The 230,686-nt window shown below is 51.2% G+C and carries 206 protein-coding genes, 1 pseudogene, 2 riboswitches and 1 other annotated feature (1 of these 210 cut by a window edge); of the genes and pseudogenes, 65 read left to right on the forward strand and 142 right to left on the reverse strand.

Annotated elements, in window-relative coordinates:
* Nucleotides 1-458: hypothetical protein (locus tag B1728_RS36550; RefSeq protein ID WP_218672320.1), on the forward strand; the 458-nt coding region annotated here is incomplete at its 5' end.
* On the opposite strand, the gene B1728_RS27205 is transcribed toward B1728_RS36550, so the two are convergent.
* The 6 genes from B1728_RS27205 to B1728_RS27230 all read right to left on the reverse strand — a co-directional run bounded on the left by B1728_RS27205 (nt 387) and on the right by B1728_RS27230 (nt 6,317).
* On the reverse strand, nt 387-1,253 hold the full coding sequence (locus tag B1728_RS27205; RefSeq protein WP_079913582.1) for an inositol monophosphatase family protein: 867 nt from the start codon (nt 1,251-1,253) through the stop codon (nt 387-389). The two genes, B1728_RS36550 and B1728_RS27205, sit on opposite strands and share 72 nt — an antisense overlap.
* Nucleotides 1,254-1,504: 251 nt before the next feature.
* The gene (gene fabI, locus B1728_RS27210; protein WP_079913583.1) at nt 1,505-2,275 is read right to left on the reverse strand and encodes an enoyl-ACP reductase FabI; all 771 of its coding nucleotides are present in this window, start codon (nt 2,273-2,275) and stop codon (nt 1,505-1,507) included.
* A gap of 175 nt (nt 2,276-2,450) precedes the next feature.
* Complete coding sequence (gene uvsE, locus B1728_RS27215; protein ID WP_079913584.1) at nt 2,451-3,440, reverse strand: UV DNA damage repair endonuclease UvsE; 990 nt, start codon at nt 3,438-3,440, stop codon at nt 2,451-2,453.
* Nucleotides 3,441-3,666: 226 nt separating this feature from the next.
* Nucleotides 3,667-3,987, reverse strand: a complete 321-nt coding sequence (locus B1728_RS27220) for a hypothetical protein (RefSeq protein ID WP_079913585.1) — start codon at nt 3,985-3,987, stop codon at nt 3,667-3,669.
* A gap of 46 nt (nt 3,988-4,033) precedes the next feature.
* A complete protein-coding gene (locus tag B1728_RS27225) occupies nt 4,034-5,182 on the reverse strand; it encodes a D-alanine--D-alanine ligase (protein WP_079913586.1) in 1,149 nt (382 codons plus the stop codon).
* Nucleotides 5,183-5,294: 112 nt separating this feature from the next.
* Nucleotides 5,295-6,317, reverse strand: coding sequence for an amidase domain-containing protein (locus B1728_RS27230; RefSeq protein WP_079913587.1), 1,023 nt, complete (start codon nt 6,315-6,317; stop codon nt 5,295-5,297).
* Between the two features lie 436 nt (nt 6,318-6,753).
* Between B1728_RS27230 and acnA the strand changes: the two genes are divergently transcribed.
* Both acnA and B1728_RS27240 read left to right on the forward strand, forming a co-directional pair.
* A complete protein-coding gene (gene acnA, locus B1728_RS27235) occupies nt 6,754-9,459 on the forward strand; it encodes an aconitate hydratase AcnA (protein ID WP_079913588.1) in 2,706 nt (901 codons plus the stop codon).
* Between the two features lie 323 nt (nt 9,460-9,782).
* Entirely contained in the window at nt 9,783-11,534 is a 1,752-nt protein-coding gene (locus B1728_RS27240; protein WP_079913589.1) for a methyl-accepting chemotaxis protein, read from the forward strand.
* Between the two features lie 97 nt (nt 11,535-11,631).
* On the opposite strand, the gene B1728_RS27245 is transcribed toward B1728_RS27240, so the two are convergent.
* Complete coding sequence (locus tag B1728_RS27245; RefSeq protein WP_079913590.1) at nt 11,632-12,375, reverse strand: IclR family transcriptional regulator; 744 nt, start codon at nt 12,373-12,375, stop codon at nt 11,632-11,634.
* 198 nt (nt 12,376-12,573) lie between these two features.
* A complete protein-coding gene (locus B1728_RS27250; protein WP_079913591.1) occupies nt 12,574-12,807 on the reverse strand; it encodes a hypothetical protein in 234 nt (77 codons plus the stop codon).
* 319 nt (nt 12,808-13,126) lie between these two features.
* Between B1728_RS27250 and B1728_RS27255 the strand changes: the two genes are divergently transcribed.
* Nucleotides 13,127-14,152 (forward strand): alpha/beta hydrolase, encoded by a 1,026-nt coding sequence (locus tag B1728_RS27255; RefSeq protein WP_079913592.1) that lies wholly within the window; start codon nt 13,127-13,129, stop codon nt 14,150-14,152.
* A gap of 91 nt (nt 14,153-14,243) precedes the next feature.
* Here the strand turns inward: B1728_RS27255 and folE are convergent, their stop codons facing one another.
* The 7 genes from folE to B1728_RS27290 form a co-directional block, all read right to left on the reverse strand.
* Nucleotides 14,244-14,834 carry a GTP cyclohydrolase I FolE gene (folE, locus tag B1728_RS27260; protein ID WP_079913593.1) on the reverse strand — a complete coding sequence of 197 codons (591 nt, stop codon included), beginning with the start codon at nt 14,832-14,834 and terminating at the stop codon, nt 14,244-14,246.
* A 143-nt stretch (nt 14,835-14,977) separates the two neighbouring features.
* Nucleotides 14,978-15,208, reverse strand: coding sequence for a YneF family protein (locus B1728_RS27265; RefSeq protein WP_079913594.1), 231 nt, complete (start codon nt 15,206-15,208; stop codon nt 14,978-14,980).
* Between the two features lie 92 nt (nt 15,209-15,300).
* Complete coding sequence (locus B1728_RS27270) at nt 15,301-16,335, reverse strand: HD-GYP domain-containing protein (protein ID WP_079913595.1); 1,035 nt, start codon at nt 16,333-16,335, stop codon at nt 15,301-15,303.
* Between the two features lie 231 nt (nt 16,336-16,566).
* Nucleotides 16,567-17,088, reverse strand: a complete 522-nt coding sequence (locus B1728_RS27275) for a methylated-DNA--[protein]-cysteine S-methyltransferase (RefSeq protein ID WP_079913596.1) — start codon at nt 17,086-17,088, stop codon at nt 16,567-16,569.
* The gene (queG, locus tag B1728_RS27280) at nt 17,060-18,229 is read right to left on the reverse strand and encodes a tRNA epoxyqueuosine(34) reductase QueG (protein ID WP_256865529.1); all 1,170 of its coding nucleotides are present in this window, start codon (nt 18,227-18,229) and stop codon (nt 17,060-17,062) included. Before queG ends, B1728_RS27275 begins: the two co-directional genes overlap by 29 nt.
* A gap of 43 nt (nt 18,230-18,272) precedes the next feature.
* Nucleotides 18,273-18,869, reverse strand: coding sequence for a signal peptidase I (gene lepB / locus B1728_RS27285; RefSeq protein WP_079913598.1), 597 nt, complete (start codon nt 18,867-18,869; stop codon nt 18,273-18,275).
* Nucleotide 18,870: 1 nt separating this feature from the next.
* A complete protein-coding gene (locus B1728_RS27290; protein WP_079913599.1) occupies nt 18,871-19,431 on the reverse strand; it encodes a DUF402 domain-containing protein in 561 nt (186 codons plus the stop codon).
* 215 nt (nt 19,432-19,646) lie between these two features.
* Between B1728_RS27290 and B1728_RS37000 the strand changes: the two genes are divergently transcribed.
* A complete protein-coding gene (locus tag B1728_RS37000) occupies nt 19,647-19,778 on the forward strand; it encodes a hypothetical protein (RefSeq protein ID WP_256865530.1) in 132 nt (43 codons plus the stop codon).
* A 159-nt stretch (nt 19,779-19,937) separates the two neighbouring features.
* Here B1728_RS37000 and B1728_RS27295 read toward each other — a convergent pair whose 3' ends face one another.
* The gene (locus B1728_RS27295; RefSeq protein WP_079913600.1) at nt 19,938-20,360 is read right to left on the reverse strand and encodes a GNAT family N-acetyltransferase; all 423 of its coding nucleotides are present in this window, start codon (nt 20,358-20,360) and stop codon (nt 19,938-19,940) included.
* A 303-nt stretch (nt 20,361-20,663) separates the two neighbouring features.
* Here B1728_RS27295 and B1728_RS27300 point away from each other — a divergent pair, with 303 nt between their 5' ends.
* The 3 genes from B1728_RS27300 (at nt 20,664) to B1728_RS27310 (ending at nt 23,077) form a co-directional block, all read left to right on the forward strand.
* Entirely contained in the window at nt 20,664-21,647 is a 984-nt protein-coding gene (locus B1728_RS27300; RefSeq protein WP_079913773.1) for an iron-siderophore ABC transporter substrate-binding protein, read from the forward strand.
* Nucleotides 21,648-22,005: 358 nt separating this feature from the next.
* Nucleotides 22,006-22,467, forward strand: coding sequence for a GNAT family N-acetyltransferase (locus B1728_RS27305; protein WP_079913601.1), 462 nt, complete (start codon nt 22,006-22,008; stop codon nt 22,465-22,467).
* A gap of 34 nt (nt 22,468-22,501) precedes the next feature.
* Nucleotides 22,502-23,077 (forward strand): GNAT family N-acetyltransferase, encoded by a 576-nt coding sequence (locus tag B1728_RS27310; protein ID WP_079913602.1) that lies wholly within the window; start codon nt 22,502-22,504, stop codon nt 23,075-23,077.
* 88 nt (nt 23,078-23,165) lie between these two features.
* Here the strand turns inward: B1728_RS27310 and xylA are convergent, their stop codons facing one another.
* From xylA to B1728_RS27325, 3 genes are all read right to left on the reverse strand, one after another.
* Nucleotides 23,166-24,332 (reverse strand): xylose isomerase, encoded by a 1,167-nt coding sequence (gene xylA, locus B1728_RS27315; protein ID WP_079913603.1) that lies wholly within the window; start codon nt 24,330-24,332, stop codon nt 23,166-23,168.
* Between the two features lie 319 nt (nt 24,333-24,651).
* Nucleotides 24,652-25,653 carry an asparaginase gene (locus B1728_RS27320; RefSeq protein ID WP_079913604.1) on the reverse strand — a complete coding sequence of 334 codons (1,002 nt, stop codon included), beginning with the start codon at nt 25,651-25,653 and terminating at the stop codon, nt 24,652-24,654.
* A gap of 16 nt (nt 25,654-25,669) precedes the next feature.
* On the reverse strand, nt 25,670-26,362 hold the full coding sequence (locus tag B1728_RS27325) for a copper homeostasis protein CutC (RefSeq protein WP_256865531.1): 693 nt from the start codon (nt 26,360-26,362) through the stop codon (nt 25,670-25,672).
* A gap of 288 nt (nt 26,363-26,650) precedes the next feature.
* Between B1728_RS27325 and B1728_RS36440 the strand changes: the two genes are divergently transcribed.
* The 4 genes from B1728_RS36440 to B1728_RS27340 all read left to right on the forward strand — a co-directional run bounded on the left by B1728_RS36440 (nt 26,651) and on the right by B1728_RS27340 (nt 29,636).
* Nucleotides 26,651-26,827, forward strand: a complete 177-nt coding sequence (locus B1728_RS36440; protein ID WP_179136232.1) for a hypothetical protein — start codon at nt 26,651-26,653, stop codon at nt 26,825-26,827.
* Between the two features lie 100 nt (nt 26,828-26,927).
* Complete coding sequence (locus tag B1728_RS27330; protein ID WP_079913606.1) at nt 26,928-27,542, forward strand: superoxide dismutase; 615 nt, start codon at nt 26,928-26,930, stop codon at nt 27,540-27,542.
* Between the two features lie 340 nt (nt 27,543-27,882).
* A complete protein-coding gene (locus tag B1728_RS27335) occupies nt 27,883-28,929 on the forward strand; it encodes an HD-GYP domain-containing protein (protein WP_179136233.1) in 1,047 nt (348 codons plus the stop codon).
* A gap of 23 nt (nt 28,930-28,952) precedes the next feature.
* A complete protein-coding gene (locus tag B1728_RS27340) occupies nt 28,953-29,636 on the forward strand; it encodes a Crp/Fnr family transcriptional regulator (RefSeq protein ID WP_079913608.1) in 684 nt (227 codons plus the stop codon).
* 41 nt (nt 29,637-29,677) lie between these two features.
* On the opposite strand, the gene mutY is transcribed toward B1728_RS27340, so the two are convergent.
* The gene (mutY, locus tag B1728_RS27345) at nt 29,678-30,826 is read right to left on the reverse strand and encodes an A/G-specific adenine glycosylase (protein WP_079913609.1); all 1,149 of its coding nucleotides are present in this window, start codon (nt 30,824-30,826) and stop codon (nt 29,678-29,680) included.
* A gap of 71 nt (nt 30,827-30,897) precedes the next feature.
* Here mutY and B1728_RS27350 point away from each other — a divergent pair, with 71 nt between their 5' ends.
* From B1728_RS27350 to B1728_RS27360, 3 genes are all read left to right on the forward strand, one after another.
* Entirely contained in the window at nt 30,898-31,758 is an 861-nt protein-coding gene (locus B1728_RS27350) for a helix-turn-helix domain-containing protein (RefSeq protein WP_079913610.1), read from the forward strand.
* 189 nt (nt 31,759-31,947) lie between these two features.
* A complete protein-coding gene (locus B1728_RS37270) occupies nt 31,948-32,328 on the forward strand; it encodes a c-type cytochrome (protein ID WP_079913611.1) in 381 nt (126 codons plus the stop codon).
* A gap of 230 nt (nt 32,329-32,558) precedes the next feature.
* On the forward strand, nt 32,559-33,323 hold the full coding sequence (locus tag B1728_RS27360) for an SIMPL domain-containing protein (protein WP_144028029.1): 765 nt from the start codon (nt 32,559-32,561) through the stop codon (nt 33,321-33,323).
* 81 nt (nt 33,324-33,404) lie between these two features.
* Here the strand turns inward: B1728_RS27360 and B1728_RS27365 are convergent, their stop codons facing one another.
* The 8 genes from B1728_RS27365 to B1728_RS27395 form a co-directional block, all read right to left on the reverse strand.
* Nucleotides 33,405-33,926 (reverse strand): DinB family protein, encoded by a 522-nt coding sequence (locus tag B1728_RS27365; protein WP_079913613.1) that lies wholly within the window; start codon nt 33,924-33,926, stop codon nt 33,405-33,407.
* Between the two features lie 63 nt (nt 33,927-33,989).
* Nucleotides 33,990-34,502 carry an acyl-CoA thioesterase gene (locus B1728_RS27370; RefSeq protein ID WP_079913614.1) on the reverse strand — a complete coding sequence of 171 codons (513 nt, stop codon included), beginning with the start codon at nt 34,500-34,502 and terminating at the stop codon, nt 33,990-33,992.
* Nucleotides 34,503-34,532: 30 nt separating this feature from the next.
* Entirely contained in the window at nt 34,533-34,925 is a 393-nt protein-coding gene (acpS, locus tag B1728_RS27375; protein WP_079913774.1) for a holo-ACP synthase, read from the reverse strand.
* Between the two features lie 392 nt (nt 34,926-35,317).
* Complete coding sequence (gene nadE, locus B1728_RS27380) at nt 35,318-36,127, reverse strand: ammonia-dependent NAD(+) synthetase (protein ID WP_079913615.1); 810 nt, start codon at nt 36,125-36,127, stop codon at nt 35,318-35,320.
* A gap of 199 nt (nt 36,128-36,326) precedes the next feature.
* On the reverse strand, nt 36,327-36,761 hold the full coding sequence (locus B1728_RS27385; RefSeq protein WP_079913616.1) for a BrxA/BrxB family bacilliredoxin: 435 nt from the start codon (nt 36,759-36,761) through the stop codon (nt 36,327-36,329).
* Between the two features lie 114 nt (nt 36,762-36,875).
* The gene (locus B1728_RS27390) at nt 36,876-37,301 is read right to left on the reverse strand and encodes a DUF3905 domain-containing protein (RefSeq protein WP_079913617.1); all 426 of its coding nucleotides are present in this window, start codon (nt 37,299-37,301) and stop codon (nt 36,876-36,878) included.
* Nucleotides 37,302-37,342: 41 nt separating this feature from the next.
* Nucleotides 37,343-37,471, reverse strand: a complete 129-nt coding sequence (locus B1728_RS37010; RefSeq protein WP_256865532.1) for a hypothetical protein — start codon at nt 37,469-37,471, stop codon at nt 37,343-37,345.
* Nucleotides 37,472-37,520: 49 nt separating this feature from the next.
* Entirely contained in the window at nt 37,521-38,477 is a 957-nt protein-coding gene (locus B1728_RS27395) for a polysaccharide deacetylase family protein (protein ID WP_079913618.1), read from the reverse strand.
* Between the two features lie 311 nt (nt 38,478-38,788).
* Here B1728_RS27395 and B1728_RS27400 point away from each other — a divergent pair, with 311 nt between their 5' ends.
* Nucleotides 38,789-40,060, forward strand: coding sequence for a BaiN/RdsA family NAD(P)/FAD-dependent oxidoreductase (locus tag B1728_RS27400; RefSeq protein WP_079913619.1), 1,272 nt, complete (start codon nt 38,789-38,791; stop codon nt 40,058-40,060).
* 48 nt (nt 40,061-40,108) lie between these two features.
* Here B1728_RS27400 and B1728_RS27405 read toward each other — a convergent pair whose 3' ends face one another.
* From B1728_RS27405 to B1728_RS27440, 8 genes are all read right to left on the reverse strand, one after another.
* Nucleotides 40,109-41,674 carry a glycoside hydrolase family 28 protein gene (locus tag B1728_RS27405; RefSeq protein ID WP_079913620.1) on the reverse strand — a complete coding sequence of 522 codons (1,566 nt, stop codon included), beginning with the start codon at nt 41,672-41,674 and terminating at the stop codon, nt 40,109-40,111.
* Nucleotides 41,675-41,689: 15 nt separating this feature from the next.
* Complete coding sequence (locus tag B1728_RS27410) at nt 41,690-42,361, reverse strand: hypothetical protein (RefSeq protein ID WP_079913621.1); 672 nt, start codon at nt 42,359-42,361, stop codon at nt 41,690-41,692.
* Between the two features lie 222 nt (nt 42,362-42,583).
* On the reverse strand, nt 42,584-43,987 hold the full coding sequence (locus B1728_RS27415; RefSeq protein WP_218672321.1) for a M20 family metallopeptidase: 1,404 nt from the start codon (nt 43,985-43,987) through the stop codon (nt 42,584-42,586).
* 78 nt (nt 43,988-44,065) lie between these two features.
* The gene (locus B1728_RS27420) at nt 44,066-45,379 is read right to left on the reverse strand and encodes a hypothetical protein (RefSeq protein ID WP_079913623.1); all 1,314 of its coding nucleotides are present in this window, start codon (nt 45,377-45,379) and stop codon (nt 44,066-44,068) included.
* A 217-nt stretch (nt 45,380-45,596) separates the two neighbouring features.
* The gene (locus tag B1728_RS27425) at nt 45,597-46,853 is read right to left on the reverse strand and encodes an amidohydrolase (RefSeq protein WP_079913624.1); all 1,257 of its coding nucleotides are present in this window, start codon (nt 46,851-46,853) and stop codon (nt 45,597-45,599) included.
* 45 nt (nt 46,854-46,898) lie between these two features.
* Complete coding sequence (locus tag B1728_RS27430) at nt 46,899-48,425, reverse strand: AbgT family transporter (protein ID WP_079913625.1); 1,527 nt, start codon at nt 48,423-48,425, stop codon at nt 46,899-46,901.
* 486 nt (nt 48,426-48,911) lie between these two features.
* Nucleotides 48,912-49,787, reverse strand: a complete 876-nt coding sequence (locus tag B1728_RS27435) for a cation diffusion facilitator family transporter (RefSeq protein ID WP_079913626.1) — start codon at nt 49,785-49,787, stop codon at nt 48,912-48,914.
* A gap of 306 nt (nt 49,788-50,093) precedes the next feature.
* Nucleotides 50,094-50,522: a hypothetical protein gene (locus B1728_RS27440; protein ID WP_079913627.1), complete on the reverse strand. Its 429-nt coding sequence runs from the start codon at nt 50,520-50,522 to the stop codon at nt 50,094-50,096.
* Nucleotides 50,523-50,697: 175 nt separating this feature from the next.
* Here B1728_RS27440 and B1728_RS27445 point away from each other — a divergent pair, with 175 nt between their 5' ends.
* The gene (locus B1728_RS27445) at nt 50,698-51,057 is read left to right on the forward strand and encodes a DUF4870 domain-containing protein (protein ID WP_079913775.1); all 360 of its coding nucleotides are present in this window, start codon (nt 50,698-50,700) and stop codon (nt 51,055-51,057) included.
* 73 nt (nt 51,058-51,130) lie between these two features.
* Here the strand turns inward: B1728_RS27445 and B1728_RS27450 are convergent, their stop codons facing one another.
* On the reverse strand, nt 51,131-51,634 hold the full coding sequence (locus B1728_RS27450) for an NUDIX hydrolase (protein WP_079913628.1): 504 nt from the start codon (nt 51,632-51,634) through the stop codon (nt 51,131-51,133).
* 64 nt (nt 51,635-51,698) lie between these two features.
* Nucleotides 51,699-52,457, reverse strand: a complete 759-nt coding sequence (locus B1728_RS27455) for an IclR family transcriptional regulator (protein ID WP_079913629.1) — start codon at nt 52,455-52,457, stop codon at nt 51,699-51,701.
* Between the two features lie 452 nt (nt 52,458-52,909).
* Here B1728_RS27455 and B1728_RS27460 point away from each other — a divergent pair, with 452 nt between their 5' ends.
* The 3 genes from B1728_RS27460 to B1728_RS27470 all read left to right on the forward strand — a co-directional run bounded on the left by B1728_RS27460 (nt 52,910) and on the right by B1728_RS27470 (nt 55,521).
* Complete coding sequence (locus B1728_RS27460; RefSeq protein WP_079913630.1) at nt 52,910-53,878, forward strand: aldolase catalytic domain-containing protein; 969 nt, start codon at nt 52,910-52,912, stop codon at nt 53,876-53,878.
* A 229-nt stretch (nt 53,879-54,107) separates the two neighbouring features.
* Nucleotides 54,108-54,509 carry a PepSY domain-containing protein gene (locus tag B1728_RS27465; protein WP_079913631.1) on the forward strand — a complete coding sequence of 134 codons (402 nt, stop codon included), beginning with the start codon at nt 54,108-54,110 and terminating at the stop codon, nt 54,507-54,509.
* A gap of 193 nt (nt 54,510-54,702) precedes the next feature.
* Nucleotides 54,703-55,521, forward strand: coding sequence for an SPL family radical SAM protein (locus B1728_RS27470; protein ID WP_079913632.1), 819 nt, complete (start codon nt 54,703-54,705; stop codon nt 55,519-55,521).
* Nucleotides 55,522-55,656: 135 nt separating this feature from the next.
* Here the strand turns inward: B1728_RS27470 and B1728_RS27475 are convergent, their stop codons facing one another.
* From B1728_RS27475 to B1728_RS27490, 4 genes are all read right to left on the reverse strand, one after another.
* Nucleotides 55,657-56,529: a carbohydrate ABC transporter permease gene (locus B1728_RS27475; protein WP_079913633.1), complete on the reverse strand. Its 873-nt coding sequence runs from the start codon at nt 56,527-56,529 to the stop codon at nt 55,657-55,659.
* A 26-nt stretch (nt 56,530-56,555) separates the two neighbouring features.
* A complete protein-coding gene (locus B1728_RS27480) occupies nt 56,556-57,509 on the reverse strand; it encodes an ABC transporter permease (protein WP_079913634.1) in 954 nt (317 codons plus the stop codon).
* A 111-nt stretch (nt 57,510-57,620) separates the two neighbouring features.
* Complete coding sequence (locus tag B1728_RS27485; protein ID WP_079913635.1) at nt 57,621-59,153, reverse strand: extracellular solute-binding protein; 1,533 nt, start codon at nt 59,151-59,153, stop codon at nt 57,621-57,623.
* A 513-nt stretch (nt 59,154-59,666) separates the two neighbouring features.
* Entirely contained in the window at nt 59,667-61,199 is a 1,533-nt protein-coding gene (locus B1728_RS27490) for an extracellular solute-binding protein (protein ID WP_079913636.1), read from the reverse strand.
* 263 nt (nt 61,200-61,462) lie between these two features.
* Here B1728_RS27490 and B1728_RS27495 point away from each other — a divergent pair, with 263 nt between their 5' ends.
* The gene (locus tag B1728_RS27495) at nt 61,463-63,775 is read left to right on the forward strand and encodes a helix-turn-helix domain-containing protein (protein WP_079913637.1); all 2,313 of its coding nucleotides are present in this window, start codon (nt 61,463-61,465) and stop codon (nt 63,773-63,775) included.
* 88 nt (nt 63,776-63,863) lie between these two features.
* Here the strand turns inward: B1728_RS27495 and B1728_RS27500 are convergent, their stop codons facing one another.
* The 3 genes from B1728_RS27500 to B1728_RS27510 all read right to left on the reverse strand — a co-directional run bounded on the left by B1728_RS27500 (nt 63,864) and on the right by B1728_RS27510 (nt 67,375).
* Entirely contained in the window at nt 63,864-64,595 is a 732-nt protein-coding gene (locus B1728_RS27500; protein WP_079913638.1) for a ZIP family metal transporter, read from the reverse strand.
* Nucleotides 64,596-64,800: 205 nt separating this feature from the next.
* Nucleotides 64,801-66,204 (reverse strand): NAD-dependent malic enzyme, encoded by a 1,404-nt coding sequence (locus B1728_RS27505; protein WP_079913639.1) that lies wholly within the window; start codon nt 66,202-66,204, stop codon nt 64,801-64,803.
* Between the two features lie 148 nt (nt 66,205-66,352).
* The gene (locus B1728_RS27510) at nt 66,353-67,375 is read right to left on the reverse strand and encodes a redoxin domain-containing protein (protein WP_079913640.1); all 1,023 of its coding nucleotides are present in this window, start codon (nt 67,373-67,375) and stop codon (nt 66,353-66,355) included.
* A gap of 418 nt (nt 67,376-67,793) precedes the next feature.
* Between B1728_RS27510 and B1728_RS27515 the strand changes: the two genes are divergently transcribed.
* Nucleotides 67,794-68,303 (forward strand): PCYCGC motif-containing (lipo)protein, encoded by a 510-nt coding sequence (locus tag B1728_RS27515; protein ID WP_079913641.1) that lies wholly within the window; start codon nt 67,794-67,796, stop codon nt 68,301-68,303.
* A gap of 54 nt (nt 68,304-68,357) precedes the next feature.
* On the opposite strand, the gene B1728_RS27520 is transcribed toward B1728_RS27515, so the two are convergent.
* From B1728_RS27520 to coxB, 9 genes are all read right to left on the reverse strand, one after another.
* Nucleotides 68,358-68,567, reverse strand: coding sequence for a hypothetical protein (locus tag B1728_RS27520; protein ID WP_079913642.1), 210 nt, complete (start codon nt 68,565-68,567; stop codon nt 68,358-68,360).
* A 217-nt stretch (nt 68,568-68,784) separates the two neighbouring features.
* Complete coding sequence (locus B1728_RS27525; RefSeq protein ID WP_079913643.1) at nt 68,785-70,143, reverse strand: HAMP domain-containing sensor histidine kinase; 1,359 nt, start codon at nt 70,141-70,143, stop codon at nt 68,785-68,787.
* Nucleotides 70,140-70,814 carry a response regulator transcription factor gene (locus B1728_RS27530; protein ID WP_079913644.1) on the reverse strand — a complete coding sequence of 225 codons (675 nt, stop codon included), beginning with the start codon at nt 70,812-70,814 and terminating at the stop codon, nt 70,140-70,142. Before B1728_RS27530 ends, B1728_RS27525 begins: the two co-directional genes overlap by 4 nt.
* A gap of 340 nt (nt 70,815-71,154) precedes the next feature.
* Nucleotides 71,155-71,610: a DUF420 domain-containing protein gene (locus tag B1728_RS27535; protein WP_079913645.1), complete on the reverse strand. Its 456-nt coding sequence runs from the start codon at nt 71,608-71,610 to the stop codon at nt 71,155-71,157.
* A 25-nt stretch (nt 71,611-71,635) separates the two neighbouring features.
* A complete protein-coding gene (locus tag B1728_RS27540) occupies nt 71,636-72,526 on the reverse strand; it encodes a cytochrome c oxidase assembly protein (RefSeq protein ID WP_256865533.1) in 891 nt (296 codons plus the stop codon).
* A gap of 118 nt (nt 72,527-72,644) precedes the next feature.
* Nucleotides 72,645-72,956 carry a cytochrome C oxidase subunit IV family protein gene (locus B1728_RS27545; protein WP_079913646.1) on the reverse strand — a complete coding sequence of 104 codons (312 nt, stop codon included), beginning with the start codon at nt 72,954-72,956 and terminating at the stop codon, nt 72,645-72,647.
* Nucleotides 72,957-73,577 (reverse strand): cytochrome (ubi)quinol oxidase subunit III, encoded by a 621-nt coding sequence (locus B1728_RS27550; protein ID WP_079913647.1) that lies wholly within the window; start codon nt 73,575-73,577, stop codon nt 72,957-72,959.
* Nucleotides 73,574-75,385, reverse strand: a complete 1,812-nt coding sequence (gene ctaD, locus B1728_RS27555; RefSeq protein ID WP_179136243.1) for a cytochrome c oxidase subunit I — start codon at nt 75,383-75,385, stop codon at nt 73,574-73,576. The genes B1728_RS27550 and ctaD overlap by 4 nt, the downstream gene beginning before the upstream one ends.
* Nucleotides 75,386-75,456: 71 nt before the next feature.
* Nucleotides 75,457-76,458, reverse strand: a complete 1,002-nt coding sequence (coxB, locus tag B1728_RS27560; RefSeq protein WP_079913649.1) for a cytochrome c oxidase subunit II — start codon at nt 76,456-76,458, stop codon at nt 75,457-75,459.
* Between the two features lie 388 nt (nt 76,459-76,846).
* Here coxB and B1728_RS27565 point away from each other — a divergent pair, with 388 nt between their 5' ends.
* The 3 genes from B1728_RS27565 to B1728_RS27575 all read left to right on the forward strand — a co-directional run bounded on the left by B1728_RS27565 (nt 76,847) and on the right by B1728_RS27575 (nt 80,485).
* Complete coding sequence (locus tag B1728_RS27565) at nt 76,847-77,539, forward strand: YhcN/YlaJ family sporulation lipoprotein (protein ID WP_225948276.1); 693 nt, start codon at nt 76,847-76,849, stop codon at nt 77,537-77,539.
* Between the two features lie 429 nt (nt 77,540-77,968).
* Entirely contained in the window at nt 77,969-79,774 is a 1,806-nt protein-coding gene (locus B1728_RS27570) for a DEAD/DEAH box helicase (protein WP_079913651.1), read from the forward strand.
* Between the two features lie 120 nt (nt 79,775-79,894).
* Nucleotides 79,895-80,485 (forward strand): guanylate kinase, encoded by a 591-nt coding sequence (locus tag B1728_RS27575; protein WP_079913652.1) that lies wholly within the window; start codon nt 79,895-79,897, stop codon nt 80,483-80,485.
* Between the two features lie 112 nt (nt 80,486-80,597).
* Here B1728_RS27575 and B1728_RS27580 read toward each other — a convergent pair whose 3' ends face one another.
* The 3 genes from B1728_RS27580 to B1728_RS27590 form a co-directional block, all read right to left on the reverse strand.
* Nucleotides 80,598-81,935 (reverse strand): ABC transporter substrate-binding protein, encoded by a 1,338-nt coding sequence (locus B1728_RS27580; RefSeq protein ID WP_079913653.1) that lies wholly within the window; start codon nt 81,933-81,935, stop codon nt 80,598-80,600.
* A gap of 534 nt (nt 81,936-82,469) precedes the next feature.
* A complete protein-coding gene (locus B1728_RS27585; RefSeq protein ID WP_079913654.1) occupies nt 82,470-84,647 on the reverse strand; it encodes a glycoside hydrolase family 88/105 protein in 2,178 nt (725 codons plus the stop codon).
* Between the two features lie 16 nt (nt 84,648-84,663).
* The gene (locus B1728_RS27590; protein ID WP_256865546.1) at nt 84,664-85,854 is read right to left on the reverse strand and encodes an FG-GAP-like repeat-containing protein; all 1,191 of its coding nucleotides are present in this window, start codon (nt 85,852-85,854) and stop codon (nt 84,664-84,666) included.
* A 439-nt stretch (nt 85,855-86,293) separates the two neighbouring features.
* Here B1728_RS27590 and B1728_RS27595 point away from each other — a divergent pair, with 439 nt between their 5' ends.
* A complete protein-coding gene (locus tag B1728_RS27595) occupies nt 86,294-87,448 on the forward strand; it encodes a virulence factor (RefSeq protein ID WP_079913656.1) in 1,155 nt (384 codons plus the stop codon).
* Nucleotides 87,449-87,568: 120 nt separating this feature from the next.
* Here the strand turns inward: B1728_RS27595 and B1728_RS27600 are convergent, their stop codons facing one another.
* Both B1728_RS27600 and B1728_RS27605 read right to left on the reverse strand, forming a co-directional pair.
* A complete protein-coding gene (locus B1728_RS27600; RefSeq protein ID WP_079913657.1) occupies nt 87,569-88,507 on the reverse strand; it encodes an MBL fold metallo-hydrolase in 939 nt (312 codons plus the stop codon).
* Between the two features lie 176 nt (nt 88,508-88,683).
* Nucleotides 88,684-89,682, reverse strand: a complete 999-nt coding sequence (locus B1728_RS27605) for an SGNH/GDSL hydrolase family protein (RefSeq protein WP_179136234.1) — start codon at nt 89,680-89,682, stop codon at nt 88,684-88,686.
* 326 nt (nt 89,683-90,008) lie between these two features.
* On the opposite strand from B1728_RS27605, the gene B1728_RS27610 reads away from it, so the two are divergent.
* Nucleotides 90,009-90,668: a thiamine diphosphokinase gene (locus tag B1728_RS27610; protein ID WP_079913659.1), complete on the forward strand. Its 660-nt coding sequence runs from the start codon at nt 90,009-90,011 to the stop codon at nt 90,666-90,668.
* A 262-nt stretch (nt 90,669-90,930) separates the two neighbouring features.
* Here the strand turns inward: B1728_RS27610 and B1728_RS27615 are convergent, their stop codons facing one another.
* From B1728_RS27615 to B1728_RS27640, 6 genes are all read right to left on the reverse strand, one after another.
* Nucleotides 90,931-91,707: a DUF554 domain-containing protein gene (locus B1728_RS27615; protein ID WP_079913660.1), complete on the reverse strand. Its 777-nt coding sequence runs from the start codon at nt 91,705-91,707 to the stop codon at nt 90,931-90,933.
* A gap of 79 nt (nt 91,708-91,786) precedes the next feature.
* Nucleotides 91,787-93,241 (reverse strand): SulP family inorganic anion transporter, encoded by a 1,455-nt coding sequence (locus B1728_RS27620; protein WP_079913661.1) that lies wholly within the window; start codon nt 93,239-93,241, stop codon nt 91,787-91,789.
* Between the two features lie 197 nt (nt 93,242-93,438).
* Nucleotides 93,439-94,389, reverse strand: a complete 951-nt coding sequence (gene corA / locus B1728_RS27625; protein WP_079913662.1) for a magnesium/cobalt transporter CorA — start codon at nt 94,387-94,389, stop codon at nt 93,439-93,441.
* Between the two features lie 223 nt (nt 94,390-94,612).
* A complete protein-coding gene (gene rnhA / locus B1728_RS27630; RefSeq protein ID WP_079913663.1) occupies nt 94,613-95,278 on the reverse strand; it encodes a ribonuclease H in 666 nt (221 codons plus the stop codon).
* A gap of 15 nt (nt 95,279-95,293) precedes the next feature.
* Nucleotides 95,294-97,063, reverse strand: a complete 1,770-nt coding sequence (recQ, locus tag B1728_RS27635) for a DNA helicase RecQ (protein WP_079913777.1) — start codon at nt 97,061-97,063, stop codon at nt 95,294-95,296.
* A gap of 38 nt (nt 97,064-97,101) precedes the next feature.
* Nucleotides 97,102-97,920, reverse strand: coding sequence for a glycosyltransferase family 2 protein (locus B1728_RS27640; RefSeq protein WP_079913664.1), 819 nt, complete (start codon nt 97,918-97,920; stop codon nt 97,102-97,104).
* Nucleotides 97,921-98,241: 321 nt separating this feature from the next.
* Between B1728_RS27640 and B1728_RS27645 the strand changes: the two genes are divergently transcribed.
* Nucleotides 98,242-99,051 (forward strand): copper amine oxidase N-terminal domain-containing protein, encoded by an 810-nt coding sequence (locus B1728_RS27645; RefSeq protein WP_079913665.1) that lies wholly within the window; start codon nt 98,242-98,244, stop codon nt 99,049-99,051.
* 67 nt (nt 99,052-99,118) lie between these two features.
* Here B1728_RS27645 and B1728_RS27650 read toward each other — a convergent pair whose 3' ends face one another.
* From B1728_RS27650 to B1728_RS27715, 14 genes are all read right to left on the reverse strand, one after another.
* Nucleotides 99,119-100,099 (reverse strand): hypothetical protein, encoded by a 981-nt coding sequence (locus tag B1728_RS27650; RefSeq protein WP_079913666.1) that lies wholly within the window; start codon nt 100,097-100,099, stop codon nt 99,119-99,121.
* Nucleotides 100,100-100,321: 222 nt separating this feature from the next.
* Nucleotides 100,322-100,612: a hypothetical protein gene (locus B1728_RS27655; protein WP_079913667.1), complete on the reverse strand. Its 291-nt coding sequence runs from the start codon at nt 100,610-100,612 to the stop codon at nt 100,322-100,324.
* A 118-nt stretch (nt 100,613-100,730) separates the two neighbouring features.
* Nucleotides 100,731-101,411, reverse strand: a complete 681-nt coding sequence (locus B1728_RS27660) for a GNAT family acetyltransferase (RefSeq protein WP_079913668.1) — start codon at nt 101,409-101,411, stop codon at nt 100,731-100,733.
* Between the two features lie 340 nt (nt 101,412-101,751).
* Complete coding sequence (locus B1728_RS27665) at nt 101,752-103,464, reverse strand: adenine deaminase (RefSeq protein WP_079913669.1); 1,713 nt, start codon at nt 103,462-103,464, stop codon at nt 101,752-101,754.
* Nucleotides 103,465-103,487: 23 nt separating this feature from the next.
* Entirely contained in the window at nt 103,488-104,552 is a 1,065-nt protein-coding gene (locus B1728_RS27670) for an ABC transporter ATP-binding protein (RefSeq protein WP_079913670.1), read from the reverse strand.
* 15 nt (nt 104,553-104,567) lie between these two features.
* Complete coding sequence (locus B1728_RS27675; RefSeq protein ID WP_079913671.1) at nt 104,568-105,356, reverse strand: ABC transporter permease; 789 nt, start codon at nt 105,354-105,356, stop codon at nt 104,568-104,570.
* Nucleotides 105,357-105,362: 6 nt separating this feature from the next.
* On the reverse strand, nt 105,363-106,184 hold the full coding sequence (locus B1728_RS27680) for an ABC transporter permease (RefSeq protein ID WP_079913672.1): 822 nt from the start codon (nt 106,182-106,184) through the stop codon (nt 105,363-105,365).
* Nucleotides 106,185-106,211: 27 nt separating this feature from the next.
* Nucleotides 106,212-107,144, reverse strand: a complete 933-nt coding sequence (locus B1728_RS27685) for a nucleoside hydrolase (RefSeq protein ID WP_079913673.1) — start codon at nt 107,142-107,144, stop codon at nt 106,212-106,214.
* A gap of 84 nt (nt 107,145-107,228) precedes the next feature.
* On the reverse strand, nt 107,229-108,311 hold the full coding sequence (locus B1728_RS27690) for an ABC transporter substrate-binding protein (RefSeq protein ID WP_079913674.1): 1,083 nt from the start codon (nt 108,309-108,311) through the stop codon (nt 107,229-107,231).
* Nucleotides 108,312-108,598: 287 nt separating this feature from the next.
* A complete protein-coding gene (locus B1728_RS27695; protein ID WP_079913675.1) occupies nt 108,599-108,955 on the reverse strand; it encodes a DUF2294 domain-containing protein in 357 nt (118 codons plus the stop codon).
* Between the two features lie 169 nt (nt 108,956-109,124).
* Nucleotides 109,125-110,000 carry a response regulator transcription factor gene (locus B1728_RS27700; RefSeq protein ID WP_256865534.1) on the reverse strand — a complete coding sequence of 292 codons (876 nt, stop codon included), beginning with the start codon at nt 109,998-110,000 and terminating at the stop codon, nt 109,125-109,127.
* Complete coding sequence (locus tag B1728_RS27705) at nt 109,987-111,828, reverse strand: sensor histidine kinase (RefSeq protein ID WP_256865535.1); 1,842 nt, start codon at nt 111,826-111,828, stop codon at nt 109,987-109,989. Before B1728_RS27705 ends, B1728_RS27700 begins: the two co-directional genes overlap by 14 nt.
* A gap of 18 nt (nt 111,829-111,846) precedes the next feature.
* Nucleotides 111,847-112,299, reverse strand: a complete 453-nt coding sequence (locus B1728_RS27710; protein ID WP_079913676.1) for a GNAT family N-acetyltransferase — start codon at nt 112,297-112,299, stop codon at nt 111,847-111,849.
* 46 nt (nt 112,300-112,345) lie between these two features.
* Nucleotides 112,346-112,918: a DJ-1/PfpI family protein gene (locus B1728_RS27715; protein ID WP_079913677.1), complete on the reverse strand. Its 573-nt coding sequence runs from the start codon at nt 112,916-112,918 to the stop codon at nt 112,346-112,348.
* A gap of 145 nt (nt 112,919-113,063) precedes the next feature.
* Between B1728_RS27715 and B1728_RS27720 the strand changes: the two genes are divergently transcribed.
* Nucleotides 113,064-113,711, forward strand: a complete 648-nt coding sequence (locus B1728_RS27720; protein ID WP_079913678.1) for a DUF2306 domain-containing protein — start codon at nt 113,064-113,066, stop codon at nt 113,709-113,711.
* 1 nt (nt 113,712) lies between these two features.
* On the opposite strand, the gene B1728_RS27725 is transcribed toward B1728_RS27720, so the two are convergent.
* Nucleotides 113,713-114,300 (reverse strand): YdeI/OmpD-associated family protein, encoded by a 588-nt coding sequence (locus B1728_RS27725; RefSeq protein ID WP_079913679.1) that lies wholly within the window; start codon nt 114,298-114,300, stop codon nt 113,713-113,715.
* A gap of 160 nt (nt 114,301-114,460) precedes the next feature.
* On the opposite strand from B1728_RS27725, the gene B1728_RS27730 reads away from it, so the two are divergent.
* The 3 genes from B1728_RS27730 to B1728_RS27740 all read left to right on the forward strand — a co-directional run bounded on the left by B1728_RS27730 (nt 114,461) and on the right by B1728_RS27740 (nt 117,262).
* Entirely contained in the window at nt 114,461-115,273 is an 813-nt protein-coding gene (locus B1728_RS27730) for a GNAT family N-acetyltransferase (protein ID WP_079913680.1), read from the forward strand.
* A 190-nt stretch (nt 115,274-115,463) separates the two neighbouring features.
* Nucleotides 115,464-116,438, forward strand: a complete 975-nt coding sequence (locus B1728_RS27735; protein WP_079913681.1) for a glycerophosphodiester phosphodiesterase family protein — start codon at nt 115,464-115,466, stop codon at nt 116,436-116,438.
* A gap of 209 nt (nt 116,439-116,647) precedes the next feature.
* Nucleotides 116,648-117,262, forward strand: coding sequence for a stalk domain-containing protein (locus B1728_RS27740; protein WP_256865536.1), 615 nt, complete (start codon nt 116,648-116,650; stop codon nt 117,260-117,262).
* 327 nt (nt 117,263-117,589) lie between these two features.
* Here B1728_RS27740 and B1728_RS27745 read toward each other — a convergent pair whose 3' ends face one another.
* Genes B1728_RS27745 through B1728_RS27755 form a run of 3 tightly spaced genes read right to left on the reverse strand, consistent with a single transcriptional unit; the run spans nt 117,590 to nt 120,455 of the window.
* Nucleotides 117,590-118,627 (reverse strand): TRAP transporter substrate-binding protein, encoded by a 1,038-nt coding sequence (locus B1728_RS27745; RefSeq protein ID WP_079913683.1) that lies wholly within the window; start codon nt 118,625-118,627, stop codon nt 117,590-117,592.
* A gap of 28 nt (nt 118,628-118,655) precedes the next feature.
* The gene (locus B1728_RS27750; protein WP_079913684.1) at nt 118,656-119,954 is read right to left on the reverse strand and encodes a TRAP transporter large permease; all 1,299 of its coding nucleotides are present in this window, start codon (nt 119,952-119,954) and stop codon (nt 118,656-118,658) included.
* Nucleotides 119,955-120,455, reverse strand: a complete 501-nt coding sequence (locus tag B1728_RS27755; RefSeq protein WP_079913685.1) for a TRAP transporter small permease — start codon at nt 120,453-120,455, stop codon at nt 119,955-119,957.
* Nucleotides 120,456-120,721: 266 nt separating this feature from the next.
* Here B1728_RS27755 and purB point away from each other — a divergent pair, with 266 nt between their 5' ends.
* The gene (gene purB, locus B1728_RS27760; protein ID WP_079913686.1) at nt 120,722-122,080 is read left to right on the forward strand and encodes an adenylosuccinate lyase; all 1,359 of its coding nucleotides are present in this window, start codon (nt 120,722-120,724) and stop codon (nt 122,078-122,080) included.
* A gap of 116 nt (nt 122,081-122,196) precedes the next feature.
* The gene (locus B1728_RS37015; RefSeq protein WP_256865537.1) at nt 122,197-122,331 is read left to right on the forward strand and encodes a hypothetical protein; all 135 of its coding nucleotides are present in this window, start codon (nt 122,197-122,199) and stop codon (nt 122,329-122,331) included.
* A 247-nt stretch (nt 122,332-122,578) separates the two neighbouring features.
* Here the strand turns inward: B1728_RS37015 and B1728_RS27765 are convergent, their stop codons facing one another.
* On the reverse strand, nt 122,579-124,414 hold the full coding sequence (locus B1728_RS27765; protein WP_256865538.1) for an APC family permease: 1,836 nt from the start codon (nt 124,412-124,414) through the stop codon (nt 122,579-122,581).
* 106 nt (nt 124,415-124,520) lie between these two features.
* Nucleotides 124,521-124,662: riboswitch (cyclic di-AMP (ydaO/yuaA leader) on the reverse strand.
* A gap of 1,418 nt (nt 124,663-126,080) precedes the next feature.
* Between B1728_RS27765 and B1728_RS27770 the strand changes: the two genes are divergently transcribed.
* On the forward strand, nt 126,081-126,779 hold the full coding sequence (locus B1728_RS27770; protein WP_079913687.1) for a hypothetical protein: 699 nt from the start codon (nt 126,081-126,083) through the stop codon (nt 126,777-126,779).
* A 33-nt stretch (nt 126,780-126,812) separates the two neighbouring features.
* Here the strand turns inward: B1728_RS27770 and B1728_RS37275 are convergent.
* The 3 genes and pseudogenes from B1728_RS37275 to B1728_RS27790 all read right to left on the reverse strand — a co-directional run.
* Nucleotides 126,813-127,055 (reverse strand): annotated as a pseudogene (locus B1728_RS37275) (group II intron reverse transcriptase/maturase); the annotation flags it as partial.
* A 604-nt stretch (nt 127,056-127,659) separates the two neighbouring features.
* Nucleotides 127,660-128,037: a hypothetical protein gene (locus tag B1728_RS27785; RefSeq protein ID WP_079913688.1), complete on the reverse strand. Its 378-nt coding sequence runs from the start codon at nt 128,035-128,037 to the stop codon at nt 127,660-127,662.
* Complete coding sequence (locus B1728_RS27790; protein WP_306293556.1) at nt 128,034-128,288, reverse strand: helix-turn-helix transcriptional regulator; 255 nt, start codon at nt 128,286-128,288, stop codon at nt 128,034-128,036. The genes B1728_RS27785 and B1728_RS27790 overlap by 4 nt, the downstream gene beginning before the upstream one ends.
* A 583-nt stretch (nt 128,289-128,871) precedes the next feature.
* Between B1728_RS27790 and B1728_RS27795 the strand changes: the two genes are divergently transcribed.
* Nucleotides 128,872-129,354, forward strand: a complete 483-nt coding sequence (locus tag B1728_RS27795; protein WP_079913689.1) for an NUDIX hydrolase — start codon at nt 128,872-128,874, stop codon at nt 129,352-129,354.
* 63 nt (nt 129,355-129,417) lie between these two features.
* Here B1728_RS27795 and B1728_RS27800 read toward each other — a convergent pair whose 3' ends face one another.
* The 4 genes from B1728_RS27800 to B1728_RS27820 form a co-directional block, all read right to left on the reverse strand.
* Nucleotides 129,418-129,924, reverse strand: coding sequence for a DinB family protein (locus B1728_RS27800; protein ID WP_079913690.1), 507 nt, complete (start codon nt 129,922-129,924; stop codon nt 129,418-129,420).
* Nucleotides 129,925-130,007: 83 nt separating this feature from the next.
* Entirely contained in the window at nt 130,008-130,958 is a 951-nt protein-coding gene (locus tag B1728_RS27805) for a helix-turn-helix transcriptional regulator (protein WP_144028031.1), read from the reverse strand.
* A gap of 223 nt (nt 130,959-131,181) precedes the next feature.
* A complete protein-coding gene (locus B1728_RS27810; protein ID WP_079913691.1) occupies nt 131,182-132,537 on the reverse strand; it encodes a dicarboxylate/amino acid:cation symporter in 1,356 nt (451 codons plus the stop codon).
* Between the two features lie 319 nt (nt 132,538-132,856).
* Nucleotides 132,857-133,714 carry a helix-turn-helix transcriptional regulator gene (locus B1728_RS27820; protein ID WP_079913693.1) on the reverse strand — a complete coding sequence of 286 codons (858 nt, stop codon included), beginning with the start codon at nt 133,712-133,714 and terminating at the stop codon, nt 132,857-132,859.
* A 133-nt stretch (nt 133,715-133,847) separates the two neighbouring features.
* Here B1728_RS27820 and fabF point away from each other — a divergent pair, with 133 nt between their 5' ends.
* Nucleotides 133,848-135,086, forward strand: a complete 1,239-nt coding sequence (gene fabF / locus B1728_RS27825) for a beta-ketoacyl-ACP synthase II (protein WP_079913694.1) — start codon at nt 133,848-133,850, stop codon at nt 135,084-135,086.
* Between the two features lie 33 nt (nt 135,087-135,119).
* Here the strand turns inward: fabF and B1728_RS27830 are convergent, their stop codons facing one another.
* The 4 genes from B1728_RS27830 to B1728_RS27845 form a co-directional block, all read right to left on the reverse strand.
* On the reverse strand, nt 135,120-135,770 hold the full coding sequence (locus B1728_RS27830; protein WP_079913695.1) for an amino acid ABC transporter permease: 651 nt from the start codon (nt 135,768-135,770) through the stop codon (nt 135,120-135,122).
* A gap of 26 nt (nt 135,771-135,796) precedes the next feature.
* On the reverse strand, nt 135,797-136,456 hold the full coding sequence (locus tag B1728_RS27835) for an amino acid ABC transporter permease (protein WP_079913696.1): 660 nt from the start codon (nt 136,454-136,456) through the stop codon (nt 135,797-135,799).
* Between the two features lie 83 nt (nt 136,457-136,539).
* Nucleotides 136,540-137,379: an ABC transporter substrate-binding protein gene (locus tag B1728_RS27840; protein ID WP_079913783.1), complete on the reverse strand. Its 840-nt coding sequence runs from the start codon at nt 137,377-137,379 to the stop codon at nt 136,540-136,542.
* 21 nt (nt 137,380-137,400) lie between these two features.
* Complete coding sequence (locus B1728_RS27845) at nt 137,401-138,135, reverse strand: amino acid ABC transporter ATP-binding protein (protein WP_079913697.1); 735 nt, start codon at nt 138,133-138,135, stop codon at nt 137,401-137,403.
* 335 nt (nt 138,136-138,470) lie between these two features.
* Here B1728_RS27845 and B1728_RS27850 point away from each other — a divergent pair, with 335 nt between their 5' ends.
* Nucleotides 138,471-139,106, forward strand: a complete 636-nt coding sequence (locus B1728_RS27850) for an FMN-dependent NADH-azoreductase (RefSeq protein WP_079913698.1) — start codon at nt 138,471-138,473, stop codon at nt 139,104-139,106.
* 142 nt (nt 139,107-139,248) lie between these two features.
* On the opposite strand, the gene B1728_RS27855 is transcribed toward B1728_RS27850, so the two are convergent.
* Entirely contained in the window at nt 139,249-139,866 is a 618-nt protein-coding gene (locus B1728_RS27855) for a nitroreductase family protein (protein ID WP_079913699.1), read from the reverse strand.
* Between the two features lie 174 nt (nt 139,867-140,040).
* Nucleotides 140,041-141,732 carry a methyl-accepting chemotaxis protein gene (locus B1728_RS27860; protein ID WP_179136235.1) on the reverse strand — a complete coding sequence of 564 codons (1,692 nt, stop codon included), beginning with the start codon at nt 141,730-141,732 and terminating at the stop codon, nt 140,041-140,043.
* 225 nt (nt 141,733-141,957) lie between these two features.
* On the opposite strand from B1728_RS27860, the gene hisJ reads away from it, so the two are divergent.
* The gene (hisJ, locus tag B1728_RS27865; RefSeq protein ID WP_079913701.1) at nt 141,958-142,800 is read left to right on the forward strand and encodes a histidinol-phosphatase HisJ; all 843 of its coding nucleotides are present in this window, start codon (nt 141,958-141,960) and stop codon (nt 142,798-142,800) included.
* On the opposite strand, the gene B1728_RS27870 is transcribed toward hisJ, so the two are convergent.
* Nucleotides 142,781-143,620, reverse strand: coding sequence for a protein-glutamine gamma-glutamyltransferase (locus tag B1728_RS27870; RefSeq protein ID WP_079913702.1), 840 nt, complete (start codon nt 143,618-143,620; stop codon nt 142,781-142,783). The two genes, hisJ and B1728_RS27870, sit on opposite strands and share 20 nt — an antisense overlap.
* Nucleotides 143,621-144,192: 572 nt before the next feature.
* Here B1728_RS27870 and B1728_RS27875 point away from each other — a divergent pair.
* Both B1728_RS27875 and B1728_RS27880 read left to right on the forward strand, forming a co-directional pair.
* Complete coding sequence (locus B1728_RS27875) at nt 144,193-144,393, forward strand: cold-shock protein (RefSeq protein WP_028549128.1); 201 nt, start codon at nt 144,193-144,195, stop codon at nt 144,391-144,393.
* 213 nt (nt 144,394-144,606) lie between these two features.
* A complete protein-coding gene (locus B1728_RS27880; protein ID WP_079913703.1) occupies nt 144,607-144,807 on the forward strand; it encodes a cold-shock protein in 201 nt (66 codons plus the stop codon).
* 87 nt (nt 144,808-144,894) lie between these two features.
* Here B1728_RS27880 and B1728_RS27885 read toward each other — a convergent pair whose 3' ends face one another.
* Nucleotides 144,895-146,874, reverse strand: a complete 1,980-nt coding sequence (locus B1728_RS27885) for an LTA synthase family protein (protein ID WP_256865539.1) — start codon at nt 146,872-146,874, stop codon at nt 144,895-144,897.
* A 214-nt stretch (nt 146,875-147,088) separates the two neighbouring features.
* Between B1728_RS27885 and B1728_RS27890 the strand changes: the two genes are divergently transcribed.
* From B1728_RS27890 to B1728_RS27900, 3 genes are all read left to right on the forward strand, one after another.
* The gene (locus B1728_RS27890; RefSeq protein WP_079913704.1) at nt 147,089-147,835 is read left to right on the forward strand and encodes a YwmB family TATA-box binding protein; all 747 of its coding nucleotides are present in this window, start codon (nt 147,089-147,091) and stop codon (nt 147,833-147,835) included.
* A gap of 157 nt (nt 147,836-147,992) precedes the next feature.
* Nucleotides 147,993-150,341: a UvrD-helicase domain-containing protein gene (locus B1728_RS27895; protein WP_079913705.1), complete on the forward strand. Its 2,349-nt coding sequence runs from the start codon at nt 147,993-147,995 to the stop codon at nt 150,339-150,341.
* Between the two features lie 244 nt (nt 150,342-150,585).
* Nucleotides 150,586-151,473 carry a YitT family protein gene (locus B1728_RS27900; RefSeq protein ID WP_079913706.1) on the forward strand — a complete coding sequence of 296 codons (888 nt, stop codon included), beginning with the start codon at nt 150,586-150,588 and terminating at the stop codon, nt 151,471-151,473.
* Here the strand turns inward: B1728_RS27900 and B1728_RS27905 are convergent.
* The 3 genes from B1728_RS27905 to mgrA form a co-directional block, all read right to left on the reverse strand.
* Entirely contained in the window at nt 151,435-151,905 is a 471-nt protein-coding gene (locus B1728_RS27905; RefSeq protein ID WP_079913707.1) for an NUDIX domain-containing protein, read from the reverse strand. The two genes, B1728_RS27900 and B1728_RS27905, sit on opposite strands and share 39 nt — an antisense overlap.
* A gap of 84 nt (nt 151,906-151,989) precedes the next feature.
* A riboswitch (SAM riboswitch) is annotated at nt 151,990-152,104 on the reverse strand.
* 51 nt (nt 152,105-152,155) lie between these two features.
* Complete coding sequence (gene trpS / locus B1728_RS27910; RefSeq protein ID WP_079913708.1) at nt 152,156-153,139, reverse strand: tryptophan--tRNA ligase; 984 nt, start codon at nt 153,137-153,139, stop codon at nt 152,156-152,158.
* 173 nt (nt 153,140-153,312) lie between these two features.
* Nucleotides 153,313-153,587: a binding site (T-box leader), on the reverse strand.
* A 57-nt stretch (nt 153,588-153,644) separates the two neighbouring features.
* Nucleotides 153,645-154,637 carry an L-glyceraldehyde 3-phosphate reductase gene (gene mgrA / locus B1728_RS27915; RefSeq protein ID WP_079913709.1) on the reverse strand — a complete coding sequence of 331 codons (993 nt, stop codon included), beginning with the start codon at nt 154,635-154,637 and terminating at the stop codon, nt 153,645-153,647.
* A 256-nt stretch (nt 154,638-154,893) separates the two neighbouring features.
* Here mgrA and B1728_RS27920 point away from each other — a divergent pair, with 256 nt between their 5' ends.
* A complete protein-coding gene (locus tag B1728_RS27920; RefSeq protein ID WP_079913710.1) occupies nt 154,894-155,727 on the forward strand; it encodes an AraC family transcriptional regulator in 834 nt (277 codons plus the stop codon).
* 116 nt (nt 155,728-155,843) lie between these two features.
* Complete coding sequence (locus B1728_RS27925; protein ID WP_079913711.1) at nt 155,844-157,967, forward strand: S-layer homology domain-containing protein; 2,124 nt, start codon at nt 155,844-155,846, stop codon at nt 157,965-157,967.
* A gap of 126 nt (nt 157,968-158,093) precedes the next feature.
* Here the strand turns inward: B1728_RS27925 and B1728_RS27930 are convergent, their stop codons facing one another.
* A complete protein-coding gene (locus tag B1728_RS27930) occupies nt 158,094-158,708 on the reverse strand; it encodes a TetR/AcrR family transcriptional regulator (RefSeq protein ID WP_079913712.1) in 615 nt (204 codons plus the stop codon).
* A gap of 175 nt (nt 158,709-158,883) precedes the next feature.
* Between B1728_RS27930 and B1728_RS27935 the strand changes: the two genes are divergently transcribed.
* Nucleotides 158,884-160,383, forward strand: a complete 1,500-nt coding sequence (locus B1728_RS27935) for an MDR family MFS transporter (RefSeq protein WP_079913713.1) — start codon at nt 158,884-158,886, stop codon at nt 160,381-160,383.
* 350 nt (nt 160,384-160,733) lie between these two features.
* Here B1728_RS27935 and B1728_RS27940 read toward each other — a convergent pair whose 3' ends face one another.
* The 5 genes from B1728_RS27940 to B1728_RS27960 form a co-directional block, all read right to left on the reverse strand.
* Nucleotides 160,734-163,700 carry an OmpL47-type beta-barrel domain-containing protein gene (locus tag B1728_RS27940; RefSeq protein WP_256865540.1) on the reverse strand — a complete coding sequence of 989 codons (2,967 nt, stop codon included), beginning with the start codon at nt 163,698-163,700 and terminating at the stop codon, nt 160,734-160,736.
* A gap of 437 nt (nt 163,701-164,137) precedes the next feature.
* Nucleotides 164,138-164,557, reverse strand: coding sequence for an HIT family protein (locus B1728_RS27945; protein WP_079913714.1), 420 nt, complete (start codon nt 164,555-164,557; stop codon nt 164,138-164,140).
* Nucleotides 164,558-164,697: 140 nt separating this feature from the next.
* The gene (locus tag B1728_RS27950) at nt 164,698-164,943 is read right to left on the reverse strand and encodes a hypothetical protein (protein WP_079913715.1); all 246 of its coding nucleotides are present in this window, start codon (nt 164,941-164,943) and stop codon (nt 164,698-164,700) included.
* Between the two features lie 171 nt (nt 164,944-165,114).
* Nucleotides 165,115-166,497 (reverse strand): phytase, encoded by a 1,383-nt coding sequence (locus B1728_RS27955; protein WP_079913716.1) that lies wholly within the window; start codon nt 166,495-166,497, stop codon nt 165,115-165,117.
* Between the two features lie 107 nt (nt 166,498-166,604).
* Nucleotides 166,605-167,321 (reverse strand): LysR family transcriptional regulator, encoded by a 717-nt coding sequence (locus B1728_RS27960; protein ID WP_079913717.1) that lies wholly within the window; start codon nt 167,319-167,321, stop codon nt 166,605-166,607.
* Nucleotides 167,322-167,419: 98 nt separating this feature from the next.
* On the opposite strand from B1728_RS27960, the gene B1728_RS27965 reads away from it, so the two are divergent.
* Entirely contained in the window at nt 167,420-168,325 is a 906-nt protein-coding gene (locus B1728_RS27965; RefSeq protein WP_079913718.1) for a DMT family transporter, read from the forward strand.
* 265 nt (nt 168,326-168,590) lie between these two features.
* Here B1728_RS27965 and B1728_RS27970 read toward each other — a convergent pair whose 3' ends face one another.
* Nucleotides 168,591-169,994 carry an amino acid permease gene (locus B1728_RS27970; RefSeq protein WP_079913785.1) on the reverse strand — a complete coding sequence of 468 codons (1,404 nt, stop codon included), beginning with the start codon at nt 169,992-169,994 and terminating at the stop codon, nt 168,591-168,593.
* Between the two features lie 447 nt (nt 169,995-170,441).
* Between B1728_RS27970 and B1728_RS27975 the strand changes: the two genes are divergently transcribed.
* Complete coding sequence (locus B1728_RS27975) at nt 170,442-171,407, forward strand: stalk domain-containing protein (protein ID WP_079913719.1); 966 nt, start codon at nt 170,442-170,444, stop codon at nt 171,405-171,407.
* A gap of 163 nt (nt 171,408-171,570) precedes the next feature.
* The gene (locus B1728_RS27980; RefSeq protein WP_079913720.1) at nt 171,571-172,917 is read left to right on the forward strand and encodes a purple acid phosphatase family protein; all 1,347 of its coding nucleotides are present in this window, start codon (nt 171,571-171,573) and stop codon (nt 172,915-172,917) included.
* A 59-nt stretch (nt 172,918-172,976) separates the two neighbouring features.
* On the opposite strand, the gene B1728_RS27985 is transcribed toward B1728_RS27980, so the two are convergent.
* Genes B1728_RS27985 through B1728_RS28000 form a run of 4 tightly spaced genes read right to left on the reverse strand, consistent with a single transcriptional unit; the run spans nt 172,977 to nt 178,121 of the window.
* Entirely contained in the window at nt 172,977-174,344 is a 1,368-nt protein-coding gene (locus B1728_RS27985) for an MBL fold metallo-hydrolase (RefSeq protein ID WP_079913721.1), read from the reverse strand.
* Nucleotides 174,344-176,020, reverse strand: a complete 1,677-nt coding sequence (locus B1728_RS27990; protein ID WP_079913722.1) for an ABC transporter permease — start codon at nt 176,018-176,020, stop codon at nt 174,344-174,346. The genes B1728_RS27985 and B1728_RS27990 overlap by 1 nt, the downstream gene beginning before the upstream one ends.
* A 9-nt stretch (nt 176,021-176,029) precedes the next feature.
* On the reverse strand, nt 176,030-177,121 hold the full coding sequence (locus B1728_RS27995) for an ABC transporter substrate-binding protein (protein ID WP_079913723.1): 1,092 nt from the start codon (nt 177,119-177,121) through the stop codon (nt 176,030-176,032).
* Nucleotides 177,122-177,143: 22 nt separating this feature from the next.
* Nucleotides 177,144-178,121: an ABC transporter ATP-binding protein gene (locus B1728_RS28000; protein WP_079913724.1), complete on the reverse strand. Its 978-nt coding sequence runs from the start codon at nt 178,119-178,121 to the stop codon at nt 177,144-177,146.
* A 169-nt stretch (nt 178,122-178,290) separates the two neighbouring features.
* Between B1728_RS28000 and B1728_RS28005 the strand changes: the two genes are divergently transcribed.
* The gene (locus B1728_RS28005) at nt 178,291-179,181 is read left to right on the forward strand and encodes a LysR family transcriptional regulator (RefSeq protein ID WP_079913725.1); all 891 of its coding nucleotides are present in this window, start codon (nt 178,291-178,293) and stop codon (nt 179,179-179,181) included.
* A 218-nt stretch (nt 179,182-179,399) separates the two neighbouring features.
* Here the strand turns inward: B1728_RS28005 and B1728_RS28010 are convergent, their stop codons facing one another.
* Nucleotides 179,400-180,335: a LysR family transcriptional regulator gene (locus B1728_RS28010; RefSeq protein ID WP_079913726.1), complete on the reverse strand. Its 936-nt coding sequence runs from the start codon at nt 180,333-180,335 to the stop codon at nt 179,400-179,402.
* Between the two features lie 151 nt (nt 180,336-180,486).
* Between B1728_RS28010 and B1728_RS28015 the strand changes: the two genes are divergently transcribed.
* From B1728_RS28015 to B1728_RS28025, 3 genes are all read left to right on the forward strand, one after another.
* Nucleotides 180,487-181,431, forward strand: coding sequence for a DMT family transporter (locus B1728_RS28015; RefSeq protein WP_079913727.1), 945 nt, complete (start codon nt 180,487-180,489; stop codon nt 181,429-181,431).
* Between the two features lie 386 nt (nt 181,432-181,817).
* On the forward strand, nt 181,818-182,408 hold the full coding sequence (locus B1728_RS28020) for a TetR/AcrR family transcriptional regulator (RefSeq protein ID WP_079913728.1): 591 nt from the start codon (nt 181,818-181,820) through the stop codon (nt 182,406-182,408).
* 17 nt (nt 182,409-182,425) lie between these two features.
* The gene (locus B1728_RS28025; protein ID WP_179136236.1) at nt 182,426-182,815 is read left to right on the forward strand and encodes a DUF5367 family protein; all 390 of its coding nucleotides are present in this window, start codon (nt 182,426-182,428) and stop codon (nt 182,813-182,815) included.
* A 117-nt stretch (nt 182,816-182,932) separates the two neighbouring features.
* Here B1728_RS28025 and B1728_RS28030 read toward each other — a convergent pair whose 3' ends face one another.
* The 6 genes from B1728_RS28030 to B1728_RS28055 all read right to left on the reverse strand — a co-directional run bounded on the left by B1728_RS28030 (nt 182,933) and on the right by B1728_RS28055 (nt 192,829).
* On the reverse strand, nt 182,933-184,558 hold the full coding sequence (locus tag B1728_RS28030; RefSeq protein ID WP_179136237.1) for a type 2 periplasmic-binding domain-containing protein: 1,626 nt from the start codon (nt 184,556-184,558) through the stop codon (nt 182,933-182,935).
* Nucleotides 184,559-184,616: 58 nt separating this feature from the next.
* Nucleotides 184,617-185,501 carry a carbohydrate ABC transporter permease gene (locus B1728_RS28035; protein WP_079913730.1) on the reverse strand — a complete coding sequence of 295 codons (885 nt, stop codon included), beginning with the start codon at nt 185,499-185,501 and terminating at the stop codon, nt 184,617-184,619.
* A 12-nt stretch (nt 185,502-185,513) separates the two neighbouring features.
* On the reverse strand, nt 185,514-186,485 hold the full coding sequence (locus B1728_RS28040; protein WP_079913731.1) for an ABC transporter permease: 972 nt from the start codon (nt 186,483-186,485) through the stop codon (nt 185,514-185,516).
* Nucleotides 186,486-186,761: 276 nt separating this feature from the next.
* On the reverse strand, nt 186,762-189,002 hold the full coding sequence (locus B1728_RS28045; RefSeq protein WP_079913732.1) for a helix-turn-helix domain-containing protein: 2,241 nt from the start codon (nt 189,000-189,002) through the stop codon (nt 186,762-186,764).
* A gap of 107 nt (nt 189,003-189,109) precedes the next feature.
* Nucleotides 189,110-192,124: a chondroitinase family polysaccharide lyase gene (locus tag B1728_RS28050; protein ID WP_179136238.1), complete on the reverse strand. Its 3,015-nt coding sequence runs from the start codon at nt 192,122-192,124 to the stop codon at nt 189,110-189,112.
* Nucleotides 192,125-192,175: 51 nt separating this feature from the next.
* Nucleotides 192,176-192,829, reverse strand: a complete 654-nt coding sequence (locus B1728_RS28055) for a YesU family protein (RefSeq protein WP_079913787.1) — start codon at nt 192,827-192,829, stop codon at nt 192,176-192,178.
* Nucleotides 192,830-193,232: 403 nt separating this feature from the next.
* On the opposite strand from B1728_RS28055, the gene B1728_RS28060 reads away from it, so the two are divergent.
* From B1728_RS28060 to B1728_RS28070, 3 genes are all read left to right on the forward strand, one after another.
* Nucleotides 193,233-194,888 (forward strand): stalk domain-containing protein, encoded by a 1,656-nt coding sequence (locus tag B1728_RS28060; protein ID WP_179136239.1) that lies wholly within the window; start codon nt 193,233-193,235, stop codon nt 194,886-194,888.
* Nucleotides 194,889-195,229: 341 nt separating this feature from the next.
* The gene (locus B1728_RS28065) at nt 195,230-196,951 is read left to right on the forward strand and encodes an ABC transporter ATP-binding protein (protein ID WP_256865547.1); all 1,722 of its coding nucleotides are present in this window, start codon (nt 195,230-195,232) and stop codon (nt 196,949-196,951) included.
* A complete protein-coding gene (locus tag B1728_RS28070) occupies nt 196,944-198,683 on the forward strand; it encodes an ABC transporter ATP-binding protein (RefSeq protein WP_179136240.1) in 1,740 nt (579 codons plus the stop codon). The genes B1728_RS28065 and B1728_RS28070 overlap by 8 nt, the downstream gene beginning before the upstream one ends.
* Nucleotides 198,684-198,747: 64 nt before the next feature.
* Here B1728_RS28070 and B1728_RS28075 read toward each other — a convergent pair whose 3' ends face one another.
* The gene (locus tag B1728_RS28075) at nt 198,748-199,029 is read right to left on the reverse strand and encodes a hypothetical protein (RefSeq protein ID WP_079913737.1); all 282 of its coding nucleotides are present in this window, start codon (nt 199,027-199,029) and stop codon (nt 198,748-198,750) included.
* A 20-nt stretch (nt 199,030-199,049) separates the two neighbouring features.
* Nucleotides 199,050-200,330 (reverse strand): ArsB/NhaD family transporter, encoded by a 1,281-nt coding sequence (locus B1728_RS28080; protein WP_079913738.1) that lies wholly within the window; start codon nt 200,328-200,330, stop codon nt 199,050-199,052.
* Nucleotides 200,331-200,605: 275 nt separating this feature from the next.
* Between B1728_RS28080 and B1728_RS36445 the strand changes: the two genes are divergently transcribed.
* The gene (locus tag B1728_RS36445) at nt 200,606-200,770 is read left to right on the forward strand and encodes a hypothetical protein (RefSeq protein ID WP_179136241.1); all 165 of its coding nucleotides are present in this window, start codon (nt 200,606-200,608) and stop codon (nt 200,768-200,770) included.
* Between the two features lie 147 nt (nt 200,771-200,917).
* Here the strand turns inward: B1728_RS36445 and B1728_RS28085 are convergent, their stop codons facing one another.
* From B1728_RS28085 to B1728_RS28145, 13 genes are all read right to left on the reverse strand, one after another.
* Nucleotides 200,918-202,195, reverse strand: a complete 1,278-nt coding sequence (locus tag B1728_RS28085; RefSeq protein WP_079913739.1) for a TRAP transporter large permease — start codon at nt 202,193-202,195, stop codon at nt 200,918-200,920.
* Nucleotides 202,192-202,722 (reverse strand): TRAP transporter small permease, encoded by a 531-nt coding sequence (locus tag B1728_RS28090; protein WP_144028032.1) that lies wholly within the window; start codon nt 202,720-202,722, stop codon nt 202,192-202,194. The genes B1728_RS28085 and B1728_RS28090 overlap by 4 nt, the downstream gene beginning before the upstream one ends.
* 9 nt (nt 202,723-202,731) lie before the next feature.
* The gene (locus B1728_RS28095; protein WP_079913741.1) at nt 202,732-203,781 is read right to left on the reverse strand and encodes a TRAP transporter substrate-binding protein; all 1,050 of its coding nucleotides are present in this window, start codon (nt 203,779-203,781) and stop codon (nt 202,732-202,734) included.
* A gap of 44 nt (nt 203,782-203,825) precedes the next feature.
* Complete coding sequence (locus tag B1728_RS28100) at nt 203,826-204,170, reverse strand: cupin domain-containing protein (RefSeq protein ID WP_079913742.1); 345 nt, start codon at nt 204,168-204,170, stop codon at nt 203,826-203,828.
* Between the two features lie 4 nt (nt 204,171-204,174).
* On the reverse strand, nt 204,175-204,846 hold the full coding sequence (locus B1728_RS28105; RefSeq protein WP_079913743.1) for a DUF2848 family protein: 672 nt from the start codon (nt 204,844-204,846) through the stop codon (nt 204,175-204,177).
* A gap of 28 nt (nt 204,847-204,874) precedes the next feature.
* Nucleotides 204,875-205,648, reverse strand: a complete 774-nt coding sequence (locus B1728_RS28110) for a carbon-nitrogen family hydrolase (RefSeq protein WP_079913744.1) — start codon at nt 205,646-205,648, stop codon at nt 204,875-204,877.
* Between the two features lie 43 nt (nt 205,649-205,691).
* Nucleotides 205,692-206,144, reverse strand: coding sequence for a PNPOx family protein (locus tag B1728_RS28115; protein ID WP_079913745.1), 453 nt, complete (start codon nt 206,142-206,144; stop codon nt 205,692-205,694).
* 86 nt (nt 206,145-206,230) lie between these two features.
* A complete protein-coding gene (locus B1728_RS28120; RefSeq protein ID WP_079913746.1) occupies nt 206,231-207,685 on the reverse strand; it encodes a 4-hydroxyphenylacetate 3-hydroxylase family protein in 1,455 nt (484 codons plus the stop codon).
* A 316-nt stretch (nt 207,686-208,001) separates the two neighbouring features.
* A complete protein-coding gene (locus tag B1728_RS28125) occupies nt 208,002-208,667 on the reverse strand; it encodes a GntR family transcriptional regulator (RefSeq protein WP_079913747.1) in 666 nt (221 codons plus the stop codon).
* Between the two features lie 380 nt (nt 208,668-209,047).
* Nucleotides 209,048-209,692 (reverse strand): PspA/IM30 family protein, encoded by a 645-nt coding sequence (locus B1728_RS28130; protein ID WP_079913748.1) that lies wholly within the window; start codon nt 209,690-209,692, stop codon nt 209,048-209,050.
* A gap of 37 nt (nt 209,693-209,729) precedes the next feature.
* The gene (locus B1728_RS28135) at nt 209,730-209,930 is read right to left on the reverse strand and encodes a PspC domain-containing protein (RefSeq protein ID WP_079913749.1); all 201 of its coding nucleotides are present in this window, start codon (nt 209,928-209,930) and stop codon (nt 209,730-209,732) included.
* A gap of 313 nt (nt 209,931-210,243) precedes the next feature.
* Nucleotides 210,244-210,906: a ThuA domain-containing protein gene (locus B1728_RS28140; protein WP_079913750.1), complete on the reverse strand. Its 663-nt coding sequence runs from the start codon at nt 210,904-210,906 to the stop codon at nt 210,244-210,246.
* A gap of 60 nt (nt 210,907-210,966) precedes the next feature.
* Nucleotides 210,967-211,701 carry an SDR family oxidoreductase gene (locus tag B1728_RS28145; protein WP_079913751.1) on the reverse strand — a complete coding sequence of 245 codons (735 nt, stop codon included), beginning with the start codon at nt 211,699-211,701 and terminating at the stop codon, nt 210,967-210,969.
* Between the two features lie 215 nt (nt 211,702-211,916).
* Between B1728_RS28145 and B1728_RS28150 the strand changes: the two genes are divergently transcribed.
* The 5 genes from B1728_RS28150 (at nt 211,917) to B1728_RS28170 (ending at nt 220,688) form a co-directional block, all read left to right on the forward strand.
* The gene (locus tag B1728_RS28150; protein ID WP_079913752.1) at nt 211,917-213,086 is read left to right on the forward strand and encodes an oxalate decarboxylase family bicupin; all 1,170 of its coding nucleotides are present in this window, start codon (nt 211,917-211,919) and stop codon (nt 213,084-213,086) included.
* A 370-nt stretch (nt 213,087-213,456) separates the two neighbouring features.
* Nucleotides 213,457-214,026 (forward strand): RNA polymerase sigma factor, encoded by a 570-nt coding sequence (locus B1728_RS28155; RefSeq protein ID WP_079913753.1) that lies wholly within the window; start codon nt 213,457-213,459, stop codon nt 214,024-214,026.
* On the forward strand, nt 214,007-215,698 hold the full coding sequence (locus tag B1728_RS28160; protein ID WP_079913788.1) for a DUF4179 domain-containing protein: 1,692 nt from the start codon (nt 214,007-214,009) through the stop codon (nt 215,696-215,698). Before B1728_RS28155 ends, B1728_RS28160 begins: the two co-directional genes overlap by 20 nt.
* A 236-nt stretch (nt 215,699-215,934) precedes the next feature.
* The gene (locus B1728_RS28165) at nt 215,935-217,851 is read left to right on the forward strand and encodes a pectate lyase family protein (protein WP_079913754.1); all 1,917 of its coding nucleotides are present in this window, start codon (nt 215,935-215,937) and stop codon (nt 217,849-217,851) included.
* Nucleotides 217,852-218,063: 212 nt separating this feature from the next.
* A complete protein-coding gene (locus tag B1728_RS28170; RefSeq protein WP_079913755.1) occupies nt 218,064-220,688 on the forward strand; it encodes a winged helix-turn-helix domain-containing protein in 2,625 nt (874 codons plus the stop codon).
* Between the two features lie 158 nt (nt 220,689-220,846).
* Here the strand turns inward: B1728_RS28170 and B1728_RS28175 are convergent, their stop codons facing one another.
* The gene (locus B1728_RS28175; protein ID WP_079913756.1) at nt 220,847-221,851 is read right to left on the reverse strand and encodes an AI-2E family transporter; all 1,005 of its coding nucleotides are present in this window, start codon (nt 221,849-221,851) and stop codon (nt 220,847-220,849) included.
* Between the two features lie 227 nt (nt 221,852-222,078).
* On the opposite strand from B1728_RS28175, the gene B1728_RS28180 reads away from it, so the two are divergent.
* Nucleotides 222,079-223,080: a pectinesterase family protein gene (locus B1728_RS28180; protein WP_079913757.1), complete on the forward strand. Its 1,002-nt coding sequence runs from the start codon at nt 222,079-222,081 to the stop codon at nt 223,078-223,080.
* A 106-nt stretch (nt 223,081-223,186) separates the two neighbouring features.
* On the opposite strand, the gene B1728_RS28185 is transcribed toward B1728_RS28180, so the two are convergent.
* The 5 genes from B1728_RS28185 to B1728_RS28205 form a co-directional block, all read right to left on the reverse strand.
* Nucleotides 223,187-224,074: a YitT family protein gene (locus B1728_RS28185; RefSeq protein ID WP_079913789.1), complete on the reverse strand. Its 888-nt coding sequence runs from the start codon at nt 224,072-224,074 to the stop codon at nt 223,187-223,189.
* A gap of 40 nt (nt 224,075-224,114) precedes the next feature.
* Nucleotides 224,115-224,489: a hypothetical protein gene (locus tag B1728_RS28190; RefSeq protein ID WP_079913758.1), complete on the reverse strand. Its 375-nt coding sequence runs from the start codon at nt 224,487-224,489 to the stop codon at nt 224,115-224,117.
* Nucleotides 224,490-224,702: 213 nt separating this feature from the next.
* A complete protein-coding gene (locus B1728_RS28195) occupies nt 224,703-225,674 on the reverse strand; it encodes a 2,3-diaminopropionate biosynthesis protein SbnB (protein WP_079913759.1) in 972 nt (323 codons plus the stop codon).
* Nucleotides 225,675-225,686: 12 nt separating this feature from the next.
* Complete coding sequence (gene sbnA / locus B1728_RS28200) at nt 225,687-226,661, reverse strand: 2,3-diaminopropionate biosynthesis protein SbnA (RefSeq protein WP_256865541.1); 975 nt, start codon at nt 226,659-226,661, stop codon at nt 225,687-225,689.
* Nucleotides 226,658-227,884, reverse strand: coding sequence for a phenylacetate--CoA ligase family protein (locus tag B1728_RS28205; RefSeq protein WP_256865542.1), 1,227 nt, complete (start codon nt 227,882-227,884; stop codon nt 226,658-226,660). The genes sbnA and B1728_RS28205 overlap by 4 nt, the downstream gene beginning before the upstream one ends.
* A gap of 186 nt (nt 227,885-228,070) precedes the next feature.
* Here B1728_RS28205 and B1728_RS28210 point away from each other — a divergent pair, with 186 nt between their 5' ends.
* Nucleotides 228,071-228,865 (forward strand): YheC/YheD family protein, encoded by a 795-nt coding sequence (locus B1728_RS28210; protein WP_256865543.1) that lies wholly within the window; start codon nt 228,071-228,073, stop codon nt 228,863-228,865.
* 87 nt (nt 228,866-228,952) lie between these two features.
* Here the strand turns inward: B1728_RS28210 and B1728_RS28215 are convergent, their stop codons facing one another.
* On the reverse strand, nt 228,953-230,686 hold the 3' portion of the coding sequence (locus B1728_RS28215) for a TolB family protein (RefSeq protein WP_079913761.1). It continues 270 nt past the right edge of the window; only the last 1,734 of its 2,004 coding nucleotides appear in the window; its start codon lies beyond the right edge, outside the window; it ends in the stop codon at nt 228,953-228,955.

Raw genomic sequence — 230,686 nt, forward strand, 5'->3', positions numbered from 1 at the left:
GATCTATAATAGAGCTTGTCTTAAGCTCAAAATTCAATGCTAGCGAGAATTTTCATTCTCTGTTCAAACATTCACTCGTTGTTCAGTTTTCAAAGGACAATGTATTGCTAATTCATCTTGCTTGTCCGTCGCTGTTTCAGCAGCGCGGAATTTCAATATATCATATCGCCTTACTCATTGCAAGCTTTTTTTTGAAATTGTTTTTTCAAGTCTTGCTTGCGTATCGGCCTGTCTCTTGGCCGGAAACCAATATAGCACGATTAAAAAAAGATTGCAAGTACTTTGGAACATTTTTTTATTATACCCAAACTCCCGCAAAACATAACAGCCCCAAACCATTCGAGAAATCGATTGGTTTGAGGCTGCATCTTGTTATCCGGACCTTCCTATGTGCTGCTGCCCGTTGCGTTGGCCGCCGTAAGCTCCTGCTGGAACTCCCTATGGATATGGCCATTTGAAGCGAGAACATTTCGAACTCCTAGGTTATAGGGGTTACCGGAGGTATCTGTTACCGTACCCCCGGATTCTGTGATTAATAAAGCTCCTGCAGCCATATCCCAGGAATTCAAGCCGATTTCCCAGAAGCCGCTAAGACGCCCCGCTGCAACATAGGCCATATGCAGAGCCGCCGATCCGGCAACGCGGATATTGCGCACTTTGGGGGTCAGCGCTTGTACACCCTGGAGGTTGACAGGCAGCGCATAGGATCGGTCCGCCGGAAAACCGGTCGCTATCAAGCTCTCGGAGAGCTTGGTCTCTTTGGATACACGCATTCTTCTTCCTTTGACGTAGGCTCCTTTACCTTTTTCCGCTACGAACAGTTCGTCATGAATCGGGTTATATACAACACCGACGATGACTTCGCCTTTATGCGCCAAAGCAATGGATACACTAAAGAAAGGAAACCCGTGAACAAAATTGGTCGTTCCGTCCAAAGGGTCCACAATCCATAGGTACTCGGCATCGCTTACCTCTTCCAATGCCTTGCTTGAAGCGGCCGGTCCCGGTTCAACCCCCTCTTCTCCAAGGATAGAGTGGTGGGGAAAATGCGTTTGTATTAAATTGCGGATCATCTTCTCAGCGCCCTTGTCCACTTCCGTTACAAGATCATGAGGGGAATATTTCGTATGTAAGCTGTTGAAATCCCCCAACTTGCTCTGGATCCATTCTCCAGCTTTGGATGCGGTATTAATGGCCACTGCGGTAAAATTCTTACTTCCCACAATAAAGGACGTATTGCTTTCGTTAGCCATTTCGAATCATTCCTTTTCTCCCTTATAGATTAAGGGTTTGCAATTACACTCAGTATAGTGAATATACGTTTTAAAAGCTACAGCGTTTCACCCAAATAATGCTGTCGTTTATGACAAATCAACAAACTCCCCAGGTCATTTCCCCTCAAAATGGAAGATCACTCAGCTAGAGTGCTATTTCTCCAAAAAACGCTAGAAACCCTCTGCCAAATCGGCAAAGGGTTCCGTCAAAATTCATTAGGATTGATTTATTATACACCTACGATATGATAGCCGTTGTCTACATAAATGACTTCGCCAGTAATGCCGCGGGAAAGGTGGCTCATAAGGAACATAGCCGTATCTCCTACCTCTGCTACTTCTGTAGTACGTCTCAGAGGAGCTTTCTCTTCAACCGTTCTCAAAATAGAATTGAAATCCTTAATGCCTTTGGCCGCCAGCGTACGGATAGGTCCGGCCGAAATCGCGTTCACGCGAACGTTATATTGTCCAAGGTCATTCGCCAGGTAACGCACGCTTGCCTCCAAGGCCGCTTTGGCCACGCCCATGACATTGTAGTTTTTCATAGCGCGTTCAGCGCCCAGGTACGTCATAGTCATGATGCTGCCGCCCTCGGTCATCAGAGGATACATCCGCTGTGATACAGCTACCAGAGAATAAGCGCTGATATCATGAGCCAGAGCGAAGCCTTCGCGCGAGGTGCCTACGAACAAGCCTTCGAGCTCTTCCGTTTTGGCAAAAGCGATGCTATGTACAAGTCCGTGCAGTACGCCGAAATGCTCTCTAATTGCTGACGCGAGCGTGTCGATCTCGGCATCTACGGTTACATTGCAGGGCAGAACAACGGAGTTGGGAATCGTATCGGCCAGCTTTCGAACCCGCTCCTCCACTCTCTCGCTTTCATAAGTGAAAGCTAAACGCGCGCCTTGCGCAGCCAATGACTGTGCGATGGCCCATGCGATACTGCGGTCATTGGCAACTCCCATGACCAATATATTTTTTCCGTTCAACAGTTGAGTCATGAAACCTTAAGTCCCCTCTCCGAAATAAAATGAGGCTTGTCAAACCTGCTTCATTCTCAAAGTACCCCATTTTTACCATTTTTTCAAGAGAGAAAACCATCAATAGACCTCGCTCTTCGTATATCTCTGCCGGACAAGCTGGAAGGGCTGCTGAGACCAGTATCAGTCATGGAGCTTATCCTATTTCGAAGGAGGCTTGAGACAAAGCTTTAATATCTGTGTGACGGCTCAGATCCTCCATCAGCTTCAGCAAAGCCTCGTCCTTTTTCTTGGCCTCAATCATAATATCCAGTCTGGGTGTGACAGGAGCGATTGCATGAAGGAATTCCAGAAGCACCGCCGCATCAATATAATCGGCATGACTTCGCGGATCTTTGTCGCTTTTGGGACTCGAAACGTGAATTTTGGGCGGAAGCGGCTGATCCGTGCCCTGGGCTTTTTCATTGCGCCAAGTATGAAGAATGCGGGGCCATAGCTTCGCAGGGTTTTCGTACCCCTCTTCATGGTTCACTTGGTGATGATGAATATCAAGTACCATCGGAGTCTCAAGCTTCTCACAAATTTCTAGCGTCTCCAGCGCGGTAAACGTCTTATCATCGTTCTCCAGGGTCATTCGTCTGCGAATGCGGCCCGGAAGCTCGGCAAACCTAGCCATAAATCGTTTGGAGGCCGCTTCCTTATTCCCGTAGGTCCCCCCGACATGGATGTTGCATTTGGCCGATTCGTCCAACCCCATTGCTTCAAGCATCGTCACATGCCGGTCCAGATCCAATAGAGAATTGCGGAGCACTTCTTCTCTCGGTGTACTTAGGACGGTAAAATGATCCGGATGAAAGCTGAGCCTCATCGAATGCTCCAGAGCGTAGCTCCCCAGCTCTTGGAACGAATCGCTTAAGACCGTCATAGGGTCCCAGCCTTCTAGGGCTTCATGCCCGATAAGGGGGATCAGCTTGGAGGAACAGCGGTACATCTCAATATCATAAGCCCGGTTGTGCTTCAGCAGCCGCAACGTATTATGGATGTTTTCCATCGCTATCCGTTCCAGCTTACGCAGGGCGGCTTCCCTATCCTCCAGCTTCATGAAGTTGGTTGCCGTCATAGTCTTCGAAGGGGAAGCGTTGGATACGAACATCGACATCGCGACATAGCCAAGACGAACGATCATTAGGGATACACTCCTTAAACTGCCTTTTGAGCTAGGTTCCCCTTAAACAAGTTTCGGCTATGTAGGTAAATGGCACCGTCCTGATAGTTTCAGGAGATCTCATGCATTCGGCAAATGCTTCGCCTTTTTATGGCTGGAACGTGCAGGCTGCTTCTATAGTATGCTGCGAAAATCCCGGGCAAGAAAAAAACATCCTTCCTTTTCTTGAGGAAAGATGTTTTTAACATCAGGGATGATTCAGTCCAAAAAACATTTCATGAGCCAAGGCGGTTTGTACTCTTGCTTCTTCCTCGGTCAATCTGCGCACAAGCTCCATTTCGACCTGGGTGACTTCCTCGCCTTGAAAGTTGATCTCCGCGATGGATGCTAAAATTTTTACGATAGCAATTGCTTTATTATCTGGGGAGTAGGCGATGACCATCTGTCCTGTAGGAAATACGCGAAAGCCTTTTTTCACCATTTTGCCTTTGCCGTATTCCAATAGCTCATACAGCTCCTGCTCGGATTTGAACTTGCAGACCGAATTGAACTCCGTTTGAAATCCCATGCGTAGCCCTCCTTGTCAAGGATTCATCTTGTAATGCTTAGGATACTTATTCTACGTCAAAAGAATACTGAAGCCGTTGCTTCTCCGCATGCCGCTGCAGCGCCAGCGTAACCAGATCGTCGAGCAGCTGCTGATAAGATTTGCCGGTCTCCTTCCACAGCAGCGGATACATGCTGAACGGAGTAAAGCCAGGCATGGTATTGATTTCATTAATATAGATCTTATTATCTTCTTTCCTCAAGAAAAAGTCTACACGGGACAAGCCAGACCCATCGATCGCCTGAAAGGCGCGAACCGCCATCTCCCGAATTTGGTCCGACAGCTCCTGAGGGATTTCGGCCGGAATGATCATGGATGATTTTCCATCAATATATTTGGCTTTATAATCATAAAATTCATTGGACGAAACGATTTCACCGACGACGGAAGCTTGAGGATCATCATTGCCCAAAACGGCAACCTCCACCTCCCGTGCGTTAATGTTCTCTTCTATGATGACTTTGCGGTCGAACTGGAACGCCGTTTGGATGGCGGCGATCAGCTCGTCGCGGTTTCCGGCTTTGCTGATGCCTACGCTTGAACCGAGGTTAGCTGGTTTGACGAAGCACGGATAGCCGATGGATACTTCAATCTCCATTAAGAAGAAGGCTTGATCCTTTTCCCACTGGGTTTTTGTAAAGTGACGGAAAACACATTGCGGCAGGCCCTCCTGCGCAAACACCTTTTTCATCATGATTTTGTCCATGCCGACGGCAGAAGCCAATACACCGGCTCCAGCATACGCAATGTTGGCCATTTCCAACAAGCCTTGAATCGTGCCGTCCTCGCCGAAGGTGCCATGAAGCAGCGGCAGAACCACATCGATGGGCTTGGAAGAGCCGCTTACTGCTGGAGAATCCTTTACCGAGCTGATCTCCGCCTTGTCCGCAGTCTGTAGAGATGAAAAGAAAGGCTGGAGTGCAAAGGTTTGTTCCGATTCCGCCTCATCCTGGAAGGTAAGAGCCGCAACATTAGGTACCGGACCGTTCAGCATGGGGCCGGAGCGCCACTCTCCCTGCTTGGTTATGTAAAACGGCTGAATTTCATATTTGTTCATATCGAACGCTTGGATTACGGCCATTGCCGTCTGAAGGGACACTTCATGCTCCCCCGACTTTCCTCCGTAAACTAAGCCGACGCGAATTTTGTCTTTCATAATAACCTCCGAATGGATATGTCATTTCATGCATAGTAAAATCGCTAATCTCGTAAGCTAAGAGCATTCGAGAAAAGAATGCTCTACTTCGGAAGCCTATGGAAGCATCGACTCACAAGAGATCCGCAATATGTAGAAACCGGTATTGAGTCTTCTCCGTCCAGGCTACGGAATCCTTGTAGCTCCAATAACGGCGGAAGCTGTTTGTGGTATGAGCATTAACCAGGGGCATGCCGTTCTCGTCCTTGGCCGTCACAATCGTGCTGTGCTGGAACCGTCCATTGCCGTCCCAATCATAGCTGATGACGTCGCCCAGCTCCAGCATATCGGCTTGAGGCACTTCCTCGGCGGTCAGTCCATTGCGGTTGCTTATTAAATACCGCTGCAGACTGTGTGCAACAGCCCAGCTGTAGCTCCAGAGCTCCTGTCCGTTGTAACGTCCCTTGTACCACCATCCGGAATCCCTTTTCCCAGTATAGTGCATTGGTGCCCCGCCTGCAAAGAGGCATTGGGATATATAATTGCTGCAATCGACTTCAAATTCAATGTAAGCCGGGTTCCCTTTATCCCACCACATATCGGCATACTGTACGGCTTTAACCCGGTCGTAGACGGATTTGCGATTGCCCGTCTCCAGATAGGGAAGAATATTGTAGTTCAAATAAGGAGTAGAGGGCATTCTGCCCGTTCCATATTCCTCCGAATAATAATCGGCGGGCTGATGTCCATTATCCAAGCCGGCTGTTCGGGGACGGGAATACTCCGCGCTTAACGCTTCGATATTTATGATATACCATTTGCCGTCGTGCTCTTCCAATTGAATGCGCTCGGACTCTACTCGCTGCTCCTCATGATCCCGGACCCCGATGGAACCGACCGAGGTGCGGCGGAGCCTGACGTTCGCAATCACTCTACCCGCTTGTTCTTCGGCGTGAATAATCGATAGGCGGGTTTCGCTTTTGGATGGGAAAAAGTTCCGATCCTGATCCGTTTGCGCCGTTCGGGCCAGCCGTTGAATTTGTGCCTGCAAGTACGCACGATCCGTTACTATTGGCAGTAAAGGCTCGACAGAATAATCCATATCCATTTGGTTTTTGTGGTGAACATAATCATAGAGCGTTGTTTTCCACGACATGCGGGCTACCTCCATTAATGATGAAATGGCTAAACCGAATCCCCCCAGACTTCAACGTTCCGTCAAGGTTAAATTCCATCGACATCGGTTGATTGAGGTCTAAAGCTTACCGTTCTAGGGGAGTCCAATGCATAGTTCCTGCACTTTTTGTCGAAATTTAGGCTTTCGTCCATTGGAGGCAGCCCCCGGATTGAACAACCTGGCACCTAACAACCTATAGAAGATATCCCAAGAAGGCGGCGGGACATGCTGCTCTCGCACCTGTTTATCACTCCCAATATATGAGCAACGGGTGCCAAAAATGATTGAAATTGACCTTTACGCCGGGCCTTTCAGCATGTATACTTAGTGTATAGCAATTATGAAATCATGTTTCATCAAGTGAAACGATCTTGGTTTCAGCTTACTTTAACTACTTAAGGAGGAATAACCACTCATGGCTAAAAAAGACCATTACTCGGTCCGCAAAGCGCTTGATGTAAAGGGTAAAACATTCCATTATTACAGCTTGCCAGGACTTGAAGAGCAAGGCCTCGGCAACATTTCCCAACTTCCTTTCTCCATTAAAGTGCTTTTGGAAGCAGCTGTCCGCCAATTCGACGGCAGAGCGATCACTCCAGAGCATGTTAAACAAATCGCTAACTGGGCGAAAGAGCGTGAAGAGAAAGAAATTCCTTTCATCCCTGCACGTATCGTCCTTCAAGATTTCACCGGCGTACCGGTTGTCGTTGACTTGGCGGCAATGAGAGACACCATGAAGAAATCCGGCGGAGATCCTAAGCGGATTAACCCGTTGGTTCCAGTTGACTTGGTTATCGACCACTCCGTTATGGTGGATGCGTTCGGTACTCCAAGCGCTTTGGATACAAACATCAACATTGAATTTGAACGTAACGAAGAGCGCTACCGTTTCTTGCGCTGGGCGCAAACGGCATTCGATAATTTCCGTGCTGTTCCTCCTTCAACAGGTATCGTTCACCAAGTTAACTTGGAGTACCTGGCTTCCGTAGCAGCTACGAAAGTCGTAGACGGCGAAACTGAAGTATACCCTGACTCCCTTGTAGGTACTGACTCCCACACCACCATGATCAACGGTCTTGGTATCGTAGGCTGGGGCGTTGGTGGTATCGAGGCAGAAGCAGGTATGCTTGGCCAACCTCTGTACTTCGTAACACCTGAAGTTATCGGCTTCAAATTGACAGGCACATTGCCAGAAGGTGCAACAGCGACTGACCTGGCTTTGACCGTTACTCAAATGCTTCGTAAAAAAGGCGTTGTAGGTAAATTCGTGGAGTTCTACGGCCCAGGACTGAGCAACATCAGCTTGGCTGACCGTGCTACCGTAGCTAACATGGCTCCTGAGTACGGCGCAACGATCGGCTTCTTCCCTGTTGACTCCGAATCCTTGAACTACTTGAGAAGCACTGGTCGCGAAGAAGAGCAAATCGCGCTGGTTGAAGCTTACTACAAAGCGCAAGGCATGTTCCGTACGGATGAAACTCCAGACCCTGTATTCACCGACAAAATCGAGCTTGACCTTTCCTCCGTTGTACCTAGCTTGGCAGGTCCTAAGCGTCCTCAAGACCGCGTAGAGCTGACAGCTATGAAGGAATCCTTCAACTCGATCGTTCGCACGCCAATCGACAAAGGCGGATACGGCTTAAGCGACGAGAAAATCGCTGAAGTGGTTGATGTGAAACATCCAAGCGGCGAAGTGACTAAAATGGGTACTGGCGCTGTTGTTATCGCGGCTATCACAAGCTGTACGAACACTTCCAACCCAAGCGTTATGTTAGGAGCAGGTCTTGTTGCGAAAAAAGCGGTAGCTCGCGGTTTGAAAAAACCAGCTTACGTAAAAAGCAGCTTGACTCCTGGTTCCCTTGTTGTTACCGAGTACTTGAAAAATGCAGGCTTGCTGGAGTCTCTTGAAGCATTGGGCTTCCACGTAGCAGGCTACGGCTGTGCAACCTGTATCGGTAACTCCGGCCCATTGCCTGACGAAGTAAGCCAAGCAATTGCCGACAACGATATGACGGTAGCGGCTGTATTGTCCGGTAACCGTAACTTTGAAGGCCGCGTTCACGCTCAAGTTAAAGCTAACTACCTGGCTTCTCCGCCGCTTGTTGTTGCTTACGCTTTGGCAGGAACAGTGAACATCGACCTGGCTAACGATCCTATCGGCTACGACCAAGCGAACCAGCCGGTTTATTTGAAAGATATTTGGCCATCCAAAGATGAGATTCAAGAAGCAATCTCTACTGCAATGAGCCCTGATATTTATCGTGCGAAATACTCCAACGTATTCCGTGCTAACGAGCGTTGGAATGCTATCGATGTACCGGAAGGCGAATTGTACGAGTGGGATGAAAAATCCACTTATATCGCTAACCCGCCGTTCTTCGAAAACCTGGGTGCAGGCATCTCCGATATCGCCGACATCAAAGGCGCAAGAACATTGGCATTGCTGGGCGATTCCGTAACGACGGACCATATCTCGCCAGCAGGTAACATCAAAGTAGACAGCCCTGCAGGTAAATTCTTGATCGAGCATGGCGTGAAGAAAGAAGACTTCAACTCCTACGGTTCCCGCCGCGGTAACCACGATGTCATGATGCGCGGTACTTTCGCGAACATCCGTATTCGTAACCAAGTGGCTCCTGGAACAGAAGGCGGCGTAACAACTTACCTGCCAACCGGTCAAGTGGAATCCATCTATGATGCATCCATGAAGTACCAAGCTCAAGGAACTAACCTTGTTGTTATCGCAGGTAAAGAATACGGAACCGGAAGCTCCCGTGACTGGGCTGCTAAAGGTACCTTCCTGCTTGGCGTTAAAGCCGTTATCGCAGAAAGCTTCGAGCGTATTCACCGTTCCAACCTGGTCGGCATGGGCGTACTGCCTCTTCAATTCAAAGAAGGCCAAGGCTGGAAAGCGCTCGGTATTACAGGTACCGAAACATTTGACATCACTGGCTTGAACAACGACGTGCAGCCAGGACAAAGCGTAACGGTAACAGCTACCCGTGAAGACGGCAGCAGCTTCAACTTCGAAGCTCTCGTTCGTCTGGACAGCATGGTGGATGTGGACTACTACCGTAACGGCGGTATTCTGCAAACTGTATTGCGCCAAATCATGGCTTAAGGTTCAGCCTTTATAGCTACAGGAAAAGCCCCTTCGCGGGGCTTTTTTTTATGTCCATTTCGAGGCTCCGGCATAGTGCCTGAATCAGCTTCAGATAGTGCCCCCACTTTTGCAGGGGACTGTAGGGAAAGCCTATAGACCTTAAACTATTGCCAATATACTTCGGTGGGGTTCTTTTTACGTCGGAAGACTAAGCGGCTCTGTTTGCGGAGGGAGGAAAATTTGTGTCCGCCGTCAAAATGATTCTACAAAAACCCTCTGGTACGGTCGATATAATAGTGAACGCATTTACCATATTGGACACCAGAGGAGATTGAACACCCATGTGGCTGAAAAAAACGTTATCACCATCCGTCGGAAAAAAGCTCTATCTCTCTTTTACCCTCATGCTTATACTTCTAGTGATTATGGGATTCACGGCCTTAAAGAAAATGGAGCTTGTTCAAGAGAAAACGAATGAAATCACAAACTCCTGGCTTGAAGGGGTAGAAATCATTAATAACATTAACTATTTAACAGAGCATGTTCTTTCCTCGCAATACGCCATCATGAGTGAGCCTGATTCCAATCAAAAAGCACAGCTCATCCAAAAAACCGATCTCATATTCGGCACTATCGACCAATCGTTCTCCCAATATCGCAAGAGCTTTGTGAATGAGGAAGACCGCAGGCTGTTTGACTCTCTCGAAAGCGAATGGAAACAATACCGTCAGGTCTACTCGGATACGATCAAGCTATCGGCTGAAATCAATCTTATTACCGGATCCGGCAAGAGAGCGGATGACATCAACGCCATAATCGACAAATCCCAGGAGCAGTACAACAAAATGCAGGACAAGATAGACCAGCTGGTTAAGCTGAATCATGACGGGGCTATCCTGGCTAAAAATGAAAGCCAAGCTCTCTACAAATCAGCGATGACCACTTCTATCGCGATCATGGCGTTGTCTGTTTTGCTCGGACTTTGCTTGGCCTTCGTTATTACGAGAAATATTTCAAAGCCGGTACGAATCGTTTCGGAGCGGCTGCAAAGCATATCTCAAGGCGATCTGACCATGGATCGGGTATCCGTCAAAAATAAAGATGAAATCGGCCTGCTGGTCTCGTCTTTAAATCTTATGGTCGATAACCTCAAAGGAACGATCCATCACATCCAAGATACCTCCTCCGCCGTCGCGGCGTCCTCCGAGCAATTACTGGCCAGCTCTGAGGAAAGCGCACAAGCGAGCAAGCATATTGCGGCATCCATTCAAGAGGTCGCTCAGGATGCGGAAAATCAGGTACAAAGCGGCGAGGAATCCAGCCGTGCCATGGAAGAAATGGCTATCGGGATTCAACGAATTGCAGAGACCAGCTCGGAGGTGTCCGAGCTGTCGCTTGAGGCATCCAATCAAGCCGATCTGGGCAATCAATCGATCCAGGACGTCATCCAACGGATGGAAACCATCAGCGGCTCCGTAGAACAGGCTGGAGAAGACATCAAACAGCTCGCACAGCACTCCGATCATATCGGGAATATCATTAATCTTATCGGCGACATCGCGGCTCAGACCGGCCTTCTGGCGCTTAACGCGGCTATAGAATCGGCAAGGGCGGGCGAGCACGGCCGCGGATTTGCAGTCGTTGCCGGTGAGGTCAAGAAACTGGCGGAGCAAGCCGCAAGATCCGTTGAAGAAATCAGTGAAATTGTAGAGCACATTCAGAACGATACGGCTAAGGCTGTTGGCACGATGACCAAAAGCTTGGCCGAGGTCCATGGAGGTAAGGATGCGGTGCATGAGGCCAACGAAAAGTTTCAGCTGATTGTCCAGGCCTCTCAGCTGGTATCGCAAAAAATCCAGGAGGTTGCCGCAGCGGCGCAGCAAATGGCGGCAAGCTCAGAGGAGGTCTCCGCATCGGTTACGGACATGAGCGGGCGCGCCAAGCACGCTGCGGCGGCATCGCAGAATGTGGCCGCCTCAACGGAGGAGCAGCTGGCATCCATGGATGAAATCGCCTCTTCCGCTAATGCTTTGAGCAAAATTGCGCAGGATTTGGCGGACTCGGTCAGCCAATTCAAATTGAAGCAGTCATGAGAAAACCTCTATCGAAGCCTTTCATGTTCTATTATGGTAAGAAAAACGCAGCAGTCCTTGGGTGGATTCCATCCTTCGGACTGCTGCGTTTTGTCGGTTATATGACCATCTTGCCCATGCGTCGTGCCGCTTCCATAAGCACAGGAGCATGCTCCATCATCTTCTCCAGGGTGAGCCGGTTGGAGGGCCCGCTAACGGCAAGGGCGGCGACTAAACGGTGCGCTCCATTCAGAATGGGCACCGCTACAGCTGCGGCTCCGGGCTCCCGCTCCTCAACGCTGGTCGCATAGCCAAGCGTCTTCGCCTCTGCGAGCTGCTGCAGAAAGGCCGCTTTATCCAAGCTTGCCGGCCAGCTTGGACTGGACAGCAGCTCCTGCTGCGCCTCAGGCTCGGCGAAGGCGACCAGAATCTTGCTCGATGCGCCGACATACAACGGCATTCGAGCTCCGATAGGGGCCACTCTGCGGATCGCCTGATTGCTCTGAACGGCTTGTACGCGAACCCGCTCCAAACGGTCGCTGACGTACAGGCTGATCGTTTCATCAAGCTGATCACGAAGCCGCTCCATCTCCGGCAGGAAGATTTGGGCCGGATCGTCGCTGTGCGTTAAATTGGCGGAAAGCTCCCAGATGCGGAAGCCTAGCCGATACTTGTCCGAGGAAGGGTCACGGATAATGAAACCCTTCCCTTCCAAAGAGGCTAGCAGCCGGTGTACCGTGCTTTTATGCAGCGAGACCCGGGAGGCGATCTCCGTTAAACTCAAATCGGATGAATCCGCAAAACAAAGCAATATATCCAAAGCGCGCTCTACCGCGCGCACCGTTAATTTGCCATCTTCCATCTGCTATTCCCTCAACTTTCGGTTTCACTTGATGAAACTTTGTTACGTATAGTATAACTCATATCCCTTCGTATCGTAAAGTCTCTAATTCCCTTTTCCAGAGCTCATGAGCCTTTTTCATAAATCACCCTTCCGATCTGTATAAGAAAAAAACAAAGCAGCCCTGGCGCGAACGGCTCAAGGACTGCCCGTTTCCTCCTACCTATCCATCGAACGCATTCGGGCCGAATGCTTGTGCTTGGCTTTTGCGGCCTGTTCATCCTCGTAGTCTGATAACCACAGCATGCCCATACCCAGCGCAAACATAACTACAACCAGAATCGTACCTGGCAGAAGCCAATCCTGAATTTCGAAATAGAGCAGCAATGGAATGCTCAGCATTAGTAGGCAATACATCGTGATTCCCGCTATTTTGACTTTTCCCCGCTTCACATGCTCTCCCCCGTTTACAAGTCATTGTTACTATCCTATTCCTGTATACAAGCTTTAAGACGGATTGAGAACAAGTCTTTTTCAACTCTGCCCTTACTTCAATTTTGATATTATGAAATTCCTGAAACTGGAAACTACTTTCCTCTATTGTTACATCCATATTACAGCCAGTTTACATTTTTCGCGGCCGATTGACGGTTGGCACACTGCCATTTTACTATAGAAATAAGAGTAAAAGACCATGAATCCATCTATTTCTCCATACATGGTAATGACGCTCGCCACCAAGTCATCTTAGTCTACATAAGGAGGGATTTCGATGGAACCGAACCCTATGTCTCCCGTTCCCGTATCTACTGCCGCAGCTCAAGTTGAAATCGCTGTCAAACAGCCATCCATTGTTAAACGAAGGGCTCGGAGCATTCTTATCGCCCTTTTGTCGGCTCTGCTTTTATTAATCAGCCTCGTTATGGCTTTTCACGCTTATATTGCCTGGACGCTGGCCCGGCCTCATATTGATCCGCTGAAATCAAACCCGGCCGCCGCCATCGGCGTTGAATACCAGGATATCCAATTTCCAAGCCTTAATGACAGCTCGGTGCTTAACGGATGGTATATTCCTGCCGTCCAATCGGCTGCCTCTACCAAAACCGTTGTATTCTCTCATGGCTACGGCGGGAACCGTGAAGAAATATGGGTTCCTCTCTATGATTTGGCTAAGGAGCTCCATCAGCAAAATTACAATGTTCTGATGTTCGATTATGGTTTTGTACAGCCAAAGGAAAGTGTTACCGGGGGCATTCGCGAATCGCAGGAGCTGCTTGGTGCCGTAAAATACGCCAGGGATCACGGAGCAAAGCAAGTGTATGTATGGGGCTTCTCTATGGGGGCCGGAACGGCACTGCAGGCCGCTTTGCTGAGCGACGACATTGACGGAATGATTCTCGACAGCACCTTCATATTGGAGCCCGATACGGTGTACCACAACATGAAGCAGGTCGCCAATCTGCCGAAGTTCCCAACCCAGCCGCTCGTCTACTTGTTCTTCCCGTTCATCAACGGGGTCAGCCTGAATCAGATTCCATATAATCAAGTTAAAGAGACTAAATATAACATCCCTATTTTCTTTATTCACGGCAAGCAGGACTTGAAGGCGCCTTACGAAATGGCGCAGGAGATTTTTCAAAATCAGCCGCCGAATTCAGGCTCTCAGCTGTGGCTTCTGCCCAAGGACAGTCATGAGCTGATTTACAGAGCCCATCCTAAAACATATTTAAGTCTTACCATGGGCTTCCTGAGAACCTTATCCTCCTCACACGACAAAGGACAGGAAGTGCAGAGTTAACGGCCGGTGGAGCAAAAATCGCCCCACTAAGCGACAAAAAAATCCCCCTCTCTACCGGATAACCTGGCAGAAGGGGGATTTTGCATTGGAATTATTGTTTGAGCAGCGACAGGAATTCGGCACGTGCAGCCGGATCCTTGCGGAACAAGCCGCGAACAGCCGAAGTAACCGTCTTGCTGCCAGGCTTCTTCACGCCGCGTGCGCACATGCACAGGTGCTCGCCTTCCACGACAACCATACAACCGTGTGGTGCAAGCTCCTCTTCAATGATGTCCGCAATCTCGGAAGTAATGCGCTCCTGCACCTGCAATCTGCGGGTGATGGCTTCAACCAGCCGGGCGAACTTGCTAAGCCCCGCGATTCTGCCGCTCGGCACATAGCCGATATGAATTTTACCGAAGAACGGAGCCATGTGGTGCTCACATTGGCTGTAATACACGATATCCTTTACGATAACAAGCTCTTCGTGCTTTTCATCGAACGCTACGCCGAGGATATCCTTGTAATCGGCTTCATAACCTGCGAAAATTTCCTCGTACATCCGGGTTACCCTAGCGGGGGTATCGAGCAGTCCTTCACGATCAACGTCTTCACCGATCAGACGCAAAATTTCACGGATATGACCTTCTATCAACTCCCGGTTTTCTGAAACTCGAGTGTTTTTGTAATCTTTAGCCGGCATGCTTGTTTTACCCTCCCTCTAAGCCGCGCACCTCGCGCAGCTTGCTCCGTAAGATATTCCTTAGTGCTTGTACCTGTCTCGCTCTCATCTGTATTCGTTTATAGTAAAATGAGCATAAGTGCCAGGGCTGTGAATCAGCCCTTTTACTTTCTTTTGGTTTTGCCCCCGAAATTTTGGCTTTTCATCATTTGCTGAGCCTTTTGCAGCTGCTGCTTGTTCATGTTGTAGCCCATTTTTTTAGCCATTTCCTGAAGCATTTGCGGATTATTCTGCATATTTTCTAGCTGCTTGCGCAAATAGTAGACCCCAGCGAAAAATCCCCCTACTGCCCCTACTATTAATGTTACAATGGGAATAACATAGTTCCACCACATCGTTGCTTTTCACCTCATAAGGAAGTCATCATTGTCCATAATAGCAAATACTAGTCATTCATACAAATAGATATTTTTGCCCTAGCTATAATTCACATCAGTACCTGCTCAATAAATACCGTCGTATGCTTGGCCAGGTCAATCTCTTTCACATCCAGCTCCCGATCCGCCCTATCTGATTTGACCACGCGAACGACCGGACGTCCAGGCAGACCCCGATGCTGACCAACGACGACCCCGGTTTCTTTGCTCGATAGCTTGACGGAGGCACCGGTCGGATATACGGATACGGTACGCAAAAAATGGATGACGATGTCGCGGTCCAGCTGGCTTCCCGCAAGAACCATCATATGCTCGCAAGCTTCATGCGGCAGCATACGGCGGCCTGTAGATAGATCGAATAACAAATTATCGTAAGTATCCGCAACGGCCGTTATCTTGGCATACAGATGAATCTGATCGCCCGGAAGCTGCCGAGGAATGCCCTCTCCGTCCATCCTCTCGTGATGCTGAAAGGCAACGTGAGCAACCAGCAGGCTCAATTCGCGCTTGTTTTTGAGCATCTCGAACCCGCGCCAGGTATGGTGCTTACGTACATCGTCCGCAGCGTCATCCGCTATTGCCTCAAGCTTGCCGATATCGTGCAGCATGGCGCCAACCGCCAGCTCCCGCAGCTGCTGAATGGAAAGTCCCATATGGATACCGATCAATACGGACATCATACAAACATTAAGCGCATGAACGTACAGTTCATTGTCCTTGGTACGGATATCGGAGAGCTGAAGCAGCACTTCTTTATTTTTCATAATTTCGTCCAGCAGATTTTCAATACTGCCGTTAATGGCGCGGGTGTTCACTTCCTTGCCCGAACGGATCGATTCGAAGGTCTCGCCCATTCTTTGCATGACGGCCCGTTTCGTCTCTTCAGACACCATATCGGCAACCTCGATGTCCTCAAACTGCGGGTCTTTGATGTAGAGCATGGTGACGCCGATTCTTTTCAAGGTTGTGATCATGTAGACCGTGAGCTGTACGCCCTCGGAGAGCAGTATGGCCCCGTTTCCGGAAAAAATCGTTCTTCCCAGGAACTGCCCCGGTTCGATGCTATCGATATGTATGTATCTCATTGTCGTCTCCTAAAAGTTTTCCTTAGGAAAACTATCTTCGTAAGCATAGGCTTGTTTTCCGTAGGAAAACTATCCTCGTAAGCATAGGGGCATCCCCCTTGTTTTGCATGCCGCTAAAACTAGGTTCTTGTTATTGAAAATGACAAGACCTGACGTTCAGGCAGGGATACTCCCCAGCTATTAGTCTATCAATCCAAAAGCCCCGTATGGGTCTATTTCCCAATATAACTATTATACCGCATAACCTTCATGCTGCAGTAGATGTATTTTCACATTCAAGCCGCCCCCGTAACCGACCAACGAACCGTCCGCACCAATGACACGATGGCACGGCACGATGATCGGTACAGGATTGCGATTGTTGGCGCCGCCTACGGCCCGGACCGCCTTCTCCGATTGGATCGCCTGTCCGATTTGCTTGTAGGAACGAACCTGACCGTAGGGTATATCGGTTAACGCTTTCCATACCCTGATTTGAAACGGCGTTCCCTGCAGATCCAGCGGCACATCGAACTCCGTTCGCTGTCCCGCAAAATATTGCTCCAGCTGCGCTACGGCCTCTAACAATACCGGAGTGGCGTCTTGATTCCACTGGGAAGTGCTGTACCATTTGGCGGACCACTTCGTCAGCTGCGGCTCCACGTCGGCCACACGGCCAAATTCGATATGGCAAAGCCGATCTCCCGCTGCCGCTAAAACTAACGGTCCGATCGGCGACTCCATTTCAATGCAGTTTATGATCAAGCCGCTCATAGGCTTTATTCAGCTCCTTTAGCACAACTTCGTCCTGTTCCTTCTCCATAGCACTGCTAATAGCCTGATAGGCATCCTCTCCGCCAATCCGTCCGAGCGCCCAAGCCGCGGCTCCGCGGATTTCGGGACGCTCGTCCCGCTGCAGCAGCCTGCTCAACGCCGGCACCGCCTCGCGCTCCTTAAAATGGCCGAGAGCAAAGATCGCATTGCGCTGGATCGGCTTCTTGCCGCGCCATGAGGCTGCGCTTGTCCCAAAGCGCTCCTTAAACTCACGATTGCTCATCTCGAGCAGCGGGAGCAGTAGCGGCTTGGCCTGTTCAGGATCCGGCTGAAGCTCCGGATGGTGGGTCCAGTTCTTGCCTTTGTTCTTCGGGCACACGATCTGGCACGTATCGCAGCCATACAGACGATTGCCAATCTTTTCTTTGATTGTATCGTCTTCGACATGCCCTTTGGTCTGGGTTATAAAGGAGATGCACAGCTGCGAATTCAGCTGCCCCGGCCCGACCAGCGCGCCGGTCGGACACGCGTCGATGCAGAGCGTACAGTCTCCGCAGCTTTCCGTTACCGGTTGGTCCGGCGGAAGCGGCAAATTCGTAATCATCTCGCCCAAGTATACCCAGGAGCCGAACTCAGGGGTGATGACAGCGCAATTTTTGCCGCTCCAGCCGATCCCTGCGCGCTCAGCTACCGCACGGTCCACCAGAGCTCCGGTATCGACCATGCTCTCTATTCTCGCATCAGGCACCCGTTCCCGAATCCATGCCTCCAGGCGCTGGAGCCGGTTTCGCAAGACATGGTGATAATCCTCTCCCCATGCCGAACGGGACAGCATGCCCCTGTAAGCTCCCGGCTCCGATCTCGGGACGTACGGAAGCTTGGACGGGTACGCTACCGCGATAGAGATGATCGAACGAGGCTCCTCAAGGCTTAGGGCCGGCTCCGTACGCTTCTCAATATCCGGCTCCTCAAAGCCGGACTCAAAGCCCTGTTCCCGGTGCTTCAGCAATATCGATTTCAACTCCACGAAAGGCTCCGCGCTTGCAATGCCGATTTTATCAATACCAAGCTGCGGCGCTGCTTCCTGCATATCACGCTTCAACTGATGCCAATCCATGCTGCTGCTCCCTGCCGCGTCCATCCGCATTCGTCTCCTTTCGCTAAGCTGTCATTTCTAAACCCGTCTATAGATTCTTCCATTTGGCCAATGGCCATACAATCCATTCCGCCCGGCCTTCCACCTGCTTCACGGATACAGCGCCAAAGCTGCGGCTGTCGTAGCTGGCATAGCGGTGCCGGTTATCTCCCATGACAAATACGCGCCCTTCTTCCACCTTATACGGCTCGAAACGGCCGTCCTCGATCAGAGTATCCGTATAGGACTCCTTCGCTTCCTCTCCGTTCACATATAATTTGCCCTGGCGAATAGACACTTCGTCACCAGCTACCGCCACGACCCTCTTGACCAAATAGGGGTGCTCCGTATCGCTTTCATCCGGTTCCTTCACAACTACAACGTCGCCGCGCTGCAGTCCCCCGGTCAGCAGGATCGTTTTATTGATGAACAGCCACTCGCCCTCTTCAATTGTAGGCTGCATGGATGCCCCTTTGACCGTGGACAGATGAAAACCATACTGATGGATGAGCAGTACGATGAGCAGCGCGACAACGACGGATTTCATCCATTCCCATACTTCGGCTAAAAATCCGGCTGAATGGTCAACCGATAACGAATCTGCCGTAATTTCCCGTTCCGGCTTCTTCTGAGAGAACAAGCCCATGCTACGCCTCCGTTCCTTGGTCCTTCCACTGCTCCCATTGGCGATAGTACTCCAGCACCCAGTCCTCGCGAAAAGGTGCCCGGCCTTCCCGGATCCGCTGCAGCAAATCCTGAAGTCCCTGCCGGACCTTAGCATCCACGATGTTAGAGTAATGATAACTAATTTTATGCCGCTCATACTCTTCCTCATCTACGATATGAACGGCTCCTCCGGGCATGCGTATAACGTCCAAATCATAGTCGATATACGTAATGACGTTGCCGGCAACATAGGGAGGCGAGGCGATATTGCAGTAATAGCGGACTCCGGTATCCTCCAGCAGCGCGACAACATTAAACCACTGCTTCGGGATAAAAAAAGAAACCCCCGGTATGCGGCTGACCCATTCCTTGCCGTCCGCTTCTATTATTTTGGTCTGGCTGTTGATAAGGACCATCATTGATTCCGCTTTATGCGGCTCATAAAGCAGCGCTTCAGGGACGCGCCCATTTTCCAGCCATGTTCGATGCAGATGTCCGTCGTGCTTAAAGCTTTTTATTATATAGGAAGAAAACGTCGCCATGAGGTCCAAACCCTTCTTTTTAACGTACGGTGCGACCGATGTCCTTCAAATGCGAAATTCATCGGATGTTCGTCATGAAGCAATCTTTTTTATAGCATAAACTTATGTTCGACGGCTTTCAAGAGCCTCATCCTCAAATGGGGAAATGATCCTATTGCTCTAGGAAAAGCTGCCTGCAGCCCCGCTTCGCAAAGAGCGATTCCCGGAGGCTGTCTATGACGCCTCATGAGCAAGGGACAGGCTGTGTCGGCTGCGATAGCCGCGCCGTATTTCCGGCGGAAATCTCCCTGCTGATTGGCGGCAGGCGCGCTGCCGGCTGGTCCCTGAGCAGCAAAATAGCCCCATAAAGCGGGGCCTTGGCTCAAAGCGGATTCGGCACTTTGCGGGGTACCCGGAAAGGTACCAATTCCAGTAATGCCGAAAAAAAAGGCACAGCCTTTGCTAGACGCAAACGGGCTATGCCGATCTACCTTCCGTGCTGTTTGATTGCTCCAATGTGTCGGCTTTCAGCCGTTCACGATACTCAAGCGATGTGTCGTCCGCGAAAAGTCTTCCGCCTGGTAACCGGCCGATTCATATACCGGAATGACTGTTTCGTTGTGCGCATCCACCGTAATCAGGATACGGCGTACTTTTCTCTGAACAAACCGTTGTCTCAGCGACTCAATTAAGGTTTTACCGATTCCTCTGCGTTGGTATTCCTTGCTAACCGCAATCCGGTAATAATAGCCGTTGTGGTTGTCAATCGTCCCTACAATGACACCCACCATTTGATCGTTTTCAATAGCGACAAGCACCAATTCACTATCCCATGAAAGCTGTCTGGCGAACGCCTCCATGGTTTCCTCATAACAGGCTTCTGACAATACGTTCTTGAACAGTTCGGTAACGGATACGTAATCGGACAATTGAAAGGAACGAACCAGCATCTTTGAACTCTCCCCGCGGCTTGATATGGTTATATTTTAAAATACGACAAATCTCGCAATAATCCTTCTAAATTTTCGAAAAAAACTCAATATTTCTTCATAAAATATTAAAAAAGTGTTGAAAGCGCTGTATTTAAAGCGTTTACATTGTGTTTTCTCGTTATTTCGCCATTTCTAGAGGAGATTTTGTTGCTTTATCTCTATTGACAGCTTAGGAAATAATAAGTAAAATTCATTGAGAATGATTTTCATTATTGATAATATAAGGGGAGATCTACGTTGTTTTTTGCTAAAAGCAAAGGGATGAACAAGCATTCTGTATGGCTTCTTTCACTGCTCAGCATCATGCTATTTCTGGCGGGATGCGGCCAAAGCGGTACCCGTAATGACAGCTCCAACGGAACTGCGGGGACTCCTTCTAACCCACCGGAGAAAACCGTCGGCACCACTTACTCCATCCAGCATGCCATGGGGGAAACCAAGATTACCGGCAAGCCGTCCAGAGTCGTGGTTCTTACCAATGAAGGAACGGAAGTATTGCTGTCGCTCGGCATCAAGCCTGTCGGGGCAGTAAAATCATGGTCGGGGTCTCCTTTTTATGATCATATTAAAAAGGACCTGGAAGGCGTCGAGGTGGTCGGGGATGAGAATCAGCCTAACCTGGAGGCAATAGCCAAGCTGAAGCCCGATCTGATTATCGGCAATAAATTGCGGCAGGAAAAGGTGTATGCCCAGCTGTCCGCCATCGCTCCAACCGTATTCTCCGAAAAGATTAACGCAGATTGGCAAAAAAACTTTAAGCTGTACGCGGAAGCTCTGAATAAAAAAGCCGAAGGCGATCAGCTGCTAGCCAAGCTGGATCAGCGCATTGCGGAATTCAAATCCAAGGCCGGCGACAAGCTGAATATGAAGGTTTCTCTCGTTCGCTTCATTCCTGGTAAAACCCGTCTGTACTATAACGATACCTTCGCAGGCTTAATGCTTAAGAAAATAGGCTTCCAGCGTCCTCAGGCGCAAAATAAGGAAACGTTCGCGGATGAAATCAATAAAGAGCGCATCCCGGATATGGAAGGCGATATCCTGTTCTACTACACTTGGGATAATGACAAGCAAGAAGCGAGCGCGGTCGAGAAGGAATGGATCGGCGATCCGTTGTGGAAAAACCTGAATGTGGTGAAATCAGGCAACGTCCACAGGGTTAGCGACGATATCTGGAATTCGTCCGGCAGCATTATCTCCGCTAATTTGATGCTGGACGATCTGGAGAGGATCGTGCTGAAGAAATAATAGGCTTCAAGAGGGATAACGCCGCCCATCTTCGGGCAATTGAGAAACCTGTAAAGCTTGAAAAAAAGCATCGGTCCCCCGGTGGGGTATCCCCCTCCGGCCGCTGTTGTTCTCGGAAAATTTTGATTATATTGCTTTACAGCGGGTATTTTCCGAGAACAAAGGCGGACGCTATCGCTCCTCCAAGGAATACCCCACCTACCACCTTTCGCATTTTTCTATATGAATGGGTTTCTCAACAAACTCTAGAGGGCTGACGCCCTCTTTTTTCATGTCCTGGTCTTTGCTTTACAAAAAGCGGATCGTCATGCACTATCTAAATAAGAAGACATGATAGGAAACGAAGGAGGAGCACCTCTTGGATACGATCCAACTGAAACGAACCGATTCGGCGAATCCGGACCTGCTGCAGCTAATCGCTCAACTAGATGAAGAGCTGTACGCCAAGTACCCGGCCGATGAGGTTTTTGTAGTCGATCTGAGCGATCCGTCCGTACAAGACGTCGTCTTCGTTATCGCGTATAGCGGAGATGCGGCTGCCGGATGCGGCGCTTACCGTCCTTTGGACGGAGAGTCGGCGGAGCTGAAGCGAATTTACGTCGCCCCCTCCTTCAGAAAGCGGGGCATTGCCTCACGTCTCCTCGGATGGCCGGAGCATGAAGCCCGGCAAGCGGGCTATACCACGCTGCGGCTGGAAACCGGGCCCGAGCAGCCCGAATCCATAGCATTATACGAGAAATGCGGCTACTATTTCATTGCCCCATTTGGAGAGTATGTCGATTGTCCGAGCAGCATCTGCATGGAAAAGAAGCTGGGATAATCCCTTTACTCCAATGGTTCACGGGAGGTTCCTTATGAGTACCAACGAAACAGGCACGGGACAGCTGAGCGAAGATCAATACTCTATCGTGCATATTATAGGTGAACTGGACATTCGCAGATTGTCGCAGGAGGACGTGCCAGATATATTCAAACTGATGGAAGAGGTCGTATCCCGCCTCCCATCCCGCTCATTATTCGCTACGGACGACATGGATTACCTGTACTCTCACATTGAAGAGCACGGGGAAATCTACGGCGCATTTGCAAAAGGACGGCTGGCCGCCTACTCCGTCCTTGCTTTCCCCGGAGCTGACGCCAAAAATCTGGGGCGTGAGTTCGGCGTACCGGAAGACGAGCTGGAGCAAGTCGCGGTTCTAGATGCGACGATCGTTCATGAATCGGTTCGGGGCCGGGGCCTGCAGCGGTATTTCCATCAATTGCGGGAGCAGCGCGCGCGTTCCCGTGGCTTTCGATACCTGTATTCCACCGTCCATCCGGACAATACGGCCAGTCGGCGGAATTTGGAGACCACCGGATTCACCCTTCAATTTACCCGGCCTATGTACGGGGGGAGCCCCAGGCATTGCTATGCCAAGCGGCTCGATTAAAAAGCGCGTAATTCCCCCACAGGATGGAGCCGCGGTTCTAGAACGGCAAAAAAAGACATCGGACGTTTCTCCGATGTCTTTTCTTTTCTTAGCGTACGCCAAGTAAAATTTCAATAGTAAGCTGATCGAGTCTCTCGTAGTTAATGCCCTCTGCCCCGACAGCTGCGCGGTCAATCTCGTAGCCTTTCAATGCTTTCAGGCTATCCGCGGAGAATTTGAAATCAAAGCCAGGCAGATCCAGCTTCTTGCCTTGAATTTCTTGCAGCAGCGCTTGAATCTCCTTGTCTTCGTTGAATTGTTTTACTTTCTCTTTCAGGATCAGGTACGTTTTCATGTTGCCTTTGGCAAACTCGATAACGCCTTGACGGTCTTCGGTACGAAGCGCATGAGCATCGAAATGAAGCATGCCCTGATAGTTATAGTCTTCCAGAAGCTTAACGAGGAAGAAGGCTTCCTTGATGCCGTCGGAGCCAAAACGCAAGTCTTGGTCGAAGCGGCCCATCTTCTGATCGTTCAAATCGATGTGGAACAGCTTGCCTGCGTCCAGAGCTTGAGCAACCGCATGATAGAAGTTCAAGCCTGCCATACGTTCATGGGCAACCTCAGGGTTCACGCCCACCAGCTCCGGATGATCCAATGTACTGATCAAGCCGAGCATAGCTCCTGTAGTAGGCATGTAGATATCGGCGCGCGGTTCGTTCGGCTTAGCTTCCAGAGCGAATTTGTAGCCGTAGTTTTGCGAAATGCTGTATTCGCACAAGAAGTTGATGGCCTCTCTGTAACGCTTCGTTGCTTCTACTGCGTCCTTCCCTGCATCGACCTCAGAGCCTTCACGTCCGCCCCACAGCACGAAGGTTTCCGCTCCGAATTCTTTGCCCAGATCCATCGCTTGCATCGTTTTTTGGATAGCGTAAGCGCGTACACGAGGATCGTTCGAGGTAAAGCCTCCGTCCTTGAAGATCGGATCGGTGAACAGGCTTACCGTAGCCATAGGCACCTTCAAGCCGGTCTCTTCAAGAGCACGGCGGAATTCGCTAACGATACGGTCTCTTTCCGCTGGTGTAGCGTCGATTGGCACAAGGTCATTGTCGTGGAAGTTAACTCCATAAGCACCAAGCTCAGCAAGCATGTGGACGGCTTCTACTGGGCTAAAGCCTTCACGAACAGGCAGACCGAAAGGGTCGCGGCCCGGATTGCCTACTGTCCATAGGCCGAATGTAAAACGATCTTCTTTTTTAGGTATAAATTTACTCATTAGTGCACCTCCGGCAACTTTGTTTATTCAATGAACTATGTTTCTGAGAACTAGTTTACCACTGATTGGTGGAAAATAAAAGACCTGGCTTAGCCCTTACAATTAATTTTTTTTACCGTCGATTCGATGAGGTAATATACGTCTATCGACGTTGTTTATATAATCTGATCTTAAAGTTTTGCCATAGCAAAACTCGCTTCCTAATGACTTCGGAGGCTTATACGCTCATGAATGTTTAAAGAGCCGCCTCCTATTCCCCGGCCTCTGAAGCCGGATGTATAGAAAACGACTCTTTATGAAGGTTCATCCATGATGCCAATCAGGCGTGCAGCAGTTGAAATACCGCTCGATTTTCTCCTACTTCCGTACCGCTGCCGTTACGAAGGATCTTCGGGTACAGTTCATATAACCGGACTATGGTGGATGTTCGCTCATAGCCGATCTGTTCCAGAATGGAGGCGACAATCAGCGGCCACTTTTCCTCGGACCCGTCCATCACCTTGAGCGCGAACGCGAGTCTCTCTTTGCGAAGCCCGAAGCAGTAGACTCCCTTCGCTCCCCCTTTGGCAACGATGTTGTCATCGGACAGCAGGGTAGAGCAAATCATGCCCGTTCCTGCAACCATTTCGGGATGCCGGTTCATTAAACGGGTTATTTCCTCGACCGCCGCTCTTGTCGCAGAATCGTGGATCCGATCCGGACAAGCTAGCTTCAAATAAGCCAGCGCCAGATGCTGCAAAGGAATCGCAAATACAGGGAAGCCGCAGCCGTCAACCCCGATATGAATCCGCTCCGCCGGATATTCCGACAGCATAGCCAGCGTCTGAACGATTTCTTGCTGCGCCGGATGATTCAGGTCGTCATAGCCGCTTAGGCTGTACCCTCTGCTCTTGCAGTAGGAGAGTATCCCTACATGCTTGCCCGAGCAGTTATGGTAGAGACGGCTTTCCGGCTTTCCTTGTGCAACAAGGTCACGGTGTGCTGCCGCATTCAGGGGATAGGTCGCATGACAGACCAGGTCCTCCTCGGACAGTCCGGTCTTCTCCAACATCGACTCTACTGCGGCGACATGAAACGGTTCTGCACGGTGAGAAGCGGTCATAATCGCAAGCTCCTTCTCTGTAAAAGGATACTTCTTCGCTATGCCGTGGCGGAATGCCGGAATGGCCTGAATCGGTTTGGCCGCGGAGCGCAAGTAGGTCATATGATGCGGATTGCCGGTCCGGTACCGGATACCCGACTCGTCTACACCGCATATATGCCCGGCGTAACGGCACTCCACCAGTCCGCCGCGTAGTTCCTCTACCAGTGTCTCATCCATAAGGATTCCTCCCGCGTTATGAATTGGAAAAGCTAGCGATGATTTCGGCTGCCGCGCGCAGCTTGGCCGGGTCCAACGGCTTCCATGGACTTGAGTCTACCCGGACGCCGGTTCCCAAGTGAACCTCCGAAACGCCGGTTGCCGATAAGAAGGCTGCCAGCGTTTCAACCCTCAGCCCGCTTCCCGCCAGCAGTATCATCGACTGCTCCTTGCAAATCCCGTCAAGCCTTTTGATCGTCTCATCGGAATCAAGTACATTGGGCTTCCCGCCCGAAGTCAGCACACGGCGGATGGAGGGATACCGGCCTAATGTAAGGAGCGCCTGCTCCTGGTCCTTCACCTCATCTATGGCCCGATGGAACGTGACGGACATGCCCTCCGCCTCAGCCAGCAGGCGCTCCATCACTGCTGTATCCACGAGCCCGTCTGCCGTTAAGGCGCCTACAACAAGCCCTGTCGGCCTCAGCTTGCGAATGGATCGGATATCGGACAGCATCGTTCTCACATCATCCTCGTCATAGCAGAATGTCTGGGCATGAGGACGGAGCATGACGTGGACGGGGATGGTTACGGCGGTAAGCACCTGCTCGATGAGTCCCAGACTCGGGGTGACTCCTCCATCCCCTATACCCGAAATCAGCTCAATTCTTCCTGCACCGTTATTTTGCGCCAATCTGGCATCGGCTACGCTTGTAGCTATCACTTCCATTAACAAAGATGCTCTCCCTCTCTTCCCGTATATCTATCAACGGATATCCACGATCAATAAATAGTTTCTCAACACAACCTGGGTTATCTTTATTCTATGTATAGAGCCTATCCTACGCCCGCATTCTAACACAAGGGATGTTTCTTAGCTTTTCCTATGTTTCGCCTTCGCTTTTTTCGGTTAATAATAGCTTGGGCCTCCTTAGCCCGCAGGCATCCAGGTATAAAATCTCCGCTGCCGAGAAATGCTAATGCGGGAAATTGACAACAAGAGGAAAGGAGAACCGCTATGACCATCCAGGACGTCCGCCGCATTCATGAGCTGAATGACGTGAATACATCTGACTGGACCGAAGAAGAGCTTCACTATCATCAACGTGTGATGAGCGATCTGTCCCCTTGGCTCAATGCCCAGGGAACCGCGATGCTGAGCCAAATCATCAAAGAAATCCAGAAGCGGGATTAAAATACGCTCACTTTTTATACATACATGTTGATTTTATATCAAAAATAGAGGATAATAAGATTGGAATTCGAAATTACATATTCTTAGGAGGTATTTACGAATGGCACATCAATTACCACCACTGCCTTATGCAAACAACGCGTTGGAACCGCATATCGATGAAACGACTATGATGATCCACCACGATCGTCACCACAACACTTATGTGACTAACCTGAACGCAGCGTTGGAAGGTCATGCGGATCTTCAAGCTAAATCCCTTGAAGACCTGATCGCTAACCTGGACAGTGTACCTGAAGCTATCCGTACGGCTGTTCGTAACAATGGCGGCGGTCATGCCAACCACTCCTTGTTCTGGGAAATTATCGGACCAAACGGCGGCGGCGCTCCAACAGGCAAATTGGCTGACGCTATCAACAACGAGCTTGGCGGCTTCGACAAATTCAAAGAGGACTTCGCTAAAGCAGCTACAACTCGTTTCGGCAGCGGCTGGGCTTGGCTCTCCGTTACTCCTCAAGGCAAATTGGTTGTAAGCAGCACGCCTAACCAAGACAGCCCAATCATGGAAGGCAATACGCCACTCCTTGGCTTGGACGTTTGGGAGCATGCTTACTACTTGAAATATCAAAACAAACGTCCTGACTACATCTCCGCTTTCTGGAATGTTGTAAACTGGGCTGAAGTTGGCAAACGCTACGAAGCTGCAGTAAAATAAGGATTGTAACCTTTTAGAGAGGGACTTATCAGTCCCTCTCTTTTTACTATTAGGGGCTCCCTGCAAAGTATCCGAGTCGAATTGGAATCTCAACCTCTTTTATGGGATTATTTTCATGTATTAATGGAATATTTCATAGCATTTTTTACCTTGATATGAAATAATGAGACATACGGAATTTATTGCGAAATGGATCAGGCATCTTTACTTTACTATACAGCAGCATGATCAAATAACCGAGTATAAAGGTGGTATTTAGTCGATGAGGCTACTCCCTATCTCAATGGTGCATCCCGGGATGAAGCTCGGCAAACCCATTGTGTCCGAAGAGGGGCAGACGATGTTGAGTTACCACTCGGAGCTTTCCCTGCCTGATATTCGTAAATTAAAGCTGATGGGCTTCCAGCAGCTGCATATCGACGATCCGCGGACGGAGGATATCCGGATTACCGATGCGGTAAGAGAGGAAACCTCGGCAGCCGTTCGCCATCACTTGATGCCCGCTTTCCAAAGATTACAGCAGTCGGGAGATTGGAACAGCGGAGACATGCGCTCCTTATCCCAAGCAGCACTCCAGAGCATGAGGCTGATCGTTGAGGATCTGCAGGAGCAGAATAGGCAATCACCCGAGGATGACTCGATATGGCTGATGCACACTTACAAAAATAGCCTGTCTATTCTGGATCAGCTATGCCAAAACGCCTTGAATGTGTGCGTCTATGCTACACGAATCGGCATTGTCGACGGCTATGGTCAGGATGATCTGTACGCTTTCGGACTTGGCGGCATGCTGCACGACATCGGAAACACTCAAGTATCCCCCAAGCTGTTGTTAAAAACAGCCCCCCTTACACCGCTCGAATATGAGGAAATTCAAAAGCATACGGAGTACGGCTACAAAATCGTCAAGGATGCACCGGATATCCCTCTGCTATCTGCACACTGTACACTTCAACACCATGAGAAGATAAATGGAAGCGGGTACCCTGCAGGCTTAACCAAGGCTGGCATCCACCCTTTTGCACAGTGGATCGGTTTATTGGACGCCTACGATGCCATGACCAATCCGCGCCCTTACCGGCCTGCCTTTTCACCTGAGCACGCACTGGAAAATCTTTTCACAAGAGCAGGAACATTGTATGATAGAGAGAAGGTAGATTCGTTTCGCAGCCGTGCTGTCATTTATCCCGTCGGCTTAAGCGTTCGGTTAAGCACTGGACAAATCGGCATCGTCTCGAAGCATAACCCCAGCTTTAAACATCGGCCGGTCGTCCGCATACTTACCAATGAACAGGGTCAAGAGTTGCTTCAGCCTGTGGAGATCGATTTATCCCGGCATCTCCATATCCGGATATACCGCATTGGTGAAGATGCACTGGTACATTAAGTTTGGAAAGAGATGAGCTTTTCATGCATAGTATAGTCCCTTTATTAAAGGAAGTGCCATTATTTGAAGATTTTTCGGTCAGCGAGCTGATGTCCATTTCGCCTCTTTTTACGGAACGTAAAATAAAGAAAAATACGGTGCTGTTTCACGAAGGCGATCTAGGAAACGAATTTTTCATTATCGAGACCGGCGTCGTCAAAATTTATCGGATTGATTATACGAAGGAAGTTATCCTCAGCTTATTGAGCGAGGGAGATTATTTCGGAGAAATGTCGCTGATTCAGCAGGACATGACACGGTCTGCAACGGCGGAAACTTTGGCGAATACGACGATGTATTCTTTGATGAGATCCGATTTTATCGAATTTCTGGAGAAATCGCCCAAGCTATGTCTTAAGCTGCTGGAATCTACCATGGAACGTCTGCGCAACGCCAACGATCAAATCGCCAATCTGACCTTCCTGGATGTGCGTACCCGGACGATCAAGGTGATTGCCCGGCTGGCCGAGGAGCATGGAATCGTTCGTCAAGGCGGAGTGTTAATCAACATGAAGCTGACCCATCAGCAGCTCGCGAATTTGGCCGGGACTGTTCGGGAATCCGTCACGAAGGTGCTTCAGGAGCTTCAGGAAGACCAGATCATTACCATCGACAAGAAGATGATATACATAAGACGAATGGAAGCGTTAAAAGAGCGGATTGTATAAAACCCGCTCTTTTACTATGTTATCCTTCGGTTTGGGCAGCATCAGTTGCTATGCTCGGCAAAATACCGGTTTAATATTTTCAGAAATACATTGGGGAACGCATACTGCCCCATCGTATCCCGGTCTACCCATTGATAATGGGAGGGCATCAGCAGACTGCTGCCGGAAGGCAGAAGCGAGGATTCAAGACTACAGGCGATCACCTGCATATCCCAATGGATATGACTGAATGTATGTTCGGCATGCATATACCATCGTTCCGGATGAATGCCGATGGTTTCCTCGGCCAATTGGTCCGCCAATATAGACACCGAGGAGGGAATCGAGTCTATCGAAGGATGCGCCTTTTCCGATGGGGTATACGTAAAGGGAACCTCCGTATGCGGCAGCTCCCACATCCGCGCAAGCAGTCCTTCCTGCGGGCGCTGCCGGATCAGCACCTTCCCCTGGTTAGGGCCTGTCCCTTCGATAAGAGCGGCGATCCGGTACTCGGGACGCGGGGGCTTGGCCTTCTTCTTGACGGGCAGCTCCTCCTCCATTCCCGCTTCTCTGGCAGCACAGTGCTCCATCACCGGACAGGTCAGGCAGTGAGGCGAACGCGGGGTACACACCATGGCGCCGAGCTCCATCAAGCCTTGGTTAAAGTCGCCGGCTGCTCCCTCCGGAATCAGCTCCTTCGCGAGCTTCTCCATAATTCCTCTCGTGCTGACCTTCATAATGTCTTCTTCAATAAGAAAATACCGGGATAAGACTCGCATGACATTACCGTCAACAGCCGGCTCCGGCTTATTGTACGCTATGCTTAGCACGGCACCGGCCGTGTAAGGGCCCACTCCCTTTAACGTAGATATTTCCTTCAGCGTATCCGGGACTGTACCGCCATACCGCTCCTGGACCTCTCGCACGGCCCCTTGCAGATTGCGGGCTCTGGAATAATACCCCAGCCCCTCCCACAGCTTCAGCACATCCTCCTCCGGTGCTTCCGCCAGCGCCTCCATCGTTGGAAAGCGTTCGATAAAACGGTGAAAATACGGGATGACCGTCTCCACCCGGGTCTGCTGCAGCATCACTTCCGAAATCCATATATGATAAGGGTTCCTGCTGCGGCGCCACGGCAGATCACGGCGATGCTTGCGGTACCAGGACAGCAGCTCTTCGGAAAAATATTGTTTTTTCAAGTTCGTATCCATGAGGTCTCCTTCTCTTGCCGAACGATATGGTATAATGATGGCATTTGAAAATCATCAGAGGAGTGAGGCAAATGTTAACTCCCGGTGAACTGGCGGCACGGCTTAATAGGCTTGTGATTTCCATCCTGTTGGTAGGACATCAAAAATGCAGCCCCCAGTGGCACCAGCTGCCCAGAACGATTCAGCATCATTCGATCTGGCTTATTATTAAAGGAAAAGGCACGTTTACGATCAACGGCACTCATTATCCGGCCGAGCCGGGGAAGTTTTTTTGCTTTAGTCCGGGCATGGTCGTTGAACGCCAAACGGATCCCGAGCAGCCGCTCGAATACTACTTCCTCCGTTTTCATTATACGGAAACTTTCGAGGAGAAGGAACAGTGGATTTACCGAAGCTCAACGGAAGCCTCCTTCCCGCTCGAGGGCATGTACACGGTTAATAATACGCCCCAGCTCATTTATTTGTTCGAGCAGCTCGATATTCTGTGGAAGCGCCGGGGACATATGACCGCCATGCGGAGAAAAATATTGCTTCTTGAGTTTTTCCTGACGCTGATTCAGGATTTCCGCGCACAAAAGATAGCCGGTGATACTACGGCCGCTATCGAGCTCACCCAGGATCACATGGTCGGGCACTACCAGGAGCCGCTTACCCTGGAGGGGCTGGCGCAAATGGCCGGTTTAAGCGTAAGCCACTATTCGCGATTATTCAAAAAATATATCGGCTACAGCCCTATTGATTACTTGACCCATCTAAGGGTCGACCGGGCCAAGGAGCTGCTGGTCTTGTCGGATTACCGGCTTAAGCTGATTGCGAACAGCGTCGGCTATACGGATGAATTTTATTTCAGCCGCATTTTCAAAAAAGTGACCGGCGTCTCGCCGCGGGAATATGCCAAAAAGCACCGGTTTGCCCCCTATATGGACCACTGAATTTAGAAGGCAAACAAGTTCATTCGTTGGTTTGACTTCCCAGGCTGGAAGGTGTACGCTACGCATAAGCAAGCCTCTTTTCAAAAGATTCGTGCCATAATGGCAATCATCAGATGGTCAGACCCATCCGTACTATATCGTTTTCATATCGTAATAATATTTCATACCAATCGGTAGGGGGATAACCGGATGAGCAAAATCACCAAAGGGCTCAGTTGGGCCGTTTCTTTACTTATCGTTGGAGCGTTAGCCGGCTGCGGCGGCACCGCCAAGCAGGGCGGAGAGCCCTTCGGCGGCGGCAATAAAGCCGCCAGCCAAGGTGACGCGCTGACGAGCGCGCCGGAACAGGTACAAGCTCTGTATAAGCAGAGCTGCATTTCCTGCCACGGCAACAACCTCGAGGGGAAGGTCGGTCCCGCGACCAATCTGCAAAAGATCGGCGGCAAGCTGACGAAGGAGCAGATCAGCAAGCAAATTATTAGCGGCGGCAACGGCATGCCCGGCTTCGGCACCAAGCTTAAGCCCGAGGAAACCGAGGCATTGGCCGAATGGCTTGCCAGCAAAAAATAGTCTGCCGGCCACAGCCTTCATAGCTGGAAGCCGCCCATAAACCAAGACATCCGTTATACGATAACTGTCGTACAGCAGATGTTTTTGTTTTGTCCGTGCTGTGGATCGATGGAACAACCGGCACCGCCGTCAGCAAAATTTTTTTCTCTCTTTGCATCCGAATTGCAACCTTTTTGCGGACAGCTCCGTTTGAAGAGGTGAAACAACATTTTGGTAATCGGGGGAATAACATGAAATCGACCGTCAAAAACAAGCTCATTATCGGAGTTGCTGCAGCCACTTTATTAACCGGCTTGACGTCTTTCACTTCACTGCATCCGGCAGGCGCTGCTACCGCCTATGCAGAGCAGGTAAGCACCGCTTACAGTAAAACGATCACCGTCGGAGGCGAAGGTGAGATCAAGGTCACTCCAGACGTGGCCTATATCAATCTTGGCGTCATGACCAAAGCCGACACCGCCAGCGAAGCTCAAAAGCTGAATGCGGAAAGCTTCGCAGGACTGACGACCCTGCTGTATGATACGTATAAGCTCGACAAGAAAGACGTGAAAACCTCCGGATTTTCCGTACAGCCTGTTTACAGCTATACGGACAAGGAGCCCAAAATTATTGGCTACTCCGCAACACAAATGGTTCAAGTCACTTACCGCGATATCGATAAGGTAGGCGCCTTCCTCGATGCGGCATCCGCCGCCGGGGCGAACCAAATTAACGGGGTTCAATTCGATACCGAAAAACGTCAGGAATACGAAATCCAGGCCATTGACTCCGCCATGAAAAATGCTGAAGCCAAAGCGGTAGCTATTGCCAAAACCGTAGGTAAAGAGCTGAAAGGCGTAGTGAACGTAGTTCAAACCGGAACCTCGGCTATTCCGGTTCGCCGTGAGTACAGCCCTATGCTTATGAAAGCTGCAGATACTGCTTCTTCAGCAACCTCCATTGCTCCTGGAGAACTAACCATTACAACGAACCTGAGCGTTCAATATGAGTTTTAATACTGCGGGATGAAGCAAAAAAAGAATCTCCCACCGTCCAGAGGGACTTTCGTGGGAGATTCTTTGTCTTATTCGCGCGTCTTATTGGATTCCATAACGGTCGCGAAGCACTTGAAGGTGGTGCAGCTCATGGCCGATGATGACGCAGGCCAGAGCTCTGGCTGAGATTACGCAATCACTCGCGGTCCCTTCTCTTCTCCACGCTTCCTCCGTCAACGATCTTAAGAGTGTCAGTGTGGCTTGACGGACAGCCTTAAAATCTTCGAGCAGGTAAGCTAGCGTACAGCGCTGGAACGGAGATCCCTCCATCAGCGTATCCTGATCGTAGCCCGGAAGCGGCGTCGTATCCCCTCTCGCAATCCGCAGAAGCCGGTAGCTCATGATCCGCTCATTATCCGTAATATGACCGATGACTTCTTTAACGCTCCATTTTCCTTCCGCATAGCGGTAGTCTCCCTGCTCTTCCGTTAATCCGCTTAAAAATGCGATAGTACGCTGGAGTTGATCCTCCAGGATTTGAATCAAATCACCTTCTGCAGGGACAAGCTGGATATAAGTGCCATAGTAAGGAGCATACTCGCTCGAAGCGGGTCTCTGGTTCATGTCAAATAACCGTCCTTCCTCTCGAATGTGATTGTGGAAGATTTAATAAGGATTGCTGTGCGTCTATTCCCACGGGAAGCGCGTTATCAAATGATCCGAAAACTCTTTGCTCTGCTCCCGGCGCGTTTTGCGCATTTCCGCCCGTCTTGTCCCTGTCGCGTTCAAGCGGCGCTCTTCCTCGGTTTGCGGGATCACTTGAGGGACCTGTACCGGCCGTTTGTTCTCATCCAATGCAACGAAGGTTAAGAAGGAAGTTGCCGCGATGGTTCGTTCCCCGGTCTTGAGATCCTCTGTGATGACCTTCACGAAGACCTCCATCGAGCTTTTGCCTGTCCAGGTGACGAACGATTCCAGGCAGACCGAATCGGTCGGCCGGATCGGCGACAAGAAGTCGACGGAGTCCGTAGAAGCCGTTACGACGGACCGGCGGCAGTGCTTGGATGCCGAGATAGAGGCGATATCGTCAATGTAGGCCATTAACTTGCCTCCGAATAGCGTATTGTGGTTGTTGACATCCGTTGGGAATATTCTCGAGGTCTTGTACGTTCTGGACTCTTTAACAAATCGCTGCTCCATATAGCTTTCCTCCCATTTGTGACCCTTTCTTCATGAACCGGCTGCTTCCACAATGGCATAAGCCATTGCCGAACTTTCCGTATGCGTGATGCTCAAATGAATTCTCGTATCCGGAGGCAGCTGCAGCCTCCGAAGCGCCTCCTCCGACACCCTGCATACCGGTTTGCCCAACGGGTCCGGAAGCACTTCAATGTCCTGCAGCGACACTTGCTTGCCGATTCCGCAGCCCAGCGCCTTGCTGACCGCTTCTTTGGCGGCAAAGCGGCCGGATACGAATTCGGCCAATCTCCCCTTGCGCTGAGCCGCCAGCTGCCGCTCCGCTTCGGTAAGCGCCCGCTGCATAAACCGTTCCCCTGCCGTGCTTTCCAGAATCCCTTTCACTCTTGCAATGTCGAGCAGGTCCGTGCCAATTCCAATAATCATGGTCAAACGTTCCTTTTCCAGCCAGACATGGCGTCCTGCCTCGCTGCATTGCTTAGCCGCTGCCTGGGTTTTAATCACATCGTATCGAATCTGCATCCCAAACGCAAGAAAAAGAATGTCCCACCCTCTATGGTAATAAAATAAGCCGGGCCGCTGCCCGACTTCAACCTTCTAGATTAAAAAGCTGGAACTTGCCAGTTACTCCGGTGAGGTATCCCCCTCCAGCCGCTGTTGAAACCCATGAATCAGATTAGATTTTAGTGGAATTTTCACGGGTTTCAAAGGCGGACGCTATCGCTCCTCCAGGAGATACCCCACCTAATCCTTGCAATTTTCAGTTTTTAATAGTTTCAGAAAAGCTTAGGCCGGGCAGCTGCCCGGCCATATCATCATTAAATTCCCGGAATCGGGGAACGTTTATGCTCCGTCTTCAAGTATTGCTTCTCCAGCTTCTCTTGGACGGCCGGATCAATCTCCTTGCCTTCCAGGTAGTCGCTGTTGGCTTCGTAGGTAATACCCAGCTCATTCTCGTCGGTTTGGCCTTCCCATAAGCCGGCTGTCGGCGCTTTGTCCAGAACGCTTTTTGGAACGCCGAGCGCTGCGGCCAGCTGACGAACCTGACGCTTATTAAGCGAGCTGAGCGGAGTGATGTCTACGGCTCCGTCGCCGTATTTGGTATAGAAGCCGGTAATCGCCTCGGACGCATGGTCTGTCCCAACGACAAGCAAGTTCAGCTCGAATGCCAGCGCATATTGCATCACCATGCGGGTTCTCGCCTTCACGTTACCTTTGCCTCCGCGGCTTAAATGGCGATGCTCGCCAATGGATTTCAACGCATGCTCCGCTTCGAGGGCAATCTCGTTTACGGCTTCCTCAATATTCGTTTCCACCCGGTATTTCAGCTTGAACGCTTCGGCTACAGCATAGCTGTCCGCAATGTCAGCCTGCTCTCCATAGGGTTGAAATACGCCAAGCGTCTTATATTCCTTGCCCCTTTCCTGGGTTAACTCATCAGTAGCCCGAATGCAGAGACCTGTCGCCACAGCGCTGTCAATCCCGCCGCTAATGGCGATCAAGAGACCGTTAACTCCCGATGAAACTATGTATTCCTTCAAAAAATCGACGCGCTTGCGGATTTCTTCGTCCACGTTAATTTGCGGCTTTACGCCAAGCCTTGCGATAATTTCCTGCTGCATGCTCATCGTGAATCCACCTCTTCCACTCTCTATTTCCTATAAGTATAGTGCACTGTATTCAGATTGCAAGGGCCAAACGTCGCTCTGCTGCCAAAAGGATTTTCAAACATAAAAGAATCGGGTGAATCATAATGTACATAAACTTTCCCATGCGGTAAAAAAACTCCGCATCGGCCTTAGCCGAAGGGAGCTTTTTCATGAAATCTTATTTGCAGTATTGCTCGAATGCGCTGATCAAATCTCCGGCGATCATGTCGGCCGAACGGTCTTCGATTTGATGGCGTTGGATGAAATGCACCAGCTCGCCGTCTTTCAAAAGAGCGATGGACGGTGAAGACGGAGGATACGGCGCCAAATATTCACGTGCCTTGGCCGTAGCTTCTTTATCCTGACCGGCAAATACGGTGAACAAATGATCGGGCTTCACATCATTTTGCAGCGCTTTGGCTACGCCAGGACGGCATTGACCGGCAGCACAGCCGCAAACGGAGTTAATAACCAGAAGAGCCGTTCCCTTGGCATTCTCCAGCTTCTCCACAACCTCTTCCGGTGTGCGCAGCTCGGTAATTCCGATACGAGTCAGCTCATCTCTCATCGGCTGCACCATATCTTTCATGTATGATTCAAATGACATGGACATTGACTTCCACTCCTTTACCTACATAAGAATTTACAAACTATCGTATGTCTCATTATACATCGACAAGGGGGGAAAGCAAAGTACCTGATGAAAGTTTGGCGCAGCCTATGAAGGTTATTCGGTTTTATCTGAAGCGGCTTGAGGTCCATTCTCTTGCTCGTGGTCCAAAGTATCGCTGTAGACCGGATAAGCGACATTTTTGTCAGGATGTGAGAATCTTCCGGTCTCCGGAATGATCCCTTTTTCAAAGTAATCCCTATTTTCCGCAGATTGAAACCCGATATCCTTGAACGGATGCACCCACTCATCACCGGACATCACCGAAGGATCCGTCTCTTTGGACCAGTTCTCAAGCGGAGACTCGTCCGATTCATAGTCATGGTCTCCAATGACAACGCCATGCGAGTTGACAAACGGATCTCTCGGTCCCCTGCCTTCACGAAACTGCGGCAAAAAGTTAATTTCAAAAGGATCCAGCTCGCTTTGATCCTTGGTTGCAGCTTTGGGGAACTTCTGTTTTTCCTTGTCTTCTGAACTCACGCATTATCCCTCCTTATCCATCCTGGATCGTAAATGCCCCTCTATACCGAAGGACGGTTCGGTCCATCCAGCTTTTTATCCCTTATTTCTTCATTAGCTACTTCCGGAGTATGATTTTGCTTCGATTGCTTTTGCTGTTCTTCGGAATTTATTGTGCGATTGTTCGCCATAGTGACCAGCTCCTTTCCCTGTTATTATGTTTCTCCGCATGAAATTAACTCAAAGCTTCAAAAATTGGAATGTAAATGAATGCTTGCTGAGCACATCGAATTGGTAACCCTGCTGCTTCAAATAGAGGATGATCTCGGGAAGAGCTTCGACCGTTGTCGTTTTCACATCCATATCATGCATCAGGACAATGATCCGATCCTTGCCCGCACTATTGCCTTTAACGGCATTAATAATCTCCTCTTTGGGTTGAACGACGGCAGCCGCATCCGTGGAGCTCACGTTCCAATCGAAATATTGATATCCATTTTTCGACATTTCCCGGGTAATAGCATTCATCACCTTTCGACCTCCGAACCGCCAGCTAAGCCGATTATTCGACCCGCCGGGAAAACGGAGCAAATCGGTTTCAACCCCTACCCGATCTTTTAAAAAGCGATTCAATCGATCTGCATCGGCTTTGAAGGCCTCTACGGAGGTATAAATGCGCTGGTAGTCATGAGAAAACGTATGGTTCCCTAATGTGTGTCCCATTTGGATGGTGTGTTTCAGGGTAGGAAGGTAATGCTCGGCTGCGCGGCCGGTAATAAAAAAAGTCGCTTTGACATCGTGTTCGCTTAATATTTGTAAAATCCGCTCCGTATTGCGGGACGGGCCATCATCGAACGTCAAATAGGCCACCTTCCCGGGCTTTCCTTGGGCATCCTTCGCTTGGGACGAGGGGACAGCAGCTTCAGTATGCGCCCTTGTCTCGTTTCCTTGGAGGCTCAGCTGTGTCGTCACGCGTTCCTCTTCTCTATCGTAGTCCGGGATAGGCGCCATAGCCGATTTTGGACTGACAGGCCCGGCAGCCAGTTCATTGGAATGAGCCGGATGCTCTTCCTTTGCCGCGTTGTTCGAGCCAAGCTTTCCCTGATGAGAGAGGTTAGGCAGCCACAAGGTCCAAATTAACGAAATGGCGATGCACCCGGCTAAAATCGACCATAGGATTCCGTTCCGCTGCTTCATGGTAGGCCCTCCAATTCCCTACATGGTAAGGTTATTATGGCTTTTCTTTTGCCGGCAAAGACCGTGGAATTGTTGGGTGGATTGGGATAATAATGCAATCAGGGCCGTCCTTTGCATTGGGCTGGAAAAAGCGTACAATGGGAATGACGTTTATTGGAGGTATTCCAGGAGATGCTGAACGTTTAGGCGTTAAGCAAGTAGTTTGTTGGAAGCAAACCTATCCTTTTGGCCACACGCTCAAGTGACATGCACCCCACCCCGTAGGGTCAAGGGTCGAAATATATTCTAAATGCAAGGAGCTTCAAATCATTATGTCCTATGATGTTATCGTAATCGGAGGCGGTCCTTCCGGCCTCATGTCCTGTATTGCCGCCGCTTCCCATGGAGCCAAGGTGCTGCTCATCGATAAAGGAGATAAGCTCGGGCGCAAGCTCGGCATTTCCGGAGGCGGACGGTGCAATGTAACGAATGCCAAGGAGCTGGACGAGCTGATTCGACATATTCCCGGCAACGGGCGCTTCCTATACAGCGCATTCGCTCAGTTCAGCAACAAGGATATCATCGCCTTCTTCGAAGGGCTCGGGATTCGGCTTAAGGAGGAGGATCGCGGCCGTATGTTCCCGGTGTCCGACAAGGCCAAGACGGTAGTCGATGTATTGGTGGGCAGGGTGCGCAGCCTGGGCGTGGATATTCGCGTTCATAGTCCGGTTCGACAAGTGCTGTACAGAGGGGATCGGGTCGCCGGCGTAGAATTGCAGGACGGACGACGTGTCGAATCCAGTGCGGTGATTATTGCTACTGGCGGCAAATCGGTACCTCACACAGGCTCCACCGGTGACGGTTATGCTTGGGCAGAGGCAGGAGGTCATACGATCACCGAGCTGTATCCGACCGAGGTGCCGGTGACGTCCAAAGAGCCCTTCATTCGCAGCAAGGAGCTGCAAGGGCTGTCCCTGCGCAATATCACGCTGTCGGTATGGAACCCGAAGGGGAAGAAGCTGATCGAGCACGAAGGCGACATGATTTTTACACATTTCGGCCTCTCCGGCCCTGCTGTCCTGCGCTGCAGCCAGTTTGTCGTCAAAGCGCTGAAGCAGTTCAATGTCCCGACGGTGAAGATGACATTGGACCTATTTCCCGAGCTGAGCGCTGATGAAGTGTACAGCTATACGCTGTCTCTGGCTAAAGCAGACCCCAAGAAGCAGATCAAGAATGTGCTGAAAAACGCAATCTCCGAACGGCTTCTCCCTATCGTACTGAATAAAGCGGGCATTGCCGAAGACGTCACCTTCGACAACATTCCGAAGCAGCCCTGGATGGAGCTGGCACAGCTGTTAAAGGCATTCCCTATCGAGGTGAATGGGACCCTTTCTATAGAAGAAGCTTTCGTTACCGGCGGGGGAGTGAGTTTGAAGGAAGTCGACCCGAAGACGATGCAGTCCAAGCTGGTCGCAGGCTTGTTCTTTTGCGGGGAAATACTCGACATTCACGGCTATACGGGCGGCTATAACATTACTGCGGCGTTTACGACGGGGTATACGGCGGGGAAGAGCGCGGCGGAATCGCTGAATGAAGCCCGATAAAATGAAAAAAGCACACCTTTATATGAGGTGTGCTCAAGTTGTTTCATGCTATTTCGGCATCCGGTTCGCCGCTGAGAAATACTCAGGGCTTGTCCCGTCCGCGAAGCGAACCGCTTCTCTCGCTTTCGAGAAGTCGTTGCCGACGACGAACAGCTCGTCCGCGTTTACCTGCTCCAATGTCAGGAAAGCAGCTGTACCGCTCTCAGCCTTGCAGCCTTCGACAGACAGCTCTTGAACATCCTTCAGTTCAATGGCGCTGACATCCTCCTTAGCCGCCTTGCCGCGGAAGCCCTTGAGAGACAATTGCTCGATATGCTCACCATACATCGCATTGGACCAGTGCTCGTTCGGCTCGCCATTCCATGTGACCTCCACATCATCGAGCGATACATTCTTCGCGTAACGGCAGAACACGGCCGGAATATGATGCGGAAATACTCCTCGTGCTGAAGGCTGCGTGTCGAATAGGCCGCCGGGATAGCCGCTTTTCACTCTCATCGTATGCTTGAGTCCGCGAATCGAGATGTTCTCGATGACGCTTTCCTCCGAGCCTTCCAGATAGACGCCGCCTTCGGATTCCACCGTGATGTGATCAAAGCGGATATTGCGGATTTTACCCGGTGCATGCTGTGCACCATTGCGGCGTTCCGCCGTAATAAAGATCGGCTCGCCCTTGCCCCACCAGCGAAGCTCTCTCTCGGTCTCCTCCGCATCACTGAACAATCTCGTCTCGATGACGATGTTTGAGAACAAAATATTTTCGACAGTAGCGCCATCGCGAACCCATAAACCGAGTCCACGGTTGGAATTGCGGATGACACAGTTCTGGACGACGATATTGCGGATATCGGCGTGGGTTTCCGTGCCGATTTTCACAGCGGAATCGTGTGTGACCAGCGTACAGTTGGTAACGGTAATATTCTCGCAAGCGCCGTAGCGCTCCGCACCGTTCTTCGTCGTTTTCACCACGATGCAATCATCGCCCGTCTCAATGTGGCAGTCGGAAATATGCACGTCCTTACAGCAATCCGGATCGATCCCGTCATTGTTCGGCCCGCGCTGCTGTCCCAGAATCTTAATCCCGTTAATATTGACGCGGTTGCAGCCGGTCATATGCAGTCCCCAAGAAGATGCGCGATACAGCGTTACATCCCGGAACAGCACGTCGGTGCAGCCCTCAAAGTCGATCAGCTTGGGCCGGAACCCTCCCAATGGAAGCAGCACATAGTCGCTCACCCCATCCTCAGGCTCCAGAAAATGCTCCCCGCGCCCATCAATGGTGCCAAGACCGGTAATCGATACCTTCTCGGCGTGCCGTGCGCAGATCAGCGCATTTTTCCCTTGGCCTTCGCTGTAAAAAAGCTCCTCCGACCCTGCCGTCTTCGGAGCGACGAAATCCCGCTCCTCCATGCTGCTTACAATTCGCGCGGCCGGCTCCAAATGCAGATTGACATACGATTTGATCATCAGCGTGCCCGACAAATAGTCTCCCTTAGGCACGATTACCGTGCCTCCGCCCTGTTCAAAGCAATGATCAATCGCCGCTTGTATGCCGGCCGTATCTTTAGTGACTCCGTCGCCAACGGCGCCAAAATCTTTAATATTCACTATCACGCTGCTTCATCCTCTCTATATGCGTTCATTATGCTCATCGCCACAGTAATAGGCAAAGATCGGCTCGATATGCTTGAAGTACAGATGACCATCCTCCCAGGCCTGAAAATGAAGGTCCATTCGCGAATCGTTCCAGTTCTCGGGAGTGCCCTTCGTGTTCAATTTCTTAGGAGCCAACGGCTCTTCCACGACCTTTGGAAACTCCTGATAGCCGAAGAGCAGGTTTTCGTGCATGGCGATAATTTCGTACTTTTCACCCAGGAAAGCCCGCTCCTCCTGCAGCTGATAATGATAATAAATGTAGCTGGCCATCATCTCCGGCTTCAGATGTGCGACTCGGCCCGCCCTGCGCTCTACCGGGGCTTTGCGAATCCAGTGCTCGTAGCTTACCGGCTCGTTAAAATGAAACACGTCGACCATCGGAATCCATTGTCTCTTGCTCTCTTGTCCCGGCCAATCCTCCAAAAAGGGAGCCGCACCTTGGAACAGGGTGTCGGGGTGAATTTCTTCCCGAATGCATTCATAATACAAAAACACGTTCCTCATCCAGCGGAATGCGGCAATGGTCATCAAAGCGCCTTCATCCACGAGCCTTCTCGCGGCTTGGGATTCCAGCAGCTGCTTAAGCCCCGCCTCTTCCTGACCCTCTCTGAGCTGTGCACGAAATATCATTCTTTTCACATTCATCTGCTCCAATCGTTTCCTGTCTTGCAGAGAATTGTTCCTGCATCGATCAAGCTTATTCTTCTTCATTCATACTACGTTTTTCATTTTCCATCAACAGGACATTTATGCAGCGGGGCCGATTGCGTTTGACTTTTATTGCTCGATTGCTCTTATTTTGCAAAAAAAAAGAGCCGCCGGCTGCCTGTAACACAGGCTCTAGCGACTCTTAACGTCGTGAATGAATTATTTCCTGGCGGATGCGACGACATCCTTAGGAATAGGACATTGATAAGTGCTTCCTTGCAGACGATCCTTCAGCTCCTGCTTCGCTTGCTCGATGAGCTCCGGATTCTGAATCATCTTCATGGCTGTAGCCGCCATGACCTTGCCGGCATGCAGCATGCCTTTATGAGCGATGGAGGTAGCCCCCAGCGTTACCCACTGCCACGTATGCGGCGGCGAGCCGACAACAAAGCATGCGGTCGTGCATTGAGCCGTCGGCGTAATCCAGCTCACATCCCCTACGTCCGTTGAACCGTAAAGCGGCAGCGTTCCCGTATAAGGATTCAAGCGGTCCGCCATCGCACGATCTCTCATTCCCGCCGGAATGTTCGGCGCGCTGCTAATCTCCGCCTCCGATAAGGTCGCCTTTACCTGCCGCGCCAGCTCCAGCTCCGCCTCGTCATGCGCCGGAACTCCGAGCTCTGTGAACTGCTCGTACATGACCTGCTCCATGACCGTATTCGGCACGAGGTTCGAGCAGGCTTTGTCGAATACAATGCTCACTTCCGTGCCGGTCATCAGGGCCGCGCCGCGGGCTATATCGCTGACCCTGTCGAAAATCTCTTTGGCTTGCCCAATTTGCGGCGCGCGGATCAAATACAGCACTTCCGCATTCGCCTGCACCACATTCGGGGAATGACCTCCGCTATTGGTAATAGCGTAGTGCACTCTAGCCTCTTGGATAATATGCTCGCGCAAATAGTTCACACCGATATTCATCAGCTCGACCGCGTCGAGAGCGCTTCGTCCCAGATGTGGACTAGCGGCCGCGTGCGCGCTTCTGCCTTTAAACTTATAATAGACCTGATAGTTCGCCAAGGAGCTGACCGACATGATGCTGTTATAGTCCATAGGATGCCAGCTGATGGCAAAATCGACGTCGTCAAACAATCCTTCTCTCGCCATAAAGGCTTTGCCGGAGCCGCCCTCTTCACCCGGGCAGCCGTAATAGCGAATGGTGCCCGGAATGCCGTTCTCCTCCATATACTGCTTCAGAGCAACGGCTGCGGCCAGAGAGCCGGTACCAAGCAGGTTATGCCCGCATCCGTGCCCGTTGCCTCCCGGGACGATCGGCTCCGCCTCAGGCGTCGCTTTCTTCTGGCTTAGGCCGGACAGCGCATCGAATTCACCCAGCAGCCCAACGACAGGATAACCGCTTCCATAACTTCCGACAAAAGCGGTAGGAATGCCTCCAGCCCCTCTCTCCACGGTGAAGCCTTCTTGCTCTAATGCTTGACAGAGCAGCTCCGCAGAGCGGAATTCCTCGAAGCGGGTTTCCGCGTAATCCCAAATACAGTCACTGAGATGAATGAAGGTTTCTCTCTTCTGCTCGATAATGGCTGAAAGCCGTTCTGTTGGCTTCATCTTCATCAGTCCCTCACATTTAATAAACGAATAATTAACGAAAGTTGCGCTTATTAATATTATAGGACTTCTTACCGTTTATTTCAATCCGGAGGTTAGGCGGTATATTTTGCTTGGTCTCCCGCGTACCGAATGAAGCTCCTCGCCGCCGACCTCGGCAAGCCCGTATTCGACCAGGCTTCCCATAATCCGCTGCGCGTTGCGTATCGTCATGGACAAATGAGAGGCCAGGCTTGCGGTTGTGAACCCGTCCCAGCCCATACGCTGCACAAGCGCTTCGATCTTGTTGTATGTCTTGGCGCTGATGTTCGCTTGCGCCAGCTTTTCCAGCAGCTCCTTGTTATTGGTGCGGTAAGCGTATGTGAGCTCCTCCTCTTCTCCTGCGGCTTCGACTATAACCCCGTTCTCCTGCACGATGACAATGCCTCTGTCTTCCTTCTCCTTGGCATGCTGCACCGCCCTCCGCGCATGGTTCTCGGCCGAAAAGGCCGTAGTGCCGAAGCCGATGCCTACGGCTACCGGAACGTTAGCCTCCAGAGACAGATGCTTCACCGTCTCCCTCAGCATCTCCAGTTCCCGCTCGATGGCCCCGCGGGAGCTGAATATTTGATATCTCCCGTTGCCGTTCTCAAGCAGGGAGCCGTCGATTCTCTCGCAGAGCAGCAGCAGCGCATGCTTGATCTTCAGCTCCAGGTGCTGCAGATGATAACGAGTGCCGGATTTCTCGGAGATCTGGTCGAACTGATCGATTTCAATGATTTCTACACCGATCTGGGTATCTTTAAAAAAGGAGCTTTTAGCCTGCTCATGGATCATTTTGACAGCCAGGCGAATGTCCTGCTGCGTCATCCCGATACGGTATACCGGGAAGTCTTGTCCCTGCAATGCCTGATACACATAGGTCATGCATGTTAGGGCACCGTCGATTTTCCCTTCTCTCCACAGCTTGAGATGGTACTCAACCAGCTCATCCGGATCCGTATGCTGATCGAACATTTTAATATAGGTCTGCTCCATCGGAAAGCCCGCTTCCAATAACGATTCCTGTAAATCGAGATCCTCCGTATAGATCATATCAATGGAGATCCGTGTGGATACCTCACGGCGATAGAGGGACAGCTCCAGCAAGCTCTTGAACAGGCTCGCCCCGGTAGGCTTGCAATAAACGACGTTCGCATCGGTATGGAGCAATTCCTTGGACCGGAGATACGGTATGGGACCGGAGAAGAACCAGCCGTGCACCTCATGCCGATGCTGCTCTATGATAGCCTTCACTTCCTGCGGGTTAACGTAAGGAAGCGGAATAAATTCAATTTCGTATGGACTTTCCTTGGAAACGTCCAATATTTTCTCAACGGATGGAACGGGTCCTACAACGCCGAATTTATACATCACTGCTCTTGCTCCTTCTTTTGTTCAGCTAGAAGATGATTCTATTATAGCAAGTTCCCCCGTATTCGGGAAAAGGAGAAGCTAGGGGTGGCGACTGGAGATGCTGGCTTTACAGAGTCCCTTTCATTTACAGGATGGGCTGAAGAAAAAAGAGGCTCCTCCTTATCCGAGGAGAGCCCCTTTCTGCGAAATTGTTTGAATCCTTAACAACATGAACTTATTTCAACACTCTTCTGGCGATCCGGTTCAGCAGCTCAATGCCCCAGGGAAGCACTTCCTCCTCGATATCGAACTTCGGATGATGATGCGGAGCCGGCAAATTCGAACCGATGATCATGTACGTTCCCTTGCCGCCCAGCTCCTGCACCCTGCGGATCATGAAGCTGGCATCCTCGCTTCCAGCCGAGCTTGGCTCCCCTGTTTTAATGGAAGTAAAGCCCTCCACTTGCCGCGCTTCCTCCATCGCCAGTGTAACGAGCTCTTCATCGCAGACGATCGGAATCGCCGCGCCGATGACCTCTATCTTATAGGTCAGCTCATGCATGGCCGCACTGCTCGCAATAATATTGCGAACCCGGCGCTCCAGCTCGCTGTTCGTTTCCTCGGAGATGGAGCGGGTTTCGATGATCATTTTGGCATACTCGGGAACGATATTGGCCGCCGTTCCGCTCTGCAGCACCCCGACGTTAATGCGTGTCGAGCCCGTGCTGAACCGAGGCAGCGCGTGAATGTTCAGGGTTGCTGTTGCTGCGCCAAGCAGCGCGTTGCGGCCCTGCTCCGGGGTAGCTCCCGCATGGGAAGCTGTGCCATAGAAATGCGCGGCCAGCTTGGTGCTTGCCAGGAAGCCGTAGGAGCCGCCGTGCATCTCCCCTGTAGGCACATCCGTGCCCAGATGGTGACAAAATAAATAATTGACGTCATCCAGATGCCCTTTTTGCACGATGGAATAAGCACCGCGAACCCCTTCTTCAGCCGGTTGGAATATGAGCTTCACCGTACCGGAGAAATCGCCGTCGGCCAGCTTCTCTGCCAGTCCCAGACCGATGGTCGTATGGCCGTCGTGGGCACAGGCATGCATATTGCCTTCATACTTGGAGCGGAAGCCGTTCGCTTGAGGGAAGTGGCTTTCCTCATCGCTTTCCCGAATCGGCAAAGCATCCATATCAAACCGGAAGGCTACCGTCGGTCCCGGCGCACGCCCTTTTTTAATCCCGATGACAGCCGTATAGCCGCCTCTCATTCGCGCTACGATATCCGGATTTGCTCCGTCACGCAGCGCTCTCTCATAAGCTTCTTCCAGCACGCTGTCTGACGGAAGTCCCCGGCGGGACGGACCATCCAGCGCATCTTGTCCATAGATCACTTCATACCCCCATGCGGTCAGCATCTCCACAACCTTGGAAGCGGTGCGGAATTCGGTAAATCCGACCTCGGGATGTTCATGCAAATCACGTCGTACGGCACTAATGTCCAACGTCTCCAGCTCCTTTTAAATCTTTTTCTATATTTTCCGTTGTTGTTACATCTTCGGATATACACCTGGCCCGATCGGCAGTCCAAGGAAAAACCAGATAACGAGCAGCAGCGTCCAAATGATAAAAAATGCGATAGGATAAGGCAAAATTAATGAGAAATACGTACCGAGCTTCGCATCCTTCTTATATTCCTGCAAAAAGCCCAGGAACAGCGCAAGGAACGGCGACATCGGAGCAAACGGAATGACCGAGGAATCCGCAACCCTGAACACGATTTGAGCAAACGCAGGATGGTAGCCGAGCGCCATAAACAAAGGAATGAAAACCGGCGCCAGAATCGACCAGATCGCCGAGCCGCTGGCAATAAACATCGTAAGCAATGCGGACAAAAACATCAAGCCGATAACGACCGGAATGCCGGTCATGTTCATATTTTCAAGGAAGTCGGTAATCCCCAGAGCCATGAATTTCCCCATGTTACTCCAGTTAAAGAAGGCGACGAATTGCGATAGAGGGAACACCATCACGATAAAACCGGCCATCCCCTTCATCGGGCTGACAAGCAGCTTCGGAATGTCGTTCTGGCTTTGGATCAGCTTCATCTTGATCCCGTAGGTAACCGCTATCGTAAGGAAAAACAAAATAATGATGGGCACAATGCCTGACATGAACGGCGACGGTATGACCGTACCCAATTTCGGATCACGCAGCAGGGCTCCTTGAGGAACAACGAGAATCGCCATGATGGCAATGAAAATCAGGGCCACGATACCGGTCGTGCGAAGCGCCCGGTTCTGCTCGTCAGTCAGCTTCTCCAGTTGCTTGTCTTTGCTTCCTTCGTACTTGCCGAGTCGCGGTTCAATGAACTTATCCGTAATGAGCGCTGCAACAATCGTCAGTACAATAACCGAGGTCATCATGAAGAACCAGTTGTCCGTGACGTTAACCGTCATTGCGGGATTGACCGATTTGGCGATATCCGAGCTGATGCCGGACAGCAGCACATCCGTCGTCACGATAAGAATATTGGCCGTAAACCCGGAGCCTACGCCGGCAATGGCCGCAAGAAGTCCTGCAACCGGGTGGCGTCCCACAGCCAGGAAGATGAGGGCTCCCAAAGGGGGCATAATCACCAGCGCCGCATCCGAGGACACGTGACTGAAGAAGGCAATGAATACGACAAGGTAGCTCGCATACTTGGCGCTGACCCGGGTCGTCATTTTACGCATAACCGCTTCGAGCAAGCCGACCTTTTCCGCCAACCCGACGCCAATCACCAACGATAGGATTGAGGCAAGCGGTGTGAAGGCCGCAAAATTTTTCGTTACGTTCATGACGATCCATTGAATGCCTTCCTTGCTCAGAAGATTTTTCACATAGACAGGTTCCTTCTTGATCGGATCGAACGCAGCGACATGAAAATACGATAATAGTGCAGTAGCCGCCATCAAGATGAGGATCAAATAGATAAACAAGATGAATGGGCTCGGGAGCTTATTGCCTACACGTTCCACCCATTTAAACAAGCCTGACTCGTTTGCGCCAACCACTGGATTTGCAGCCTTTTCCATATTTAGTTCCCCCTGATCAATAGTGTGTAGGTCGTATGATGCGGTTGCAGGGTGACCGAATCAAACTATCCCCGGTTGTCCTCTCAGCTATCTAGTAACGGCTCAAAAGCTTGCTTGCCCCATGTCACGGTCATCTCGCAGGAATTCCTTCCATTTCAATATGCCCTTCTTCGCTTGCTTGGCCTAATAGGAAGAAGCTAAGCATGTGAAATCGCTTTCTTATTTACCTGAGATAACCGTTCCTTTTGACCGTTTTCATTGAAAATGAAAGCGTCAGGAACGAGCGGAAACCATTAATAGATAATATAGCGAAATTTTCGTTAAATTTATTATATATTCGTTTTATTCAGATTTCAATACCCATGTCACGTTTATTGTCATATCCAATATTTTACTGGTACTGCCGGTTAACGGGTGTTTCCTTTACAGAATAGCAAAAAACCGCAGGAAACCATGCTGCGGCTTAAACAAACTCATAAGGACAAATTAACAGCTGCCTGAATACGGCTCAATATGAACGTGTACGTTCTCGATTTGATGCTTCTTGTTCATGCGCCGTTCGATTTCATCGCTAATATCGTGGCTTTGCTCCACACTCAGCTCCGCTGCGACCTCTACGACAACATCCAGAAGCACGCTGCTGCCGTGTACACGAGCTTTAATGTCCTTGATTCCTTTGACCCCGGGGGTATCGCCGACCGTCTCGCGGAACATGGTCAGCTTCTCTTCATCGAAGCCGTCTGTCAGGGCGTGAGTGGCTTCGTAGAAAATATCCCAGGCCGTTTTGCAAATAACGATCCCTACCGCAAATGCAGCAATGGCATCAAGAATGGGCATTCCGAGGCGCGCTCCGAATATGCCGACGGCGGCCCCGATACTGACGAGCGCATCCGACCGGTTATCGTAAGCGGCGGCCATCAGCGACTGATTGTTGATTTTGCGGGCCAGTCGGCTGTTGTATAAGTAAACGAACCACATGCACGCAGCACATATCAGGGCGATCCATGCGGCTATCATGTCCGGAGCCTGTCCCTTGTCTTCGAAGAAGCTCTGGCCGGACTGAATCAGCACCTGGATACCGGCAGCGAACATAATGAAGGACGCCACCATAGAGGCGATCGTTTCCGCACGCATGTGACCGTACGGGTGGTCGTGGTCGGGCGGCTTGCGCGAGATCCGCAGGCCGATAAGTACGGCAAGAGATACGATAATGTCGGTTGTATTGTTAATCCCATCCGCTGATAACGCTTCAGAGCCTGTCAGGTATCCCATGGTGATTTTGAATGCGGATAAAATAATGTAGGCAATGATACTGACCCATGCGCCTCTCTCGCCCTGCTTCAGATTATCGTATGTGTCCACGTTGATTCTCCCCCAAGCTTCCTTTATCGAAAAATACGCTGCTTTTTGACCGAACCCCATCATAACAAACGAAACTTGTGTGGGTCTAGAGAAACAGTGTTTTCCTAGCAACGAAAAATAGGGACAGCGCAACTTTGTTTTCTAAGGCAAATCTTTTTCACCCAAGCTAATTTCTAGTCTATATTTATAGAAGATACGGGGTAGCACTCCAATAGAAATCCTGACAAAAGAAAGAGCAGCCTCCGCATTGTGGGCGTGAGGCCGCTGCCTGGCTTTATTGCCGATCCTTTGTTCAAACAGCCGACCTTATAATCGGACTCCGGCATCAAAATAGTTGTAATCGTCAGTAGAAGGATCAAATACCGGATGGCCATTGCCCGAATCCGACTCTCCTGCAGCAACGCCCGGGAACGTATCCGCTGTCGTGCTGTCGTTCTCCATTAGATCTTCATTGATCAGATGGGCCGGGATGGAGATATAATCGGCTTCATTATAAGCCATCGCGTAGGTATCGCTTTCCGTTGCGGCACCTTCCATTTCCTTCAGCCTGCCCCCGTGCGCCTGGGCAATCTCCAATGCCGAGGTCAGATCGTTGTTCTCGACATCGATATGCAGCGCAGGCAGCTTCCATTCCCGGTGCAGTCCCGTATGGTACCCGAGCTCCTCCAGCGTTTCTTTGGCCAGCAAAGCCGACTTTTCATTTTCAAACTCAAAAAAGATAGGCACACCCGTCATTCGGTTCGTTCCTTTCATGAAAAAGATGGTTTGGCTTAGATTCCCCGCGGACGCGCCAAACTATTCCTTTTTCCGCAAACAGACATACGCTTGAAATCCCTTGCATAAATTGGTTACAAAACGATTCAGGCATGACCATTCTTCTTATTAGAAAGAGGTGTGTGCATTGAGCCCATTGAACGACGATGAAAGAGGCTACCCTGCGGCAAACGCTCCGTCCGGGGTCGATCCCGCTGATGTCCATCAGAACAAATGGCTTGCTGTGGCCGCTTATATTATATTTTTCATTCCGCTGCTTGCCGCGAGACAATCCCGATTCGCCATGTACCATGCCAATCAGGGACTTGTTCTGCTGTTGTTCAGCATCGCCTGCAATATTGTGCTCGGCTTTATTCCGTTTATCGGCTGGATCCTGCTTCCGATTGCCAATTTGGCCACATTGGTTCTTGTCATTATAGGGATTCTGCAATCGGCCAACGGGCAGCTGAAGCCTCTGCCTGTGATAGGAAGCATTTCCCTTCTGAAAGTTCCGTAGGTCGAATAAGAACACGCCAAAAAGCCGACCCCGTTGTTCAACGATGTCGGCTTCCTTTTTTATGCGAAGATGATTATACGCCTATGGCGTAAGCTGCCTCCAGAGGAAGAGGAAAGCATTCGACCAGCTGCCCTTGGCGGAAGATACACCGGTATTCCCGAGGCTCCTCCAGATTCAGCATGGGCGGCAGGAAATGCCGGAGATGATTGGCGACTCCCTGGTTATCCGGATGAATGACCCATTCGATAGGCTTGAATGCCAATATCCCCTCGGCCGTCCCGACCGGATGGTCAAAATCCTTCCCTCTCCCGGAAGGCATATCGGCCAGGTATACATACATTCCGCCGCTGGACTTGCCGTCGACTTCCCAAGTAACAATCCCGCCAAAATGCGCCTCAGCCAATAGGATCCCGGTCTCCTCACGCACCTCCCGAAGGACGCTCTCACAGGGGGATTCCTCCGGCTCCAGCTTACCGCCTACACCGTTCCAGAGCCCAAGCAAGGGAGACTTATGCCGGTTCAGCATCAGCAGCCGGTCACCTTCACGGATAAAGCACAGATTATACTTAAGCCTCATGAGGTACCTTCCTTTCGACCATTAAATATGTATGTGTTTAATAAATCCTAATCCTCAGGCTCCGTTAATCTCGGCCGCCGTAGGCGAGCTTCTCCGCCAATGTCACGGCTAATGTCCCGGCCTGCACCCTCTTTCGCTCCCACTCATGGAGAGGCATGGAGATGCTGACTGCTCCGCAAACCTCTCCCCCAGGCTGCTTAATAGGGGCGGCAACGCAGCAGAAGCCCATAACAGCCTCCTGTTCATCGCAAGCCACCCCCTCCAGTCTCGCCTGCTGTACCTGCTTCTTCAATACCTCAATCGAAACGATAGTGTAAGGGGTCAGCTGAGCTAACGGAGTCTCGGGCGGATACAGGCGTTCCCACATCACCTCATCCACTCCGGCCAGCATGACTTTGCCGAGACCCGTGGCATGAGCGGGGAACCTTGAGCCCGGCCCGGAAATGACCTGCACCGGCGTCGGGGCCGCTTCCTTCGCCAAATAGACGACCTCCGTGCCCTCCAGCCTCGCAAGCTGAACGGATTCTCCGATTTCCCTCATGATCGCAGGCGCTTCCCGCTTGAATAGGTCAATCAAATTAAATTGCTGGAAATACGCGCTGCCAAGCCAGCCGAAATAACCGCCGAGTCCATAGGAATCCGCTGCATCCTTCTCAATCCAGCCTAATTCCTCCATGGTCTGAAGCAGAGAAAACATCGTGCTCTTGCTGACATGGGTCCGCTGGCACAAATCAGTGAGCTTGAGCCTTCCCCTCTCTTCCGCGATTTCGCGAAGTACACGGTGAGCCCGGTCCAGAGCGGGCACCCAATATTTTTTATCCATGGCTTGCATAGCCCCCATTATTATTATTCATGGCATAAATATGCTTCACTGCGATTGTGCTTTGCCGCGGTTGAGCCTTACTATATAAAAAATAAGTTCACAATAATGAACCTTGTTTCAAAATTCTATTCCCCACATTTTATCACCTGTCCCGGCCAAGGGTCAATGAGCGCCTCTCCTCAAAAGAAATGCGGAGCCGCCCCGTCTTTTCCTGAAAAACGGGCTGTCTTGAAGTTCCCAAATTTACATATAATGTTTGTCAATTGACCATTGTTTTGTTATCATTGACAAGTAGTTAATGATGTGTAATGATAGGGTTAGAAAATACCACTTTATCGCTTGAAAGCCAAAAAGCTTCGAAGTAGCGAAGTATTATAAGGTGGCCAGCATCGCCCGCCATACGGTTTCTTTGCCGGGCTGACTCCGCCACAACGAGAAAAGGAGCACATATTATGACAAGAGGTATGAATCACAAAATTTTGGACTGCACGATTCGTGACGGAGGTCTCGTCAACAATTGGGATTTTAGCGTAAAAATGGTACAAGATATGTATGCGGGCTTGAGCGAAGCCGGCGTCGAATATATGGAAATCGGCTATAAAAACTCCGCCAAGCTGCTTAAAGGTGCCGATGCTGGCCCGTGGCGCTTCCTGAACGAAGATTTCTTGAAGGAAGTTATCCCTAACAAAACCGATACCAAGCTGTCCGCTCTGGTCGATATCGGCCGTGTAGACGAGAACGACATCCTCCCTCGCGAGCAAAGTCAGCTTGATTTGATCCGCGTAGCTACTTACATCAAGGATGTAGATAAAGCGCTCGAGCTGGTACGCAAATTCAACAGCTACGGCTATGAGACCAGCATTAACATTATGGCGCTGTCCCACGTGATGGAGAATGAGCTGACCGAAGCTTTCGAAGAAATCAACAAAAGCCCGGTTGACGTCGTCTACATTGTAGACTCTTACGGCAGCATGGATTACAGCGATATTGATTACCTCGTTGCCAAATTCCAACGTTTGCTTCCTGAGAAGCAGCTCGGCCTTCATATGCACAATAACATGCAGCTTGCCTTCTCGAACACGATTATGGGCGCGAGCAAGGGTGTGCAATTCCTGGATGCTTCCGTATTCGGCATGGGCCGTGCGGCAGGTAACTGCCCTACCGAGCTGCTGGTAAGCTACCTGAAAAATCCGAAATACGAAGTACGTCCGGTTCTGGATCTGATTGAGAGACATTTGGTGCCTATGCGCGAGAAAGTCGAGTGGGGCTACATCGTTCCTTACATGATTGCCGGCGTATTGAACGAGCATCCTCGTGCCGCCATGGCTCTTCGCGCAAGCGATGATAAAGATAAATACGTAGACTTCTACGATAAACTGACATCTCCGGAAGCGATGCCTACCAATCATCATTCCGACTAATTCGTTCCCATAAGCAATTCATGAGAGATGGCTGCCCTGTGCGGCCGTCTTTTTCTGACATTTTCATGGAGGCATCCTAGTTTGCTTCCGTGCTTGCCGTCCCTTTTCTGGCCTTCTTTTGCATATTATTACCATCCCCTACAGCGTCATTTGAAGCGATAGCTCCCATTTTTTGTGGATATGATATAGCTAGTACCACTATTGATCATCTTTTCAAGGAGGCAGTCAGATGAACAACAAAGTATGGGGATGGGCCGCTGTCACGGCTCTTATTATCGGTGCAGGCATGATCTTGTCTCATCCGGCTTCTGCGGATCCTGCTTCGGTCCCGGCTCCAGCAGAGTCTGAACAAATGATGAATTATGATGAACAAGTCGCGGCGGAGCAGGCGGAACTCCAGAAGCAGGCCAAAATTACAAAAGACCAAAGCGTCACCATCGCCAAGAAAAAGGTAGACGGCAAAGTACAGGAAGTTATGCTCGGGATCGAAGATGGCACTGTCGTCTACAACGTCTTCATTGAAGATAAGCATTCGCAGGTGATGGAGGTTAAGGTAGACGCCAACACCGGAAAAGTCATTGCCGTGGAACAAACCGATAACGACATGGAAACCGTTGAAGATATGGAATAGTCGATGTTTAAGCCTTCTGCCCGCCGGGTGCCGAGGGCTTTCTTTTTTGCCGCGGCCAATCCGGGTGTCCGGGAACAATCCCTCTGCGAGTGCTTTTTTTGCTATAATGTAAGGTACGGCTGGCAGCCGAAACTTACACTCGCCTTTCGCAGCAGCGCGCTTCCTCATCTATCAACCCTGGAGGTGATCATTGATGCAGCCGACCCTTACACATAAAGCTCCCAAGACGCTCCTTAATCCAGCCGGCGGTTACTTGACCGGATACAGCCATACACTGAATCCCTATACAGGCTGCGCCTTCTCCTGCTCCTACTGCTATGTGCGGGAAATGCCGGTAGCCAAGTTCCGTTCCGAGCCCTGGGGAACCTGGGTCGATATTAAGGAAGGGGCTGCCGCAATCCTGTCAAAGGAGCTTACCAAGGCGCGGCGCAAAGGTCCCGTAACGATCTTCATGTCGTCCAGTACGGACCCTTATCAGCCTGTAGAGTACCGCGAGCGGCTCACCCGCTCCCTGCTAGAAGCGATGGTGCAGACACCGCCCGATTTTCTTCTCCTGCAGACACGCAGCCCTCTCGTCACGCGAGATATCGATCTGCTGCTTCAGATGAAGGAGCACGTCCGGGTCAGCGTCACGGTGGAGACCGATCTGGAGCCGATGAGACGTGCATTCACCCCGTCAGCGCCGCCTTTGGCGGCAAGAATGAAAGCGTTGAAGCAGCTTACAGCGGAGGGTCTGGATGTACAGGCGGCTATCTCTCCGGTACTGCCTTCCTCGGATCGGTTCGCCGAACGGCTTGCCGAGGTCGTCGATCGGGTGTGCATCGATGACTTCTTCATGGGTGACGGAAATCTCGGCAAACGGACCGAGCGGCTTGGCATTCGCCGTATCTACGAGGAGCTCGGCATAACCGAATGGTATGACCGAAGCGCTTATGAGCGCGTATGGAATAGGCTGAAGGCTCATTTCCCCGAACATCAGATCCTGGTCAGCCAAGCAGGCTTTTTGCCTTGAAGCACGGACCTTTCATTGCATCATAGAACAGTAACGCCCCTGTAAGACTTCTGCCATTGCAGCAGTCTAATAGGGGCGTTCGTCATTTCATACCCAGGCTGTAGAGGCACGTCCTCTGTCTCGCCAGGATGGAAATTACCCTTTGACAGAACCGACCAAAGCACCTTTGGCGAAATATTTTTGCAAGAAAGGATATACGATCAATATTGGAAGAGTCGATACCACGATAACGGCCATCTTGATCGTTTGCTCAGGCGGTTTGATGAAATCGTTACCCGTATCTGCAGCCAACCCGCTCGCCGCGATAACGATTTGACGCAGCAGAACCTGAATCGGCCATTTCGACGCATCATTAATGAACATAATGGCGTGGAAATAGGAGTTCCAGTAGTTTACCGCATAGAACAAAGAGATAGTGGCCAAGGATGGCAGGGACAAAGGCAGAACGATTTTGAATAAAATTCCGAAATCGCCGCATCCGTCGATTTTGGCAGATTCCTCAATCCCATCCGGCAGTCCTTGGAAAAAGCTGCGCAGAATGATCAGATTGAACGCACTGATTGCACTAGGCAAAATCATTGCCATGTAGCTGTCAATCAAACCCATAGCTTTAACGACAAGGAAGGATGGGATCAAGCCGCCGCTGAACAACATGGTGAATACGATCATCAGGTTAACGGTAGTACGACCATCCAAGTCTCTTCTTGTCAGACCGTATGCCATGAGCGACGTCAGAAACATACTGATGATGGTACCGCCAACGGTAACGCCAATAGATACAGCCAATGCTTTAAAGAGTGTTCCCGTCGATAAAATATATTGATAAGCGCTCAGCGTAAATTCACTTGGAATCAATACGAACGGCTTGCGCGCCATCTCTTCCGCTGTAGTGAACGAGCCCATAACCACGTGAAGGAACGGCAGAAGCATGAGCAGCGAGACGATGACAAGGAGCGTAATATTGACAAAGTCGAATAAACGGCTGGCAAACGTTTTATCTTGAACCATTTTGATGCCTCCTTTGAAGTAACGGCTTAGTAGATTCCGTCCTCGCCGAATTTCTTAGCCAGCCAGTTGGAGAACATCACCAGAAGCAGGCCGATAACGGATTTGAACAAGCCGACAGCGGTACTGAAGCTGTATTGCCCTTGCTTCAAACCGGTTGTATAGACATAAGTATCGAGGATTTCTGCTACGTTCTTATTCATGGAGTTGAGCAGCAGATAAATATGCTCGAAGCTGGTATCCAGGACGTTACCAATTTTCAGAATCAATAGAACGATAACTACACTACGGATACTCGGAAGTGTGATATGCCAGATTTGACGAAAACGTCCGGCTCCATCCATCCGCGCCGCTTCATACAAGCCCGGGTCGATAGCCGCCATGGCCGCCAAGTAAACAATCGTTCCCCAGCCCGCTTCGCGCCAAATCACCTGAATGACATAAATCGGATTAAACCATTCCTCACTCATGAGGAAATTGATCGGCTGTCCGCCGAAATAAGCAATCAGCTCGTTAATAAGACCGCCATCCATCGTCAGCATAACGAAGGAAATGGATACGACGATAACCCATGACAAGAAATGCGGGATATACACAATCGTTTGCACAACCCGCTTGAAATACGAACTGGCGACTTCATTAAGCATAAGTGCCAGCAAGATCGGTACGGGGAAATAAAATACGATATTGACGACAAAGACAACTAATGTGTTTTTGAATATATTCCAAAACTCCGAATCGGTGAACAATCGTTCGAAGTGCTTCAGTCCGACCCATTCACTGCCCATGATTCCCTTATAGGGCTGGTAATCCTGAAATGAAATCACCAGGCCGAACATAGGAATGTATTTAAAAATCAGAAAATAGAGAAAGCCCGGCAATATCATTAGATAAATATAACGGTTGCGAACGACACGTTTCCAGAGACCGCTTTGAGGCTTTGGAACAACTACGGGATTAGACTCAGCAGCCGTATTATTCATTACGTTCATTCCTTTCTATCGTTAGCAATCGGAAAATGCAATCGAGATAGGCTAAGGCTGCCGATCTGTTTCAGCAGCCTTTCGCCCTAAACCACCTCTTATGGGACCTTCTTATTTGCCACCAACGCTTTTATATTGTTCGTTAAATTCATCGATGATTTTTTGACCGCCATCGTTTTGCCATTTCTTGATAGCTGCTTGGTAACCGGCGTCATCAATTTTGCCCATAACATATTGGTACGTTGCGTCTTTGATCAGATCCTGCAGTCTTGCGCCTTTTTCGTTATACGTTTTGGAATCCAACGAGACAGTAGGATCAGTTACCATGAATTTCGCAGCTGCGTTGGACAGAGTGTTTGCTTTCTCAGCAACCGGCAATGTGTAGAAAGAAGGCGTAATATTCGTTGTTTCATACAGAGCCATGTTTAAGTAAGGTCTTACTTCTTTCTCAATGAGTTTGCTGTCCGTAGAAGGCAATACCTTGCCGTCCTTCATCGTGTAATGCTCGTTTTCCACACCGTATTTCAACAGGTTGGCAACTTCCGGCGAATAGAACTTATCCATGACGTTCAGGATGTTTTTCAGATCATTCTCGGTTTTAACGGAGGATTTAGGGAACAGAACAACGGTTCCGTAGCCTGGAAGTCCCCAAGTAATGTTTTTACCGGATTTATCCTTAATTTCGTTAACTACATCAAATTTCGCTTCAGGGATGTTTTTCTCTGTTTTCTCTTGCATTGTTTTTACATCGCCCATAGTTCCGATGTAGGCTCCGGCTCTGCCTGTGTACATCAGGTTCTGCTGGTCGGTTTTACTTGTTACAGGGAAGTCTTGGTTGATCAAGCCTTCGTCACGCAGCTTTTTGTAAAACTTCAGCGTATCCATGTAGCCTGGGGTCATAAATTCCGGTGTCAGCTTGCCGTCTTGAACGCCCCAGCCATTCGGAGTGCCGAAGTACATGGAGACGGTTTTGAACGAACCGTAGACTAAATCGTTACGGTCAGCCAAAGGAATCGTTTTGCCGCCGCCCGCCAAATCGGCTTCTTTAAATTTCTTAAGCATGTTATACAAATCATCAACGGTTTGCGGAGCCGGAATACCTAATTTATCCGCCCAGTCTTTACGATAGATCAAGCCGGAGCGAGCCGGTTGTCTTTCCTGGTACAGGGAGTAGATTTTGCCCCCGACTTCTGTGTTTTTCAAAACCTTTGGATCCAGATTCTTCAGATTCGGATAATCCTTCAAATAAGGACCTACTTCCCAGAATTGGCCGTTCTTGATTGCATCTCTCATCAAGATGAAGGATGCCTGGTTTTTAAGGTAAACCACTTGCGGCAGGGAGCCTGTTGCAAATGCCGCTTGGAACTTCTCATCATAAGAACCATCTGGTACCCATTGAATATCAAGCTCGGAGTTTGTTTTTTGTTCCAGCAATTTTTCGATTTTATCCGACGGTACTTCTGGTGATTGCAGATCGGCCATCACTGTAATTTTAACCGGTCCGGCACTGTTACCGTTCGAGTTTGATGCTGCGCCGTTAGAATCCGTACCTTTACTGCTGCTGCAGCCGGCAATGACGGAGCCGGCAAGAGCAAGGGTACATACTGCACTGATCCATTTCAAATCTTTTGAAGATTTACTCATTTTCTCTTCCTCCCAATTTCATCACTATATGGTTCAAAGTTGTTCAAAAGGTTTGTACGTAATTGCTTGTTCTCTTTTCGAGTTATAATGTAACCCTTAATTCAGATTTCGTACATTATCCCTGACTCACATCTTATAAACCCAGTAACGGCGCGGGTTTGCGCCTATCTTATATGCAGAAATTAACCTTATATAGCCCCTATGTAATTGCGAAATCTACACGCTGCCGGGGCTAAAGATAGTCTTGTTGAGAGCCGCTTTCGAGTCTTTTGTGCCCATTCTGCCCCCTTACATTCCACCTACTAGAACAGGTACGTAGAACCAGGACGATCAACAGGGTATGATTGAGAGGATACTCGACCTTCCAATATTTGTTAGTTAATAGACAAAAATCCCCACAAAGCGGGACCTCGACATCCAAGCTAAATTCATATTTTGCGGGAGAATCCAGATGATAAAAGTTCAAAAAACCCGCCAAGAAGAACTTGGCAGGTTACGCTAGCGTGACGCATTTTATGGGTTATTCGACTTGCTTTTGCTATAGGATTCTTCGAACTCTTTAATGATCTGGGATCCGCCCCTGCTCTTCCAGATTTCAATTTCATTCCGGAAGCCGGCGGCATCAATTTTACCGAGAATGTAGTTATAGGTTGCATTGGTCATGATAGAGGCTAATTCCGTCCCATGGGCATCGTAATATAGAGAAGACAAGCCTAGGGTCGGATCATGAATCAAGATGTTATCGTTATCGGCGACAAGCTTATTCACCTGCTGAAGGATAGGCTCCTGGTCCGTTTCGCTCTGCTTCAGCAAATTCGGGTTGCTGATATTCGCAATCATAAGCGACAGCAAGGGACGAACCTCTGCATTCATGCGCTGGAACATATCCGGGGGAACGGCCACTTGTCCGTCCTTCAATACATAATGCCTTCCTTCCTGACCGTACAGCATCAGATTGGCAATATCCTTATTCATGGTCTTGTCAAAAAAAGCAAGAATCGCCTTCAAATCCTCCTGCGTCTTGATCGCTTTCTTGGAGAAAAGGAACAATCCGCTGTAATCCGGAATCGACCAGATCCCATACCCTTTGGGTCCTTGGATACGATTGACGAGCGCCATCTCGGCGTTAGAGTTCACCTGCTTCATCTCTTCAAGCATTCGCGGCGCATCGGATAGGCTGCCGATATAGACGCCCGCCTTCCCGCTGATCATCATATACCGCTGTACCTGCTTGCTGGCCACAGGGAAATCCTTGTTCATAATATTCTCGCTGTATAGTCGTTTCACAAAATTCATCGTATCCATATACTCCGGCGTTGCGAAGTCCGGAATAAAAGTGCCCCCGGATAACAGCCAGTTATTCGGCGTCCCGAAATAGGAGCTTAAGGTCTTGAAAGCGCCGTATACCAAATCATTACGGTCGGTCAATCCGATCGTATCCTGCTTCCCGTTGCCGTCCGGATCGTCCAGCGTGAACGCCTTGATGACCTGGTACAGCTCCTCGGTCGTGGACGGCTCTTTGAGATGCAGCCGGTCCAGCCAATCCTCGCGGATCATAATGCCTTGACGGGAAGATGACCGTTCATTGTACAGGCCGTAATATTTGCCGTCGAGCTTCGTCTCGTCCAGCGTCTTCTTGCTTAGGTTTTTCAAATTCGGGTAGTAGTCCAAATAAGGGCCGATGTCCCAGAACATATCGGATCGTATGGAATTTTTGACCAAATTATAGTCGATCTGTCTGACATAGGTTACCTGCTTTAATGTATTCGTTTCCAGTGCATTCAGCATTTTGCTCGTATAAATATCATCCGGGACCCATTGAACGTTCAGTTCCACGCCCGTTTTTTGATTCAGCTCATTCATCAGTTCATCCGTAGGCGGCTTGGGCTGGAACAACGGCACCATCATACTGATAGGAGTCGGCACCGGCTTGTCCTTCTCCGTCTCGGAGCTGTTTTGTCCTGAGGAACAGGAGCTAAGAAGCACGGCGGACAGAAGGGCGAGCGCAAGCAGTCGGATCCAACGCGGGGAATACCAGCGGTTCATTATGATTCCATCCTCCTTCCACCTCATTCTAACATTTCATTATACACGAAAAAAGTCGAAAAACTGGCCTATCGTGACGAAATTTTGTTATATTTGTCATGAATACGCATTGATATAACAACTTTAACCTTGCTACAATTAGAATAGCGCTTTCCGGCCTGCTCTCTCAAACGTGAGGCGGCGTGGAAGAGGAACGGATAGATCAAGCTGAACGGCGGATCAAGCGCTGTGCTTATTTTACTATTACGAGGGGAGGTCGACCTATGAGAAAATACAGCTTTTTAACGAAAATGACGCTGTTCGGCTGTATTTTGTGTACGCTTCCCGTTATCTTTATAGGTTTCTTTTCCTATATGAAATCTTCCAAGGAAATTCAAAAGCAGGTCAATTCGGAGCAGCTCCAAATATTGACCCAAATGAACTCCAATGTAGAGCAGACACTGCAAACCGTCAATCATGCCCTGGACCAGCTGAACAACTCTACCGTAATGTCCGAGGCGCTGCGGCGTCCCTTAACCGAACAGGATTTCATGCTATATAAGGATTTGCGTAAGGAAATCAGCAATACCCAGTCGTTTTATACGAATCTGGAGGATGTCGTTATCGTGAATCTGAAGCAAAACTGGATGCTCAAAAACTCCGGCTTTTACCGGATGGACCAGTACATTCACCGCTCCCAGATCGCCAATCAGATGATGCTTCCTAACTCGACATCCTGGGTGCTGAACCCGAGCCTTTGGTTTTACAGTGAAGAGAAGGCCAATGCGAGCACATGCCCTTATACGATCAGTCTTGTCCAGAAGCTGCCTACCCAGGACCTGGATAAATACGGACTGGCTATTGCCAATATTTCATCGTGTAATATGCCGGGTATCCTGAATTATAAGCCCCGGGAGTCTGAAACGGTGATGATCTTGGACGATCAAGACCGGGTTATTTACCATAATGACCCTTCCATGATCGGAAGGTATGCTATCAACACGGGCTTCATCAAAAATCCGGCGATCTTCGACAAGACCTCTGATCAATTCCAAACGGAGGTTAACGGAAAGAAATATACGGCAACCTATCTGCGGTCCTCCTACAACAACTGGATCTATATGTCGGCTATTTCCATAGATAGTCTCACCAAGGAATCCGTAAAAATACGGAATTATACCATTCTGATCAGCGTAATTGTCGTTCTGGTCTTTATGACCGTGGCCTGGATCTTCTCCCGGAGAATGTATAGTCCCATCCGGCGCATGATCAAGCAGATCCCTGTGAAGGATTCGAACATAAACGGACCGCGATTGAACGAATTCGACATTATCGGCCGGACGATGCAGGACCTGTCCTTGTCCAAAAGCCGATTGGAGCAGGAAACGCACCGGCATTATCAGCAAGCCAGGGACCTTTTTCTGATGAAGCTGTTTCAAGGAACGATGCGCCGTAAAGATATTATGGAGAAAATCGAGCATCTCGGCTTCATCGAAAAGCTGAGCGACTGGAAGGTCATGTCCGTCATCACTATCCAGATCGATACGCTTGATAATACCTCCTATGAGAAGGACGATCTGGACCTGCTCCTGTTCGCCGTCAGCAACATTGCTGAGGAAACGATTCCGAAGGAATTCAGCCTTCCGCCGGCCACGATCGATCAAACTCTCGTTATCCTGGTCGGTCAGCAGGAACGTCATTCTGAGCAGTATAACAGCTGGATCTATTCCCTGACGGAATCTTTACAGCAGATGATTCAAAATGTTCTGAAGCTGAAAATGAGCATCGGCATCAGCCTTCCGTTCGACGATCTGAAGCATACGAGCATCGCTTACCGGGAGGGACTGGAGGCGTTAAAGCACCGCATTCACCTGGGAGTCGGCGTTATCATTCATTATGCCAATATGAACGCGGGCAAGCACCAGATGAACCTGGATTATCCATGGCTGACAGAGAGCGAAATGTTCGATGCTATCCGCTTGGCGGACGAAGAGAAGGTCATGGAGCATTTCGAGCATTTGTTCCAGGTTATTTTCAAGCATGAGATGTCGCCGCAGGAATACCAGGTTCCTATCATGAGATTGTTGAATAATCTGCTGATCATGATTCAGGAGGCCGGTATTCGTCTTAACCAGCTCAATCCCGGAGGAGAATCGTTCTATGAAGAGCTGAATAAGCTGCACATCGGCAAGGAGATTGAGGAATGGTTCCTGTCGAGGCTTATTCTTCCTCTCATTCAAATCTTCCGCGAGCGGCTGGACTCGCAGTACCAGAGCATATCCGAGACGGTCCTCGACCGCATTCACAAGCAGTTCGATACCGATCTTACCATTGAGCAGTGTGCGGCCGACCTGCATTATAACGCGAACTATCTGAGCAGCGTATTTCGCAAGGAAACCGGTCAAACCTTTAGCGAATACCTCACGGCCTTCCGCATAACCATGGCTAAGAAATGGTTAATCGAAACCGATATGCCTATTAAAGATATCGCTCAAAGACTGCAGTATCAGCCACAGAACTTCAACCGCTTTTTCCGTAAGCAAGAAGGGATGACACCGGGACAGTACCGGGAAAGCTTCCGCAAAAATCAGTCCTGATTTAGCTGCCGAATGCCTGTTGGCGAGCAGCAGCAAACGAAAACAAGCTGACTTCATCACGAAGTCAGCTTATTTCTTTATCTTATGATTACCGGAGGCCATGCGTCAGTCCGATCATGGTCAGCAGCCCTGCTATGAAGGCAAAGGTTGCCGGCCGCTCATGCCCGTCGCCATGGCTTTCGGGGATCAGCTCCTTGTACACGACATAAAGCATCGCACCGGCTGCAAAAGCAAGCCCATAGGGGACAACTCCACTAATCCGCGAAGTAAAATGAAACCCTGCGAAGCAAGCGGCCAGCTCAATGACGGCCGTCCCGGCCGCTAGCCAAACCGCCTTCCATTTACTGACCTGGTGGGAGATGAGGAAGAAGGAGATTAAGAATCCCTCGGGCACATTTTGCAATCCAATGGCAAACGAAACGAGAGGGCCCAAATCCGGATGCTCACTGGCATAACTGACACCTACGGAGAGGCCTTCCGGCAAGTTGTGCAGCCCCATGGCGAGCAAAAAGAAGAGCGATTTATCCTGCATGGCCTGCTTATTCGAAAAACGCATCGATTCCGAGGACGGAATCGCCTTTTCCATAAGAGTAAGCACCGCAGTCCCGGCCAGAATGCCGGCGGCAAGCACTGCGAGATTGGAAAGCTTCAGCGCGGAAGGGATAAGGCTGTATGTCGAAGCAGCCACCATAATACCCGCGGTATAAGCCAGAAGACTATCTCTTCTGCGATGCGATACGTGCTTGAACAGAAGCGCGGGAATCGCTCCAAGCACCGTACATAAGGAGGCTATAATCCCGCTTAGCGCCATGTGTTCCATCCGAACCAACTCCATATGAGACTATCAAGCCCTTATCATCATATGTCCAAGCTCGAAAAAAAGAACATTTGTCCATTGTATTCCTTTCATCTGCACTGCTGAAACGCCACGAGCCTCCTTCAGCTGTCTTCACAATTAAGAAGGGATCCCCTTTTCGGAGATCCCTGAAATAACTATATAATCATATTCTCTTAGTATCCGCAAATTAGCGGAAATCCTTCGGAATACGACGGGCTACGCCGGTTTGAATTGCCGCTTCAATCACAGCATGACGCACGTTGGTCACCACATGCTCATTGAAAATACTCGGAATCACATACAGCTCATTCAGCTCCGCATCACTTACAACCGAAGCGATAGCGCGGGCAGCGGCCAGCTTCATCTCTTCGTTGATTCGGCGAGCGCGGCAGTCAAGCGTTCCGCGGAAAATGCCCGGGAAGCAAAGCACGTTGTTGATTTGGTTCGGGTAATCGCTTCTTCCCGTTCCCATAACACGCACATACGGCTGCGCTATTTCCGGATCAATCTCAGGCTGCGGGTTTGCCATAGCAAACACGATAGGATCTTGGGCCATCGATTGTACATATTCGACCTTCAGCAATCCTGCGCGGGATACGCCGATAAATACGTCCGCTCCCTGAATTACCTCCGCCAGGGTTCCCGGCTTCGATTCAACCTGCGGCTGCTGGGCAAGCCACTGCCACATAGGCTGCTCGTACGTTCCGCCTTGGACAATCGCTCCGTCACGATCAACCGGTACCAGTCGGCTTACGCCGGCTGCCAGCAGCATCTTGCAGATGGATACTCCCGCAGCGCCGATGCCGTTAACGACCACGCGGACGGACTCAATCGGTTTGCCTACCACTCTTAGGGCGTTAAGAAGACCCGCCATCACAACGACCGCCGTACCATGCTGGTCATCGTGGAATACCGGGATATCCAGCTCCTCTGCCAAGCGGGATTCAATCTCGAAGCAGCGAGGAGAGCTGATGTCCTCCAGATTAATTCCACCGAAGATCGGGCTGATCGCTTTCACGGTCCGGATAATTTCCTCCGTATCCTTGGTATCCAAGCAAATCGGGAAGGCATCTACCCCCGCAAGCTGCTTGAACAGCATCGCTTTCCCTTCCATCACCGGCGCTGCCGCTTCCGGTCCGATATCTCCCAGACCCAGCACGGCCGTACCGTCCGAAATCACGGCTACCGTATTCCGTTTGATCGTAAGGGAGTACGCTTTATTCGGATCCTCATGAATTGCCGTACATACACGAGCTACACCCGGAGTGTAGACACGGGACAAGTCATCGCGGTTCTTGATCGGCATGTTTGGAGTCATCGAAATTTTGCCGCCCAGGTGCGCCAGGAACGTCCGGTCGGATACGTTGATCAGCTTGATGCCAGGCAGCTCTTTGATCCCCTGAACAACTTGCGCTTCCGCCGAGTCTTGAACATCGACCGTGATATCCCGGATCGAGGACTCCTTCCCGACACGGATAACGTCGATAGATGTCACGTCTCCCCCTGCACGGCTTATGGCTGCCGCCACGTCACCGAAGGTGACTTCGCCATGAGTTAGCTCCACACGCAAAATAATACTTGTATTTGCCATAAAGAATACCTCCTTGAGTTCTATATTATGAACTTATTTCTATATACTGAATTTCAATATTTCAAATCATATCATGTAAGCTTTTATTTGTGCAATATGAATTTTATCCGCTTTCATTTGAATTCCCGGAATGATGGGGCTCCAGCACCTAGCGAACCGCTTTTCTCAGCATCTCCTCGTCCATAGCTCCCTGATGCTTTTTGCGGATAATCCCCTGTTCATCCAACACGTACGTTGCCGGATAGGCCGAGACCTGATACGTTTTTCCCACTTGCCCGTCCGAATCCAGCACTAAAGGAAACGTAAGTCCCCAATGCTTCCGAAACGATTCCACCACTACCCGGCTGACCTCGGTATGCATCGCATCGACGGATAGGATGACGACATTGTTATCACGGTTCTCGCTATAAAATGTTTGCATTACCGGCATCTCTACTCTGCAAGGAGGGCACCAGGTGGCCCAAAAGTTGATGAGCACCTTTTTTCCTCTAAAGTCCGACAGCTTCACCTTCTCGCCCTCGAGCGTCATCAATTCAAAATCGGGAGCCGTCTGACCGATCCCAATGCCGATCTCGTCCGACGCCTGGCTCTGCAAGCCGGATTTATCCCAGGTGTTCGCGGCTACAGCGCTGAACAAGGCATGTACCAGAACGAAGGAGAAGAATAAAGTCTGCATCCTTCTGCGCCCCGCTTGAGGCTCTCTCATCCATCCGATAACCACGGTGCCTATGCCGAGTAAGGCAATAATGGCGTTCGTCGTCACATTCCCCTCTAAGAATGCGATGTCCATTATGAGGTATACTGTATACCCTGATAGGATGGAGATAAGCCATGAATCTATATAAACGGCAAGATTAGGCGACGAGCGGTCTTTATACCCCACATAACACACAGTAAGCACGGTCGCCAGCCAAGCGCCTCTCACACCGCCGCTAAAATAGATCAGCCTCATCGGGTCGCTCCACACGCTCTGCGCCTGAAATAGAATGACGCTCAGCTTCCAGATCAAAAACCAGAGCAGTATCGCTTCAAAAGGTCTGTCATAACCTGTTCCTGCGGGCAAAGCGCCTCTCAGCCTCAGCTTCATTACACCATAAGCTGCAATGACCGCAGCGATAACGGCAAGAACTTGTCCTGACATGACCAGCGGTCCTAACGTCCATGTATTCACAATGCGCTGCCTCCTCACCCTAGCCTATTTTTATTGTGTATCGGATGAGTGGGCATGTCAAATCACTACTTTTTTCACACCATATAGAACTCTCTTATAAGGGTTCACTTGGAGAAGCGGTTTTAGGAACCTCTCAGCCCCATGGAAAGGGTGAAAGGCGTTAAAATCAAGGCTCTATGGATTATATTCGACGCCGCTTTCGCCCGTTTGCACTCTCAAGCGCTTCCCCAATATTTGAACTACTTTCCATTTTAATACTAGAAACAATCCACTCTTTTAATCATTAGCCCGGCTTGCTGCGCCTCGCTCTTCTCGATGTTCTACGTTCAAGAAGCTGTCATGACAGACTGAATATTCTATACCCTCGTATGGTATAATAAGAATTAAATCATTTTGCTCTAAACGGAGGTAAGTCCGAATGAAATTCCCTTATTGGATTCCGCTTTCCGGAGTCGTTGCACTGTCGGTTCTCCTATCCGCATGCGGTACGTCTTCCGGCAAAACAACGACAGCCATGGCTCCTCATTCTGCTCATCAGCAGCACGCCCCTAACGGCGACCTTCAGGAAACGACCTCCGGCATCACTCAGCTCCCTACCTTCCTGGATAAGCAGCGGCCCGAAATCAAACAAGCCTACCAAGTGGCAGCTTCGGTCGCCGATCTCCTGCAGTGGATTCCATGCTATTGCGGATGCGGGGAAAGTGCAGGTCATACCAGCAACAAAAATTGCTTTATTAAGGAAATAAAGCAGGACGGCAGCGTCGTATGGGACGATCATGGAACTCGCTGCGGGGTATGTCTGGAAATTGCCGTAACGTCGGCAAGAATGAAACAGGATGGCAAATCGGCCAAAGAAATCCGCACCTACATCGATCAAAAATATCAGAAGGGCTATGCCAAGCCTACCGATACGCCGATGCCGGCATAAATGAAAAAACGAACGAGGGCCAAGCCCTCGTTCGCTCTTTTTTTTGCGGCAGCGTCACAATCGGATAGAGAGAATATTGGAAAGCGGGATGTAAAAGCTGTTGCCGGCAGTGGATACGACCTGAATATTGCCGCCCGTTACCCCTTGAAATTTTCCTGTTACCGAAGTACTGTCGTAAAACACTCTGATCGTTTGCCCGAGAGATAATCTAGCAACGATAGCGGCAATTGCAGTAGAATTACTAGAAGAAGACCGACTGCTCATATAACCACCTCCTTTTTCTGCGGGAGATGGTATAGTATATGATTTCTATGAAACTATGACTAGATTCATATACACGGATAACAATCCATTTTATAGAATCCGTTCTGATAGATGATGCGGCCTGTCCATAGAAAACCATGCTTGGGCCTTACCAAAGTCGGCTTGTCTGCAAAAGGCAGGAATAGAGCGGGATGCTCCCCTGTATTTCTTTGCTTTGCTACACTGAGCTTGGCAGCCTTACGGTCACCGTAGTCCCCTCTCCCTCCTTGCTGCTCACCTGGATTGTCCCTTTGTGCATCGATACAATTTTGCGCACCAAGGATAGTCCCAAGCCGCTGCCTTCTATAGCTCCTGTTCGTGACCGGTCCGCCTTGTAGAACTGGTGAAAAATCATCGAAAGCTCCGCTTCCGGGATACCGATACCCGTATCAGCGATAATCACCTTGACCTGATGCACCTCAGCGGCCGCCCGGACCCGAATCGTTCCTCCCTCCGGCGTAAATTTGATACTGTTGCCGAGCAAATTAATCCATACCTGCTTCATTAAATCCTCATCCGCCGCTAGGATCGTTTTAGGTAAATTGAGCTCCAGGTTAAGCCTCTTGGCACTCCACTGGGGTTCGCAAACGACCACTACGTGGCGTATTTGCTCATCAAGCCGGTAAGTCGCTTTCTGAAACGGATGATGCTTTGATTCCAGCGACGCCAGCTTCAGCAGATTATCGCTTAGACGGGATAGCCTCTCGCTTTCGGATTGAATGATATCCAGATAGTACATTCGCTCCGCGGCGGGCATGGCACTGCTCTTCAATGCTTTGGTAAAACCGATGATGGAGGTCAGCGGAGACTGGATCTCATGCGAGACATTCGATACAAAATCCTGCCTCATTTGCTCCAGCTGCTTGAGCTCATTCGTCATTTCATCAAAGCTCTGGGTCAATATCCCGATCTCATCGTTGCGCTTCAAGCTCATCTGAACGTTAAAATTTCCTTTGGCCAGCTCCCTTGTCGCCTTTGTCAGCATATTCAACGGCTTGACCAAATACCGGGCGGCCACTACCATGACAAGTCCACCCAATATCAGCACGATCAGGAGATTAAGCTGTATGGTTCTTTTGATGCTCTGACTTATCGTCAGATAGTTTGGCTGAATAAACAAGGCAAACGTGTCGGTTCCTCGCTTTACCTGAAAGCCCATGAGCCACGCAGGAAGCTCATGATTCCGGCTATCCATAAACTCCAGGTATGAGCCCCCGGATAACACCTGCCCTACTTGGTCGTCCGATACTGTAAAAGCCAGGCTCGAACTCGCCTGCCTATTGCCGGATGCATCATAGATTGCGATATAGGAGGACTTCATGTCCGCGAACCGCTGCAAAATCAAGTCCCAACGCCCTGGATCGGATTCCCGCAAAATCTCCATAATTCCTTCTGCCGAACGGCTCGTATCGTCCCTTATCCAATCGTGCATCTGCTTCTCGAACATCCGGTTGGTCACGAGAAGAGAGCCTACCAGCCCAATCATCACCGCCACGATAAAGGCTACAACGACCCGGGTGTACAGAGATTTGATCATTCCTCCATCTCCAATCGGTAGCCAAGCCCGCGGATAGTGCTGATTTTGAAGGAAGTCTCCTTATCGTGGAACCGTTCCCGCAATCTTTTGATATGGACGTCTACCGTCCTCTCATCGCCTTCATAGTCAATGCCCCAAATCTGCTGGATTAACTGTTCTCGGGTGAAGATTTGCCCGGGATAGCTGGCCAATTTGAACAGCAGCTCGAACTCCTTTAGGGGAAGGATGAACGATTCCTGTCCTATCTTCATTTCATGCGCGGAGTGATCCAGTACCGCATTGCCAATCTGCACGACATGGGAGGCTGCGATTTTATAGCGCTTCAGCAGCGCTCTAACGCGAATTACAAGCTCTATAGGATCAAAGGGCTTCACTAGATAGTCATCCGTCCCCAGCTCGAATCCCTTCACCTTCTGCCCGGTTTCCCCTTTTGCCGTTACCATAAGAACGGGGATGTCGTAATGCTGCTTGATTTCCCTGCACAGCTCCCAGCCATCCATCTCAGGCATCATAATATCGAGAACGACCAAATCCATTCGCTCCGCCTCCAGCAGAGCCAGCGCTTCCTTCCCGTTATAAGCCTCGCGCGTGACCCAGCCTTCTCTCTCCAGGAATAAGGTCATCAGCTTGACGATATGCCGATCATCATCCACAACCAGTATATTAGCCATCACCGATTCCCCCCAGAATGACATGTAATGACCATAGTATAACCAGGTTTCCAGAACGGATGAATGAAGGCAAAAAAAGACTTCGTTCATTGAACGAAGTCTGAGTATCGTGAAACCAGAAGAGCTTGAAATGCTGCTAGTACACTCCGGTGGAATATCCCCCTCCGGCCGCTGTTGTTCTCGGGAATTATGATTATATTCTTGTAGCGGAAATTTCCCGATAACAAAGGCGGGCGCTATCACTCCTACAGGAGATACTCCACCTACCGTTATAGCAAATTTCTCGCAAATCGGGTTTCTCGACAGTCTGTTCGAGAACGAAGTCTTTTTATTAGAGAGACTAGAGTCCCAATATCGCATCGATCATAGGCTTCGTATCTCCGCCCGGGTACAACACGTACAGGAGAACGTAAACCACCACGCCGGTAGGAGCGGTAATCAGCCACATGACGGCCGTCCAGCGTCCGATCTTTTTGTGCTTAGCAAATCTCTTGTTGAACGCGTGCAGCAAGGTGATAATACCGAAGACACCGGCTAACGTTGCCAAAGTAATATGGAAAAAAAGGAATAAATGATACGCCAGCTTAAGCGATTCCGGACCCCCGAATGTTGTGTTTCCTACAAAGATTGTCCGAGATACGTAGATTAGGAAAAAGGCAAGGGCAAAGCCGGCTCCCCACAGCATCAGCTTCTCATGCCCTTTACGGTTTCCCTTCAATATTTGTCTCCAACCGAAGGCTACAAATATAGCACTGATAACGATAAATGACGTGCTAATCGTAGGCAAAATATGCATTCTCGTTCCACCTCATCTTCCATAGTCAGGCCCGGTTTGCATTGACCGAGGAATGAGCGAACGGCTCGTTCTGCATGTCCTCATCCTCTTCCTCCTGCCGTTCCCTGCGGTACCAGCGGAAGAAGGTATAGGCCAATGCCCAACCATAAACAATTTCCTGAACGATCTTCATAATAACTCCGCCCAGCTGCTGATCATTCAACACGGACATATACAAGAATTGCTCGGATACATCTTTGTAATTGGCATACATAGGCTCGCCGGCAAAAATAATGAGCGCGCACGCCGGTGTCAGCAGGATCCCGTTAACGAAAATGTAGGCCATTTTCTTAAGCTCCGTCATCCGGCTGTACTCAGGCAGCGGGCAGAACACAGGGAACCACATTTGGAACGCTGCAAGGATAAATACCGTGTTGTACACATCATGAAGCAGTGGATTTGTCATCAGCGTGTCCATGATCATCGGAATATGGTAAAAGGAGAATACCATGTTAAACACGAACAGCGAAATCAACGGGGACGTCAATGCATACATGATCTTGTGGGCTATCGGATGCTTAAAGAGCGGGCGCAGAAGCCAGCCCGGCAGCCCCAGCATCAGTACCGGAGGCATAACCAAGTATAGCAGGGATTGCTGGAACATATGGGCGCTGAAGCTGTAATGATGCCCATAATAGCTCAGCGGGCTCCCCTCCGCTATATAGTACAACAGCAAGCCGGAATAAAAGTAAAAAAGCTGCTTGAAAGAAACAGGCTCCGACTCTGCAAACTTATGGCGCCAACGGCTTATAGCCAATCCATATAACCACCCGATAACAACAAGAATGAGCAGCAAGCCTGGGCTCCATAAATTCGCAAAATCAGCAGCCCCGCCATGACCTCCATGTCCCATCGTTCCCATTGGATCCGTATTCATGTTAACCTCTCCTTTCCTAACTATGGATGTTATAATTTGGATTGTTACTAATTTGTGAAAAATGTTGCAAGCTTAAGAAAAAAAGGAGAGCTTTCATTTCTAAAAGCCCCCCTCCTAATTACCACCAAGTCCAGTAAACCGCTGCAGCTACCGCTGTCAGAGCAACAATCGCTCCGAAAAGCAGACCCACGATCGGGAAGAGATGGCCTCTTTCCTTCATGTGCATCCAATAAGCTAACTGGAACAATACTTGCACGACGCCGAGGCCGCTCAAGAACCAAAGCAGGAATGCGCGATCCAAACCGCCGTAAAGTACCGCTGCAAAAGCAATCATCGTTAGTACAATGGATACAATATAGGACAAGTAATGGTTCTTAGGGCCTTCCAACTTATGCCGGTTACCGGCAGACGATGTATGTTGGCTGCTCATTTACGGTCCCACCTTCCCCATCAAGTACACTACGGTGAAGATAAATACCCAAACTACGTCGATAAAGTGCCAGTACAGACCAGCTACATAAAACTTCGGTGCCGTTACTACCGTTAATCCCTTTTTCAAAGCGGACAGGATCAGCAGGGTAATCCATAGTACCCCGAATGCAACGTGGGCTCCATGGAAGCCGACTAATGTATAGAACGATGTAGCAAAAGCGCTCTTGGAGAATACATGACCTTCATGTACATACTCCATAAATTCATAAATCTCAAGACCCAAGAAGCAAAGACCCAGCAGAACCGTAACACCCATCCAGGTCAAAAGCTTGCCGAGCTGACCACGGTGCAATGCCATGGTAGCGAATACACTGGTCAGGGAGCTCGTCAACAAGATAAATGTTGACAGAGCTACCGTACCCAATTGGAAAATCTCTTGTCCTGTAGGTCCATCAGGAACCTGGTTACGCAAAGCGATAAACGTAGCGAACAACGTACCGAACAATACGCACTCTCCGCCAAGGAAGAGCCAGAAGCCCAATACTTTATTTTTACCTTCTAATGTTGCAGTTTCCGCGTGAGGTGGCAGGGCACCGCCTACTTCATGATGTGCACTCATGCCTTTACCCCCTTATCATTGAGTTCTTCTGGTTCAATATGATAACCGTGATCATCATATACGGATCTTAAGAACATGGTAAGCAGCATAATTCCCAAGCCAATTCCAGCTACCCAATACGTGTGGTACATGAAGCCGAAACCGGCGATGAAGAAGCCGATCGAGAAGATAAGCGGCAAGATCGAAGGCGACGGCATATGAATCGAACCGATCGGTTCTGCAGGCGTCATCTCTTTGTTGCCAGCCATTTTCTCTTTCCACAATGGATCCAAACCGCGTACAAGCGGAGTTTGCTTGAAGTTGTACTCTGGAGGCGGGGAAGGAATCGCCCACTCCAACGTACGGCCATCCCATGGATCCGCAGGAGCATTCATAGGCTTCATAGCAGTTGCCACAATATTGATCAAGAATACGATCGTACCGATACCCATCAGGAAGGCACCGATCGTACTGATAAAGTTACCTTCTTCCAAACCAACGCCCGGCTGGTATGTAAATACGCGACGAGGCATCCCCATCAATCCCAAGAAGTGCTGCGGGAAAAATGTCATATGGAAGCCAATAAAGAACGTCCAGAAGTGTACACGGCCTAAGGTTTCGTTCAGCATACGGCCGAACATTTTTGGCCACCAGTAATATGCACCGGCGAACAAGCCAAGCACCAAACCACCAACGATAACATAGTGGAAGTGAGCAACGACGAAATATGTATCATGGTATTGGTAGTCAGCAGCCGGAACGGCAAGCATAACCCCTGTCGTACCACCCATAACGAATGTCGGGATAAACGCTGTTGCAAAAATACTTGCTGTCGTAAATGTGATTTGACCGCCCCAAAGCGTGAACAGCCAGTTAAAGATTTTAACCCCTGTTGGTACGGCGATAGCCATCGTAGCAATCGCAAAGATTGCGTTACCGACAGGACCGATACCTGTTGTAAACATATGGTGAACCCAAACCATGAAGCCCAGGAACCCGATTAATGCTGTTGCGAATACCATGGAGCTGTATCCGAACAAGCGTTTTTTCGAGAATGTACTTACAATCTCAGAGATAATACCAAATGCTGGCAAAATCAAAATGTAAACTTCAGGGTGACCGAAGATCCAGAATAAGTGTTCCCACAGAACGCTGTTGCCACCTTTGGCAACATCGAAGAACGCACCGCCGAACAAACGGTCAAACATCAGTTCAACCAAGCCTACCGTAATGGCAGGGAAAGCGAACAAAATCAAAGCGGATGTGATGAATGCAGTCCATGTAAACAACGGCATTCTCATATAGGTCATACCAGGAGCACGCATGTTGATGATCGTTACAAGGAAGTTAATCCCCCCGATCAGTGTTCCCAAACCGGCAATCTGCAAACCAAGGACGTAGAAGTCTACACCATGGTAAGCCGATGTTGTGTCAACGATACTAGCAAGCGGTGAATATGCCGTCCAGCCTGCTGCTGGCGCTCCACCCAAGAACCAGCTGGTATTGAGCATGACACCACCGAAGAAAAACAACCAGAATCCAAGCGCATTCACAAAAGGGAATGCTACGTCGCGCGCACCGATTTGAAGCGGTACAACCGCATTCATAAACGCGAATATAATCGGCATCGCTGCAAAGAAGATCATTGTCGTACCGTGCATCGTAGTCAGCGCATTGAACGTATCGCCGATAAAAATCTTTTGGTCAGGATACAAAAGCTGAATCCGGATCAGAACCGCTTCCACACCGCCCATCAGGAAGAACAAGCCTCCTGCAATCAGATACAGTATCCCGATTTTCTTATGGTCAACTGTAGTAAGCCAATCCATTAAACCGGTGTAATGTTTTGCTTTGTGAGAGTGAGCCAACGTATTTTACCTCCTTTGTTCCAAGATGTTCGTTATTTCAATGAATTCAAATATTTAACCAAGTCGTTGATTTGGTTATCCTGCAATGGAACTTGAGGCATCTTGTTGCCCGGTTTCACCGATTGAGGATCTTTAATCCATTGTTTGATGCTTTCATCGTCGTGTGGCAGAATGCCTGCAACCATTTCACGACTTCCGAATCCGTTCAAGTTAGGTCCAAAGCCAAGTCCTTGTGCGTTAACCGCATGACAGGACAAGCAATTATCTTTAAAAATTTGTTCCCCGTTCTTCGCTTCAGCTGGAATTGTAGCCGGAGTTTTCATTTTTTCTACCCATTTGTTGAAATCAGCTTCTGATTTGGAGATGACCTTAAAATCCATCAAAGCATGGGATGCGCCACAGAGCTCGGCACATTTACCCATAAAGGTATCAGCTTCGTCTGCTTCCAGATAGAATGTGTTTGTCATCCCTACGTTTGTATCTTGTTTACCGCCCAAGGATGGTATCCAGAAAGCGTGAAGCACGTCAGCAGATGTAATCTCGAAGGCAATCTTTTTGCCTGCAGGAATAACCAGATCTTGCGCTGTAGCGATTCCAAGTTCCGGATACTCAAATTGCCACCAGAATTGGTGTGCCGTTACTTTAACATGAACTGCGTCTTTCTCACCGATGTGATTTTCCGCCAATTTCACCGTATAACTCACTGTTGGCACAGCCAAAATGAGCAGCAAAACAATCGGAACCACTGTCCAAATGATTTCCAGCGTATGGCTTCCTTCGACTTGCTTCGGAATGATATCTTTATCGCCTTTCTTCTTCCGGAAGCGAACCAATACGTAAATGTAGATTACGAATACAACCACGACGACCAAGATCATAATGCCCAAGCTCAGCTTCATCAAGAACAGCTGGTCTCTGGCTACCGGACCTCTTGGCTTCAAGGCGGAAATCCTATCGTCTCCACACCCCGTCAGAAGCAACATCATCAACCCGAAAAGAGGGATGAAACGCCACAGATTTTGCCATCGATTCATCTTATCAATCCCACCTCTAAAGCTAATATTTTTCGAACAAAAGGTCATATATTGTCAATGAACCTAATCACCATATTAACTATAAATTCGTACCACTTTTTTGTCAATGAATCTGAAGAAGTTCACAAATTGTTCTCAAACGGCTATTTTCATAGCATTTTCATTGGTTTTTCTCCTTTGCCTCTCTTGTTTTATTTCCATAATCCAGGGGTTTTATGCATCTCGACGTCTTTTGTCGAATAACGCATATTTCTCTCGAATTAACGGATTCTAATGTAGAAGAAACACATTTGCAGTTGCCGGAGGATGTCCCGCTATGTGAATCAGTTTTCTCAATTGGCCCCCCAAATTATGCTTTCACTGCAAAACTTATGAGGAGGTTATGATGATGTTCCGGCTTCGACTTTCATGGGCGGCTGTTTGTACAAGCTCCCTTATTCTCCTTAGCGGATGCTTCGCCAAATATGATTACAACAGCGCCAACAACTTCGGCAGCAAGCGGGATGCCCCGAGACAGGACACTACTCGCGCTTATCAAACGCAGCAGCAATATGCCAGCGTGTCCCATAAGCATTCCACTTTGGAAATGAACCAGTTTTTATCCGATCAGGTGGCTGCAATGGATGGAGTCAACAGCGCCATCGTGATGCTCGCCGATAACACGGCTTATGTTGCCATTACTATCGACAAGACGGCAACGGGTACCCGCAGCGGTCTTTCCGGCCAAGAAACGAATAATGCCGGAACGGTAAGAGGCTTGTACAATCCGAGTACTCCCTTCAGCGACTACGCAGACCCGAATAAGCTGGCGACGGGCAGCAACTCGTACGATACAGTCCAAAACCACACGCATTTAAGTCATTTGTTCAAGCAAAAAATCGCCGAGAAGATACGCTCCCTTCAGCCGACAGTAACCGATGTGTATATCTCTGCGAACCGCAACTATATCAACGAGCTGAATCGAATTGCGCAGGAAGCATGGAAGGGTCAGGATCTCAAGCCGTTCCTCCCCCATTTCGACGCGATGTCTGAAGAAATATTCGGCACTTTGCCGACCCATCCGACAAGCACGGAAAGATGATGCTGCCGTTCGAAGGCACGGCACACTCTGCCTCCTCGAGTATCGCTTCATATTATATATGAAGAAACTCGGGGTTTTTGGGCTGTGAAGCATAGATCGCGACACTATAGTTATAATGAGGATAAGCTCTTTTTTCGCTATACAATTGCTGTGTGTTTTATATGATCATTCTGATTTATATATAAAAAGGAAGAACTTCGGTTTCTTTTTCCTACGGCTTCCTGTAGAATGCATGTAGACGTCACAAGTCTGTTCAATGTTACATGCAGCCGATCTCAACCATAAACGGCTTCTTCCGGAGAACGGCGCTTTCTATAATAGAAGAGATTTTTTTGCTGCAGGCTGCTTACTTGGATAAAACTGAAGGTTTAAGACTGTTTCGGAACAGACTTAGGATGAATGAACTGGAAGATAAGGAGACAATCTATAATGAAAACCAATTTATTTGCCTCATTAGGCATAAGTGAAGAAATTACGGAAGCCTTGAGCAATCAGGGGTATACGGAGCCTACGCCGATTCAGCAGGAAGCCATTCCCGTCGTTCTGGCCGGAGAGGACGTCATTGCTCAAGCCCAGACAGGCACAGGGAAAACACTCGCCCTCGTCCTTCCGATCTTGGAACGGATTGATCCTAAGAAAAACTATACCCAAGCGCTGATCGTAACGCCTACCCGCGAGCTCGCTATCCAGATAGCCGGCGAAGTAAAAAAATGGGCGCCGATCAAAGGCATTCGGATTTTGGCTGCATACGGCGGACAAGATGTCGAACGGCAGTTAAAGAAGCTCGAGGGCACTGTACATATGATCATTGCAACGCCGGGACGTTTGCTTGACCATTTGCGCAGAGAAACCGTACAGCTGCAGCGCCTGTCCACCCTGGTTCTCGATGAAGCAGACCAAATGCTGCATATGGGTTTTCTGAACGAAGTGGAGGAAATTATCGTACAGACGTCCCCCAAAAGACAAACCTTGCTCTTTTCCGCAACCATGCCCGGCCCAATCCGCAATCTGGCCAAAAGCTACATGAGGGATCCGCAGGAAATCAAGGTCAAAAGCAAGCAGGTTACGTTAACGGAAATCGAGCAGATTGCCGTAAAAACGACAGACCGCGGCAAACAGGATGCCCTCTGCCGTCTTATCGACGAATATCGTCCTTATTTGGCGATGATTTTCTGCCGGACGAAGCTTCGCGCCTCCAAGCTGAATGAAGCGCTGCAGGACCGGGGCTATGCTTCGGATGAGCTCCATGGAGATTTGACGCAGGCCAAACGGGAACAGGTGATGAAACGATTCCGTGAAGCCAAGATTCAGCTTCTCGTAGCCACAGATATCGCAGCCCGCGGGCTGGATGTGGAAGGCATCACCCATGTGTTCAATTACGACATGCCTCATGACGTCGAGAGCTATATTCACCGGATTGGCCGGACCGGCCGTGCTGGACAGCGCGGCGTAGCGGTTACGATGGTAGCGCAGAGGGATCAAGGGAAGCTCGAGATGATCGAGAAGGGCATTCGCTCCGAGCTGGCCAAACGGACCATGAGAGCGGACGGGGAATTGAGCGAGGCCAGAACCAGCGGGACGCGCCGAGAGAGCGAGCGGGCAGATGCGGAGCCGCGGGGCGGCAATGGACGCGGCGACCGGGCCCGGACAGCAGGGCGCGGGCAGCGCAGCCGGAGTGCTGGCGCGGAGCGCGGGGCGCAGCAGGCGCGTGGACGCGGCGACAGAGCCGAGACAGCGGGGCGCGGGCAGCGCGACTGGAGTGCCGGCGCGGAGCGCGGAGCTCAGCAGGCACGCGGACGCGGCGACAGAGCCGAGATCGCCGGGCGCGGACAGCGCGACCGCAGTGCTGGCGCGGAGCGCGGGGCGCAGCAGGCACGCGGACGCGGCGACAGAGCCGAGATCGCCGGGCGCGGGCAGCGCGACCGCAGTGCCGGCGCGGAGCGCGGAACGCAGCAGGCGCGCGGACGCGGCGACAGAGCCGAGATCGCAGGACGCGGGCAGCGCGACCGCAGTGCTGCTGGCGCTGAGCGCGGAGCCCAGCAGGCACGCGGACGCGGCGACAGAGCCGAGATCGCGGGTCGCGGGCAGCGCGACCGCAGTGCCGGCGCGGAGCGCGGAGCTCAGCAGGCACGTGGACGCGGCGACAGAGCCGCAGGCAAGCGCGGCACACAAACGAACGGCGGAGCACGGGCGGGACGCGGCAATGCAGGCGGGCGCGGACAACGCGGACGCTGACCATCACGTAGGTGATCCGTATCTCTTGATTGTCAATACCTTTACCTTGGCATGGAAAACATGTAAAATAAGGTATACGGCAAGTCGGCAAGGAACTTCCAAAACCAAGGAGGGGTTTCTATGTACGAACTAAGGGATAAGGATTTTATCTTTATTTTCACCGGGCCCAACGGTGCCGGTCGTAAAACGGTCGCACAAATGTCGGGCGAGACGCTCGGAATGAAGAAAGTGATTTCGTATACCACACGGCCCCCTCGTTCCGCGGAATTCGACGGGCAGGACTACCATTTTGTAACAAGGGATGCGTTTCTTGAAGCGGAACGCAATAACGAGTTTGTCGAAGTCATCGAGATGGACGGCAACCATTATGGCGTTAAAGAAAAGGACGTTGCCGAGATGCTTCAGCAATATGGAGCGATCTACCTCGTTCTGAATCGTTTTGGAGCCGAATCGCTCAAGAAGCTGTATGGCAACAAGGCTGTCCGCATTTTCATTCATGCCGATCTGAAAACCATCGTGAAGCGTGAAGAGGACCGCGGAGATTCGCCGGAATTGATTCAGCGTTATACCTCCCATTATGAAGAGGAAATGGCGTATAAGGATCAATGCGAGCATGTTTTCGAAAATATCGACTTGGCTCATACGGTATTCGATCTCACGAAAACTTTGGATGATAACTATTTGCACCGCAACCTGATTGATAAAGATTAAGTTGCGGAATAAACCTTTAGAAATAAACCTAACTCTTACAATACGATGTAGGATACAAAAGAGTCCGGCTGTATAAGCCGGACTCTTTTGTATGTATCCCCATTCTCCGATGTTACTTTTTCTTCAACCCTTCAATCAGCTTATTGATTTCTTCATCGCCTTCCCGAAGCGCCGTATTGATATCCTTGCCCTCCAGGATGACATCGAGCAGCTTATTATTCACGACAGCATCGGCACCCGTAGGAATCAGCGACATAAGCTCAGGCGATCCGCCGGAAGCCGGAGTCGGTGCGGATTGATTGTAATAGTAAGCGCCTACATTTTTCCCGCCCATTAAAGGTGAATCGGAACCAAATGCCTTCTTGATCTGATCGTTCGTTGTCGGTGTACGAACTCCCCGCTTGGACTCGGACATAAAGAATTCATCGGAGGTCAAATAAGCAAGTACTTCAAATGCGGCTTCCTTGTGCTGGCTTGTCTTCATGATGCTGTACATCCACGGAGACGGCTGGTCGGCGATTTTGGGTTTATCGGCAAACGTAGGCATAGACACGACGTCCCAATTCATACCCTCCGGTATTAATTTTACGTGGTTCAAGTCATTATTGATAACGGCCATTGCAATCGTCTGCTCCTTGGCAAACGCCTGAAGCTCCGGATTCGTGGCTCTTGAATTAGGCCTGTTGTTGCCCGGAATTTGATAAATGCGGGCCAGGTTTTGGTACAGCTTCTTCCACTCCTCGGTATTCAGGCTCGCTTTGCCGGTCACCGGATCCAGCGGTCTTAATCCGTAAGGATTTTCCCTCAATAAATATCCGTGGAACGTAGACAGCCCGCGGTATTTCGTTCCGTCGATTTCCCGCGTCATTTTTTTGGCCAGCTCATAGACCTCATCCCAGGTCATTCCGTCCTTCGGGTAAGGCATGCCGAACTTATCGAATACATCCTTGTTGTAATACATAACGGAGGTGCTCGCAACGAAAGGAAGGCCATAGACGCCTTTGCCGCCGGTGTACTGATCCAGCGCCTTCAAGGAGGCAGGGTCCAGACGGTTGGTATCATAGTTATACTTCTTGATTAAATCGGACATATCGTATTCTAGACCCAAGCCCTGAATCAGGTTGGGAAACCGGTTGTAGACATACCAGAATATATCCGGCGTTGTCCCGGCCGTGACGAGATCCTCCAGATTGCTGCCTTTTCCGCGTTCAATATATTTCACTGTAATCCATGGGAATTTTTTTCGGATCGGATCTCCAATCTCTTTCTCAAAATCTTCCGGCGTTTTACCCAGTTCCGAAGAAAAAACAAGCTCAACCGGTTCTCTATTCTGCGGTTCTTTCGCTTTGCCCGAGTCCGCAGTCTTGCCGTCATTGCCCCCTTGGCCGGAAGAACATGCCGATAGCAGCATACTTAAAGCTAAAAAAGGCACTACCTTGCTCATTTTCATTCCTGTAACCCCTCCTGAAGATATGTGATATTTTCAAATTTCCAACCAGCGATGCTTTCACACCGGAGTACAGCGACATTTTGTAATCGCTTGCAAACTATTATATCAGCCCGTTTTTTAAAATTGTGTTGCTGCGTTAGTGTGAAATGTCGTTAGGATATTCTAAACCTCATGAACCATATGTTGATAACTTTTCATAGGATTGGTTGTCGTACCTTAGGCAGGAATGAATCTTACTCGAACGCTTGGCCCGCTAACAAAAATAACCCCTCAATGGGGGCCGGACTGTTGCAAAACCTGTTACGCGTGAACTATGCCGCATCTGGAGGCGGGCTATGTCTCTGAGGAGTTTTTTGGGGAACCCCTATGAGAAAACCTCTATTGGGCCTTTCAAAGACATGCGACCGCGTTTAGAGGTAGATTATATCGCCAAATGGATTGTTCACATCCAATAACCTCGGAGTCTTATAAATTATGATAAAAAAAGAGCTGAGCGAATACGCTCAACTCCCTTAATAATTAACGATATATCATTTACTGCTCCGCAAGAAATTTGCGCAGCCGGATCGTTTCGATCCCTGCGAGCAGCACGATCCCTATACCATGCGTATCATTCAGCAGCCAGGACAATTGATCCTTATAATATAATGAAGAAAAAGAATAGCCGGATCCCCGGCATACGCCGTAAATGTTGCCGTTCTTATCGATGCAGTGGGCGGCCAAACCGTCCCAGCCCTTGAATACGGCTTGAATGTAAGGCTCCGGATTAGGAAGCCAGCCAAATCGTACCGCGCGGGCGAAAGCGTACATGAACATGGAGGTGCAGGAAGCTTCATCATAGGATTCCGGATCGGTCAGCACCTGATGCCACAGCCCCCGGACGCCCTGCAGACGCAAATAGCCTTCGCACAATTCCTGCAAAAAGCCTATCAGCTCCTCACGAAGCTTGTGATCCTCTGGCATGACCGACAACAGCTCTGTCAGTGAGAACAGCACCCATCCGTTCCCTCTTCCCCAAGGCACGCCGTTCGGTTTATTGAACTTCAAATCGTAGACATGATGCATAATTTGCTTATCCGGCATGAAAAGTCTGCTTTTATATAGTAAGAACTGTTTGGCCGCATCGTTCAAATAAGCGATGTCACCCGTCAGCTCGTAATACCTGCAAAGGAACGGCGTGCTCATATATAAATCGTCGCACCAGATCGTATCCTTCATAAAGTCGACGGTTCCATGTACACGGTACAAGCAGCCATCCTCTAACCTGTCCTGAACGCTTGAAATATAGCGGGCAATGATATCGGCAGCCCCCCGCGCTCCTTGAAGCTCCCGCTCCTTATTCGTCTGAAGCATAGTGGCGCCGAAAGAGCCGCAGTCATCCAGACTGTCGATTAGAGTCAACTGGCTGTTCAAGCCCGGAGCGCCATACTGCGTGCTATCCCAATAGGCATACTCATTGAACGAAGTACACTGCTCAATATGATCGGCCACATAATCGATGTAGGTGGTTCTCCCCAGCTCCTTGCCCGTTTGAAGGATGCCGTACAGTGTTACGCCGAGCGGATAGTTCCACTTGCCGAACATAGCATTCTCCAGATAAGGCCTCACCCAGGTATCGGGTCTATCCACACGCCAGTAGGTTTCTTGTCCAAGCAGTCCGAATACTTTATCCAGACGGGTAATTTCGTTGGCTGAGGGAGCTGACGCCGAGGAAAACGGCCCAAGATAAAGCCAGGTATCGTTCAAGCCCTCAATAGGATGAGGAGGAATCCATTGAACGTCATTCCCGGTTAACGCATCAAATTGAATGTCCCAACCGCCGGACTGGCAAGTCGACTGTACAACAACGTCATGAGAACCGGGAGGTACGGATAAGGAAACCTCGAAGTCGCCGCTGTTCTCGTCTCTTCGCTCCAGGAGCTCGCCATTCATGTAGATGGCCCATGGACCCTCGAACGTTCCTTTTAATGTGACCCGCTGAGGTCTGTAAGCATGATTATGGAGCCTGGACCATGCAAAAGCCTGTGTCCCGCTTTCTCTCCCGAACATGCGGGCCAAGCGCCCCTGGCTGCTGCTTTCCTCGGACCACTGGTCACGGGGAAGCCATTGCAATCCGGTATCCGCTTCCGCCGTATCGGCTCCCGGCAGACTCGATGCCGGCCATCTCTCGACTTGCGGCTCGGTATAGATCCAGCCCTCCTGCCCTTCTCTCTCGGCGGACGGAGCCAAAAAGTGCAGCGGGAAGCCTTTGGCCGAACCGGTACCGAATCTGCCTCCGCAGCCCGTGCCCGTTTTCACAAATTCCAGCACAAAATGGTTCCAGCCCTGGGACAACCGGGCCCGAAAATCCGTTTTAAGCTCCGGAAACACGTCCTGATTAATGTTGGACTGAAATTTTTTCTCTCCATTAATATATACTCGCACAGGTCCGTAGCAGCTTACCCGAAAAGGAAGATCATTCTCCTGATCCATCCACAGCTTGCCCCATACATAAACGAAGCTTCCGTCCGGCATATCCGGAAACACCTCATGAAGCTTCATCTCATAACGGAAATCCTTGTTTCTGAGAAAGCCTCCCTTATGAAACGTGCGGAAGACCGGTCCTTTCTTCGGATGAGAGCCGATGAACCGGTTGCTTACTGTCGCCAGCACCTCTTCAATAGATGCATCGGAGCCTTTCATTATCGAATCGCGTTCATGGAAATAGTTCATGATTTCATAGCCTCCTTCAGATTTCCCCGCCGGGATAAAGTGTTGAGAGATACAACCGCTTGCTTTGCGGCAAAGCTTGTCCAGAGATAGAAGCTGCCATATCGTAATAGCTATAGGAAAAAATCGCCGCCTTCTGATTATCGTAAATGACGATTTGCTCCTTGCCGGAGCCAAGCAAGTCGGCGTGGGTTACGTAGCCTTCCATCGGAAACTCGACGACTCTATTCATATAACCGTCATACAGGGCTGGAAGAACACCGCCGCCTCTCCGGTAAGCCAATATGTAATCCAGCGAGCTGTCATCCCAGCCGCTTACGGTCTCAATGATGGTCAGCCAGCCGTCCGTCTTCCGGTCCTCTTTCCAAACCTCTTGGCCCTTGGAATCCAGCAAAAAGATGGCATCCTTGCCTTTGCGCGATCCCCGGCCGTCTCCTCTGATGATGCGGTCAAGACCGGCAACCTGCAAGCCGGGAAGATCACTGCGAAATTTGCCCAAAGCCACATGCTGGGATTCCACCGATCCATCATAGCGCCACAGCTCCTGTCCGGACGCATCGTACATGACCGTCACGCTTCCGCCGATGACGAGCTCCGACTGTCCGTCTCCATTGACGTCCCCGATCCAGATGCAGTCGGCATGATCCTCCAGATCGCGACAGCTCCATAGGAGCTTGCCGGCGGGATCAAGCAGATCATAGCCTGCCATCACTTCGTCACGTCCGTCGCCGTTAAGGTCGAAGGGCCACGGAAAATGTCCCGGATTGCCTTCATGGGTCCACAGCAGCTCGAATTCCGAGTTCAACGCCCACATGCGGTGATACCGGTCCTTCAAGATCACATCCCTTGCGTGGTCTCCGCCTGTCAGGTTAGCAATAATAATGCAGTCATGAGCTTCAGGGTCGGGGAGCTCAAAGCTTCGCTTCGACTGGCCTGTCCTGCCGTCGAGGATATGAAACCGATCGTCCATGACGCAAAGCACCTCAAGACAACCGTCGCCATCCCAATCATAAATTTGCGCCGGATAATCCGAACCCGGGCCTCCCGCTTCCGGATCGGGAGTGCCTGTCTGCCACAGCAGCCTGCCTTGAAGATCAAATGCGGTTACGCACTGCACCTGATGGGGAATGTACCGCACATCCTGCCGGTTATCGGGCTGTACCATGACTATCTCCATACGGCCGTCTCCGTCAATATCGCCTAGCAGCATTTTGCAGCGAGGCCCTGCTGCGCTGATATCCAGCTCTCCCAAACTGCGGACTTCATTCTCAGCCGCTCTCAATCGTTCCCCCGCCTTTCATTTTTCGTTCCATGGACCAAAAAGCCACGTATGCCTTCATAGTTTTCCAAGTTCATTAGCCAACTTCCTTGCGATGAGTCCTGCACAGATACCTGCCGGTTCCCACAGGATTTGCATTCTTCCTAATCATATCCAGAACAAGCATTTATCTACAACCATAAATTTTTGCTGATCCGTCCTTCTCCTGCCGTATTCTGCCGCAGGATGCTTGGACTTTTTTGTTTCATTAGGGGTTTTCAAAAATGATGTAAAAATAGTGAAGGTTCTGCCCCTCCTCTGTTCGCATCGTAGCCCAAAATAAGTTAAACTGAAAGGGAAGAACCTAACTATCATCTTCGGAGGTTTCCTTATGAAGCTTATTTCTATAGAACCGACGCCAAGTCCCAATTCCATGAAGCTTAATGTGGATGAAGTGCTGCCGCGGGGCGTGCGGCTGACCTATACATCCAGCCAGGCCGGGGAAGCGCCCGAGCCGCTCAAAAGCTTATTGGCAATCGAAGGAGTGCGCAGCCTGTTTCGGACCGCGGATTTCATCGCACTTGATCGCAAGCCGAGCGCCGATTGGGCCGCTATTCTTGCTTCGGCGAGACAGCTGCTGCAAACGGACAGCGGCGAAGGTCCGTCAGCCGAACAAGCAGCAGGCCCTTCGACAAGCTTCGGAGAAGCCCAAGTGCTGGTCCAAATGTATCGGGGCATTCCGATTCAGGTACGTGTCAAATCTGGGGATAGAGAGGTGCGGTCCGCTCTCCCCGCCATCTTCAGCGATGCGGTTCAGCGGGCTGCAGGCTCATCGATGATCAGAGAACGGAAGCTGGAGGAATTCGGGGTTCGTTACGGTGAGCTGGAGGAGATTGCGGCGGAAATCGTCAGCGAATTGGAAGCCTCCTACACTGAGGAACGGCTCGATGAGCTGGTGAAGCAGGCCATAGAGCAGGGCAGTAGTGCTCAGGATGCTCCCCCGCCGCCCGCACGGCCTGCTCCCTTATCCTTGTCCGAGTTGGAAGAGCAATTCCAGTCCGAGGATTGGAAGCATCGTTACGCCGCTTTAGAGCGCTTCGAGCCGACTATGGAAGCTCTGCCGCTGCTGGCCAAGGCGTTGTCCGACGATAACGCGTCGATCCGGCGTCTGGCCGTCGTCTATCTGGGCGACCTGCGCCAATCGGAGGCGCTGCCTTATTTGTTCCAGGCACTCAAGGATTCTACCGCAGCGGTTCGCCGTACAGCCGGCGATACCTTATCCGATCTGGGCGACCCGGCAGCTATCGGTCCCATGATGGAAGCCTTGAGCGACAAAAACAAGCTCGTTCGCTGGCGCGCGGCCCGCTTCCTCTACGAGGTTGGGGACGAATCCGCCATAGAGGCGCTGCGCAAGGCTTCCAACGATCCGGAGTTTGAAGTGCAGCTTCAAGCCAAGATCGCCTTGGAAAGAATCGAGCGCGGCGAGGAAGCGGCGGGCTCGGTATGGCAGCAAATGACGGAAAGCCGCAAAGAAGGTAAAGAGTAGGCTTGCAGCTGGAGAAACCCGGATGCTCGAGCCACAGCATTGGCTAGATGGCATGAACCGCGTAACGGTTCAATGCATTAATATTGTATGTGGTTAAAAGCAAGAAGCCCCCTAGGCATCCTAGGGGGTTTCTTGCTTTAGCGTCTCGCCATGCAGGAGAATGCGCAGCGACTGCTCGGGAAGCTCCCGCCGCTGCCATTCCGCCATGAGTCGATCCAGCGCCTCGCGCGGGGTATCGTCCGCCAGCCGGAAGGCACCGTAGTGCATCGGGATGAATATCTCCCCCTGCACGTCGAGGAAAGCTTGCACGGCCTCCTCCGGCGTGACGTGCTGCATAGACATAAACCACTCGGGCTCATAGGCGCCGATGGGCATCAAAGCATAGCGGATCGCGAAGCGCTCGCCGATCTGCCGAAATCCGGGGAAGTAGCCGCTGTCCCCGGCAAAATAAATCGCCTCGCGCCCTCCGCTTCGCTGCGCGGGCTGAAGGACCCAGCCGCCCCAATGGGAGCGGTTGGTGTCCCACAGCGTACGGCGCGTCCAATGCTGCGCCGGAACGAAATGCAGCTCGAGGCTCCCGAGCTGCGCATGCCCCCACCAGCTGAGCTCCGTGACGCGAGCAAAGCCTCGGGCCCGCAGCTTGCTGCCGAGTCCCTCCGGCACGAACAGCTGGGCGGTTTTAAAAGAACGCAGCGAACGCATATCCATATGATCGTAATGGCTGTGCGAGAGCAGCACCGCATCGATCGGAGGCAGCTCCTCCATACGCAAGCCCGGAGGCGCCAGCCTTTTGGCAAAGCCCATCCGTTCGGCCCATACCGGGTCCGTCAAAAGGTTCATCCCCCCAAGCTGAATAAGAAAAGAGGAATGCCCGATCCAAGTAATCGTCGTATCCTGCCGGTTGCCGCACAAATAATCGATTTGTTTATGCTCTGCGGCCGGGACCGTGTAAGACAAATCCTTCACCTTTGCCTTCCGCTCCCTCTGCCACTGCCGAATCTCTTTGAAGCCCTTCAGGTTTTTGACCCCATTCATATTCTCGTATCGTTTTCCCGCCATAGACTCCTCCGCCCTGCCCTTTATCTTTTCGCCGAATCTTCACGAGCTGACTAGATAGCATGAAAAAACCATTCTCATTCTACTATACCGTTTACGCCGGCTCCGTGCAAAACCACAGAGTCGCAGCTCTGCGGGCAAGTTAAGGAGCGTCCTGCCAAGGTGAAGCATCGGGTGAATCAGCAATGTCCGTTCGCCGCTATTTGCTTGAACAGGTTCATGGCTATGTGCAAAAACCCTTCATCATTCGGATGCAAATAAGCATCCCCGAACAAGGTCGGCAAATGCGGGACCAGCTTCTGTCCATCCACTACCGTTATGTTCGAATAAGGCCGACAAACCTCACGTATCGTGTCGCTCAGCTCTTCCATCGTCCCCATCGGAACCTCCTTGTCCTGATCGGCTCTCCAATACGGAGTCAGAACATAGATCGGAACCCCGGCATAGAGCTTGGCGGCCTTATCTATAAACCCGAAGCACTGCCGCCGGAATACGTCCAATGTCTCGAATCGGCCCCAGTCATTCGTTCCATAAGCGACTGTCACAAGATCCGGCTTGTATGGCAAGCTCTCATCCAGGCTATCCGCATCGAATACATATCCGCCCACCCCATGATTCAAAAGGTTCATTTCAAGCGCCCGGGACAGCAGCACGGCATAGGTCGAGGACGGCTTCCTTGCATCCATCCCCTGAGTGATCGAATCTCCCAGGCACAGCAGCTTGCGCTTATAGGGCTCAGCGGCTTCAACGGCTGCCCCTTCCGAGAGCTTCAGCGACTGAATTGCCACCATCGTATTTTGCGGCAAATAGATTGTCCATCTTCTCGGCTGCCCGTTCTGCATTCCAGCATGCAGCTCATAGGCAATCCTGCCTTGATCCTGCTCCAGCGTATCGGCACCCAAGCTCGCCGCCATCACTCCATCTATATAAATATCATAATTAGCCCATTTGCGCACCGCGCTGCCAAGTGAATAATTGATTTCAATGGAGGTCGTATCCGATACAAAATCCAGGCAAATGCCCGCCGGACAATGACTGCGGATACGGAATCTTTCCTCCCTGCTGTACAGCTCCATCTGTCGCTCCGTAAATCGGACCGGCATAAAGCCTTCCTCCGTATGTATCCAACGAATCGCATTGGCGAAAAGCCCTTTAGCGGCTATCTCCTCAATTCTCATCCGTGCTTCCTCCTGTACTTGAAATGGCTGACTGAAAGGACGGGCTGCTGACTGCCCGCAAAGCGGTGTCTTGGCCTGATGCTTACTCGTACTGTGCGGTGAGCCCTGAATCGATAAATGGTATCCTGTTGAGAAAAAGCATACATTTTCATTGCGGCATTCATTAGATGCACACGTTAACATTATCATAGAACGATGAAAGCTGTACACCTTCATTTAGAAAAGGATATATGCGTTTTGAATCCTCTGTTTCTATATCGCCAAGATCGTATATGTTAAAATGGATAGAACGATTAGCTGTCTATACAGAAAGGAACAAACCAAAGATGACGAACACTTCCCGCACTCTTATATATTCCGGAGGACATCTCGGCCCATGGGCGCTGCGGCTCATCCAAGCGGGAGACCTCATAATCGGAGCCGATAAAGGAGCCCTCTTCCTGCTGCAGCATGATATCATCCCCGATCTAGCTCTGGGTGATTTTGATTCGGTCACTCCGGAGGACCTTTTGCGGATCCAACGGGAAAGCAAGCAGTTCATCAGCTGTGATCCGGTGATGAAGGATTTGACCGATACCGAGATGGCCCTGAACTGGGCGCTGGAGCAGCATCCCCAAGAAGTCGTCCTTTGCGGCGTACTCGGTACGCGCTGGGATCATTCGCTGGCGAATCTCCATTTGCTTCGCAAAGCATTGTTGGCCGGCGTCTCCTGTTATATTGCCGACGCCCATAACCGGATCCGGCTGATGGATAGCCGTGAGCCCTTGAAGCTTCACAAGGGACGGCACAGCAACGTCTCTTTGCTGCCCCTCAGCATGGATGTTACCGGCATAACATTGAAAGGCTTCCAATATCCTCTTCACAATGCGACCTTGACGATAGGACAATCGCTCGGTATCAGCAATGTGCTGATCGAGCCCGTCGGCGTGATTACTATCACCTCCGGACTTCTCCTGGTCATCGAAAGCAGCGATGTCCCTGAATAACTACCTATACAAAAGAGCCCCTTTTTGAGGGGCTCCGGGTTGTTGTCATACGGAAAATGCGAAAGGTGATAGGTGGTGTATCTCCTGTAGGAGCGTTAGCGTTCGCCTTTGTTCTCGGGAAATTCCCGCTAAATAATGCGAATATAATCAAAGTTTCCCGAGAACAACAGCGACCGGAGGGAGATATCCCACCGGTGTACCGCAGCAAATTTTCCAGATTTTCAGGTTTCTCAACAACCCTACCCTTCATAAAGGGCTCTTGTCACCCGATCCAATCCATAAACGGCACCGCCAAAGCAGCCACCACCAGGGAAGGAAGCAGATTCGCCACATTGATTTTGCGAAGCTCCAGCAAATTCACCCCGATCCCCATGATGAGGATGCCTCCGACCGCCGTTATTTGGGCGATGATCTCATTCAGCATGTCCTGCTGAAGCATAGAAGCGATCCCGGCCGCCGCCAGCGCTATGGCCCCCTGGTAGATAAACACGGGAATCGCCGAGAACAAGACGCCAACCCCCATGGTGGAGGCAAATATAATTGCCATAAATCCATCCAGCATAGCCTTCGTGAACAAAATATCATGCTCACCGCGCAGGCCGCTTTCCAGCGCTCCCAGGATCGCCATCGCTCCAACGCAGTAGATCAGCGTCGTGTTGACAAAGCCGGTCGCAATCCGCCCCTGCTTCATTTCCCCGCCCTTATCCTCCACGCTGTTCCTGCCGCCCAACCGTCCTTGAACGCTTCTACCGATACGCGATAAAGCATGGACTCCCTTTTCAAGCTGATGCCCAAGCTTCTCCAAACCTTTTTCCAGCTGCAGTAATTCTCCGATAATTCCGCCCAAAACAAGACTTACAGCAATCAGCAAAAAATTGCTGGATTTCAGTGTCATGGACAAGCCAAGGGCTATCAAGGCCATGCCGATCCCCTGCATCACCGTGCTGCGAATTCCCTGACTCATCCGGTTCAGCACAAGACCGAGCATACCGCCGATCAATATTGCCGCCGCGTTGACTATCGTCCCCCATAAGGCCATGCCTGATCCGAACCTCTCATTCTGTGTTTTCTCTTAGATGTCATAATGCAAATTCTATATGCATGAATATTTGATGGCATTAATGAATGGAGCCGCCGGAAAGCCCGACCCGATCAATGATTTTGCGGCTCTCGGAGTTTAGTCCTACAAGGGTGACCTTCTTGCCTATCGCAGCGTATTTGTGCGTGACCTTGGATAAGGCGGTTACCGCCGAATGATCCCACACATGAGATGCGCTCAAGTCCACCACAATGTGCTCGGGATCTGCCGAATAGTCGAATAGATCAACAAAATGCATCATCGTTCCGAAGAACAGCTGCCCGGAAATGGCATACACCTTATGCCCGTTCTCATTCGTAGAGGTGCTGCAGCGCAGGCGGGCCATTTTCCAGCCGAAATGGACGGCACTCAGAATGACACCCGCAACCACCCCGATCGCCAAATCGGAGGTCGCCACGACAATCGCAACCGTCAATACCATGACAATGGCGTCACCGCGGGGAATTTTCCCGATGGTTCGAATCGAATTCCAATCGAACGTTCCGATGGACACCATAAACATGACCCCAACAAGGGCAGCCATCGGAATCTGCTTCACGACGTCTCCCAGCACCATGATCAGGAACAGCAAGAACATCCCTGCCACGAAAGTCGACAGCCTCGTCCTTCCTCCCGATCTGACATTAATGACCGTTTGTCCGATCATTGCACAGCCTGCCATGCCTCCAAAAAAGCCCGTTACAATATTGGCGATTCCTTGCCCGCGGATTTCGCGGTTTTTGTTGCTCTTCGTTTCCGTCATCTCATCCACAATTGTCGCTGTTAACAGCGTTTCGGTCATTCCTACGACAGCCAGCGCCAGCGAGTAAGGCAGCAGAGTCAGCAGAGTTCCCAGCGTCAACGGCACCTGCGGGATGTGGAACAGAGGCAGCGCCTGACGGATCTCTCCCATATCTCCGACCGTGCGCAGATCGGCTCCCGTAGCGATCGTAATGATCGTCATGACAATGATGGCAACCAGCGGGGAAGGGACGGCTTTCGTGATACGAGGCAGCAAATAAATAATGGCTAGCGTTCCCGCAACCATCAAATACATGATCCACGTCGCTCCGGCAAAGTTGGGAAGCTGCGCCATGAAGATAATGATGGCCAGCGCATTAACAAATCCTACAATAACCGATTGAGGAACGAAGGTGATAAACCGCCCCACCTTACATGCACCCAGTATCCATTGCAGAACCCCGGTTAACAGGGTCGCTGCAAACAAATAATCCAGCCCGTACTTGGCTATAATCGGCCCCATCAAGGAGGCCATTGCTCCGGTTGCCGCAGAGATCATCCCTGGACGGCCGCCTACAATCGATATAGTCACGGCAATGGTGAAGGAGGCGTACAAGCCGACCATAGGGTCCACGCCCGCCATAATGGAAAACGCAATCGCTTCCGGAATTAAGGCAAAAGCAACCGTTAGTCCGGACAAAATATCGTTTCGGACATTACTAAAAAAGCCTTGTTTTACCCGTTCAAAAAACAAGAAAAATCCTCTCCTATTCCGTTCTTCTCTTGTTGGCGCTCCACTCTCAGGATTGCCGGGGCCGATAGTCACTGCCCTAGATTATAAACGGTTGTGAGGAATCTTTCACCTGCTTGATCAAGCATAAGAGACGGTATACCGCCATTAGCTGCATTTAAGGCCAGATTCTCTCCATTTTTCTCGATATTACGCAGCTTTCATTTGAACCAGCCCTTGTGGCGGAACCATAAGAACATGCCGATCCCGATTCCGAACATCAAGGCCAGCACGGCATAATAGCCCCAAGACCATCCCAGCTCCGGCATATTGTGAAAATTCATTCCGTAGATGCCCGCAATAAAGGTTAACGGCATAAAGATTGTGGTAATGACCGTGAGGGTTTTCATAATATTGTTCATCCGGTTGGAATTCAGCGAAATGTAGCTGTCCCGCAAATCCGCAGTTACATCCCGGTTGGATTCCAATATTTCCGAAAGCTTGAGCAAATGATCGTAAATATCCGAGAAAAAGAATACCTGATCCTTCAGCCCCATGATCCTCTCCGAGCTGATGACGCGATAAAGAAGGTCGCGCATAGGAAAGATCGTACGCCGCAGCTTCAACAGCTTGGAACGAACCTCGAACGTCTCGCTCATCAGCCTCTCTATCGATTTCTTGCTCGTATTGCTTTCGATCTCGTTAAGCTGGTCTTCGATCTGGTAGACACAAGGGAAATATTGGTCAACCAAATGGTCCATCACCAGATATGCGCAGTAAAGATGATGGAGCTCCTCCACCTGCTTGGTTTCCTTAATTCTCTCCCATGCTTCATCCACCGCCCTAAGCTGTCCGAAATGAAAGGACACGACGTAACGGTCGCCCAGGAACATATCGACCTCTTCCGCACCCAAGGTCAGCTCATTGATGGCGTGAAGCACGAAAAATTGAACATTCTCATAATAATCCAGCTTGGGGCGCTGCAGGAGATGAAAGCAATCCTCAATGGCAAGCGGATGAAAATGAAAAAAATCATGCAGCTCCTTCGCCTCCTCCTCGGTCGGACGGTCAAAATCGACCCAAAACCATCGGACATCCGCCCGGTTGAGCTCCTGCAAGGAATGGTTTTCCACGATTCCTTCGCTTTCCGTATACATGAGTATTCGTATCAAAGGCAGTCACCCTTTTTTTCGTTATTATGATGGCACCGAACTTCATTCAATCTGATTACTATCATAATACCCATTATGTGGCGATTTTACGGAAGGCTTAGGAAAAATGAAGTGCGGAGAGAGTCGGGTGACTACTGATGGGGTGCAGGCACCAGTGATATCTACTGAAACAAAAAACCTCAGCCTGATTGGCTGAGGTACCTTTCCCTATGTAACGCGGCCGTTACTTCCGTCCGTAGTCCGCTTTAATTTCTCCCCATGCTTTGGTATCCCACTTGAGGATCTTGTTGCTGTACGTATTGCTTTTCAGCCAGGCTAATGCTCGATCCACCAGCGTCCATATCTCCTGCGTGGACTTATCCCGCGGCAGATTGGTTGCGACCTCCTTCTTGCGGACCCAGCTAATGGCTGTCACCGAGTCGCTGTAGATCGTCATGCTGCTGCCCTTTTGCTTCAAATAAGCCAGTGCGTGCACAATCGCAAGAAATTCTCCTAAATTATTCGTTCCCTTCGATATAGGAGGATGCTGGAAAACCACCTCACCCGTCCGGGTGTACACGCCTTTGTACTCGACAATGCCGGGATTCCCTCTGCTGCCGACGTCGACCGAGAGGCTGTCCAGATCCGCCTCAGGCTTGGCAGTGCCACCACCGGCAGCCTTGCGGGCTCCCGCGGAGGACGAAGAGGCCGAGCCTCCCTTGGCTCCATTGGCAGCCGCGAAGGAGGCCTTCCAGCCGCGCGCCATGGCGGCTTTGGCTTCCGCCTCGCTCTCGTAGGCTTTGAAGCGCGCCTGCGGGTAGCCGTTCGTCTGCGCCTGGCATTCGGCCCATGTAGTGTAAATACCGGGCACTTTTCCTTCCCATACGACATAATACTTTGATTTGGCCACTCGCTATCGCCCCTACTATCCGTTGTGGTTTTTGAAAAATTCGATGAAATACGCCCCGTACTTGAAAAACTTCGCTTCGCCGACGCCCTTGATCTTGAGCATCGCGGCCGGATTGGTCGGCTTCACGCCGCACATCTCCCTAAGCGTGCTGTCGGGAAACACAATATAAGGAGGAATGCCCTCCTTCTTGGCAATTTCCGTGCGCAGGCTGCGCAGCTGATCGAACAGCTCCGCCTCCACATCCTTCGCCGCAGGCTCGGTACGGATGCGCATCTTCTGAATGACCTGCTCTCCGCCGGACAATACAGCCTGGGCTTTGGCCTGAAGCCTTAGCACCGGATATTTGCCTTCGGTAATCAGCAGATACCCTTCCGCTACCAGAAGCTGAATCAGATCGACGATTTCCTTTTCCGTGCGGTCCTTTAATAAGCCATACGTGCTCAGCTCGTTGAAGCCAAGCTCCAGCACCTTCTTGTTGCGGGAGCCCTTAAGCACGGAGGCCACCATGGTCGCTCCGAACCGTTCCTTCATCCGCCGCACGCAGGAAAAGATTTTTTGCGCCTCGACGGTAATATCCGTCAGCTGCCTTTCCGTGCTGCAGTTACTGCATCTCCCGCAATCCTCACAATCATCGCCAAAATACCGTACGATATAACCTTGAAGACATTGCGTCGTATGGCAGTAATCGGCCATTTGCTGCAGCCGGCGGTATTCCTGCGCTTGCCTGCCCGGGTCACTGATAGATTGCTCGATCAGAAACTTCTGAATATGAATATCCTGAGGACTGAACAGCAGCAAGCATTCGCTGGGCTCACCGTCCCGGCCTGCCCGCCCTGCTTCCTGATAATAAGCTTCCATGTTTTTGGGCATATTGTAGTGGATCACATAACGGACGTTGGATTTGTCTATGCCCATACCGAACGCGTTGCTGGCCACTATGACCCGAATCTCGTCGTATAGAAACTTCTCCTGCGCCATCGCGCGCTCCGTATCGCTCAAGCCGGCATGATACTTGCCCACAGGCACTCTCTGTTTGCGAAGCAGCTCATACAGATTGTCCACTTCCTTGCGTGTGGCAGCGTACACAATGCCTACTTCATCCTTATGCTCACGAATATAATCCAGCATGACATCGCGCTTGTTCTCGCCCTTGATAACCGAGAAGGACAGATTCTCCCGGGCAAAGCCCGTTACATGCAAATCCGGCTCGCGAAGCTGCAAATGCTTGACAATGTCATCCCGTACCTGGTCGGTTGCGGTCGCCGTGAAGGCAGCAACAATCGGCCGATTCGGCAAATGTTCCACCAGCCTGCTGATAGCAAGATAGCTCGGCCGGAAATCATGTCCCCACTGCGATACGCAGTGAGCCTCGTCCACCGCTATCATAGGCACTTCCAGCTCCGTCATCAAATCGATGAAACGCTCGGATTCGAGCCGCTCAGGCGCCACATACAATAGCTTGTACTCTCCCCGGCTTGCCTTGCGGATCCGAACCTCCACCTGCGCATAGGTTAAGGAGCTGTTAATATAGGTTGCCGGGACCCCTATGCTGTCCAGTCCGTCAACCTGATCCTTCATTAGAGAGATCAGCGGAGAAATGACGATCGTCGTTCCTTGCATCAGCATGGCAGGCACCTGGTAGCAGATCGATTTTCCTCCACCGGTTGGCATAATACCAAGCGTATCCTGCCTGTCCAATATGCTTTGAATGACTTTTTTCTGACCGTCCCTAAATGCTCCGTAGCCGTAATATGATTTGAGCACTCTTTCAGCCCGTTCCATCATGCCCGCCAAACTGCGCTCCCCCTTTTAAACTTATGAACTTACTCTGTCCGGGCTCTACGAGAAACGATCGGTTCGCCATCCCATACGATTTCCGTTGCTGCTCTGCGGCTCTGCATTTCAGGCTCCTCCAGCAAGAGGAAGAAATTTTTGGTAGGCAGGTAACCCAATCCGTGCTTGGCGGACAGCCGATCCAAATAAGGCCGCATGTCCTCGTGTGCACCGGACATATTCCCTCCGCTTTGGGAAAAAGCGTAGAGGGCGCTTGCTACAGGCACCCGTTTAACCCCTCCGTTCTCGGATGCCCTTAAGAAAAAATCCCAGTCCCAATAATGGTACATATCCGCATCGAATAACCCGATCCGATCGTGCAAGCTTTTGCGGTACAAGCAGCCCGAAGAGACGAACGTCGAGAATTTCCGCATTGCCGCTTCATCATGCTCATAAGCGAACACAAACCGCTTGGTTGCGCGCCGCGTTACCCCTTCGAGCACATAATCGAATATTTCTACATCGGAGTATACCATATCCGCATCCGCAATAGCCGCCATCATGCGCTCCACATGCATCGGCAGCAGCAGATCGTCATCGTCACACAGCAAAATATATTCGCCCCGGGCGTAAGCGAGTCCCTGATTTCTTGCATGCACATGCTTGGCGTTATGCTCCAGATCCACGATCGTTACATCGAGCTCCGGGTATAAGGCTTCAGCGGATCGCACCGATTCTCCCGCATCATTCACAATAATGATTTGCAAAGCGCGGTAAGTCTGCCTGTACAGCGATTCCAACAGCTCACATACACTATCGAGCCGATTATAGGTTGGAATAATGACCGAAACGAGCGGTTGTTCCATCATACCCGGTCTGCCTCCCTCATTTACCTGACGTTCCCTAGTGCTTCTTTGCTCAAAAGCTGCTATTGTCAAGATACCAGAAAAAAAGCTAAAGGGAAACTGCCGCAATAACCTTTTCCAGCTTTCTCTCCTTCATGCCTTTTTTACCATTTTACGATTTTGGACTCATTTGCCAAAAGGATTTCCGCAGCGGACGTGGAAGTCCTATTAGATGCGGAGTGGCACAAACATACAAATCATGACATAGGCAGCCCGATAAACACTGAATTTCACGAATCCTATAGAACGTCGACAAATACAACTAGAGCCAGGAGGAATGTTCTTATGTCTTGGTTAACGAAAAAACGGTTTTCACACCTTGCCCTGTTCGTCTCCATGCTGCTGCCGTTCGATTATCCGATTATGGCTAATGCTCAAGACGCTGCACCGATTCAAGTCTATTTGCAGCAGGATAAAGTCAATTGGGAACAACAGCCGTATATCGAGAACGGCAACACGATGGTGCCTATGCGCGCTTTGTTCGAAAAGCTTGGCTTCACGGTTTCATGGGATCAGAGTACACAAACCGCAACCGCCAAGAAGGGTGACCTTAGCCTTACGCTGACCATCAACAAAGGTACGGCCGCGGTTAACCAAAATTTGCATAACCTGGAGGTTTCTCCAAAAATAAAGGATGGCAGCACGTACATTCCGCTGCGGTTCGTGAGTGAAGCCGCCGGCGCGGATGTCTCCTGGAACGGCGACACCCGAACGGTCAATATCTCATTTCCGAAGACCGATACGGAACAAACCATTCGCAAGCTGATAGACAACATGGCGCAGAGCAGCAGCTTCACCCAAACTGCCATGTCGATAACAGGAGCGGACGGGATTAAAAAGAATGAACTCACTATAGCCAGCATCGCCATGGATGCCAGCGGAAGCTCCGCTACTGTCACTTTCGATGCCGCATTCACTATTTCCAAGGCCGTGAAAAACGGCAGCGGTATTACTATCTCGCCTACGGAGTCCGCTGTTTACGAGTTCAAATGCCAGGTCTACAAGGATTCTGCAGGCCAGTGGCTGCTAAGCACCCCAACGTCAGGCATGACTTATGAATTGAAGGACAAAAAGCCTTTCATGGAGGCTCAGTAGCTCCGTCAAAAAATACAGGTCCCCGGGAGATCCCGAGGACCTTTTATTATTGTCCTTCATCGCTTGGTCATAGATGATTTCCCGTCATGTATTTCCACGGCTTCGTTACGTTAATCTTAAGATACTCCGGAGCGATAACCTGTGTCAGCAGCCTCAAGGTCTTCTCGTTTCTCTCCGGCACATTCACTTCCAACCGGTTCAACCGAATGGAGATGCCGTAATCATGAACTTGGAAGCCCTTCTTCTGCAGTGAAGGAAGCTCTGCATTCAGACGGGTCATTTGGGCCTTGAGCTCCTCCTCCGTAAATTGCGCGTCAAAGAACTGCAGGAGCTCCGGATGCACAGCCATGCGGATGATCGCTTGACGCGTGTCCTCATATCCATCGATCAGACCGACGAATAACTGCCCTGCTTCAGCATCAATATAGCTGCCGGCAAATCCGGGCAGCTTGCCCTCGTGAGCCGCTACCTGCACCTCCGTCCCGAGCTGCCTGGCAAAGCTTCGGTTCTCCTCCAAATCCTTCTCTATCAAGGGTCCGACAGGTTGGTTCGGATTTCTTCGTTCCTCCCGGGTCCATCCTTCCTGAAGCCAATGATAGAGAAGCGGCGATTTGTACCGCACCCGTTTGTAATTGGGCGTGGTGACGATAATTTCGCCTTTGACCGGGTTGCATTGCCTTAACAGACTCCCGTCCGGCTGGCGCTGCTTCTTACAGCGATAAGCGGGCTCCACCATTACCATTCGATTATTCGTCAGCTTAAATTCCAATACGTTCGGATAGCCATGTCTGCCAAAATGTATCGGGCCGTCTACGGCTTCCGATTGGTTCAGCCATTCCGTTATTTTCAATATAACGGCCTTCTCCTTCGGGTCGGTGATGTTAAAAGGCTCCGGCTTCTCTGCAGACGGCAGCCCTCCGGCGATGCCAACGGCAGTCACTTCGCCTGATCCTATGAGCGGAAATAAGTAGGAAGTCCCCGTAAGAAAAATGATCGCGCACCCTAAAAGCACACCTTTGCAAATACGAATAAAATGTTTCCTGTTCATACAGCCGCTGCAGCCTCCGCCCCGCCATTGGAGTTCTCATCATGAATAAGACGCAGCGAATTGGAATAGGGTTCCAACCGTTCCAGGAAAATTTTATTGCACCACACAAAAAAACATACCTGCCAAGTTGGGCTATCTATGGCTTCTTTGAAGCTGCTTTTTAGGACTTTGTGAAAAAAAATCCTCTGCCAGCGGCAGAGGAGCAGATTCGTATTATTCAAACTATCGGGATTCGGCTGATGCAGATTTCGCCGTGGTGTAATACAGCGCCGCTGCCGCAAGCCCTGCGTAAAAAACGACAGGCAGATGCAGGAGCGAAGCAGCAATGGCAGAGGCGCTTACCAGAGTCAAGGAAAGCAGAATTCGGGCCGGATGAGCCGGCTTCTGTACGTCCCAATACGTTAATGAATCGATGAAATAGCCGTTCTCGGCCAGTTCCTCTCCACAATGTACGCAAGTGAATTCATAGACCGAGCAAGGCTCCGAGCAATGGGGACAATACTTCTGCTTCATGACAAGGATCCCTCCATTTTGGAATGATTAATTCATAGTTATTATATAGGAATTATTGTTTTTGTTCCATAACAAAAAAACAGCCCATGAGCTTCCAAGCTCAAGAGCCGTTTTTTCCTTACATAGGGAGCAAGCGGACTTGCTCACGCTGCTTTAATTGTGCAATCATTTCATACCAAGCTTCCGGTTTATTGGGAAGCACGGTATAGTACCTTTCCAGGAAGCCGCTGATTAAGCTCGCGGGGATCGCTTCCACCGCATCGGCATCCTCGCCGATAGGCATAAATCCAAGATCCAGCTCCTGCACTGCGGCCCCGTCATTATGCCACGACGGATGCACATAGGCGAGATCGAGCCTGCGGTAGCCGAGGTGAGCAAGCACCTCCCGGCGGACGAACGGATTCATCGGCTTCACGCCGCCGAAGCCGTGATCTTCGGCCAGGTACGGGTTGTAAATTTCGGCGAACATGCCGATCAGCTTGCCGCCGCTCTGGCGGACGAGCGACTGCAGATCCTCTATCCGGCGTTTGACCAGGAAGGGTCCGATGCCCAGCCCTTCGCGTCCGATGATCGTAAAGTCGGTCATGGCCACTTGCATATCCTCATAATAGCGATACTCGGTAGCGCCGACGACTTGTCCTTCATGAATGGCTACGAACACCCGGATGCCTTCGTCCTGCAGCGGCTCCTCCCACAGGGAGAATTCCAGCACTTCCTCCGGCGGAAATACCGTCTGCATCAGCTCGTGCATCTGCTTGAAATACGGATCCGCTATATTCGTAATACGATGATATTCCATGATATCCACTCCCATCTTGATAGCATAAGGCTAGTATATAATGGAATAGGAGCATTTCCAAATGGTTTGGGGGAGAAAAAAGAACCTGACGGAAACGGTCAGGTTCGAGACTGTTGAGAAATCTGCAGAGCTTGAGCTATTGCTAATATACTCCGGTGGTATATGCCCCTCCAGCCGCTGTTGAAACCCGTGAATTAGATTAGACTTAGCGGTATTTTCACGGGTTTCAAAGGCGGACGTAAACTCCTCCGAGGCATACCCCACCTCCATATGGAGCATAGCTCACGTAAAGCAGGCTTCGCAACAACGAACCTGACGAAAAACCGTCAGGTTCTTTTTTTTATTCTTCTACTAGCAGAGGCACGACCTTACCGCGGTTGACATCAATAAGGCCGTAATCCGTAATTTTCAAAGCCGGGCTGACCGGCAAGGAATGAGTGCTTATCGACATGATCGGGTTGTAATGATTGTAGCCCAGCGCTTCCATGGCTTCGCGAAGCTGCTGAACCTCGGCAGCCGTCTTCTCAAGCGGCTCCTCGGTCAGGATGCCCCCGACCGGCAGATGCAGGCTCGCCAGTACCTTCCCGTTCTCCACGACGCAGAAACCGCCTTGATTGCGGATCACTTCATTAGCCGCGATCATCATGTCGGCGCGGCTGTGCCCGACAACCAGCAGGTTATGGTTGTCGTGGGAATAGGTCGTGGCGATCGCGCCGCGCTTGATCGTATCTCCGCCGATCAGGCCGTAAGCTCGGCCGCCGGTTTTGCCGTAGCGGTCGAAGGTGGCGATCAGGCCATAGCCGCTGTCTTCCCAGCGGACCTCGCCGCCGCTTACCTCAACCTCTGCGTGATGCTCCTCGGTAAACGTCGAGCCGTTCTTGACCAGCATCACTCTGCCTTTATAGGCCCCTTCCTGGGCATCCGTATGGATGGCAAAGTCCGATTCCGCCAAGGGAGACAACTTCACACTTTGGTAAAAATGGGAAGGGAATGGGTGACGATGACCTTGCGGAAGGTATTCCTCCTGCGCATCGTACACCTTGCGCCCGTTTTTATATACTTGACCTATGGTCAATTCTTCGAGATCGGACACCAGGGAGAAATCGGCAATCTTGCCCGGAGCCACCGCTCCGCGGTCGCTTAGCTTCATTCTGCGGGCCGGTGTGAAGGTCGCCGCGTAGATCGCTCTCTCCGGCGGCATTCCCATCTGAATCGCCTTGCGAACGATATGGTTCAGGTGGCCCCGACGTTGGAACGAATCCGGCATCACATCATCGGTGACAAAGCAAAAATGCTCGGCGACATCCCGTTCGATCAAATACTGCAAGACTTCCTCGGTCATCGATTTCTCCTGAATTTCGATGAACATGCCCGCGGCGATCCGCGCCTCCATACCTTCAATCGATTGATGCGTATGATCCGAATCGATTCCCGCATAGATGATCTGCTGCAATTCCAAATCCAGCAGCTTCGGCACATGCCCTTCAATGACCAGCTTCGGATACTTCGCACGTATATGCTTCAAGATTCGATTCGTCTTGCAATCCGGATCGTTAATGACGTCCACATAGTTCATGATCTCGCCCAAGCAGGCGATCGTCTCCGTCTGCATCAAGGCATCCATGTCCTCAATCTCCATCGCACCGCCCGTTGTCTCCATGGACGTCGCAGGCACCGAGCTCGGAATGGCGTAGAACATATCGGCTACGCAGTGCTCGCTCGCCCGAATCATCTCGGTAACGCCCTGGAGTCCGAAGACGTTGGCCATTTCGTGAGGCTCCGGCACGATGGTCGTCACGCCGTTGCGGATCAAGCCATAGGAGAAGGTCTCCGGCGTAACCATCGTGCTCTCGATGTGCAGATGGATGTCTACGAGACCGGGGATCATATAGCGTCCCTGACCGTCGACGACTTGACCGGCGTCGAAGCTGTCTTCGCCCCGCTCGCCGATGTATAGAAATCTGCCGTCCAGAATAGCGGCATTGCCTGGAATGAAGGTTTTGAAGTAACTGTTATAAATGTTTACGTTCTTGATGAATAAATCGACTCGCATGACGGTACCTCCCAAGTAGCACGTTACTCCACTAAAACCAATTTTTCAGCAGGGAACAGCAGGCGAACCTCTCTGCCGTTGACATAAGGAAGCTCCATCTCCTTGTTGACCGTAAAGTCACCGAGAGCAGTTTCCACTACATATTGATAGCTTCGGCCCAGGAAGGTGCTGACCTTCACGCGGCCCGGGAGACGGTTCGTTCCCTCGGCAGGAATCTCTTCGACTGTCCCCATAATGACGTCATCCGGACGGATAGCTCCCTTGAGGCTGCCGCCGGCATTGTTCCCGAGATGCTTCGCAACGTGGAATACCAGGTCCTTGACCTTCAACTCGACTTCCGCGCCTTGATCATGCCGTTCGTCAAAATGAATGAAATTATTAAATCCGATAAACCGTGCGACGAATTCCGTCTTCGGGTATTTGAAGATGGCGGCCGGACTGTCCAGCTGCTCGATAATCCCTTTGTTCATTATCGCCACCTGATCGGAGATCGAGAAGCACTCCTCCTGGTCATGGGATACATAGACCGTGGTGATCCCGAGCTCCTGCTGAATGCGGCGGATTTCGACGCGCATATTAATTCTCAGGTTCGCGTCCAGGTTACTGAGCGGCTCATCGAAGAGCAGCAGATCCGGCTCGATAACGAGCGCCCGCGCAATGGCTACCCGCTGCTTCTGTCCGCCGGACAGCGCTTTGGGGAACCGTTTCTCGAAGCCCGTCAGACTGACAACCTCCAGAATGTGGTGCACTCTTTTCTTAATTTCCGACTCGTTCACTTTTCTAAGCCGCAGCCCGAATGCGACGTTATCGTATACGGACAAATGCGGGAAAAGCGCATAGCTCTGGAACACGAAGCCGAAGTTCCGTTTATTCACCGGCACCCGTGTGTAATCCTTGCCGCCGAGCATAAACTTGCCGTCTTTGGCCTCCAGGAAGCCTGCGATAAGACGTAGCGTCGTCGTTTTGCCGCAGCCGCTCGGGCCCAGCAGCGAGATAAGCTCGCCTTTTTCAATATTCAAATTAAAATCCTTCAATATCACATTTTGCTCGTAGGCAACCGATACGTTTTCCAAGGATAGCAATGCCATGGATCCAATCCCCCGTTATCGTTTTGTAAAGTAGGACAAGCCCATAATCCGTTCGATAATGAACATAAGGACCGCCGTAAAAATCATAAGCAGCACCGAAATCGCGGCAATCGTCGCGTCAAAATGGTTCTCCACATACGTCAGCATTTGGATCGGCAGCGTACTGACACCAGGGCCGGTCATGAATACAGAAATATCCACGTTGTTGAACGATTCCAGGAAGGCGATCAGCACGGCCGCAATAATCCCCGACTTGATGTTCGGCAGCACCACCTTGAAGAAGGTCGCCAGATGCCCCGCACCCAAGCTCAAGGCCGCTTCCTCGACGGAGAAATCAAAGTTCGACAAGCTGGACGCGATGACACGGATAATGAACGGCAGCATAATGACCGTATGTCCGAACAGCAGGGACAAGTAGATCGGCAGATGATACGTGATGATCAGATACTTCAGCATCGTAAAGCCGAGCACGATACCCGGAATGAGCACGGGCGAGATGAATACCGCATTCAGCGCATCCTTGCCCTTGAACTGAAACCGGCTTAGGGCATAAGCGGCCGGCACCCCGAGAAGGAGCGCGAACACATTGCCTAGCAGCGATACGAAAATGGAGGTTTTGAACGTCTCCATGAACATTTTGACTTTGAAAATATTTTCATACCATTTGAACGAAAAGCCCTGCGGCGGAAATTTCAATACCGTTCCCGGATCGAAGGAAGCGGCGGCAATAATGAGTAGAGGACCCAGCAAAAATGCGTAGACCAGAAGCGTAAACAGGCCAAGCCCTCGATTGTTCTCCTGCATACGTTTCTACTCCTTCGGATTGAATTTATTGGCCATTTTATTCATTATCCCGATGATGATAAAGGTAATAGCAATCATGATCGTAGCGATGACGGAGGCCAAGTACCAGTCGTTTAATGTAATCGCATTCTGATACAGGAAGGTCGAGATGACCTTCTGCTTGCCTCCAAGCAAGGCCGGCGTCGTGTAGGCCGTCAAGCTGCCGACGAACACCAGGATGCTCCCGATGATCAAGCCGGGAATACTGAGCGGCACGATGACCTTGCGGAACGCGGTAAAACGGGGCGCGCCAAGACTTTCCGCCGCTTTGATCAGGTCCGGGTCGATGTTCTCCATAACGCCTACCAGCGTAATGATAATCAAAGGCAGGAATAAATGAATCAGACCGATCATCATCGCCACCGGCGTATACAAAATATCCAGCGGCTCCCGGATGATCCCGATTGCCAGCAGCGTGTTGTTAAGCAGCCCTTTCTTCCCGAGCACGATCATCCAGCTGAAGGAACGGACGACGGAGCTTGTAAGCAGCGGAAAAATCGCGAGCGCGAGCAATATGCCCTTTTTCCTAACGCTTTGCTTGGAAATGTAGTACGCCACCGGAAAGCCGAGCAGGATGCATAAGAGCGTCGTTACAATGCTGACCTCCAGCGTCGTCCACAATATTTTGAGAAAGTACGGGTCTTTAAAGAAATGAAGATAGCCTTCGAGCGTAAATCGGCCCTCCTGAAAAAAGGTGGACCCTATCGTCATAATAATCGGGATCAGCATAAAGAACAGTAGAAACAAAAATCCCGGCAGCAATAATACATAGTAAACCTTTTTCTTCATGTAGCTATGGCTCCTGTTCTTGTAAGGCTAGGCTTTCATCGCTTGCGTAAACAGCTGAAGAAAAGCTTCGGTATCTACATCCATGCAAACGTCCATGTTGGCCTGCTTCGACAAGCGGTTTTGAAAATCGCAGACCGTCTGCCCGTCGCACAAGTCGCTTCGGGTCTCGACATCCACATAATAGCGACGTGTCGTTACGATGCCGCGATTCAGAGCTACGCCTACGGCGAGCGGATCGTGCATGACGCAGGCACGAATGCCATTGCGCTCATAGTAGCGCTGCATATAGTCGGTCGTGCTCTCGCGGATATAGCGGGCGATGGGCGAATCCCCCATCTGCTGCATGTGCTCCTCCGTCAGAAGCGCCTTGCGGGTCACGTCGAGGCCGACCAGCGTAAGCGAAGGGAAGCCGGCGCGGAACACGATCTTGGCCGCCTCCGGATCTACGTACATGTTGTACTCCGCCGTCGGGGTCACATTGCCGTAGCTTCCGACAACCCCGCCCATGACGACGACCTCCTTCAGGAGGTGCACCAGCTCCGGAGCTTGACGTACCGCCAAGGCCACATTCGTAAGCGGCCCGGTTGCGATCAGCGTCAGCTCGCCGGGATATCGCCGCGCAGCCTCGATGATGACTTCGGGTGCAAAGCCCTCCGATGGCTGCTTATGCACGGGCATATCCTTCAGAGCACCTCCGATCCCGTCTTGTCCGTGAACCCGATGCTCGAAGAACGACTCCCGAAGCAGCGGACGGTCCGCTCCCTTGTAGACCGGAATCGATGCCTCGCAGCCGAGCAGCTGCAGAATCTTGCACGTGTTGATCGTGGCCTGATCCCGCGATACGTTGCCGTTCACCGTCGTAATGCCAAGCACGTCGAATTGGCCGCTGCGCACGGCTAACAGGATGCCAAGAGCGTCATCAACCCCCGTATCTACATCGAGAATGACTTTTTTCCTCATCATCCAGCCTCCCTTTAGAAAAAATGAGGGTACATGCCATGGTCATGTCATATACCCCTCAAATGAAATGCTTCCCTATTGCGATTATTGCGTTACTTCTTTATTGAAACGGTCGATCCATTTTTTCAGGTTTTGGTTGACGAACTTCATGTCCAGCTTGCGAAGCTTGGCCACAACGTCGGCTCCGTAAGTAATGCCTTGAGCTTCTTCAGGCGTCAGGTTCAACGTCGTGTTAACCGGGGAGTCAATATGCGCTTTCGCAGATTTCTCCTGTGCTTCCTTGCTCAGGTGCCAGTTGATGAAATCCTCGGCCAGCTGCTTGTTCTTGCTTCCTTTAACGACGTTAACGGTATTCATAACCGCGTAACCGCCCTCAGCCGGGGTTACGAACTTCACGTCAGGGGAAGCGGCTTTCAAATCCTTCACATACATCTCCATGATCGGTCCTGCTGCAATCTCGCCTTGCGCCAGCATGTTAACGTATTCCGAGGTTTGTCCGTAGTATTTAACGACGGATTTGTTCAGCTCCTTCAATTTGGCGAAGGCTTGATCTTCGTTAAACGCGCTGTTACCGGCTACGATAGAAGCCGCATCCACGATCATCGGGCCGCTGGTGGCCGTAATGTTAGGCATCGTCAGCTTTTTGGCGAGCTCAGGACTCCACAGGTCTGCCCAGGATTTGATTTCTTTGCCGCCAAGCGCTTTCGGGTTGTAAGCAATGCCCAGCTGGCCGATGGTGTAAGCAGGACCGTAGTCTTCGCCGAGCGGCGCTTTGGCTACATCATAGATGTCCTTCAGGTTCGTCAGGCGGCTGCGGTCGATCTTCTCGAACAATCCCGCATCAATAGCTTGCTGAGCATAGTAATCGGATAAGTACATGACATCCACGTTAGAGCTGCCTTGTTTTACTTTGTTCAGGCGGTCCGCGTTGTTGCCGATTTCAAGCACGATTTTGACATTATGCGCTTTTTCGAACGGCTCGTAAATTTCTTTACGGAAAAAGTCTTCGGAGAAGCCCCAGGTCGAGATCACCAGCTGTGTCGGCGCTCCTTTGCCGTCTTTATTATCCGCTGCCGCTCCTCCTTGCTCTTTAGGCGCACCGCATCCGGTCAGTGCCAGTCCCAGAACAGAAAGTGAAAGTATGCCTTGTACCCATTTCTTTTGCATCGTCGTTTGACCTCCAAAGGTTAATTAATGGAATTTCGTAAAGAATCGGCTGCATGAAATATTTAGTAGTATTTTGCAAATTCGGCAATCTATGCACGTATCCTACTCTCTCTAAATAACGCAGCCGATGCCCCCTCTTGCTTATAGAAAAAAAGAAAGTGCCCCTGATAGAATAAAAGCTTCTAACAAGAGCACCTTCCATTGTAAACAATGTCCAGCGGATCTGTTTTGTCTTACGCGGGTCCGGTTTCCTCTTCAGATAGATCCGAGGAGAAACGCCGGTCTATTTACGTTGTACGGTCGCTATCGACCAAAATGACATTCGTGAAAGCCCACTGTGTCGGCGGGTCATAGTCCCGGAGGACCGCTTCGATGGAAAGCCCCATCTCCTGCTCAAGTCTTTCACGGATTCGCTTCTTATAGATCGATGACATGTAAAAATCAACCTCGTACTTCAGCGTCGGCGCTTCGCCCTCCAAAGCGGTAGACCGCGGTGAGCGGCGGTGCCTGGCTTGAAACGTGATGATGTTCCCCTCAATCGATGCTTTAAGCAAAGTAGTGCCGAATCCGAACAATTCCTTTGACACCTCGTTATAGATGTGACACAGCTTCTTTTTGAATTCGTTAGAATCGGTTAGGGACACAAGGTTCACCTTCTAAAACTGTCATCGGATTCGAATCTATGTTAATAATACTGAATTCACGCCATTTTTTCAAGCAATCGTTCGGATTTCTTTCTATAAAAAGACTTCCAGTCCTAATTTTTAACAAAAATCAGGGAATTTTCCGAATGAAAAACAAATACTCATTAGGTCAGGCTTCAAGCTCCGGGCCGCTCAAGCCTTTTCCCGGCTCTCTGCGGTACTCCGAGGGCGTGCAGCCGTTCCATTTCTTGAACGTGTTGCTGAAATACGCAACATCCGAATAGCCGACCCGGTCGGCAATTTCACTGATCCGGAGCGAGGTGGCGCTCAGCAGCCGCTTGGCCTCCTCCATCCGCATCTCCGCCACATAATCGATGAAATTACGGTTTAGCTGCTGCTTGAACAGCTGGCTCAAATAGCTCGGATTCAGATGGACAAGAGCTGCGGCCTTGGTTAGCGTAATGTCCCCCGATAAATGCGCGCGAATATAGTCCTGCACCTGCCCGATCGGCGATTGCTCCAGTGGTTTAGAAAGAGAGGCTGGCCTGCGGGCCGCTTCCTCAGAAGGCGGACGGTATTGATTCATCCATTTGGTTAAGCACGCCCGCATCTCCTCAAGCTCCACCGGCTTCAATAAATAATCGAACACTCCCGAACGAAGTGCCTGCTGCACATATTGGAAGTCATCGTAGCCGCTTATTACGATAATAGACTGGGTACGGTCGTTAAGCCGCAGCTCCTGAACGAAACGAAGACCTTCCATCACAGGCATCTTGACGTCCGTCAGGATAAGGTCCGCTTCGCCGCACTTAAGCCAGTCCAGCGCCTCCAGCCCGTCCGAAGCCTCGTGAACGACATGAAAGGGCAGGCCCGTTTTTTCAATCACTTTCTTCAGTGAGATGCGCACCCACCGTTCGTCATCAATCAGCAGCACGCGGTACACCGATGCTCCAGCCTCCTTTTCCGTGCTTTTGGGGTGGACGGTCCGTTCTAAGGATTGCGGCGGTAAGCCTGCCGCTCCCATAGCTCCATTATGCTTCCTCAAGAAGCTCCTTCCTCTCCTCATAAGGAAGCCGGATCCGGACCACGGTTCCGTGACCGCTTACGCTCTGCAGCGATACTCCGAACTCCGGACCGTACAAATAGGCGATCCGCCGGTGCACATTGGCAATGCCGATATGCGCTCCCCCGGCGAGCACATCCTTTCCCTCCAGGTCGCGGTGGATGCGCCGGAGTTGCTGCTCCGACATGCCAATGCCGGTATCGAGGATGACTACGCAGAAGGAATGCCCGGAATCCCGCTCCGCGGTAATTCGGATATGCATCAGCCCGACACCCGGCTCGATGCCGTGAATCATACTGTTCTCGACGATAGGCTGCAGCGAGAATTTCGCAATCTGCTGCTCTAATGCCCACGGCGGGACATCAAGCTCATATTCGAGACGATCCTCGAACCGGTATTTCTGGATCCGAAGGTACACCTCACAGAAGCTCAGTTCTTCCTGCAGCATAACCGTCGGGGAGGTGCTCTTCAGATTGTAGCGCAGCAGCTTGGCCAGGGAAGCTGACATGGAGGCGATATCGTCCATATCCTGCTCGAGCGCCATACCGCGCAGCGTTTCCAGCGAATTATACAGAAAATGCGGATTCATCTGCGACTGCAGCACCTTCAGCTCCGTTTCCTTCTGACGCAAGGAGGCCTCCGTCTCGCGCAGGCGGGTGAAATAAATTTCCTCCAGCAGCCCCTCGAGCTTCTCGACCATTTTGTTGAACCCGTGCGTTAACAAGCCGATTTCATCCAATGAGCGGACCTCCAGCTTACCGGAGAAGTCCCCGACCTCCACCTTCTTCATAAACCGCTGCAGCCGGCGGATCGGATTTACCAGGCTTGCCGCGAAACCGATTCCCAGCAAGTACGCAGCGGCAAGCGAGCCAAGCAGCGTCCAGAGGATCGTCCGTCCGATATAGGCAGTCCCGTTCGTCAGCTCCGCATAAGGAATGGAGGTCACCAGCCGCCAGCCCAAATAATGCGATAAGCTGAACGTCAGAAAATTGCGCGGCTTGTCCCCATCCGTCATCGAGCCGCTCTCTTGGGTAAGCATCATCTCAAAGCTCTTGCCGTTGGCGGGCTTTCCGACCTGCTGCAAGTCGGGATGGTACACATAGTGATTCTGGGCATCGATGATGTAGAGGAAGCCGGTTCGACCGATTGCCACCTTCTCGGCTATCTCCTGGATCCGCTTAAAATTGACGTCCATGATCATGATCCCGATCGGCTCAAGCGTATTCGGACTGATCAAACGCCGTACAATGGAGATCACCTGCTCCTGATGATCCCGTCCTCGAACTACGCGGCTTATCAGCTTGGGCGAGCTGTCCTCCGGTATCGTTGCATACCAGTATTCCTGCCGCAGCTGCTTGGCCGAGTAAGGGCTATCGTAATCTATAGCGTCAATGACCTGTTCATCGTGAACGATGACCGTGATGTTGCTGATGTCCGACCGGGAATAGGCGGCATTTTTCAATACCTGTTCGATGTCCGTCTGAATCCCGCTCTGCTTCATCTCCTCCATCGTCCGCATCTTCAGGAAGCGGTTCATATCGGGATGGTTAATGATGCGAAGCGTATCGATCTCGAAATCCTGCACGTAATACTCGACATGAGCCTTCACCTGCTCAATGATTTGCCAGCTGTACTGCCCCGCCTCCTGCTCGAGCACCTCGGACGACCTTTGGTACGATATCGTTCCGACAAGAAGCAGCGGGAATACGACGATCAATGCCGAGTAAAACAACATTTTGACCGTAAGCGTCCGATTGCGAAGCAGCACAACCCGCTGGAACGCGCCGGCGGCCTTGCTCCATATCTTCACGGGTGGATCACCCCTTGGTTACAGCTCCTGCTTCAGCCGGATCATGTCTCTGCACTGCAGTCCGTTTTCGTAAATCGGCTCCTCATAATTCCGCACAAAATAGTCCATGTCCACACCGTGAATCCGGAAGCCGCATCTTTGGTACAAATGCAGCTGCCCGACGCTCGAGTTTCCCGTTCCTATTTCTATCGTATGGCAGCCCTGCTCTTTGGCCGCCTGGATGGCGTGCGTAAGCAGTCTTTTCCCCAAGCCCTGCCCCTGCATGTTCTCCAGTACCGCTATGTTCATAATTTCGACCGTTAACGGTCTTGTGGGCAGAAGCGCTACGACCCCTGCAATCACGCCTTCATGCTCCATTACATAGCAGCGGCACCGGTCTATATAGGTCCGAATGACCGGCTCCTCGGGATCCGCCAGCAGCAGCAGGTCCATCGGATACGGTTCGCCCGGCTTTAACTCTCTGATTATCATACTAATCCCCCATTTCGAGATTCGGAGATGGCTGCGGTTCAACTCTTCAGCGGTTCATAATGTCCCGGAACAGCTGATCCCGCTCCTCTCTCCGCCCTTCGTACAATTGTAAATAGTCAAACAGCTCGAAGGAAAAATCGACAAATGCGCGCCCCTTCGCCGTTATCACATGTCCGTCTCTTACTACTCTCTGCTCCACATAGCGCTCCCGCGGAAACGGGTCCTCTAAGTCCAATTGCCGGATCCGGTCAACCGAGCAGGAGGTTGTATACTTCCTGTGAGCCAGAATGCCCGCTCTGCCCAAATATTGCGGGCCGTTGCAGATTGCGGCCAGAAGCTTCTCCTCCCTGTCCAGCTTCCTGATCAGCTCCGTCAGCTCCTGCCGCTGCTCCCGTATAGGTCCGCCGGGAATGATGAGCCCCTCTACGTCCTGCAGCTCCATCGCCTCGGCAAGAGTGGCATTCGGCTTGTACGTCAAGCCGGATTCGCTGATCACCGGCTGATGATCGTATCCGACACACAGCACTTCTTTCTTGCCTGCGTTTTTGATTTTGTGAAAAGCCAGCGTAATTTCAAAATCCGCAAAATCCTCGGATATAAAGCATAGGATTCTCCCCATGACACTCCCTCCCGTCGTATGCTTTTGGATGTTCAGCCTGTCCAATTTATTTTACTAAAAAAGTATTTTCCAAAAAAATGAAGGGGCGTTTCTTTCCCCATCGTCTTGTATAGCATAAAAACTAAAGTAGAGGAGTGAGCCTTCTATGCTCAAAACCATCTCGGTACGGTTTGTCGTTTCCTTGTTAGCCTTGATTCTGCTTGCCTACGTTATTATGCAGTACGGATTATCAGACCCCCATAAGGCGGGTCTGATCGTTCAAAAGCTGCAAAAGCCGGACTTTCACTATGCGCCCTGGATTTATGTACTGTATTTGCACATCATCACTGCCTGTCTGGCTGTCGCCATCGGACCGTTTCAGCTGTTCATCCGGCCGAAAAGAAAAGGAATTCGGATCCACCGCATCCTAGGCTATACCTATGTGCTCTCCATCACGGCGAGCGGACTGATCAGCATTTATTTATCCATCTTCGCTACCGGAGGGTGGATGGCCGGGCTGGGCTTTTTTACCCTGGATGTTCTATGGGTGCTAACAACCTGGATATCCGTCAAAAAGGCCGTAAGCAAACAATTTCAGGCCCACAAGGAATGGATGCTGCGCAGCTATACTCTTACCTTGGCTGCCGTTACGTTTCGCGTCTGGCTGCTAGCGCTGACCCCGCTGTTCAGCGGTCCGATGGAGCCTCCCTATCGGCTGTCCGCTTGGCTGTGCTGGATCGGGAATCTGGTGTTTATCGAGATATTCATCCGGCTGTCCCGCAGGAAATCCGTGCGCACCACACTAACCGCTTGATCTATTTAGATGGGCTCTTCCATCTATGATGACGGATGACCTCTCCCTGCTCGGAATCGTTGATCAGTTCATGAAGCCGTTTTAACCGGGTTTCCTCTTTCTTGGCGCTGACAACCCAATGAACGGCTGTCTTTTGGTAGGACGGGGACTGCGCCTGAAAGTAGTCCCATGCCTTCTTATTGGCACGAAACAAGGCCTCGTAAGCTTCTCCAAGCTCCGCGTCCTTCTCCTGCTCGTAAGCGTAGACAGCCGTTTGCTCCTCCTTCCGTTCGGCAAAGGCGCGAAGCCCCTCCGGGCGCATTTTCCCAAGCTTCGTCAGCTCCTCCACCTTCTGAACGTTCACAGCACTCCAAATGCTCCCGCGTTTGCGGGGAGTGAACCGGATCGTATAGCTGACGTCGTCAATACCTTTGCGGACGCCGTCGATCCACCCGAAGCACAGCGCCTCATCTACCGACTCCGGCCACGTCATGCTCGGCTTGCCGGAGCCTTTTTTATAGAAGCCGACCTGCAAGGATTGAGCCTTATCATGATTCTCTTCAAGCCAGGCACGAAACTCGGCCGGAGAGGCAAAAAAAACAGGTTCCATCGTTATCCCTCCTTTAGGGCAGAAAAACGCACCGATACTGTTCTTTATTCCCTTCCATGTCCTGCACATCTATAGTATTAATTCCATTAAAGGGCTTCATTTTCCTGTCGCTTATTCATGATATATTATATAGAAAACCCTGTTCAGGAGGAAGCCGCCCATGCGATACCCTGTTTTAACCGAAACGCTTGCCCTGCGTCTTCAGCAGGCTGAAACCGACTTTTTCAGTTCAAGAATCCGCTCGATCGGGGAACGTCCCGGAAATCCCGAGGGCGTCGACGTTCGCAGCTTCGGCAGCACGACCGCCTATTATATCCGAACGATGCCTTGGGGTGTATTTAACAGCGTAAAAGGTTTATCTGACAAAGATACGGACAAGGTCGGGGACATCGCCGCCTTTTATAGGGAAAGAGACAGAAAGCCGCTGGTCGATATCTCCCCTGCCGGCTCGAGTCCTGGACTGTTCCAGGCCCTGACGGACCATGGAATGATTCAGCAGGGGTTTCATTCCGTTCTTTACGGACTGCCGCTGCGGGAGCTGCCTGCGCTTCCGGATACGGTAGACATTGTTGAGGTTACCGACCACGGCCTATTTGACCAATACGCCGAGGTGCATTGTACAGCGTCCGGCATGTCTATTGAACACAAGCATCATTTCATCCATAATAACATCGGCTTGCTGCACAGGCCCGGATGGAGATTGTTTCTCGCAAGTGTAGAAGGGAAACCGGCAGCCGTAGCCGCCATGTATAGCAGCGGTGGGATCGCTTCGTGCGCTCTGGCAGCTACCCTCCCTGCATACAGAAGGAGAGGATTGCAGACGGCCCTTTTGCAGCGCCGCATGCATAAAGCTTATAAGGAGGACTGCGAGCTTGTCACCGCTCAAGCCGGCTTTGCCAGCACCAGCCAGAACAATATGATGCAAGTTGGTTTGCATCTGGCTTGGACGCGGGCTGTCTGGACTTTGGCTTAGCGAGCCTGATTGGCGATCATCATTATGAATACAATGAACCTGTAAATTCCTGAAGCTTCTGACTTGCATGGTATCATCCAACTATTATCCTCCTTTCATTGTGGCATGCAGCTCTATTGTTTATGCTGGATCTAAAAGGCTATAAGAATGCCCGTGAACTTAGCAGTCCATTCAAGGAGGTCACTGAAGGATGAGGATCACCAAACGAAAAGTCCTTGTCATCATACTAATAGCGGCAGCGATCGTCTATATCACGAACAGCTCGCGTCTGGCTCCCTCAAGAGACGGGGCCCCGCTGCTGCTGGCGCACCGCGGACTCGCCCAAACCTTCCATATGGAGGGTATTACCAATGATACCTGTACGGCGGAACGAATCTATGCACCGGAGCACCCTTATTTGGAAAATACGATAGCCTCCATGAACGCAGCCTTTAGAGAGGGAGCCGATATCGTAGAGTTTGATGTGCAGCCTACCAAGGACGGACGATTCGTCGTATTTCACGACTGGACGCTGGATTGCCGGACGAACGGTACCGGGGTGACCAGAGATCATACGGCTGCCGAGCTCCAAGCCCTGGATATCGGATACGGCTATACAGCTGACGGGGGACAAACCTATCCTTTTCGCGGAAAAGGCATCGGGCTGATGCCGACCCTCGACGAGGTGCTCTCTACCTTTCCCGACCGCTCCTTTCTGATTCATGTGAAGAGCAATGATCCTGATGAAGGGGCTCAGCTTGCCCAATATCTTAAAACGTTACCGGCCAACCGGCTTGAGCAGCTGACCGTATACGGAGGTGATCAGCCGGTCGCCGCGGTGAAGGAGCTGCTGCCGGGCCTGCGAACGATGTCCAAGGCTTCGCTCATCCGTTCCTTGCTTACATATGAAGCGCTGGGCTGGACCGGCTTTATTCCTTCCTCCATAGAGCACACTCAAATTCATATACCGGAGAAATATGCCCCTTACTTGTGGGGATGGCCGAATCGTTTTCTGGAGCGTATGGAGAAGGCCGATACCCGAGTCATCGTGGTCGGAGGAGACGGCTCGGAGTTTTCCCATGGATTCGATACGCCGGAGGACGTAGAGCGTCTGCCGCGCGGCTACACAGGAGGCATCTGGACCAATCGCATCGACCTGATCGCACCTATGTACAGAGGCAAATGAACGGGAACCATCGTCGTTCCTGGTGATCCGTCTTCGCTTGAGCCGTACAAGGGCTTTCTGCACGGAGAACCGCTGGCATAAAGGGCGACAGAAGTCCCTGCTTCCTTGTCCCGCCCAAAATGAGACGATCGTCCCTTGTCCCCCATCCCCCATTTGGTAAATAATGGACTAAATCATTAAACATGATTCAGCAAAGGGGGAGACTAGCATTGAAAAAATCATGGACCATTGCTTTCATGGCCGCAGCTGTCGTTCTGCTGCCGTTTACCGCCAAGGCTTCCGAGGAAATCGCCGCGATCCTGGTGCCGCAGTTCAAGCTGGTGGATAACGGCAAGCTGATTGACACGTCGGAGGATACTCCGATCATGTATAACGAAAAAACTTACGTGCCGTTACGGCTGGTAAGCGAAGCATTAGGCTATGAGGTGACCTGGGATGGCGCCAATCAGGCTATCCACTTCAAGCAGCCGGAAGGCAATTACCCGCTTCTTAAGAATGAGGGCGTACAGATCGTGTCGGCCGAACCCAAATATGACATGATGACGTCCTTGGACAGCACCCATTATCTGGGGTCGATCTCTCTCGAGATCGTCTATGAGGTCTCCCAAGATCTCGACCGCGAGCCGGTGTTTACTCTGGAGAGGCTCAATAAGGAGCAGACGGTTCTGACTACCAATACGCAGCTTCTGAATAAAAAGAAGGGCGTCTATAAGACCACTATCCTGGGGGATTCCAAACGGCTTCCTTACGATATTAAAACAGACCGTGAGACGGTCATCAAGCAAATGCAGAACGATTACTTCTATCGGTATAAACTTAAATAACCACCCAACAACCCCCTGTGCATCTGCTCAGGGGGTTCAGTTTGTTGAGAAATCTTTCATTTTAAAAAAATGCGAAAGTGGTAGGTGGGGTATCCCCTGTAGGAACGATAGTGCCCCCCTTTGTTCTCGGGAAATTCCCGCTATAAAGCGAATATAATCAAGATTTCCTGAGAACAACAGCTGGGGGCTTTGCGTAGCAAAGCCTGCTTCGGAAGCTTGGCCGGAGGGGGGTACCGCACCGGGGCACCCTAGCAATTGTTCAGATTATCGGTTTCTTATAAACATCACCCCCTACACAAGTGCAGGGGGTTGCCGCTTCCATCTCGATTAATTTTTCCTGGCCGCATCAATCTGCTCTAAGACGTCTTTATATTCCGGACGATATTTCTCGATAACCGGCTTCACCGCGTCCTGCCAAGGCTTAACGTCCTTCACCTCAGTGATGGTTACGCCGGCCGCACGGACCTTGGCTTCTGCGTCCTTCTCGTACTTATCCCAAGATTCGCGCTGGGTTTTGACAGAATCGATGGCGGCCTGCTTCACGATCTTGCGGTCCTCCTCGGACAGCTTGTTCCAGGCCGATTGGCTGATCAGGAGCACTTCCGGCACGCGTTGATGCCCATCCAGAATCATATGCTTCGCCACTTCATAATGGTTCGAGGACTGATAGCTCGGGAAGTTATTCTCGGCCGCATCAATAACGCCGGTTTGCAGGGAGCTGAAGACCTCGCCGTAAGCCATAGGCGTCGCATTGGCTCCGAGTGCGGACATCAGATCGATGTTGATCTTGTTCTGAATGACGCGAACCTTCTGGCCCTTCAGCTCCGCCAGATTGGTTACCAGCTTGCGGGAATAGAAGTTACGGGCGCCGGAGCTGTAATAGGCCAGACCTTTCATTTTGGAGCTTTCCAGGCTGTCCAGCAGCTTGTTGCCATTATCGCTCTCCAGAAACTTCCACAGGTGCTGATCGCTGTCGAACACATAAGGGAGGCTGAAGACGCCGAAGTTTTTATTGAACTCCGCCAACGGTCCGCTGCTGACGCGGGTGAATTCGATGGCTCCGAGCTGAACCTGCTCGATGACTGCCTTTTCCTCCCCTAGCTGGGATGAAGGGAAGACGTCGATCTTGATGCGGCCGTTCGTACGCTCGTTGACCAGGTCAGCGAATTTTTTATCCCCGATCACGGTCGGATAATCCGGCGGATGCGTGTCCGCCAAGCGGAACGTATACTTCTTCCCTTCGACCTTCTTATCTCCCCCGGCTGTCGTCGGCTTAGCAGGGTCCTTGGTGCTGCAGCCTGCCAGGACACCCCCGGCCATAATCAAGCATGAAAGGACGCTTACCACTTGGATGAACGGTTTCATTCGTACACTTCCCCTTTTATTTGAATTATTAATGCTTCATCATATTAGGCAGCCACATCACTAAATCCGGCACATACGTCAGCACGAGCAGCACGACGCACATCACATAGAAGAAGGGCATCATCGCTTTCGTCCCTTGGCTGATCGATATTTTCCCGATGGCGCAGCCGACGAACAGCACGGTCCCGACCGGCGGCGTCAGCAGCCCGATGCCCAGGTTCAGCATCATAATAATGCCGAAATGGACCGGATCCATGCCGAGATGAGTTACGACGGGCAGCAAGATCGGCGTCATGATCAAAATTAGCGGGGCCATATCCATAGGAGCGCCGAGAATCAGCAGCACGATATTAATAATTAGCAGGATGATGACCGGGCTGTCCGATATGGCCAGCATCGCATCGGTCACCATGGCCGGAATTTTCAGGTAAGCCAGCAGCCAGCTGAACGCATCCGATGCGGCGATGAGGAACAGCACCATGGAGACGGTTCGGAACGTCTTTTGCAAAATCACCCACATGCGGCTGACCGGAATGTCCCTGTAGATGACAAACGTCAGGATAAAGGCGTACAAGCAGGCCAATGCGCCCGACTCCGTCGCCGTAAACCAGCCGCTGAAGATGCCCCCGAGTATAATAGCCGCTGTCATCAGCGACATTAAGCCATCCAGCACGATCTTCGGAATATCTTTGCGTTCCACCGGGTCTCCTTTGGCATACCCCCGCTTGATCGCATACACGTAGCTTGTCGCCATCAGGGAGATGCAGAGAATCAGTCCGGGGATGATGCCCGCAAGGAACAGACTGGCTATGGAGACGCCGCCCCCTGCCGCCAAGGAGTACAGCACCAGATTGTGGCTCGGAGGAACGACCACCCCTTGAATCGCGGAGGATACGGTAACTCCTACCGCATAGTCGGTATCGTAGCCTTTTTTCTTCATCATCGGGATCATGACGGAGCCGATCGAGGACACATCCGCTACCGCCGAACCGGAAATGTTGCCGAAGAACATGCAGGCGACCGAGTTCACCATCGCCAGTCCGCCCCGTATCCCGCCGACAATCAGCTGGGCGAGATTCACGAGCCGCAGCGCAAGCTTGCCCTCGCTCATCATATGTCCGGCAAGAATAAAAAATGGTATCGTCAGGAGTGAATACGAGCTGATGCCCTGAATCATCCTTTGGCCGACCACCGCCAGCGGGATATCCAGATACATCACGGTCAGCAATGTAGACAGCGCCAGCGTCAGCGAGATTGGAAACCGCAGCACCATCAGAACTACGAAGCTGACGGTAAGAATGAGTATCGCGATTGTCGTTTCTTCCATCTAATGACTCCCCTCCTCAATGCCTCGATGCCTTCTTGTGTCGATCCCGATAAACTGCAGGAAGGAATACACGCATACAAGCAGACCCGTGATCGGCATCACCACATAAATAACGCTGTTGGGAAGCTTGGTCGCCGCCAGCGTGCTCTCGTTCATGAGGATGGTAAACTCGGTACCGGATAGGATCAGATAGACACCGAAGGCGAACGTGCTTGCATAAATCGTCTTATCCAGTACCCAATTGACTTTGGGAGGAAACTTGCTTGTAAACGAATCGATGGCCAGATGCAGGTGCTCGCGAAAACCGTACGCGATACCAAGGAAGGAGAACCAGACCAACAGCAGGAGCGTCACCTCCTCCGACCAAAATAATACGAAATGAAACAGCTTCCGGGTCAACACCTGGGTCGTTACGATAAGAATCATCGCCAGCAGCGCCGCCATGGAAAAGGTCTCAAAAAAGCTGTCGATCCACAGAAACGCTTTTTTCAGAGCTTTCACCTTTCATCCCCCTTCAGGCTTGCAAATATGTGATGTAAGCACTTACATTTTCGGTCACAAAACCTATTGTAAAGAATATGGAGCGGAAACGGTACGCCATGGATTTTAGATTTATTTGTAATTTTTTTAGGTCTTTGCCGGCGTGCAGCCCCTTGATTCGGACAGATGGGGTAGTGAAAGGCTTAGGGCATATTGTATAATCGGAATGATGGTTCTTATGTTGGAGGAAACTACAAACGGTCAAATGAACAGAAAGAGGCTGAACAATGTCAATTAAAGCTATATCCCCCCTGGACGGGAGATACAAGGAACAATCGGAAGTATTGGCAGAGCATTTCTCGGAATGGGCTCTGATGAAGTACCGGGTGTTTGTGGAGGTCGAATGGCTGATCCATATGTCCCAAAGGCCCGAGATTGCAGAAGTGCGCAATTTTACGGCGGAAGAGATCGCGTTTCTGAGAGGCATCACCGAGCAATTCAACGATGCATCCGCACTGCGCATCAAAGAAATCGAGCGTACGACCAAGCATGATGTGAAGGCTGTCGAATATTTCCTGAAGGAAACATTGGATCCGACAACCCTTGCTGACGTCAAGGAATTCCTTCACTTCAGCTGCACCTCGGAAGATATCAATAACCTGTCCCACGCCCTGATGCTGAAAAACGGCATGCAAAGCGGCTGGCTGCCAATGGCCGAGAAAATGACGGCTGAGGTTGCCCGCATGGCCGAGGCTGCGAAAAATGTTTCGATGCTGTCCCGTACCCACGGGCAAACGGCGAGCCCTACGACACTTGGCAAGGAGCTTGCTGTGTTCGTATACCGCTGGAACCGCCAGCTCAAGCAAATCAAAGCACAGGAATACCTCGGAAAATTCAATGGTGCGGTCGGCAACTTCAACGCGCACTCGATCGCCTATCCGGACGCGCCTTGGGAAGATATCGCCTGCTCCTTCGTCGAGCACCTGGGGCTGAACTACAACCCGTTGACGACGCAGATCGAATCCCACGACTACATGGCTGAGCTGTTCCATTCGATCATGCGCTTCAACAATATTACCCTGGATTTCGACCGCGACGTATGGCAGTATATCTCGCTTGCGTATTTCAAGCAAAATGTCGTAGCCGGCGAAGTCGGTTCGTCCACTATGCCGCATAAGGTGAACCCTATTAACTTTGAGAATTCCGAAGCCAATATGGGCGTCAGCAACGCCATGCTCGATCATTTGGCCAACAAATTGCCGATCTCGCGGCTTCAGCGCGACTTGACCGACTCGTCCGCCCTGCGCAACATGGGTGTCGGGATCGCCCATTCCTATATTGCTATGGCCGCTACTCTGCGCGGACTCTCCAGCTTGTCCGTGAACGAGCCTGCGATTCAGCAGGATCTGAACGAAAGCTGGGAAGTGCTCGGCGAAGCGATTCAAACCGTTATGCGCCGCGTCGGTTATGAGAATCCGTATGAAAAATTGAAGGAGCTCACAAGAGGTGTAGAAGTAACGCCGCAGCGCATTGCCGATTTCATTCATGGGTTAGGCCTGCCTGACGCCGAGAGAGAACGGCTGCTTCGTCTTACGCCGTCTAGCTATATCGGCATCGCGGACAAGCTGGTCCGTCACATTCAATAATGCCGCAGCTCCCCCCTTCCTGTTTTTGCCATGGAATAGTCCTCCAACTTTAAGGTTAACTTAAGAAGCAGGGACTATGCTGAATAGGCCGATACAGAATGAAGGAGTGAGTCTCCGTGGAAATCAACACCCTGTTAAACGAGCTCTTCAGTTCGCAAGAGGATTGGTCCGTCAAGACCAATGAACATAGCTATATCGTCGTCCCGAATGAACCTAGTAAAGAGGAAGACGATAAAGAAGAGAGAGCCTAAGCACTCTCTCTTCTTTGAGTGTTGGTGAAAACCTGTTTTGCATGAACTATGCTACCTATGGAGGTGGGGTATCCCTCGGAGGAGTTTACGTCCGCCTTTGAAACTTATGAAAACACCACTAAATATAATCATATTTCATGGGTTTCAACAGCGGCTGGTGGGGGATACCCCACCGGGGCACCGATGCTATTTTTCAATTGAAGGTTTCCCAACAAACTCTAGAGAGAGCCTAAGCGCTCTCTCTTCTTTATTCGCTTAAATGAAAGGGAACGGTAGCTACGACAACGTCCTTCTCCTTCAGCAGCCTGGAGCGAATGCGGTAAGCGGATTGGTTATGGAGCAGGCGGTGCCACCACTTTTTCGCTACGAATTGGGGTAGCAGCACCATGATGGTCTGCTTTTCTTTGACGTGCGCGTCGATCCGCTCGATGAAATCGACCAGCGGCTTCACAATCGTCCGGTACCGGGACCGGAATACGACCAGCCGTACCCCGGGATTCCATTGCTCCCATTTCTTCTCCATCTTTTCCTCATCTTCATCGGAAAACGAGATATAGAAAGCGACTACGTTGGGCGACAGCGTCTTGGCATAAGAAATCGTGGCGGCAACCACCCGGTGAATCCCTGCGATCGGGATAATGATGATCGATTCCCTATGGGGAAGCGGCTCATCCAGGTTGATGCGAAGCTGATCCGCGACATCCTCGTAATGGTCGTAAATTTTGGTAATAAACCATAAGAGAATCGGCGTCAAAATAATGACAATCCAGGCGCCTTCCACAAATTTGGTCACGCAAAAAATAATGAGAACAGCGAACGAGACCAGAGCCCCCAAGCCGTTAATCAAGAGCCGGCCCTGCCAACCCTTTTGCTTCTCCCGGAACCATTTGCGGACCAGGCCGCTCTGAGCCAGCGTGAAGGACAAGAAGACACCGATGGCGTATAAAGGAATCAGTGCATCGGTCTTTCCTCTGAAGGCGATCAGCAGAAGGCTGGCCAAGACGCCCAAGGTAACAATCCCAAAATGGAAGGACAAGCGGTCTCCACGGTTAGCGAACATTCTCGGGAAGTTCTTGTCTTGAGCCATGATCGATGCCAGAATGGGAAAGCCGTTAAAGCTCGTATTTGCAGCGAGTGTCAAAATCATCATCGTCGCGATTTGCGTCCCATAGTACATGGCACCGCGGCCAAATGCACTCTCCGTTACCATGGACAGCACGGAGGTATGCCCTCTCGGATCCGGCGTTACGCCATATGCCATGGTCAGGATGGTAACCCCGCCGAAGATAATGGCCAGCAAAATCCCCAGCGACAGCAAGGTCTTCTTGGCATTGTCCTTGGAAGGAGTTTTAAAATGCGGCACCGCATCCGAAATCGCCTCAATCCCGGTAACCGCAGAACAACCGGAGGAGAAAGCCTTTAACAAAACGAACATCGTCAGCCCCGCCGGTGCTGCTCCCGGAATAACATGAATGGCATTCGCATGACTGGCGCCCGTGATCAAATCAAATATCCCTTTGCCGATCAATACCAGCACACAGAGAATAAAGAAATACGTCGGGAAGGCAAATACCGTTCCGGATTCGGAGGTCCCTCTCAGGTTTAACCATACCATGAGCCAAACCAGGAACAGGGCGATCGGTACAATATAAGGGATTGCAGCAGGAAAGGCGGACGTAATAGCCTGCACTCCTGCGGATACGGAAACCGCAACCGTCAGTGTATAATCGATCAACAACGACACGCCGGTTAATCTTCCGAACGCCATCCCCAGGTTTTCCTTGGAAACCATGTACGCTCCTCCGCCTTGAGGATAGGCGTCAATAACCTGTCTATAGCTGACGACCAGGATCGTGATTAATAAAATAATAGCGATCGCTATCGGCAAGGAATAAGCAAAGGCTGCAACCGATCCGACCGCGGCCAGCGCAATCAGAATCTGTTCCGTTCCATAAGCCACTGACGACAAGGCGTCCGACGATAATATCGGAAGCGCCTTCCAAACCGGCATTTTTTCTTGCTCCAGCTCGTTGGATTTAAGCGGCCTGCCGAAAATGACTCTTTTTAATGAATCTGTTGTCACACTGCGTGCACCCCGATAACAAAAGAATTGGCGTAATAAACCATCTTAGTGTTTAATATGTCCTGTAACAACACAAAAAACACAAGGCAAGAGTCCTGTCTTCATCTCTCCTTCTCACTTCCGCTGACGAGGTTAGCTGTCGGATTAGGGCTGTGAGAAGCATGCCCTTCCTTTGCTTTACGCAATAGGATTCACCCCTTAATGATGGGTCCCCCGCTCTTCTTTCGAAGATTAAGCTTTATGAAATTATTCAAGCAACGATTGAATATAACTTTCTAACGGTCCCGTTGTAAATGTGACACGTCCGGATAAATAAACCGATTTCTATTCTCCTTAAGTCAAAATAGCGCATACATGCCTACAGCCGTGCATCTCGCATCGTTTTTTATCAAATTGCTTTCTTTATTGAAAAAAGGGGATAGTTCCCTCCGGTTATTAAGAAGGGAACTCTTACTGTGAAGGATTTATTTCGTATAGTGTAAAAGCTAAAGAAGATTCTATGAACTATAAGGGATTGCTTTATAAAAAAAATACTTCCAAATACAATTTGAAAGTTACTTAATGGAGCTTCTTGAAAAATTGGCTAATTATTAAGCGTATCAAACCAAGAAGAGAGAGGAAGAGAAGTGCAACCATTTCAGATCGATCTCCCTCCCTCAAAAAAACTACGACGGAATAACCAACGCACTATATTTTTCCTCAAGTTGCTTTAAGTAACTTTCTGGATTTCGGCGAAAGCGCCGGCGCATTACACTTTCGTTGAGACGTGCATTCCATTGAGTACATTGTTCTTTATATCTTTCATATGGATCCGAGCCAAACCGAGCGGAAAGATTCAACCAGAACGATATACTCGCCGTTGCGAAGAATATAATTCATTCCAACTTCGTCTTCCCGTCATAAAACGATGGCGAGTTTTGGTTTGTCGGTAAAAACGTTCTATGGTCATTGTTGGTACGGGGAAGAAAAGAGTGGTCGTAACAAGAAAAGTGCCCCTTCCAGAATCCCCTGGTGTAAGAAGTTACATTCTTCACCATGGGCAGATCAGTCCCACGTACCCCAGGTTCAAAAAGAAATGGAGATATTTAAACGATTATAGTAATTTTAACTGTTTTGTTGATCCTTCTAGCATTCAGAGATTATTCCATAAATCGAAACAGCGGCTATCATCTAGACTGCCGCTGTTTTTTTATTACTTTATATTTTCTTCCTACAGCCGCCGCCACCGGACAATCATCAGGCCTTACTTCGTCCAGAAGAAGCCGGGTTGCTGCCACGGCTGCCTGCAGCCTTTTCCAGCAATGCCCGACGAGTTGGGCTTCAATCGGAAAACCGGAAGAGCGAGCTGTAGTCACGCCTGGCTACATCTTCCAGATAGAAGGATCAACTCAACGTTTTTTATTTTCGTGATTATTATCTTATTTGGATCGATTGTTGATGTTGATTAATAACCTAATGATTAATAATACCACAAGTAAAAAAAATATTGACAAAATTATTCCAGCTGGGGTTATTAAATAATACATATTAATACCCACCTTTCACTTGTTAAGATTAAAGGATTAATCTATTATACAACAAAATATAATAAATATTATAATTTTAGGTAGATATTGTAAATTTAATAGGATATAATTACCATATATTGATAAAGGAGGTAATTATTATGGTAGCAGGTATTATTCGTAGAATTGGTAGGTTATCTTTGGCTTGTGTATTTGCTTTTACCCTCTTTGCTGGATCTGCTTTAGCGCAGGAAGGTACCAGTAAGCAAAAAGTTCTCGGGTTGGAAGTGCTAAACACTTTCGAACAAGTAGTCAAAAAAGATGGTGTTGAGCTAACGATTACTAGACAGGAATTAAAAGGTGGTGCTGCAGAACTAGAAAGACTTATTCAAAATGCAAAAGCAACTGGCGAATTTATTATTCCTGCAAATCGAAATTCTAAAGTTGCAGGTTCCAGTATAACCTATGGTGGAAATGGTTGCGAGAATAATAGTTATATACAAGCTTGTGTATATGCAACTGGAACGATTAGTGTAAATTGGGCGGGTTTTGCCGGTTTCAGAACTAATGGAACAGTTATTCAAAATATTACAGGGAAATCAGGCTATGATATCACTGAACAAGCAGGACAACCACGAGTTAAAGCAGTAGCATATGGCATAGTTGGTGGTGACACAATTATTTACAACACATACAACTATAAAGCTTCAGATTGGGGTACACTGACTACTTTCAATTTTAATGAGTCTGAACCAGGGTTAATAGTAACCGTTGGATTATCTATGGGGGCAGATTTCAAATATAAACTTAATGGCAACTGGGTTAACACAACTGTATGGGCCCCTTTGACACAACAATAAGAAAGCAAATCTATACTGCATAGAGGTCCACGAAGCCCCTTGGGATGCTTTCCAAGGGGCTTTTTTATAAGCTTGTAGCTCGGCTATCGTTACACCGTCCACGCCGGGTGCTCCTCCGTTTTGGATCACTCGCTTGTATGCGAGCCGAAGGTTCTCCCCTTCGAGCATTCGCTCCAGCAAGTCGTTCTGGGCTTCGCGAGAGGAAAGGGCGACTTGTGCCGATGAAGAACTCGGCGCTCCGACATACCCATACGGCTTCACCGGTTCTCTTTGCCGAGGACACCCTCTTGCTCTTGGCTAACGGTAGGCGTTCGCCAGCCCCCGTTCGGGACTTTCACCCTAAAGATGACGCCCCTGCTGGGCGTACAAACCAAGGAACTAAGCGAGAACAAACCGCTTAGCTCCTTAATTTCATTCTAAAGTGCCGGCAAGTGAAAATCCTCGAAAACTCGCAAGGAAATAAGTACCTTCGATCGGCACTCATTGAAGTTGCGCCCACTCCGTCTGCAGATCCAACAATTATCTCGGAGCTCAGTACCGACGCATCGCAAGCCGCAAAGGCAGACACCGAGCGGCATTGGCGGCCGCCCATTCCATCATGACTATTGTTTATCATCTCCTCACGCGCGGCAAAGATTATAAAGATTTAGCCGGTAGCTATTTCGAAAAACGACAGCAAGAGGCCATAGGAAGCAGGCAGTTCGAAGGCTTGAGAATCTTGGTTTTCAAGTGGCTCTCACCACCTCGACAGCCTCGTAACCATCTTGATTTCACATAAATTCTATAGCGCACAGTTTTTAAAAAAACACAAAAGCAGGGGCTTAGTTTCATGTGAAATTCTCGGGGTAGCTCAATAACATCTACAACAGCATGGTTAGAACTAACGTTTCGCAATAATGGCAGTAGTAGAAAGCGCGAATAATACCAGCAAGTTAAAGATGAAAAGCTGGTTGATTGGGATAGTTGTATTACCCAAATATTGATTAATTAACAAATACCCATTTAAGACAATTAAAGCGAATATAAAAACGATATTCATGTATTTTTGCATCAGAAATTTAACTCTCTCATCAACTTCGGGCGTACCCTCTTTTTTTTGCTTTCTTCTCCGCACCATTTCAGCCATCCCAGAACCAATCACTATCGCTATAAATAGCTCCCATTTAATGGTTTGTTCAATAATAGAAATGATAACAAATGCGATCAAAAACCCAAGAAGTAAATGCCAGAAACTAATGACTGTCTTTCGCTTGTTCACAAAGATTCCTCCTCATGATCGAGAGTAAATACATCTTCAACGCTTACTTTAAAATAACGTGCAATTTTTAGCGATAATTCTAAACTTGGATTGTAGTGGTTGTTTTCGATCGCAATTATTGTTTGCCTGGTTACCTGCAAGTCCTGTGCCAATTGTAGTTGAGTAACATTGTTTTTAATTCTTAGATCGCGGATCCTATTGTGGACTATCATATTCACCATCTTCTGAAGTAAAGATATCTTTACATTCATTATAACCTAGTCATCCCTCTACGTAAAGATATCTTTACATAAAGGTACAGGTACAAAGGTAAAAAGGGTTGCAGCACATTAGACTCTGAAACTGAAGACTTTATCTTTCCTTAGCGTACATTTTGCGCGTCTTCCTGGTTACCCCTCTAACAAAATCCGGAACGGCAACTTATTCAGTTCCGGCAGTTAGGTGTTGATGACTGATATATATTTGTAGATTAGCAGATTGGCAAGGATTTTGAACGGCCACGATAACAGGTTATGCGGATAATGCTACGGGAGGGAGACTTGGTTTATATGGATTCGCTGGATCGCTTAGGACCTGCAGCCGTTGCGTTCGATGATAGGAGACCGTTACCGATTTCTGCTCGTTCGTGATAGTGAACGTGGGTTTTACTTTGCACATAATCCTAGTGAAGCGTGTAAGCTGCGGGAGAGCAATGGGACGTATAGTCGTCAGACAAAGCGAGAGGCCAAACATCATTCCATCCTACGTGATCTGTCAGTGGAAAATCAGAAGAAAACAAGGAAGGATATGGTAAGATGGTCCTGCAGCAACCATCAAATTATGGGAGGGCAAAGCATGGGCATGCCGACACATATCGTAGCCGTAGGAGGCTTCGTGGTCAATGAGCAGGGGAAGGTTCTGTTGGTGAAAACCCATCATGAAGGCTGGGTCTATCCTGGCGGCCAAGTGGAAAACGGGGAAAATCTGCTTGAGGCACTGAGCCGGGAAATAAAGGAGGAAAGCGGAATTGACGCCGTGCCCGTCCAATTGGTCGGGATCTATTCCAATACCTCCGCCTACAAATGGCATGACGGGGTTACCGATGTACCCACGAAGGTGATGATGGACTTTATTTGCCAGCCTCTGGGCGGGGAGCTGTCCACTTCAGACGAAACCTCCGACAGCCGATGGGTACCGAGGGATCAAGTGCTTGAGCTGATTACGGCACCGGCGATCCGCACCCGGTATCAGGCTTACCTCGACTTCGACGGCAAGGTCCATTATATGGACTATGCCACCAAGCCGCATTTTGATCTGAAGCTTGCGACGAAGGTATAACGAGCCGTCAGAGACGTGAAATAAAGAGGCCTTCCCTTATAGGTGGAGGGCCTCTTCATTCTTTTATACTAACGGCGTCATTCCGCGTTCGATCCAGTCCTCGCGGGTCGGGCCATAAATGTCAGGTACGCGAAGTCCCGCCTGGCGCATGAGCACCGTCATTTGTCCGCGGTGGTGAACCTCATGCTGAATGAGTACACGGAGAGTCAGTCCATTAGGCCATTCCTCTCCGTACATAGAGCTCGTACGCGTTAAATCCGCATCCTTCCACTGGGCTTGAACCGCCTCCAGCAGGGCATTGCGCTGGCTCCGGTACGCATCGGCGATAGCCTTGGCCGAAGCAGGCGCGGGAGCATGCTCGCCCCCCTCAACCGGCTGAAACTCAAGGCCTGTACGGGACATCATCTCATGAACCGTGGTCGTCAAATGCCAGGCGAGCTGTCCCAGACTGCGGTGGTCGGGAGTGATCTTTTGACTGAGCGAAGCATCCGTTAATGCATCCATAACGCGCTGCGTAGAAGCGGATTCATGGCTCCAGCTTGCCGTAAATTGTTCAACAGAAGTAAACATAATTCATCATCCTCCTTTGATCTCTACCTATGACTGTATTCTCGCTTGAATATCTAAAGTATACCCTCCTAACCCTGACAACCCTATGTCAAGGTTAGTTGGTACTGGTCCACTATTTTTTGTGCCATCTCCTGCACCTTTCTCGCTACCGATTCCGGCTCAAGCACTTTCACATCGGCCCCGTGGCTCAGCAGCATCCCGTACAGCCAGGGCTCATCGGGCTGCTTGGCGGTTACAAGAATGGTTCCATCGGGCTCTGTCACCATGTCCCCGAAGCAGAAATAATCCTGAAGCCGCGCTTTCGCACGAGGCTGGAACCGGAGCACCAGGCTTACCAGGCGGGGAGGCTCCTCCTGACGAGACCAGCGAAAATCGAGCTGATCCATGGTTTTGGAACGGCGTGTGAAGGCTTCATCCAAGACCGTCAAATGCTCGATCCGCGTAAGCCGAAATATCCGGTAATCCTCACGAAGCCTGCAGTATCCGTACAAATACCATACGTAGCCCTTTAATACGACCCCCATCGGTTCGCACATCCGTTCGGACGAATCCCCCTGCGAGCTCGTATAGGAGAAGCGAATCACCTTGGCATCTCGAGCAGCTGTACGAAGTACCCCGAGCTTTTCCTTCTCTGCTTGGCCGCCATGCCATGGATTCAGGTCAATCATGACCTGCTGGCTCCAATGGTCCATCTCATGCCGCTCGGACCTGGCCATTAATGCGCCCACCTTGTCCAACAAGATGCTGGTATCCTGATCGCCGAAGGAAGAGCCAACCCCTTTCAGCGCTATAATAATCGACTGAAGCTCATCTAAAGACAGGAATTGCCGGTCCAGCCGATATTGATCCATGATCTCGTAGCCTCCGGATGCTCCTGCAAAGGACACAATCGGAATGCCCGCCTGATTCAGCGCCTCCAAATCACGATAAATCGTGCGCAGAGATACCTCAAAGCGTTCGGCAAGCTCTTGGGCCCCGACTCTTTTGCGATTGAGCAGCAGCATCGTGATAGCCAATAAACGGTCAAGCTTCAAAGGTGCTACCTCCTCCTTACTGGTTTCCCTTTTTATGTTACCTTTGAAGACGCTCTAAATCAATCGCTGCTTTTTTCATCCCCCAATACGGGGCCTCGGCTTCGCGGCTGATTCAAGCCTTTGCGGGTAGCCATGAAATTTTCAAGCTCTAACCCAAAAAAATGCAGCCCGTTTCCCTGACAGGGAACCCAAGCTGCATCTTCATTTTATCTATAAAGATAAATTACACTGTGTTCAATTCCATTTGATCTTCCTCGTCCCGGTTGAACGACTCTCGGTCGAACTCCCCTTCGGAGTTGGCGATAACCAGGGAGCATACGGTTGTACCTGTTGCGTTGACCGCCGTACGGCCCATATCTACCACAGCATCGATAGCCAATACAAGACCCAAGCCTTCAACCGGCAAGCCTAATGCGGTCAATACGACTGTAGTCGAGATGGCAGCTGGTCCTGGCACCCCGGCAACACCGATAGAAGAAATCATGCTTACCAATACGATAAGGATATACTCGGAAATACCGAGTGGAATGTTATATACACGCGCTACGAAAATAGCTACTACAGCAGGCCATACGCCGCCGCAGCCGTTCATGTTCATCGTTGCTCCCAATGGGGCGACGAAGCTTGCAATACGCGGAGATACGCGAAGTCTCTTCGTAATAACTTCCATATTTACCGGCAAAGTAACGTAGCTGCTGCGTGTTGTGAAAGCTACAGCAATCGTAGGATACGCTTTGCGGAAAAACTTGATTGGATTCACCTTCGCGATAAAAGAAACCATGCCGCCGAATGTAATAATGAAGTGAAGCAGCAGCGCTACATAAGTGGCTGCAATAACTTTTACAAGCGGAGCCAGCGTTTCGAGGCCGTATTTGGCCGCCATGGCACCGATCAAAGCGTACACGCCGTAAGGAGTTAGACGAATAATGTATTTGGTAACCTGATGCATCACTTGTGCAAAAGATTCGATAAACTGTTTTACAGGCTGAACGATTTCAGGCTTCTTGCCTCCCACCTGCACCATAGCAATAGCTACGAAGATCGAGAATACAAGGACCGGAACTACCTTACCTCCGGCCATATCACCGATAGGATTGGTCGGAACTAAGTCCAGAATAACCTGCGAGAACGTCGGGATATCACGAGGCTTGAACGTCTTAGGAACCTCTTGGGCGATACCTGAGCCCGGATCGAAAATCAAAGCTACAATCAAACCGATAAGAGCGGCAATCCCTGTCGTGATAAAGAACAAGGAGATCGTCTTCAAGCCGATTTTGCGCAAATGGCCCAGGCTTGAAATCGATGTAATACTATTGATGACGAGTACGACAACCAGCGGAATTACCAGCATTTTGACTAGATTGACGTAAATCGTACCGATCGTGCTTACGCTTACCGCACTAAGCTTGTAAGTGTTGAAGAAAATCCCTGCGATAAGTCCCAGGGCAAGGGCGAGAAGTACCCGGTTACCGAACCCTACGCGCTTTTTCCCCAAGAAGTAAAGAATACCGATAATGACTAATGAAACAAGCAAGCTTACCCAGTTCGTTTGAAACGCGGTAACCAAGTTGTTATTCACGCGACCCATCCCCTTCAATTCCCTACTATTTTAGTAGGATTTATGCGATACAAGAATAATACTTCCATCGAATACAACTGTCAAGAATATTTTTTCAAAAAACTATTTTGTCAAGTTTTCCTAAAATGCCAGAAACAGAAGCGCAATTCGGAGGAAGGTACTGAGCTTATCGAGGGTCTGTATTACCATCTTACGACGGGGATCTTGATTAAGAACCTTCCCCGCTGCAGCCGCCGCTATAAAAATGAGGCCGGTTACAAAAAAATATGCCGGGCGGTACCGCCTTAAAGGCTCGTACTGCACGGCTATGCTTCATTCTTTAGGAGCCGCTCAAGACGGCTTTGCGTTCCATTAATCGTTTGATTTTGGCTTCTGTGGACGTATCCGGTGCAGGAGTGTAAATGCTGCAGCGCAAATCGGCGTCCCCCTGCACCTGCAAGGAGGTGAGGTGGAACAGCATCTTGCCCGCTTTGGCATGGCGGAATTCGATCAATACCTCGGGGGCCGAGCTCACCGTGCTCCGCTCCCACAAGGAATGAAACTCGGGATGCAGCGACTTCATTTCCTCGAGAAATTGCTCATACCACTCGTCATCGACATACTGGCCGTAATAGGAGCGGAATATGGAGAGAAAGCCGCTCGCAAAATGCTCCCAGTTGACGGCCAGGCTGCGAAATTCCTTTCGGGTAAACAGCAGGCGGATGATATTGCGCTGCTCCACCGGCACTTGGTCAAAGTCCAGAAAAACGTGGGAGGCCGCCTGGTTCCATCCCACAATCTGGAACCGCCTGTCCGAAATGATGGTGGGACAATTGCGCAGCTCCTGCAAGATCGTCTGCAGCGAAGGACTGATTCTCGGCTGATCCTCTTGAAGGAAACTGGCTCCGGATCCGGTATCCAGAGCCAGAGAAAACAAATATTTGCGCTCGTCTACCGTCAGCCTTAAAGCCGTGGCTACACAATCCAGAACCGAGGCGGATACTTTAATATCCCTTCCCTGCTCCAGCCAGGTGTACCAGGTCGCACTGACCCCTGCCAGCTGAGCAACCTCTTCTCTTCGCAGCCCCGGCGTCCTTCTTCGGCTTCCCGATACCAAGCCTGCGGATTCCGGTGTTATTTTGGCACGTTGGGCCTTCAAGAAAGCCGACAACGCTTGAAGCCTGGTCTGATGATTCATACAATGTCCGCCCTTTCCCATGAACAAGCTGTTATCATGGTACCTATTATACTAGTATAAACTACAACTTGTAATAGGATAAATCATATGACATCATAGGGGACATCACAATCTATCGAAAGGGTGAATGACAATGGAACGCGTAGTGATTACGGGAATGGGAGTGATTTCTCCGCTCGGGAATGATGTTGACCAGTTCTGGGGCCGTCTGATCCGGGGCGAGTCGGGCATTTCCCTTATTGATACCTTCGATTGCTCCAGGCAAAAAGCCAAAATCGCCGGGCTCGTCCGCGATTTTGACGCCGAAGCCCGCTTCGGGCGCAAGGAGGCCAGGCAGATGGACCGCTTCTGCCAATTTGCTCTGGCGGCAGCCGAGCAAGCCTTGAACGATGCGGCGCTTCCGCTTGACCAAGTGGATCATGAACGATTCGGAGTGTATGTCGGCTCGGGAATCGGCGGCATCCAGACGCTGCTTGACCAGGACGCCATTCTGAAGGAACGTGGTCCTGAACGGGTAAGCCCTTCTCTGGTGCCGATGATGATTTCGAATATGGCTGCCGCCACGATCAGCATGAAATTCAACGCATTGGGTCCCACTTTATCTCCTGTGACCGCATGCTCTATTGGCAATACCGCCATAGGGGAAGCGATGCGCCTGATCCGGTACGGGGGAGCGGATGTGATATTGGCAGGCGGCACAGAGGCCGCTATTACGGAGATATCGCTCGCCAGCTTCGGCAATGCCACCGCCGTGTCCACCCGCAATGAGGAACCGGCGCGCGCGAGCCGTCCTTTCGACGCGGGACGGGACGGATTCGTCATGGCCGAGGGAGCCGGCATTCTCGTGCTGGAAAGCTTAAGCCATGCGCTCAGCCGAAATGCCCGTATTTATGCGGAGGTTATCGGCTATGGAGCAAGCTCCGACGCCTATCATCGGGTGGCGACTCATCCAGAAGGCATAGGCGCTTACCAAGCGATGAAATCGGCACTGCGCGAGGCCGGCGTGGAGCCGGGGGACGTAGATGTCATCAGCGCTCATGCCACCAGCACCGAGGCCGGCGATAAATCGGAAACTCTCGCCATCAAGAGGCTGTTCGGAGATGCGGCTCACCGCGTTCCTGTCACAGCCAATAAATCCATGCTTGGGCATATGCTCGGAGCCGCCGGCGGCGTCGAGGCGATCGCTTTGGTTAAGAGCCTGCAGGAAGGCATAATTCCTCCGACGATCAACCAGGAGCAGCCTGACCCTGTCTGCGACTTGGACTACGTGCCGAATGTGGCCCGCCGGGCGGATCTGACTATCGGGATATCCAATTCTTTCGGCTTCGGCGGCCATAATGCCGTCATTGTCCTGAAGAGCTACAAGGAATAAACATGGAAAGGCATCCGGGCAGGCCCGGGTGCCTTATACCTGCCGGGCCTCCAGACGCCGGGCCACCACGGACAGCGCATAATTGACCACGAAGTACATCAATGCTGTCATCAGCAGGGTCGGAATAACGAAATTCACATTTTGCCCGTTAATGATCTGAGCATTATGCATCAGCTCGGCCAAAGAAATCACGACCGCGAGCGAAGTGTCCTTCAGCAGCGAGATAAACTGGCTGACCATCGGCGGCATCATCCGGCGCAGCGCCTGCGGCAGCACGATGTTCCATAGCGTTTGGGTATAGCTCATGCCCGAGGAACGGGCCGCCTCGATCTGCCCTTTATCGATGGAATTCAGCCCGCCGCGCACAATCTCCGAAATCATGGCCGCCTCGAAGACGGTTAGTGCGGCTATCGCCGCATGCTCGATGCTGAGCTTCAACCCTACCTCCGGGAGAGCAAAGTAGGTGAAGAAAATAATTAGCAGCAGCGGCAGATTACGGATCACTTCCACGCAAACCGCGGTCAGCTGCGAAGCGACCGGCAGCCTCGTATAACGGATTGTGCCAAGGAGACATCCGATGATGAAGCTGAGCACTATGGCGATAAAAGCGACTCTTATCGTCACTCCCAGTCCTTCAAGCAAAAACCGGATATGATCCCACGTATAGGCCCCCGCAAAATCCATGCTCTCTCACCTCCTTTTGTCCCCGGCTAATGAGCTCTCGCCATCCTGCGTTCCAAGTAAGCGACCCCGAAGCTGAGCGGAATCGTAATCAGCAAATAAAACACCGCCACAAAAATATACACACTGAACGTAACGAACGACTTGGTTGAAATCAGGTCCGCGTAGTACATCAAGTCCAAGCCCGCGACGACGCTAAGCACGGATGAATTTTTCACCAGGTTCAGAAACTGATTTCCCAGCGCCGGAATGACCATTTTCATGGCTTGAGGCAGGACGATATGTCCCATCGTTTGGCCGTAGGTAAGTCCGGAAGAACGGGCCGCCTCGGTCTGCCCCTTGGGCACCGCTTGAATGCCCGCCCGTACCGCTTCCGCTATGAAAGCCGCCGTATAAATCGTCAAGCCCAGCGTCCCCGCGGCAAATCCGCTTAAGCTTATGCCCAGCGCCGAAGGACCGAGGAAGAACAGGAAGACGATCAGCAGAATCGGGAGGTTGCGGATAAATTCGACATACGCGGTACCGAGCCAGTTAAGAGGCTTGACGGGAGAAATCCGCATCACGGCTATCAGGGTCCCCAGCAGAAAGCTTCCGACCAGCGCGATCACGCTTGCCTGCAAGGTGTTGAGGAAGCCTTCTAAGTACAAATCCCAGTACTTCCATAAAATATGGAATTGGATGGCATCCATCGCTGTCTCCTCCTTTCTTACCGGCGTTGAATGAAAAGGATGAACAGCCTGGAAGACCATCCACCCTTTCCAAATTCAAATGCCTATTTGGCTGGCTTCTCTCCAATCCATTTTTCATACAGCTTGTCGTACTCGCCGCTGGATTTCATCGCCTTGAGGAAATCATTGACGTAGGTCACAAATTCCGTATCGCCCTTCCGGATTGCTATGCCGTAAGGCTCATCGGTGAAGGTTCCTTCCGTGACCTGGTAATTCGGGTCCTGCTTGGTCATCCCGTACAGGATAGCATTATCCGTTGTCAGGGCATCGCCTTGACCCGCTTTTAACGCCGTGAATGCTTCCTGGTAATTTTCAAACTCCAATACCGTAGCGTCCGGAGCCTTCTCGCGAATATTTTGCGCCGACGTAGAGCCCTTGGCTGTGAGCACCTTCATGCCTTTCTTAATATCGGCTATCGACTTGATCGGACTGCCTTTCTTGACCAGCAGTGATTGGCCGGCTTTAAAGTAAACATCCGAAAAATCGACCTCCTGCTTTCGTTCCTCGGTAATGGTCATCGTGGCGATGATCATATCGATATCCCCGTTTTTCAGCATCGGGATCCGTGTCTTTGAGGTAACCTCCTTCAGCTCCAGCTTGTTTTCGTCCCCGAGCACCTTCTTGGCTAAAGCCTTTGCAATATCGATATCGAAGCCTTCCACGACGCCTGTTCCCGGGTCCTTCAGCCCGAACAGCTTGGTGTCATACTTTACCCCTACGACCAGCTTGCCGCGCTTCTTAATCTCATCCAACGTTTTCCCGGCTGTGTTGGCCGAATTCGGGGCCGGTCCGCCCCCCTGCTCCTTCGCTCCGCATCCCGCCGCTACCAGTGCCAGCATCGTTAGCAGCACCAGCATAGTGAATCCCAGCTTCTTTCTCCTCATCCGCATTGACCCGTCTCCTCTCTATGATCCTTGTTGTAACAACCGTTTAAGGAACAACTGTGCCCTTTCTTCACGAGGCTTGGAAAAAAAGGCATTAGGCTCCGACTCCTCGACAATCTGCCCCTGATCCATAAATACGATCCGGTCGGCCGCCTCGCGGGCAAAGCCCATTTCATGAGTGACCACTACCATCGTCATCCCCTCATGCGCCAAGGCTTTAATGACATCCAGCACTTCTCCGATCATCTCGGGGTCCAGAGCCGAGGTCGGCTCATCGAACAGCATGATCTGGGGCTTCATGGCAAGTCCTCGGGCAATAGCCACCCGCTGCTGCTGTCCCCCGGACAGCTCGGAGGGATAGGCCTTCGCTTTATCGGGAATACCTACCTTCTCGAGATACAGCATGGCGGTTCGCTCCGCTTCATCCCGGCTGAGCTTAAGCACCTTGATCGGGGCAAGCGTAATATTGTCCATCACCGTTTTGTGGGGGTACAGATTGAAGTGCTGGAACACCATCCCGATATTTCGCCTTAATCGGTTGACATCTGTTTTCTTGTCATGGAGCTTGGCGCCTGCAACGTGCAGCTCCCCGTCCGTTATTGCCTCCAGACGATTGATGCAGCGAAGGAGGGTGCTTTTACCGGAGCCGGACGGACCTATAATGACGACCACTTCGCCCTGTTGAATCGATAAGTTAATGTCCTTTAATACATGAAACGGCCCATAGTGCTTGTTGACATTGCGAAATTCAATCATAGGTCACCTCCTGCCATTGAGGTAGTTTTCCTTACACCAATATAACGTTACTCCCTTATACGGAGAGCAACAGGTATTTACAAGTTATTACCCAAACGGGAAAAGTATGACACCCGGAAGCGTTTTTGTCCTGCTGGCTTCATTTTTTGGCTCATGATATTCTTCAGCAGAACGGTTTCGGTTCGTCATTTTATAGAGGAGGACGTCGTGCTTCATGGCTTGATTCTCCAACCCTTATTCAACATATTCGCTATGCGGAATGGGCAAATTGTATGTGTGCGATTGGACGGAGATCTGCCTCGCATAAAAAGCTTAGAAAAGGACGAGATGACATCATGGCTACTTTACTTCATATTATCGCGCACCCTAACGATGAGACCCAGTCCTTCAGCATGGCGGCCGGGAATGCTTTCGTTCAAGCCTACCGCGAAGCCAACCCGCAAGATGAAGTCATTCATCTGGATTTGTATAAGGCCCATATCCCTCACATTGACGCCGACGTATTCAGCGGCTGGGGCAAGCTCCGTTCCGGCAAGGAGCTGAGCACCTTGTCTGCGGAAGAGAAGTCCAAGGTCAGCCGGTTAAATGAGCTTGTTGACCAATTTGTCGCCGCGGATAAATATGTATTCATTACGCCTATGTGGAACTTCTCTTACCCTCCGATCATGAAAGCTTACATCGATGCCGTTTGTGTGGCAGGGAAGACATTCAAGTACACGCCAGAGGGGCCGGTAGGGCTGCTTCCAACGAAAAAAGCGCTGCATATCCAAGCGCGCGGCGGCGTGTATTCCACTCCTCCGATGTCGGATATAGAGATGGGACATCGCCATCTGGCCGCTATCATGCAATTTTTCGGAATTAAGGATTTTCAAGGTTTATTTATTGAAGGACACAACCAATATCCAGACCGCGCAGCAGCCATAAAGCAGGAAGCAATCGATAAAGCTGTCGCACTGGCCAAATCGTTCTGATCAATGAGGTTCAAGGAGCACTGTTCCGCGAGGGACAGTGCTTACTGCCATTTGTCATATCAATTTTCTTCATTCGACGCACCGGTATGTGAAATGAAAAAAAGAGCCCTTTTTGCATAAAGGGCCCCTCCTCAACTCAATATTAGAAGCTTTCGCGAATCACTTGCTGCTCCAGAGGGAGCCGATCGGTCGGACGGCCTGGAACGGCTGCTTTCCCAATTGGAATCACCATCACCGGAACGTAGCGATCCGGAATGTTCAGTTCTTTTATCAGAGCATCCCGGTCATATCCGCCCATCGGTACCGTATCGTAGCCTTTGGCTTTGGCTGCGAGCATCAGCTGCATAGCGGCCAGCGATGCATTGCGTATCGCTTCGTCACGGGCCAGGACAGGATTGTTCTCATAAGCACTGTTAATTTGTCCGAGCATCAAATCACGGATTTGCTCGGTCGCCTGCCCGTACACGGTAGGAGCAACCAGATTGGCCTGAAGATCCCCCAACACCACGACGACGGCGGAAGCATCGACGGTTTGCTTTTGGTTATAAGTAATCGGAAGCAATCGTTCTTTGTTGGCTTGCTCGGTAACCACCAAAAAACGCCAGTGCTGCAGGTTCCATGAAGAGGGGGCACTGGCGGCAAGCGACAGGATTTCATTTAACTCCGCTTCGGGAATTGAAACACCCGGTTGAAATTGCCGAACGGACCGGCGGCTTCGGATCGTCTCTTCCGCCGTCATGTGTTGTTCAGTATGACTCATGCGCTGTTCACTCCTAAGGTTATGAAGGTATAAGCGTAAAATAGCCTCAACGTCTTGCAGCGTTCGCAATCCTCCATAGGGTCGCCACGATGCCTTCCATTCATGCGGATTCCCTTCGTACAGCTTTTGGACAAAAAGAAACAGCCTCCCTTTTACCAAGGGAAGCCGCTTCGATCAAGGATTCACACGGAATTTAATGACAAGCTGATGCAGATCATCCGAGATGCCGGACAGCATCGTCGCGGACGATGTTATTTCCTGGATGGAGGCCAGCTGCTCCTCGGTTGTTGCTGCTACGGTTTGAGCGAGACCCGAGGTCTGCCCGGCGATATGGCCCATATTCGTTATAGCGGCGGTTACCTCCTCGGTGCTTGCGGACATTTGCTCCGCGGCCGCCGCCGTCTCTTGAACGCGGCGGTTTACTTCCAAGGCTGAGTGGACGATCCGGGCGAAGGTTTCCTCTGCTTGAGACATCGCTTGCAGTCCACCCTCCACCTCCGCCATCCCGGAATTCATACTGACAACAGCCTGTCCGGTGCCTTCTCTGATGCCGTCGATCACGAGGTTGATCTCGTCGATGGACTCCGCCGTTTGGGCTGCCAGCTTGCGGATTTCATCGGCAACCACGGCAAAGCCCCGGCCATGCTCCCCCGCCCTTGCGGCTTCAATAGCCGCATTGAGGGACAGCAGATTCGTCTGTCTGGCAATCTCGCCTATGAACAGCGAAATGCGATTAATGCTGTGGGATTGCTCCTCCAGCTTCCGGATGACTTCCCCGGTTTGGTTCACAGCCGTGCTGATGGAATGGATTTTGGACGAAGCCTCCTGGAGGACGGCAGCTCCCTGCTCAGCCTCATGAGACGCTTCCATAGTAATTTCCGATATTTCCGAAGTGGATTCCGCTATTCTCTGGATGCCTATGGACATCTCATCCATTGCTCTTGCACATTCCGAAGCGCTTTGCGCCTGATCTTCCGAACCGGAAGCCACATTCTGAACCGATTGCGCGACATGCTCCGATGCAGCGGCATTCTCCTCCGAGCTGGCCGACAGCTGTTGGGCTGAAGCGGCAACAAGGTGAGAGGTTTGCTGCATTTGAAGCACGGATTCCTTCAAAGAGTTCGACACGGTATTCACAGCACCAATTAATGTCCCCAGTTCATCCTTGGATTTACTGATGAGCTCTTGTCCCGTTAAATCCCCGCGGGATATACGGACCAATGCCTCCGATGCTTCCGCCATCGGCCTGGAGATGATTCGTGTCGCTAGGTAACCGATCAAGGCAACCAGGAAGAACGCAAGTACAATAAGCGCTGCAAACTCGATAACGCTTCTCCGGTACAAAGCCTCGCTTTCCTGCTGAGCCTGGTCCGCGCCTTTTTGGTTATAGCTTACAATGACGGAAATGCTGTCCTGCACATCCGAAAATGCCTTGGATACTTCGGCTGAGGCTTGCTCCATCCCTTTTCCCCCGGCCTTTTGGCGATTGTTAAGCTCCTTGAACGCATCCCAACGAGCCTTCAATTCATTCAGATTGGCCCGGTCCTGCTCGTCGGCAATGGATGCTTCATAATCGACCAGCCCTTGGTCGATGTCTTTGAACGTTTCCGCGATCTGGTTATTGATCTCTGCTTTTTTAGCCGGATCCGGCTCCGTAAGCATTTGATAATAAAGGACAAAAATATGCTCCTTGGCATAGCTTACCTTATTAGCTATTTGTGTTCCGACCAGCCAGTTTTGGGCAATCTCTCTCGTATTGCTTTGCAATACCCGCATATTGGACAAATCCATAGCTCCCATTACACCCATAATAAGTAAAATGACCGCATATGAAATCATCAGTTTTTTGCCTATGGTCATTCTCATACGAAACCCCCTGAAATAATAGACATCATCTCTTGTGAAGGAATATACCATACAATGTTTAGAATTATTATTGAAAACCTTTGTGCTTTGTATGAGAAAGTCTAATAGTTGCCTAACAATTTCGAGGATGCTATAAGGGTGAAACCGCTCTTTACAATAAATACCTAGTAGTGTTACTTTTGGGTTATGCTTAAACTTGATAAGCGGGAAGGAGCCGAAATTAGAATGAGCATCTTAAAATGGGACGGTCATACCCATACGCGCTTTTGCTATCATGGCAGCAGCGCACCGCAGGAAGAATATATCGATAGAGCCATCGAGCTCGGCTTCGAGCGCTACACGATCAGCGAGCATCCGCCGCTGCCGCAGGGCTGGATTGCCGATGAAACCTTATTCCGGGAGCTGGCTATGCCTGAAGAGGAGCTGCCTCTGTATATCGCCTATGCCCAACAAATAAAACAGCTGTACAACGGGAAAATCGAGATTGCCGTAGGGCTTGAAATCGATTATTTACCCGGTCAGCTGTCCTATACGGAGCGTATGGTCGATCGATGGCAGTCGGAGCTGGAGGATGTTGTTTATTCCGTTCATTATTTGCCCGGCATCGGGGGCATCCGCTGCATAGACTTTACAGCCGATGATTTTCGCAGCGGCCTGTTGGCTTATTACGGTTCAATGGAAAGCGTAGTGGATGAGTACTACAATCATGTGGAAGAGGCAATTGAGTGGGCAGCACGCCTTCCTATGCGCAAGCGGCTTGGGCATATCAACCTTATCGAGAAATTCAGCCAAGCGCTCCCCGAATTCGACCCAAGCCAGATCGAGCGCCGATTGCGATCCATCATTCCGAAGCTGGCCAAGGCAGGCGTCGGCATTGACGTGAACACAGCCGGACTGCGCGTTGCTACTTGCGGCAAGCCTTATGCGCCTGAGTGGTTTATTCAGGAGTGCTTGAAGCAGGGCATTCCTTGTATTTACGGGTCGGACTCCCATAAGCCGGAGCATGTTGGCACAGGCTGGGCATGGTATGAAGAGCAGCTATCCGCATTCAAGCCTGCATCTTCTTAACAAAGCTGCGTCCTCCAATGGTCGCAACCACCTGTCCGAATACCGTCGGTATCGTCGACAAAGAGGATGCCGACGGGTTCACCGGGTTACTGCCCATTACGATTTTCTGCAAATAAGCAAAGTCCGGGAACGTAACTTCATCCATCAAATAGGCAGAAACCGTGCTGCCGGGAATTCGAACCCTGTTCAGCTTTTCAATAATCTCCCTGCCCGTTCTGATCCCGATTCCGTGACCGTAATAAAGCCCCGCCCCCATCTTGATCACATTTTCCCCCTGCCATTCTATCCATTCCGGGTTGACGTCGGGATTCTTGAAATACTGGATATCCCCTCCGAACGCTTCCGCACCATGCTCCAGCGTAATCAACCGCAGATCATGGTCGTAGTTCCACGAATACAAATACAAATGATTGAACAGCCTATCGAATTTCTCATCGCCGATAATATCCAGCACCGCTTTATATAACAAGATAATAATGGCAGTTGCACATTCAAATGCGTACAAGCTTCCGTTCTCAAAAATATCCCGAATCGCCGCACTCGATCGGACGTCATTTCTTTGCAGAAACGCTCCGTTCTCCTTGCGTTCCCAGAATCGCTCGTTGCAGCGCGACTGCTTAAAGGAGGAAAACGATACCTCGCTGCTGTTCATAGCCGCGGCAGCCTCCATGATGGCGGCTCTTACCTGCAGCTCGAACAATAATGAATTCCATGAATCATACGTATACGTGCGTCTGCTCCTGTCCTTTTCCCGATAAATCATTCTTTCCGCATCGGTTAACGACTCCACGTCCGGCGTGCCGCTGACAAGAACTATCATCGCCCCTTCACCCGCCTTTCTTAGACCGCTTATGACCAAGAGGGCCTATGGATAACCTAATACTATCCTATGTTCCGTATGCTTGGACGAATCCCTATGTTTTTATGACCGCCTCCCCATACAAAAAGGACTGCGGATGCACGCTCCTAGGCTTGTTGAAAAGCCTCACCATTTTTCAAGCTTTACAGCTTCTCAACAATCCATCGCTGCGTTCACTCAGTCCTTTTTACCCCAATAAGAATTAAAACCCCGCTTTCTGGTTACAATAGGCAACGGAGCGCTATGGAGTTCTGGCGCTTGAAACTTCGTTCATTGAAAAAAGGACGGGAGACCGCCCAAAATAGAAGCTTACGCTTGCTAAAGGCATATGGATGGAAAATATTCTTTCGATACCTATTCTAAAGGACTGTTGTTCTGCATAAGAATATGGTATAATAAATTATTGGAATAAAAGGAGACAATAATTCACATATTAGAAAGGTTATCACTTCCACTATAGGGTGCTCTTTCTAATGTGTGAATTTTTTTATTCATACAAATATTAGTTACAATTTATTGGAGGGTTTTAGAAGATGGAAACAGGAACAGTGAAATGGTTTAACGCGGAAAAAGGATTTGGCTTCATCGAGGTTGAAGGCGGTAAAGATGTATTCGTACACTTTAGCGCAATTACTGGGGATGGATACAAATCCCTTGACGAAGGACAACGTGTACAATTCAATGTTGTTCAAGGCAACCGCGGACCACAAGCTGAGAATGTTGTAAAACTGTAAGGTTTGCAACTTGGAAGGGAGAACTGCCCCCGCAAGCGGGCAGTTCTTTTTCAGTAACACAGCCTTGAACCGCTGCAAGCATCTCTACGGTACATACGGAAATTCGGTCCCGTCGGCTTTCTGTGACGATTCCGGTGTTTCCTCCCCGTTCCAAGACCATCCGGTCATTCACATGAGGAACGCTCAAACGCACAAACCAAAGGAGGGGTTACATTGTATTTCTCGAAGAAAGCTATGGAACCAGTTCAAGAAGAACAGACATCTGTGTGGATGTGCAGTAACGAAGGATGCTCCTGCTGGATGAGGGAAAATTTTGCTTTGGAAGAGGTCCCTTCCTGCCCGATTTGCCATTCGGGAATGGTCAAAAATACCAAGATGCTCCCCACTTTAGTGAATCACCATAAAACCTATTAACCTTGTGCCGTTAGCCGCCGGACTTTTCTTGGCGAAATAACGCCAAAAAAAGCACTAACCGCAGAGGTTAGTGCTTTTTATTTTAGGCTAGTAACCTTTTTTGCTGCTCGGGTCCTCCGTGCCGGAAGGAATCGCAAACTCTTCGTTGTAATTCGGCAGGGCTTCTTTGGTCAAGTAATCCTGATCGATATATTTGGCCAAATATTGCTTACCGAACAATTGATCATATTGAAAATCCCGGTACTCATTGACGGTTGCCTGAGCTTCGTCCGGCACATTTTGATGCAGACCTCCGTTGGCATCGACAACTAGGTTGCGAAGCAGACCCGGCGTTTGCCCCATCAAGCTTTCATTCAAAGCAAGAGTAGCCGGCTTCTCCATCCCCAATTTATCTAATACGTACGTCCCCAGGAAGGAATCGCTCAAGACAGGCACCTGCTCCTTCGGCAAATCGACGTTAGACCACATTACGAACGGAACGCTGTGCATTTTTTTGTTATCCTCCAACGACCACGAGCCGTTGCCAATCATTCCGCCCTGCTTATACACGTCGTAATCCATTCCGAGCATCGGCAGGTGATCGCCATAGAACACAATGACGGTCGGTTCATCGGATTGCTGGAAGTGGTCGATGAGCATTTGCAAGCTTTGATCGGCATCATGTGCGCCTTGGGTATAAGTTTCCAGTATAGAACGTGCAGAATCGGTCAAATTGCCTTCCGCCTTAATCGATGTTTCCCCATACCGGTTATCGTCATAAGGACCGTGGTTTTGCATGGTCACTGCATAAATGAACATAGGTTTATCGGTCTCATCCACCTGCTTGATAATATTCCGGGACACTTCATCATCCGAGATAAACAGGCCCTTGTATTCCGGATTTTGGAATTGATCCTTGCTCATAAAGCTCTCGAATCCGAGCTGCTTGTATACATTCTCGCGGTTCCAGAACCATCCCTCGTACGAGTGGATCCCCATGCTTTTGTAGCCATTGGATTCAAAATAGCTGGCCAAGCTGGGCACCGGTTTATTAATGTACTGCTGATAAGGCACCGAGCCGTCGGGAAGGAAGCTCATGGATTGTCCTGTCAGCACCTCGTACTCTACATTGCTCGTTCCCCCGCCGAATTGCGGCGACAACAAGTAACCGGAGGTCGATTCCTTTTGCAGCTTATGAATCGTTGGAACCGGATCTTCGCTGTAGGTTACATTGGGAAGCAGGGTCGGGTCCCAGAACGCTTCGTTCATAATAAAAATAACGTTCGGCTGCTTGCCGTTAAACGGATCTGCCGTTGCTTTCTTGGCGGATGCCGTCTTCACCTGGCTTTGGTTCGCCAAATTTTGGGCCAACGCAGCCATAGCCGGTTCCCCGTATCCCTCGGGTTTAGGGACAATGGCATTTTTCACATTCATGGTAAAGGCCAGCGCCATCCCGTTGTTGCTGTAATTTTCCTGCTGATTCCAGACGATTTCGCTAACACCCATCTTATCCATCATGTGGCTGGCCCACTGCGTTCTTACACCGAAGGAATACAGCGCAAACAGGGACAGCAGGCCCAGGACGATGCGGCTTCCGCTGCGTAATTTGAGCCGCGGCCATACGAAGCATAGAGCGATCATCAAGACGACGATGCCCCCTACCAGAGACAGACGCTTGATTGCCGCCGGTCCGGTAACCAGCGGAAGGATATTCATGCTTTCTTTTTTCAGGAATATATCCCAAGGGAAGAACGGCTCCCCGATCAGCTTCGTTTTAAAATAAGTAATCAGAGCCATAATAAACAGCAGCAGCGCGGTCACCGTGGCCCCCGGCATCATAGCTCCGAACAGGCTGTAAAAGAAAACCAGCACGAACAGATTGATCAGGGCGTTCATCAGCACCAGCTTATCATTTTGCACCATCCAGGCCCATGTTTCCTGAAAGGAACCCCTCTGAAGAAGCTCCACCCCAAAAACAAGCAGTATCGGTATGATCGCGAGCATAGTCAGGATTAGGCCGTACTGTAGAGTCCGGTTACGGATGACTGTCGCTTTGGTTTGGCTCCGGGCTTTTCGTTTAAGCTTCACCTTTCCTTCACTCCTTTATTTTTTTCCACCAAGTACCGTGTACCTAGATTATGAACATATTGTAAAGGTCTAAACTTAAAATCAGCTGAAAATGACCCCGGTGGAACAAATTGGAGCAAACCCGATGCCGCTCAGGTTTAAAACCGGCTGTTTTGGTGCATCCTTTCTAGTAGAGCTGCTAGATTGATAGATTGGCAGGAAAGAGGTGCGCAGAATGAATCGTCGATGGCTGGGTTATGTAATAGGTTGTCTGGTTGCCGTAAGCTGCATAGCGGGTGCTTGGGGTGCAGGGGCCGCCGCGAAGGCGGATAACAGCTTTGAGCTGCTGATGCCTTTATCGGAGAAGTTTATGGGGTCGGAGCAAAAAATGATCGTTAAGCATGCAGGGCCTTATCAATCCTATTCTAGCGAAATGCAATTTGTACAAATCGGTCAGCAGATCAGCCAGCGTCTAGGACTACCCGTAACTTCAGACATCACCAAGGAGACGGACCACCTGTTGTATAAAACAGCTTCTCAGGATGCTGCGAACGGTGTAGAGGAGACCCTGCTGTGGATCGGTTTCCCGGACGGCACGTCCGAGCTGGTGGTATCGGCCCAGACGACACAGCCTGAAGGCTTCACCGTCATCCAATCAGTCCAGCAGAGACTGGCAGACAGCCTCGCTGCCCTGCATATCAAGCCGCAATGGAACGTCATGATCCAGGGCAATGCATCAGAGGAATACTCTATCGACGCTTCCCCTTTGCATGATTGGGTGCAGAAGCGGCTCGAGGCTCACAAGGTAGAGCAGTACGAAGATGCAGGCAGCACCAGCGTAACTTATTATTCTCCCAAATTTAAGGAGCATATTAACAACGGCAAGCAGGAGATGAATCTTCAGGTCGCCGTCCACCGCAGCTCCATAACGCATCAGAACCGGATTACTATCGGCATTCCGGCTATCACCATAGAATACTAGTCTTGAAGCCCTTATTCCCGGTTCCTTATTCAGGAAAATCCTTCATAGTGAATTGTTCTTTCTGCTCATTTCATGTACACTCACATAAGTACGTATGTTTGGTATAACCGGACATGGACGATGCAAAAATGACGATACATAAAGGATACGATTCTAAATGATGAACCCCGTTTACTATAAAAGGCCATTCGGCGCAAACAGCAAGAAAGTCCCTTTTGCCGCAATCGCTCCGGCCAAGACAAGCAAGGACCTGGTATCCGATGATGAGTCGGATGCTTTTTATTTCCGCGCTCTGGAGAGCCGCGGCATCGCCCTGAACGCCCGGCAAATTCAGGCGGTGCGGCATTTTGAAGGCCCCATCCTGACGCTCGCCGGCGCCGGATCGGGTAAAACCTCCGTGCTGGTGGCGCGCACAGGCTACCTGCTCTCCGTCCGCCATGTGCAGCCGGCTCATATTCTGCTTGTTACCTTCTCGAGCAAAGCGGCTGCGGAGATGAAGCAGCGGATTGCACAGCTGCCGGGGATCACAAGCCGAATGGCCCAGGAGGTACAGGCGCGTACGTTCCATTCCTTCTTCCTGCTGCTGCTGCGCAAGCAGGGCTACACGCAGGAGATATTCAGCGAGACGCGCTACCAGCATATTGTATTGAAGCGATTGCTGCGCGAACGCGGGCTTCAAGATGATTATGAGCCCGAGACCGTGCTCTCCGCGCTCTCTGCGTACAAAATGAATATGACCGACCTGAACGATTTGCCTGAGCGCACACCCGACGAAGCCAACCTGAAGCGCATCTTCCTGCAATATGAGCAGTGGAAGGTCTCTAATAACAAGATGGATTTCGATGATATTTTGGTTTATGCGCATCAGCTGCTGAAGGAATCTCCCTCCCTTCTGTCGTCGCTGCAAAATCGTTTCCGATATATCATGAACGACGAATTTCAGGACACCAACAAGCTGCAGTACGAGCTCGTTCGCATGATCGCGGCTCCGCACAACCATCTGATGGTGGTCGGAGACGACGACCAGACGATCTACACGTTCCAGGGCGCGAACCACGAATTCATCCTTCAATTTCATAAGGAATATCCGGGAGCCAGAACGATCACGCTCGATATCAATTACCGTTCGACCTCGAGCATCGTCGGATTAGGCAATGAAGTGATTCGGCACAATACGCGGCGCAAGAGCAAGACGCTGCAGGCAACGAGGCAAAGCCCGACGCTTCCCCAATATATACGGCCGGGAGACACGGATGAGGAGGCTCAGGCCGTACTGGGCCGTATCCGGCAGGACGTGGAGCAAGGAATCCGCACCTACAGCGACTTTGCCATCCTGTACCGAACGGCAAGCAGCAGCCGGGCGATGCTGGAGGAGCTCGTCATTCAAGGCATTCCGTTCGTTCACTACGGAAGCGTCGATGTGTTCTACGACCAGTGGATGGTCAGACCGGTCATTGATCATTTGCGGCTCGGCTTGAACCGCCGTGACTTTGAGGCACTGGCGGGCATTCTGCAGACGCTGTATTTGAGCCGCGACAAATGCATGGATTACATTCTTCATCGCGAAGGCATCCAGCCCAAGAAGGGACCGATGATTCATCTGATGACCTTCCCTGATTTGAAGGATTATCAGAAGGAAAAGGTCAAGGAGCGCATCGAGCTGATCCGGGTCCTTGCCGATATGAAGCCTCTGGAGGCCATTCAGGAAATTCGCCGCAGGTTCTACGACGTTTTCCTGGAGACCGCCGACGGGCGGACGTTGACTCCGCATAAGGAGCTGCTGAAGGAGACGCTGGATGAGCTGGAGGCATCGGCCAAACGATTCAACACGGTTGAGGAATTCGTGAAGCATATCGATCACATGACCGAGATGCATCAGGCCATGGAGCAGATGCGCGGCAATCCCGGCGCCGATACGGTCACCTTAATGACCATCCATAAGGCCAAGGGGCTCGAATTCCCCGTCGTCTTTGCCATAGGGTTATCCGAGGGCATACTGCCCCACAGCTCGGCGGTGGAGGCAGGCGCCGTAACGAAGGGGGACAAGAGAACGAGGCAGCAAATCCAAGAGGAAGCCTTGGCCGCCCTGGAGGAAGAACGGCGGCTTGCCTATGTAGCGATAACCCGGGCCAAGGAGGAGCTCATCGTGAGCTCCCCTGCGTATTACCGCGGCAAGAAGGCGAACGTGTCGCGCTTTATATTGGCGCCGTTCACAGAGGCTTCATCGGCCCCTGGCGGTGCCGTGCGGACGGCGGGAGCCTCCTCTTCGACGGCACAGTCGGCCTCCGGTGCCGGCGTTACGAGCCGCAGCTATGCGCCGAAGCCGAAGGAGGAGCATGCCTCCTCTCCGAGGAAGCTTCACACGGTCCCCGCGTGGATCTGCACCAGCGGCAGCTGCCCCGCTTGGGCGCGGATCAGCAGCGCTAAGGAAAGCAAGCTCGAGAACAAGGCTTGCCCGTTATGCCAGTCTCCGATGGAACGGGGGAGTAAAGAGGTGCCTGTATAGCCTCTGGTGCGAACCTTGCTGCGGACCGCCGAACTCGATCGGCCGCCTGGCGGCGCAGTGGTGCCCGCCTCGGCCTCATGCAAGTTGAACACCCCGGGACGAACCCGCTCCGCCGCCCCGCTGCGATAAAGGAATCCATCGTGAAAGCGCCGATGCAGCTTAGCATTTTAGCATTAATGGGAATTCTTGCGCGGATTTCTATTCCGTCTTATAATCCTCAAAAAACGGAATAAAGGAGGATAGGATGATGCGCAAGCTTCAACGATACAGCATGATAGCGGCGGGTACGCTCGTCGTCGCGCTCGGCTTCAACTGGTTCCTGAACCCGAACCATATCGCCTCCGGCGGCTTGTCGGGCGCCTCCATTCTGCTGGGAAGCCTGTGGAATACGGACTCTATGATGATTTTGTGGGCAGGCAGCGTTCTCCTTCTGCTGCTCAGCGCGTTCATTCTGGGCCTTCGTTCCCTTGCCGCCTCCGTGACCGGCTCGATCCTGATGCCATTCTTCGTGCTGCTCACGCATTCCTTGCGACCGCTGACCGATAACCCCCTGCTGGCCGCCATCTATGGCGGCGCAATGACGGGAGTGGGACTCGGCATCGTCTTTCGGGCCCATGGCAATACGGGAGGCTTTACACTGGTGGCGCAAATGCTTCACAAGTGGCTTGGCGTCAAGCCTAGTCAGGCCATCATGGCGATGGACTCCGTGGTCGTCATCTCCGCAGGAATACTGCTGGCCCCGGAGAAGGCTTTGTACGCGCTGGTCAGTGTATTCGTGACACGCAAGGCCATGGACATGGTGCTGAAGCTGCAAAAAAGCTCCAAGGTCGCCTATATCATTACATCCCGGGAGTACGAACAGGCGCTCAGCAAGGCCGTGCTGGAGGATTTGGACCGCGGCATGACCAAGCTGTCCGGCACCGGAGGATACACCGACGATCACCGCGTGATCATGATGGTTGTACTGGCGGCCGATAAAGCGCGCAAGCTAAAGCTACTTGTACAGGCCTTGGACCCCCATGCTTTTATCGTCTTTACCGAAGCCGATGACGTGGCTGGAGAAGGCTTCAACCAGGAATTGGAGACAACCTGCTCATGGAAGCGTGCATCGGAATCGTCCGTCCGGCTGTAGCCATTCTATCGTCGCATTAAAAACACCGGTATCGGTCAAGCTGCGGGCTATCATCGCTCTGTAATAATCAGGGACCCGTTCATCGGTAGACAACGTGGACAGTTCCACCCATTCGGGGACATGCTTCTCCGGCTCCAGCACGGCTAGCTCCCCTTCCAAGCATGTGCTGACAAAGAACATAGTGACGGCATGATCCTTATTCGTATGATTGATATACGATACGATCCCCCGCAGCTTAGGATCCGATATGGTGAGACCCGTCTCTTCCCTCATTTCGCGAATACAAGCCTGCTCTAACGTTTCATGCAGCTCCACCCCTCCGCCCGGCGGGGTCAGCTGATTGTAATTGAAATAGGAGCGGATTCGTTTCTTCATCAACACAATACTGCTCTCCCTTACGCCAATGCAGGCCACTCTGACTCGAATAGACATAGAACTCTCTCCTTTGAATTCATGTACAACGAAGAACCCCCTTCCAATGAAAGGGGGCTAATGTCGATTCGACGGTTTCCTTCCCTCTCATCTATCGAGGCAGTCATCGCCTCGCAGGAATTTGCACCGTGCTTGCTCTTGACAAGCCGGTTGCCGCGGCTTCATCGGGCCAGTCCCTCCGCCGAACTCTGGATAAGAGAAGTGTTCAATTGCAGGTTTGATTATAATCCCATCTATCTATATTTGGCAATCATTTGAAATACTGGATACCCATCGCTTCACGGACCTCCAGCATCGTTTCCTTAGCTACAGCCCGCGCCTTCTCCGTTCCCGCCATCAGCATCTCATCTATGAAGCCCGGCTTGGCGGCCGCCTGCTGCCTGCGCTCCCGAATCGGCTCCAAGAGCTCGTTCATCGCAGAGATGATCAGCTTCTTGCAATCGGCGCAGCCGATGCGGCCCTTGGAGCAGCTCTCGCGGATCTCCTCCTTGCCCTCCGGACGGAATGCGGCATGATAGCCATACATCGGGCAAATCTCCGGATGCCCCGGGTCCTGCTTGTGGATGCGGCTCGGGTCGGTTTTCGCCTTCTTGATCTTGTCCGTCAGCTCCGCCTTCGACGAATCGAGATAGATTGCGTTGCCAAGACTCTTGCTCATCTTGCTGTTTCCGTCCAAGCCATCCAGCCGCTCCCCTACGAGGGCTCTCGGCTCGACAAGCACCGGGGCGTACAAATCGTTAAAGCGCCGTACAATTTTGCGCGTCTGCTCGATGTGCGGGATTTGGTCTTCGCCGACAGGAATTAATGTCGCTTTACAAAACGCGATATCCGCCGACTGACTGACCGGATAACCCAGAAAGCCGTAATACATATCCTTGTACCCGCGTTCGTTCGCCTCCGTCTTAATCGTGGGATTATGCCGCAGCGAGTTGACTGTGACGAACATCGAGAAGTAGACGGTCAGCTCGGCGATTTCCGGAATCATCGATTGAACGAACAGGGTCGCCTTCTCTGGATCAATGCCTACGGCGAGATAATCCATCGCTACATTCCTCAGGTTGTCCCGGATCAGCTGCGGGTTGTCAAAATGCGTCGTCAATGCCTGCACATCCGCAAGCAAAATAAAGGTTTCATATTGATGCTGCAGCTCCACCCGATTTTTCAAGCTTCCGACGTAATGGCCAAGGTGCAGCTTGCCGGTAATGCGATCTCCTGTTAATACACGTTCTTTCATGGAACATCCTCCTCAAAGTTACATAATGGTAGTTGTTTAATAATTGATCGTTACTGCGCCACCACCAGCCGTCTTCCATGGCCATCACCCCCTTTAAAAAATATAGATGAACCGGCATCGCATCGATGCTGCCCGTTTCTGAAACAGTGAGAACAACAAAAAAACTTCGTCCTAAAAAGGACGAAGTTGAATTCGCGGTACCACCTTCATTAGCCTGCCTCTAAGCAGACTCGCTCTACAGGTACGGAGGCGCAGCAGCCCTTTTTCGAGAGCTCTTCCTCGATACCCTGTCTCTTCTAACGGTGAGACATCCGCTTCACCTACCGGCCGTAAGCCTTCAGATCCGCACTCCGAAGCCCATTCAACGCTGCACCGACACGGATTCGCACCACCCATCCGCTCTCTGAAGTCTTTAGCTTCGTCTACTCTTCTTCATCATCGTGAACTATTCATTTGATTCAGTATAGCACACTCGATTTGTAAAATCATTACAAATATTCGCCAGCTACCCTTTCAGGATGCTCTCGATAGCGGCAAGCTCCTCTTCGCTGAAGCTCAGGTTGCTTAAGCCCGCCACCGCATCTTCAATCTGGCTCACCTTGCTCGCGCCGATCAATGCGGAGGTCACTCGACCGCCCCTCAATACCCACGCAATAGCCATTTGCGACAGCTTTTGCCCGCGCTGCTTAGCCAGCTCGTCAAGACGACGGACTTTGCCTAGCATTTCATCCGTTAATTCCTCCGGCTTGAGGAATACGCTGGAGCCTGCGGCACGGGAATCCTTCGGAATGCCGTTCAAATAGCGGTCCGTCAAGATGCCTTTGAACAGAGGCGAATACGCGATGCTGCCCACTCCTTGCTCCTCCAGCACATCCAGCAGGCCGTCCTCGACCCAGCGATCCAGCATGGAATATCTAGGCTGATGGATGACCACCGGAGTTCCCATGCTCTTCAGAATCGCGATTGCTTCCTTCGCACGGTCCGCCCTGTAATTGGAGATCCCGACATACAGCGCCTTCCCTTGACGCACCAGCAGATCCAGCGCTCCCATCGTCTCTTCCAACGGCGTGTTGGCATCCGGACGGTGATGATAGAAGATATCGACATAATCCAGATTCATCCGCTTCAAGCTTTGATCAAGACTGGACACGATGTATTTCTTCGATCCGAAATCTCCGTAAGGTCCAGGCCACATGCGGTAGCCCGCTTTAGTGGAAATAATCATTTCATCGCGGTAACCGGCAAAGTCGGCCTGCAGCATTTTGCCGAAGTTTTCCTCCGCGCTTCCCGGAGGCGGCCCGTAGTTGTTCGCCAGGTCAAAGTGCGTGATGCCCAGGTCGAACGCACGTCGTACCATAGCTCTGCCGTTCTCGTAAGAATCGTGGCCTCCGAAGTTATGCCAAAGACCCAGGGATACGGCCGGAAGCATGAGTCCGGATGTGCCGCATCGGTTGTATACCATCGTTTCGTATCTTTCATTGCTAGGGATATAGCTCATTGTTTCTCCTCCTTTAGAGTTCTATGAGAAATGCTTGTTCCTTGATCGGGGGACTCCTTAACTGCAGGATATCCTATCTTGTGTCAAAAAAACTCATCGTTCACAGCCTGTCTGACGAAGAGACAGCTCCCTTCATACAATCGTCCAGCCTACTTCCATTCTATATCGGGGGACAAGCATTCCATATGTCAGCATGAGTTCTTTATATGGTATAATGTCTCACAGTAAACATCGTACCTTACGACGGAGGCTGCATATGGGCTATCACGACTACAGATTTCATTCCGACCGCTCGATCCGCACTATAGAATTAAAACTTTTTTATTCCGGATTCGAGCACTGCTCGCCGGGGCACTCCTGGGGACCGGCGCTGAAGGACCATTACAAAATATTGTATGTCCATAGCGGCCAAGGCATTTACCGTGCCGGTGACCATACCTACCGTTTGGGCTCGGGAGACGTCTTCCTGCTGACTCCTGATGCCGTAGCCTACTACCGCGCCGATGATCAGGACCCGTGGACCTACTCCTGGATCGCCTTTAACGGGCTGAACGCCGAGCTGTACTTACGCCGGGCCCATTTATCTGTGGAGCATCCCGTCTTCCATTGCACCCGGAGGGAAGCGCTTGAAGCCTGCTTTCAGCAGGTTTACGAAGCCAGCAAAATGAGCAGTACCCGCGATACCCGAATGTTAAGCGCTTTATACGGCTTTTTATCCGTACTGATTGAAGAGGCCGAGTGCAAGCACCCTGAAGCCAAGCAGGACAACACGCAGGACTTGTATGTCAAAAAAGCCATCGAATTCGTTCACAACAATTATTCCCAAGCTATCACGATCAGTGAAATAGCGGATTGGATCGGACTGGAGCGCAAATACATGTCCAAGCTGTTTAAGGCCGCCACAGGGCTGACTCCGCAAGATTACCTGATCCATTTTCGAATCAGCAAAGCATGCGAGTTAATGAGCAATCCTTCGCTGTCCATCGGTGAGATCGCTTATTCCGTAGGCTATAAGGACCAGCTGTTATTTTCCAAAATGTTCAAAAAACTGAAAAAGCAGTCTCCCAGCGAATATCGCAGATCCTCCTGATCCTAACTAGGACCTTATAACCAAATTTCGCAAAGTATCTGTCGAATTTTGGAAGGGATTAGTTCTCCAGTAGCGAATAGTAGTAGGACAACATTCAATAACTGGAGGATTATGTCATGCTGAAGCCTTTTGTCAAACCGCTTGTGGCTGCCGTATTGCTGTCACAGATTCCTCTGCCGGCTCTTCCCGGCGGTGCTTACATAGCAGAAGCCTCATCGGTAACAGGGGCAACCTATCAAACGCCCAAATATACCCGGCTCTCGCCCGGGGTCTCCGAGATGACCATGACGTTAAATACGGTCTATACAACCTACTACTATGCGCTCGGCGAGCCGGGCGTATCCGCCGAAGTGTCGGCATTATGCACCTATTCGATAACCGATACGAAGGTGGCCACCGTCAATTCCCGCGGAGTCGTCACGGCCGTAGGTCCAGGGACCACCGTGTTGACGATCCGTTACAACGATTTGACTGCCTCCATTCCGGTTACAGTCGAGAACATCACGCCGCAGGAGCAGAAGCAACAGCAGCAGACAACGGTCAGCAACCCGGTGGTCAACGAGCCTGTCGTACCTACCTCTACCCTCGACGTGTACTCCGGAATCGATATGTCCCGGCTTTCCACACATCGTCAAGCCTCGCTGGAGCTCATAAATAAACTTAGACGGGCCGTAGGCGTACCGGCGGTTTCTATTAACGAGAATTTGAACAAGGCATCCCAGGCCCATGCCAATTATCAGGAGATCGATAAAAAGATGGGGCACACCGAGGAACAGGGCAAACCGGGCTTCTCCGGCGCCGGTCCCTGGGATCGCGCCAAAGCCTTCGGATATGCGTCCGCAGGCGGGGTCGGCGAGACCGTAGCCTCCACCGGCACATCTCCGTCAGGAGCGGCCCAGGTGCTGATCGACGCTCCGTTTCACCGGATCATTTTGCTGATGCCATCGTTCCGCGAGGTTGGGATAGGCGTCTCTAACGGCTATACCGTTATTAACCCGGGTACCAAGGAGTACACGTACAACGCCCAGAACTATAAACCTGTGTACTATCCTTACAACGGCCAGACCGGGGTCCCCTCCTACTGGCATGCTTATGAAACCCCTAATCCGCTGCAATATTACGGCAAAAACGGGGCCAAGGTCGGCTATCCGATCTCCGTCAGCACCACGTCGGGAGGCAAGCTTAGTCACTTGAGCGCACAAATTAGCGATGCCTCCGGCAATCAGGTCGACTATTATTTGGTGGATTCCAAGCACTCGGGCAATGAGAATGCGATTTTGTACATCCCCAAAGAGCCTCTTAAGCCGAATACCGCCTATACGGTAACGGTCCGTTATCAAGCGAGCAACCTTATGGAGAGCTCTGCTTCAACGGAGGAGCAGCAAACCTGGAGCTTTACGACTCAAGGCGATGCCATAGATTCATTGGTTCCGAACGGCTCCTATCCCGCTTCCGTCGAAGTAGGCGGCACGATCAAGATTCCCGGCTTTTCGGCCAACTACATGAGCGGAACGAAAACCGACGTGTCCTCATCCGTACAATTCACGTCGGATTCAGATCATGTCGTGATCCAAAACGGCATCATTCAAGGGATAAAAGCCGGCTCTGCCAAGATTACGGCGAGCTTCGGAGGCAAGGATTTCAGCTATACAGTGCATATCAAAGAAAAGTCCGCCGCAGCTGTAGACAGTGTCGTCCAGGTTTCACCGCCTGTGCAGTCCCGGGATTCCTTCCGGGATATCGGCTCGCATTGGGCGAAAGCCTCGATTGAATGGGCCCGGCAGTACCAAGTCGTCGACGGCTATTCCGATGGAACGTTCCGCCCCGACGGACAAGTGACCGAGGCCGAGTTTCTGGCCATGCTGTTCCGGATGTATCCGGGCAGCGTTCAAGACTTGCAGGCTCAGGCGGATTCCGGCAGCTGGAGCGATAAGTTCTATGAGTACGCACGGTATTTCCGGCTAGGCCTTAGTGGAGACTCACGCGACCAAGCGATTCAGCGGGTTCAAGTTGCCCGGATTATCGGGGGCTTGAACGGCAAGCATTATGCGGATGACCAGGATGCCATTCGTTTCCTGCTCAGCAGCGGCTATTCTGAGGGTAAGACGGCGGCGACGGTGGAGGGGTATGGCGGCAGCGATCCGTTAACCAGAGCCGAAGCGCTGCAATTTTTGCGAAATCTTCAGGACAAAGGGTTCACTCAGCTGCTGAAGAAACCTGAAACGCCCACCGTTAACTAATAGACGGATTCATTAATCAACGTTGAAATAGCATGCCCGGCAGGTTGGGCGGCAGCTATTCATTACCGCTTTGATTCCAAGACGAGCCATCCGTTGGCTCGTCTTTTCGCTGTTCCCGATGTTTCGCTACTCCGATGGAAGCGACAACTGCGTTGGCCCCAGCATATGAAGCCGATTCAATTGCTTAGCCATATAATCGGCCGAATAAGGCATGTCATGCTCCAGCCAATGCTTCATAATTCCAATATGAGCCGACGTCGCATAACGGATTATGAGCTCCCTCGGGAGAGAGAGCCTGCGTTCATCAGGCTGTGCCAGCGCCTGTCTTGCAAACAGCGCTTCCTGAATCACTTGCTCCATGCGACCGGCAAAGCCGGGAACCCCGTTCGGCCCCAGCATTACTTTATAGAACGGGGCGTGGGCAGCCAAATGCTCAAACTGCCGGACAAAGGATACGGGAGGAACCTCTGTGCTCATCTGCAATTGTTGGGCCGAAAAATGGTCGGGCAGCTGCATCGTCTGCTTCAGCTCCTCCAGCATCCCATCCACCAGACTCCTCAACAAAGCGTATTTGTCCTCATAATGCAAATAAAACGTAGCTCGGTTAATCATCGCACGAGACGTGATATCCCGAACCGTCGTCCGATCAAAGCCCTGCTCCTTCATCAGCGAGATCAGCGCATCCCGAATACATTGCAGCGTGCGCTGAACCCGAAGATCCGTCGTTTCCTTCATCGACATGATATCCTCCTTCTGTCTAACATGATCATTTTATACAACACTTCACCGGATTAGTGTTACAAATGCTGCATCCCGGCTGTTATTGTTGGTTGCCGGTTTCCGGTCTGAGAGGTAATATAATCGACACATCATTGTAAATACAACACAGTGTTGATTATAACGGAGGTAGAGAACGATGTCTATGAAGGAAAAGAATTCAAAATGGGTCATGGCGGGGCTGCTCATCGGACTGATCTTGTCTTCCCTTGACCAAACCATCGTGGCAGCTGCAATGCCCACGATTACCAGGCAGTTAGGCGTTCTCTCGCTGTATAGCTGGGTATTTACCGTCTATATGCTGGCATCAACAGCCATCATGCCGATCTACGGGAAGCTGGCCGATCTGTTCGGCCGCAAACGTATTTTTTTATTCGGCCTGCTGCTGTTTCTGACAGGGTCGCTATGGTGCGGCTTCGCTTCGACGATGCCCCAGCTGATTATCTTTCGAGGAATACAAGGGCTCGGCGCCGGGGCACTAATGCCGATTTCCTTCACGATCATCGCGGACATTTACTCTCCCGAGCAGCGGGTCCGATTTATGGGATTGTTCAGTACGCTGTTCGCCGCATCAAGTATAGGCGGACCTGTGATAGGAGGAATGCTCGTTCAGTGGAACTGGAGCTGGATTTTTTTTATCAACCTCCCATTCGGATTGGCCGCATGGATTATGTTGGCTTGGTCTCTCGCAGAACCGACGCGAACAGCGGGCAAACCAAGGATCGATTGGCTCGGAGCATTGACCTTTACCGGCGCTGTAGTCTCCTTACTGCTGGCGCTCGTCATGGGGGGCAACATGTATGCTTGGAACAGCGGCGCCATTCTCGGATTATTTGGAGGCGGCGCTTTACTCCTTGCAGCCTTTCTGCGGGTGGAGCTCAAGGTTCCGGAGCCGTTGATTCCGCTGCAGCTGTTTCGAATTCGTACGATCTCCTGCAGCAATATCGCCGGATTTTTCGTCAGCGCCGCCCTATTCGGAGCTATCGCTTACATCCCGTTATTCGCACAGGGAGTTATCGGAGTATCTCCTTCCGCTACCGGGTACGTTCTGGTTCCCCTTATGCTTGCAACTGTAGTGACTACTATGGGCTCCAGAAGATGGCTGACGATGGTTTCGTACCGAACCGTTCTTGCAGCGAGCTTGACCATGACCTTGATCGGCTTCTTGCTGTTCTCCCGGATGAGCATCGATACAACCCTAGTGCAGCTCGTGATGTATATGGTGGTTACCGGACTGGGGCTTGGCGCGATCTTTCCTGCTTTGGGGACGGCGGCGCAGCACGCGGTGAGCTGGGAGCGGCGAGGGGCGGCGACGTCCTCCAACCAGTTTTTCAGGTCTGTCGGCGGCACCTTTGGCATCAGCATCATGGGCGGGATTCTTACGAGAGGGACTGCGGCCAGACTGGAGCATGGAAGCACCATGACGTACGGGCAGCTGCAGCAGTTCACCGACCCGGAGCTATTATTAAACCAAGAAGTGCGTTCCGGAATGCCGGATTCGGTGCTGCTGGAGCTTGAGCGGGCGTTCAGCGGCGCTCTCAGCGATATGTTCCTGCTGGGTGCGCTGTTTGTTACCGTCAGCTTGCTGGCCGGCATTGCCATAGGAGGCGCAAGGTTAAGCGACAGTGCCTCTAAATGAAAATAGCCCCACAAGGCTGTCGAGGATTTGTTTTACGTGACTATGCTGCATATGGAGGTGGGGTATGCCTCGGAGGAATTTACGTCCGCCTTTGAAACCCGTGAAAATACCGCTAACTCTAACCAAAATCGCGGGTTTCAATAGCGGCTGGAGGGACATACCCCATCGGGGTATATTTTCAATAGTTCAAGCTCTATAGGTTTCTCGACAAACTCAGCCCCACATAGTAAGGCCCTCTCCGAAGCCGATTCAGGTAATGTGAGGAGTCCCGAAACCAGCAAAAAACGGCAGCCAGAACAGAGACGCTGTTCCGGCTACCGCAGCCATACATGACTTTAGGTAAGAATCGGTTAACGGGAAATGTTTTGCAGCAAATAAGCAAGATGCTGAGCCAGCTGCTCTCGGGCGGAAGCCGTCATTTTGCCCTTGGCCGCATCCTTCTCCACCGTATCTTGAAGATCGTTCAAATGCTTGATGGCTTGATCCTTATGGCCTTTCTCCAACTGTTTTTCCGCATTGGACAGCTTGGCCTTCAGGGAATTGGCTTCCCCGTTATTTTTGAACTGGCCGTTCTTATCCAGCTGATCGATTAAGGCTTGCACAGCGGAGAAGCTGGTGCTGAACGTGATCTCGAAGCTGAAGCTTTGCTCGGCCGTATTTCCGGCAGCATCCTCAACGTGGTACTGTACCGTATGGGAACCGAGTCCCACTTGCTTCGCCTGAAGCGATTGACCGGAGGCAATCTCTTTACCATCCAGAAGGAGCTTTTGGGAAGCGATGCCGGACAATCCGTCCGTTGCAGCCAGCTCGAAGGTAAAGGCTTCATCATAGGTGATGCTATGAACGCTTTGGCCCGATTGCGTCAGACGCACGGTCGGTGCCGTTTTATCGAGACGAATGAGGAGCGATTGCACCTCTTCCTTGTTTCCGGCGTTATCGACGGAATAATATTGCAGACGGGTGTCACCTTCGGAGGAAACGGTCACCGGAGCTGTATAGCCCGTCCATTCTCCGCCGTTCGGGTTGTACAAGGTCGATGCAACTCCTGTTCCGGTATCCGTTGCGGATAACGTCACTGTCACATCCTCACGGTACCAGCCGCTGCTGTTCGGCGTTCCGGACAAGTCAGCCGTTGTGACAGGAGCAGACGAATCTACAGCCGTAAAATCGCTTAAACCGCGAGGCTTCAGCTGATAATTATCCTTGAAAATGGCCGCAACTCCACGGACAGTTACAACTTGCCCCTCCTGATAAGGGAACTTATCCAGCGTGAGCCCTGTACGGCCGTCAACGCGCACATGGTTGGTAGTTGAGCCGGACGTCGCGTCGAATTCAAAGGAACCCGCCGGAGTGGCGGCGACTACATTATGAATGGTAACGTTGGACAGCTCAATAAGCTGGCCCTGGTTATTCTCATTGACGGAGGAAGCTGCCTTCACTGTAGGAAGCTCGGCTGTACCGGTCTTCGCGATAGCTACAGGCGAGGCCAGCTCAAGCTCCGAGTTATAGTGAGTAAGCGAAGCGGTAACCTTCACCTTGTCTCCTTGGTGGAAGCCGCTTTGGCTTTGGAATACATAGATTCCGGCGGTACCATCCTGAAGATAGAATGCTTGCCCGCCGAAAGCCCCTGGCTCCGTGGTCACGATACCTTCTACGGTAACAAGGGTATTGTCCGCCTTGCTCCGCGCATCCGCTATCGAAATTTGGTCAGGTACAGGCGGCTTGTCCTCGGGAAGCGGCTCGGCCGGCACATTCGCCAAGGTAACCGATTCGGTCTTGAGGTTATTGCCGTTTTGTCTTAAACGCAGACTTGCCGCGCCTGTAGTTTCAGGCTTAATGCGAACCGTGAGATCCTTGTAGGCATGGCCCAAGCCATCGGCGGTCATGCTGAAAGCAGAGCTGTAGCCATATGCGGTCGGCCAAGTGCCGTCGGCATTTTGAATCTGGGCGACCTGGGTGCCCCCGGTTAAATAAATGCCTGCGCTGAAGCCGGATACCGTTCCGTAAGCCGGCAGGTTATCCGCAACGACACGGATTTGGAACTGCTGTGCATTCGGCAGCTGTGCCTGATGCACGAAGCTGTACGCTGCAGTTGGAGCGGCTGTTGCACCGCCGTAGGAGCCCGGCTTAAACGTGGAAGGGTCCCACCATTTGTATCCGGCATCAGGTGCGGCCCATGGCTCCTTCTGAGGCTCAGTGGATGCTTCCGGAGCCTCGAACGGCAGCAATGGCGTCGGCTGGTCGAGCTGAAGCCCGCTCACGTCGCTCAGCTTCGTATAGCTCTCCTTCTTGCTCAGCCAATTGATAATATTCACGAGCAGAGTGCCGTCATTTTGTTCTTTAAAGCCGTCATAGGTCGTCTTTCTTTGACCGTTTTCCTCCCGCAAATATTTCGGCGTAGCATCCTCTACAGGAGAGGAGTCGCCGATAAATGCGGCTTTACCGAGGCCGGACTTGGAAATGGCGACATACGGACCTTCGGCGATACCGCCTCCGGCATATACGCCCTGATCCACCGCATTAGGCCATGCTTCCTTGGTTTGCGGCAGATAGACGATCCCTTTGGCCCGCGTAGGGTCAATAATTTCAATCGTTGAGCCTGCATGCATTGCAACGGTAGATACCCCTTTTGTAATACCGAGTGCCTGATCCGGTGCGACTACCTTATCAGTGATGATATCGCCAAGCGCGTTATAGCGGAATCTCACACCGAAATTTTCATTCAGCCAATCGGAGCTGGCTACACCCTGCATAGCAGCGGAATTCCGTTCCTCCGTGCTCATGCCTTTGGCAGGATCTTCCCAAGCACCGCGGCGATAGCCGTTCATAACCTCGGATCCGTCCCACCGGTTTTTATTCCGGTCTGCATTGTAATGGTCAGCGATGAAGAATATGCTGCCGCCGTTTTGAACATACTGCTTCATGGCCGCTTGCTCCGTCTGCTTGTATGGAACATTGGCTTCCCCTATAACAAAAACATCGTAGCCTTGCAGGTCTTCGAGCGTAATAGGGCTGGACTTCCGAAGCTCCTTCACATAATAACCGTTATCCGCCAAGGCGTTGCCAAAATCGGAAAAGCCTCCGTCGATAACCCAATCCGCCGCGCCGGCCGTTTGACCGTGGGTGTTATCGAACAAAATCTTTTTACCAGCGTTCTCGTTGACTACTTTAGCGTTGATGAAAGGAGCCGGATCGTTAGGCCCTTCGGCAAAAGCCTGCTGCCCCCCATCCATAAAGAAAGATTGCAGCGGAAATGCGAGGCTAAGAGCGAGTGTCGTCTTTAACAGCGTTGCCTTCCAATGCATGGATTTGCTCATCATATACCTCCATTATTTGAATAATAGAACTGCAATTGCATTCTATCACGAAACGATTGAAAGATTTGATAATATTTTATGAAGACAGGAGCATAGGACTAGGCCGGGAGGAAAAACAGGCATAAAGGTATAGAAGGGCCTTTGATTATCGACAGATTTCGCAGCTTCCGTCCCAAACAGAACATACGTTTATCCTACCCGGGAATCAGAAGAACGAGTGAATGAAAAAAACTCTATCGAGGCCTTTGAAAGACGCTCGACCGCGTTTAGAGATAGGTTTTATCGCCAAATAAAATTTTCACATCCGATGACCTCGGAGGCTTATAAATTCAACTATTCAAAAAAAGACTCGCCCTCTATAAAAAGAAGGCAAGTCCTTGGAATTCAGACAATCGGAACACTCTGCCGAGTGTGTTGGTGGTTGGCAGCTGATCCTTTTACAGATGCTTCTTGATCAGACCGATAATCTCATCGTATTCGGCATCGCTAAGCTGTTGGTTCGGAGCCGGGTTCATTTCGAACATTTTGCCCCAGGTATATTCATTTTCATACTTCGGAACGATGTGAAAATGAACGTGCGGCATCGTGTCCCCGAAGGCCCCATAGTTAATTTTGTCCGGAGCGAAGGCCTGCTCGATGGCACGCGCCGTCTGGGCTACGTCCCGCATGTAAGCGTCCTGTTTCTCCTGGGAAAGGTGGAAAAACTCCGTCTCATGCTCGTTCAAGGCTACGATACACCGTCCGCGGTAAGTCTGCTCTCTGAACAGATACAGCGTAGACACCCGCAGCTGACCGATTTCGATCATCAGGTTCTCAATCCGTTCGTCCTTCGTACAATAAATACAGCTTTGCGTCATTAGGGGCTCCCCTGCCTTTGGGTTGAATTTACCATGCTCTGCTTAATAGTAAGCCCGAACCCGTTGGTTTGTCCATGTTCTTTTTCATCATGGCGGAAGGCAAGCGGTGCCGCTCCCCCTATGACGGCGCAAGGCTTCAATTAGGAGAAATACGGATCAACCGGACCTTCAGAACCTTGAAAAAAAGACCGCCATCCCGACCGTACCGCGGCTCGCCCGGCCCGGATAAGCTCCATCCCCAGTGCTGCCCAGGACGCCGTGATACAGCGAATCGACCCATCCTTTGCAAGCCGGAACACCGCACAGCGCCTCGCCAGCCAATCATCCCCGCCGCAAGCGGCTACATCCGATTCATTGACATACAGCATGGCCTCTTTTCCGAACAACAGATAACCCCCTGCAATTGGATTTTCTAAATGAGAACTATTATCATGATTTATCGTTTTCCATTTTATGTAAATAATTATCACTATCATGCGAAGAAGCCGCATCATTCCCTCTAAAGCGAGAAAACAAAGCGGCTTCCCTAGATGTAATGTATTCCTATCTTTCTGGGCTTATCTTTTGACCAATTCGCGCGGATTCACCGTGTTATCCATACGAAGCTTTGGTTTCGCCGAATTGGCGATCTGATCCCAGCCTACAATTTTAAAGTTCTGATTAATCTTCTTGCCATTCTCATAATTGGCGTCATCCTGGGATACGAAAATACCATACGGATATTGAGCTCCCAGCCCGAAGCCAAGCACATCGATGCCATCGGTTTCGCTCGTACCGTCGATTCGGTCGCCATCCACAATGTTAAAATTGGAAATATATTTATTGTCGTTTTGGCGGTCATAAATCGCGTAGCTGTTGCTGCCCTGGCTCGAAGCGATCAAATATCCGGTGCCGTCCTTACCGTAATACATCGTCAAGCCTTCAATGTCATCCTGCAAACGGCGTCCGTCCGCGATATCGACTTGTGCCAACGGCTCCTTGCCGCCATCGGGCTCGGCATTATATTTCCAGATCGCAACATCCTCTTCGGCAATATACATCGTCCCGTACTCATCGTCTGCAACGAGCCCCTCCGATTGGGTAGCGAGACGGAATTCGCGAACCAGCTTGCCCGTTACCTTTCCGGTGCCGTCGTCCTTCAGCTCATATTGCTCGAATTCACCCTTTTTTCCCAATACCAATGCATAGAACGCTCCCGTTCTCAGGCTGTGATACAAACTGAAGCCGTACACCTCGCCCATAGCCGATTTAATAGGTTCGCCTACAATCGGGGTTAACTCGCCGTTTTCTCCGGAGACAGAGAATACATCTATGGTATTGGTCGTACGATTTGTTGCCGCTACGATATCCACCTTTTTGCCTCCCAGCGGGAAGTCGTAACGAAGATCGATATTGTTCATTTTGCCGACGTTGTACGATTGCAGCTGCTTTCCGCTCAAGTCATACACCAGTATGCCCCCGGCTTTGTTCGTGGCAATCAGCTTGCTCTTGGAAGGGTCGACTGGATCTACCCAAATGGCCGGATCATCCGCCGCATCCTCACCCGAATCCACCGCTTCCGTCTCTCCCTGTGCCTTAACCGAGAACATAGGGACAGCATCCTTCGGATCCTGATATTTGGCGTTTTCGGCCAAAATGCTTTGCAGCAGCGCCGCAGGAATCATCGTCTGCTCGTTAACCAATTGCACTGGGCTGGACAGCTTGCCTTCCTTCCCTGCAAGACGGTATGTCCCTTCATTGATCGTGACGATCCCGGCGATACCGTTCTTCAGCTTGAACATTGCCGTACGATCTTTGGCGTCCCAGCTCACTTTTGCCCCTAGCTTCTCCAGCTGCGCCCGCAGCGGCACATAATCGGCTTCAGCCGCACTGACATTCAACGTTTGCAGCATCATCCCTGCGATCATGGCAGATGCAATCCAAGCTTTTCTTTGTTTCATCTTGATCCCCCGGTACATTATTTTCGAGTTTTTTCACTCGGCATGTCGAGTATAGGGGACCAATGTTAACGGGATGTATGGGCAATGTTAATATTTTGAAAATTTTACTAAATGGAGAATAACTCCCTCGCCGTTTGAATAAACAGCTTGACGGCTAAGGAGGACTCCTCCAAGGAAGGAACAGCAAGCAAAATTTCCCTGTAGGGCTGCGGCTCCAACAGCCGGATGACAACATGTGGCGGCAAGGTGGACAAGGATAAAGAAACATTGGACATGATCGCCATGCCAAGACCTTCTTCAATCATGTTCAAAGCCGTATTGGCGTTGTGAACGATGAATTGGGCCTGCAGCCGCGAGCCTCCCTGCTCGAAAAGCTCATAAAGCGGAGCTTCATAGCCGCCCTTGCAAATGATCATCGGCTCCTGATCCAGATGCTTGACATGAATGCGGTCATGCTGATGCAAAGGGTGGTCCTCCCGCATAAACAAAAACATCTGTTCCTTCAGCAAGGTGACCGCTTCGAACTCTTCGTTCGGCGGAATAATCCATCCGACATCGAAGCCTTTCTCCGCCGCCACTTCCTGATCGACTTTATCGAAGCCCTTCAATATATCACGAAAAAGCACAAGGATACGCTTGCCTACCTCCGTAAGAACGATTCCCTTGCGCCGGTCCCGAATCAGAAGAGTCACGCCCAATTCAGACTCTAATGTAGAGATGGCGCGGCTTACCGCGGGCTGTGTCATGTTCAGCTCTTGCCCGGCCCGGGTGAAGCTTCCGGTATCGACAATTTTGACAAATAATTTTAACTGGGAATGAGTCATAACGTTTATGGTATACCCCTTATGATTAACATTCATTTTATTTATTAGTAGAATCATTGTATCATGTTGAACAGAGAAAACAACAAGGAGTGATCTGCATGCCACAGCTTTCGCGTACACGTGCTGCTGTTTATTTGGCGTTCCTCGTTATCATATGGGGAATCAACTGGCCGCTGTCTAAATACGCGCTTTTATATACACCCCCGCTGCTGTTTGCAGGCGTGCGAACACTGATCGGAGGCGTTATCCTCGTTCTCGTTTGCTTGCCGAGATATAAGCTGCTGCGCTTGAAGCAGACATGGCACATCTACCTCATCTCTTCCGTTCTGAACATCATTCTATATTACGGGCTTCAGACCGTAGGGCTGAACTATCTACCGGCGGGTCTGTTCTCGGCTCTGGTTTTCTTCCAGCCGGTGCTGCTCGGGCTCGGTTCGTGGCTGTGGCTCGGAGAGTCGATGTTCGGAATGAAAATGCTCGGCTTGGTGCTTGGATTTCTCGGGGTCGCCGCCATCAGCAGCGGAGGCTTTACCGGTCCTATCTCAACCGTAGGCATATGGCTTGCGATCGGAAGCGCCGTTAGCTGGGCTCTGGGCACGCTGTACATGAAAAAAACAACAGGACAGGTCGATGCTATCTGGGTCGTCGCCCTGCAAATTTTGATCGGCGGGCTCGTCCTGACGGGTACAGGCTCCGCCTTTGAAAGCTGGTCCGATATTCATTGGAGCCTTCCCTTCGTAGTCTGCCTGCTGTTCATTTCCATTTTCGTCATTGCCCTCGGCTGGCTTGTCTTCTTCAAGCTGGTCGGCTCCGGTGAGGCCAGCAAGGTAGGCTCGTTTACGTTCCTTATCCCGCTGATCTCTATTTGCTGCAGTGTCCTCTTCTTGGGCGAAAAGATCACGTTAACGCTGGTCGCCGGACTGATTCTTATTTTGCTCAGCATCGTGCTGGTGAACTCCAAGCCTAAAGCTTTGCGCAGCAAGAAAAAGCTTCATACGGCTTAACGGCTTGCTTCTTCCCCTTCATAGAAAAAAGCCGCCCTCTTCGGCGGCTTTTGGTTTGTTGAAAAACCTACGAAGCTTGAACTATTGCCAATCTACTCCGATGGGATATACCCCTCCAGCCGCTGTTGAAACCCATGAATTGGATTAGATTTAGCGGTATTTTCACGGATTTCAAAGGCGGACGTAAACTCCTCCGAGGCATACCCCACCGCCATATATAGCATAGTTCTCGCAAAATTAGGTTTTTCAACAAAAAAGCCGCTCCTCAGCGGCTTTTTTCTATGTCCTCTTCGTCGAATACGCATTCCTCAGGCTTCAGCACCTTAGTCTTAAACTTCCATTTGTATCCGAGCCAGATAGCCAGGAACAGCGGAATTCCGATATAAGATGCGAACATGTACGCCCAATCGATTTTGCCGTCCGAGTATGCCCCCATCGCTTGTCCGATAATAACGATCACGCAGAGCACCCCGGCCAAGATCGGCCCGAACGGGAACCATTTGGCACGATACGGCAGATCCTTAAGCGACTTGCCTTGAGCCATGTAGGCCCGGCGGAAATAGTAATGGCTTATCGCAATCCCCAGCCAAGCAATAAAGCCGGACATACCGGACGCATTCAACAGCCAGGTGTACACCAGACCGTCTCCATAAAAGGAAGACAGGAAGGCGAACATCCCGAGCGCAGCGGTTGCCAACAAAGCAAATACCGGCACGCCGTGGCGGGTCAGCTTATTTAAGAAGCGCGGCGCTTTGCCTTCCTGGGCCAGCACCCACAGCATCCGAGTCGAGGCGTACATCCCGGAGTTTCCCGCAGACAAAACCGAGGTCAGGATAACCGCGTTCATCACCGAAGCGGCCATGCTTAAGCCTGCTTTTTCAAACACGATCGTAAAAGGACTCATTCGAATGTTGTCGCTCGATAACGCTTCACTCGTATAAGGAATGATCAGACCGATAACGAGAATGGCCAGCAAATAAAACAGCAAGATGCGCCAGAACACAGTGCGGATGGCACGCGGCACATTTTCTCTGGGGTTCTCGCTTTCCCCTGCCGCGACACCGACCAGCTCCGTTCCTTGAAAAGAAAAGCCCGCTGCCATGAACACGCTTAACGCAGCCAGGAAGCCTCCGTGAAAAGGAGCATCGCCGATCTTCCAGTTTTGAAAGCCCACCGACGACTGGGACCAGATGCCGGCAATCATCAAAAGACCAACACCAATAAAGACGATAACGGTGATGACCTTGATTAGAGCGAACCAAAACTCCGTCTCCCCATACCCTTTAACCGAGAGCAGATTTAATAATGTCATCAGAGCAAGAAACAGCGCCGACCATAAAAACGATGAGCTGTCAGGAAACCAGAATTTCATAATGACCGTCGCAGCCGTCAATTCCGCCGCAATCGTGATGGCCCAGTTGTACCAATAATTCCACCCAAGCGCAAAGCCAAGTGCCGGATCAACGAATTTTGTCGCATAGGTGCTGAACGTTCCGGATACCGGCATGTAGGTGGCCATCTCCCCAAGACTCGTAACCAGGAAATACACCATTATACCAATGGTCAAATAAGCAAACAGAGCGCCCCCCGGACCTGCCGTATGTATGGCCCCTCCGCTCGCCAAGAACAATCCGGTTCCGATCGACCCGCCCAGCGAAATCATAGCCATATGGCGGGCCTTCAGCCCTCTTTTCAGTTTTTCTTCCTTCAAAAAAGAACACTCCCTTATCGTTCGTCCCTGTGCCTTCGTGCCCTTTCTTACAAAAACAAACCGGGCCCGCCCGGCACAAATCGACCGCCGCACGAGCCTTATATCCAGTCCTATCGCTCCCGATAAGACGATATGTCGCCTAATATAGAATAGATGTGCTGAAGATAAAGATCAATGATAAAATTTCCCATTTTCCGACGTGATTCCATGCTCTTTCGACAGTGCTCTCCTATATTTTACTATCCTGGGATGTTTTCGATACGTTCATGAAGGATTTGATCCTGAAGCCTTTCCACTAGGGTCCCCGGCGGCACTTTAATGTTCTTCGTTCAGAATCGAAACTAAAAAACAATGGAGACGTCTAAGAAATAAGAACAAATAACATATATTGGAAGGTGGTTTTGAATGAAGAACCTATTGTCAGGAATATTTATAGGAATTGCCCTGTCGTTATCCTCGGTCGCTTTTGCCGCGGATGCCATTCAGGCACTCTTATCCCCTGTCAAATTTGAATTTAATGGAGAACCCCGCGCGATGGACAGCGAATATGATACTTTGAACTATAAAGGGCACCTTTATGTTCCGGTTCGCTATGTGGCCGATAATTTGGGTGCAACTGTAGTGTACGATGAGAAGGAAGACAAGGTGCTCTTTCGAAGCGGAGAGTTAAACATACCCGATTCCGTGACAAAAGGCATTGCTGCAGGTAACCTCATTTTCACGAAGGAAGGAAAGCGGACCAAGATTACGGGCCAGCTGGTTTACGGCAGGACGGGTCAATATTTCTATGACTCTCACCGGCAAAAGTGGAATCAGTTGGAGGCGACTTTATATTTCTTCGGTAAACAGGGAGAGATCATCGGAGCAGCCGATATCAAGGGTGATAAGTTCAGCAGCACGCCTCACAGCTTCGAAACCTATACGGACCAAGACATCAGCCGGTACGCTTACGTCCAGCTTTATACGTACAGTATCAATGGTTCCACAATATATGAGGTGCCTAATCTCTATAAAAAAGATATTCCAGTCCCAACCATATTGAAAACTGACTTTAATCATGTGTCCAAGATCGACATCCGATACGGAAACAGTATATTGCAAGTCGTAGAAGACCAAGAGTCTCTCCAAAAAATCACTTCCCTATTAAAAGATATGGTCGTTACAGAAGCTAGAAGCCAGGAGCTTCCTTCGGGTTATCTTTACTACCTGGATATTTATGACGGTGACAAGGTAGTAAGATTCAGCGCTACCTTAATCTTGAATCGTGCTAAATTTGTATCTCCTTCTTCACAAAAAGCAGAGCTTGATCGATTCATGGATAGTTTGTACCAACAAAAGACGGGGAACAAGCTTCTACCTGAGGGGAGCTGACCGTGATGTCTCGCATCTCAATGTATGTAAAATCCCCCTACACAAGTAATGCATTTGCCCCTTAACCCAATTGATGGAATTGATACAATGAATAGGAGGTAGAAGACATGATGAATGAGGACACGTGATAACAAAACTTATGTAATGGAGGGGAAAGAAGAAGATGAAGTCAAAAAAGTTAATGGGGGCCCGTACAGTTCTTCTCATGTTCCTGCTAGTGGCCGCGTTACCTTGTATGAATATCGTATCGGCTGATCAGCCTGCGGCTAAGGTTCCGGATGCCGATACATATAAGCCCACACCTGTCCCGGATCGGATTATCCTGAACTGGAATGATGACCCCGCTACAACCCAAGCTGTAACTTGGCGTACAGATACCAGTGTCCTCACCCCCCAAGCCCAAATTGCTGTCGCTAAAGATGGGACCGCTTTCAAGGACAAGGCGATAACGGTTATGGCCAGCAGCAGCAGTGAAGTCCAGGGAAATCAGCCTTACATGGCCAAATTCCATACGGTCAAATTCGAAAACCTTCTCCCGAAAACAAAATACCTTTACCGCGTGGGCGATGGCGCTAACTGGAGCGAATGGTTCGAGTTCGCCACAGCCTCTGACAAGGCTGAACCGTTTACTTTCCTTTACCTTGGCGATGCTCAGCATGATCTTCTTGAGCATTGGTCCCGTGTGATCCGCAAAGCTTACTCCAACCACCCCGAGGCAAATTTCATTCTCCATGCCGGTGATTTGGTCGATCGGGGGGATGCGGATGAACAGTGGGGCGAATGGTTCAAGGCCGGCGGCTGGCTGAACGGTATGGTTCCCAGTATTATGACCCCTGGAAACCATGAATACGAGAAGATCGTACCCGGCGCGAAAAAAGGCCTCTCGCAGTACTGGCGTCCGCAATTTGCCCTGCCGGAGAACGGGCCTGCAGGTTTAGAGGAAACTGTCTATTTTACAGACTATCAAGGCATGCGCATCATCTCTCTCAATACCAATACGAAGTTTGTGAAATTGGACGCGCAGGTAGCCTGGCTCGAACAAGTGCTGGCCAACAACCCGAATCAATGGACGGTCATGACGTTCCATCATCCGATCTTCGCTAACTCTCCCGATCGAGACAATGCGGAGGTCCGTGAAAAGCTGCTTCCTCTTATCGAAAAATATAATGTGGATTTAGTGCTTCAAGGCCATGATCACAGTTACGCACGCGGCCAGATCAGCAGCCTCCCGGCGGGAACGACCGATAAGAGTTCGAAGAGCGGCACCGTATTTGTCATCTCTTTTGCCGGTACTCATATGAAGGAGCTTTCCGATAAAAATTGGAAAGACAATGGAGCTCAAGTGGATCACTCCATAGCGAACACTCAGCTGTACCAGTTCATCCGAGTGGACGGAGACGTAATGAAATACGAATCGTACACCGCCACAGGCAGCTTGTTTGATGGTTTCGAGATACATAAGACACCAAGCGGGGAAAAACAGATCCTTCCATTACTGTCCTCCCCGTGAAGCCTACAAAAATTCCCCGGCCGCCGCGAATGGCTTCCGGGGATTTCTCATTGCACGACTTAGCCCGGCTGGTCGGCCAGTACTTGTCCGGGCTTCATGGAATGGAGCCCTGCATATCCTTGCTCGCTTAGACGGCTGATCAGGGCGTCCGTGGCTGCTTGTCCTGCATGAACAAGCACCGTCCGCTTGGCAGGAACAGCATCCAGCATCGCCTTCACATCCGGCATGCCTTGGTGTACCTTGTACCGGACAAAATGAATCCGGCTCCCGTCTGCTCCCGGCTCTTCCCCGCTGAGCAGCCGCTGCCCCAGACTGCCACGGGCCAAATGCCCGGTCAATACGATACGGTAGCTTCCTCTTGCACGAAGCTCTTCATAGTACCATCGGCATTTGGCCGATTGCATCATGCCGTCGTTCGCGAACACGATCGTACCGACCCCGACACTGTCTGTGAGGGCTTGTGCACGCTCCGTCTCTAGCTCTACTACAAGCAGGCGTTCATCCGAGAGGCATCTTACAATGCGTTCTGCCCCATCCTCTTGCAGCCACTCCGGCCATTCCAGCATTTGTCTGAGGCCGTCCATAAGCTCCCGCTCAACCACGATCCTCGTCTGAGGGAACGTATCGAGCGTCCACAATAGCAGCTCCTGCCCTCTCCCATAGGTCGGTACCGGAAGCAGCACCGTCTCTTCCCGACCCAGCGCGGAACCGATGACTTCCTTCAATTGGTCCAGCTTTCGTTTCTGGGAATCCTCCTCGATTCCGTAAGCCGCTTCCACAATCGATAAATCGACAGCGGATTGCATAGGAGTGCCGTCGCCTGCCTGCTGCCCGCTTCTTCGGTTCCTCTCCCCATTGGCTCGTACGGTAAGATCCGGCAGGCGAGGCATTTCCGCGGCCAGCAGAGCCGATTCGGACGTATAATCTCCCGAGAAGAAGACCTGGCTCCCTTCCAGATCCAACAGCAGCCATAGGGATCCCGGCAGATGACCGCTTCTCCCCCAGCAGACGCTTAGCCTATCTGACAGGACGAGCCATTTGCCAGCGGGAGCAGACTCTTCCAGGAATCCATAGCGGATTTCCCGGATATGTCTCTCCTCGTATGGCAGCTCGCTGCCCTTCCCCGCCACATATCGCCTCCATGCATCGAAATAGGAGGGAAGCTGCCGCGAGGTCGCCCGTGTCGTCCATACGATTCCCTCATAGCCCAGCTTATAGAGCAGCGGCAAGGCCATGGAATGGTCTTCGTGGGCATGGGAAAGAAACACCGCATCCAATTCGGATACGGTCCGCTCCTCCAGCAGAGGGTATTCCCCTGCTCCTTCCTTCTTCACCCCGCAATCCAGCAACACGCGGGTTTGGCGGTGTTCAACGAGGTAGCAAGAACGGCCATGTTCCCCCGCACCGCCCCATACAGTTACTTGCATTAGTCCACACTCCACTTTTTGTTTGCACTTAACTTGTTAACGGCAAGGAGCAGCAGTGTCGTCAGACCGACGGAGACCACCGCCATCGCCATCCCGAGCGACACCTTGCCCTGTTCGAATTGGGAAAAAATATACGTTGCCGACGTTTCCATAGAAGGCGGCAAAATCATAAGCGATGCGACGAGCTCGCGAACCGAGATCGTGAAGGTCATCATCCAGCCGGCCAGCATCCCCGGAAGGATAAGCGGCAGCAGGATGCGGCGGAAAATATACGGCGCACTGCCGCCAAATACCCGCCCTGCCTGAAACAGCGAATCGTCCAGCTGAGCGAAATTCGCCTTGACATATTGAACCGTATACGGCAGGAAAAAGACGACATACGTCAGCACCACCATGCCGTAAGTGTTATACAGCGGAACCGGATTCCACGGCGCGTTCCACAGTAGAATCAGGCCGACCACAATGACGATACCCGGCACCGTATTGGGCAGCAGGCTGAACAAGTCGGTAAGCTTCTGGGGCCATGTCCGGACTCTGCCGACCATCAGGGCGAAATACGTTCCGAGAATGACGGAAATCGTCGCCGAAGTTATCGATAGGCTGACACTGTTCATCAGCGCCTGCATGCTCTTGGAGCCCCAGGTGAGAAGCTCCGCGTAATGCTGAAGCGTCAGGTTGCTCCAGGCAAGGCCAACGCCGCGCAGCTTCATCAAAGAGGCTGCAATAATGGAGAAGTACGGAATACCGATGGAGACCACTAGCAAGCCTGCTACGTAGAGCCACGCAAGAGTACGCACCCAGCCGTTCATCCGGTACAGCTTCCCTCGGGAGCCCTTGCCTCCAACCAGCGAGTAGGTGAATCTCCGGCTGATTACCGATTGCACATACCAGATGAGGAGGCATGTGGTTAACAAGATCGAAGCGAGCGACGTCGCTTTGCCGAAGTCGATCGGCCAGCTGGAGATGTACTTGTGAATTTCCGACGTCAGCACATAAAATCCGATCTTGCGGCCGAAGGTAGCCGGAGTGCCGAACTCCGCAATCGTCTTGACGAAAATCAGCAGCGCTCCCATCGCATAGCTGGACAACAACAGCGGCAGCACGACGCGGCGGAAGCTGTACAGAAAGCCTCCTCCATGCACGCTGGCCGCTTCCTCCTTACTGCCGCCGATCTGTACAAGCGCATTGCGCAAAATCAAGTACAGAAACGGGAATAAGTGCAGGCTCATAATCGCGATCATTCCGAAGGTGCTGAAAAACATCGGCGTCACCGCAGCGGCCGCCGGCAGCAGCTGCTCCAGATAGCCGTTCGTCTGCATGAACAAAATCCAGCCCATCGAACCGATGTAAGGCGGTGTCATGAAAGGAATCAGCAGCACGATATCGAGCCAGGTATGGCGCTTCAAATCGGTTCTGGATAAGACCCACGCCAACGGCAGAGCTAGCACCGTCGTCCCTGCAACGACGCATAAGCCGAGCCAGACGGAATTCCAGAACACCTCGCCCAGCTCGTTGGCCAGAATGGTACGGATCGGTGCCGTCCAGTCCCATTGTTCACCGGAGTGAACGCTTGTCAAAAAGATGAAAAAAAGCGGGACGACCACCAGCAAAGCCAGGATCAGCAGCGCCAGTGTCATCCCCCATGTTTTGAAAGAAACCGTGTTTGTGCTGTGCATAGCCGCCTCTTATTTAAATAGCTGCGTAAATTTTTTCGTTACGGCGTCGCCATTGGTATCCATCCAAGCCCAGTCGACCTTCATTTGCGGAATTTGCTCCACACCGGGGCGGTCTTTAACCGGAACGTCTTTGCGGCCCGGCAGCAGGTACGTTTCGGCTACCATTTTTTGCGCCTCATCCGACAGCAAGTAGTCGATGAACGCTTTGGCGTTGTCCACGTTTTTGCTGGACTTGATGATCGCGGCAGGACGCGGGCTGATCACGGTACCGCTAGCCGGGTAGATCATGTCGATCGGCTCACCTTTTGCTTTGGCTTGGTACGTCATGTAATCCACGCCGGCAGCTACAATGCTTTTGGACCCGGTAATGACCGGATCCAGCGCCTCTTGGTTGGCCCCTGCCATCGCTGCGCCGTTTTTCTTGTACTGCTCAAGCAGATCCCAGCCGGAATCGCCCTTCATGCTCAAATAACCGGTGACAAAATCAAGTGCGGAGCCGGACAAGGCTGGATCAGGGATGTTCACTTTGCCCTTCCACTCCTCCTTCGCCAGGTCCGCCCATTCCTTCGGAGGAGCTTTGACCAGCTTCGTGTTATAGCCGATACCGAGCGCCGATGCGCTGTATCCGAAGAAGTTGCCCTCCTTATCGGACCACTCGGGGATCAGCTTATCCGCATTTTTCGCTTCCTTGTATTCCAGGGTCAAGCCGCTCTTCTTCAAGCCTTGAGCCGATGGCAGAGATGCCAGTACGACGACGTCGACAACCGGATTTGCCTTTTCGGCCTCCATACGGGATAAGATTTTCCCAGTCGTGCCCTGGAACATTTCGATTTTCACGCCGGTTTTCGCTTCATAGCCTTTTTGAATGCTTTCGGCCAGCTCCTTGGGACCTGCGCTGTATACCACCAGCTTGCCGCTCAGCTTCTTCTCCTCTTTCTTCTCCTCGCTTTTCACCGTTTGCTGCGCAGACGGGTCGGCCTTGGGCGCCGCTCCGTTCGCTGCCGTCTGCTGCTGCGAGGTGCCGCAGCCTGATGCTCCGAATCCAACCATAGCCGCTAGTAAAAGAAGCGCTCCGCTCTTCCATCCGGTTCTCATTTTCATTGATACAAGCCTCCCCATTGGATTACAAAATGTGATGAATATGCCGTTGTGATACGTAAACGTCGATCGGCTGCCCGATCTGCAATCGTACCTGATGGTACGCGGTCCATAAGCCCATAGCCCCCATATCCAGCTGTACCTCATAGCGGTCGCCCAGGTAGCTGACGCTGCGGATCGTGCCGGTAAAGGTCTCCTGCTCATGCTCCGCACCGTCACCTGACGGCTGCCAGAGAACGTGCTCCGGCCGAACCATCCGCTTGTCCTTCTCCAGCCAATTCGATTTGCCGATAAACTGCGCGACGAAAGGATGCGCCGGCAGGTTGTAGATTTGCTCCGGCTGACCGCTTTGGAGAATGCGTCCTTCCTTCATGACGATAATCTCGTCGGACATGGACATCGCTTCCGTCTGATCATGCGTCACGTAGAGCGCCGTCAGCCCGATATCCCGCACAAGACTGATCAGCTCCAGCCTCATCTCGTCGCGCAGCAGCGCGTCGAGCGCACTGAGCGGCTCGTCGAACAGGACGAGCTGCGGACGCGTCACGACTGCCCGGGCGAAGGCCACCCGCTGCTGCTGTCCCCCGGACAGCTGGTGCGGATAGCGCCCCTCCATTCCGCTTAACCGGACCTTGTCGATGGCCTCCTGCACCTGCCGCTTCAAATCCTTCGTGCTGCCTTTGGCCCTCAGTCCGAATGCGACATTCTCGAACACCGTCATATGCGGCCATAGCGCGAAATCCTGAAACACCATCCCGAAGCTTCTGCGGTGTGCGGGCTTATCGACCTTCCGATCGCTGGAGAACAAGCACTCGTCGCCCACGAACAGCTCGCCGCGGTCCGGTGTCTCCAGACCTGCAATCATGCGCAGCAGCGTCGTTTTGCCGCAGCCTGACGGGCCTAGCAGCGTCGTAAAGCGGCCTTGTCGAATTCGCAGATCGGTCGGCTGCAGCGCCTGAACCTGATCGAACGATTTTTGTAAGCCTCGAATGATGACATCCATGAAATTCCCTTCCTATCTGTCAAGCTAACCTCAGTGTACAGGCCCAAATGCAGGGATATATTATCTCTGCGTAAAGCTTCTGTTAAATTTATCAATGGAATCTATTCATTCCCATAGATTTTTTCTATACTGATTGCAGACTGATTAATAACCCAGAGGAAGGTGCGTCATGAATCTGCTGAAGCTGCAAATTGTCGAATTGCTGGAGAAGCATAAGAAGATCACTCCTGTTGCCGATGCGCTCGGCTTGAAGCAGCCGACCGTCACCTTTCACATGAAGAGCCTGGAGCAGGAGCTCGGCGTTCAGCTGTTCGAAGCCCGATCAGGCAAAATACTGCTGACCGAAGCCGGCCAATCGCTCTGCCACTATTCGGCCAAAATCAACTCGCTGGCTCAGGAGGCTGAGCGCGTCGTCAAGGAATACGACCAATTGGGTAGAGGCTCGTTACGTATCGGGGCCAGCTATGTGCCCGGTACATACATGCTGCCGCGAATCTTGAGCGGCTTCGCCAAAGCGTATCCGAGAATCAGCTTAACGCTGATGGTCAAGACCGCTCCGGTCATCAAGGAGATGCTGCTGAACCACGAGATTGATCTTGGCATTCTATCCTGCGAGCCTTTCCAAGCGCCTTACCTTGCCGCGCAAACCTTGTGTGAGGATGAGCTGGTGCTGATCGCTTCCCCGCAGCATCCCTTGGCAGAGAATATGGAGCTGGATGCCGAACAGCTGGGAAAAGTCCCGTTCCTGGTGCATAGTCCGGAATCGAGCACGCGGCAGCTGACCGTCAAATGGGCGGAGCATAACGGCATCGAGCTGAATGCGCATATGGAGCTCGATTCGCTGGAAGCTATCAAGCAGACGGTCATGCTTGGGGAGAGCGTCTCGTTCGTCTCCCGCCTGGCTGTTCGTAAGGAAGTAGAACGCGGGGAGCTGATCAGCCGTCCTATTCCCCAAAACGACTACAAAAGGTACGTATATTACGCGTACAATGTCGACCGGCGGCAATCGGCCGTCCTGGATCAGTTCAAGGAGCACCTGTTCCGATCCGCCGCTATATAACCGGAATGCAATAGTGTGTTCACGCCTGATTTCAGCCCTACAAAGCTGGGCCAGGTTGAAAAACCACGCTTCCAATACATTCCGGTGGGATATGCTCCCCCGCAAAGTGCTACAAGACAAAAAAGCGCCTGCCCGGCCCTTCTCACACAGCGGTTAACACTGGGGATGAGAAGCTCCTGGGAAGGCGCATTTTATTATTCATTTAAGCGGGGAATCGTTTAACCGGCAGAAAGCTTGCCGGAAGCATCCAAATGTTCCTCCGCGCCTTGCACTGCCGCTGCCGCAGCCTTGTTCATCCGGTGGAACTCGGAGACGTTATCCAGAAACTTTTGCATGGTAGCCCCTAGCAAGGAATCGCGACGGCGGATAAAGACGGTCGTAATCCGGCTGAATTGCTCAGGCAATGTGAAGCAGCGAAGCCCTCCGTCCGCTTCCAAATGCCTTATGGTCGATTTTGGAACCAGGGAGATGCCGAGACCTGAGCTGACCATAGCCAGAATCGTTTCAAGCGTCCCGAATTCCATAATTTTGACGGGCGCTACGCCCTGCTGACCGAGCCACTGCACCAGCCTCGCCCGATACCCGCAGCCTGCGCGGAAGACAAGCAGCGGCTTATCCAGACAATGCTCCAAAGAGCTGAAGGCTTCGTCCTTTTTGGCAATCAGGACGAGGTCTTCTTCAATCAGGTAATCCTGCTCCATCTCTGCATGCTGAATCGGTCCTGTCACAAACGCCCCGTCCAGCTGATACTGCAGCACCTCGTTCATCAAATGCTCCGTAACGCCTGTCACGAGCGATAAGTCAACCCGGGGATACTGCTTGCAGTACGCGGATAAGAGAGCCGGCAGGCTGGATACGGTTTCTACGGTGCCAATGAGCAGCGGACCTGACGGGTCCTCCTGATCATGGAAGGCCTGCTTCATATCGTCCATCAGCTTCAATATTTTTTGCGTATATTCGAGGAGCTTTCGTCCGTCCGCATTCAGCGCTACGCCTTTGCGGTGTCTGCTGAAGAGTGTCGTTCCGAGCTCGTGCTCAAGCTGCTGGATTCTTGCCGTCACATTGGACTGCACGTAGCTCAGCTCCTTGGCCGCCTTGCTGACGCTGCCTTGCTCTGCAACCGTTTGGAATATTTTCAAATCGTTAATGTCCACTTCCTGCCAGACTCCTCTCTTTTTCCTTTTTATAATATCAATAATAATGATGTTTATAATCATTTTCAATCATTTTACATGATATGTTTTTGGGAATAAGATAGACATCGTGTGAATCGATATTTACAGGAAGAAAGTAGGATATGGACCGATGAGAAAAGACCACATCATTAAGGGGATTTTGATGTGCTTGCTGGCAAGCGTTGCCTGGGGCGCGATGTTTCCGGTAGCGGAAAGCGCGTTTACCCACCTGGATCCTTTTTATTTTTCCGTTATTCGTTATTCCGCCGTCTCCGTTATTCTGGTGGTTCTGCTTTGGATCAAAGAAGGCAGAAAGGCGCTAAGCTTCGGCGGCCGCGCCAAATCGCTGTGGATGTTCGGAACGATGGCTTTTACGGTATATAATCTGCTCGTATTTTGGGGGCAAAATCAATTGGGAACCTCCGGTGTCATTCTCGCCTCCGTCATGGAAGCTCTCATGCCTATGCTTTCCGTCCTGCTTCTCTGGATATTCAAGCAGCGGAAGCCGGAGCCGCCGACGATCATCTGCATCGTGGTCGCACTGATCGGCTGCTTCATGGTCATTACCAAAGGGGATATGAGCGCGTTTTTCGTTCAAGACAGCATATTTCCCGTTCTGCTCGTGCTTCTCGGCGTCATCGGCTGGGTCGTCTACACGATCGGCGGCAGCCAGTTCAAGGATTGGTCGGTGCTTCGCTATTCGACGCTAACCTGCGTACTGGGTACAGCAACGTCGGCGGCCATCGTTCTGTTCTTAACGGCACTCGGCATATTGCACGCTCCAACCTTCCATATGGTATATTCCGCTGGCTTCGAGCTCAGCTTCATGATTCTGATCGCCGGTCTGTTCGCGCTCATCAGCTGGAATACGGGCATTAAGCTGCTATCTCCGGTGAACGGTATCCTGTTCATTAACTTTGTCCCTGTCACAACCTTTATTATCACGGTTCTTCAAGGTCATGCAATGACCGTTTATGATATCGGCGGCACTCTGCTTATCATTGCCGCACTCGTCAGCAACAACCTGTACCAGCGCCGGCGCGGCAGTCTTGCCGCAGCAGGAGCCGCTCATTAACAACGTACTCATACTAGCCGTCTACGAAAGCGAGATTCAGCCGTCGTAGACGGCTTGGTCTGTTGAAAAACCTGTAAAGCTTGAAAAATGGCATTGGTACCTCAGTAGGGTATCCCCCTCCGGCCGCTGTTGTTCTCAGGAAATGTTGATTATATTCGTTATATAGCGGTGATTTCCCGAGAACAAAGGCGGACACTATCGCTCCTACAAAGGATACCCCACCTACCACATTTCGCATTTTTCTATATGAATGGGTTTTTCAACAACCTGCCGCCGTCGTAGACGGCTTTTTTCGTTCGCGTAATGCCATTGACAATTGTCAATGATTTCCTTAAGATAAAGTTAGTTGTCTGGATAACTTACTAATAAAGGAGGCTCTAACCTAGATGGCCAAACCGAATGTCGTATCTAAGAAAGAGCTTGTGCAATCCGCTCAGCGCTGCATCGTAGAGAAAGGCTTTGATAAAACCACCTTGAAGGCGGTGGCCGATAACGCCAACGTAACCCAAGGGACCGTCTTTTATCATTTCAAAACGAAGGAGCAGCTCTTCGTCGAGGTCGTCAAGCATATGTGCGAGGCGTCGTGGAAGTCGATGAAGGAAACGGCCGGCACAAGTCCGGCCACCACGCCGGCCGAGTTGCTCGAAGCCGCGAAGGAGCGTTGCAGCTACGATTCCTTTTACCATCAGCTGTTCTTCTCTTCCCTTGCTGCCGGGCTGCAAAACGATTCGATCCGCGAACAGCTAAGCCAGCTGATCGGACAGGAAAATGCCCACCTTACGGAGCTGCTGTCCGCCCGATGGCACCAGTCGCCGATACCGGGCATCTCCTTGGACGGGTGGGGGATCCTGCTCAATGCGCTGATCGACGGGCTGGCAGTTCAGGCTTTATTATCTAAGGACTTTCCCGCAGACCGCGTGTACACGGAGCTGGGACGGCTTCTGCTCGCTCTGCAGGAACGAAATCAGACCGAATAAGACTGGGGGGGATCTGCATGTTCCGTAATTATGTCCTATGGGGTATTGTGCTGTGGCTCGGCGCCACGCTTCTGTTTCGCTACTTAGGGCATCTGCTGCTGGGTACGTGGATGTCCTGGGTTCTTTTTGCTGCGGCGGTCCCGCTCATTTACCTGTGTACCGCTCTGGTGTACCGATGGAGAAACGTTCCGGCCTCAGACCGCCTCCTCTGCTCCTGCTGCATCGCGCTTCCGGGCATGCTGCTCGATATAGCGAGCCTGCTCCTTCCTGGACAGGTGTTCCCCGCCATTCCCGAGGAACGCATACCGGTTCTTGCCGCATGGCTATTGTGGGCCTACAGCCTGATTGTTCTATTCGGCTTCCCATGGCGGAATGCTCTCTCGGCTGGACGCAGGTCTATTCTATAGGGAAAGCTCTAATCCGCATCAGCTTGCTTCCTCTTTCGTTGAATGACACAAAAAGCTGCCTCCCGCACAAGCGGAAAGACAGCTTTTTCTTGCTTAGGACAGCCTACAAGCCGTCGCTTATTTGGAGCTGTTATAGCGATCGTAGACGCCTTGATATATTTTCATCATTTTATCGAGTCCCATGTCGTTAAGCTTTTTCACGTAATCGTCCCACTCTTTATCGATGCCGCCGGACATCATCCACTTCGCGCTCATTTTGCCGACATAGCCGTCGATATCCGTTAAGTACCGTGAGATTTGGTCGCTTTCCTCCGCGGTAAAGTACGTTTTCGGGAAGCCGTTGTTCACAAGGGACGGAGCATACACGTTATCCACGTCGACTTTACTGCGTTTGCCGCTAGGGGTGACGACTTTCATTTCGTTCACTTTATTCGTCAAAGCCCACACCGAGTATGCGGTAGGCGGAACCTTCTTGAACTCATCCTCATTGGCGCCGGCAGGAAGCGTAATCTCTTCGTATTTGCCGTCCGGACGCTCCTTCAGGCTGTCTCCGCCTATGACGCCGCTGCTGAATTGCAGCGAAATTTTCGGATCAAACGAGTAGTCGATCCAGCGGATCGTCGCTTCCGGGTTTTTATTCACGTTGGTAATCGAGAAGGAGCCTCTGAGCAGGATACCGGCAGGGTAATCAGCCCACGCGGCCTTTTGTCCGTTCGGTCCTTTCAGCGGAGGAACCGATACGTAATCCTGGTTGCTTGGATTCCAGTCCATGGCGACGCCTACGATGCCTTTGCTTGTCTTGGCATTGAACACCTTGGCATCCTGGGTGAAGCTCTCCTGATCCGCCAAGCCCTCGGCGAACAGCTTGTTAACAAATTGGATCGCTTCCTTATACTGCAGCTGCACCGCCGTATACATCACCTTATTGTTCTCCACGTACAAGTGGTTATGACCGACCTTATGGATATCGCGGTCAATCACGCCGAACGCTCCGAAGAGGGCGTTGATATCCGTGTTGCTGCCGTTGTTCTGTACAAAGGAAAGCGGAATTTGGTCCTTCTTGTTATTGCCGCCCAGATCGTTCTCCTTAAACGCCTTCAAGGTCGTGTACAGCTCATCGATCGTTGTCGGCATCGGCAGCTTCAATTCGTCCAGCCACTTCTTATTAATGAACATCGTCGACTTCGTTCTCGGATACGTCTCGTTAATCGTCGGCAGTGAATAAATATGGCCGTCCGGCGCCGTCAGCTGCTTTTTGTAAGCAGGATTTTCATCCAGCAGCTTTTTGATATTCGGGGCGTATTTGTCGATCAGCCCTTCCAGCGGGATAAGAATGCCTTGCGATCCGTACTTGACGATATCGGTGTCCTCGCTCAGGATGCCATGTCCGTAAAAAGCGTCAGGCAGCTCGCCGCCGGCGAACAGCAGGTTCTTCTTATCCGCCCAGCTGCTGCCCGGGGTCAAGTTCCAGTTGATGTGAATGTTCGTCTTGGCCTCGATATCCTGGAACAGCTTGTAATCGTTCAAGTCTTTGCCTGAAGGCGGCTTGAAGCCCGCGAAGTTCAGGGTCAGCTTCTCCTTGGCGATCGGGAAATCGGTTGCATTAATGTTGCCCGGCAGCTCGCCGGTCTTCTTCTCATCTCCGCCCGCGGCGCCGCTCTTGTCTCCTCCGCAGCCCGTCAACCCCAGTGCAAGCGAAAGCGTTAAGGCGGTTGCAGCAATCGGCCATTTGTTCTTGTTCATCGACATCGTCCCCCTCATGTTCTTCCCATGGTTATATTCAGCAGCGGTTGCCCGCGGTTTACCCTTTTAATGAACCTACCAATGCCCCTTTTACGAAAAACCGTTGAAGGAACGGATACAGGATAAGCACCGGCAAGCTGGATACGATAATGATCGCGTATTTCATAAGCTCCAACCGCTTCTGCTGCTCCTGCGAGCCGTCCTGCAGGTTTTGCAAATCGGAGCCTTCGTTCATGATCAGGATGTTTCTTAGTATCACCTGAAGCGGCTGCATCGCATTGCTCTTCAAATAGATGAGCGCCTGAAAATACGAGTTCCAATGTCCTACCGCATAGAACAGCACCATGACGGCACAAATCGGAAGCGCTAAGGGAATTGCTATTTTCAAGAAAAATTTCATATTCGTACAGCCGTCGATCATGGCGGATTCCAGTACCTCACCCGGAATGTTCGATTGGAAGAATGTCCGTGTAATGATCACATTGAAGACGGATACGGCGTTCGGAATGACCATCGCCCATACCGTGTTCAGCATCCCCAGATCTTTGATCAACAAGTAGGTCGGGATCAAGCCGCCGCCGAAGAACATCGTAAAGACAAGCAGGAACATGAACACGTTTCTCCCGACCAGATCGGTTCTGGAGAGCGCATAGCCGGCCGAAATCGTCAATACGACATTAATCGACGTCCCTAATACAGTATACAGCAGCGAATTGCGAAACCCGAGCCAGATGGACGGTTCGGTCAGCACCTTTTTATAGCCGTCCCAGGTCAAGTGATCGGGGAAAAACAGCAGCTTGCCCGAGTAAATCAGATCCGGGTCGGTGACCGAGGCCATGACGACGAAATAGAGCGGATAAATGACCAGAATCAGTAAAATGGTTATTAACGAATAATTGACCAAGTCGAATGCGACATCGCCTTTTGTTTTTGGAAGCTTCATCCTGTCACCCCTTTACCATAGGCTCGTCTGTTTAAGCGATTTCGCGATTTTGTTGACTGTAATTAATAGAATAAAGTTAATCACGGTATTAAATAGCCCGATCGCCGAGGCGTAGCTGTACTGAGCCTGCACCAGACCCGCCTTGTACACATAAGTCTGAATCGTCTCGGAAGCGTCGACATTCAACGAGTTTTGCATCAAATATACCTTTTCGAACCCGACGCTCATCATATGCCCCATATTCATGATCAGCATAATAATAACGGTAGGCATGATGGACGGAACGTCGATGTGAAGCACGCGCTGCAGCTTGGTTGCTCCATCCACCACCGCCGCCTCGTGCAAGTCCGGGTTGACCGCCGTCAGTGCGGCCAGGTAGATGATGGTTCCCCAGCCTACGCTTTGCCACACGCCGGAAAAGACGAAGACCGATTTGAACCAGGCCGCTTCCCCCATAAAGAAGATCGGCTTAATTCCGAACAGGCCCAGAAACGTATTGACCGCTCCTGTTTTCGGAGAAAGCAGCAAGGAGACAATTCCTACGACAACCACCGTCGAAATAAAATGAGGCGCATAAGTAACCGTTTGCACGACTTTCTTAAAACGTTCGCTGGTCAGCTGATTGATCATCAGCGCCAGTATAATCGGTGCCGGAAAGGCAACCAGCAGCTCGTATACGCTGATCCCGATCGTATTTTTGATAATGGTGCCGAATTGATACGATTCGAAAAATCGGGTGAAGTTATCGAAGCCTACCCATGGACTTCCGCTGTAGCCTTTGATGGGATTGAAGTTCTGGAACGCTATCTGCAATCCGTACATCGGTACGTAATGAAAAATAATAAAGTATGCAAGTGTCGGCAGCAGCAGCAGGTATAAATCATAGTTGATTATGATGCTGCGGAGTTTTTTGGCTGCTTGGGACTTGGACCGGCTCTGTCCTTTTACTATACCCGGCTGCACTGTATCGGTTTGTTGCGCCATCCTGATCGTTCACCTCCATGTTGTCTTTGCCATGCATGTAATCGCTTTTATAGGTTTATTAAACCCCGGCCCGATCCTCTCTGTATATAAGCGAGATCTGCCCACGCACTATGCGAAACTTGATCTGATGAGGATTTCAGGGGCCAATAGGTCAAAATGTACCTGCACATATGCCGATTTTGCATGCGTTTACAACAAAGAAGCCCCGCCGCAGGCGAAGTCCGGTTGTACGGCTGCTTCGACTTACGTCAGGGCTGTTCAATATCATGGGGCTGATCAAGCGCGCTGCTGCTTGCGGTATTCTCCGGGAGTGACTCCGACGGATTGCTTGAACTTGCGTATAAAGCTGGACACGTCGTAATACCCGACCTGCAGTACAATTTCTTTAACGGAACGATCGTCCGTACGGAGAAGCAGCTTCGCCTGATCGATGCGGATTTCATTCAAATAGTCCATCACGGTACGACCTGTCTGCTCTTTAAAATAACGGCTTAAATAGGACAAGGACAGCGAGAAATGGTCCGCAATCTTTTGCACGGAAAAGTCCGGCTCATTGTAATGATTCTGAATATACTGCGTTATTTGATCAATGAGTGCCGTCGGGGACGCCGGCTTATGCTCCTTGAGCGACTCGCACAGCGTAGCGCAGGCGGTAGTGAACAAATCGGCTATTTCATCCAGCGTGGTGAAATCGGTCAATGCCATAACATCGGGAAAGCTTCCGTTGGAGCTCCCCGGCTGCTTCTTCTCAACCACCGCTATGAATTTGCGGATCATATCGTAGCAGAGCTCTCTGGCGATGAACAGCGTCAGCCCGCTTTGCTTCATGCGGACGGCGATCTGCTGAACCTCCTCCGAGATCCGGTCCGGACTGCCGTGCTGCAGCACGATATCCAGATCATCAAGCACCCGTCTCGGATTAAAGACATCCTCATAATGATGAGCCATCATTTCATCGAAGAACAAGGCTCTCTGGCTGCCCCGGATCAGCTTGTAATCGATGGCGGTCGAAGCCTCCAGATAAGACCGGCCGACCTGGGTCAGCTCGGCGTATACGTTTCCGACCCCCATAGTAATGGGAGCCTCGAACACCGTGCTTAAATGCTCATGCAGCTGCAAAAGCCATGCCTTCCACTCCTCCGGCGGGCCTTCGACAGACAGGATGAACATCGCCCGCTTGTCCTCGAGGCTGTCCTTGGAATAGCCGATGTAGCGGCCTCCGAGCTTCTGGTCCACCTCCTGAATCAGTCTGTCCTTATAAGGGACCAAGGAGGACGGATACTCCAGGATCATCACCGCGGCAAGCGGATTCGGAAAGACGATGCCCACTTCCTTGCCCCGCTCATTCATGTCCTCCAGCGTCTTCATCTCGCCTTTCAAGAGGCTCCCTAATAGATGCTCCTTGACGGCGTACCGGTTCTCCTCCAGCTTGCGGCCCAGCAGACGGTTCGAATTGACCATATCATGAATGACGCTGCCGATCGCTTCAAATTCATTCGCTCTGCGAATCGACTGTCCGCGAACCGTCTCCACCAGCGAAGCCAGCCGCTTGACCGGCTTGTAGTTAAACAGCATGACGAGATAGACCAGCAGAGATCCGGCAAGAAAGATGATCAGCAGACTGTTGATCCATTCGACAATAACCCGGTTGACCGGGGCCATGACGGAGGATTGAGGCTGCATCGTGACGTAGAGCAGTCCGCTCTTGGCTGATTTTTGATACGTAACGGCATACGGTTTATTCATAATATCGAGCTGCGAGCTTCCTCTTTCCTCCGTCAGCTGCTTGTAGAAGGCAGGATCCTTCAAATAGTCCTCCTGCTTGTATGCGGACAGCACCTGCCCCTTGGAGTCGAATACGACAGCATTACCCTGCGGCAGCGTCAGCTCCGGATTCAGCCCCTTCAGCAGCATGTCCTCCTTCAGCGTGAACATGACGGTTCCGTAGGGTCGCTGGCTGTTGATCGGTATCGGGACGAGATACGTAATGAACCGCTGGAACGGAAGCCCCTCAATCTTCACATCCTCGGCAGGCCGCAGCAGCGGCGCGGACAGGCTGTTCAAATCCTCCGAGAATTGCTTACCGTTCCAATCGGAATAATGATAAAAATCCGTCACGAAGTCTTTCACTTTATAGACGCTCAGCGAGGAGTACAGGTAATCCGTCCCTCGAATGTTAAGCAGAATTTCGCGGATGCTATCGTCCACGACCTTGCTTTCCAACACTTTTTTGCCTTCATACATGCTGAGCGTATCATGAGTAAGAACATAAGGTGAGAGCTCCGGCGTCTGGGTAATTTGCCCGGCTATTTTGTTCATCTGGATCAGCTTCTGATCCACTTCGTCCTGCAGCTTATCGAGCAGCGCCTGATTATTCCTCTCCACTTCATTGCCTACAATATCGGCCAAACGCAGATACCCGGTCGTCCCCAAAAAAAGCAACGGAAGCAGGAGCAATACTAAGTAGGACAAAAGGTACCGATAAAAGACCGGCAGCCGGTTAATCGCTGATTTCATCCCATCATCCCCTCCGTATGGTTCTCGATGTAAGCCCGGTGAAGCTGACGGTCCGCTCTCCCGGCCGCCCGGCAGGCTTCCTCTCCCGCTTCTTGTTCACCGTGCATTTAACGATGGAGCCTCGTAAGCGTCAGCTGCAGAGGCATCGCATCCTGGCACGTCAGCTCTACAATAGTGCAATCGGTACCGCCTTCGACGACGCGAATGCGGCTGCCCTCTCCCTGCCCGGTCCAGCTCCCTTTGAGCGTTATGCGCAGCGTATGCGGCCTGCTCTCGGCATGAACCCATGCACGGGAATACAAGCTGACCTCCACCTGCCTGCCGTTCTCGTCATATTGATCGGGCTCCGTACCCTCGTATAACCGGAGATCCGGATCTACTGCGCTGACAATCAATCGGTCGCCGTCCTCCCGAGCCATCACCATGCAAGGGGTATCCACGGCGGATACAGGACCTATGTTTGCGCTTTCATCCGCCTCGAACCAGGCATAGGCCGTCGTCCGGCTCTCACGGTCATACACTGCATGCACTGAACGGTCCTTGCGGAGCACGGTATAGGCCGCCTGATCCGGTACAAGCATGGCGTCGTAAAACCGCTTGATCCCCTCGCGATCCGTCTGCACGAGCATCGCGCATTCATAGCCGGCGCCTTTGGGAGCCGTTCCATGATGAAGCCACGCAGCCGCAAACCGGCCCTCCGTATCGGCATCCGTCGCCTGGTGCTTTGAATGCTGAAGCGACTTCGACACACCCAAGGTTTGACCTGCCGGAAGGTAGTATCCGTTGCCCTTATTATCTAACATCCATGCTGGGTTGTCTAATTCCAATTCCCTGCCATAAGGGAACCTGTCGACAGCCTCATCCGCATTCAGCCATAGGGCTTCGTTAGGATCGGCCAGATGGTTTTGAAACAGTGTAGTCCCGGTAGGATGCACATCATTCTCGTTCTCGATATCGCTCCCGAGGCAGATAATCCGGTTATCGAAGAAGAAAAAGGACTTCCTTGCCCGATGCGACCCCTCATACTTGGGATGCTCATGCAGCTTCATCGCGAACATCCCGTTGCGCCCTTCCAGATGCAAGCCGCCGGCGTAGGTTTCATCGGAAATCAGCATCTCCTCGAACCCGCTGAACGTATCCACGTTGCGTACATCGGAACGCAGCTCGGCGATAGGCTTGTAAATCGTCGTCGTTCCCGGCCAGCGGTTCCAGTCCCAGCCGTCATGGTGATAGCCGCTGTCCTCATGATTAATAGGGTCCCCATGACTCATAATTTGCAAATGCCCGTGCGAAATGTATCTTCCGTACAAATTGGCGCTGACATAAGTCTCGTTAGCCCACAGGTACCGGCTGTGCCCGCGGACTCCCGCCAGCCACGAGCCTCTGCGATGAATCGAGAGCGCCGCATAGTTCATCGTCCAATGGCCGTTCGGATCCGGCTCCGGCGTCAGGCCCATAGCCTTCAGACGCTCCCCTGTCACCGTCGGTTGACCGGGCTTCAGCAGCCGCAAATAGGCGGCGGCCACCTCCTCATCGATTTCCTTCGTTCCGTCCGGCGTGCCGGCTAACGCCATATATTCGAACGGCTCGAGCTCGAGGGCCCATTTGCCGGTAGGATGTCGCGCCGACAAGCTGATCAGCCATTCGTATTTGTTCGAATAGAGTCTCATCGCCAGCAGCGCTTTGCGAACCGTCTCGTGCGCCTCCGGCGTCACCCGGTATTCCGTACCGCTGGTAAAGTACATAACCGGCGTCACACCCAGAAACCCTCCGACGGCGTAAGCGGGATAATGATTGACGTGATGATAGGCTGACCCGTCGATCTTGTAAGCCGCGCGCAAGCCTCTTGCCGGAAGAAGTGACTGGCTCAGCCACAGCTTGAACGCCGTCAGCTCGCGAACCTTGTACGGCGTATCGTCCATGATCAGCAAGCTGGCGAGCATTCCGTGCAAGGTCGTATTGAAGATATCGACATTGCCCTCCACTTCTTCGAGCGGCGTATGAATGCGTCCCGCTCCGCTGAACCAATACATCGTGCGCTGAGTCCGGTCAAGACGCTCCTCCTTACGTAAAACGCGCCTCATTAAAAAAACGGCCGGGTAAAAATAGCGGAAATTATAGCCGAAGTGATGCACCGTTCCCTGTGAGCTCCCATATGCCCAGCCCTGGTCCTCCAGATAGTCGGTCAAATCCATGAACATCTCTTTTAGCCGTTGCTTCCACTCCCCATGATCTGCAGAACGGTAGCAGACTGCGATATCCATCATGAGCCTCGTGTATTCCTGCAGCTGCACGCTGTTTGCAAGCCTCTTTAAACGGTCCTTCTCAGGCTCCGGAAAATGATCGAAGAAGGGAAGCTCCACCGGCCGTCCCGAGATACCGTCAGCGGAAAATGAAATATCATAGGATGCGAATTTGCCTTCGATTCGCTGCATATCCTCCGCCGTCACGGGCCTTTTCTTCAGGAAGTATGCCTCGAACCGGTCCTCCATCCTCCGATGGCTGTCGAGCTGTGCAGGCGTTATCTCCTCCGGGACGGGAAGTCTCCGCTCCAGCTGTTTGAAGGCATACAAGCCGAGCCAATGAGCGTTCGCCGCCGTGTCCGCACGAAGATTGACGAACGGGACCTGAACATCCCGCGTATGAAACCGGGGATCAATAGGGGTACACAGCAGCATTTGATCCATGTACAAGGTGCCTACCCCGGCCGATTTCGGCCCTTTGATAATGAGACAATCCATCTCGGGATGAGGCGTTCCCTGCATATCCCGCTCGTATGCTACCCAGGCTGTGCGCCACCCCAGAAAATTAAGCCGAAAATCAAACTCGCAATCCACCTGCTCTCCATCCTTGCGGCCAAACTGGAAGGTCAGCTTATCCTGTATCGGGCGGGGATTATAAATCCATACCGCGAAGGAGGCTCTCGCCTGGCTCCTGGAGCCCTCCTGAAACGGCCTATACCCGATAGCCCCCCTGATCTTCAGCACCGCTTGGCCCGAATAATCCCATTGCAGGCTATGGGCTCCGTCCTTATACCGCCGATTGCTGATTGCAAGCCGTGACTGTCCGTCCGGTATGAAGCTCCCGGGAACACCATCCTCAAAGCTGTATATCACTGTCATCCTACTCCCTTCCATCCTTGGTATCGGCCCATACGGCCCCTTATAGACGTTTTATTTCAACGCATAAACGGTCAAATTCGCATATTCCCCTACCAGCGGCGCCATCTGCCGGAAGCCGATCTTCCCTCCGCCCAGCCGCGGGCCGTAAGTGCGGCCGTCATCCGTCCATCGGAGGACGGTCAATCCGTTGACCGAGAAAGCGATGTCCGCTCCCTGCTTGATCAGCTCCATCCGGTAGACGCCCTGCGCATCCTCCACATCCGGTATCGGATCCGCTCCCTGGCAGACGAGATGAGCCCCGCGGCTTTTGCGCAGGTTGCACGTGTGGAACGCCCGCTCCTCCGGATACCTGCGGCGGAAGTACGACACATGCAGAGCGTTGATATCCCCGCTGTGATAATGCTCATACGGCCCCGTCCGCTTGGCCAGATGAGGAGCAAACAAATCCTCTCCTTGACGGCCGGTTGCGGCAAAGAACAGCATACAAAGCCCCGGCTCCCTTATCGGCCGAAAATCCCAGGCAACGGCAATGTCCACAGGAAACGTCTCCGGACACCAAAATACAAAATTGGAAGCCTGTCCCTCCTCGGGGTCCAGCTTATTCTCCATGCGCATGGCCCCGTTCGGAAACGTTACGGATGCCTCTCCCTCCAAACAAAAACCGCTTACATCTTTCTCCGCAGCGAGGGGATTGTAATAAATCATCTGCTTCTGTACGTCCAACGCTTGTCGCTCCCCCTGGTTTAACCCTATAAATAATAAACAAGTTTAAGCAACAACCCGGGCGATTGTACATAAGCCGTTTCTTTCCGGGGATATGCGAAATTTGCTACATCCCGCAGCAGCAAGGGTTTCCGGATGTGCCAGGCTTGGCTTCACGCGGACCAAATCCTGAAAGCGAAGCCTATGGCGCTCCCTATGCAGACAACGCATTTTCTTCATACATACCGTAACTTATTCGCCTCTGCCTCGTTTATACTTATGAGCTGAAACTATAGGGACAAGCCAGCTGGAAACATTTTATTAAAGGGTTTGGCGGATAGCTGCCGAAATGTTAGAACAGCGGAAGTTGGATTTCAACAGATCAGCAAGAAAAGGAGGCATTCCATTGGTTTTAACAACACAAAGACTAGGCAAGTATATGATGCTGACGGCTCTGGCCTTTCTTATCTTATTCAGCAGTCTGGCACTGCCCGCAGACCGCGCGTTTGCGTTCAAATACGGCTATCAAGGAGCTCCACAAAATACGGTCGGGGTTACCCGCCCCACGCTGACCTTTTATTTAAAGACGGACACGGACTTGATGCCGATCGCTTATTCCATGTTCTTGAACGGCACGAGTGTTCCCGCATCCTACAACAGGGAGCAAGGAGCCTTCACGTATACCCCGGACAAGGATTTGACACCCGGCAGCTATACGGTCCGCATGTCCGTAACCTTCAAGGGCTATCAGCCTCTGGAGGAATCCTGGACGTTCACGGTTGCCCAGAATGCCCAAAGCCAATTCGCGGCCGCAGGCCCGGAGCAGCTGGCAGCATTTAATGCCCTTAATGATTACCGTACGCTGTACGGGCTTCCTCCGGTCAAACTGAATGAACGGCTGAATGCCAGCGCCACCGCGCATGCGAGCTACTTGAATGTTAACGAGGTTAAGCAAACGAACAGCAGCCAGGAGAGCCTTCATCTGCAGGAGGCGGGCAAAAAGCAATTCATCGGAGCGACTCCGCTGGAACGCGCCGCTTACTACGGTTACACGTCCAAGGTCGGAGAAGATGCCGCTTATGTATCCGGAAGCACCAACGAAGCAATGGATTTGTTATTCGATGCGCCGTATCACAGAAATCCGTATCTTGATCCTAACGTTAGCGAGATCGGTGTCGGCAGGGTCGGCGACTATACGATCATTGAGTTCGGTTATGCATCTACGGTAACGAACCAGCTCGTCGTATCTCCCGTACCGGGAGACCGCTATGTTCCTACCACCTTTAACGGCAACGAGGACCCCGACCCGCTCCGTATTCATTCAAGCGCCAATTATCCGGTCGGCTATCCCATCATGGCCCAATATTACGGAACAGGGACCGACAAGGTGAAGCTTGTCAGCGCCGAACTGACCGACAACGCTAAGCAAAAGGTGGATATGCTCATCAACACGCCGGATAACGACGACAAGCTGACGAACGCCTTCATCCTCTTGCCCAGCAAGCCGCTGCAGGCCAACCAAACGTATCGCGTGAAGCTGAGCGTTCAAGTCACCAAAAGTGACGGCAGCACGGTGAATGACAGCAAGGAATGGGATTTTACCACCGAACCGGTGGCCGGAATCGGTAAAACCAAGCTGCACCAAGACTCCGGCAAGTATAAGACTGCCGCCGTTACCGTGGCTCCGTTCTTACGTACGGCCAGCTTCGGGCTGGACGACAGCAGCTACTCCGTTGACGGCATCAGCTTCCCTATGAAAAGACAGCCTGCCATTGTCGACGGCTTCTCCTATTTGTACATCCGCGACCTTGCGGCCGCACTAGGGGCCGATGTGGATTGGGATAACTCCAAGCGGGCGGCCGTCTATACGAAGGGCAATATGAAAGTGACGCTGTATACAACCCAAAACGCCTATGAAGTGAATGGGCAGCTGAAGCAAACGGACACGCCAGCCCGTCTGATCGGCGAAAATACGATGGTACCCGTCCGGCTCCTCGCCGAAGTATTGGGTGCCAAAGTAGACTACATCGATGCAATACGTACTGTGAAGCTGAGCTATTAATAAGTGGCTTCGCTCCATAAAAATTTAAGCCTCCATTGCGGCCTGCAAGCCTGCATTTGGGGGCTTTTTAGCATGCTTTTGTTCGCATTTCTAGAAAAAATAAGCGAACAGGAGAAAATAAGAGCTTTCATTTTCTGAAAATCCCCGCATCCGCCATCCCTATTGATGAGCTCCATTTCCCTTTTTGTACGAACACTTGTTTTTAAAGTTTGCCCCTTCTGAAGAAGCCCTGATAAGATAATGTCATTTCAAATAAATGGGAGTGGATACTAATTATAGCTCGTTTTCCGGAATGGATTACTTTTTTTACCAAGCAGCTGCTCCGTGCCAAGGGAGCTCTCCTGCTCGTATCGCTTCTGACGCTAGCGGTTGCGATATGCAGCGCACTGACTCCCGTCTATATAGGACAGGTCATTGATGAGCTCACGAAGCAGCAGAGCCCGGGGCTTCTAAGGCTGACAGCTCTCCTGCTCGCCTCCCTGCTGCTAACCGAGCTGCTCTCGGTACTACGGAAGTATGTTTCGACCAAGGTTATGATCAGGCTGACCTACGAATGGATCCATGATGCTTTAGCCGCTATCTTGAATACGTCGGCCGATTTCTTCACCCGGACTCCCAGGGGCGAAATGCTGCAGAGATGCATCCAGGACATCCGAACAATTCAGAAATTCGGGCTGTTTACCTTGCCCGGGTTCGTTCAGGAATGGCTGCTTGCCTGCACCGCTGCGATCATCATTTCAAACATCTACTGGCCTATCACCGTCATGATCATCCTCTGTTATATCGTATTGTTCCTGCCGGTCTACTTCTTCGCTAAGCGGCGGACCCGGTCCCGAAAGCAGTTTATGGTGCACAACGCCGTCCTGCGGCAAAGCCTGCTGGAACGATTAGAGTCCATCAAGCAAATCAAAATATTCGGAACCGAGAAGCACGAATACCGCCAGTTTCATTCAGAACAGCAGCGCTGGGCCGAGCTATCCCACCAAGAAGGGATCGTCAATGCGACCTACAAGGGCCTCCAACGAGTCCCCGATGCGCTGGCTCCTGCGCTCGTCTTCATGTTCGTCGGCTGGCAGGTCATGATGGGGACGGTAACCTTCGGTCAGCTGATGACCGTCATTGCGTTTATCCCGGCCCTCAATGCCCCGGTACGGACGTTCTTCGGCTTGTTCGTCGTCTTCGCAGATATCCGTCTCCGTGTGCAGGGGCTGCTGGAATATGTGGAGCTCCCTGTCGAGCCAGGGAAGAGGAACGGGCTCCGTCAGCTACCGGATTACCGGGGGTTGCCGATCTCCTTTCATAATGTAACGGTACGGACGGATCGAGGCGCAAGCCTGAGCGGCGTTTCCTTCACGATCCAGCCGGGCGAGCATATCGCTATTGTCGGGCCGAGCGGAGCCGGCAAGAGCACGCTGCTCAAGCTGCTCACCAGGCTTCAGGAGCCGACCGAGGGAGAGATACGGTTCGGTGACATCCCGCTGAACGAGCTCGATGCGACGCAGCTTAGGAGGCGGACCGGTTATATGACGCAGGAGCCGATCCTGTTCCGCGACACGCTGCTGAACAACCTGACACTGCTCAGGCAGGCGGATCAAGCAGAGGTCGAGACATGGATGCAAGCGCTGAACGCCGAAGATATCGCGGCGATGCTGCCCGACGGCTACAACACTGTCGTCGGAGATGGCAGCTTCCCGCTATCCGGCGGACAGCGGCAGCTGGTCGGCTTGATCCGCATTTTGCTGAAGAAGTCCGACCTGCTGCTGCTTGATGAGGCCACCTCTTCCCTCGACCAGACGAGCGAAGCCATGGTGCTGCAAGCGATGGAACGGCATATGCGGGGTATCACACGCATCAGCGTAACTCATCGCCTGAGGGGAGCGCAGCTGGCGGATCGTATCTTTGTCATCGATCAGGGCCGGCTCGTGCAGGCGGGCACTCATAACGAGCTGCTCACAGATCAGGACGGCGTATATGCCCGGCTATGGTACAGCGAGCAGCGGCAGGAGGAATTGCAGGAAGCGCAGGATGCCGCCAAGGAACGAGGTGACCTTTCCTATGTCTGATATGCAAGTCCTACTAACCGACAACAAACGCAGAGCGATTCGGACCTATCTTCGACGGCAGCTCTACTCTCACCGGTGGATGCTGGCCCTTAATCTAGGTAACGTCGTCGTCCGAAGCCTTTTATTTCTCGTCCCTCCGGTCATGACCAAGTATGTGCTGGAGCAATTGCTCCCCCAAATGGACTGGAATCTGCTGCTGTGGGTCAGCATGGGCATTGCTCTGGTACCTATCGTTGGCAGCGCCATGATCGTGCTTGAGGTGTTCGCCGACAAAGCGCTGCTGCGCCTGGCCGGTCTGGGGCGCGCCGATTTGTTCAACGGCCTTCAGCATCAGCCGCTGTCCTGGCTTCGCCGGCAGTCGCATGGCGATCTTATTACCCGTAGCCTGGATGATACGCAGAGCATAACCAACTTTGTCTCAGGCAGCTTCCTATGGATGTGCTTATTAACGGCCAGCATATCGGCCGGGGCCGCCGTCATGCTGTACCTTTACTGGAAACTGGCTCTTATCATCCTCATCCTCTGGATCGGCCATGCGGTGCTGGTAACCCGGATCGGGCAGCATATCAAACAGAAAACCGCCGATGCAGCAAAGCAAACCTCCCGCTTAACTGAATCTATGAGAGAAATCATCACCGGCGCACATTTCATCAAGTCGGCCGGAATTGAGGCCAAGGCGCTCGGTACCGTCGCCTCCTGCTTACAGGAGGAATGGAGTCATACGAACCGCACCATGCTCTACGAGCATCTGGCGCAGCTGTTCAACATGTTCCTTTCCTCCCTCTTCCTTGTGGTCATGTACTACGGGGGTGGAAGAGCCGTCATTCAAGGTGAAATTACGCTTGGTTCTCTCGTTGCTTTCATTGCTGTGTACAATTGGATACGCCCGTTTGCCATCACTTTGCTGGACACTTATGTCATTGGCAAAAAAGCAGCTTCAGCTGCGGAACGGGTTGCCGAAATAGCCTTCTCCCTCCCGGAACAAGCAAATACCTGCGCTGCGCCTGTCAGTGATTTCTCTATTCGGGCCGAGCAGCTTTCTTATTCCTACGGAGAGCGCCCTGTCTTGCGGGGCATCAGCCTCCATATTCCTTCCGGCTCGGTGGTTTCCATTGCGGGACATCGCGGGTCCGGCAAATCGACTTTAGCCGATCTGCTGCTCGGCCTTGCCGAGCCTGCCGCAGGAACGCTGCGTATCGGGGGCGTCCTGACGGACGAGCTGGACAAGGATTGGCTGCTCCGGCATCTGCTCTGCGTAACCCAAGACGCCTCGCTCCGAAGCGGCACGATTCTGGATAACATCGTGTACGGCTGCGAGAACGCTTCTCCCGATCAAGTCCAGGAAGCCGTCGAGCTCGCCGAGCTGGGCGATTGGCTGGCCGTTCTGCCGGATGGCCTGAACACCCGGGTAGGCGAGCAGGGCTTCTCCTTATCCGGAGGAGAGCGTCAGCGAATCGGTATTGCCCGTGCCCTGCTGCGAAAACCGGCCATTCTGATTCTCGATGAATCTACCTCCGCATTGGATTTGGGAACGGAACAGCGGCTTCTGAGCCGTTTAACCGCAGCCCTCAAAGACTCCACGGTTATTTTTATCACGCATCGCCTATCGGTCGCCAAGCTGTCGGACCAAATTATTGTCCTTCAAGGCGGCGCCTTGGCGGAAACCGGCACCTGGGATGAGCTGATTGAGCGGAACGGAACGTTTCGAAAGCTTTGTCGGGACGCCGAATGATAAATCTGCACAGCAAAAGACCGCCCGGTACTTCCGGACGGTCTCCTGCCACAAATGGCTTCCCTTACTTCCACTCCACCCTTTGGAGGATTCGATGCTTCATCAAGGATAAAATAAAGTCGGTATAAAAATCATGTCTGACAATAAACTGATACGCTTGATTCTTGAATGCGTAGAAAAACACGTCGGTCAATACTTCATTATGCTCAAACTCGTTCTGGACCGCCTTCAGCTGCTCCTCTATCGATCCGCCTCCGATGACTCGAATTCGGAATTCCACATCTTGCCCATTGGCCGTTTCACTAAGCTCGATATTTTGCTCATCATAGGTGTAAGTCAGCTTCATCCTTCCTCACCTGCCCTCGTTCATAGTAGGTACCTCAAGTAAATGTACGCGCTGGATAAGACGATGGATAATATCATTAAAGGAAATCCGTATTTCAAATATTTCATGAAGGTAATAGGATACCCTTCCTTGCTGGCCAACCCGGCGACGACCAGATTCGCGCTGGCCCCGATCAGCGTTCCATTGCCGCCCAGGCAAGCGCCCAAAGCGAGACTCCACCATAACGGCTCGAGGTTATCGACACCCATCGTCCCCATCTCCTGAATCATAGGAATCATCGTAGCTACGAATGGGATATTATCCAGAAAGGCAGAGGCTATTGCGCTCAGCCACAGAATGAGCATCGACGAGGCAAACAGGTCCCCCCCGGTAATCTCAACCGCCTTCTTAGCCAGCAAAGCGATAACTCCGGTTTCTACCAGGCCCGCGACGAGAACGAACAACCCCACGAAGAAAAATAACGTTACCCATTCCACGCTGTGAAACGCTTTTTCCAGCATCCGTTCTCCCGTCAGGAGCAGGAGAAGAAAAGCACCTGCCAGCGCAACCGTCGCCGATTCCATGTGAAGCGTTTGGTGAAGGAAGAAGCCAAGGATCGTAACTCCAAGGACAATCAGACACTTCCTCAGCAATCTGCTGTCGGTGATCATCGAGTTTTCATCCATTTCCATAATGCTCTGCTGGAGCTCGGGAGTCGATTGTATCTGCTTGCGGAACATCAAGAGAAATATAGGTGTGTACACCAGCATAATAATAACGGCAATCGGCGTCAGGTTATAGATAAATTCCATAAACGTCAGTTCCTTGACTGCGCTGCCGATCATGATGTTCGGCGGGTCGCCGATTAGAGTGGCCGTCCCCCCCACATTTGATGCAATAATTTGTGTGAACAAAAACGGGATCGGGTTGATTCTGAGCTGCCTTGTGATGCTTAAAGTGACCGGAACCATGAGCAGGACGGTCGTCACATTATCCAGAAATGCGGAGCCCCCGGCTGTCAGAGCTACCAGGGCTATCAAAATTCGGGTCGGCTTTCCTTTGGCCAGCTTGGCCGCCTTCAGGGCAACATATTTGAAGAGTCCGGTCTCCGCCGTTATCCCTACGATAATCATCATGCCTACGAGCAAGCCGATCGTGTTGAAATCGATATGATGTATGGCCGTCTCTTGATTCACGATACCCAGGACGATCATCAGAACGGCGCCTAGAATAGCGAGGATGGTGCGATGAATTTTTTCAGAAATAATCAGTGCATAAATGATTAAAAAGATGGCAATGGCCAAAATCGCTTGATGCTCCATACTTCCTCCTCTTTATTTTGGATTGTTTTTCGCCAAAATTTGCGTGAATGGATAAAAAAATACAAAAAGAGCCCTTGGGTGACAGGCTCCTCCTAAAATTCCGCATATGAAGATATAATTCGATCTTACCTGCTTTCTTCATGAAAGTAAAGCTTCCCCTTTCATAATCAGACTGAAAAAAGCAGATCGGAAACAAAAATAGACTTTCCCTCCGTCTGCATTCGCCGACTCCCCTGCTAGATTCATAGCAAAGGTAAACAGGGGAGGTGGCTGCGATGGGCAGAAAAAAGCAAAAAAACATCAATAACGTTCAAGTCGATAAAAGCAGGGTCAAGTTCAAAGCCAAACAATCGGCTAACGCTAGTGTGAATCAGGGAGGCAATGCATTCGCTATCAACGCTAACGAGCTGGGTGTTATCCGTGTTCGTGCAGGCGGCTAATCATCGCCAGGGAGACGATCGAGACGGGAAGGCAGGCAAATCGCCCGCTCTCCCGCCTCTTCTTACATAAGTGAATGATAGACTTGATCATCAGATTTGCGGATGCCTTTACCGCTTAAGCCTCTCTTCCTACGAACAACTTCCTTTTTACTTAGGGGCAAACACGCTTGGAATGAACGTAGTCGTCCACGGAACATAAGTAATGAGCAGCAAAATAGCGAACATGACGATCAGGAAAGGAATCAGCCGGACCGTTAGCCGTTCTACGCTAACCCCGGTCGTTGCCGATGCGATAAACAATACGGTGCCGAAAGGCGGATGCATCAAGCCGATGGTCAGGTTGATGACGATAATGGCTCCCAAGTGGATCGGATCGACCCCGAATTGCGCTGCAATCGGAAGCAGAATCGGCGTCAGGAAGATGATGCCTGCCACTCCTTCGAGGAACGTGCCGATAACAATGAGCAGAATGTTAAGCAGAATAAGGAACATGAACGTATTGCCGGCAAGATTCAGGAACACCTCCGCAATCATATGCGGAATGCCTTGAAGATGCAGGACCCATCCGAAAATATTCGTTGTCGCAAGCAAGAACGATACGGACGACGTCGTAATAATCGTACGGACAAGAATTCCCGGAACATCCTTAAGCTTCAATTCCTTATACAGAAATGCACCGACCAGGATGGCAACGAAGACTGCCACCGCCGCAGACTCTGTAGCCGTAAAAATCCCTGTCGTAATCCCGACCATGATCAGAACGGGAATGAGAAGCGCCGGAACAACACTAAACAAGCTCTGTACGATTTCTTTGGTCGAGCTTCTCTCCAGCTTATTGCTGCTTGTTTTTCTGAAGGTGACATAAATAATGATGCCAAAGCCAAGGGCGAACAGGATGCCGGGAATAATCCCAGCGAAGAACAGGCTCCCGATGGATACGCCAGAAGTTACCCCATATATAATGAACGGCATGCTCGGAGGAATCAATGGCCCCATAATGGAGGCACTTGCGGTAAGCGCCGTACTGAATTCCTTGTTGTAGCCCTGCTTCTCCATCTCCGGAACGATGACTTTACTCATAATGGCGGTTTGCACATTGGAGGAGCCGACGATAGCCGCCAAGAACATATTGGCTACGACGTTAACGTAGGCAAGCCCTCCGCGAAGATGGCCGAAGATTACGGTGGCAAAGTGAATCAAGCGGTTTGTAATGCCTCCGCGGTTCATGATTTCACCTAGCAGGACGAACATCGGAATCGCCACAAAGCCGAAATTTTGCAGGCCGTTGAACAGCTTTGAGGGCAAGGACTGCAGCGAAGCGATATTACCGGTGGAAAAAACGTAAATCAGGGTCGTGATCCCAAGCACGAAGGCTACGGGTACGCCGATGAAGAGCAAAATGACAAAACCTGCCGCGGAGCTCATTGTGCAGCACCTCCCTTTTTACCACTAAAGAAGGCTTGAAGCAGGTGAACCATATGCTCGACCGTAAATATTGCCATGCAGAGCATAGAGATCGGTACGATGAGGTACAGCTTCCACATTTTCATAGACAATGCCGGTGATAGCAGGTTCATCACACTGGGGCTCATAATCCAAACCGTGGAGTAATATCCCATCACGACGGCAAAGAATAGAATGCTGAGCTGGATAACCAGCGATCCAAGAATTCGCCCCCGTTCGGGAAGACGGTTGAGCAGGAACGTCACCGCAGCCATATCCGACCGCTTGACGGCAAGAGAGGCTCCCAGAAAAGTAGCCCAGCAAAATAAATACAAGGAAAGTTCGTCCGCCCAAAAAATGGGCGAACTCAGCACATATCGGAAAAACACAGCTACGATCATATTGATGGCCAATACAGCTCCAACCGCAATACTAACCCATACCAAGAACTTATCCAGCGCGAGGGTGATTAACGAGAGGGGGCTGCTTCCTGAAGGTCTGTCGCTCATGCCAAGCACCTACTTCTCTTGTTTGATTTTGTCTGCCTTTTCCAGGAATTTTGCAATTTCAGGCGATTTCTTGCTCCACGTTTCTCTAACCGATTTGACGACCGGATCATACTCCTCGCGCTTAACCTCGTTCAGCGTCAAGCCCATTTTCGTTTTCGCTTCGCTTAACAGCTTGTCTTCGTTCTTCTGAATATCTACACTGTTTTGCTTCGTTTTCTCGAGTACCGTGTCTTTAATCAGCTTCTGGTCTTCCGGAGACAGGCTGTTCCACAAATCTTTATTGATCAGAATACCTCCGGCCCAGTACATGTGCTTGTCAGCGTTCAAATATTTGGCGATTTCCGTCAATTTCTCCGACGCCAACGACTCGGAATCAATGTCCACCCCTTTGATGACACCGGTTTGCAGGGACGTATACACATCAGTCAGAGGCATTGGCGTTGGACCTGCCTTCAGGCCGTTCCAATAATCGAGAATCGTCGGGCTCGGCGTGGTACGCAGCTTGTAGCCCTCCAAATCCTTCACGCTTTGCACCGGCTTCGTTCCAAGAATGTAACGGAAACCGGAGGAAGCATAGCCCAAACCAACGACATTTTCATTCTTCAGCGTATCGAACAGCTTCATCGACTCATCGCTGGTCCACAGCTTATAGGCTTGTTCGTGCGTATCGACCAAATACGGCATGAGCCAGGCACCGAACGCAGGGGAGGAGTTACTTAGCTGCGCCGTCGTAATGACGGCCATTTGAATGCTGCCGGTATTGAGCTGCTGCATCATATCCGTTTCATTGCCAAGCTCGCCGCCGGGGAAATATTGGGGCGAAATACGGCCGTTGGTTTTGGCCTTCAGCTCATCGCCGATATTTTTGAGCGTTAAGCTCAGCTGGCTGTCCGCCTTTGTAATGTTGGCCATTTTTAAGACGATTTTCTTATCTCCTGATGCCGTTCCTCCAGCAGTCTTCCCGTCCGCGCCTCCATTGGCGTTACCACAGCCTGCCAATGCGGATACCATAAATAACGACGACAACAGCAAACCCATACCTTTTTTCAAATGCTTCATAAACTCCACCCCTTAAAGTTCAGTCTTTATTTCGCCTTTTTGGATTATTTGGAATAGTAACGAACTTCAAACGTTTTACAGCCGGTCGGAGAAACCCATGGGCCATGCTTCATGCCCGGAGGGCGGCAAGCAACCATCCCCGCCGTAAATTCCTGATTCAGCGTCAAATCGATCAGCGAGCCTTCAATAATGTACAGCTCTTCCCAGAAGTCGTGGATCTGTACTCCGTTAGGCGTCGTGTCCACTCCGGGAGCGAAGATCAGAATGCGGGTAGCTACCCCCGATTCCGGGTCTTTGGCGATGACTCTTTCAGTCAAGCCCTCTACTTTGCTGAACGGTACCTCTTCAAATTGACGGTAGTCTGTAAATTCCAATTCCGGTTTAGCCATTGTGTTATTCCTCCTCGGCATTTTTCAAAATATGAGTGCTATATCGAAGCTCCAGCCTGCGTCCTTCCTGTCTATCCACGAGCTCCGCCCGGAAGGTACCTCCAAAGACAAAGCCACCGTGAAGCGGCAGCGTTCCGCAGTACAGCGCCATATTGGAGCCAGCGTAACCCCGATCCTTCACCAGGCGCATCAGATCGTTCGGATGCATGAACTCACCCAGCTTGCCGGACTGATACAGCTTCTCTTCCCCATCGACCAGCACCCAGCTGTTCATCTCGATGTCATCCCAGCGATGGAGAATGGATTCCAGCGTCCATACTTCCCGGGTCATCGGCTTCGCACATACCTGCTTCGATTTCTGTATCGAGATCGCTTCAAGCACCCTATCCGTATGGTCGCTGCCGAGTCCTACATACCAGCGTCCTCCTACATCCAGCAGTACAACCTCCGCCTCGCCGCTGCCGTCGTTCCCTACCACCGTAATCTCTTCGGCCGTTTGCAGGAGCTCTGGGGAAAGATCATACAGCATAGGGACCTGCGGAGGGGCAGGCACTCCCAATTCTTTCAGTTCATCGATATGTTTCTTGACGGCATCCTGGTCCTTTCCCGTATATCCGGCGATGACAAGCCGCTCGGGCGCCCATTGGATAGTCTCTCCATTGCATATAAATTCCATAGTCGATTACGTCCTTTCCGTATGGTGTCTATAGTACGCGATGCTTCAAGCTGGGAAATACATCCCGAATCCGTTGAACCTCGGACGGATCGATTTCCGCTTTGACAATCGTCTCATGCTCGCCTCCGGATGCAACCGTAACTCCCCATGGATCGACAATAGAGCTGTGACCTCCTAACAATACATTGCGAGTAGTGCCCACACAGTTGCATGAAATAAGGAAGCATTGATTCTCCAAAGCACGGGCCGCGTTAAACAGCTTCCAATGCTCCAGCCGCTGATGCGGCCAAGCCGACGTGACAAGCAGCAGCTCTGCTCCGAGATCAACCTGCTGCCGGTACAGCTCCGGGAACCTTAGATCGTAGCAGGTCGTCAATCCGACCTTGCCGAATTCGGTATCGAACACCTTGGCCCCTTCCCCCGCCGTCAGCAGCTCGCCTTCCTGGGAGCCGTAACGGAACAGATGGGTTTTGGCATAGGTGCCTATCAGCTTGCCCTGGCGGTCGAATAAAATGCTCGTATTGTAATACTTGCCGTCCTTCAGCTCCACGAAGCTGCCGGCGAACAAGTACACGCCGTGCTGCCGGGCTTTCTCGGAGAACAACCGGACCAATGGGCCGTCAATCGTCTCCGCTTCTTCCACATATTTATCGAAGGAAAAGTAGCCCGTCGCCCAAATTTCCGGAAGCAGAATCAAATCCGCATCCTGGGCGGCCTTATCGACCATGACCGACGCTCTCTCCACCCGCTGTGCCTTGCTTTCATGCGCTTTTATTTCTAGCTGTATCGATGCAACCTTCATAGGTCGGAAACCCCTCCTTCTGAATGACTGGATTCTGGTAGACTCAAAGGCTTGTCAGAGCCTGCTTCATCTCGTCATCCAGCTTTTTGATCAAATCTGCATTGTAGGTTTTGACGAAAGCCGGCTGGGCGACGATTTTGCCGCCGTAGAAGATGATGTCGCGAATTTCTTGAACCTGAACCTCGATAAGCGCCATCTTAAGCGTCAGCTCCTCCGTGCGGGCTACCTTCACGGAAGCCGCTCCCTTCACCGAGTAAACCGTCTCCTTGCTGACAAAGTTCAGCAGTACTCTCGGATCCTCCTGGACGATGCGTACAAAATCCGATTTCGCATCGATGGCGAAGCGGATCGTTCCAGAATCGGTTGCATAGACCCAGGATAGGGCGGTGGAATATATATCTCCGGTTTCTTTGTTCACGACGTTCAGAAGAACGATCGTTTGACCCTGTAATTGCTCTATCATTTCTGCTGAAAGCTCTGTTATGACTTTGGACATGGTATGAGTTCCTCCCTTTGGGAATAACGAATATCGAAATATGGCTCCCACCTTACTTATAACTCGCCGGTATGATCAAGCCGGCTTTATACCTCTTGCGTCACCGTCTTCGGCAAGGAATAGCTGCTCAGGAATTGATCGACCAAAGCTAACGGCTCCTGATAGCCGTAATTGCGGAATGCGTGGCCTCTTACGACGAAAGGCGCTCCGTTATAGAACATCTCATACTGCTGATGACGCCCGGCGAACTCGGAGCCAATCACGTCCCAGGCCAACCGGTACAATTGAATTCTTGCTTCGGAGTCGACGCCGGTGGCACGGATGTATTGACGAATATCGTCTCTCGTCTCAGGATTGACCATCTCGTGATAGGAGGATGGCATTTGCAGTACGCCCCCGCCTACTAGCTCCCGGAGGATGCTGATGACATTCGCGTAGATTTTGTCCTGCATCCCTACAATGCCGTACAAGTAGCGGTGGTGCGGACGAGCCGCTCCGTTGACGTCGATGATACATTCATATTCGCTGGCCAGCAGCATCCCTTCCACTGTGGCCGCCAAAGAAGCCAGCTCGCCCAAACGTTCTTGCACCTGCGGGAATTTGTCCGTTCCGCCCATTTGGGTAATTTTGCGGGCAATGCCGATCAGGAACTTCACCTTAGTACACAACCGGATTTGCGCCTGGTTGTTCCCCAGCACGTGAGCCGGTGTTTTGTGGAATTGATCTCTTGTCGCTTCAATGTTCTTGTATACGAAGACATGCTTCCAAGGAATGAACACATCGTCGAACACCATCAAAGAGTCGCTTTCGTCGAATTGGGTGGATAACGGATAGTCATAGACGCTTTCCTTGCCCATAGCGTAGCTTGGACGAGGGTACAGCTTCAGGCCCGGTGCATTCATAGGTACGACGAAGGAGATCGCGTAGTCTTCATCGCCCGGTCTGAGCGGCGTGATGCAGCTGACGAACAGGTAGTTGGACACCGCCGAGCTGGTCCCGAGCATTTGGGAGCCGCGTACGACGATTCCGTCCTCACGCTCTTCCAGAACACCTACCGGCAAGTACTTCTCCTCCTGCTCATGAGCTGCCTTGCTGCGGTCCACTTGGGGAGGAATGATGACATACGTAACAAACAAGTCTTCATCACGGGCATATTTGTAAAAGTCCAGTACGTTTTGCTTATACTCGCCGAACACCTCGGGGTAGCTGGCAAAGCCGGCCAAAAACCCTGCCACGTGATCCGGGCTGCGTCCTGCAAAGCCGCAGGTTGCTTCCGCCCATTGCGTGATAGCACGACGGCGAACGGCCAGATCCTCCCGGCTGCGCGGAATCATAAACACCTTATTGGCGACTGTTCCGTCTTCGGTCGTATAGGTCATATCGTTCTTCGGATCTGCGGCCAGATCGTACAGCTTGGCGAACGAACCGGTAATCCCCGCGAAAGCCGGATGCGTCGTGACATCATTCACTTTTTCTCCGTTAATATAAATGCAGCGGTTATCCTTCAAAGACTCTACATACTGTTTGCCGTTACGTACCATCGCTGATCATCCTTCCATGTTTCATTTGGTTTTGTATTACGTATTATGTGTTGTGTATACATTAAACTCTCAAAAAAAAGGTGATTCTCTGCGTCGGCTTTTCGTCTTACATGTTAGATTAACTGACTTGATATTACGTCTTTTTGCCATCGGAGTCAATAGTTTAGTTGAATATTGTCGAATGATGTTATGGAACCTTACACAAACTAGAGAGCTTTTGCTTTTGGTCTGATTTCGCAGTGTTGTTGTAAGCGTTTGCTTTTCGTCTTGAAAAAAACCTCATTTGAGGTTTTCCCAATTACGGAAACCGGCATGGTTATTTTAAAATGACAGACTCCTTCGTTTTATTCAGATGCCTTGCCATCATTTCCGCCGATTGCTCCGCATCCTTTCTTTCAATCGCCGAGATAATGTCCAAATGCTCTTCGAGCACCTCTTTCATCCGGTTGATCTTCTTAATGGCTCGAAGCCCGATCAGTTGGGAAAGATTATGCAAATTCAGCAGCATTTGTTCAATCAGCTCATATTCCACAAACCGGGTGAGCGTAATATGAAACGTCTGATCCAGCTTTATGAAAGCGATGTCATCATTGTTCGACATAGCTTCTTCCTGCTCTTTGCAAATGGCCTTTAATTCCTCCAGCTGCTCTGGTGTGATCGTCTCGGCCAGCTTCTGGATGACCTTGGTCTCAATCGAGGCGCGAAGCAAAAAGATCTGCTCCATTTCGTTTTCCGTGACCTTGCGAACAGCCATGCCCTTGCGCGGAATAGATACGATAAGCCCCTCTTTGATCAGATCGGCCAAAGCTTCTCTCACCGGAGTGCGGGACGTATTCAGCAGCTCAGCCAGCTTAACCTCCGTAAATATTTCCTCCGATGTGATGTAACCGCTTAAAATGACATGTTTGATTTCGTTGTACGCTCTCTCTTTTGTGGTTGTTGGTTTATCAATCGGTTTCAAATTAAACTTGGATGGAGCCATTTCAACCTACACCTTTCATCAAGTCGACAATTCAATTTGGTTCTATGTATACATCATACAAAATACAAAAAACTTAGTCAATAAGCAACTTTACATCTTCTTAACTAAGAATGATTGCTCGCTCTTGCAGGCGAACCATTCAATGGCTGCAAAATGAGCCCCATCTGATGAAGCCATGTGGACATCTCACTCTGTGGATATGTTAATAGCGAGCGGTAAACTTATGCACAGTATATCATAATAGGCTGTGTACTGTGTGAATAACTCTGTGGATGAATGTATCAAGTTTGGTTAAGCCTTTTGCCCCGGAAACCCAAAAAGGCCCGGAAATCATTCCAGGCCGTTCGTTATTGGATATGCGCAACCGGTTCGTTTTCCTATTAGGATGGAACAACGGTGCTCTTGATCCGGTTCAGTTGCTCTTCAATCAGAGCTTCTCTGGAAGCAGCAGCCTCCGCCTTTTTCAAGCTCGCCAGCTCCACAAAAGCTTCCTTTTGAAGGATGGTTTCTTCGATTCGTTGGAAGCCTCTTGCTGCACTTCCCGTCTGGACTCCGCTGCTGAATACAGGGCTCGGGGTTCTAGCCTCCACCTTCCTGGCACGGGCAGCCAGGTCATTGCGTTTGGCCTGCATGTTCGCGTATTCCTCTTTGGCTTGAGCCAGCTGGTGGGCTAGTTCAGCAGAATGCTGTCTCGAAGCCTCGTAGGCTTCCGCATACTGTGCAGCTTTATCCAGATAGGCCAGTTTAGCCTCTACCGCTTGCCGCGCCTCCACTGAACGGTCAGCCGCTATGGCTTCGGCCGCTTTTTGCTCGCTGAGCTCGGCCCCTCGCTCGCTTTCGGTTCTTTGCTGCTCCAGTCTCCGCTCAGTAACCGTCTGCTTAACAAGCGCCTGCTCCAACGTATGAATCTCCTCCTCCATATCGCGGAGATATTGATTCAGCATCATCACCGGCTGCTCCCATTTGTCCAACGCTTCGTTCGCTGCGGCTCTAGACATATCAACCAATCTTTTCAGTACACCCATTTTTAGAATCCTCCTATAATGTCGATTTTATCCGTTATTAGTAATAATGAACGTAAGACTGTTTCGGTATGAACAGACTGGCGATAAAATAAACCAGTACCGTCGTTCCGAAGCTGCAGAATGCGGCGATTATCGTAATAAGCCGAAGCAGCGTCGGGCTGATGCCCAGGTATTCTCCCAATCCCCCGCACAATCCGGTTACTCTCCGATTCGAAGTAGAACGAAACAATTTATTCATATCTGCTATCTCCTTTACCTTAGTTCTCGTTAGGCCGTTTGTTCTTCAAGCCAACCTCTTGTTCTTCATGTCTTTATTGTAGTCGGAACCCGGACTTGGCAAAACGGACCGGCGACGGTTTTGCAACCTAGCCTTAAGACGGGGGAAGCCTATGACCTGGGACCGGATTGAACCTTTAAACCCTTGATACAGCACAAAAAAAGAGGCATCTCCATAAGCGAGCCTCTTCGTCTATTTACCAACATGGTTATTCTACTAGGAGTTATTATCAAGGCCGTAATTTCACAAGGGACACCCAGTTTGAAATGTCCGGCTACAATCTCCCGGCAGCCCAGAGGCAGCTTCGCAAAATCAGCTTGCGTACCTCTGGATGCTGCAGTGAATTCGAATTATGCCCTGGCATCAGCGATACCAGACGCCCCGTTCCTACCTGCCTGACCCAAGCTGCCGGGTAGCTTTCACCGTCCAGAACGTACCGGAGAATAACTTGCTTCTCAACCCCCTCGGCAAAAGCATACTGATAGGGCTCATCCTCCGACCGGAAAGGCTCCAGCCCCCGCACGATCGGATGCAGCTCGCCCGCTGCATCCTTGACCGCTTCGAAATCCAGCCCTTGATAAGGAGGATGCCCTGTAAACCGGGCTCCAATAAGCTCCAAAAGCTTCTCATGAGCACTCAGGGAAACCCCCGTATGCAGCACGACAAACCCCCCGCCAGACGCCACATATTCTGTTAACCCAGCCGCTTGTGGGTCCGTTATCGGCCCATTCCACTTATCTGTATAAGCAACGAATACATCGATCGAAGAAATTCGTCCGGGGGTCATAACCTCGTAATCTTCCGTAAAGGTGACTGTGAAATCATCACCAAGCGTCTCCACGAGATCCTGTTGGATACGATCCAGCGGATGATACTGCTTATTCTCTATATCTCCTAATATAACGGCGTTCCCATTCAGCTTTTGAACTGCTGTCATTACTGAGGCTCCTCCTTGTCATGAATTGCCGCAATGCTCCGGCCCCGGCTCCTTGAATGTTTACCAAACCAATCGTTCCCCTGTGGCCGTATGAATGTACGGCGGTTTGCCGTCAATCGGTTCGTACGAAGCATGATTCTCAATAGTGCGTATAATGTTGGCGGCCGCCTGCCCTACAGTCAGTGAAGCCTTGGTGTTCAGCTCCCCGTGCATGTAGCTTTGGACATAGCCGGGATGCAGTACGAGCAGCTTAAGTCCTTCGCTCTTGAACTGGTTGTAAATAAGAGCCGATTGCATATTCAATGCGGCCTTGGACATGCAATAAGCGTACCAGTTGATGCGAGTGCAGCTTCCGACGCTGCCCGCTTCCGAGGAAATGTTGGCCAGCAGCTTGCCTTCGCCCTTTAGCAGCATAGGCAGCAACGCTTGCGTAACCCGCAGTGCTCCCAAGGCATTGACATTAAAAACCTGCTGCATCTCCGCAAAATCCAGCTCATCCAATACGGTCGAATCGATATCTCCCAAAATTCCTGCATTGTTAATCAGAAGGTCTATACGGTCCGTATTTTCCCTTACCCGGTCCGCCGCCGCCCTGACGCTATCATCATCGGCAATGTCCAAATCCGTTACATGCAACTGCTCCTTATAAGCACCTTGAAGCCGATCCAGCTCCCCTTCCTTAGCGGCATATCGGCCTGCAAATACGGTCCAGCCCCGTTCCAGCAGCACTTGGACCAAGCCCAGTCCAACCCCGTGGTCAGCGCCTGTCACGAATGCGGTTTGGTTTATAGTCAATTCGTTCTCCTCCTTTATGGATGCTCTCTTGCATGATTAAAAGATTCCTCAAGCAGCATGAGATTCCTTGTCGGGCGGCCGTATTTTTTCGTCCTTTTTTGCGCTTCTTATCCAGACATATATCAACTCGTCCCCGGCATAAGGTAAAAAGATGAGTAAGTTACTTTAGGAACACCGGAGTCGGGTTTTTCGACAAACTGAAAGGAGTGATAATCATGAGCAAAAAGCCGCCTCAGCGTTCAGGAGAGGTGCAGGTTCCACAGCCTATACGGGCTGACGGTACCGGTACCGTCGATCGCGGACCCAGGGATGTGATGCGCGACCTGCAAAATCCCGATATGCTCGTGCCGCCTCCAACCGATGCGGGTACGATCCCCAATATGAGATTCTCTTTTTCCGATACGCACATGAGGCTGGAGCACGGCGGTTGGGCCAGAGAGGTAACCGAGAGAGAGCTTCCGATCGCGACTACGATCTCGGGAGTCAATATGGCCTTGACCCCGGGAGGGGTCCGGGAGCTCCACTGGCACCAGCAGGCGGAATGGTCGCTGATGCTGCTCGGACGCGCCCGAATTACAGCCGTCGATCAGGATGGACGCAACTTTATTGCGGATGTCGAGCAGGGGGATCTATGGTATTTTCCTCCGGGTATTCCCCACTCGATCCAGGGTCTAGAGGGCGGCTGCGAATTTTTACTGGTCTTCGATGACGGCACCTTCTCCGACAATAACACCCTCAGCATCACGGACTGGTTCGCCCATACGCCGCGAGACGTCTTGTCCGCCAATTTCGGCATCCCGGAAAGCGCCTTTGCCGACCTTCCGAGCAAGCAAAGATATATCTTTCAAGCGCCGGTCCCCGGTCCGATATCGGACCAAGAGGTGCCAGACCCTTACGGTACCATACCTCTGAGCTTCGTACACCGCCTGTATGCCCAGCAGCCGATCCGCACACCGGGCGGCACGGTCCGCATCGTCGATTCCACCAACTTCCCCATCTCTACCCGCATCGCGGCCGCCCTGGTAGAGATCGAGCCCGGCGGTATGAGAGAGATGCACTGGCATCCGAATAATGACGAATGGCAGTACTATCTTACAGGGAAGGGCCGCATGACTGTATTTGCCGCTAACGGCAATGCCCGAACCTTCGACGTCCGCGCCGGGGATGTCGGTTATGTTCCGTTCGCCTACGGCCACTACATTCAGAATACAGGCGACCAAAGCCTATGGTTCCTGGAGATGTTCAAGAGCAGCAGGTTCGCCGACGTATCGCTCAATCAGTGGATGGCGCTAACGCCTCAACAGATGGTTCGGGAAACATTGCACGCCTCTCCGGAGCTGATGCGTTCGCTTCGCAAGGAGAAATGGCCGGTAGTGAAATATTGAACAAGCGGAGAGCCTAGAGATCAGGCTCTCTATTTTGTTTTCAAAGTACCCGGATCGTGTGACAATAAGCATTGGCCAATATAAAACACGATAGGGTTGCAATCGCTGATCGTATTGTATTACATAAGGCATGGCGCCGGCCATGAAGCCTTTTACCCTCCATTGACATAGGACAGCCCCGGGCTTGTACGTTACAGCTGAGGCGCCCGGACTAAAAAAGAAATACGGTGCCCCTTACCTAGCCACGAAAGGTGGAGCTGATTTTTTTTCGCCCTGCGAGAAAGGTTTTCCGCTGGAATTCGTAATACATAAATGAACGAACCAAAAGGACCCTTGCTGCGCAGCAACCTTTTTGGATAGGAGGGTGAACATGCAGGATGACAAACAATTAATAGAACAGATTCTGCAAGGAAATAAACAAGCGTTCGGTCCCATAATCGAAAGGTATAAGGTAAGAGTGTTTGCCCTCCTCCAGCGGATGCTCGGGAATTCGCCGGAAGTTCAGGATATAGCTCAAGAGGTTTTTATTAACGCTTATAACCATTTGGGCGATTACAAGCCGGAGCACAGCTTCTCGGCATGGCTTTACCGGATCGCCGCCAATCGGTGCGTCGACGAGCTTCGCAAGCGCAAACGCACTCCTCTAATGACCGGGATCGACTTTGACCCCGTTCAAACCTCAACACCGGAGACTGTTTTTTTGGAGAAAGAAAGGCAGCAGGCGCTGGAGTCCCACATTATGGAGCTGGACAAAGATTACCGTACTGTGTTGATCATGCGGTATATTCAATTTCTAAGCTACCAGGAAATCGGGGAGCGCCTTTCAATCCCGGTCAGTACGGTGCAGATGCGATTGTATCGCGCCCGCAAAAAATTGCGCGAAAGCTTGAAAGATCCCGAAGCGAAGGGGGCGTTTCTCTATGAAGTGCATGAAATCTAACCAATTGACAGCCTACATGGACAATCGGCTTTCCCCTTTGGAAAGCGTCCGGCTGGAGAAGCATCTCGAGACCTGCAGCGAATGCCGCCGGGAGCTGGAGCTTTATCTGGATGCTTGGGATCAGTTTGACGATGCGATGAATGAAGCGGACGTTCCGCCAGATTTTACCGCTGAAATTCTGGATAAAGTCGCCCCTTATGTTCCGGCAGCCGAACCCGTTGCGGAAGACGGAAAGGCTATCGCCGCCTTTAAGATGGACTGGAAAAAAAGGAGTGTAGATATCGTGAAAAAAATAACGATTACCGTTGCCAGCTTGGCCGTAGCCGTGTCGCTGGGCACCTTCGTATCACCAACCTTCGCCGATTATGTGAAGAGCTTTTTCAATAATACGGAACAAGTGGATCAGGGCATGGTAGACGCCGTACAGAAAGGCTTCGTTCATCCGCTGGATTTAAAAGCGACCGATCAGGGCATTACTCTGGAAGTCAAGGAGGTTATGGCCGATCCGGTGCGCATCGCCGTTATCGCCGAAGCCAAAGGTCCCGACGGGCAGTACATCGATCCCAACGATATGAGAATGTATGTGGATTTTGTTATCAAGGATAAATCGGGTGTTCCGGTGCTGGGTCCGATGGGAGGCGGTTGGACTACCAGTAAAGACGATCATTCTCTGATGGTGAAGCAGGAGCTTACGGAAGCCGTCGGCAGCGGCAAAGAAATCCCTGACAATTTGATCGCCGAGATTCGTTGGACGAAAATCGGCAGCACGAGCGGCAATTGGCAATTTGACATTCCTATTGATATGTCGCAAGCGAAAGCGGCAACCAAGACCGTCAAGATTGACAAGCAGTACACTACTCCTCAAGGGCTGACGATCGGCTTGGAACGTGCGATATTCGCTCCTAGCGTCACCTTGCTGTCTTTGGATACCAGAATATCCCCTGAAGTTAACGAGAGGATCGAAGCTGCGATCCCCAAACAGACGGACAGCACCGTTGCCGTAAAGTTGGATCCCTTCGCTGCCAACCAATTGAAAAGCTATCAGCTGTCCTATGAGCTTATCGATGAGCAGGGCCGTGTGGCCGCCGCATGGGATGACTTATTCGACTCCGGTCTCAGCATCGCCAAAAATTCCATCGTAAACGGAATCTCGGGAACAGGTGACGGGACTGCCATGACCTTATGGCATTCGTTCTCGCCGCTGCCATCCGATAAGTACGGCAAGCTTACGTTCAAGCTTCATTCCATCTATACAAGTGAATTGGCTGACTTCCATGCCAAGCTGACCCCAGTTCAGTTGAGCCAAGAGCCTGTGAACCTGGAAAGTGGTGGAAATCAATTACAGTTCAAGAAGTTCGTGTGGAAACAGGATGACGCCAAGCTGACAATCGGTGATAAGGAGATCAGCGACCGGGGCGGTGTGCTTGAAGTAGAGGCTGCTTATGCCCAAGGCGTCGTTAATCTGGACGAGTGGAAGGTTAAGGATGAGAAGGGAGTGGAATACGATGCTTATCTGCAGAAAACATCTTCAAGAGACGAGAACGGTCTCGTTACCGTTCGCGGAGCGCTCGTTATCCCTCAACTGGATCACCAGCCTGAGGAGCTTACTATAAGCTATAACTTGATACAGAAGGAACATCGGGATGTGAACTGGCAAGTACCCATCGAATAAATGAATACGAAAAGAAAAATTAAGGGCTCCCCATAACGGCGGGCCCTTCTTCTCTATTCATCCCAACCCGAAAGTAAATATGGACAGCAAACCATAAGTTAACCTATTGAGTGTTCGGTGCTCCCATTGTAAGATCTAAGGTATGTAAAAAATTTCAATCCAAGATTATGGAGAGAATCTGTGATTTGTGATTCTCTTTAGCCCTCCACCAATTCGATAACAAAGGAAGTGTACGAATGCTAAACGAAGCCCATCCCTCATTGAACGAGGATGCAGCCGTACCAGGCATCGCGAGCTGGACAATGGAGCATCCTTCGCTCCTGCAGAAGATCGGCCATCCGGCTATCCTCCCGCCCGGGGCTGCTGCGCCAGCTATCCGGATACAGGCTTATTCGGACATTCGATTGGCACTCGAGCTGGTCTGTACCTCGGGTTCCCGTGTATTGGAAACCCCATCCGAACTGAGAATGGCGTCCGGCCAAGAACAGCTGGCAGCGTTCGAAACCGCGTCCCTTGCCGACGGCTTATATGAAATCCGCATCTGCCTCCATTCGGACGAACACGTCCCTGTCTATGACAGCTTCGCGTTTATGGTCATGGATCAGGACAGCCTGTCCCCTGAGCAAAGTCGGATCGCCTTTCTGGATGCTGACGGGCGCATGACCTATGTTCCGGATTATAAAGGCAACCGGATCGCCGACTTCTCCAACTGCGGCTACAAGGGCGGCGGCGTTCCTATTCCCGATGTACCGGTACGCTTAATTGTAAGCCCTTCCTCCGAGGAAGGCGATGATACGGCCCGCATTCAGCAAGCTATCGACGAAATTTCCCGTATGCCGATCGGTGAAGACGGCTTCCGCGGCGCACTGCTGCTGCAGAGAGGGACTTACCGTATTGCAGGCACGCTCTACATACGCAAAAGCGGCGTCGTCCTTCGCGGGGAAGGACAGGGCGAGGACGGAACCATTCTCCACGGAACCGGAGCAGCTCGACGGGATCTGCTGCAGGTGCTCGGCAGCGAACCCGGTATCGTGGAAGAAACCGGCACGGACATTACGGACCTGTATGTTCCTTCCGGCTCCAGGACCTTTCATGTTGCCAATGCCAGTGGCTACTCCATAGGTGATACAGTTGCCGTCATCCGGTACGGCAATGCGGACTGGATCAGCGCGATCGACATGGATACGATCACTCCTCGGCCGAACGCCGGCGGGACGAAGCAGTGGGCACCGTTCGAGCTGCTGTTTGACCGCGTTATTACGGACATTGAAGGCAACCGGATTACGCTGGATGCACCGGTCACCAATGCGATTGAAGCCCGCTGGGGAGGCGGAAGGCTGTTCCTGTATGACGATAAGGGACGCATCGAACATGTTGGTCTGGAGCAGCTCAGAATTGACTCCGACTTCAATCCAGACATTACGGACACCCAAGTGGACGGAAAGCCCGGCAGCACGACTTATTGCGCGGACGAGTCCCATACCGTTAACTTCGTCACGTTAAATTATGTCAAGAACGCTTGGGTTCGCGATGTGACAGGATACCATCTGGAGCATTCTCTCGTTACGATCGACCGCTATGCCAAATGGGTGACCGTTCAGGACTGCACGGTCCGCGATATGGTGAGCATCATTACCGGCGGACGCCGCTACTGCTTCCATGTGACGGGGCAGCTGGCGCTCGTACAGCGCTGCGATACCGAAACGGCGCGCCATGCCTTCGTCTTCGATGCCAAAGTCAGCGGGCCGAACGTGTTCCTCGATAGCGAATCACGCATCGATTATAATGCCAGCGAGCCCCATCATCGCTGGTCGGTCGGCGGATTATTCGATAATGTTCGCTCCCCTATCTATATTCGCGACCGCGGATGGATGGGAAGCGGACACGGCTGGGCCGGCGCGAACTACGTCGCCTGGAACACGGAAGGCAAGCTCACGGTGCAGCAGCCTCCAACTGCCCAAAACTATGCGATAGGGCACGTGGGAACGAAGGAGCGCCCGTTTTTGCCCAATCAGCATGACCTGCGCCCCCGTGAAGACGGCTTCTGGGATCAGTACGGACAGCATGTGGAGCCGCGCAGCCTGTATTTGCAGCAGCTTAAGGAACGCTTAGGCGATCAGGCGGTTCAGAACATTTCAAAAGCAACGGTATAGCGAGCTCATATTCCATCTGAATTAGCACCGGGCCTTCGTAAAGGTCCCGGTGCTTTCTGTTTTTCCCAAAAAGCTGGTTCCAGTGGATTTCACCTGCATCTTTCCATTTTACCCTCTTCCTGCAAGTGACCTTTTTCCCTATATTCCGTTATAATGAAACATAGATCCGACTTGATTCCCTGATGAATCCTGTCAAATTGTGCGAGGAGCCTATGATTCCAACAACGGACACAGAACTTAATTTATTAAAACCGAAAATCGCCGTCCCTGCTCTCAAGGATCATCTGATCCCAAGAGACCGGCTGCTGGATTCAGTTACCGAAGGGGTAAAGGGCCGGATTACGCTGATTTGTGCGCCTGCAGGGTTCGGTAAAACGACGTTACTGGCTCAATGGGCGCATGCCCGGGTACAGCACAGCGCCTGGGTGACCTTGGATCGCCTGGATAATGATTGGCTCCGATTTTGGCGATATATCGTTCATGCGCTTGCATCCGCCGTTCCGGACCGCGCCGGTCGTCTCCTGCCTCTGGTTCATATTCTTCCCAGCGCCTCCATCAGCACCTTTCTGGATGCCTTAATCAACGAATTGTATTCGCTGCCTGGTCCCCTTTCTCTTATCCTGGATAATTATCAGCAGATAGACGAGCAGCGGATTCATGATAGCCTTTCGTATTTCATAGACTACTTGCCCCCTGCCATGCATATAGTGATCTCCACGCGAACGGAGCTGCCCTTCTCTACTGCAAAATGGATGATTAGGGAGGAGCGTCACGATATTCACGCCCTGCAGCTTCAGTTTACCCAAGAGGAAACCGAACGGTTTTTCCTGAACATGCCGAGATTGAACCTGTCCAGCCCGCAAATCGAACAATTGGCGCTGCGAACGGAAGGATGGGTTACCGGATTGCAATTGATCTCTATAGCGCTGCGCTCCGAGAGAGACTATGACCGGTTTATCGCGGAATTTCAAGGAAGTCACCGCAGCATCTCGGATTATTTGTTCCATGAGGTCCTATCCAAGCTGCCGGACGATGTATATCGCTTTGTGCTGGCCACCAGCGTGCTGGATCGGATGGATCTGCGAATATGCGCTGCCATATGCCCTGACTTGGACAACCTCACTATGCTCGAAACCGTTAAGCAGCTGAACCTGTTCCTGGTCCCGCTGGACGACGATAACCAATGGTTTCGCTACTATCCGTTGTTCGCCCGGTACCTGCGGGAGCTTTTGCAAAAAACAGATCCCGGCCAGTGGCTTTTATCCAACAAGCGGGCCAGCATGGAGAACGCCAAACGGGGGTGGATGGACGAAGCTATCGATCATGCGTTAGCTGCCGAAGCGTATCCGCTGGCGGAGCTTTATTTGGAACGGCATCTGCCTGCGGTTCTGCAGCGGGGTGAGGTGGTCACCCTTCTTCGCTGGCTGGAGAGCTTCCCTGCTGACTTCGACCTGTCGCTCGAAACGCTGCTTCTGCATTCCTTTGTTCTCATGCTGACAGGACAGCTGCAGCGCTCCGATACCACACTGGATACAGTGGAGGCCGGATGCCTGGGATTAGACGATACGGCAAGACGGAGGCAGCTGCAAAGCGGCATCCTGTTCGTGAGATCGAACATAATTGTTTCTACCGGGGCATTCGACAAGTGGCTATCCTCCAAGGATAGCCTGCTGAACGATATGCTGCCGGCAAATCCGATCTACTACGGCTTCAACTACAACATAACCGAGCCGCTGGTAAGAAGGACTTCCCTAGGCCTCAAGGGACAGCTGTCGAGCGATACCGAAGCGGTCGGCAAGCTGTTCATGGGGGTGCTGGAGTCGCATGGCTGGCAGCATTCGCTCATTCATTTGTACGTGAAGCAGTCGCTTGCCGAAGGATATTACGAGTGGAACAAGCTGGACAGCTCCCGTGAAGCAGCCTCCTTCGTTGAAGGGGCTGCCTTAACCAAGGCAACTCCCGGTCTGATCGTACCGCTTCGCATTACGCAGGCTCTGCTTCACGCAACGGAAGGCAGGCCACACGTGGCTCATTCCATCATCGAGGAAGCAATGGAAAAGTCACGCAGCGAATTCGGCACCAACTGGATGCATTGGATGAACCTGCTGAGAGCTTTCAAAGCCCGTCTGTATTTGAGGGAAGGACAATTGGCCAAGGCCAGGAAGGAGCTTGCCCCGCTCGAGCTGTCCATCAAGGACAGACCTACCTTCAGCCGGGAATTCCAATATGTCACCTTTGTCCGTCTGCTGGCTAAGCAGCGCAAGGAGAAAGAAGCCCTTCGCCTGCTCGAGCTGCTCAAGCCTCAATGCGAAAGGGAGCAGCTTGTCTCGAGTCTGTTAGAAATCAGCAATCTGCAGGCGCTTCTTGAATATCAGAGGGGACATCGCAGCGATGCTCTGAGCCATCTTCATGAAGCGCTTCTAATCGGCGAAAAAAACCAATATGTCCGCAGCTTTCTGGATGAGGGGACACCGATGGCGGAATTGTTGTCCCTCTATGCCAAGCAAGGTCCGCCTCAATCGGAAGCCGGCAGGGGCAGAAGCCCAGTCTCCGCGGCTTACGTCGCCATGCTTTTAAGTTTGTTCCCGAACGGGGAACGTCCGGCAGCCCAAGCCTCCTCTGCTTCGGACGTGTCCTTAAGCCGCAGCGAATTGAATTTGCTCCGCTTGCTCCGGCAGGGAGCCACTAACAAGCAGATCGCCGCAGAGCTCTTTTTATCAGAGGGGACGGTCAAGGTGTATCTTTCACGGCTATATGAGAAGCTGGGAGTCTCCTCCCGGACTCAGGCTCTGATAGCGGTGCAGGAGCTGCTGCTGCAGGAGGACGACGAAGCTTAAGCGGGCTCTACCCGCTGCGGCTTTAACACAGCTGCGCAGCTGATTCAGGTGATATGCGCAGTTATCACGCTAAAAAAGGCAACCCGTCGTAACCCACTTACGTACGGATTGCCTTTTTTAATGCTTTTCACAGGAAACGAAAAGCAGTTTTTTTCAGCTCATTCTTTCGTATTGACATCCAGTATATCGAGCAAAAAGACGAAGATCGGAATCCCCAGAATCAATCCCCATACCCCCAGATAATGCTCCGAGAAGACAAGAACAACGAAGGTATAGAACATCGGAAGGTTCATTTTGGATGACATCAGCTTCGGGTTGAGCAAGTATCCTTCCAAGGCATGCAGGACGGCGATCATAACAACGACATAGATCACCATCGTCAGTCCGCCGATATTGTACCCGATCAGACATAACGGAACCAAAGAAACCACAAAACCAACTACAGGAACAAGGCTCAGAAGAAAGATCATGATGGACAGCGCAAACAAGTAAGGGAAGCCTAGAATCCACAGTCCGATAACCGTAAATACCGTATTGCAGATCGCAATCAACAGCTGGGCTTCGATCACCTTGCCGAACGACAGGATGAACTTTTTGCCGAAGTACTCCAGTTCCTCGTACAGCCAGGACAATTTGCTTGTTTTCATCCGGGATGTGAATGCAGCAATGCGGCTTTTCTCCAGTACGAAGACAAGACTCAAGATTAACGACAAAATGAAGGTCGTCCCCCAATTGCTGATTCGAAGCACGTACTCAAAGCCTTGCTTGACGTAAGCTTGCAGATTCAAATCCTTCAGCGTTTTGTAAATGTAACGGGAAAACTCGTCCTCAGGCGCAGGCAGAGCCGTAAAGGCAACCAGACTGTCCTTCAGCTGCTTGATTTGAATAAATACCTTCGGCACATAATGAATGAGTGCGAAAACTATCGTAGCGACAAAGATCAGATACAGCAGAATAATAATAACCTTGCTGTTCACCACAACATACTTGCTGATTCTTTTGGATACGACCTTTTGCAGGCTATGCATGACAAAAGCGATTAAAAAGGTTAGCAGCACCATGTTCAGCATATCTCTTATACTAAACAGCAGCAGGCAGACAACCGCAAGAATGGAAAATCGTCTTACCGTTAAATTTGCAAAAAAGCGCCTCACATTGTCCATCGATTCATCTCCATTCCAGTATCCCTATCTTAGTGTACAGCAAGGAAAACCGTTATAGCAATGCCTTCCAAAAGAGGAAGCTGCATCGAATTGGAATAAAAAATCCAAGCGGCCCTATCCCGTAATTCCCAGCCTGTCTCTATGAATACTTCTATTGTATTTACGTTCGTTCTGGTAAACTGGATGCATAACATTTACTTATTTCTATTGAAAAAGGTGAGGCGTTCATGATAGTAGCATCCGATGGAAGCGGAGATTTCCGCACGGTTCAGGAAGCGCTGGACCGTATACCGGACGACCGCTCTGAGCCGGTTGTCATTTATATAAAACCTGGAGTTTACAAAGAAAAGATTCATGTGGAGAAGCCTGGGGTCCATCTCATAGGTGAAAGCGCGGAGCGCACGATCATAACTTACGATGATTATGCCAGAAAAACATTCCCGAACGGTGAGCCTTATGAAACATTTCACTCCTACTCCTTTTTCGTTGGAGCCGACGATTTCACAGCGGAACGGATTACGTTTGAGAATTCGTCCGGACGCGGCGCCCTTGTCGGTCAAGCTCTCGCAGCCTATGTGGACGGAGACCGGGCGGTGTTCAAAAACTGCCGATTTCTCGGCCATCAGGATACGCTGTTTACCGGACCTTTGCCTCCGGCTCCCATGAAAAGAGCGCATTTCGGCGGACCGCGTGAAGGTTATCCCCGCAGAAACGTACGACAGTATTATGAGCAGTGCTACATCGAAGGCGATGTCGATTTCATATTCGGCTCGGCTACAGCCGTATTTCACCAATGCGAGATTTTTTCCAAACGGCGCCTGGGTGAAGAAGATGCGCAGGAGTTCCCGGCGGATTCCGTTCACGGCTGGCTGACGGCTCCCTCTACCCCGGAGGAGGTTCCTTTCGGCTACGTGTTCCACGAATGCCGTCTTACCAGCGATGCTCCGGCACAATCCGTCTATCTGGGCAGACCATGGAGAAACTATGCCAAAGCCGCCTTCCTGCACTGCTGGATGGGTGAGCATATTCACGCGGCCGGATGGGATAATTGGAACAAGCCGGAGAGTGAGCAAACGACTGCATTTTGCGAGTATCGCAACCAAGGCCCGGGAGCCGCGGCCGAACAGAGGGTTAGCTGGTCGAAGCAGCTGACGGCAGAGGAAGCCCAAGCCTACGCTGTCGACAAGGTATTGGCTGGCGGAGATGGCTGGAATCCCGCTTCGGTCTAACCTCTGATTCTGACGGCGCAGGCTTGAACGGGGATTCCGCCCCGTAGGTTAAAAAAAATAGCAGCCCCGAAGAGGCCAATAGCCTCCTGGAGCTGCCTTTTTTTTATTAGTGGATGTCCTTTTTCTTAAAGCGTCCGCCCTTCACGTCGTGAATGTTACCGATAGCGAGAAATGCATTCGGATCATGCTCATCCACAATCGATTTCAGCTTCGCTTCCTCCAGACGTGTAATAACGCTGAAGATGACCTTCTTGTCATCCCCGCTAAAGGCGCCCTCCCCATTCAGGTAGGTTACGCCGCGGCCAAGGCGGAAGGTGATCGCCTGCCCGATCTTTTCCGATTCATCGCTGATGATCCATACGGATTTGGATTGATCCAGACCCTCAATCGTAATATCGATCATCCGGAACGCAATGTAATAAGCAATCAGGGAATACATCGCATGATCCCAGCCGAAGACGAAGCCGGCGCTGCTAAGAATAAACAGGTTGAAGAACATGACGATCTCGCCTACGGAGAACGGTGTTTTTTTGCTGAACAGGATAGCGACAATCTCCGTCCCGTCCAGGGAACCGCCCGAACGGATGACAAGGCCTACGCCGATACCGAGAATGATACCGCCGAAGACGGCCGCAAGCAGCGGATCCATAGTGAACGGCTTGATCGAATGCAGCAGGGAGCTGCCTATAGACATAATAAGAACCGAGAATAAGGTCGATATCGCAAAGGTTTTCCCAATCTGTTTGTATCCTATCATCAGAAACGGCAGATTGAGCAGTACGAGAAAAACGCCTAACGGAATATTCAGCAGGTGCGATAAAATAATCGATATCCCTACGATACCCCCGTCAATAATATGGTTCGGTACAAGCAAAATTTCCAGACCTACCGAGAATATTGCCGATCCGAATACCATGAAAAAAATGCGCTGCAGAAATTTAGTGCGGGTTACTTTTTGATGCTGTGCTGCAATTTGTTCTTGTGATAATGGCATGTTCGTCATTGAAATCCCCTCTTCTTACACTTATTCATTCCTACTTTGCGGTTAGGTTGGAATAAGCGATGCCCACGTAATCCGAGGTATATTTCAGAGGGGCCAGCACGGCCTTCTTAAGTATTTTGGGTATTTTGGATCGCAGGAAAATAACAAAGGTAACTATCAATAGCAGGTAGCATGGATCGGGACTCTCTTTGTCGAACCAAGGTACCGGAGGAATCAGAACGGGAACCGAAATCTTGGTGGCTTCGGGCACGACCCGCATGAAAGCAGGCGTTTCGTTGAACTGGCTCAACATATTTTCTTCGAATGTCAGGTTTTGTGAGATGGGAGGGGTTAATGGGAACAGAACGAAGCATACGACAAACCAAACCAGGATGATCCACTGGCGGCTCCGCCGAGATATGAACATGCTGCCCCCTCCTTTCGTATTTGAATATCCTATAGGAGTAGTTAGAATTGGATTAGAGAAATAACACTATCTTAATAATATACCGATTTGCCTCTTGTTGTAAAAAAAAATGTTGCCAGCAACCGTATAGGATCGAGCTAAGCGCTTGCATGCGCCGCTTTTTCCCCTATACTCTGTTACGGCAACCTTCCGTCTATCGTTCTTCCTGCTGATTCATTCCTCCAGGGGTATCCCTATTCCGGACCCGACAGCCTCCCGCACATAATACTGGGCTATGGCAATATCAAATACGGCTAAGCCCATCGGATTGAAATAGATCGGCTCCTCCGCATCATATTCAGATAAAGCATTCCGGCATACCACGTCCGCTATCGAGCGCGTATCGGATTCTTGCAATTGATATTGCAGATGAAGCTGCTCCACATCGGTATTCTCACGGCATACTTCCTTCCAATCGTCAATGATGATCGCCTTCAACCGGGCTGCGCTGGCAGGCTGATAATCCCGCAGAGATACATTCAGCAGCAGCGCTCCGGGCGGCGGCGCCTCATCAATATACCGCTCGGGTGCTACAGTGCATGTAGCGAATATATCCGAGCTGCGGTATACTGTACGCCAGTCATCGGCAATGACTGTCATCTCCCGAACATCTGCCGGCACCGAGCTAGGGTCGATTCCATTCAAGTCAAATAAAGCGACCCGCTCCAGCTTATCGCCAACCACCTGCTTAACCATCTCCAAATGAAGCCGGCCGATAGGCCCCCAGCCGATAATGCCGACTCGCAACGAGTCCTGTCTTCGAGCTGCAAGGTAGGCGCGAAGCATGAGCCCGCTGACGGACGCCGTACGAATCGCGTTCAGCATACCGCTATGGATAAAGGCAAGCGGCTTGCCCGTGGAGCTGTCATTCAGCAGAATCGTATTATGAGCACGAGGAAGCCCTTGCAGACGGTTGCCCGGAAAGCTGGCAATCCACTTGATGCCGGCAATGTCGAAGCTTCCGCCTACATACGCAGGCATCGCGATAATCCGGTTCGCGGGCTCATCGGGAAACCGCAGATAAGGCTTCAACGGATGTGCCGTACGGCCGGCATCCTTTAACCGGATGACCTCCTCTATCAATCCAATCAGCTTACCCCAGTCGACCCCTATCTCACGGATGTGGCCGTCGTGCAAATACAGCATGTATTGTCCCTCCTACACAGAATCCGGATGAAGGTCCAGCTCCGTTCGAATCCACTCGTCATTGTAAACCGTGTTCAAGTATCTCTCGCCACGATCCGGCAATATCGCAGCACATACCGAGCCCTCCGGTATCATGCCTCTGCATTGGCGGATAGCGGCTATCACGCCGCCGGAGGATGCCCCTGCCAGAATGGCCTCCTGACGGACCAGATCGCGGCAGCCCTTAACGCAGTCCTGATCCGATACATAGACTACATGATCGACCATATCGGGACGATACAAATCCGGTGTAATTCCTGAGCCGAGGCCGGGAAATTTACGCGGACCCTTGGGACCGCCAAATATCATGCTGCCTGCCGCATCCACCGCAATGATGCGCGTCGTCCACTGGCGGCTGCGGATATATTCCATGCATCCCCGGATCGTACCGCAGGAGCTGACGCCGCAAAACAAATAATCGATAGGGCCTAATTGATCCCCTATTTCTTTCATCGTCGTTTCGGCATGCGCGAGGTAATTGTCCGGATTGCCGTACTGATTCGTCCAGTAGCTGTTCGGTATTTGCTTCAGCAATTCTCCCACCCTGCGAAGCCTTGCGGGCAAAAATTCTCCGGTTGCCTGATCCGGCTCGGACACCAAATCAATCTCTCCGTGGAAAGCGCGAATCATCCGCTTATGCTGCTCCGTGGTACGAGGATCGACAACGCTAATAAAGCGCAGCCCCAGATAACAGCACAATTGGGCCAGACTGATCGCCAGATTGCCCGAGCTGGATTCGATCACCACACTGCTGCTTGTGACCTCCCCCCGCCGGATGGCTTCGCGCAGCATGAATAGAGCCGGTCTGTCCTTGGCACTCCCGGCCGGGTTCATCCACTCCATCTTCCCGAATACGCAAAACGATTCGTCCCTGAACAACTTGCGCAGCTGGATGAGCGGGGTGCCCCCGATTGTTTCGGCTATGCCTCCTTCGAGCTCCATCTTCATCCCTCGATCTCATAGCTTATTTTTTTGTTTTTGACGGAGCCCCGATGATCCGAGTCGTCGAAGTCCGCTCCAATGACCTGGATGCCTTGCAAAATTCCCGCGCGAATCATAGCTCCAATTTCCGGAATGCGATTCTCCAGATCGGCCCGAATGCCCTCCAGAACGCTCCCCTCCGCATGGGGGCTGTATATATAGACGGCAAGCGAGTTCCCTGTTACTTTCACGCGTACACTGGCCGTGCTCAGACGGCGAAAAACGGCATCTTCGATATCGTAGATGCTAATTTTCTCTCCGTGCTTTAAATCAGGCCCGATTCGCTTCACTATACTTTGAAAGCTTTGCCGCGAGACGCCATCGACCAGAATGGGACGTAAATCGCGTACGACATCATACGTCACATACCTTATGGCAGGAAACGATTCCCTGACGGTCGAAGTAAGCACGAGCACCTGCTCATCCGGTTCTGTCAACGGCTCCAATCCATCCCCGACAGCCTCGGCGGCAACCCCCTCCGCGAGCAAACCCTCCGTGAACAAATATCTTCCATGCTCATGAGAAAAGTACGCAATAGTTCCTATCTCAATAGAACCGTACGTATCGGTAATTTGCTGCACATTCAAGCCCAATCGTTCAGCCGCACGCTGGATCCACACCGGCGAAGCCATCTCGCCTACAAGAATGACGTGGCGGATTCCATAGGACTTCGGATTGTCCGATGCAAGCAGAATACGCTCCAGAATGGAGGGCATCGTATACAGCACCTCAGGCTGAAATTGCTCTAGCCGCGCCAAGTGCTCCTCTATCGGCAGACGAAATGACACGGATTCCGCTTCCATCCCGAGACGGCGGAATACTTCCACCGCAGTCGCTTCCGCATGGCCCGTACCCATATCGGCCAAAGCTCTGCGGAACCCGCCGTATCCGACCAGTTGGCGGAAAACATCCAGCTTGATCTTCATATAAGCTTCTTCATCCGATTCGGAGTAATAGATCGTTTTGCGGCGATTGGAGCTAGTTCCGGACGTTCGATAACGGTACAAATCACTCCTTTCGGACAGCGGATTCTGATCGTTGTAGTAATACTGTTCCAACAGCGCCGCCGTAACCAGCGGCAGCTCCTCCCACTCGCCAGCGTTCATCCTCTCCCCGGCTGCAGCAGCATACCAAGGGTACTGCCGTTTCATTCGCTCTAAAGTCAGCCGAAGCTCTTCAGGGATTGACACCCGCCTCCTCCCCTTTCCTCACAGCATATTGCCCCAAGATTCATACTTACTGTATGCACCCCTGGCAACCCGTGTTCGTCCATCAGCCCATTGCGATGGGGAAAAGCCAGCTGCAATCACCTCTGTACATCCACCACCGTATGATATAGCGCAAGTCACATTAGCTCAGAAATGAGGGTTCAACCGTTGATCAAAATAACGTTCATATCCAGCAAATGGGAAAAGACCCGGGTCGTGCTGCAGGACCGGAGATTGGCAAGTCACGTCCCGATCACTCGCCGGTTGTCGCGCAAGCTTCTGGATGAGATGCTCAATCGCTACCGCATGGTCTACGTGAAGCCCGAATCAGGGTCTTTGGGTATCGGGGTGATGCGAGTGGACAAATTAAAGAAGGGCTATCGGTATCAAAAAGGAGTACAGGCCTTCACCTTCCCTACGTTTCAAGCCATGTACCTGTCTCTTAGCAAGCACATAGGGAAGCGGAGCTATCTGATTCAAAAAGGAATTCACGTGCTGAGATACCGGGGACGCCCCTATGATTTTCGCGTAGTGATCCAAAAAAATCCGGCCGGCAGGTGGGAACGGACCGGGACCATTGCGCGGGTTGCCCATCCCCGTAAAATCGTCAGCAATGGCAGCCAAGGCGGTACGATTTTCATGCCGCGGTCGCTGCTCGTGCCGGCTGCCGGAAAGAAGCAGACCGCCCGAATTCTTGCCGATATGGACCGTCTGGCTTATCTGACCGCCGCCCAGTTTAGCCGCGCTTATCCCGCGATGAAAGAGCTCGGGCTTGATATCGCCATCGATCACCGATGGTATCCATGGATCTTGGAGGTGAACACCCGTCCAGATCCTTGTCCGTTCACCAAAGTACCGGATACATCCATGCTCCGCAAAATAGTAGCCTATGCAAGAGCCTACGGCAAACGGTATCGCCTGAAATGCCTCAAGGCTCAAAAAGCCCCCTCAGGCCGCCGATAATCCCGCATTTTTGCGGATTCCGCCGTTAAACCGGCAAAAAGGGAGCCAACCATTATTCATGGCTGACTCCCTTGCGGCAGTAATTTATCAGGGCCGTCCGATCGTTCCCGTAGATGCATTCCATACATAATGAAGCTGCTGTCCGCTGCTGGTCAGCATAAAGTGCAGCTTATCACCTTCCCAATAGTACGTATGGGTTCCTTCCACGCTCGTATCGACCATCCGTTCCTCAAGCGGTATGCTCGCCTTCTTTTCCATATCCAGCAGAACGATATGGGACCGGAGATGTGGAGCATCATCGGAGAAAAGATCCAGCGCCGCATAACGTCCATCCGGCGAGACCATGATGCTCTCCACGCCCACGTTGCCCAGACCGGCTATCGTTTGAATATGGGCCAGCTCCTTAAACGACTTCGCGCCTATATCGTATTGGACAACCTTCACAGAAGCCTGCTGGTTATGGGAAGGGTCCTGCAGAGCTTGAATCGTAAACACAACCTGCTTCTGCTTCGTCGTATAGGCAAGCGAGGCAATGCGGAAGTCTCCCGCCGGGCGCAGCTGCTGCGGAATCGCCGCTTTGGAGAACAGCGCTTCCCGCTCCCCTTTCGTCCTCTCCACCACAATCGCTCCATCCCTTTGCTCGCTTATGAGCACGCCGTCTTCTCCCGGAGTGCTGCCTACCCTTTCAATTAGGTAGCCTTTGTCCGACGGGACCATATAATACCGGGAATACCCTACCGAGTAATCCGGGTTCGCCGTATATGCCCGCGTTTCCTCCACATCGACATACGGTTGATGGTTCTCCGTCCCTGTCCCTATGATCGAGAAGCTGATCTGATGAGGGTTGGAGGTCGTCATCCACTCCTGATTTCCGGCGAGAAGGCTGCGAAGAAATACATCGTCCCGGAGAATGGCCGCATGATTAAAGGCTCTTACGACCTCCTCGGTCTGCAAGGAAGCGGCAGAAAGATCGATGCGCATCACGCTTATGCCTTGTCCTTCCACATTCCGTCCCTTGAGAACGTACAGACTATCCGATTCTTTGCTCCACACCGGGTTGTAATAGCTGAACAAACCCGAATGAACAAGCACCTGAGGGATACCTCCCGGCTGCAGCGAGCTGACCCATTCCTGCTCATCCACGGCTTCGTTAGGCGTATTACTGGTCACCGACCGCTTCGTCGCACCGTTTACATCGGCAATCCATACCTGATCGACACGATCCTCGACGGATGCACCCGGCTGAAGCTCCCGGCTGGTTTCCTCCGTCTTCACATAGGCAATGTATTCTCCGCCTGGGGACACCGATGGGAACCGTCCGTTATCAATAACGGTCTCCTGCCCGCCTTGCAGCTCTTTGCGGATGATTTGCGGCTCGTCGCCCACTCTTTTTTCAAATACGATAGCCTGTTCCTGGCTTGCATAAGACGGTGCTGATCCGTCGCCCAGCTTTTTGCTCTGCATGGTGTCCAGATTCAGTTCATAAATGCCGGATTCCTTGACCATAAAGCCATGCTCCGGGCCCGGCTGTGTAACCTTCTTCACATAGAGGACGGAGCGTTCATCCTTCCAGGAGGGCTGTTCATAATAAATGTCGTTCTCCTGCTTCAGTAACACCCGGTACTGTCCGGCAGACAAATCATAGATAGCCAAATCGCCCTCGGAAGCGATAATGAGGCGCTTGCCGTTCGAATTGATCTTGGCGCTGCTCACTTCCCGGGCAAGCAGCTGATGGAATCCTTGGCTGTCGTAGGCAAACAGACCTTTACCCGCAATTGGAATGTATACCGTGTCCTTGTACTCCGTAAAGTCGAGCGGGCT

Source organism: Paenibacillus sp. 32352, from assembly GCF_002042965.1.
Classification (GTDB): domain Bacteria; phylum Bacillota; class Bacilli; order Paenibacillales; family NBRC-103111; genus Paenibacillus_S; species Paenibacillus_S vulneris.

What these genes read in the sequence shown, in the direction of transcription:
- B1728_RS27350 (WP_079913610.1), top strand. Translation starts at nt 30,898, where the DNA reads ATGTTAACTCCCGGTGAACTGGCGGCACGGCTTAATAGGCTTGTGATT.
- fabF (WP_079913694.1), top strand. Translation starts at nt 133,848, where the DNA reads ATGGAACGCGTAGTGATTACGGGAATGGGAGTGATTTCTCCGCTCGGG.
- B1728_RS27790 (WP_306293556.1), bottom strand. Translation starts at nt 128,288, where the DNA reads ATGAATGTAAAGATATCTTTACTTCAGAAGATGGTGAATATGATAGTC.
- B1728_RS27955 (WP_079913716.1), bottom strand. Translation starts at nt 166,497, where the DNA reads ATGAAACAAAGAAAAGCTTGGATTGCATCTGCCATGATCGCAGGGATG.
- B1728_RS27490 (WP_079913636.1), bottom strand. Translation starts at nt 61,199, where the DNA reads ATGAACCGCTGGTATTCCCCGCGTTGGATCCGACTGCTTGCGCTCGCC.
- B1728_RS27660 (WP_079913668.1), bottom strand. Translation starts at nt 101,411, where the DNA reads ATGGAATATCATCGTATTACGAATATAGCGGATCCGTATTTCAAGCAG.
- B1728_RS28140 (WP_079913750.1), bottom strand. Translation starts at nt 210,906, where the DNA reads ATGACAGCAGTTCAAAAGCTGAATGGGAACGCCGTTATATTAGGAGAT.
- B1728_RS27615 (WP_079913660.1), bottom strand. Translation starts at nt 91,707, where the DNA reads ATGGCCTTATGGGGGACGATAGTCAACGCGGCGGCAATATTGATCGGC.
- B1728_RS27550 (WP_079913647.1), bottom strand. Translation starts at nt 73,577, where the DNA reads ATGAGTGCACATCATGAAGTAGGCGGTGCCCTGCCACCTCACGCGGAA.
- B1728_RS27275 (WP_079913596.1), bottom strand. Translation starts at nt 17,088, where the DNA reads ATGAGCGGCTTGATCATAAACTGCATTGAAATGGAGTCGCCGATCGGA.
- mutY (WP_079913609.1), bottom strand. Translation starts at nt 30,826, where the DNA reads ATGGATACGAACTTGAAAAAACAATATTTTTCCGAAGAGCTGCTGTCC.
- coxB (WP_079913649.1), bottom strand. Translation starts at nt 76,458, where the DNA reads ATGAATCGATGGCAAAATCTGTGGCGTTTCATCCCTCTTTTCGGGTTG.
- B1728_RS28005 (WP_079913725.1), top strand. Translation starts at nt 178,291, where the DNA reads ATGAATCTGCTGAAGCTGCAAATTGTCGAATTGCTGGAGAAGCATAAG.
- B1728_RS27830 (WP_079913695.1), bottom strand. Translation starts at nt 135,770, where the DNA reads ATGGATTTTGCGGGGGCCTATACGTGGGATCATATCCGGTTTTTGCTT.
- B1728_RS27530 (WP_079913644.1), bottom strand. Translation starts at nt 70,814, where the DNA reads ATGGCTAATATACTGGTTGTGGATGATGATCGGCATATCGTCAAGCTG.
- B1728_RS28090 (WP_144028032.1), bottom strand. Translation starts at nt 202,722, where the DNA reads ATGAGCGACAGACCTTCAGGAAGCAGCCCCCTCTCGTTAATCACCCTC.
- xylA (WP_079913603.1), bottom strand. Translation starts at nt 24,332, where the DNA reads ATGAGTAAATTTATACCTAAAAAAGAAGATCGTTTTACATTCGGCCTA.
- B1728_RS27730 (WP_079913680.1), top strand. Translation starts at nt 114,461, where the DNA reads ATGCGATACCCTGTTTTAACCGAAACGCTTGCCCTGCGTCTTCAGCAG.
- B1728_RS27395 (WP_079913618.1), bottom strand. Translation starts at nt 38,477, where the DNA reads ATGAAGCAGCGGAACGGAATCCTATGGTCGATTTTAGCCGGGTGCATC.
- B1728_RS36445 (WP_179136241.1), top strand. Translation starts at nt 200,606, where the DNA reads ATGGGCAGAAAAAAGCAAAAAAACATCAATAACGTTCAAGTCGATAAA.
- B1728_RS28095 (WP_079913741.1), bottom strand. Translation starts at nt 203,781, where the DNA reads ATGAAGCATTTGAAAAAAGGTATGGGTTTGCTGTTGTCGTCGTTATTT.
- B1728_RS28100 (WP_079913742.1), bottom strand. Translation starts at nt 204,170, where the DNA reads ATGGCTAAACCGGAATTGGAATTTACAGACTACCGTCAATTTGAAGAG.
- B1728_RS27735 (WP_079913681.1), top strand. Translation starts at nt 115,464, where the DNA reads ATGAGGATCACCAAACGAAAAGTCCTTGTCATCATACTAATAGCGGCA.
- B1728_RS28155 (WP_079913753.1), top strand. Translation starts at nt 213,457, where the DNA reads ATGCAGGATGACAAACAATTAATAGAACAGATTCTGCAAGGAAATAAA.
- B1728_RS27430 (WP_079913625.1), bottom strand. Translation starts at nt 48,425, where the DNA reads ATGGAAAAGGCTGCAAATCCAGTGGTTGGCGCAAACGAGTCAGGCTTG.
- B1728_RS27415 (WP_218672321.1), bottom strand. Translation starts at nt 43,987, where the DNA reads ATGAAGCCAACAGAACGGCTTTCAGCCATTATCGAGCAGAAGAGAGAA.
- acpS (WP_079913774.1), bottom strand. Translation starts at nt 34,925, where the DNA reads ATGATTATTGGAATTGGCACGGACCTGCTCGACATTGCAAGAGTGAAA.
- B1728_RS27675 (WP_079913671.1), bottom strand. Translation starts at nt 105,356, where the DNA reads ATGCAGGAGAACAATCGAGGGCTTGGCCTGTTTACGCTTCTGGTCTAC.
- B1728_RS28130 (WP_079913748.1), bottom strand. Translation starts at nt 209,692, where the DNA reads ATGGGTGTACTGAAAAGATTGGTTGATATGTCTAGAGCCGCAGCGAAC.
- B1728_RS27330 (WP_079913606.1), top strand. Translation starts at nt 26,928, where the DNA reads ATGGCACATCAATTACCACCACTGCCTTATGCAAACAACGCGTTGGAA.
- B1728_RS27565 (WP_225948276.1), top strand. Translation starts at nt 76,847, where the DNA reads ATGTTCCGGCTTCGACTTTCATGGGCGGCTGTTTGTACAAGCTCCCTT.
- B1728_RS27850 (WP_079913698.1), top strand. Translation starts at nt 138,471, where the DNA reads ATGGCTACTTTACTTCATATTATCGCGCACCCTAACGATGAGACCCAG.
- B1728_RS27475 (WP_079913633.1), bottom strand. Translation starts at nt 56,529, where the DNA reads ATGGTTCAAGATAAAACGTTTGCCAGCCGTTTATTCGACTTTGTCAAT.
- B1728_RS27520 (WP_079913642.1), bottom strand. Translation starts at nt 68,567, where the DNA reads ATGAGCAGTCGGTCTTCTTCTAGTAATTCTACTGCAATTGCCGCTATC.
- B1728_RS27845 (WP_079913697.1), bottom strand. Translation starts at nt 138,135, where the DNA reads ATGATTGAATTTCGCAATGTCAACAAGCACTATGGGCCGTTTCATGTA.
- B1728_RS27710 (WP_079913676.1), bottom strand. Translation starts at nt 112,299, where the DNA reads ATGATAATCAGAGAGTTAAAGCCGGGCGAACCGTATCCGATGGACCTG.
- B1728_RS27225 (WP_079913586.1), bottom strand. Translation starts at nt 5,182, where the DNA reads ATGAAAGACAAAATTCGCGTCGGCTTAGTTTACGGAGGAAAGTCGGGG.
- B1728_RS28000 (WP_079913724.1), bottom strand. Translation starts at nt 178,121, where the DNA reads ATGGATGTCATCATTCGAGGCTTACAAAAATCGTTCGATCAGGTTCAG.
- B1728_RS27450 (WP_079913628.1), bottom strand. Translation starts at nt 51,634, where the DNA reads ATGAGGCTTAAGTATAATCTGTGCTTTATCCGTGAAGGTGACCGGCTG.
- B1728_RS37270 (WP_079913611.1), top strand. Translation starts at nt 31,948, where the DNA reads ATGAGCAAAATCACCAAAGGGCTCAGTTGGGCCGTTTCTTTACTTATC.
- B1728_RS28020 (WP_079913728.1), top strand. Translation starts at nt 181,818, where the DNA reads ATGGCCAAACCGAATGTCGTATCTAAGAAAGAGCTTGTGCAATCCGCT.
- B1728_RS27770 (WP_079913687.1), top strand. Translation starts at nt 126,081, where the DNA reads ATGGTAGCAGGTATTATTCGTAGAATTGGTAGGTTATCTTTGGCTTGT.
- B1728_RS27960 (WP_079913717.1), bottom strand. Translation starts at nt 167,321, where the DNA reads ATGACTCATTCCCAGTTAAAATTATTTGTCAAAATTGTCGATACCGGA.
- B1728_RS28165 (WP_079913754.1), top strand. Translation starts at nt 215,935, where the DNA reads ATGCTAAACGAAGCCCATCCCTCATTGAACGAGGATGCAGCCGTACCA.
- B1728_RS27460 (WP_079913630.1), top strand. Translation starts at nt 52,910, where the DNA reads ATGACAAGAGGTATGAATCACAAAATTTTGGACTGCACGATTCGTGAC.
- B1728_RS27745 (WP_079913683.1), bottom strand. Translation starts at nt 118,627, where the DNA reads ATGAAACCGTTCATCCAAGTGGTAAGCGTCCTTTCATGCTTGATTATG.
- B1728_RS27525 (WP_079913643.1), bottom strand. Translation starts at nt 70,143, where the DNA reads ATGATCAAATCTCTGTACACCCGGGTCGTTGTAGCCTTTATCGTGGCG.
- B1728_RS27895 (WP_079913705.1), top strand. Translation starts at nt 147,993, where the DNA reads ATGATGAACCCCGTTTACTATAAAAGGCCATTCGGCGCAAACAGCAAG.
- B1728_RS27540 (WP_256865533.1), bottom strand. Translation starts at nt 72,526, where the DNA reads ATGAATACGGATCCAATGGGAACGATGGGACATGGAGGTCATGGCGGG.
- B1728_RS27860 (WP_179136235.1), bottom strand. Translation starts at nt 141,732, where the DNA reads ATGAGAATGACCATAGGCAAAAAACTGATGATTTCATATGCGGTCATT.
- B1728_RS27590 (WP_256865546.1), bottom strand. Translation starts at nt 85,854, where the DNA reads ATGCTGCTAGGCGATATTGACGGAGACGGCCGTATGGAGATAGTCATG.
- B1728_RS27485 (WP_079913635.1), bottom strand. Translation starts at nt 59,153, where the DNA reads ATGAGTAAATCTTCAAAAGATTTGAAATGGATCAGTGCAGTATGTACC.
- lepB (WP_079913598.1), bottom strand. Translation starts at nt 18,869, where the DNA reads ATGGGCTTGTTCTCTCAGAAGAAGCCGGAACGGGAAATTACGGCAGAT.
- B1728_RS36440 (WP_179136232.1), top strand. Translation starts at nt 26,651, where the DNA reads ATGACCATCCAGGACGTCCGCCGCATTCATGAGCTGAATGACGTGAAT.
- B1728_RS28195 (WP_079913759.1), bottom strand. Translation starts at nt 225,674, where the DNA reads ATGCTGTATTTGCACGACGGCCACATCCGTGAGATAGGGGTCGACTGG.
- B1728_RS27665 (WP_079913669.1), bottom strand. Translation starts at nt 103,464, where the DNA reads ATGCGAGTCGATTTATTCATCAAGAACGTAAACATTTATAACAGTTAC.
- ctaD (WP_179136243.1), bottom strand. Translation starts at nt 75,385, where the DNA reads ATGGATTGGCTTACTACAGTTGACCATAAGAAAATCGGGATACTGTAT.
- B1728_RS28190 (WP_079913758.1), bottom strand. Translation starts at nt 224,489, where the DNA reads ATGTTCATATCTCGGCGGAGCCGCCAGTGGATCATCCTGGTTTGGTTT.
- B1728_RS28055 (WP_079913787.1), bottom strand. Translation starts at nt 192,829, where the DNA reads ATGATTTATTACAATCCCCTCGCTGCGGAGAAAGATGTAAGCGGTTTT.
- B1728_RS27800 (WP_079913690.1), bottom strand. Translation starts at nt 129,924, where the DNA reads ATGTTTACTTCTGTTGAACAATTTACGGCAAGCTGGAGCCATGAATCC.
- B1728_RS27940 (WP_256865540.1), bottom strand. Translation starts at nt 163,700, where the DNA reads ATGAGCAAATCCATGCATTGGAAGGCAACGCTGTTAAAGACGACACTC.
- sbnA (WP_256865541.1), bottom strand. Translation starts at nt 226,661, where the DNA reads ATGAAGATGGAGCTCGAAGGAGGCATAGCCGAAACAATCGGGGGCACC.
- B1728_RS27580 (WP_079913653.1), bottom strand. Translation starts at nt 81,935, where the DNA reads ATGAAAATGAGCAAGGTAGTGCCTTTTTTAGCTTTAAGTATGCTGCTA.
- B1728_RS28170 (WP_079913755.1), top strand. Translation starts at nt 218,064, where the DNA reads ATGATTCCAACAACGGACACAGAACTTAATTTATTAAAACCGAAAATC.
- B1728_RS27980 (WP_079913720.1), top strand. Translation starts at nt 171,571, where the DNA reads ATGAAGTCAAAAAAGTTAATGGGGGCCCGTACAGTTCTTCTCATGTTC.
- B1728_RS27670 (WP_079913670.1), bottom strand. Translation starts at nt 104,552, where the DNA reads ATGGCATTGCTATCCTTGGAAAACGTATCGGTTGCCTACGAGCAAAAT.
- B1728_RS27290 (WP_079913599.1), bottom strand. Translation starts at nt 19,431, where the DNA reads ATGGCGACGTTTTCTTCCTATATAATAAAAAGCTTTAAGCACGACGGA.
- purB (WP_079913686.1), top strand. Translation starts at nt 120,722, where the DNA reads ATGTCAATTAAAGCTATATCCCCCCTGGACGGGAGATACAAGGAACAA.
- B1728_RS27585 (WP_079913654.1), bottom strand. Translation starts at nt 84,647, where the DNA reads ATGAACTATTTCCATGAACGCGATTCGATAATGAAAGGCTCCGATGCA.
- B1728_RS27230 (WP_079913587.1), bottom strand. Translation starts at nt 6,317, where the DNA reads ATGTCGTGGAAAACAACGCTCTATGATTATGTTCACCACAAAAACCAA.
- B1728_RS27855 (WP_079913699.1), bottom strand. Translation starts at nt 139,866, where the DNA reads ATGAGTCATACTGAACAACACATGACGGCGGAAGAGACGATCCGAAGC.
- B1728_RS27240 (WP_079913589.1), top strand. Translation starts at nt 9,783, where the DNA reads ATGTGGCTGAAAAAAACGTTATCACCATCCGTCGGAAAAAAGCTCTAT.
- hisJ (WP_079913701.1), top strand. Translation starts at nt 141,958, where the DNA reads ATGAGCATCTTAAAATGGGACGGTCATACCCATACGCGCTTTTGCTAT.
- B1728_RS27575 (WP_079913652.1), top strand. Translation starts at nt 79,895, where the DNA reads ATGTACGAACTAAGGGATAAGGATTTTATCTTTATTTTCACCGGGCCC.
- B1728_RS28120 (WP_079913746.1), bottom strand. Translation starts at nt 207,685, where the DNA reads ATGGTACGTAACGGCAAACAGTATGTAGAGTCTTTGAAGGATAACCGC.
- B1728_RS27220 (WP_079913585.1), bottom strand. Translation starts at nt 3,987, where the DNA reads ATGGGATTTCAAACGGAGTTCAATTCGGTCTGCAAGTTCAAATCCGAG.
- B1728_RS28045 (WP_079913732.1), bottom strand. Translation starts at nt 189,002, where the DNA reads ATGAAATCAGCGATTAACCGGCTGCCGGTCTTTTATCGGTACCTTTTG.
- B1728_RS28105 (WP_079913743.1), bottom strand. Translation starts at nt 204,846, where the DNA reads ATGGAATTTATATGCAATGGAGAGACTATCCAATGGGCGCCCGAGCGG.
- B1728_RS27265 (WP_079913594.1), bottom strand. Translation starts at nt 15,208, where the DNA reads ATGTGGTGGAACTATGTTATTCCCATTGTAACATTAATAGTAGGGGCA.
- B1728_RS27650 (WP_079913666.1), bottom strand. Translation starts at nt 100,099, where the DNA reads ATGAACAGGAAACATTTTATTCGTATTTGCAAAGGTGTGCTTTTAGGG.
- B1728_RS27795 (WP_079913689.1), top strand. Translation starts at nt 128,872, where the DNA reads ATGGGCATGCCGACACATATCGTAGCCGTAGGAGGCTTCGTGGTCAAT.
- B1728_RS27970 (WP_079913785.1), bottom strand. Translation starts at nt 169,994, where the DNA reads ATGGCTATGATTTCGCTGGGCGGGTCGATCGGAACCGGATTGTTCTTG.
- B1728_RS27505 (WP_079913639.1), bottom strand. Translation starts at nt 66,204, where the DNA reads ATGGCAAATACAAGTATTATTTTGCGTGTGGAGCTAACTCATGGCGAA.
- B1728_RS28185 (WP_079913789.1), bottom strand. Translation starts at nt 224,074, where the DNA reads ATGCCATTATCACAAGAACAAATTGCAGCACAGCATCAAAAAGTAACC.
- B1728_RS28075 (WP_079913737.1), bottom strand. Translation starts at nt 199,029, where the DNA reads ATGAAGCTGACTTACACCTATGATGAGCAAAATATCGAGCTTAGTGAA.
- B1728_RS27600 (WP_079913657.1), bottom strand. Translation starts at nt 88,507, where the DNA reads ATGGCGGGAAAACGATACGAGAATATGAATGGGGTCAAAAACCTGAAG.
- folE (WP_079913593.1), bottom strand. Translation starts at nt 14,834, where the DNA reads ATGCCGGCTAAAGATTACAAAAACACTCGAGTTTCAGAAAACCGGGAG.
- B1728_RS27270 (WP_079913595.1), bottom strand. Translation starts at nt 16,335, where the DNA reads ATGAGATACATACATATCGATAGCATCGAACCGGGGCAGTTCCTGGGA.
- B1728_RS27925 (WP_079913711.1), top strand. Translation starts at nt 155,844, where the DNA reads ATGCTGAAGCCTTTTGTCAAACCGCTTGTGGCTGCCGTATTGCTGTCA.
- B1728_RS27495 (WP_079913637.1), top strand. Translation starts at nt 61,463, where the DNA reads ATGAGAAAATACAGCTTTTTAACGAAAATGACGCTGTTCGGCTGTATT.
- B1728_RS27205 (WP_079913582.1), bottom strand. Translation starts at nt 1,253, where the DNA reads ATGGCTAACGAAAGCAATACGTCCTTTATTGTGGGAAGTAAGAATTTT.
- acnA (WP_079913588.1), top strand. Translation starts at nt 6,754, where the DNA reads ATGGCTAAAAAAGACCATTACTCGGTCCGCAAAGCGCTTGATGTAAAG.
- trpS (WP_079913708.1), bottom strand. Translation starts at nt 153,139, where the DNA reads ATGAAAGAACGTGTATTAACAGGAGATCGCATTACCGGCAAGCTGCAC.
- B1728_RS28030 (WP_179136237.1), bottom strand. Translation starts at nt 184,558, where the DNA reads ATGAACAAGAACAAATGGCCGATTGCTGCAACCGCCTTAACGCTTTCG.
- B1728_RS27300 (WP_079913773.1), top strand. Translation starts at nt 20,664, where the DNA reads ATGAACAAGCATTCTGTATGGCTTCTTTCACTGCTCAGCATCATGCTA.
- B1728_RS27715 (WP_079913677.1), bottom strand. Translation starts at nt 112,918, where the DNA reads ATGGGGAGAATCCTATGCTTTATATCCGAGGATTTTGCGGATTTTGAA.
- B1728_RS28150 (WP_079913752.1), top strand. Translation starts at nt 211,917, where the DNA reads ATGAGCAAAAAGCCGCCTCAGCGTTCAGGAGAGGTGCAGGTTCCACAG.
- B1728_RS28015 (WP_079913727.1), top strand. Translation starts at nt 180,487, where the DNA reads ATGAGAAAAGACCACATCATTAAGGGGATTTTGATGTGCTTGCTGGCA.
- B1728_RS27320 (WP_079913604.1), bottom strand. Translation starts at nt 25,653, where the DNA reads ATGGATGAGACACTGGTAGAGGAACTACGCGGCGGACTGGTGGAGTGC.
- B1728_RS27360 (WP_144028029.1), top strand. Translation starts at nt 32,559, where the DNA reads ATGAAATCGACCGTCAAAAACAAGCTCATTATCGGAGTTGCTGCAGCC.
- B1728_RS27365 (WP_079913613.1), bottom strand. Translation starts at nt 33,926, where the DNA reads ATGAACCAGAGACCCGCTTCGAGCGAGTATGCTCCTTACTATGGCACT.
- B1728_RS28085 (WP_079913739.1), bottom strand. Translation starts at nt 202,195, where the DNA reads ATGAGCTCCGCGGCAGGTTTTGTCATTTTGCTCTTCATCGGCGTACCC.
- B1728_RS27385 (WP_079913616.1), bottom strand. Translation starts at nt 36,761, where the DNA reads ATGTCCATGTCATTTGAATCATACATGAAAGATATGGTGCAGCCGATG.
- B1728_RS28135 (WP_079913749.1), bottom strand. Translation starts at nt 209,930, where the DNA reads ATGAATAAATTGTTTCGTTCTACTTCGAATCGGAGAGTAACCGGATTG.
- B1728_RS27440 (WP_079913627.1), bottom strand. Translation starts at nt 50,522, where the DNA reads ATGACGGGTGTGCCTATCTTTTTTGAGTTTGAAAATGAAAAGTCGGCT.
- B1728_RS27325 (WP_256865531.1), bottom strand. Translation starts at nt 26,362, where the DNA reads ATGGAAGTGATAGCTACAAGCGTAGCCGATGCCAGATTGGCGCAAAAT.
- B1728_RS27750 (WP_079913684.1), bottom strand. Translation starts at nt 119,954, where the DNA reads ATGGAAGAAACGACAATCGCGATACTCATTCTTACCGTCAGCTTCGTA.
- B1728_RS27410 (WP_079913621.1), bottom strand. Translation starts at nt 42,361, where the DNA reads ATGAATGTGAAAAGAATGATATTTCGTGCACAGCTCAGAGAGGGTCAG.
- B1728_RS27400 (WP_079913619.1), top strand. Translation starts at nt 38,789, where the DNA reads ATGTCCTATGATGTTATCGTAATCGGAGGCGGTCCTTCCGGCCTCATG.
- B1728_RS28175 (WP_079913756.1), bottom strand. Translation starts at nt 221,851, where the DNA reads ATGGACAATGTGAGGCGCTTTTTTGCAAATTTAACGGTAAGACGATTT.
- B1728_RS27535 (WP_079913645.1), bottom strand. Translation starts at nt 71,610, where the DNA reads ATGCATATTTTGCCTACGATTAGCACGTCATTTATCGTTATCAGTGCT.
- queG (WP_256865529.1), bottom strand. Translation starts at nt 18,229, where the DNA reads ATGGACGCGGCAGGGAGCAGCAGCATGGATTGGCATCAGTTGAAGCGT.
- B1728_RS28040 (WP_079913731.1), bottom strand. Translation starts at nt 186,485, where the DNA reads ATGGCGCAACAAACCGATACAGTGCAGCCGGGTATAGTAAAAGGACAG.
- B1728_RS27570 (WP_079913651.1), top strand. Translation starts at nt 77,969, where the DNA reads ATGAAAACCAATTTATTTGCCTCATTAGGCATAAGTGAAGAAATTACG.
- B1728_RS27905 (WP_079913707.1), bottom strand. Translation starts at nt 151,905, where the DNA reads ATGTCTATTCGAGTCAGAGTGGCCTGCATTGGCGTAAGGGAGAGCAGT.
- recQ (WP_079913777.1), bottom strand. Translation starts at nt 97,063, where the DNA reads ATGATGGAACGGGCTGAAAGAGTGCTCAAATCATATTACGGCTACGGA.
- B1728_RS27245 (WP_079913590.1), bottom strand. Translation starts at nt 12,375, where the DNA reads ATGGAAGATGGCAAATTAACGGTGCGCGCGGTAGAGCGCGCTTTGGAT.
- B1728_RS27900 (WP_079913706.1), top strand. Translation starts at nt 150,586, where the DNA reads ATGATGCGCAAGCTTCAACGATACAGCATGATAGCGGCGGGTACGCTC.
- B1728_RS27500 (WP_079913638.1), bottom strand. Translation starts at nt 64,595, where the DNA reads ATGGAACACATGGCGCTAAGCGGGATTATAGCCTCCTTATGTACGGTG.
- B1728_RS27945 (WP_079913714.1), bottom strand. Translation starts at nt 164,557, where the DNA reads ATGACGCAAAGCTGTATTTATTGTACGAAGGACGAACGGATTGAGAAC.
- B1728_RS27310 (WP_079913602.1), top strand. Translation starts at nt 22,502, where the DNA reads ATGAGTACCAACGAAACAGGCACGGGACAGCTGAGCGAAGATCAATAC.
- B1728_RS27965 (WP_079913718.1), top strand. Translation starts at nt 167,420, where the DNA reads ATGCCACAGCTTTCGCGTACACGTGCTGCTGTTTATTTGGCGTTCCTC.
- B1728_RS27370 (WP_079913614.1), bottom strand. Translation starts at nt 34,502, where the DNA reads ATGGAGCAGCGATTTGTTAAAGAGTCCAGAACGTACAAGACCTCGAGA.
- B1728_RS27610 (WP_079913659.1), top strand. Translation starts at nt 90,009, where the DNA reads ATGACGAACACTTCCCGCACTCTTATATATTCCGGAGGACATCTCGGC.
- B1728_RS28125 (WP_079913747.1), bottom strand. Translation starts at nt 208,667, where the DNA reads ATGGCTCCATCCAAGTTTAATTTGAAACCGATTGATAAACCAACAACC.
- uvsE (WP_079913584.1), bottom strand. Translation starts at nt 3,440, where the DNA reads ATGATCGTTCGTCTTGGCTATGTCGCGATGTCGATGTTCGTATCCAAC.
- B1728_RS27255 (WP_079913592.1), top strand. Translation starts at nt 13,127, where the DNA reads ATGGAACCGAACCCTATGTCTCCCGTTCCCGTATCTACTGCCGCAGCT.
- B1728_RS27470 (WP_079913632.1), top strand. Translation starts at nt 54,703, where the DNA reads ATGCAGCCGACCCTTACACATAAAGCTCCCAAGACGCTCCTTAATCCA.
- B1728_RS28115 (WP_079913745.1), bottom strand. Translation starts at nt 206,144, where the DNA reads ATGTCCAAAGTCATAACAGAGCTTTCAGCAGAAATGATAGAGCAATTA.
- B1728_RS37010 (WP_256865532.1), bottom strand. Translation starts at nt 37,471, where the DNA reads ATGGCGAACAATCGCACAATAAATTCCGAAGAACAGCAAAAGCAATCG.
- B1728_RS27985 (WP_079913721.1), bottom strand. Translation starts at nt 174,344, where the DNA reads ATGCAAGTAACTGTATGGGGCGGTGCGGGGGAACATGGCCGTTCTTGC.
- B1728_RS27465 (WP_079913631.1), top strand. Translation starts at nt 54,108, where the DNA reads ATGAACAACAAAGTATGGGGATGGGCCGCTGTCACGGCTCTTATTATC.
- B1728_RS27340 (WP_079913608.1), top strand. Translation starts at nt 28,953, where the DNA reads ATGCATAGTATAGTCCCTTTATTAAAGGAAGTGCCATTATTTGAAGAT.
- B1728_RS27840 (WP_079913783.1), bottom strand. Translation starts at nt 137,379, where the DNA reads ATGAGGAGAAAGAAGCTGGGATTCACTATGCTGGTGCTGCTAACGATG.
- B1728_RS28180 (WP_079913757.1), top strand. Translation starts at nt 222,079, where the DNA reads ATGATAGTAGCATCCGATGGAAGCGGAGATTTCCGCACGGTTCAGGAA.
- B1728_RS27995 (WP_079913723.1), bottom strand. Translation starts at nt 177,121, where the DNA reads ATGAAAATGAGAACCGGATGGAAGAGCGGAGCGCTTCTTTTACTAGCG.
- B1728_RS27545 (WP_079913646.1), bottom strand. Translation starts at nt 72,956, where the DNA reads ATGAGCAGCCAACATACATCGTCTGCCGGTAACCGGCATAAGTTGGAA.
- B1728_RS28035 (WP_079913730.1), bottom strand. Translation starts at nt 185,501, where the DNA reads ATGAAGCTTCCAAAAACAAAAGGCGATGTCGCATTCGACTTGGTCAAT.
- nadE (WP_079913615.1), bottom strand. Translation starts at nt 36,127, where the DNA reads ATGAGCATGCAGCAGGAAATTATCGCAAGGCTTGGCGTAAAGCCGCAA.
- B1728_RS37000 (WP_256865530.1), top strand. Translation starts at nt 19,647, where the DNA reads ATGACGCCTCATGAGCAAGGGACAGGCTGTGTCGGCTGCGATAGCCGC.
- B1728_RS27595 (WP_079913656.1), top strand. Translation starts at nt 86,294, where the DNA reads ATGAAGCTTATTTCTATAGAACCGACGCCAAGTCCCAATTCCATGAAG.
- B1728_RS27605 (WP_179136234.1), bottom strand. Translation starts at nt 89,682, where the DNA reads ATGAGAATTGAGGAGATAGCCGCTAAAGGGCTTTTCGCCAATGCGATT.
- B1728_RS27295 (WP_079913600.1), bottom strand. Translation starts at nt 20,360, where the DNA reads ATGCTGGTTCGTTCCTTTCAATTGTCCGATTACGTATCCGTTACCGAA.
- fabI (WP_079913583.1), bottom strand. Translation starts at nt 2,275, where the DNA reads ATGACTCAACTGTTGAACGGAAAAAATATATTGGTCATGGGAGTTGCC.
- B1728_RS27685 (WP_079913673.1), bottom strand. Translation starts at nt 107,144, where the DNA reads ATGAGGAAAAAAGTCATTCTCGATGTAGATACGGGGGTTGATGACGCT.
- B1728_RS27455 (WP_079913629.1), bottom strand. Translation starts at nt 52,457, where the DNA reads ATGGATAAAAAATATTGGGTGCCCGCTCTGGACCGGGCTCACCGTGTA.
- B1728_RS27645 (WP_079913665.1), top strand. Translation starts at nt 98,242, where the DNA reads ATGTCTTGGTTAACGAAAAAACGGTTTTCACACCTTGCCCTGTTCGTC.
- B1728_RS27640 (WP_079913664.1), bottom strand. Translation starts at nt 97,920, where the DNA reads ATGATGGAACAACCGCTCGTTTCGGTCATTATTCCAACCTATAATCGG.
- B1728_RS28160 (WP_079913788.1), top strand. Translation starts at nt 214,007, where the DNA reads ATGAAGTGCATGAAATCTAACCAATTGACAGCCTACATGGACAATCGG.
- B1728_RS27680 (WP_079913672.1), bottom strand. Translation starts at nt 106,184, where the DNA reads ATGAAGAAAAAGGTTTACTATGTATTATTGCTGCCGGGATTTTTGTTT.
- B1728_RS28080 (WP_079913738.1), bottom strand. Translation starts at nt 200,330, where the DNA reads ATGGAGCATCAAGCGATTTTGGCCATTGCCATCTTTTTAATCATTTAT.
- B1728_RS27930 (WP_079913712.1), bottom strand. Translation starts at nt 158,708, where the DNA reads ATGTCGATGAAGGAAACGACGGATCTTCGGGTTCAGCGCACGCTGCAA.
- mgrA (WP_079913709.1), bottom strand. Translation starts at nt 154,637, where the DNA reads ATGAGCTATATCCCTAGCAATGAAAGATACGAAACGATGGTATACAAC.
- B1728_RS27725 (WP_079913679.1), bottom strand. Translation starts at nt 114,300, where the DNA reads ATGGAACCTGTTTTTTTTGCCTCTCCGGCCGAGTTTCGTGCCTGGCTT.
- B1728_RS27835 (WP_079913696.1), bottom strand. Translation starts at nt 136,456, where the DNA reads ATGGATGCCATCCAATTCCATATTTTATGGAAGTACTGGGATTTGTAC.
- B1728_RS27720 (WP_079913678.1), top strand. Translation starts at nt 113,064, where the DNA reads ATGCTCAAAACCATCTCGGTACGGTTTGTCGTTTCCTTGTTAGCCTTG.
- B1728_RS27420 (WP_079913623.1), bottom strand. Translation starts at nt 45,379, where the DNA reads ATGTATAAATTCGGCGTTGTAGGACCCGTTCCATCCGTTGAGAAAATA.
- B1728_RS27990 (WP_079913722.1), bottom strand. Translation starts at nt 176,020, where the DNA reads ATGCACAGCACAAACACGGTTTCTTTCAAAACATGGGGGATGACACTG.
- B1728_RS27690 (WP_079913674.1), bottom strand. Translation starts at nt 108,311, where the DNA reads ATGCAAAAGAAATGGGTACAAGGCATACTTTCACTTTCTGTTCTGGGA.
- B1728_RS28110 (WP_079913744.1), bottom strand. Translation starts at nt 205,648, where the DNA reads ATGAAGGTTGCATCGATACAGCTAGAAATAAAAGCGCATGAAAGCAAG.
- B1728_RS27875 (WP_028549128.1), top strand. Translation starts at nt 144,193, where the DNA reads ATGGAAACAGGAACAGTGAAATGGTTTAACGCGGAAAAAGGATTTGGC.
- B1728_RS27935 (WP_079913713.1), top strand. Translation starts at nt 158,884, where the DNA reads ATGTCTATGAAGGAAAAGAATTCAAAATGGGTCATGGCGGGGCTGCTC.
- B1728_RS27870 (WP_079913702.1), bottom strand. Translation starts at nt 143,620, where the DNA reads ATGATAGTTCTTGTCAGCGGCACGCCGGACGTGGAGTCGTTAACCGAT.
- B1728_RS28070 (WP_179136240.1), top strand. Translation starts at nt 196,944, where the DNA reads ATGTCTGATATGCAAGTCCTACTAACCGACAACAAACGCAGAGCGATT.
- B1728_RS27480 (WP_079913634.1), bottom strand. Translation starts at nt 57,509, where the DNA reads ATGAATAATACGGCTGCTGAGTCTAATCCCGTAGTTGTTCCAAAGCCT.
- B1728_RS27655 (WP_079913667.1), bottom strand. Translation starts at nt 100,612, where the DNA reads ATGAAGCAGAAGTATTGTCCCCATTGCTCGGAGCCTTGCTCGGTCTAT.
- B1728_RS27975 (WP_079913719.1), top strand. Translation starts at nt 170,442, where the DNA reads ATGAAGAACCTATTGTCAGGAATATTTATAGGAATTGCCCTGTCGTTA.
- B1728_RS27920 (WP_079913710.1), top strand. Translation starts at nt 154,894, where the DNA reads ATGGGCTATCACGACTACAGATTTCATTCCGACCGCTCGATCCGCACT.
- B1728_RS27515 (WP_079913641.1), top strand. Translation starts at nt 67,794, where the DNA reads ATGAAATTCCCTTATTGGATTCCGCTTTCCGGAGTCGTTGCACTGTCG.
- B1728_RS27890 (WP_079913704.1), top strand. Translation starts at nt 147,089, where the DNA reads ATGAATCGTCGATGGCTGGGTTATGTAATAGGTTGTCTGGTTGCCGTA.
- B1728_RS27335 (WP_179136233.1), top strand. Translation starts at nt 27,883, where the DNA reads ATGTTGAGTTACCACTCGGAGCTTTCCCTGCCTGATATTCGTAAATTA.
- B1728_RS28050 (WP_179136238.1), bottom strand. Translation starts at nt 192,124, where the DNA reads ATGACAGTGATATACAGCTTTGAGGATGGTGTTCCCGGGAGCTTCATA.
- B1728_RS27820 (WP_079913693.1), bottom strand. Translation starts at nt 133,714, where the DNA reads ATGAATCATCAGACCAGGCTTCAAGCGTTGTCGGCTTTCTTGAAGGCC.
- B1728_RS28025 (WP_179136236.1), top strand. Translation starts at nt 182,426, where the DNA reads ATGTTCCGTAATTATGTCCTATGGGGTATTGTGCTGTGGCTCGGCGCC.